209 protein-coding genes, 6 tRNA genes and 1 riboswitch (1 of these 216 only partly in view) are annotated in these 227910 nt (G+C 73.0%); of the genes, 95 read left to right on the forward strand and 120 right to left on the reverse strand.

The features are described from left to right. Positions 1-159: 159 nt before the first annotated feature. Together FXF60_RS05705 and FXF60_RS05710 are read left to right on the forward strand one after the other, a co-directional pair. Positions 160-558, forward strand: a complete 399-nt coding sequence (locus FXF60_RS05705) for a VOC family protein (RefSeq protein WP_151524402.1) — start codon at positions 160-162, stop codon at positions 556-558. A gap of 125 nt (positions 559-683) precedes the next feature. Beyond that, a complete protein-coding gene (locus FXF60_RS05710) occupies positions 684-2600 on the forward strand; it encodes an HNH endonuclease signature motif containing protein (RefSeq protein ID WP_151524404.1) in 1917 nt (638 codons plus the stop codon). On the opposite strand, the gene FXF60_RS05715 is transcribed toward FXF60_RS05710, so the two are convergent. From FXF60_RS05715 to FXF60_RS05740, 6 genes are read right to left on the reverse strand one after another with little or no spacing between them, the layout of a single operon-like run. Further along, positions 2597-3853: a kynureninase gene (locus FXF60_RS05715; RefSeq protein WP_192796620.1), complete on the reverse strand. Its 1257-nt coding sequence runs from the start codon at positions 3851-3853 to the stop codon at positions 2597-2599. The two genes, FXF60_RS05710 and FXF60_RS05715, sit on opposite strands and share 4 nt — an antisense overlap. Further along, positions 3846-4787, reverse strand: coding sequence for a tryptophan 2,3-dioxygenase (locus FXF60_RS05720; RefSeq protein WP_151524408.1), 942 nt, complete (start codon positions 4785-4787; stop codon positions 3846-3848). The genes FXF60_RS05715 and FXF60_RS05720 overlap by 8 nt, the downstream gene beginning before the upstream one ends. A 5-nt stretch (positions 4788-4792) precedes the next feature. Beyond that, positions 4793-6082 (reverse strand): SIS domain-containing protein, encoded by a 1290-nt coding sequence (locus FXF60_RS05725; RefSeq protein WP_151524410.1) that lies wholly within the window; start codon positions 6080-6082, stop codon positions 4793-4795. Positions 6083-6102: 20 nt separating this feature from the next. Further along, complete coding sequence (locus tag FXF60_RS05730) at positions 6103-6318, reverse strand: hypothetical protein (protein WP_151524412.1); 216 nt, start codon at positions 6316-6318, stop codon at positions 6103-6105. A 1-nt stretch (position 6319) separates the two neighbouring features. Further along, a complete protein-coding gene (locus FXF60_RS05735) occupies positions 6320-7729 on the reverse strand; it encodes a phosphohexomutase domain-containing protein (RefSeq protein ID WP_151524414.1) in 1410 nt (469 codons plus the stop codon). Between the two features lie 16 nt (positions 7730-7745). Continuing rightward, the gene (locus tag FXF60_RS05740) at positions 7746-8114 is read right to left on the reverse strand and encodes a DUF3499 domain-containing protein (protein WP_151524416.1); all 369 of its coding nucleotides are present in this window, start codon (positions 8112-8114) and stop codon (positions 7746-7748) included. Positions 8115-8198: 84 nt separating this feature from the next. On the opposite strand from FXF60_RS05740, the gene FXF60_RS05745 reads away from it, so the two are divergent. After that, positions 8199-8585, forward strand: coding sequence for a metallopeptidase family protein (locus FXF60_RS05745; protein ID WP_151524418.1), 387 nt, complete (start codon positions 8199-8201; stop codon positions 8583-8585). A gap of 10 nt (positions 8586-8595) precedes the next feature. Here FXF60_RS05745 and FXF60_RS05750 read toward each other — a convergent pair whose 3' ends face one another. From FXF60_RS05750 to FXF60_RS05760, 3 genes are read right to left on the reverse strand one after another with little or no spacing between them, the layout of a single operon-like run. Beyond that, a complete protein-coding gene (locus FXF60_RS05750; protein ID WP_151524420.1) occupies positions 8596-10314 on the reverse strand; it encodes a DUF5719 family protein in 1719 nt (572 codons plus the stop codon). After that, on the reverse strand, positions 10311-13502 hold the full coding sequence (locus tag FXF60_RS05755; protein ID WP_151524422.1) for a glycosyltransferase: 3192 nt from the start codon (positions 13500-13502) through the stop codon (positions 10311-10313). Before FXF60_RS05755 ends, FXF60_RS05750 begins: the two co-directional genes overlap by 4 nt. Positions 13503-13555: 53 nt before the next feature. Continuing rightward, positions 13556-13825: a WhiB family transcriptional regulator gene (locus FXF60_RS05760; RefSeq protein ID WP_151524424.1), complete on the reverse strand. Its 270-nt coding sequence runs from the start codon at positions 13823-13825 to the stop codon at positions 13556-13558. 109 nt (positions 13826-13934) lie between these two features. On the opposite strand from FXF60_RS05760, the gene cofD reads away from it, so the two are divergent. Continuing rightward, a complete protein-coding gene (gene cofD, locus FXF60_RS05765; protein WP_151524426.1) occupies positions 13935-14936 on the forward strand; it encodes a 2-phospho-L-lactate transferase in 1002 nt (333 codons plus the stop codon). Further along, on the forward strand, positions 14933-15985 hold the full coding sequence (locus FXF60_RS05770; RefSeq protein ID WP_151524428.1) for a coenzyme F420-0:L-glutamate ligase: 1053 nt from the start codon (positions 14933-14935) through the stop codon (positions 15983-15985). Before cofD ends, FXF60_RS05770 begins: the two co-directional genes overlap by 4 nt. Here the strand turns inward: FXF60_RS05770 and FXF60_RS05775 are convergent. After that, on the reverse strand, positions 15963-16898 hold the full coding sequence (locus FXF60_RS05775) for a DNA-3-methyladenine glycosylase family protein (protein ID WP_151524430.1): 936 nt from the start codon (positions 16896-16898) through the stop codon (positions 15963-15965). The two genes, FXF60_RS05770 and FXF60_RS05775, sit on opposite strands and share 23 nt — an antisense overlap. A 61-nt stretch (positions 16899-16959) precedes the next feature. On the opposite strand from FXF60_RS05775, the gene FXF60_RS05780 reads away from it, so the two are divergent. From FXF60_RS05780 to FXF60_RS05790, 3 genes are read left to right on the forward strand one after another with little or no spacing between them, the layout of a single operon-like run. Then, entirely contained in the window at positions 16960-17712 is a 753-nt protein-coding gene (locus FXF60_RS05780; protein WP_192796621.1) for a TIGR03089 family protein, read from the forward strand. Between the two features lie 10 nt (positions 17713-17722). Beyond that, positions 17723-18508, forward strand: coding sequence for a CoA transferase subunit A (locus FXF60_RS05785; RefSeq protein WP_151524433.1), 786 nt, complete (start codon positions 17723-17725; stop codon positions 18506-18508). Positions 18509-18511: 3 nt separating this feature from the next. Continuing rightward, positions 18512-19186 (forward strand): 3-oxoacid CoA-transferase subunit B, encoded by a 675-nt coding sequence (locus tag FXF60_RS05790; RefSeq protein WP_151524435.1) that lies wholly within the window; start codon positions 18512-18514, stop codon positions 19184-19186. A 16-nt stretch (positions 19187-19202) separates the two neighbouring features. On the opposite strand, the gene FXF60_RS05795 is transcribed toward FXF60_RS05790, so the two are convergent. Then, a complete protein-coding gene (locus tag FXF60_RS05795; protein ID WP_367889957.1) occupies positions 19203-20258 on the reverse strand; it encodes a glycosyltransferase family 2 protein in 1056 nt (351 codons plus the stop codon). A 15-nt stretch (positions 20259-20273) separates the two neighbouring features. Between FXF60_RS05795 and FXF60_RS05800 the strand changes: the two genes are divergently transcribed. Together FXF60_RS05800 and FXF60_RS05805 are read left to right on the forward strand one after the other, a co-directional pair. Next, positions 20274-21479: an LCP family protein gene (locus FXF60_RS05800; protein WP_151524437.1), complete on the forward strand. Its 1206-nt coding sequence runs from the start codon at positions 20274-20276 to the stop codon at positions 21477-21479. Positions 21480-21516: 37 nt separating this feature from the next. Further along, complete coding sequence (locus FXF60_RS05805) at positions 21517-23172, forward strand: serine/threonine-protein kinase (protein WP_151524439.1); 1656 nt, start codon at positions 21517-21519, stop codon at positions 23170-23172. A gap of 7 nt (positions 23173-23179) precedes the next feature. Here FXF60_RS05805 and FXF60_RS05810 read toward each other — a convergent pair whose 3' ends face one another. Further along, complete coding sequence (locus FXF60_RS05810; RefSeq protein ID WP_151524441.1) at positions 23180-24340, reverse strand: acyl-CoA dehydrogenase family protein; 1161 nt, start codon at positions 24338-24340, stop codon at positions 23180-23182. A gap of 90 nt (positions 24341-24430) precedes the next feature. On the opposite strand from FXF60_RS05810, the gene FXF60_RS05815 reads away from it, so the two are divergent. Further along, positions 24431-24913: a cupredoxin domain-containing protein gene (locus FXF60_RS05815; protein ID WP_151524443.1), complete on the forward strand. Its 483-nt coding sequence runs from the start codon at positions 24431-24433 to the stop codon at positions 24911-24913. A gap of 5 nt (positions 24914-24918) precedes the next feature. On the opposite strand, the gene purE is transcribed toward FXF60_RS05815, so the two are convergent. Both purE and FXF60_RS05825 read right to left on the reverse strand, forming a co-directional pair. Further along, a complete protein-coding gene (gene purE / locus FXF60_RS05820) occupies positions 24919-25410 on the reverse strand; it encodes a 5-(carboxyamino)imidazole ribonucleotide mutase (protein ID WP_151524964.1) in 492 nt (163 codons plus the stop codon). Positions 25411-25451: 41 nt separating this feature from the next. Continuing rightward, complete coding sequence (locus FXF60_RS05825; protein WP_151524445.1) at positions 25452-26669, reverse strand: 5-(carboxyamino)imidazole ribonucleotide synthase; 1218 nt, start codon at positions 26667-26669, stop codon at positions 25452-25454. 41 nt (positions 26670-26710) lie between these two features. On the opposite strand from FXF60_RS05825, the gene FXF60_RS05830 reads away from it, so the two are divergent. After that, positions 26711-27226: a GtrA family protein gene (locus FXF60_RS05830; RefSeq protein WP_151524447.1), complete on the forward strand. Its 516-nt coding sequence runs from the start codon at positions 26711-26713 to the stop codon at positions 27224-27226. On the opposite strand, the gene FXF60_RS05835 is transcribed toward FXF60_RS05830, so the two are convergent. The 4 genes from FXF60_RS05835 to FXF60_RS05850 are packed head-to-tail and all read right to left on the reverse strand — an operon-like array spanning position 27199 to position 30557. Then, entirely contained in the window at positions 27199-28263 is a 1065-nt protein-coding gene (locus FXF60_RS05835) for a sensor histidine kinase (protein ID WP_151524449.1), read from the reverse strand. The two genes, FXF60_RS05830 and FXF60_RS05835, sit on opposite strands and share 28 nt — an antisense overlap. Positions 28264-28266: 3 nt before the next feature. Then, positions 28267-28971: a response regulator transcription factor gene (locus FXF60_RS05840; RefSeq protein WP_151524451.1), complete on the reverse strand. Its 705-nt coding sequence runs from the start codon at positions 28969-28971 to the stop codon at positions 28267-28269. A gap of 46 nt (positions 28972-29017) precedes the next feature. After that, positions 29018-29803: an enoyl-CoA hydratase/isomerase family protein gene (locus FXF60_RS05845; protein WP_151524453.1), complete on the reverse strand. Its 786-nt coding sequence runs from the start codon at positions 29801-29803 to the stop codon at positions 29018-29020. Between the two features lie 10 nt (positions 29804-29813). After that, positions 29814-30557, reverse strand: a complete 744-nt coding sequence (locus FXF60_RS05850) for a biotin--[acetyl-CoA-carboxylase] ligase (protein ID WP_151524455.1) — start codon at positions 30555-30557, stop codon at positions 29814-29816. Positions 30558-30580: 23 nt separating this feature from the next. On the opposite strand from FXF60_RS05850, the gene FXF60_RS05855 reads away from it, so the two are divergent. Then, positions 30581-32200, forward strand: coding sequence for an acyl-CoA carboxylase subunit beta (locus FXF60_RS05855; protein WP_151524457.1), 1620 nt, complete (start codon positions 30581-30583; stop codon positions 32198-32200). After that, positions 32197-32427, forward strand: a complete 231-nt coding sequence (locus FXF60_RS05860) for an acyl-CoA carboxylase subunit epsilon (RefSeq protein WP_151524459.1) — start codon at positions 32197-32199, stop codon at positions 32425-32427. The genes FXF60_RS05855 and FXF60_RS05860 overlap by 4 nt, the downstream gene beginning before the upstream one ends. Positions 32428-32452: 25 nt before the next feature. On the opposite strand, the gene FXF60_RS05865 is transcribed toward FXF60_RS05860, so the two are convergent. From FXF60_RS05865 to FXF60_RS05875, 3 genes are read right to left on the reverse strand one after another with little or no spacing between them, the layout of a single operon-like run. Further along, positions 32453-33109: an MOSC domain-containing protein gene (locus FXF60_RS05865; protein WP_151524461.1), complete on the reverse strand. Its 657-nt coding sequence runs from the start codon at positions 33107-33109 to the stop codon at positions 32453-32455. A 4-nt stretch (positions 33110-33113) separates the two neighbouring features. Further along, positions 33114-33908 (reverse strand): methyltransferase domain-containing protein, encoded by a 795-nt coding sequence (locus FXF60_RS05870; protein ID WP_151524463.1) that lies wholly within the window; start codon positions 33906-33908, stop codon positions 33114-33116. Next, complete coding sequence (locus FXF60_RS05875; RefSeq protein WP_151524465.1) at positions 33905-34915, reverse strand: hypothetical protein; 1011 nt, start codon at positions 34913-34915, stop codon at positions 33905-33907. The genes FXF60_RS05870 and FXF60_RS05875 overlap by 4 nt, the downstream gene beginning before the upstream one ends. Positions 34916-34948: 33 nt before the next feature. On the opposite strand from FXF60_RS05875, the gene FXF60_RS05880 reads away from it, so the two are divergent. Both FXF60_RS05880 and FXF60_RS05885 read left to right on the forward strand, forming a co-directional pair. Beyond that, complete coding sequence (locus tag FXF60_RS05880) at positions 34949-36634, forward strand: DUF885 domain-containing protein (protein WP_151524467.1); 1686 nt, start codon at positions 34949-34951, stop codon at positions 36632-36634. After that, the gene (locus FXF60_RS05885; protein WP_151524469.1) at positions 36631-37215 is read left to right on the forward strand and encodes a GNAT family N-acetyltransferase; all 585 of its coding nucleotides are present in this window, start codon (positions 36631-36633) and stop codon (positions 37213-37215) included. The genes FXF60_RS05880 and FXF60_RS05885 overlap by 4 nt, the downstream gene beginning before the upstream one ends. Here the strand turns inward: FXF60_RS05885 and FXF60_RS05890 are convergent. Beyond that, complete coding sequence (locus FXF60_RS05890; RefSeq protein ID WP_151524471.1) at positions 37196-37732, reverse strand: DUF1697 domain-containing protein; 537 nt, start codon at positions 37730-37732, stop codon at positions 37196-37198. The two genes, FXF60_RS05885 and FXF60_RS05890, sit on opposite strands and share 20 nt — an antisense overlap. Positions 37733-37873: 141 nt before the next feature. Here FXF60_RS05890 and FXF60_RS05895 point away from each other — a divergent pair, with 141 nt between their 5' ends. Both FXF60_RS05895 and FXF60_RS05900 read left to right on the forward strand, forming a co-directional pair. After that, on the forward strand, positions 37874-39694 hold the full coding sequence (locus FXF60_RS05895; RefSeq protein WP_151524473.1) for a hypothetical protein: 1821 nt from the start codon (positions 37874-37876) through the stop codon (positions 39692-39694). Between the two features lie 46 nt (positions 39695-39740). Beyond that, a complete protein-coding gene (locus FXF60_RS05900; RefSeq protein WP_151524475.1) occupies positions 39741-40382 on the forward strand; it encodes a Maf family protein in 642 nt (213 codons plus the stop codon). On the opposite strand, the gene paaE is transcribed toward FXF60_RS05900, so the two are convergent. The 5 genes from paaE to paaA are packed head-to-tail and all read right to left on the reverse strand — an operon-like array spanning position 40370 to position 44082. Further along, entirely contained in the window at positions 40370-41494 is a 1125-nt protein-coding gene (paaE, locus tag FXF60_RS05905) for a 1,2-phenylacetyl-CoA epoxidase subunit PaaE (protein ID WP_151524478.1), read from the reverse strand. The genes FXF60_RS05900 and paaE overlap by 13 nt on opposite strands. A gap of 11 nt (positions 41495-41505) precedes the next feature. Next, positions 41506-42039 (reverse strand): 1,2-phenylacetyl-CoA epoxidase subunit PaaD, encoded by a 534-nt coding sequence (paaD, locus tag FXF60_RS05910; RefSeq protein WP_238335731.1) that lies wholly within the window; start codon positions 42037-42039, stop codon positions 41506-41508. Beyond that, positions 42036-42797, reverse strand: coding sequence for a 1,2-phenylacetyl-CoA epoxidase subunit PaaC (gene paaC / locus FXF60_RS05915; protein ID WP_151524480.1), 762 nt, complete (start codon positions 42795-42797; stop codon positions 42036-42038). Before paaC ends, paaD begins: the two co-directional genes overlap by 4 nt. Further along, a complete protein-coding gene (gene paaB / locus FXF60_RS05920) occupies positions 42794-43081 on the reverse strand; it encodes a 1,2-phenylacetyl-CoA epoxidase subunit PaaB (RefSeq protein ID WP_151524482.1) in 288 nt (95 codons plus the stop codon). The genes paaC and paaB overlap by 4 nt, the downstream gene beginning before the upstream one ends. Further along, positions 43078-44082, reverse strand: coding sequence for a 1,2-phenylacetyl-CoA epoxidase subunit PaaA (gene paaA / locus FXF60_RS05925; protein ID WP_151524485.1), 1005 nt, complete (start codon positions 44080-44082; stop codon positions 43078-43080). The genes paaB and paaA overlap by 4 nt, the downstream gene beginning before the upstream one ends. A 95-nt stretch (positions 44083-44177) precedes the next feature. Between paaA and FXF60_RS05930 the strand changes: the two genes are divergently transcribed. The 3 genes from FXF60_RS05930 to FXF60_RS16475 all read left to right on the forward strand — a co-directional run bounded on the left by FXF60_RS05930 (position 44178) and on the right by FXF60_RS16475 (position 46209). Further along, positions 44178-44744, forward strand: a complete 567-nt coding sequence (locus tag FXF60_RS05930; protein WP_151524487.1) for a GNAT family N-acetyltransferase — start codon at positions 44178-44180, stop codon at positions 44742-44744. An 11-nt stretch (positions 44745-44755) separates the two neighbouring features. Further along, the gene (locus tag FXF60_RS05935) at positions 44756-45934 is read left to right on the forward strand and encodes a heparan-alpha-glucosaminide N-acetyltransferase domain-containing protein (protein ID WP_151524489.1); all 1179 of its coding nucleotides are present in this window, start codon (positions 44756-44758) and stop codon (positions 45932-45934) included. 119 nt (positions 45935-46053) lie between these two features. After that, positions 46054-46209 carry a hypothetical protein gene (locus FXF60_RS16475; protein WP_192796622.1) on the forward strand — a complete coding sequence of 52 codons (156 nt, stop codon included), beginning with the start codon at positions 46054-46056 and terminating at the stop codon, positions 46207-46209. Between the two features lie 76 nt (positions 46210-46285). Here the strand turns inward: FXF60_RS16475 and FXF60_RS05940 are convergent, their stop codons facing one another. Then, complete coding sequence (locus tag FXF60_RS05940) at positions 46286-48757, reverse strand: polyribonucleotide nucleotidyltransferase (RefSeq protein WP_151524491.1); 2472 nt, start codon at positions 48755-48757, stop codon at positions 46286-46288. Positions 48758-48893: 136 nt separating this feature from the next. Then, entirely contained in the window at positions 48894-49163 is a 270-nt protein-coding gene (gene rpsO, locus FXF60_RS05945) for a 30S ribosomal protein S15 (protein ID WP_151524967.1), read from the reverse strand. 127 nt (positions 49164-49290) lie between these two features. On the opposite strand from rpsO, the gene FXF60_RS05950 reads away from it, so the two are divergent. Beyond that, positions 49291-50286 carry a DNA topoisomerase IB gene (locus tag FXF60_RS05950; protein WP_151524493.1) on the forward strand — a complete coding sequence of 332 codons (996 nt, stop codon included), beginning with the start codon at positions 49291-49293 and terminating at the stop codon, positions 50284-50286. Continuing rightward, positions 50283-50996, forward strand: a complete 714-nt coding sequence (locus tag FXF60_RS05955) for a PIG-L deacetylase family protein (protein WP_151524495.1) — start codon at positions 50283-50285, stop codon at positions 50994-50996. Before FXF60_RS05950 ends, FXF60_RS05955 begins: the two co-directional genes overlap by 4 nt. A gap of 124 nt (positions 50997-51120) precedes the next feature. On the opposite strand, the gene FXF60_RS05960 is transcribed toward FXF60_RS05955, so the two are convergent. The 12 genes from FXF60_RS05960 to FXF60_RS06015 all read right to left on the reverse strand — a co-directional run bounded on the left by FXF60_RS05960 (position 51121) and on the right by FXF60_RS06015 (position 66354). Further along, on the reverse strand, positions 51121-52083 hold the full coding sequence (locus FXF60_RS05960) for a putative endonuclease domain-containing protein (RefSeq protein ID WP_151524497.1): 963 nt from the start codon (positions 52081-52083) through the stop codon (positions 51121-51123). A gap of 216 nt (positions 52084-52299) precedes the next feature. Next, positions 52300-53136: an Fpg/Nei family DNA glycosylase gene (locus FXF60_RS05965; protein WP_151524499.1), complete on the reverse strand. Its 837-nt coding sequence runs from the start codon at positions 53134-53136 to the stop codon at positions 52300-52302. A gap of 25 nt (positions 53137-53161) precedes the next feature. Continuing rightward, positions 53162-55951, reverse strand: a complete 2790-nt coding sequence (gene ppc, locus FXF60_RS05970) for a phosphoenolpyruvate carboxylase (protein ID WP_151524501.1) — start codon at positions 55949-55951, stop codon at positions 53162-53164. Between the two features lie 43 nt (positions 55952-55994). Next, on the reverse strand, positions 55995-56531 hold the full coding sequence (locus tag FXF60_RS05975; RefSeq protein WP_151524503.1) for a GNAT family N-acetyltransferase: 537 nt from the start codon (positions 56529-56531) through the stop codon (positions 55995-55997). After that, entirely contained in the window at positions 56521-58608 is a 2088-nt protein-coding gene (gene mrdA / locus FXF60_RS05980) for a penicillin-binding protein 2 (RefSeq protein WP_151524505.1), read from the reverse strand. The genes FXF60_RS05975 and mrdA overlap by 11 nt, the downstream gene beginning before the upstream one ends. After that, a complete protein-coding gene (locus tag FXF60_RS05985; RefSeq protein ID WP_151524507.1) occupies positions 58605-59090 on the reverse strand; it encodes a rod shape-determining protein MreD in 486 nt (161 codons plus the stop codon). The genes mrdA and FXF60_RS05985 overlap by 4 nt, the downstream gene beginning before the upstream one ends. Then, on the reverse strand, positions 59087-59893 hold the full coding sequence (gene mreC, locus FXF60_RS05990) for a rod shape-determining protein MreC (protein WP_192796623.1): 807 nt from the start codon (positions 59891-59893) through the stop codon (positions 59087-59089). Before mreC ends, FXF60_RS05985 begins: the two co-directional genes overlap by 4 nt. Next, positions 59890-60945, reverse strand: coding sequence for a rod shape-determining protein (locus tag FXF60_RS05995; RefSeq protein WP_254712343.1), 1056 nt, complete (start codon positions 60943-60945; stop codon positions 59890-59892). The genes mreC and FXF60_RS05995 overlap by 4 nt, the downstream gene beginning before the upstream one ends. 19 nt (positions 60946-60964) lie before the next feature. Beyond that, on the reverse strand, positions 60965-63556 hold the full coding sequence (locus FXF60_RS06000; protein WP_151524511.1) for a CHAT domain-containing protein: 2592 nt from the start codon (positions 63554-63556) through the stop codon (positions 60965-60967). A 1-nt stretch (position 63557) separates the two neighbouring features. Beyond that, positions 63558-64034, reverse strand: coding sequence for a hypothetical protein (locus FXF60_RS06005; RefSeq protein WP_151524513.1), 477 nt, complete (start codon positions 64032-64034; stop codon positions 63558-63560). Further along, on the reverse strand, positions 64031-64639 hold the full coding sequence (locus FXF60_RS06010; RefSeq protein ID WP_151524514.1) for an RNA polymerase sigma factor: 609 nt from the start codon (positions 64637-64639) through the stop codon (positions 64031-64033). The genes FXF60_RS06005 and FXF60_RS06010 overlap by 4 nt, the downstream gene beginning before the upstream one ends. Further along, positions 64633-66354, reverse strand: coding sequence for a S8 family serine peptidase (locus FXF60_RS06015; protein ID WP_151524516.1), 1722 nt, complete (start codon positions 66352-66354; stop codon positions 64633-64635). The genes FXF60_RS06010 and FXF60_RS06015 overlap by 7 nt, the downstream gene beginning before the upstream one ends. Before the next feature lie 176 nt (positions 66355-66530). Here FXF60_RS06015 and FXF60_RS06020 point away from each other — a divergent pair, with 176 nt between their 5' ends. Genes FXF60_RS06020 through FXF60_RS06035 form a run of 5 tightly spaced genes read left to right on the forward strand, consistent with a single transcriptional unit; the run spans position 66531 to position 72665 of the window. Beyond that, positions 66531-67850 carry a chymotrypsin family serine protease gene (locus FXF60_RS06020; RefSeq protein WP_151524518.1) on the forward strand — a complete coding sequence of 440 codons (1320 nt, stop codon included), beginning with the start codon at positions 66531-66533 and terminating at the stop codon, positions 67848-67850. Continuing rightward, the gene (locus FXF60_RS06025; protein ID WP_151524520.1) at positions 67847-68746 is read left to right on the forward strand and encodes a phosphotransferase family protein; all 900 of its coding nucleotides are present in this window, start codon (positions 67847-67849) and stop codon (positions 68744-68746) included. Before FXF60_RS06020 ends, FXF60_RS06025 begins: the two co-directional genes overlap by 4 nt. Further along, on the forward strand, positions 68743-69627 hold the full coding sequence (locus FXF60_RS16480; protein WP_192796625.1) for a T3SS effector HopA1 family protein: 885 nt from the start codon (positions 68743-68745) through the stop codon (positions 69625-69627). The genes FXF60_RS06025 and FXF60_RS16480 overlap by 4 nt, the downstream gene beginning before the upstream one ends. Then, a complete protein-coding gene (locus FXF60_RS16485) occupies positions 69624-70913 on the forward strand; it encodes a lanthionine synthetase LanC family protein (protein ID WP_192796626.1) in 1290 nt (429 codons plus the stop codon). The genes FXF60_RS16480 and FXF60_RS16485 overlap by 4 nt, the downstream gene beginning before the upstream one ends. A gap of 45 nt (positions 70914-70958) precedes the next feature. After that, positions 70959-72665, forward strand: coding sequence for an amidase (locus FXF60_RS06035; RefSeq protein WP_151524524.1), 1707 nt, complete (start codon positions 70959-70961; stop codon positions 72663-72665). A gap of 13 nt (positions 72666-72678) precedes the next feature. On the opposite strand, the gene ndk is transcribed toward FXF60_RS06035, so the two are convergent. Genes ndk through FXF60_RS06050 form a run of 3 tightly spaced genes read right to left on the reverse strand, consistent with a single transcriptional unit; the run spans position 72679 to position 74377 of the window. Further along, positions 72679-73122, reverse strand: a complete 444-nt coding sequence (ndk, locus tag FXF60_RS06040; RefSeq protein WP_151524526.1) for a nucleoside-diphosphate kinase — start codon at positions 73120-73122, stop codon at positions 72679-72681. Positions 73123-73159: 37 nt separating this feature from the next. Next, complete coding sequence (locus tag FXF60_RS06045; protein WP_151524529.1) at positions 73160-73996, reverse strand: undecaprenyl-diphosphate phosphatase; 837 nt, start codon at positions 73994-73996, stop codon at positions 73160-73162. Between the two features lie 3 nt (positions 73997-73999). Next, the gene (locus tag FXF60_RS06050) at positions 74000-74377 is read right to left on the reverse strand and encodes a DUF4233 domain-containing protein (protein WP_192796627.1); all 378 of its coding nucleotides are present in this window, start codon (positions 74375-74377) and stop codon (positions 74000-74002) included. Between the two features lie 121 nt (positions 74378-74498). Here FXF60_RS06050 and FXF60_RS06055 point away from each other — a divergent pair, with 121 nt between their 5' ends. From FXF60_RS06055 to FXF60_RS06105, 11 genes are all read left to right on the forward strand, one after another. After that, a complete protein-coding gene (locus FXF60_RS06055) occupies positions 74499-75131 on the forward strand; it encodes a thioredoxin-like domain-containing protein (protein WP_151524533.1) in 633 nt (210 codons plus the stop codon). Then, the gene (locus tag FXF60_RS06060; RefSeq protein WP_238335732.1) at positions 75128-75940 is read left to right on the forward strand and encodes a DUF305 domain-containing protein; all 813 of its coding nucleotides are present in this window, start codon (positions 75128-75130) and stop codon (positions 75938-75940) included. Before FXF60_RS06055 ends, FXF60_RS06060 begins: the two co-directional genes overlap by 4 nt. 109 nt (positions 75941-76049) lie before the next feature. Further along, the gene (locus tag FXF60_RS16920; protein ID WP_151524535.1) at positions 76050-76364 is read left to right on the forward strand and encodes a BatC protein; all 315 of its coding nucleotides are present in this window, start codon (positions 76050-76052) and stop codon (positions 76362-76364) included. 20 nt (positions 76365-76384) lie between these two features. Further along, positions 76385-77638: a cupin domain-containing protein gene (locus FXF60_RS06070; protein ID WP_202879573.1), complete on the forward strand. Its 1254-nt coding sequence runs from the start codon at positions 76385-76387 to the stop codon at positions 77636-77638. Between the two features lie 5 nt (positions 77639-77643). Continuing rightward, positions 77644-78615 (forward strand): ferredoxin family protein, encoded by a 972-nt coding sequence (locus FXF60_RS06075; RefSeq protein WP_151524539.1) that lies wholly within the window; start codon positions 77644-77646, stop codon positions 78613-78615. Between the two features lie 254 nt (positions 78616-78869). Continuing rightward, positions 78870-80204 (forward strand): ABC transporter substrate-binding protein, encoded by a 1335-nt coding sequence (locus FXF60_RS06080; protein ID WP_192796628.1) that lies wholly within the window; start codon positions 78870-78872, stop codon positions 80202-80204. A gap of 64 nt (positions 80205-80268) precedes the next feature. Continuing rightward, positions 80269-81159 carry a carbohydrate ABC transporter permease gene (locus FXF60_RS06085; protein WP_151524544.1) on the forward strand — a complete coding sequence of 297 codons (891 nt, stop codon included), beginning with the start codon at positions 80269-80271 and terminating at the stop codon, positions 81157-81159. Beyond that, the gene (locus FXF60_RS06090) at positions 81156-81974 is read left to right on the forward strand and encodes a carbohydrate ABC transporter permease (protein WP_151524546.1); all 819 of its coding nucleotides are present in this window, start codon (positions 81156-81158) and stop codon (positions 81972-81974) included. Before FXF60_RS06085 ends, FXF60_RS06090 begins: the two co-directional genes overlap by 4 nt. Next, positions 81971-83422, forward strand: a complete 1452-nt coding sequence (locus FXF60_RS06095) for an FGGY-family carbohydrate kinase (protein WP_192796629.1) — start codon at positions 81971-81973, stop codon at positions 83420-83422. The genes FXF60_RS06090 and FXF60_RS06095 overlap by 4 nt, the downstream gene beginning before the upstream one ends. Continuing rightward, positions 83419-84057 carry a class II aldolase/adducin family protein gene (locus tag FXF60_RS06100; protein ID WP_151524560.1) on the forward strand — a complete coding sequence of 213 codons (639 nt, stop codon included), beginning with the start codon at positions 83419-83421 and terminating at the stop codon, positions 84055-84057. The genes FXF60_RS06095 and FXF60_RS06100 overlap by 4 nt, the downstream gene beginning before the upstream one ends. Continuing rightward, the gene (locus tag FXF60_RS06105) at positions 84054-85031 is read left to right on the forward strand and encodes a ketose-bisphosphate aldolase (protein WP_238335733.1); all 978 of its coding nucleotides are present in this window, start codon (positions 84054-84056) and stop codon (positions 85029-85031) included. The genes FXF60_RS06100 and FXF60_RS06105 overlap by 4 nt, the downstream gene beginning before the upstream one ends. Here the strand turns inward: FXF60_RS06105 and FXF60_RS06110 are convergent, their stop codons facing one another. The 3 genes from FXF60_RS06110 to ileS form a co-directional block, all read right to left on the reverse strand. Continuing rightward, on the reverse strand, positions 85032-85811 hold the full coding sequence (locus FXF60_RS06110) for a DeoR/GlpR family DNA-binding transcription regulator (RefSeq protein WP_192796630.1): 780 nt from the start codon (positions 85809-85811) through the stop codon (positions 85032-85034). Positions 85812-86108: 297 nt separating this feature from the next. Next, complete coding sequence (locus tag FXF60_RS06115) at positions 86109-87569, reverse strand: bifunctional folylpolyglutamate synthase/dihydrofolate synthase (protein WP_151524563.1); 1461 nt, start codon at positions 87567-87569, stop codon at positions 86109-86111. Then, complete coding sequence (ileS, locus tag FXF60_RS06120) at positions 87566-90913, reverse strand: isoleucine--tRNA ligase (protein WP_151524565.1); 3348 nt, start codon at positions 90911-90913, stop codon at positions 87566-87568. Before ileS ends, FXF60_RS06115 begins: the two co-directional genes overlap by 4 nt. Positions 90914-91237: 324 nt before the next feature. On the opposite strand from ileS, the gene FXF60_RS06125 reads away from it, so the two are divergent. The 3 genes from FXF60_RS06125 (at position 91238) to FXF60_RS06135 (ending at position 94824) form a co-directional block, all read left to right on the forward strand. Then, on the forward strand, positions 91238-92041 hold the full coding sequence (locus FXF60_RS06125; protein WP_151524567.1) for a DUF427 domain-containing protein: 804 nt from the start codon (positions 91238-91240) through the stop codon (positions 92039-92041). 151 nt (positions 92042-92192) lie between these two features. Beyond that, on the forward strand, positions 92193-93209 hold the full coding sequence (locus FXF60_RS06130; protein WP_151524569.1) for a DUF559 domain-containing protein: 1017 nt from the start codon (positions 92193-92195) through the stop codon (positions 93207-93209). A 238-nt stretch (positions 93210-93447) separates the two neighbouring features. Further along, complete coding sequence (locus FXF60_RS06135; RefSeq protein ID WP_151524571.1) at positions 93448-94824, forward strand: YcaO-like family protein; 1377 nt, start codon at positions 93448-93450, stop codon at positions 94822-94824. On the opposite strand, the gene FXF60_RS06140 is transcribed toward FXF60_RS06135, so the two are convergent. Beyond that, complete coding sequence (locus FXF60_RS06140) at positions 94821-95672, reverse strand: class I SAM-dependent methyltransferase (RefSeq protein ID WP_151524574.1); 852 nt, start codon at positions 95670-95672, stop codon at positions 94821-94823. The two genes, FXF60_RS06135 and FXF60_RS06140, sit on opposite strands and share 4 nt — an antisense overlap. Positions 95673-95747: 75 nt before the next feature. After that, the gene (locus tag FXF60_RS06145; protein WP_238335734.1) at positions 95748-97400 is read right to left on the reverse strand and encodes an alanine/glycine:cation symporter family protein; all 1653 of its coding nucleotides are present in this window, start codon (positions 97398-97400) and stop codon (positions 95748-95750) included. A gap of 179 nt (positions 97401-97579) precedes the next feature. Here FXF60_RS06145 and valS point away from each other — a divergent pair, with 179 nt between their 5' ends. From valS to FXF60_RS06175, 6 genes are read left to right on the forward strand one after another with little or no spacing between them, the layout of a single operon-like run. Further along, a complete protein-coding gene (gene valS, locus FXF60_RS06150; protein ID WP_151524579.1) occupies positions 97580-100270 on the forward strand; it encodes a valine--tRNA ligase in 2691 nt (896 codons plus the stop codon). Positions 100271-100279: 9 nt separating this feature from the next. Then, the gene (locus tag FXF60_RS06155) at positions 100280-101044 is read left to right on the forward strand and encodes a DUF4129 domain-containing protein (RefSeq protein WP_151524581.1); all 765 of its coding nucleotides are present in this window, start codon (positions 100280-100282) and stop codon (positions 101042-101044) included. After that, a complete protein-coding gene (locus FXF60_RS06160) occupies positions 101041-101574 on the forward strand; it encodes a hypothetical protein (protein WP_151524583.1) in 534 nt (177 codons plus the stop codon). Before FXF60_RS06155 ends, FXF60_RS06160 begins: the two co-directional genes overlap by 4 nt. Next, a complete protein-coding gene (locus FXF60_RS06165; RefSeq protein ID WP_437440851.1) occupies positions 101571-102614 on the forward strand; it encodes an AAA family ATPase in 1044 nt (347 codons plus the stop codon). The genes FXF60_RS06160 and FXF60_RS06165 overlap by 4 nt, the downstream gene beginning before the upstream one ends. After that, positions 102614-103978, forward strand: coding sequence for a DUF58 domain-containing protein (locus tag FXF60_RS06170; RefSeq protein ID WP_151524585.1), 1365 nt, complete (start codon positions 102614-102616; stop codon positions 103976-103978). Before FXF60_RS06165 ends, FXF60_RS06170 begins: the two co-directional genes overlap by 1 nt. Before the next feature lie 2 nt (positions 103979-103980). Then, on the forward strand, positions 103981-104529 hold the full coding sequence (locus FXF60_RS06175) for a hypothetical protein (protein WP_151524587.1): 549 nt from the start codon (positions 103981-103983) through the stop codon (positions 104527-104529). A 40-nt stretch (positions 104530-104569) separates the two neighbouring features. Here the strand turns inward: FXF60_RS06175 and clpX are convergent, their stop codons facing one another. The 3 genes from clpX to FXF60_RS06190 all read right to left on the reverse strand — a co-directional run bounded on the left by clpX (position 104570) and on the right by FXF60_RS06190 (position 107380). Then, positions 104570-105847, reverse strand: coding sequence for an ATP-dependent Clp protease ATP-binding subunit ClpX (gene clpX, locus FXF60_RS06180; protein WP_151524589.1), 1278 nt, complete (start codon positions 105845-105847; stop codon positions 104570-104572). A 186-nt stretch (positions 105848-106033) separates the two neighbouring features. After that, positions 106034-106744: an ATP-dependent Clp protease proteolytic subunit gene (locus FXF60_RS06185; RefSeq protein ID WP_151524591.1), complete on the reverse strand. Its 711-nt coding sequence runs from the start codon at positions 106742-106744 to the stop codon at positions 106034-106036. A gap of 36 nt (positions 106745-106780) precedes the next feature. Then, positions 106781-107380 carry an ATP-dependent Clp protease proteolytic subunit gene (locus tag FXF60_RS06190; RefSeq protein ID WP_151524593.1) on the reverse strand — a complete coding sequence of 200 codons (600 nt, stop codon included), beginning with the start codon at positions 107378-107380 and terminating at the stop codon, positions 106781-106783. Between the two features lie 245 nt (positions 107381-107625). On the opposite strand from FXF60_RS06190, the gene FXF60_RS06195 reads away from it, so the two are divergent. Next, positions 107626-108558, forward strand: a complete 933-nt coding sequence (locus tag FXF60_RS06195) for a DMT family transporter (RefSeq protein ID WP_151524595.1) — start codon at positions 107626-107628, stop codon at positions 108556-108558. A 110-nt stretch (positions 108559-108668) separates the two neighbouring features. Here the strand turns inward: FXF60_RS06195 and tig are convergent, their stop codons facing one another. Beyond that, complete coding sequence (gene tig / locus FXF60_RS06200) at positions 108669-110066, reverse strand: trigger factor (protein WP_151524597.1); 1398 nt, start codon at positions 110064-110066, stop codon at positions 108669-108671. Between the two features lie 94 nt (positions 110067-110160). Then, positions 110161-110237 (reverse strand) — tRNA-Pro (locus FXF60_RS06205). 81 nt (positions 110238-110318) lie between these two features. Here FXF60_RS06205 and FXF60_RS06210 point away from each other — a divergent pair. Then, positions 110319-110392: transfer RNA gene (locus tag FXF60_RS06210), tRNA-Gly, on the forward strand. Between the two features lie 17 nt (positions 110393-110409). Here the strand turns inward: FXF60_RS06210 and FXF60_RS06215 are convergent. Next, entirely contained in the window at positions 110410-110967 is a 558-nt protein-coding gene (locus FXF60_RS06215) for an NADPH-dependent FMN reductase (protein WP_151524599.1), read from the reverse strand. Positions 110968-110991: 24 nt separating this feature from the next. Further along, positions 110992-112035 carry a DNA polymerase IV gene (locus FXF60_RS06220; protein ID WP_202879574.1) on the reverse strand — a complete coding sequence of 348 codons (1044 nt, stop codon included), beginning with the start codon at positions 112033-112035 and terminating at the stop codon, positions 110992-110994. Between the two features lie 47 nt (positions 112036-112082). Here FXF60_RS06220 and FXF60_RS06225 point away from each other — a divergent pair, with 47 nt between their 5' ends. Both FXF60_RS06225 and FXF60_RS06230 read left to right on the forward strand, forming a co-directional pair. Beyond that, the gene (locus FXF60_RS06225; protein WP_151524601.1) at positions 112083-112730 is read left to right on the forward strand and encodes an SIMPL domain-containing protein; all 648 of its coding nucleotides are present in this window, start codon (positions 112083-112085) and stop codon (positions 112728-112730) included. Between the two features lie 102 nt (positions 112731-112832). After that, the gene (locus FXF60_RS06230; RefSeq protein ID WP_151524603.1) at positions 112833-113045 is read left to right on the forward strand and encodes an antitoxin; all 213 of its coding nucleotides are present in this window, start codon (positions 112833-112835) and stop codon (positions 113043-113045) included. 63 nt (positions 113046-113108) lie between these two features. Here the strand turns inward: FXF60_RS06230 and FXF60_RS06235 are convergent, their stop codons facing one another. Further along, a complete protein-coding gene (locus FXF60_RS06235) occupies positions 113109-113576 on the reverse strand; it encodes a ribose-5-phosphate isomerase (protein ID WP_151524605.1) in 468 nt (155 codons plus the stop codon). A 24-nt stretch (positions 113577-113600) separates the two neighbouring features. Beyond that, complete coding sequence (locus tag FXF60_RS06240) at positions 113601-114245, reverse strand: mycothiol-dependent nitroreductase Rv2466c family protein (protein ID WP_151524607.1); 645 nt, start codon at positions 114243-114245, stop codon at positions 113601-113603. Between the two features lie 68 nt (positions 114246-114313). On the opposite strand from FXF60_RS06240, the gene pepN reads away from it, so the two are divergent. From pepN to FXF60_RS06260, 4 genes are read left to right on the forward strand one after another with little or no spacing between them, the layout of a single operon-like run. Further along, positions 114314-116890: an aminopeptidase N gene (pepN, locus tag FXF60_RS06245; RefSeq protein ID WP_151524609.1), complete on the forward strand. Its 2577-nt coding sequence runs from the start codon at positions 114314-114316 to the stop codon at positions 116888-116890. A gap of 19 nt (positions 116891-116909) precedes the next feature. Then, positions 116910-117686 (forward strand): LamB/YcsF family protein, encoded by a 777-nt coding sequence (locus tag FXF60_RS06250; RefSeq protein WP_151524611.1) that lies wholly within the window; start codon positions 116910-116912, stop codon positions 117684-117686. A gap of 39 nt (positions 117687-117725) precedes the next feature. Then, positions 117726-118307: a 5-oxoprolinase subunit PxpB gene (gene pxpB / locus FXF60_RS06255; RefSeq protein WP_238335735.1), complete on the forward strand. Its 582-nt coding sequence runs from the start codon at positions 117726-117728 to the stop codon at positions 118305-118307. Then, positions 118304-119203: a 5-oxoprolinase subunit C family protein gene (locus tag FXF60_RS06260; protein ID WP_151524615.1), complete on the forward strand. Its 900-nt coding sequence runs from the start codon at positions 118304-118306 to the stop codon at positions 119201-119203. Before pxpB ends, FXF60_RS06260 begins: the two co-directional genes overlap by 4 nt. Here the strand turns inward: FXF60_RS06260 and malQ are convergent. After that, a complete protein-coding gene (gene malQ / locus FXF60_RS06265; protein WP_151524617.1) occupies positions 119164-121293 on the reverse strand; it encodes a 4-alpha-glucanotransferase in 2130 nt (709 codons plus the stop codon). The two genes, FXF60_RS06260 and malQ, sit on opposite strands and share 40 nt — an antisense overlap. Before the next feature lie 76 nt (positions 121294-121369). Here malQ and FXF60_RS06270 point away from each other — a divergent pair, with 76 nt between their 5' ends. The 4 genes from FXF60_RS06270 to FXF60_RS06285 all read left to right on the forward strand — a co-directional run bounded on the left by FXF60_RS06270 (position 121370) and on the right by FXF60_RS06285 (position 127039). After that, the gene (locus FXF60_RS06270; RefSeq protein ID WP_151524619.1) at positions 121370-122275 is read left to right on the forward strand and encodes a mechanosensitive ion channel family protein; all 906 of its coding nucleotides are present in this window, start codon (positions 121370-121372) and stop codon (positions 122273-122275) included. A 79-nt stretch (positions 122276-122354) separates the two neighbouring features. Further along, positions 122355-122858, forward strand: a complete 504-nt coding sequence (locus FXF60_RS06275; RefSeq protein ID WP_151524621.1) for a SigE family RNA polymerase sigma factor — start codon at positions 122355-122357, stop codon at positions 122856-122858. After that, positions 122855-124714, forward strand: a complete 1860-nt coding sequence (locus tag FXF60_RS06280) for a hypothetical protein (RefSeq protein ID WP_151524623.1) — start codon at positions 122855-122857, stop codon at positions 124712-124714. The genes FXF60_RS06275 and FXF60_RS06280 overlap by 4 nt, the downstream gene beginning before the upstream one ends. Positions 124715-124735: 21 nt before the next feature. Then, a complete protein-coding gene (locus tag FXF60_RS06285) occupies positions 124736-127039 on the forward strand; it encodes a hypothetical protein (protein ID WP_151524626.1) in 2304 nt (767 codons plus the stop codon). 11 nt (positions 127040-127050) lie between these two features. Here FXF60_RS06285 and FXF60_RS06290 read toward each other — a convergent pair whose 3' ends face one another. Next, complete coding sequence (locus FXF60_RS06290) at positions 127051-128856, reverse strand: alpha-amylase family glycosyl hydrolase (RefSeq protein WP_238335736.1); 1806 nt, start codon at positions 128854-128856, stop codon at positions 127051-127053. 96 nt (positions 128857-128952) lie between these two features. Here FXF60_RS06290 and FXF60_RS06295 point away from each other — a divergent pair, with 96 nt between their 5' ends. The 6 genes from FXF60_RS06295 (at position 128953) to FXF60_RS06320 (ending at position 133802) form a co-directional block, all read left to right on the forward strand. Continuing rightward, positions 128953-129363 (forward strand): globin, encoded by a 411-nt coding sequence (locus FXF60_RS06295; protein ID WP_151524630.1) that lies wholly within the window; start codon positions 128953-128955, stop codon positions 129361-129363. Between the two features lie 256 nt (positions 129364-129619). Next, on the forward strand, positions 129620-131353 hold the full coding sequence (locus FXF60_RS06300; protein WP_151524632.1) for a glycoside hydrolase family 13 protein: 1734 nt from the start codon (positions 129620-129622) through the stop codon (positions 131351-131353). Continuing rightward, positions 131350-131622: a hypothetical protein gene (locus FXF60_RS06305; protein WP_202879575.1), complete on the forward strand. Its 273-nt coding sequence runs from the start codon at positions 131350-131352 to the stop codon at positions 131620-131622. The genes FXF60_RS06300 and FXF60_RS06305 overlap by 4 nt, the downstream gene beginning before the upstream one ends. 71 nt (positions 131623-131693) lie before the next feature. Continuing rightward, positions 131694-132224, forward strand: coding sequence for a SigE family RNA polymerase sigma factor (locus FXF60_RS06310; protein ID WP_151524635.1), 531 nt, complete (start codon positions 131694-131696; stop codon positions 132222-132224). Then, a complete protein-coding gene (locus tag FXF60_RS06315; RefSeq protein WP_151524637.1) occupies positions 132221-133090 on the forward strand; it encodes a hypothetical protein in 870 nt (289 codons plus the stop codon). The genes FXF60_RS06310 and FXF60_RS06315 overlap by 4 nt, the downstream gene beginning before the upstream one ends. A gap of 22 nt (positions 133091-133112) precedes the next feature. Next, positions 133113-133802, forward strand: coding sequence for an aspartate/glutamate racemase family protein (locus tag FXF60_RS06320; protein ID WP_151524639.1), 690 nt, complete (start codon positions 133113-133115; stop codon positions 133800-133802). Between the two features lie 89 nt (positions 133803-133891). Here the strand turns inward: FXF60_RS06320 and FXF60_RS06325 are convergent, their stop codons facing one another. Both FXF60_RS06325 and FXF60_RS06330 read right to left on the reverse strand, forming a co-directional pair. Next, positions 133892-135214 carry a hemolysin family protein gene (locus FXF60_RS06325; RefSeq protein WP_151524641.1) on the reverse strand — a complete coding sequence of 441 codons (1323 nt, stop codon included), beginning with the start codon at positions 135212-135214 and terminating at the stop codon, positions 133892-133894. Between the two features lie 110 nt (positions 135215-135324). Next, entirely contained in the window at positions 135325-136587 is a 1263-nt protein-coding gene (locus tag FXF60_RS06330) for an MFS transporter (protein ID WP_151524643.1), read from the reverse strand. A gap of 58 nt (positions 136588-136645) precedes the next feature. Between FXF60_RS06330 and FXF60_RS06335 the strand changes: the two genes are divergently transcribed. Together FXF60_RS06335 and FXF60_RS06340 are read left to right on the forward strand one after the other, a co-directional pair. Next, positions 136646-137251, forward strand: coding sequence for a hypothetical protein (locus FXF60_RS06335; protein WP_151524645.1), 606 nt, complete (start codon positions 136646-136648; stop codon positions 137249-137251). Next, positions 137248-137808 carry a helix-turn-helix domain-containing protein gene (locus FXF60_RS06340; protein WP_151524647.1) on the forward strand — a complete coding sequence of 187 codons (561 nt, stop codon included), beginning with the start codon at positions 137248-137250 and terminating at the stop codon, positions 137806-137808. Before FXF60_RS06335 ends, FXF60_RS06340 begins: the two co-directional genes overlap by 4 nt. On the opposite strand, the gene FXF60_RS06345 is transcribed toward FXF60_RS06340, so the two are convergent. The 3 genes from FXF60_RS06345 to FXF60_RS06355 are packed head-to-tail and all read right to left on the reverse strand — an operon-like array spanning position 137690 to position 139835. Continuing rightward, complete coding sequence (locus FXF60_RS06345; protein ID WP_151524649.1) at positions 137690-138637, reverse strand: aminoglycoside phosphotransferase family protein; 948 nt, start codon at positions 138635-138637, stop codon at positions 137690-137692. The genes FXF60_RS06340 and FXF60_RS06345 overlap by 119 nt on opposite strands. After that, positions 138634-139341: a DUF8185 domain-containing protein gene (locus FXF60_RS06350; RefSeq protein ID WP_238335737.1), complete on the reverse strand. Its 708-nt coding sequence runs from the start codon at positions 139339-139341 to the stop codon at positions 138634-138636. Before FXF60_RS06350 ends, FXF60_RS06345 begins: the two co-directional genes overlap by 4 nt. Next, positions 139338-139835 carry an acyl-CoA thioesterase gene (locus FXF60_RS06355; protein ID WP_151524651.1) on the reverse strand — a complete coding sequence of 166 codons (498 nt, stop codon included), beginning with the start codon at positions 139833-139835 and terminating at the stop codon, positions 139338-139340. The genes FXF60_RS06350 and FXF60_RS06355 overlap by 4 nt, the downstream gene beginning before the upstream one ends. A 99-nt stretch (positions 139836-139934) precedes the next feature. On the opposite strand from FXF60_RS06355, the gene FXF60_RS06360 reads away from it, so the two are divergent. The 3 genes from FXF60_RS06360 to FXF60_RS06370 are packed head-to-tail and all read left to right on the forward strand — an operon-like array spanning position 139935 to position 142842. Beyond that, on the forward strand, positions 139935-140714 hold the full coding sequence (locus FXF60_RS06360) for a (Fe-S)-binding protein (protein ID WP_151524653.1): 780 nt from the start codon (positions 139935-139937) through the stop codon (positions 140712-140714). Continuing rightward, positions 140711-142189 carry a LutB/LldF family L-lactate oxidation iron-sulfur protein gene (locus tag FXF60_RS06365; RefSeq protein WP_437440852.1) on the forward strand — a complete coding sequence of 493 codons (1479 nt, stop codon included), beginning with the start codon at positions 140711-140713 and terminating at the stop codon, positions 142187-142189. Before FXF60_RS06360 ends, FXF60_RS06365 begins: the two co-directional genes overlap by 4 nt. Then, positions 142186-142842, forward strand: coding sequence for a LutC/YkgG family protein (locus FXF60_RS06370; RefSeq protein ID WP_151524655.1), 657 nt, complete (start codon positions 142186-142188; stop codon positions 142840-142842). The genes FXF60_RS06365 and FXF60_RS06370 overlap by 4 nt, the downstream gene beginning before the upstream one ends. Positions 142843-142945: 103 nt before the next feature. Here FXF60_RS06370 and FXF60_RS06375 read toward each other — a convergent pair whose 3' ends face one another. Next, positions 142946-143680: a VldE C-terminal domain-containing protein gene (locus FXF60_RS06375; protein ID WP_151524657.1), complete on the reverse strand. Its 735-nt coding sequence runs from the start codon at positions 143678-143680 to the stop codon at positions 142946-142948. 64 nt (positions 143681-143744) lie between these two features. Here FXF60_RS06375 and FXF60_RS06380 point away from each other — a divergent pair, with 64 nt between their 5' ends. From FXF60_RS06380 to FXF60_RS06390, 3 genes are all read left to right on the forward strand, one after another. Then, positions 143745-144815 (forward strand): aldo/keto reductase, encoded by a 1071-nt coding sequence (locus FXF60_RS06380; RefSeq protein ID WP_151524659.1) that lies wholly within the window; start codon positions 143745-143747, stop codon positions 144813-144815. 19 nt (positions 144816-144834) lie between these two features. Then, complete coding sequence (locus tag FXF60_RS06385; RefSeq protein ID WP_151524660.1) at positions 144835-145788, forward strand: acyl-CoA thioesterase; 954 nt, start codon at positions 144835-144837, stop codon at positions 145786-145788. 225 nt (positions 145789-146013) lie between these two features. Then, positions 146014-149955: a cell wall-binding repeat-containing protein gene (locus FXF60_RS06390; RefSeq protein ID WP_151524662.1), complete on the forward strand. Its 3942-nt coding sequence runs from the start codon at positions 146014-146016 to the stop codon at positions 149953-149955. Between the two features lie 186 nt (positions 149956-150141). Here the strand turns inward: FXF60_RS06390 and FXF60_RS06395 are convergent, their stop codons facing one another. Further along, positions 150142-151971: a glycoside hydrolase family 15 protein gene (locus FXF60_RS06395; RefSeq protein WP_151524664.1), complete on the reverse strand. Its 1830-nt coding sequence runs from the start codon at positions 151969-151971 to the stop codon at positions 150142-150144. Between the two features lie 154 nt (positions 151972-152125). Between FXF60_RS06395 and FXF60_RS06400 the strand changes: the two genes are divergently transcribed. Next, complete coding sequence (locus tag FXF60_RS06400; RefSeq protein WP_151524666.1) at positions 152126-152320, forward strand: hypothetical protein; 195 nt, start codon at positions 152126-152128, stop codon at positions 152318-152320. On the opposite strand, the gene FXF60_RS06405 is transcribed toward FXF60_RS06400, so the two are convergent. The 6 genes from FXF60_RS06405 to tyrA all read right to left on the reverse strand — a co-directional run bounded on the left by FXF60_RS06405 (position 152312) and on the right by tyrA (position 160368). Beyond that, positions 152312-153244 (reverse strand): pseudouridine synthase, encoded by a 933-nt coding sequence (locus FXF60_RS06405; RefSeq protein ID WP_151524668.1) that lies wholly within the window; start codon positions 153242-153244, stop codon positions 152312-152314. The two genes, FXF60_RS06400 and FXF60_RS06405, sit on opposite strands and share 9 nt — an antisense overlap. Positions 153245-153275: 31 nt before the next feature. Further along, entirely contained in the window at positions 153276-154958 is a 1683-nt protein-coding gene (gene ettA, locus FXF60_RS06410; protein WP_151524670.1) for an energy-dependent translational throttle protein EttA, read from the reverse strand. A gap of 87 nt (positions 154959-155045) precedes the next feature. After that, on the reverse strand, positions 155046-155687 hold the full coding sequence (locus FXF60_RS06415; RefSeq protein WP_151524672.1) for a single-stranded DNA-binding protein: 642 nt from the start codon (positions 155685-155687) through the stop codon (positions 155046-155048). Between the two features lie 143 nt (positions 155688-155830). Next, positions 155831-157471: a YfjP family GTPase gene (locus tag FXF60_RS06420; RefSeq protein WP_151524674.1), complete on the reverse strand. Its 1641-nt coding sequence runs from the start codon at positions 157469-157471 to the stop codon at positions 155831-155833. After that, positions 157468-159171: a dynamin family protein gene (locus tag FXF60_RS06425; RefSeq protein WP_151524676.1), complete on the reverse strand. Its 1704-nt coding sequence runs from the start codon at positions 159169-159171 to the stop codon at positions 157468-157470. Before FXF60_RS06425 ends, FXF60_RS06420 begins: the two co-directional genes overlap by 4 nt. Positions 159172-159225: 54 nt before the next feature. After that, entirely contained in the window at positions 159226-160368 is a 1143-nt protein-coding gene (gene tyrA, locus FXF60_RS06430; protein WP_151524678.1) for a bifunctional chorismate mutase/prephenate dehydrogenase, read from the reverse strand. 45 nt (positions 160369-160413) lie between these two features. On the opposite strand from tyrA, the gene FXF60_RS06435 reads away from it, so the two are divergent. Both FXF60_RS06435 and FXF60_RS06440 read left to right on the forward strand, forming a co-directional pair. Next, positions 160414-160486, forward strand: a tRNA-Arg gene (locus FXF60_RS06435). An 80-nt stretch (positions 160487-160566) separates the two neighbouring features. After that, positions 160567-160797 (forward strand): hypothetical protein, encoded by a 231-nt coding sequence (locus tag FXF60_RS06440; RefSeq protein WP_151524680.1) that lies wholly within the window; start codon positions 160567-160569, stop codon positions 160795-160797. Positions 160798-160881: 84 nt separating this feature from the next. Here the strand turns inward: FXF60_RS06440 and FXF60_RS06445 are convergent, their stop codons facing one another. After that, the gene (locus tag FXF60_RS06445) at positions 160882-162093 is read right to left on the reverse strand and encodes a PrsW family intramembrane metalloprotease (protein ID WP_192796632.1); all 1212 of its coding nucleotides are present in this window, start codon (positions 162091-162093) and stop codon (positions 160882-160884) included. Positions 162094-162135: 42 nt separating this feature from the next. On the opposite strand from FXF60_RS06445, the gene orn reads away from it, so the two are divergent. Beyond that, positions 162136-162747 carry an oligoribonuclease gene (gene orn, locus FXF60_RS06450; protein ID WP_151524683.1) on the forward strand — a complete coding sequence of 204 codons (612 nt, stop codon included), beginning with the start codon at positions 162136-162138 and terminating at the stop codon, positions 162745-162747. Positions 162748-162793: 46 nt separating this feature from the next. Here the strand turns inward: orn and FXF60_RS06455 are convergent. Together FXF60_RS06455 and FXF60_RS06460 are read right to left on the reverse strand one after the other, a co-directional pair. Next, positions 162794-162869, reverse strand: a tRNA-His gene (locus FXF60_RS06455). 79 nt (positions 162870-162948) lie between these two features. Then, entirely contained in the window at positions 162949-164001 is a 1053-nt protein-coding gene (locus FXF60_RS06460) for a YihY/virulence factor BrkB family protein (RefSeq protein ID WP_192796633.1), read from the reverse strand. Between the two features lie 66 nt (positions 164002-164067). On the opposite strand from FXF60_RS06460, the gene FXF60_RS16760 reads away from it, so the two are divergent. Next, positions 164068-164736 (forward strand): DUF1801 domain-containing protein, encoded by a 669-nt coding sequence (locus FXF60_RS16760; RefSeq protein ID WP_151524687.1) that lies wholly within the window; start codon positions 164068-164070, stop codon positions 164734-164736. Positions 164737-164795: 59 nt separating this feature from the next. On the opposite strand, the gene FXF60_RS06470 is transcribed toward FXF60_RS16760, so the two are convergent. Both FXF60_RS06470 and FXF60_RS06475 read right to left on the reverse strand, forming a co-directional pair. Continuing rightward, positions 164796-164871: transfer RNA gene (locus FXF60_RS06470), tRNA-Lys, on the reverse strand. Positions 164872-165035: 164 nt separating this feature from the next. Then, positions 165036-166115 carry an NUDIX domain-containing protein gene (locus FXF60_RS06475; protein WP_151524689.1) on the reverse strand — a complete coding sequence of 360 codons (1080 nt, stop codon included), beginning with the start codon at positions 166113-166115 and terminating at the stop codon, positions 165036-165038. Positions 166116-166172: 57 nt separating this feature from the next. Here FXF60_RS06475 and tdh point away from each other — a divergent pair, with 57 nt between their 5' ends. The 4 genes from tdh (at position 166173) to FXF60_RS06495 (ending at position 171192) form a co-directional block, all read left to right on the forward strand. Next, positions 166173-167225, forward strand: a complete 1053-nt coding sequence (gene tdh, locus FXF60_RS06480) for an L-threonine 3-dehydrogenase (RefSeq protein ID WP_151524692.1) — start codon at positions 166173-166175, stop codon at positions 167223-167225. Positions 167226-167235: 10 nt separating this feature from the next. Continuing rightward, the gene (locus tag FXF60_RS06485) at positions 167236-168429 is read left to right on the forward strand and encodes a glycine C-acetyltransferase (RefSeq protein ID WP_151524693.1); all 1194 of its coding nucleotides are present in this window, start codon (positions 167236-167238) and stop codon (positions 168427-168429) included. Beyond that, on the forward strand, positions 168429-168968 hold the full coding sequence (locus tag FXF60_RS06490) for a hypothetical protein (RefSeq protein WP_151524695.1): 540 nt from the start codon (positions 168429-168431) through the stop codon (positions 168966-168968). Before FXF60_RS06485 ends, FXF60_RS06490 begins: the two co-directional genes overlap by 1 nt. A gap of 148 nt (positions 168969-169116) precedes the next feature. Then, positions 169117-171192, forward strand: coding sequence for a heavy metal translocating P-type ATPase (locus FXF60_RS06495; RefSeq protein WP_151524697.1), 2076 nt, complete (start codon positions 169117-169119; stop codon positions 171190-171192). Between the two features lie 26 nt (positions 171193-171218). Here the strand turns inward: FXF60_RS06495 and FXF60_RS06500 are convergent, their stop codons facing one another. After that, positions 171219-171497: a DUF3618 domain-containing protein gene (locus FXF60_RS06500; RefSeq protein ID WP_151524699.1), complete on the reverse strand. Its 279-nt coding sequence runs from the start codon at positions 171495-171497 to the stop codon at positions 171219-171221. A gap of 88 nt (positions 171498-171585) precedes the next feature. Between FXF60_RS06500 and FXF60_RS06505 the strand changes: the two genes are divergently transcribed. Continuing rightward, positions 171586-172062 (forward strand): peroxiredoxin, encoded by a 477-nt coding sequence (locus FXF60_RS06505; RefSeq protein WP_151524701.1) that lies wholly within the window; start codon positions 171586-171588, stop codon positions 172060-172062. A 22-nt stretch (positions 172063-172084) separates the two neighbouring features. Here FXF60_RS06505 and FXF60_RS06510 read toward each other — a convergent pair. The 6 genes from FXF60_RS06510 to FXF60_RS06535 form a co-directional block, all read right to left on the reverse strand. After that, a tRNA-Leu gene (locus FXF60_RS06510) sits at positions 172085-172166 on the reverse strand. Positions 172167-172178: 12 nt separating this feature from the next. Further along, positions 172179-173156 carry a homoserine kinase gene (locus tag FXF60_RS06515; protein ID WP_151524703.1) on the reverse strand — a complete coding sequence of 326 codons (978 nt, stop codon included), beginning with the start codon at positions 173154-173156 and terminating at the stop codon, positions 172179-172181. Continuing rightward, on the reverse strand, positions 173156-174250 hold the full coding sequence (gene thrC, locus FXF60_RS06520; protein ID WP_151524983.1) for a threonine synthase: 1095 nt from the start codon (positions 174248-174250) through the stop codon (positions 173156-173158). Before thrC ends, FXF60_RS06515 begins: the two co-directional genes overlap by 1 nt. Positions 174251-174377: 127 nt before the next feature. After that, complete coding sequence (rdgB, locus tag FXF60_RS06525) at positions 174378-175037, reverse strand: RdgB/HAM1 family non-canonical purine NTP pyrophosphatase (RefSeq protein ID WP_151524705.1); 660 nt, start codon at positions 175035-175037, stop codon at positions 174378-174380. After that, positions 175034-175828: a ribonuclease PH gene (rph, locus tag FXF60_RS06530; RefSeq protein ID WP_151524707.1), complete on the reverse strand. Its 795-nt coding sequence runs from the start codon at positions 175826-175828 to the stop codon at positions 175034-175036. The genes rdgB and rph overlap by 4 nt, the downstream gene beginning before the upstream one ends. A 19-nt stretch (positions 175829-175847) precedes the next feature. Further along, a complete protein-coding gene (locus tag FXF60_RS06535; protein ID WP_151524709.1) occupies positions 175848-176645 on the reverse strand; it encodes an LLM class F420-dependent oxidoreductase in 798 nt (265 codons plus the stop codon). A 34-nt stretch (positions 176646-176679) separates the two neighbouring features. On the opposite strand from FXF60_RS06535, the gene FXF60_RS06540 reads away from it, so the two are divergent. Further along, on the forward strand, positions 176680-176961 hold the full coding sequence (locus FXF60_RS06540) for a DUF7218 family protein (protein ID WP_151524711.1): 282 nt from the start codon (positions 176680-176682) through the stop codon (positions 176959-176961). Between the two features lie 13 nt (positions 176962-176974). On the opposite strand, the gene yczE is transcribed toward FXF60_RS06540, so the two are convergent. Next, entirely contained in the window at positions 176975-177694 is a 720-nt protein-coding gene (yczE, locus tag FXF60_RS06545) for a membrane protein YczE (protein ID WP_151524713.1), read from the reverse strand. Between the two features lie 105 nt (positions 177695-177799). Here yczE and yczR point away from each other — a divergent pair, with 105 nt between their 5' ends. Beyond that, complete coding sequence (gene yczR / locus FXF60_RS06550; RefSeq protein WP_238335738.1) at positions 177800-179266, forward strand: MocR-like transcription factor YczR; 1467 nt, start codon at positions 177800-177802, stop codon at positions 179264-179266. Positions 179267-179515: 249 nt separating this feature from the next. Further along, the gene (locus FXF60_RS06555; protein WP_238335739.1) at positions 179516-180799 is read left to right on the forward strand and encodes an MFS transporter; all 1284 of its coding nucleotides are present in this window, start codon (positions 179516-179518) and stop codon (positions 180797-180799) included. 82 nt (positions 180800-180881) lie between these two features. On the opposite strand, the gene FXF60_RS06560 is transcribed toward FXF60_RS06555, so the two are convergent. From FXF60_RS06560 to FXF60_RS06600, 9 genes are all read right to left on the reverse strand, one after another. After that, complete coding sequence (locus FXF60_RS06560) at positions 180882-182498, reverse strand: molybdopterin-dependent oxidoreductase (protein WP_151524719.1); 1617 nt, start codon at positions 182496-182498, stop codon at positions 180882-180884. Between the two features lie 166 nt (positions 182499-182664). Then, positions 182665-183918 (reverse strand): mechanosensitive ion channel, encoded by a 1254-nt coding sequence (locus tag FXF60_RS06565; protein ID WP_151524721.1) that lies wholly within the window; start codon positions 183916-183918, stop codon positions 182665-182667. A 119-nt stretch (positions 183919-184037) separates the two neighbouring features. Then, the gene (locus FXF60_RS06570) at positions 184038-184799 is read right to left on the reverse strand and encodes an MBL fold metallo-hydrolase (protein ID WP_151524724.1); all 762 of its coding nucleotides are present in this window, start codon (positions 184797-184799) and stop codon (positions 184038-184040) included. A 43-nt stretch (positions 184800-184842) separates the two neighbouring features. Continuing rightward, positions 184843-185859: a hemolysin family protein gene (locus tag FXF60_RS06575; RefSeq protein ID WP_151524726.1), complete on the reverse strand. Its 1017-nt coding sequence runs from the start codon at positions 185857-185859 to the stop codon at positions 184843-184845. After that, entirely contained in the window at positions 185856-187283 is a 1428-nt protein-coding gene (locus tag FXF60_RS06580; RefSeq protein WP_151524728.1) for a hemolysin family protein, read from the reverse strand. Before FXF60_RS06580 ends, FXF60_RS06575 begins: the two co-directional genes overlap by 4 nt. 146 nt (positions 187284-187429) lie before the next feature. Next, positions 187430-189001 carry an inorganic phosphate transporter gene (locus tag FXF60_RS06585; RefSeq protein WP_202879576.1) on the reverse strand — a complete coding sequence of 524 codons (1572 nt, stop codon included), beginning with the start codon at positions 188999-189001 and terminating at the stop codon, positions 187430-187432. 82 nt (positions 189002-189083) lie between these two features. Continuing rightward, positions 189084-189902, reverse strand: coding sequence for a glutamate racemase (murI, locus tag FXF60_RS06590; protein WP_151524730.1), 819 nt, complete (start codon positions 189900-189902; stop codon positions 189084-189086). 1 nt (position 189903) lies between these two features. Continuing rightward, positions 189904-190683, reverse strand: coding sequence for a fumarylacetoacetate hydrolase family protein (locus tag FXF60_RS06595; RefSeq protein ID WP_151524732.1), 780 nt, complete (start codon positions 190681-190683; stop codon positions 189904-189906). Positions 190684-190789: 106 nt separating this feature from the next. After that, positions 190790-191110: a DMT family transporter gene (locus FXF60_RS06600; RefSeq protein WP_151524987.1), complete on the reverse strand. Its 321-nt coding sequence runs from the start codon at positions 191108-191110 to the stop codon at positions 190790-190792. 27 nt (positions 191111-191137) lie between these two features. After that, positions 191138-191203: riboswitch (guanidine-III (ykkC-III) riboswitch) on the reverse strand. An 85-nt stretch (positions 191204-191288) separates the two neighbouring features. Between FXF60_RS06600 and FXF60_RS06605 the strand changes: the two genes are divergently transcribed. Continuing rightward, positions 191289-192185 (forward strand): 3-methyladenine DNA glycosylase, encoded by an 897-nt coding sequence (locus FXF60_RS06605; RefSeq protein ID WP_192796635.1) that lies wholly within the window; start codon positions 191289-191291, stop codon positions 192183-192185. Positions 192186-192265: 80 nt separating this feature from the next. Here the strand turns inward: FXF60_RS06605 and FXF60_RS06610 are convergent, their stop codons facing one another. Further along, a complete protein-coding gene (locus FXF60_RS06610; protein ID WP_151524734.1) occupies positions 192266-193366 on the reverse strand; it encodes a branched-chain amino acid aminotransferase in 1101 nt (366 codons plus the stop codon). A 188-nt stretch (positions 193367-193554) separates the two neighbouring features. Between FXF60_RS06610 and FXF60_RS06615 the strand changes: the two genes are divergently transcribed. Beyond that, entirely contained in the window at positions 193555-194424 is an 870-nt protein-coding gene (locus FXF60_RS06615) for a ketol-acid reductoisomerase (protein WP_192796636.1), read from the forward strand. A gap of 7 nt (positions 194425-194431) precedes the next feature. Here FXF60_RS06615 and FXF60_RS06620 read toward each other — a convergent pair whose 3' ends face one another. The 9 genes from FXF60_RS06620 to gatC form a co-directional block, all read right to left on the reverse strand. Continuing rightward, positions 194432-195268: an ABC transporter permease gene (locus FXF60_RS06620; RefSeq protein WP_437440853.1), complete on the reverse strand. Its 837-nt coding sequence runs from the start codon at positions 195266-195268 to the stop codon at positions 194432-194434. Further along, positions 195265-196119, reverse strand: coding sequence for an ABC transporter permease (locus FXF60_RS06625; RefSeq protein WP_238335740.1), 855 nt, complete (start codon positions 196117-196119; stop codon positions 195265-195267). Before FXF60_RS06625 ends, FXF60_RS06620 begins: the two co-directional genes overlap by 4 nt. After that, positions 196112-197035 (reverse strand): ABC transporter ATP-binding protein, encoded by a 924-nt coding sequence (locus FXF60_RS06630; protein WP_151524738.1) that lies wholly within the window; start codon positions 197033-197035, stop codon positions 196112-196114. Before FXF60_RS06630 ends, FXF60_RS06625 begins: the two co-directional genes overlap by 8 nt. 57 nt (positions 197036-197092) lie before the next feature. Then, positions 197093-197614, reverse strand: a complete 522-nt coding sequence (locus FXF60_RS06635; protein ID WP_192796637.1) for a SixA phosphatase family protein — start codon at positions 197612-197614, stop codon at positions 197093-197095. Continuing rightward, a complete protein-coding gene (locus FXF60_RS06640) occupies positions 197611-200406 on the reverse strand; it encodes a cell wall-binding repeat-containing protein (RefSeq protein WP_192796638.1) in 2796 nt (931 codons plus the stop codon). The genes FXF60_RS06635 and FXF60_RS06640 overlap by 4 nt, the downstream gene beginning before the upstream one ends. A gap of 144 nt (positions 200407-200550) precedes the next feature. Continuing rightward, positions 200551-201504: an NAD(P)-dependent oxidoreductase gene (locus FXF60_RS06645; RefSeq protein ID WP_151524745.1), complete on the reverse strand. Its 954-nt coding sequence runs from the start codon at positions 201502-201504 to the stop codon at positions 200551-200553. Positions 201505-201512: 8 nt separating this feature from the next. Next, the gene (gene gatB, locus FXF60_RS06650; RefSeq protein ID WP_437440855.1) at positions 201513-203021 is read right to left on the reverse strand and encodes an Asp-tRNA(Asn)/Glu-tRNA(Gln) amidotransferase subunit GatB; all 1509 of its coding nucleotides are present in this window, start codon (positions 203019-203021) and stop codon (positions 201513-201515) included. Between the two features lie 50 nt (positions 203022-203071). Beyond that, positions 203072-204592: an Asp-tRNA(Asn)/Glu-tRNA(Gln) amidotransferase subunit GatA gene (gene gatA, locus FXF60_RS06655; protein WP_151524750.1), complete on the reverse strand. Its 1521-nt coding sequence runs from the start codon at positions 204590-204592 to the stop codon at positions 203072-203074. Position 204593: 1 nt separating this feature from the next. After that, complete coding sequence (gene gatC, locus FXF60_RS06660) at positions 204594-204890, reverse strand: Asp-tRNA(Asn)/Glu-tRNA(Gln) amidotransferase subunit GatC (RefSeq protein WP_151524752.1); 297 nt, start codon at positions 204888-204890, stop codon at positions 204594-204596. Between the two features lie 441 nt (positions 204891-205331). Here gatC and FXF60_RS06665 point away from each other — a divergent pair, with 441 nt between their 5' ends. Further along, positions 205332-205718: a hypothetical protein gene (locus FXF60_RS06665; RefSeq protein ID WP_202879577.1), complete on the forward strand. Its 387-nt coding sequence runs from the start codon at positions 205332-205334 to the stop codon at positions 205716-205718. Here FXF60_RS06665 and FXF60_RS06670 read toward each other — a convergent pair. Next, complete coding sequence (locus tag FXF60_RS06670; protein WP_151524757.1) at positions 205696-206247, reverse strand: NADPH-dependent FMN reductase; 552 nt, start codon at positions 206245-206247, stop codon at positions 205696-205698. The genes FXF60_RS06665 and FXF60_RS06670 overlap by 23 nt on opposite strands. A gap of 91 nt (positions 206248-206338) precedes the next feature. Here FXF60_RS06670 and FXF60_RS06675 point away from each other — a divergent pair, with 91 nt between their 5' ends. Beyond that, positions 206339-207748, forward strand: coding sequence for an MFS transporter (locus FXF60_RS06675; protein WP_151524758.1), 1410 nt, complete (start codon positions 206339-206341; stop codon positions 207746-207748). Here the strand turns inward: FXF60_RS06675 and FXF60_RS16665 are convergent. The 14 genes from FXF60_RS16665 to FXF60_RS06745 form a co-directional block, all read right to left on the reverse strand. Continuing rightward, positions 207705-207989 (reverse strand): glutaredoxin domain-containing protein, encoded by a 285-nt coding sequence (locus FXF60_RS16665; RefSeq protein WP_238335751.1) that lies wholly within the window; start codon positions 207987-207989, stop codon positions 207705-207707. The genes FXF60_RS06675 and FXF60_RS16665 overlap by 44 nt on opposite strands. A 238-nt stretch (positions 207990-208227) precedes the next feature. Beyond that, positions 208228-210426 carry an NAD-dependent DNA ligase LigA gene (gene ligA, locus FXF60_RS06685; protein ID WP_238335741.1) on the reverse strand — a complete coding sequence of 733 codons (2199 nt, stop codon included), beginning with the start codon at positions 210424-210426 and terminating at the stop codon, positions 208228-208230. 57 nt (positions 210427-210483) lie between these two features. Further along, positions 210484-211077, reverse strand: coding sequence for a hypothetical protein (locus FXF60_RS06690; RefSeq protein WP_151524764.1), 594 nt, complete (start codon positions 211075-211077; stop codon positions 210484-210486). Between the two features lie 69 nt (positions 211078-211146). Further along, positions 211147-212136, reverse strand: coding sequence for a uroporphyrinogen decarboxylase/cobalamine-independent methonine synthase family protein (locus tag FXF60_RS06695; RefSeq protein ID WP_151524766.1), 990 nt, complete (start codon positions 212134-212136; stop codon positions 211147-211149). Positions 212137-212155: 19 nt separating this feature from the next. Then, entirely contained in the window at positions 212156-212857 is a 702-nt protein-coding gene (locus FXF60_RS06700) for a DUF1345 domain-containing protein (protein WP_151524768.1), read from the reverse strand. Position 212858: 1 nt separating this feature from the next. After that, positions 212859-213983 carry a tRNA 2-thiouridine(34) synthase MnmA gene (gene mnmA / locus FXF60_RS06705; RefSeq protein ID WP_151524770.1) on the reverse strand — a complete coding sequence of 375 codons (1125 nt, stop codon included), beginning with the start codon at positions 213981-213983 and terminating at the stop codon, positions 212859-212861. After that, a complete protein-coding gene (locus FXF60_RS06710; RefSeq protein ID WP_437440854.1) occupies positions 213983-215314 on the reverse strand; it encodes a cysteine desulfurase family protein in 1332 nt (443 codons plus the stop codon). Before FXF60_RS06710 ends, mnmA begins: the two co-directional genes overlap by 1 nt. 75 nt (positions 215315-215389) lie before the next feature. Then, on the reverse strand, positions 215390-216346 hold the full coding sequence (locus FXF60_RS06715; protein WP_151524775.1) for an electron transfer flavoprotein subunit alpha/FixB family protein: 957 nt from the start codon (positions 216344-216346) through the stop codon (positions 215390-215392). Between the two features lie 33 nt (positions 216347-216379). Beyond that, positions 216380-217159, reverse strand: a complete 780-nt coding sequence (locus tag FXF60_RS06720; RefSeq protein ID WP_151524777.1) for an electron transfer flavoprotein subunit beta/FixA family protein — start codon at positions 217157-217159, stop codon at positions 216380-216382. 88 nt (positions 217160-217247) lie between these two features. Continuing rightward, positions 217248-217979 (reverse strand): hypothetical protein, encoded by a 732-nt coding sequence (locus FXF60_RS06725; protein WP_151524779.1) that lies wholly within the window; start codon positions 217977-217979, stop codon positions 217248-217250. Positions 217980-217983: 4 nt separating this feature from the next. Then, positions 217984-218337, reverse strand: a complete 354-nt coding sequence (locus FXF60_RS06730) for a PadR family transcriptional regulator (protein WP_151524781.1) — start codon at positions 218335-218337, stop codon at positions 217984-217986. 310 nt (positions 218338-218647) lie between these two features. Continuing rightward, positions 218648-219448 (reverse strand): enoyl-CoA hydratase/isomerase family protein, encoded by an 801-nt coding sequence (locus FXF60_RS06735; protein ID WP_151524783.1) that lies wholly within the window; start codon positions 219446-219448, stop codon positions 218648-218650. Then, complete coding sequence (locus FXF60_RS06740) at positions 219445-220038, reverse strand: hypothetical protein (protein WP_192796639.1); 594 nt, start codon at positions 220036-220038, stop codon at positions 219445-219447. Before FXF60_RS06740 ends, FXF60_RS06735 begins: the two co-directional genes overlap by 4 nt. A gap of 52 nt (positions 220039-220090) precedes the next feature. After that, on the reverse strand, positions 220091-221506 hold the full coding sequence (locus FXF60_RS06745; RefSeq protein WP_151524785.1) for a glycosyltransferase family 2 protein: 1416 nt from the start codon (positions 221504-221506) through the stop codon (positions 220091-220093). A gap of 199 nt (positions 221507-221705) precedes the next feature. On the opposite strand from FXF60_RS06745, the gene glgX reads away from it, so the two are divergent. From glgX to glgB, 4 genes are all read left to right on the forward strand, one after another. Next, complete coding sequence (glgX, locus tag FXF60_RS06750) at positions 221706-223871, forward strand: glycogen debranching protein GlgX (protein ID WP_151524787.1); 2166 nt, start codon at positions 221706-221708, stop codon at positions 223869-223871. Between the two features lie 62 nt (positions 223872-223933). Continuing rightward, positions 223934-226024 carry a maltotransferase domain-containing protein gene (locus FXF60_RS06755; protein ID WP_151524789.1) on the forward strand — a complete coding sequence of 697 codons (2091 nt, stop codon included), beginning with the start codon at positions 223934-223936 and terminating at the stop codon, positions 226022-226024. A 12-nt stretch (positions 226025-226036) separates the two neighbouring features. Continuing rightward, positions 226037-227800: a maltose alpha-D-glucosyltransferase gene (gene treS / locus FXF60_RS06760; RefSeq protein ID WP_151524791.1), complete on the forward strand. Its 1764-nt coding sequence runs from the start codon at positions 226037-226039 to the stop codon at positions 227798-227800. Further along, a protein-coding gene (glgB, locus tag FXF60_RS06765) for a 1,4-alpha-glucan branching protein GlgB (protein WP_192796640.1) crosses the window boundary here: on the forward strand, positions 227800-227910 show its 5' portion. The gene runs 4476 nt beyond the window's last position; the window shows 111 of its 4587 coding nt (coding positions 1-111); its start codon is at positions 227800-227802; the stop codon falls past the right edge of the window. Before treS ends, glgB begins: the two co-directional genes overlap by 1 nt.

Here is a 227910-nt window from a genome sequence, read left to right on the forward strand (position 1 = left end):
ACCTACGACGAACACACCGCCTGGGCCCACCGCCAAGCACCCGCCGCTTGACTTCTTAGCCGCCTGGGGTATCTAGGTCGCCACGAAGGAGGGCGACACTCCGCCCCGTCGTGAGAGGCTCCTGCTCAGGACCACCGGACGTCGTCGAGGAGTCGTGAGATGAGCGAGCTGATTCCGTACCTCTGCGTGACCGACAGCCGGGCGGCGATCGAGTGGTACCAGCAGGCGCTCGGCGCAGAGCTCGTCCTCGAGCCGATCGTCATGGACGACGGCCAGGTCGGTCACTGCGAGCTCGCGGTGCAGGGTGCGCGCTGGATGATGTCGGACCAGTTCGAGTCGGCGGGCGTGCAGGCGCCGGACCCGGACCGCGGCTGCGCGGTGAGCATGCACCTGACCGTCGATGATGTCGACGCCGTGGCGCGCAGGGTCCAGGAGCGCGGGGTCGAGCTGGACCGGGGTCCGGAGGACAGCCCACCGGCCGGGAGGGTCGCGGTCTTCCGCGACCCGTTCGGTCACCGCTGGTTCCTCAGCGGACCGCTCGCCGACGCCCCCGGGTGATCTCCACAGATCTTGAGGGTCGCTTGACTTCGTACATATGTTCGAGTATGCTGGCGGTGTCAGCTCGCCGGAGCGGCGGGTGAAGCGGACGGCCTCGGGGGGAGGTGGATGTGATGGTCGCATCGGTGGTCGAGCCTGTGCGGGAGGAGCCGGGGGATGCGGCGCTCGGTGCGCTGGGGGTGATCGGGGCCGCACGGGCAGGGCTGGATGCCCGGTTGATCGAGGCAGCCCGGGTCGTGGTCGCCACCACCGGGCAGGCGCTGCTCGCGGGCAAGGGTTTCACCTCCGTGGACGAGCTCACCGATGCTCGGCGCCGGGCGTGGCGCGCCGAGGCGAAGCGGGCCGCGTGCGCCGAGATCGAGGCCACCCTCGGCCTGGGCGTCACCGAGACCCGGCAGCTGGTCGGGATCGCCTGCGCACCCGTCGATGTGCGCGCACCCGTGCTGGCCGCGCTCGACACCGGTGAGATCACCTGGGGCATGGTCCGCGACTTCTGGCGCCGCTGCGCCGGGCTGACCAGTGACGACGCCGCTCTCGTGGCCGAGTCCCTCTTCGGCACCGACCCCGCGACCGCCGCTCCCGAGCGCCTCACCCCCGACGACGCGCTGCGCGGCACGCCGTGGCCCGCCGCGGACTACAAGGCCGCTCTGGAGCGAGAAGCCGTCCGCGCCGAGGGCGTCGACGTGCAGGCCGAGCGTGAGCGCCGTCGCGCGGCCTACCAGAGTCGCCGGGCGAGCATGGTCGTCGAGGACGACGGGACCGCGACCCTGACCGTCACCGGGCCGCTGATCGCGATGGTCGCCGCCCACACCCGCATCGAACGCGCCGCCCGCCTGCTCCGCAAGCAGGGCGACACCCGCACCCTGGACCAGCTCCGCGCCGACATCGCCAGCGCCCTGCTCGTGCACGGCGATCTCCCGCTGCCGGGAGCCAGACCCGCTCCGGCGACGGGCACGCCTGCGACGAACAACGACGCGGCCACGAACGCGGACGCCGCCGCCGCCGAGACCGACGCCGATGCCACCCTCGCCTGGCGAGAGCTGCAGACGCCCGACCTGGAGCACATCGCCCGGGTCGTCACCGGTATGCCCACCGTCCAGCTGCAGGTCATCGTCCCCTGGGACGCCCTCACCGGCACCCCGGCCTGCGTCCACACCCACGACCGCACGGCCCGCGGGGCCATCGACCCGCCACCACGCAGGGACGTGGCTCAGCTGCTGGGGCACCACTCTGCCTACCTGACCCCCGGACACCTCCGCGAGCTGGCGCTCCTACCCGGCACGACCGTGACCCGGCTGCTCACCGATCCCGCGGACGGCCGCCTGATCGAACGCACCCAGGCCACCTACCGGCCCGACGCCGACATGCGCCGCCAGGTCCTCGCCGCCGACGTCCACTCACGCGCTCCTGGCACCCGGCACCCCGCCTCCGGCTGCGAGCTCGACCACGTCATCCCCTGGGCCGGCGCACCGGACCCTGCGGGCGGACCACCCACCGGGGGACCGACCGCGGAGACCAACCTCGTCGCCCTCGACAAGCGCCACCACCAGCTCAAGACCCTCGGCCTCGCGACCGCCAGCATCAACCAGCTGCGCGACCTGACCTGGACCACCCTGCTCGGCCACACGACCACCACCCGGTCCCACGACCACCGGCAGTACACCCGCCCCCAGCCAGACGCCGCGCCCCGACCGGGCACACCTCCGGACCGGGGCGCCCCTGCCGCGGCGCAGGCACCACTCGACCCGGCCACCCAGCGCGACCTGATCAACCACGCGCTCTACGCCGCCCTCAGCGATCGTGGACCCGACGCCTTCCTCACCGACGAGGACGACCACCCCGGCACCGGCGACCACGGCGGACCCCTGTCCCGGTGGATGTTCATCACTCCGACCCGCGCTCGACAGACATCACGACCCACGGTCGACATCGACGACCGCGACGCCCACGAGCCCGAACGCGGATCCCAGCACGTGGATACCGACGACCGCGACACCCGCCGCGCCTGGGACGACCGCCGCGACCAGCCGCCACCCTTCTAGCGCGACCCGGCGCGCTCCAGCTCCTCCCGCACCGCCTCCAGCCCCTCCCACACCTCGACGAAGGTGGTGGACAGCGGAGACAACCCGAGACGCAGGCCGTCGGGAGAGCGGAAGTCCGGGATGACGCCCCGATCCCAGAGCCGGGGGTAGACCTCCTCGAACGCCGGGTGGCGCAACGTCAGGTGCCCGCCGCGGCGCGCGTGCTCCCGCGGGCTGGCGACGACCACGCCCAGGTGCTGCGGCCAGGCGTCCACCACCGACCAGGCGAAATCCGTCAGCGCCAACGACTTGGTCCGCACCGCCTCGATCCCCGCCTCCGCGAGCAGCTCGGCGCCGCGGCGCACCGGCACCATCCCCACGATCGGCGGCGTGCCGCTCACGAGCGCACGGATCCCCGCGGCGGGCACGTAGCCCTGCTCCATGAGGAACGGGTCGCGCCGGCCCATCCACCCCTGGATCGGCTGCCGCAGCGACGGTATGTCGTGGTGCCGGTGGGCGAGGTAGACGTGGGCCGGCGCGCCCGGGCCGCCGCCCAGGTACTTGTAGTCGCAGCCCACCGCCGCGTCCCAGCCCCAGTCGTCGGCACGGACCGGCACCGATCCCGCGCTGTGGCAGGTGTCCCAGAGCACCATCCCCCCGGCGCCGTGCACGACCTCGGTGATGGCCTCGGCGTCGGCCACGAAGCCGGAGCGGTAGGCCACGTGGGAGAGCAGCACGACCCCGGTCCGCTCCCCCACCACGGCCCGGACCTGGTCCGCATCCACCCCCGAGGCCGGGTCGGCGTCGATCCACCGCAGCGTGAGACCGCGCTCGGCGGCGATCCCCTCGGCGACGTAGCGGTCGGTCGGGAAGTTGTCGGTGTCCAGCACCAGGTCGGTGCGCGCGGGGTCGAGAGCGACCTGGTGGTCCACCAGGGCACGCAACGTCTTGTAGAGCAGCACCGTGGTCGAGTCGGCCACGACCGTCTGACCTGGCGCGGCGCCGAGCGCGGCACGCCCGACCAGGTCTCCCACCTGCTCCGGCCAGCCCATCCAGCCCTCGTCCCACGACCGGATCAGCCGGGTCCCCCACTCCTCCCGCGCGAAGCGGTCCAGCTCCTGCGCCACGCCCTCCACGGGTCGCCCCAGCGAGTTGCCGTCGAAGTAGGCCACGACGCCCTCGGCGCGCTCGAAGCGGGTGGTGAAGCCGCGGAGCGGATCCTGCGCGTCGAGCCACCTCGCCCGGTCCGGCCCGGGAGCGGTCGGCTCAGCCACGGCCGTCACCTCCGTGGTACCCCTCCGGCGCCACGTCCTGGATGGCGGAGCGCACGTCGTAGAGCTCGGGGAAGAACGTCAGCTCCAGCGCCCGTCGCAGGAACGGGACACCGCTGGACCCCCCGGTCCCGCGTTTGCTGCCGATGATCCGCTCCACGGTCTTCAGGTGCCGGAAGCGCCACACCTGGAAGTTGTCCTCCAGGTCCACCAGCTCCTCGGCGGTCTCGTACTCCGCCCAGTGCTCCTGCGGGTCGGCGTAGATCCGGCCCCAGGCCGCGACCACGCCGTCGTCCGGCTGGTAGGGCTGGGACACGTCCCGCCCGAGCACGTGCTCCGGGACGGGGTGACCCCGCCGGGCCAGCCAGGCGAGCACCTCGTCGTAGAGGCTGCGCTCGTGCAGCAGCCGCTCCAGCTCCGCGTGCTGGTCCTCGTCGTGCGCGAAGACCGGGAGCATCGCCGCGTTCTTGTTGCCGAGCATGAACTCGACCGCGCGGTACTGCCAGCTCTGGAAGCCCGACCCGGTCGCCAGGAACGCGCGGAACTGCGCATACTCGCTCGGCGTGAGGGTGGCGAGCACGGACCACTGCTCGGTCATCGAGGCCTGGATGTGCTTCACCCGGGCGATCCGCTTCAGCGCCTGGCGGTGGTCGTCGGCCGCGAGCAGCGCCCGTGCGCTGGTGAGCTCGTGGATGACCAGGCGCAGCCACAGCTCGGTGGTCTGGTGCTGGATGATGAAGAGCAGCTCGTCGTGCTGCGGCGGCGTGGCACGCGGGTGCTGGGCCGACAGCAGCGTCGGGAGGTCCAGGTAGGCGCCGTAGGAGAGGTTCTGGCCGAAGTCCCGCTCGATGCCCTGCTCCAGGTCCCGCCGGGAGCGGGTATGCCGGGTGATGGGGTCGAGATCGGGCTCGGTGCCCCCGCTGTCGCTGCCCGACATCCCGCTCACCTGGTCCGGTCGCGCAGGTCCGCGACGTGTGGGGAGACCGAGGGGTCCAGCCCGAGCCCGATCGCCAGGTAGGTCGCGGCGAAGTCCACCGCGGCGACGTGGTCGGCGAGCCGGACGACGGGCTCTCCCGCCTCGGCCTGGACCTCCATCACCCGGGCGCCGGCCTCGCGGGCCGTGGACAGCACCGCGTCCGTCAGGGCCTCCGCCTGGACGGACTCATGGGTGGCAGGCGTCAGCGGGGCGTCGCGGAGGAGCAGCAGCCCCAGCCGCGGCGGCGTCGGACCGTCCAGGTAGGGGTCGGCGAAGATGTCGTCGCCCGCACCGGACTCCGCCGGACCGCGGGGGCGTTCCATCAGCTCACCCTCCGGCTCGTCGAAGTGGTGCGGCTCCCAGCCGGAGGTGTCGATGTCGCCCAGCCGGATGCGGGCGTCGTCGTAGGTGCCCGCGCGACGGCCGCCGATCGCGGTGTACGGGCCGTCGAAGCAGGCCACGATCCCGCTCGCCGCGTCCGGGAGCTCGCCGAAGGTCGCGGGGATGCGCGCGGTGCGGGCCAGCATCGAGGCGGCACGCGCCGAGGCGACCCCGCCCAGCGGACCGTCCCCGAGCACCACCGGCACGGTCTCCGCGAGCTGGATCGCGAGCACCTTCGCCGGGTTGACGAAGGCGTCGGACGAGGGACGGAACTGCTCCGCGCGCAGGTCCAGCCGCTCGGCGACCCCGTGCACGACCTCGGCCGGCGCGTCCAGCAGGCCCAGCCGGTCGGCGCCGATCAGCACCGGGGTGAGCAGGGTCCACAGCGCCGTGCGCGAGCTGGTGCGCCCGGTGCCCACCCCGACGTGCACGCCGCGGGCGCGCCGGCACACCTCGGCCAGCGGGGAGTCCTCGGCGCCCACGGTGAGCAGCATCGCCCCGCGGCGTGCCGCCTCCGCGGCGACCGCGAGCGGACCCGGCGCGCGGCCGGACAGCGAGACGGCGACCACCAGGTCCATCGGACCGACCCACCCCGGCAGCGGCAGGTTGCGCCGCGCCTGCACCGGCACCGGGGACCCCGGCTCGGCGAGCAGCTCGAGGACGTCGGCCACGATGGACGACCCGCCGATCGCGGCGACCAGGACCGAGCGCGGCCGCTCGGTGCTGGCGAGGCGGTCGATCCCGGCCTCGTCCGCGAGCGTCACGGCCTCGCGCACCTGGGCCCCGGCGCTGGCCAGGGCGCGCAGCGTGTCCCGGGAGTCCTTGCGCTGCAGCTCGTCGGGGTCGTCGAGCAGGGCTTCGTCGATGTAGGGCATGCCTGACCTCCGCGCCGCCCTCAGTCGGCGACCGTCACGACGACGGCGTCGTCGACCAGGAGCACGGGTATGCCCTCGCGCCACGGGAAGCGGAGGCGACGGCCCGCTCCCTCGCAGTCCTGCGCGCACTGCAGTGCAGGCTCCCCGTCGTCGGTCGTCACGTCGACCAGCTCGTGCCGACCCACCGGGCAGCGCATGATGCTGCGCACCCACGGGTCGAACTCGGGTCGTGCCATCTCACTCCTCCTCCACGAGGGCCAGGACGGTGTCCCGGACCCGGGCCATCGTCTCACCATCGGCGGCCTCGACGGTGAGCCGCAGCAGCGGCTCGGTGTTGCTGGGCCGCAGCGAGACCCACCAGAACGGCTCACCCGCGACGCTCACCAGCAGGCCGTCGCCGGGCTGCTCCGTCGCGCCCTCGCCGGTCGCCCACCGGCGGACCCGCTCGGTCGCGGCGGCCACGTCCGGGACCGAGGTGCTGATCTCCCCCGACGCGGCATAGACGTCGTGCTGCGCCATCAGCTCGGACAGCGGTCGGTCCGTGGACCCCAGCGCCGCGAGGACGTGCAGCACCGCGAGCAGCCCGCTGTCGGCATACCAGAAGTCGCGGAAGTAGTAGTGCCCCGAGTGCTCGGCGCCGAAGACCGCCTCGTGCTCGGCCATGGCGGCCTTGACGAAGGTGTGCCCCACCCGGGACCGGACCAGCCTGGCGCCCGTGTCGGCGACCGTCTCCTCCACGCCACGGGACACGATCGACCCGTGCACGACCACCACCTCCTCCGGCGCGCGTCCGGCCGCGACCTCGGCGGCGACCTGACGCCGGGCGAGCAGCGAGGTGACGGCCGCCGCCGTCACCTGCCGCCCCCGCTCGTCCACGACGAAGACACGGTCGGCGTCCCCGTCGAAGGCGAACCCGACGTCCGCGCCCCGCTCCGGGACCATCGCCTGCAGGTCGCGCAGGTTGTCGGGGTCCAACGGGTTGGCGTCGTGGTGGGGGAAGGTGCCGTCCAGCTCGAGGTGGAGGGGATCCAGACGCAGCGGCAGGCCGTCGATCCCCAGCACGGCGGGCACGGTGAGCCCGGCCATCCCGTTGCCGGCGTCGACCGCGACCCGCAGCGGGCGCATCCCGGAGAGGTCCACGAGCGTGTGCAGGTGGGCGGCGTACTCCTGCAGCAGGTCCTCCTCGGCCCACCCACCCCGCGGACCGGCGGGCAGGTGGTGCAGGTCGCCTCGGTCGAGCAGCCACTGGGCCAGGTCGCGGACCTCCTGCAGCCCGGAGTCGTGGCCCACCGGCCGGGCGCCGGCCCGGCACAGCTTGATGCCGTTGTAGCCGGCGGGGTTGTGGCTGGCCGTGATCATCGCGCCCGGCTGCTCCCGGGTCCCGCTCGCGTAGTACAGCCCGTCGGTCGAGCACAGGCCGATGCTCGTGACGTCGACGCCCTGGGACCGCACGCCGTCGGCGAAGGCGTCGGCGAGCCACGGCGAGGACTCCCGCATGTCCCGCCCGAGCACGATGCCGGTCTGCTCCTCGGGCCGGACCACCACCTGCGCGAAGGCCGACCCCAGGGCTCGCGCCACGCCGGCGTCCAGCTGCTCCGGCACCAGCCCACGCACGTCGTAGGCCTTGACCACGTCGGTCAGCCGCATGTCCGTGCCGCCGGGGTCAGCGGTCGCGCAGCACCCGCAGGTGACCGCGCCGGGTGATCTCGGTGACGGTCGCGCCCTCGTGCTGGGGCTGCGCCGGGTCCACCCGCACCATCGTGCCGCGGTGCTCGCGCACGGCGTCGGCGAGCGCGGCGAGGTCGTCGACCGGGGGCCGCGGCTCCCCCTCGGGCAGCTCCAGGCGGACCACGTCCCAGCCGCGGGGCGCCGTGAGCCGGCCGGCGTGCTCCTCGCACAGGTCGTAGCTGTGCGGTTCGGCATAGGTCGCCAGTGGCCCGAGCACGGCGGTCTGCTCCGCGTAGACGTAGGTGAGCGTCGACGTCGCGGGGCGGACGCACGCCGTCTTCGAGCACTGGCGAGTCAGGGTCACCCTCGACACTGTAGGTGCCGCCACCCCCGATCCTGCGATGCCACCCCGAGGTCCGGTCCGACCGGGTGCTCTATCGTCGCGACCATGGGCACGCGTCGGGACCGTCGGGGGCACGGGGTCCGCGGGCCCCTGGCCTGGCCCCGCGTGCCGGCGATGAACGCCCGCCGGGACCGCTTCGACGAGCTGGTGCTGGACGCCGCCGAGCGGGTCGAGCAGCGGGTGGGGAGCAGCCTGGGGCTGGAGCTGGCGGTCGAGGAGGTCCCGCCCTCGGACCCGGCGCCCTGGGAGCACGGCGTGGCCCTGGGCCGGCTCTTCCCGGCCGAGTCGGGTATGCCCGCCCGTCTGGTGGTCTACCGCCGCCCCGTCGAGCACCGCGCCGCCGACGAGGTCGAGCTCGCCGGCCTGGTCACCGAGGTGGTCGTCGAGCAGGTGGCCCGGATGCTGGGGCGGGACCCGGACGACCTCGTCTGAGCTCGGCGCCTCAGGGCACGATGCGGGTGATGCCGGTCACCTCGCGCGACCACGGCACCGGCCCGAGGGTGCTCGCGGCCCGGTAGGGGCCGAGCGTGTCGCGTCCGGTCAGGTGCAGCGCCGCGGCCACGCCGGTCGTCCCGGCGTCCGCGGGCCGGACCCAGAGCGCCCGCGCCTGCGGGGGGACGGGGAGCAGGGCTGTCGAGTCGTTGGCCAGGTCGAGGCTCTCGACGGTGGTCTCGCCCGTGTCCGTCAGCATCAGCACCTCCACGGAGGCGGCGTCCAGCACCGCCACCGACAGCTCGAGCTCGCCGTCCGGCACGGCGGCCAGCCCGGCCGGCACGCCGATCCCGACCGGCTCGAGCCGCATCGGCGTGGCGGGCAGCCAGGCGAGGTCCCCGGCCGGACGGACCAGCGGGCGGTCGGTGCCGCTCGGCGCGGCGGTGGTCGTGGCGTCGTCGTCCGCGGTGGAGGTCGCCTCGTCGTCGGCGGTGGAGGTCGCCTCGTCGTCGGCGGTGGAGGTCGCCTCGTCCTGCTCGACCGGCTCGTCGCCGGAGGGTGCGAGCCGGATCTGGAGGGCTGCGGTGACCGGCTCGTCGGACCGCAGCCGGAGGCCCACCACCCCCTCGGGAAGCTGGTCCAGGGGCACGTCCACGCTGGCGCCGGCGGCGACCCGGACGGCCGAGGTGCCGGGCGTCGCACTGCCGTCCTCGGTCAGCGCCCCGATCTCGACCACGGCCGCCTGGTCGGGCGCGAGCACCCGGAGCACGAGCTCCTGGTCCTCGACCTGGGTCGGGAGCGCCGGGACCACCAGGTCGCGGGCCGGCTCCGCGCTCGGCGTGGTCACGTCCAGGCCGAGGTCGGTGGTGCCGTCCCGCTCCGTGTCGGTGAGCTGGGCGATCACCGGACCACCCTCGGCGCGGACACCGACCGCGGGCGACTCCACCCCGGCGACCAGGGCGTCGACGGGCCGGACCAGCTGCTCTCCGGGCGGCACCACGAGGTCGGACCCGCCCACGGTCTGCTCCGCACCCCCCGACCCCCGGACGTCCAGATCGACCTGGACCGGGTCCGACCCGGGGTTGATCAGCACGAGCTGCTCGGTCCGACCGGGGTCGGCGTCCCCGGCCAGCAACCAGTGGCTCTCCGCGGCCGTGGTGCACGCGGTCAGGGCGGCCCCCCGCGCGCCGGGCTCGGTCCCACCGGTCACCCGCCCCGCGACCAGCCCCGGTGCGGCGGCTCCCGTCCCGGTCAGCAGGGCGGCAGACGCTCCGTCCAGCGCGAGCCCGGCGGACGGCGAGCCCGACCCGAGGCTCGTCGGATCCGTGTCCTGCTCTTCCGCCGGCACCCCGACCAGCCTCGCCCCGTCGTCGGCGGGGGCAGGCGTCCCCAGCTCCGCGGGAGGCAGCGCCGCGACCACCTCACCCTGCAGCCCGTCCACGCCGGCGCAGCCGAGGGCAGCCTCCTCCACCAGCACCGGGTCACCCTCGACGGTGCCCCCGACCGCGGGCCCCGCACCCGTCCCGGCATCTGCGGAGCTCCCGGCTCCGTCGCCGGACCCGCCGGGTCCCCAGGCGCCGGCCTGCAGGCTCCCCCAGGTCAGCGCACCGACCGCGACGACTCCGGCGCCCAGCCGCCACCACGCGGCCCGGCGCGCCGGTCGGGAACCGTCCTCGGGTGCCGCCGGCTCCTGCTCGTGCTCCGTCGGCTCGTCCGCCTGCTCGGTCATGGCACCTCCTGCGGTCCGCGCTCGGTCCGTCCCACCGGCAGCGCCAGGAAGGCGACGACCGCCGCCAGCGCGAGCGTCAGCAGCTGCCAGGGCAGGCCCGGCGTCGGCAGGTCCACCTCGACGAGGTGCCTCCCCTCGGGCAGGGCCACCTGGTCGGCCGACCCCACCTCCAGCACCTCGCCGTCCACCCGGACGCGGGCATGCTCACCCCAGCCCGGACCCTCGGAGACCCGCAGCGCCGCCCCTGGCGGCACCTCCACGGTCCCGCTCGCGGCACCGTGCGGCCCGGTGGCCGGCAGCACCTGCACCGTGCTCCCGTCCGCCGCCACGACCGTGGTGCGTGCCGGCTCACCGTCGACCATGCGCCACAGGACCGAACCCTCCGGGCTGGACACCCTGATGAGTCCGGACACCCGGTCCAGGTCGTCGGCGGCCGGGTGCGCGTCGTCCGCCTCCAGCAGCACGTAGCCCACCCCGAGGTCGAGCAGCGACTGCGCCGCGTCGTCCGCGGAGGCACCGCCGACGAGCGCGGCGACGGTCTGCTCGACGGGGCCGGGCACGGGCACCCCGGCGGCGAGCTCGGCCGTCCGGTCGCGCAGCACCCGGGAGGGCTCCGGCTCGGCGCCCTGCAGGTCCACCAGCAGCGCGTCGCCCTGGGGACGCAGCAGGAGGGTGCGGACGGCGGCCGGTCCGCGCGCCTGCTCGGCCGCGACAGCCGGGACGGGATCCTGCGCCAGCTCCAGCGCGGGACGTGCCTGCGGCGCCCAGGTCGTCCATCCGGCGGCGACGAGCGGTGCCACCAGCACGAGGGCGGCCGCCAGCCCGGCCGGCACCCGCCGGGACGCGGGACCCGAGGTCCGCAGCAGCGCGTCCACGGTCAGCCCGGCCGCGAGCAGCAGCGCGGCGCCGGCGACCGACAGCCACGTGCCGGGCCAGGAGGTGACGACCAGGCCGGCCTCGGAGTGCCCGGCCGGCAGCGCCCCCAGCGAGGTCCGGACGGCGACCTGCGCGAGACCGAGGGCACCCACCGCGAGGGCGAGCAGCCCGCCTGCCCGGCGACCGTCCCCGCCTGGCAGGAGCAGCGCAGCGAGCGCGGCCAGCCACCACGGCACGGCGAGCCACAGGGGCAGCGCTCCCGAGCCGCCCGGGTCGACGCCGGTCGGATGCAGCAGCAGCAGCTGCCAGGTCGACGCCGAGGGCAACGAGGGGACGGCCGACGTGGCCCCCGCACCACCGAGCAGCTGGACGGGTCCGGCGACGAGCCAGGGCCACCACGCCAGGACCAGCAGCCACGGCAGGAGGGCGATCACCGCGCCGCGCCACCGGGCGCTCCCTCGACCGAGGACGAGCAGCACCAGCCCGACGACGCTGCCCAGCAGCAGGACCATGGGCACCCACTGGGCGGCCAGGGCCAGCCCCAGCACGGTCGCGAAGGTGGCGGCGGCCCGACGCACTCCCCCGGCCCGGTGGGCGACGACGGCGAGTCCGGCCACGAGCAGCGGCGCCAGCACGTGCACCACCGCCGGGCCGACCCGACCCTCGCCGAGCGCCACCACGAGCGGTGCGGACACGCCCCACCCCAGGCCGAGCGCGGCCCGGACCCAGCGCCGTCGGGTGCTGCGGCGCAGCGCGAGGTAGGCGCTGGCGACGCTCAGCGCGGGGGCCAGGGCGAGCAGCCAGGCCAGAGCCGGGCCGGCCACCGTGCGTCCGGCGGCGGGGAGCGCCCCGAGCAGGGCCGACCACGCGGCGAGCGGGGCGAGCCACGGTGCCGCGGGGTCGTCGTGCCCCAGCCCGGCACCCCGCCAGCCCTCCACGGCAGACGCCCACAGACCCTGGGCGTCGGTGGCCACCACGCCCAGCTCTCCCCCGGTCAGGCCGGCGCCGGCCGGGTCGAGCCCCGGCCAGAGCCCACGACCGGCCCAGGCGGTCAGCGCGGCCGTGACCAGGACGGCCAGGGCGAGCGGCCAGCTCCACCATCGCGACCGCCGACCCTCCCCGGCCAGGTCGTCGAAGTCCTCCGACACCGGGCCGCTGCCCAGTGCTCCCCCGGGCGACCCCGCCGCCCCCCGGGACCTGCGCGACCGCGGGTCCAGGGCCTCCCCGACGATGTCGAGGGTCGCGCGCCACCCGGTGCCGGGCGGCTCGTGCAGCCCGGCCAGGTCGCGGGGAGCCACGCTCCCGTGCCCACGGAACCGTCGACGGGCGGCGAGGCCGCGACCCGGCCGCAGCACCGCTCGCACGTCGGCCCACTCGCCGGCCGCCTCGGCCGGCCGCTTGACGAGCAGCAGGACCAGAGCCGCCGCCAGGCTGGTGACCAGGACCCCCAGGGCGCGCCAGGGGGCCGCCCACAGCGACCCGCGCGCGAGGGCGAGCTGCCGGACCCGCACCCGGGTGCGCAGGGGGTCCTCCACGCCAAGACCGGCCTCGCCCTGCCGCACCACGGCGTCTGGCGCCACCACCGTCCGGTGGCCGGCGAGGTGGCTGCGCCACCCCAGGTCCAGGCCGTCCACGCCGTCCTGGCCGAACGCGGGGTCGATCCCACCCACCTGCTCGAGGACCGCGGCCCGGACCAGGGATCCGCTGAGCGGGACTCCCAGCACGTCCTGGCGCAGGTCCAGCTGGCCCTGGTCCACCAGCGCGGCGCGCGTCGGGTCGACGACGCGACCCGCCGGCGTCAGGTGGTGCCCCAGGGAGCGCAGCAGCCGCGGCTGGTCCTCCCGCACCAGCTTGGGGCCCACGACCCCGACCCGGCTGCTGCGCCGGGCTGCCGCGCCGAGCGCGGCCAGCGCGCCCGGCTCGGGACGCGCATCCGTGCTGAGGAACCAGATCCACTGCCCCTGGTGGTCCGGCAGGGCGTCCAGCGCCGTCGCGACCGCCGTGGACCGGTCCAGTCCTTCGTGCTCGAGGATCGTGACCGGCAGGCCCAGGTCGTCCGCCAGCCGGCGCAGCCGGTCGGCGTCCTCCCCGGTGGGCTCCGGGTGCAGCACGAGCACCCGCTGGGCACGCCGTCGCTGCCCGGCCACCGCGCGCAGCGTCTCCCCCTCGGGCGCCTCCTGGTCCTCGCCGTCGAGGTGGCGGGGCCCAGCGGGCGCCGGGAGGAGCACGACGCTGATGTCGTCCAGGTCGGGCCGACCGCCACCGGGCGCCGGGGCGCGGCCCGCGGTGGGCTCGTCGGGGGACGTGGACATGGTGGCGGCCGGTGCGTCCGGATCGGTCCCGGCGACCTGGGTGCCCGTGGTGCTCAGACCGCGCGCTTCTTCAGCTTGCGTCGCTCACGCTCGGACAGTCCGCCCCAGATGCCGAAGCGCTCGTCGTGGGCGAGGGCATACTCCAGGCACTCGGCCCGGACCTCGCACCCGACGCACACCTTCTTCGCCTCCCGCGTCGACCCGCCCTTCTCCGGGAAGAACGCCTCGGGGTCCGTCTGCGCGCACAGTGCTCGCTCCTGCCAGGACATCTCCTCGGTGTCGTCGATACCGTGCATCAACGACATCAGCTCCAGCTCGTGCATGGCTCCTCCTCGACCTCTCGCCTCCACACGTACCTGAATTACACGCGTGTCATCCGCTCTAGTCAACCCCGGATCTGCTAGACAACGCCCCGCACGGACAATAGGGGGCATGCAGATCACCGTTCTCGCCGGCGGCGTCGGAGGCGCCCGCTTCGTCCGCGGGCTGGTCCACGCGCTGGCGGCCGACCCGGCCCTCGGGCCCGACCCCTCGATCACGGTGATCGGCAACACCGGCGACGACATCACCCTGGTCGGGCTGCGGGTCTGCCCCGACCTGGACACCCTGCTCTACACCCTGGGTGACGGAGTGGACGAGGACCAGGGGTGGGGCCGGGCGCAGGAGAGCACCCGGGTCTCCGGCGAGCTCGCCACCCTCGGCGTCGGGCCGGAGTGGTTCACGCTGGGAGACCTCGACCTCGGCACGCACCTGGCCCGGAGCAGGTGGCTGGCGCAGGGTATGACGCTCAGCCAGGTGACGGCGCGGCTCGCCGACCGGTGGGGCCTCCCCGCCCGGGGTGTCCGGCTGCTGCCCGCGACCGACACCCCGATCGAGACGCACGTGGTCGTCGACGACGAGGACGGGGGTGAGCGGGCGATCCACTTCCAGGAGTGGTGGGTGAAGCACCGCGCCGCCCTGCCGGTCCGCCGCTTCACCGTCGCCGGCCTGGCCGGGGCGACCGCGGCACCGCACGTCCTGGACGCCGTCCGGGGCGCCGATCTGGTGCTGCTGCCCCCGAGCAACCCGGTGGTCTCGATCGGGATCATCCTGGGCGTCCCGGGGGTCCGGGAGGCGCTGAGGGGCACCCGGGCACCGGTGGTCGGGGTGAGCCCGCTGCTCGGCGGCCGCCCCGTCCGCGGGCACGCGGACGCCTGCCTGGCACCGCTCGGCGTGGAGGTGAGCGCGGCCGGGGTCGCCGGCCTGTATGCCGACTTCCTGGACGGGTGGCTCGTGGACGACGCCGATGCCGCTGCCCGCTACCCCACCGGCGTGCAGGTCCGCGCGCTCGACCTGCTCATGCGCGACCAGCCCGGCGCGGCCCGGCTGGCCCGCGCGGCCCTCGACCTGGGGCGCGAGCTCAGGGGCACGCCGGCACCGGTGCGGCGGGCGTGACCGTGGGTCCGGGCTCACCGACCGGCACGATCCAGGTCATCCCCGTGCCGGGCCTGCCCGAGATCACCGAGGGGTCCGACCTGGCCGAGGAGCTGGCCGGCCGGCTGCCCGCCTGCGGAGGGCTGCGGGAGGGCGATGTGCTGGTGGTGTCGAGCAAGCTGGTCTCCAAGGCCCTCGGGCTGCGCCGGGTCGCGCCGGCCGACCGGACCGAGGTGGTCCGGGGCGAGAGCGTCCGGGTGGTGGCCGAGCGGGTCACCCCCGCGGGCCTGACCCAGGTCGTCGAGTCCCTCGCCGGTCCGGTGCTGGCGGCCGCCGGCGTCGACGCCAGCAACACCGGCCCCCTCGGTGGTCTCCTGCTGCTGCCGCACGACCCGGACGAGGCGGCCCGCGACCTGCACGCACGGCTGCGCGAGCGGACCGGGACGAGCGTCCCCTTCGGCCTCCTGCTCAGCGACACGGCCGGCCGGCCCTGGCGGGATGGACAGACGGACCTCGCCCTGGGTGCCTGCGGCGTGCGGGTGGTCGACGACCTGCGCGGTGGCGCGGACAGCGACGGCCGGGAGCTCTCGGTCACCAGCCGGGCGGTGGCGGACGAGATCGCCGCCGCCGCCGACCTGGCCAAGGGCAAGGCGTCCGGCACGGGGGCCGCCCTGGTCCGTGGCCTGCCGCACCTCGTCACCGACGCGACCGGCCCGGGAGCGCGCACCCTGGTGCGGACCGGCCCGGGCGACTGGTTCTCGCTCGGCCACCGGGAGGCGGTGCGCGCGGCGCTCGGGGCCCCGCCCGGCACCCCCGCGGCCGAGGCCGTCGGCCTGCCCTCGGTGCTGCCCGAGGCGGCGGGGCTGCGCCTGGACCGGGCGTGCCGACTCGCCCTGCTCGGGCACGACCCGGGCGGCGTCCGGATCACCGGCTCGCCGTCGGAGGGCCTGCTGGTGACGGCCGACGACCCGGCGCTCGCCGGCCGGGTGGCCGCCCGGCTCGAGGTGGCGCTGGCCTCCGAGGACCTGCACGCCGACGTCGAGGTGCTCAGCCCGCCCGCCGGCGGCTGACCGGGAGATGGGTCCGCGGCGCCATCCGCGGCCCGCGCCGCGGCCTCCCCGCACCGGTCAGCTCCAGCAGCCGCTGCACCCGGTAGCGGTGCCCGGCATACGGCTGCAGCAGCTCGACCAGCCCGTGGTCGTCGACCGGGCGACCGGTGAGCGCCCACCCGATGTTGGCGGCCACGTGGTAGTCGCCGAAGGAGACGGCGTCGGCGTCGCCGAGCGCGCGCTGGGCCGTCTCGGCGGCGGTCCACACCCCCACGCCGGGCACGGCGGTCAGCCTGGCCCGTGCTGCCGCCGACGAGAGTCCCACGCACTCCTCCAGCCGGGCGGCGACGCGGACCACGCGCAGCACCGTGTCCGCCCGCTGCGGGCTGACGCCCGCCCGCAGCCACTCCCACGACGGGACCTGGGTCAGGGTGGGCGCGGACGGCGGCACGCGCAGGCCCAGCACCCCGCCGGGGCCGGGCGCCACGTCACCGAACCGCTGCACCATCCGGCGCCATCCGGAGAAGGCCTCCTGGCCGGTGACCTTCTGCTCCACCACCGCGGGGACGAGCGACTCCAGCACCAGACCGGTGCGCGGCACCCGCCACCCCGGGTGCCGACGGGCCGCGTGCGCGACCAGCTCGTGGGCAGGGGTGAAGCCCCGGGGGTCGTCACCCTCACCCAGCATCCGCGGCAGGGCGTCCAGCACCCACTCCGCCCCCGGCCCCCAGGCCTGGGCCGCGACCGGCGCACCGACCCCCCGGCGGGCCAGCCGCAGCGTCACCGGACCGTCCGGCGTCCGCAGCCCGCGCCACAGCTCCCCGTGCTGCTGCCGCCAGCACGGGTCCCCCACGCCGCGCCGCAGCGTGCCCCAGGTCGCGCCGACGTCCAGCGGGCCGGACGGGCGCCACACACGGTGCCGGGCGGTGCTCACACTCCGGCACCCTGCCTCGCTGGTTGCCGGCTGCGCAACACCACCGGCTAGCGTTGGGCCCGTGCAGTTCCCAGCAGAGACCCTGGCGCGGGCCGTCGCCGCCGACCCGACCACCCCAGCCCTCACCTACTACGACGACTCCCCGGAGGGGACGGGCGAGCGCATCGAGGTGTCCCGGAAGGTGCTGCGGACCTGGGTGGCGAAGGCGGCGAACGCGCTGCAGGAGGGCCTGGACGTGCAGCCGGGCTCGGTCGTGCTGGTCGACCTGCCGGCGCCGCACTGGCGGCTGGCCTACTGGGCCCTGGCGGTGTGGTCGGTGGGTGCCACCCTCACCGTCGACGCGCACGAGGGGGCCGACGTGCTGGTGACCGGCGACCCGGACAGCGAGGTCGCAGGTGACTGCGACGAGGTGGTCGCCGTCGCGCTCCCGGCGCTCGCCCGGCACTTCGGCACCGAGCTGCGGTCCGGCGTGATGGACGAGGCCGCCGAGCTGGCCAGCTTCGCCGACGACTTCACCGCGTGGGACGACGCCCGCGAGCAGGACGCCGCGCTGGTCACCGCCGGCGACCGGGTGAGGTACGGCGAGCTGCTGGACGACATGGGGCAGCTGCCCGCCGACGCCCGGGTCCTCGTGACCACCACGGACCGCGGTCTCTTCGTCCGGCAGGTGCTCCAGCTCCTGGCGCTCGGCTCCTCGGCGGTCCTGGTCCGCGGGGAGGGCCCCGCGGACGACGATCCCCGCTGGGACGCCGAGGGGATCAGCCACCGCGCGGCCGACCGGCCCCACGTCCGGGCGGAGCCCCGCGACAGGTAGCCTCGGCGCCATGGACAAGGTCGTCGCCTCCGCCCAGGACGCGCTCGCTGGACTCGCCGACGGGATGACCGTCGCGGTGGGTGGCTTCGGGCTCTCGGGCATCCCCACCGTGCTCCTCCACCAGGCCCTCACCCAGGGCACCTCCGAGCTGGAGGTGGTGTCCAACAACTGCGGCGTCGACGGGGCCGGGCTGGGGCTGCTGCTGGAGCAGGGGCGGATCCGTCGGGTGATCGCCTCCTACGTCGGGGAGAACAAGGAGTTCGCCCGTCAGTACCTCTCCGGCGAGCTCGAGGTGGAGCTCACGCCGCAGGGGACGCTGGCGGAGAAGCTGCGGGCCGGCGGTGCGGGCATCCCCGCCTTCTTCACCCCGACCGGGGTCGGGTCGCAGGTCTCCGAGGGGGGTATGCCCTGGCGCTACGACAGCGACGGCGAGGTCGTCGTGGAGTCCCCCGCCAAGGAGACCCGTGAGTTCACGGTCCGCGAGCAGACGCGGGACTACGTGCTGGAGCACGCCATCTTCGCCGACTTCGCCCTGGTGCGGGCCGCCAGGGGCGACCGGCACGGCAACCTCGTCTTCAACAAGTCCGCGCGCAACTTCAACCCGCTCTGCGCGATGTCCGCCCAGGTCGCGGTCGCCGAGGTCGAGGAGCTGGTCGAGCCCGGTGAGATCGACCCGGACGAGGTGCACCTGCCCGGCATCTACGTCCAGCGGGTGCTGCCGCTCACCCCGGAGCAGGCCACCGACAAGGACATCGAGAAGCGCACCACGCGCCCCCGCGCCGACCAGGAGGCCTGAGCCATGGCACTGACCCGTGAGGAGATGGCGGCCCGCGCGGCCGCGGAGCTGCACGACGGCGACTACGTCAACCTCGGCATCGGGATGCCCACCCTGGTCCCGAACTACGTGCCCGACGACGTCGAGCTGGTGCTGCAGTCGGAGAACGGCATCCTCGGGGTCGGCCCCTACCCCTACGAGGGCGAGGAGGAGCCCGACCTCATCAACGCGGGCAAGGAGACGGTCACGGTGCGGGCCGGGGCGAGCTTCTTCGACTCGGCGACCAGCTTCGGGATGATCCGCGGCGGCAAGGTCGACGCGGCCATCCTGGGGGCCATGCAGGTCTCCGCCGCCGGCGACATCGCCAACTGGATGATCCCCGGCAAGATGGTGAAGGGGATGGGCGGCGCGATGGACCTGGTGCTCGGCGCCAAGAAGGTCGTCGTGCTCATGGACCACGTCGCCAAGGACGGCTCGGCCAAGATCGTCGACGAGTGCGACCTGCCCATCACCGGCCTCCAGGTCGTGCAGCGCATCATCACCGACCTGGCGGTCATCGACGTCACCGACCACGGGCTGGTGCTGCGCGAGCTCGCGCCCGGCGTCACCGCCGAGGAGGTCGTCGCCAAGACCCAGCCGCCGCTGCGGATCGCGGTGGACGAGCCCACCCCGGAGGCGACCCCGCCCACCCAGGGCTGACCAGGGCGGGTCCCGGCTAGTCCCGGGGCCCCCGCAGGAAGCCGGCGCCCCAGGTGAGGTGCATGGTGGCCAGCACGGCGGGCATCCGGGCGACCACACCCGCCTCCCGGCCGCGCGCGATCCACGCGCCGCCGACGGCGACGGCCGCGGCATACCCCAGGGGCAGCAGCCACAGCGGCTTCCAGGCCAGCCCCCCGACCGTCCCCGCGGCGAGCAGCGTGACCGCGACCGGCGGCGCGAGGTAGCGGGCGTTGACCGAGTCCGGGTGCTGGCGCACCACCTGTCGCCGCCACTGGCCGCTGGTGTAGAACTGCCGCGCCAGCGCACGGAACGTGGACCGCGGGCGGTAGGTCACCGTGAGCTCCGGGGTGAACCAGATCGTCCCGCCCGCGGCGCGGATCCGGTGGTTCAGCTCCCAGTCCTGCGCCCGGGTGTAGGCGGGGTCGTAGCCGCCCACGCGGTCCAGCCACTCGCGGCGGAACACCCCGAGGAAGACCGTGTCGGCCGGCCCGGCCTCTCCGCCCACGTGGAAGCGTTCGCCCCCCATCCCCAGGGGGGACCGCATCGCGATCGCCACGGCCTCCTGCACCGGCCCGGTCCCCTCGGCGAGCATGATGCCACCGACGTTGGCCGCGCCGGTCTGCTCCAGCAGCTCCACCGCCCGGGTGATGTAGCCCTCGCTCAGCTCGCCGTGACCGTCCATCCGCACCACGACGTGGTGCCGGGACCGCGCCACGGCCGCGTTCAGCCCGTCCGGCGTCCGGCCGGACGGGTTGTCGACGACGACGATGCGCGGGTCCGCGGTCGCCAGCGCGTCGGCGACCTCCCGCGTCCGGTCCGAGCTGGGCCCCACGGCCAGCACCAGCTCCATCGGGCCCGGGTAGTCCTGCGACAGCACCGAGGACACCGCCTCGGGCAGGTGGGCCTCCTCGTTCAGGACGGTCATGATGATCGAGACGGGCGGGTGCTGCTGGTGGGCACGGGGGCCGGACGACGGGCTCACGTGCGCGAGGTTACCGTTCAGGTGCGCGCGCAGGGCGCGGCGCTCCCAGGTCTCGGCAAGGTCGAGCACGTAGTCTCTTCTTCCGTGCCCAACCACCCCGAGGACGACTGGACCCGGCCGATGCCGCGCACGCCGCGCCGGCCCCAGCGCAGCGATCCCGATCCCACCGAGCGGATCCCGCGCACCTCGGCACCCCGGTCGTCCGAGCGCCACGACCGGTTCGACGACGGGTACGACGACCAGTACGCGGACGGCTACGACGACCGGCACGACCGAGACGACAGGTATGCCGCACCGCCGCGCGGCGGTGACCGACCCCCGCGGCGGCGTCGACCGCGCTACGGCTTCCGGCGGTTCCTGGCGCTGATCGTGCTGCTGGTCGTCGCCTACGTCGTGACGATGCTCGTGGTGGTGGCCATGGTCTGGGGCAGCGTGAACCGGCTCGACGCGACGCCGGACGTCTCCGACCGGCCGGCCGCCGCGGCCGGGGAGAACTACCTGCTGGTCGGCACCGACAGTCGCGAGCAGCTGACGGAGGACCAACGGGACAGCTTCGGCGCCGGCTTCACCGAGGGCCACCGCGCCGACACGGTGATGCTGCTGCACGTCCCGACCTTTGGTGAGCCCACCCTGGTGAGCCTGCCCCGGGACAGCTACGTCGAGATCCGCGACGCGGGGTGGAACAAGCTCAACGCCGCGCACTCCAGCGGCGGCCCGGAGCTGCTCGTCGACACCGTCGAGCGGGCCACCGGCCTCCCGATCGACGGCTACCTGGAGATCGGCTTCGGCGGGTTCGTCAGCGTCGTGGAGGGTGTCGGCGGGGTGGAGATGTGCCTGGACGACCCGATCTCGGACGAGAAGGCGCACATCGACCTGCCGGCCGGGTGCCAGGAGCTGACCGGGCCGCAGGCGCTGGGCTACGTGCGGATGCGCTACAGCGACCCGCGCGGCGACATCGGCCGGGTCGAGCGGCAGCGGGAGTTCCTCTCGGCGCTCGTGGACAAGATGGTGACGCCGAGCACGGTGCTGGTGCCCTGGCGCCTGCACGAGGTCGGCACGGCCACCGGCTCGGCCATCAGCCTGGGCGACGACACCTCGATGGTGGAGGCCGGGCGGATGGCGCTGGCGATGCGGTCGGTGGCGGCTGGCGAGGGCAACTCGGTGACCGTGCCGGTGGCCGAGCCGAACTACCCGACCGACGTGGGCAGCGCCGTGCTGTGGAACGAGCAGGGCGCCAGCCAGCTGTTCACCGCTCTGCGTCAGGGGCAGGCGATCACCGTCGAGCCGTGACCCGGCTCGGGCTACCCTTGCGCTGATCGGAGGTGACATGGCTGACCCCCAGGACGCAGAGCACGACGCCGAGACCACGGCACCGGCCCCTGCCGACCAGGACCCCAGCGTGGTGGCCGGGCGCTACCGCATCGTGCGGACCCTCGGGCGCGGCGGTGGCGGCCAGGTGTGGCTCGCCACCGACGAGAACCTGCATCGCCAGGTCGCCCTCAAGCAGGTCGCCGGGGAGGCCGACACCGAGCTGCTGCTGAGCCGCGGCTTCCGGGAGGCGAGGACCAGCGCGACCCTGGCGCACGAGCACGTCGTCCGGGTATACGACGCCTTCGAGCACGAGGGGTCGCCATGGATCGTCATGGAGTTCATCGAGGGCCCCTCCCTCGCCGAGCTCACCGCCGACGGACGCTCCCTCCCCCCGGCGCAGGTCGCGGCGATCGGCGCCCAGATGGCCACCGCCCTGGCGGCCGCCCACCGGGCCGGCATCCTCCATCGTGACGTCAAGCCGGCCAACGTGCTGCTGACGGGCGGGGCGGGCCACGACGCCAAGCTCACCGACTTCGGGATCGCGCGGGCCGACGAGGACCCGCAGCTCACCCGGACCGGCTTCGTCTCCGGCACCGCCGCCTACTTCTCCCCGGAGCTGGCGAGGGGCGAGGAGCCGAGCACCGCCTCCGACGTGTGGGCCCTCGGCGCGACGCTCTACGCCGCGGTGGAGGGACGGCGACCCTTCCCCGAGCGCCCGAACGCCGTCGCCCAGCTGCACACCATCGCGCGGGACGACGTCCGGCCACCGCAGCAGGCGGGCGAGCTGACCACCGCGCTGCAGGGGATGCTCGACCCCGACCCGGAGACCCGGTGGGACGCCGCGCGGGCGGCCGCCGAGCTGGCCCGGGTCGCGGGCCGGGGCGGCGCAGCGGGCGCCGCTCCCGCGGCCGCCGGGATGGCCGCCGCCGACGCCACGGCCGGGGGGGCGGCCGCGCATACCGAGGCCGTGCCCCAGGTCGACCGCACCCGCACCTTCGCCCGCGCCCGCCCCGAGAGCGCCGCGCCCGCCGCCGCGGGGGGCGCTCCCCCACGACCGACCCACCGCGAGCAGCGACCCACGGCCCGGCAGGGCCGGTCCGGCCACCGCCGCGGGGTCTGGTTGGCCTGGTTGCTCATCGTGCCGTTGGTGCTGCTGCTGGGCTGGCTGGTCTGGACCATCGCCACCGGGCCGCCGGGCCGGCTCGACACGACCAGCCCGACGACGTCCTCCTCGGCCGACACGAGCGCGGTGAGCGCGCAGGAGGCGCGCGAGCTGGCCGAGGACTTCTACGCCACCCTCGACGGCGAGGGCCTGGCGGCGGCACGGGAGCTCACCACGGGTGAGGCCTTCATCGCCGCGGACATCGAGGAGGGGCTGGACGCGATCTCGGCCGAGCTGGACGCGCAGGAGGCCGCCGACGGCACCGCCATCGTCACCGGCGCCATCACCTACACCTACGGCGACCTCCGCATCGTGCAGGACGAGACGCTGACGGTGGTCCGCCAGGACGGCCAGCCGTTGATCGCCGTGCGTCAGGCCGTGGAGCGTGAGCGCACGGGCGGGCAGGGCGAGGAGCAGGACGACGAGGCCGAGGACGCCGACCAGGGCAACGACGGCGACGAGGGCAGCGAGAACGGCGACGACGACGCGACCACCGCGGAGGACGGATAGCCCTCGGTCAGCCCTTGAGCAGCTGGCGGGCCATCACCACGCGCTGGATCTGGTTGGTGCCCTCGTAGATCTGGGTGATCTTGGCGTCCCGCATCATCCGCTCCACCGGGAAGTCTTTGGTGTAGCCGTAGCCGCCGAGGAGCTGGACCGCGTCGGTGGTGATCTCCATCGCCACGTCCGAGGCGAAGCACTTGGCCGCGGCACCGAAGAACGGCAGGTCGTCGTCGCCCCGCTCGGACTTGGCCGCGGCGACGTAGACCATCTGACGGGCTGCCTCGAGCTTCATCCCCATGTCCGCGAGCATGAACTGCACGCCCTGGAAGTCGGCGATGGCCTGGCCGAACTGGGTGCGCTCCTTGACGTAGCCGAGCGCGAAGTCCAGCGCTCCCTGCGCGATGCCGACGGCCTGGGCGCCGATGGTGACCCGGGTGTGGTCCAGGGTGCGCAACGCGATCTTCAGGCCCTCACCGCGTCCGCCCACCATCCGGTCGCCGGGGATCCGGCAGTCCTCGAACCGCAGCTCGCAGGTCGGGCTGCCCTTGATGCCCAGCTTCTTCTCCGGGGTGCCGATGCTGAAGCCCTCGTCCTGCTTCTCCACGACGAAGGCGGTGACGTTGCGCCCGCGAGGACCGTCCGGGTCGGTCACCGCCATGACGGTGTAGAACTCGCTCACGCCGGCGTTGGTGATCCAGGACTTCTGCCCGTTGAGCACGAAGGACCCGTCCGGCTGCTCGATCGCCCGGCAGCTCATGCCGGCGGTGTCCGAGCCGGCGCCGGCCTCGGACAGGCCGTAGGAGAACATCGCCTCACCGGAGGCGACCGGCGGCAGGTAGCGGGCCTTGAGGTCCTCGCTCGCGGCGAGGATCAGCGGCATCGTGCCCAGCTTGTTGACCGCGGGGATGAGCGAGCTGCTGGCGCAGGCGCGCGCCACCTCCTCGATGACGATGCAGGTGGCAAGCGCGTCGGCCCCGACGCCGTCGTACTCCTCGGCGATGTGCGGGGCGTGGAAGTCGGTGGCCACCAGGGCCTTCAGTGCCTCGTCCGGGAACCGGGCGTCCTCGTCGACCGCCGCCGCGTGCGGGGCGATCTGCTCGTCCGCCACCTCGCGGAGGGCCTCCCGCAGCGCCTCGTGGTCCTCGTTGATCCGGAACAGGTCGAAGTCGCTCATGGGGCGCAGCGTACCCGCTGACGGTGCCCTGCCTGACGTGCACGTCATGCCCGACCCATCCGATCAGTCCGGGGGCGACGAACTCCCACTATGAGACAGATCACACCGGCCCTGCTCGTGTCGGCCCTGCTCATCGCGGGCTGCACCGGCACGGGCGACACCGACCCCGACGCGGCCGACCCGACCACCCCGGCGGCCGGGACGTCGGCTCCGGTCACCTCCGAGACCGACGAGCCCACCGAGTCCGACGAGCCCACCGAGACCGAGGCCGCCGAGGCCACGGAGACCGGGGCCGAGGAGAGCGACGACAGCGAGGCTGCGGCCGAGGAGGTCGTCATCACCATCGCGTCCTTCGCCTACGAGGTCCCCGACACGATCGCCCCCGGCACCGAGGTGACGGTGGTCAACACCGATGCCGTCATGCACACGGTGACCTCGGACGAGGAGGGCCTGTTCGACGTGTCCGTCGACGGCGGCTCCGAGGCCACCTTCACCGTGCCCGACGAGCCCGGCGACTACTCGTTCTTCTGCCGGCCCCACCCGAACATGGTCGACACCCTGGTCGTCGGGTGAGGGCCTCAGTGACCGTCCTGCCTGCGCTGGCGCAACGTCTCCCCCTTGGCGTGGGCCTGGTCGCGCAGCTCGTCGGCGAACCGCGCCAGCTGCTGCCTCAGCCGGGCCGCCCGCTCGCCCTCCCCGGCGGCCAGCGTGCGCGCCGCCAGCAGCCCGGCGTTGCGCGCGCCGGCGACCGACACGGTGGCGACCGGGATGCCGGCCGGCATCTGCACGATGGACAGCAGCGAGTCCAGGCCGTCCAGGTGCTTGAGCGGGACCGGCACACCGATCACCGGCAGCACGGTGACCGAGGCGAGCATGCCGGGCAGGTGCGCGGCGCCGCCCGCCCCCGCGATGATGACCCGCAGCCCGCGCTCCTCGGCGCTGCGGCCGTAGTCGATCATCTCGGTCGGCATCCGGTGGGCCGACACCACGTCCGCCTCGAACGGGATCGCGAAGTCCTGCAGCACTTGCGCTGCGGCCTCCATCACCGGCCAGTCGCTGTCACTGCCCATCACCAGCCCGACCAGCGGGCGCTGCTCCTGCGTGTCCGTGCTCACTCGGTCACCACTCCTTGCAGGTAGTCGGCGGCGTGCCTGCTGCGCTCCCGCAGCGCCTCGAGCGAGGCCAGGTCACCCGTGCTGCCCCCGGTCACGGTGACGTGCCCCAGCTTGCGCCCGGGTCGCACCCCCTTGCCGTAGAGGTGGATCCTCAGGCCGGGGTCCCGCGCCATGAGGTGCTTGTAGGTGCCGTAGAGCTGGGGGTAGTCACCCCCGAGGACGTTGGCCGACGCGGTCCACGGCGCGCGCGCCGACGGATCACCCAGGGGCAGGTCCAGCACCGCCCGAAGGTGCTGCTCGAACTGGCTGGTCACCGCTCCGTCGATGCTCCAGTGACCGCTGTTGTGCGGTCGCATCGCCAGCTCGTTCACCAGGTATGCCGGTGCCCCCGACAGGGGGTCGGTCACCTCGAACGCCTCGACCGCCATGACGCCGGTCACCCCCAGCTCGCCGGCGATCCGCAGCGCACCCTCGGTGAGGGCGGTGGCGAGGTCGGGGTCGAGCGAGGGGGCGGGGGCGAGCACCTCGGTGTTGATGCCACCGGACTGGACCGTCTCCACGACCGGCCAGGCCGCCGCCTGCCCGGAGGGGCTGCGCCCGACCATGATCGACAGCTCGCGGGAGAAGTCGACCGCCTCCTCGAGCAGGATCCCGTCGGCCAGGCCACCCTCGCCGACGCCCGCCAGCCACGTCTCGAGGTCGGCGGCCTCGCGGCAGACCAGCACCCCCTTGCCGTCGTAGCCACCGCGCGGCGCCTTGGCCACGAGCGGCCACCCCACCTGCGCGGCGAAGGCCTCGACGTCGGCACCGGTGCGCGCCTGCGCCCAGCGGGGGCAGGGCAGCCCCAGGTCGGTCAGGCGACGCCGCATGGCGAGCTTGTCCTGCGCGAAGACCAGCGCCTGCGGGCTCGGGTGCAGCGCGACGCCCTCGGCCTGGAGCGCGAGCAGCACCTCGGCCGGCACGTGCTCGTGGTCGAAGGTGACGACGTCGCACTCCCGGGCGAAGGTCCGCACCGCCTCGAGGTCGGTGTGCTCACCCACCGGGCTGTGCGGCACGACCAGCGCGGCGCTGGCGGTCGGCGACTCGGCCAGGACGGAGAGGGTGATCGCGAGGTTGACCGCCGGGGGCTGGCACATCCGGGCCAGCTGCCCCCCGCCCACGATGCCGACCACCGGGAATCCGCCCTCGGCGCGGGCAGGGCTGGGAGACGTCACCGGGACAGACTACCCAGCAGGCCCGCCTACACTGCGGCCCCGTGACCCCCTCACCCTCTGCCGGGCTGCTGGCCCGTGCGCGCGCGGCCTACCAGGTGCTGGTGGCCGAGCTCGCGAAGTTCGGGACGGTCGGCGCCCTGGCCTTCGTGGTGGACACGGCGCTCTACAACGTCCTGGTCTTCGGGGTCCCGGGGGTCCTCGCCGGCCCGATGGCGGAGTCACCGCTGTGGGGCAAGGTGGTCGCGACCAGCGTCGCCACCGTCTTCTCCTGGGTCGGCAACCGGCTGTGGACCTTCCGGCACCGGCGCAGCGAGCCGGTCGCCCACGAGTTCGGGCTGTTCGTCGTCTTCAACGCCCTCGGCCTGCTCATCGCGCTGTCCTGCCTGGGCTTCTCCCGCTACCTGCTGGGGCTGGAGAGCCAGCTGGCGGACAACATCGCCGGCAACGGCGTGGGGCTCGTGCTGGGCACGCTCTTCCGCTTCTGGGCCTACCGCCGGTTCGTCTTCCGCGGCGAGCTCGACCTGGACCGTCAGGGCGTCGTCGCCAGGGGCAGGTAGCAGGCGAAGACCGGCGGGAAGGCGTGCACCAGCTCCACCCGCCCGCCGATCGACTCCGCCGTCTCCCGGGCCACGCCGAGCCCCAGCCCGGTCCCGTCGCCGGTGGTGATCCCGCGGTCGAAGATGGTCCGGGCGAGGTCCCGGGGTATGCCCGGGCCCTGGTCGGACACGGTGAAGACGGCCGACGGGCCGGAGCGGTAGACGCGGACCGCGACGTCGCCGCGCCCGTGCACCAGGGAGTTCTCGACCAGCGTGTTGAGCACCTGGGAGAGCACCGAGGCGCTGGCCTCGACGATGACGCCGCGCTCGCAGCTCAGCTCGATCCGTCGGCCGCGGTCCTCGAACGCCGGGGTCCACTCCTCGTCCAGCCCGGCCACCACGGCATCGGCGGCGGTCACCGCTCCCCCGCTCGCATGGCCCGCCCGGGTGCGCTGGAGCAGGTCGTCGACGACACCGGTCAGCCGCCCCACCTGACCGATCGCGATCTCGGCCTCCGAGCGCGCGACGGCGGGGTCGTCGGACTGGGCGATCTCCTCCAGCCGCAGCAGCAGGGCCGCCATCGGGGTGCGCAGCTGGTGCGAGGCGTCGGCGGCGAAGGAACGCTCGAAGACGAGGGCACGGGCGAAGGTGTTGTGGTGCCGGTCGACGACGCGGGCCACCGCGTCGATCTCGGCGATGCCGGACCGGAACGGCTCCGGCTCCACCAGGCGGCCGGGGCGCGCGTCCGGGTCCAGCGCGAACCCGCCGGAGGCGAGCTCGTCGGTGCGCTGGGCCAGCTGCCGGAGCGGTCCGGCGGCCGTCTCCGCGGCACGGTCCGCGAGCGAGCGCGCGGTGGGGATGCCCGCACCCAGCACCACGCCGCTGCTGAGGACGAGCACCACGAGCACCGCCCAGACCGGCACGTCGCCGACCCCGCCCGGCCACGGTGCCTCCTGCAGCTCCGGCACCAACCAGGCGCTGAAGATGCCCAGCAGCAGCGAGGCACCCACGATGATGAGCACGATCCGCACCGCCAGCTCGCGCAGGATCTGGCGCACGGGTCAGTCCGCGCGCTCGGCGTCGTCGCCGTCGGGATCGTTCTGGAAGCGGAAGCCCACGCCACGGACGGTGACGATGTGCCGGGGGTCGTGGGCGTCGTCGCCGATCTTGCGGCGCAGCACCGACACGTGCATGTCGAGGGTCTTGGTGGAGCCGAACCACGTGTCCCACACCTCACGCATGAGCACCTCGCGGGAGACCACCCGCCCCTCCTCCCGCATGAGCACGCGGAGCAGGTCGAACTCCTTGGTGGTCAGGCGCACCTCGCGGTCGTGCAGGAAGACCCGCCGCGCCTCGACGTCCATCCGCAGGGCCGCACCGGTGGGGTTCGGGGCGGATCCGGGTCCGCGCCGCAGCAGCGCGCGCACCCGGGCGAGCAGCTCCCCCAGCCGGAACGGCTTGGTGACGTAGTCGTCGGCACCGGCGTCCAGACCCACGACCGTGTCCACCTCCTCGCTGCGGGCGGTGAGCATGAGCACGGGCATACGCACGCCGGAGTCACGCAGCGAGCGGCACACCTCGACGCCGTCGAGCTGCGGCAGCCCGAGGTCGAGCACCAGCAGGTCGTGCGGGACGTCCCCGGTCGCCTCGGCCAGCGCCATCCGGCCGTGCGGCGCGAGGGTCACCTCGTAGCCCTCGCGCCGCAGGGCGCGGGCCAGGGGCTCCGAGATCGTCGGGTCGTCCTCGGCGAGCAGCACTCGGGTCACGTCGTCTCCTCACGGAAGGCTGGATGACAGTATGCGCGACAGGCCCTCATCCCGGCCACTGCGGCGTCCTCTTCTCGGCGAAGGCCGCGACGCCCTCGGCCCGGTCCGCGCTGAACGCGGTGGCCCGCCAGCAGCCGTCCTCGATCTCCAGACCGGCCGCGAGATCGGTGCCCATGCCGAGCCGCATGGCCTTCTTGGCGTTCCGCACGGCGACCGGTGAGTTGCGGGCGATGCCGCCCGCCAGCTCGAGCGCACGCTCCCGTGCGCTGCCCGCCTCCACCAGCTCGTCCACCACGCCCAGCTCGCGGCCCTGCTCGGCGGTGAACCGACGGGCGGTGAGGATCATCGACGCGGCACGCGACCACCCGACCCGGCGGGTGAGCAGCTGCGTGCCCCCACCCCCGGGGATGACCCCGACCCCTACCTCGGGGAGCGCCAGCGTGGCCTCCGCGCCGGCGACGATGAGGTCGCAGGACAGCGCGATCTCCATCCCGCCACCGAGCGCATACCCCTCGACGGCGGCGACCGCCGGCACCGGCAGGTCGAGCACCCCGCGGTAGGCGAGCTTGGACACCAGCCGGTGGTCCATCATCTGCGCATCGGTGAAGCCGTTGCGCTCCTTCAGGTCGGCCCCCACGCAGAAGGCGCGCGGGTGGCTGCTGGTCAGCACGACCGCCCGCACCGAGGCGTCCCGGGCCAGCTCGGCGGTGGCGGCGGTGATCTGCTCGGAGAAGGCGGTGGAGATCGCGTTCATCGCGTCCGGCCGGTCCAGGGTCAGCTCGACCACGTGCTCCCCGTGCCGGGTCAGCTGCAGCATCGTCGGTGCATCCATGCGGGTGAGGTTACTGGTCCCGCAGGTGCTCGACGTCGCCGACGTCGTGGACGCTCTCGCCGGGACCCGCCACGACGAGGGCACCGCGCGCGTCCAGCCGCACCGCCCTGCCCCGGGTCTGCTGCCCGCCGGGCCGGTGGACCACGACGTCGCGGCCGAGGGTCCCGCAGTGGCGCAGGTAGCGGCGGCGCACCTCGTCGGGTTCGTCCTGCAGGCCCAGGTGCACCTCGCGCAGCAGGTGCAGGTAGGTCTGCACGAAGTCCTCCCTCGCCCCCGGCGGCAGGGGGGCGCCACCCCGCGCCAGCCGCCACGAGGTCGCCGTCGGCACCGGGAGCTGGGCCCGGTCGTGGTCGACATTGACGCCCACCCCGACGACGACGGCGCCGTCGTCCGCGACCTGGGTGAGGATCCCGCACAGCTTGCCCGGGGCGGGGCCGGCCTCCAGCAGCAGGTCGTTGGGCCACTTCAGCCGGGCCTCCACCGGCCACCTGCTGGCCGCCAGCGCGTCCACCACCGCCACGCCCGCGGCGAGCGGCAGCCACCCACCCGTGTCGCCGGGGGGCGGGGGCAGGACGGCGCTGATCGCGAGCGCCGTCCCGGGAGGTGAGGACCACGTGCGCCCCCGGCGGCCCAGACCGGCGGACTGGTGGTCGGCCACGACCACGCGGCCCACCCTCGGGGCGGCCAGCGCCTCGACGTTGGTCGATCCCACGGACTCGTGCCACTCCGGTGCGGCCCAGCGCAGAGGTGTCATGCCCGCAAGGCTAAGTTGGGGCCATGACCGACACGCTCACGTCCGACGGCCAGGACGACGACGGGCCGGACCTGCGCACGAGCGCCGGCCGGCTCGACGACTACCGCGCCCGACGCGAGCAGTCCGTCCACGCGGGCTCGGCGAAGGCCGTGGACAAGCAGCACGCCAAGGGCAAGCTCACCGCACGGGAGCGCATCGACGCGCTGCTCGACGAGGGCAGCTTCACCGAGCTGGACGCCTTCGCCCGGCACCGCTGCACCGGCTACGGGCAGGAGCAGCACCGGCCCTACGGCGACGGCGTGGTCACCGGCTACGGCACCGTCGAGGGCCGTCCGGTGGCCGTCTTCGCGCACGACTACACGGTGCTCGGCGGCACGCTCGGAGAGGCCTACGGCGAGAAGATCGTCAAGGTGCTGGACCTGGCGATGAAGATCGGCTGCCCGGTGGTCGGCATGAGCGACTCCGGGGGCACCCGCCTCCAGGAGGGCGTGGCCGCGCTCGGGGTCACGGCCGAGATCTTCCGGCGCAACGTGCACGCCTCCGGGGTGATCCCGCAGATCTCGATGGTCATGGGTCCCTGCCCGGGCGGCGCGGCCTACTCCCCCGCCATCACCGACTTCGTCGTCATGGTGGACCAGACCTCGCACCTGTTCCTCACCGGGCCGGACGTCGTCAAGACCGTCACGGGCGAGGACATCACGCTGGAGGACCTGGCCGGGGCCCGGACGCACAGCACCACGAGCGGGGTCTCGCACTACCTCGCGAGCGACGAGGACGACGCCGTCGAGTACGTCAAGGAGCTGCTGGGCTACCTCCCGCAGAACAACCTGGAGGACCCACCGGTCTACGACGAGGAGCCGGACACCGAGATCGGCGAGGCGGACGAGGCGCTGGGCTCCCTGGTCCCGGACCCGTCCGGCGCGCCCTACGACATCACCGACGCGATCCGCGCCGTGGTGGACGACGGCGACTTCCTGCAGGTCGCCGAGCTCTTCGCCCCGAACCTCGTCGTCGGCTTCGGCCGGGTGGAGGGTCGCTCCGTCGGGGTCGTGGCCAACCAGCCGCTGCACCTCGCGGGGACGCTGGACATCGACGCCTCGGAGAAGGCAGCACGCTTCGTCCGCACCTGCGACGCCTTCAACATCCCCATCCTCACCTTCGTCGACGTCCCGGGCTTCCTGCCGGGCACCGACCAGGAGCACGGCGGGATCGTGCGGCGCGGGGCCAAGCTGCTGTATGCCTACGCCGAGGCGACCGTGCCGCTCGTCACGGTCGTCACCCGCAAGGCGATCGGCGGGGCCTACGACGTCATGGGTTCCAAGCACCTCGGTGCCGACGTCAACCTGGCCTGGCCGACCGCGCAGATCGCGGTGACCGGGTCGCAGGGCGCCGCGAGCGTCCTGCACCGTCGCGAGCTCGCCCAGGTCAAGGCGGACGGCGGAGACGTGGAGGCGGAGCGGGCGCGGCTGGTCCAGGAGTACCAGGACACCGTCGCCACCCCCTACCTCGCGGCCGAGCGCGGCTACCTCGATGCGGTCATCGAGCCGGCGCAGACCCGGGTCGAGGTCGCCCGCGCGCTGCGGCACCTGCGCACCAAGCGGTCCAACCGCGCGCCCCGCAAGCACGGGAACATCCCGCTGTGAGCGCCGAGGCGACCCCCGAGCCCCCGGTGATCCGGGTGGTCCGCGGCAACCCCACACCGGTGCAGGTCGCCGCGCTGGTCGCGGTCCTCGCCGGCGGCCAGGGAGCCGCGGGGCAGGACGGTGCGTCCACCCCGTCCCGCACGTTGTGGACGGCACGCTCCCGCTTCGCCCGTCCGCGCCCTTCGGTCGGCCCGGACGGCTGGCGCGCCTCGGCGCTGCCCCGGTGAGGCAGGGGCTCCGACCTCGCGGGTCTCAGCCCACCCTCGCGGCGAGGCGCCGCACGAGCGCGTCGTGGTAGCGCGCCGGTAGGCAGCCCGCCCGCACGACGTCGGCCGCTGCCGCGTCGTCGCCCATGGCGGCGGCGAAGGCGGTCCGCATGCTCACCCCGTGACCCGGTGCGGCTCCCGGCACGATGGTGTCGCCGGGCTCGACCCGCCCCGGCTCCACCACGCGCAGGTAGGACCCGCACGCCCCGTGCTCGGTGAACCTGCGCACCCACCGGTCGACCCCCATGTGCCGGGCGAAGGTGGCGCACGGCTGCCGCGGGACCGACACCTCGAGCAGGCTCGACCCCACCCGGAGCCGCTGCCCGAGCTCCAGCCCGTCGAGGTCGATCCCGGCCGTCGTGAGGTTCTCCCCGAAGGTCCCGTCCCGCAGCTCGCGGCCGAGCTCGGACCCCCACCGGTCGAGCTCCTCCCGCGCGAAGGCATACAGCGCCTTGTCCGCGCCACCGTGGTGACGGGAGTCGCCGACGAGGTCGCCGGCCGCGCCGGAGCCGTCGCCGTGCTCCGGGCCCGGGGCGGTGACGTCGATGCCGTCCACGGGGTGCTTGTCGATGCCGGTGGTGCGTGGGGTGCCCGGGTCGGGCTTGGGTCGGGCCAGGTTGGTCGACCGGATGCGCGGCGTCATGGGCTCACGCTATGCCCTCGGCCGCGGCCTGCCGCCGCGCGACCGCGAAGACGCGGCGGAACGGCAGCACGACACCGGGGTCGGTGCGCGGGTAGGCGTCCCGGAGGGCGGCCCGGAACTCCTCGGCGAACTCCTCGCGCAGGTCGTCCGGCAGCGCCTGGAGGGTGGGTCGGGCACCGGTGGCGGACACCCACGTGAAGACGGGGTCGGGGTCCTCCCCGGCCGCGTCGAGGACGTGCAGGTAGGTCGTCTCCCAGGCGTCCACCTCGCACCCCGCGGCCGTGAGCACCCGGAGGTAGTCGGCCGGGTCGTGGGAGCCGGGGACCGCGACCCCCTCGAGGTGTGCCGCGTACGGCGACCGCGCGGCCAGGTCCCGGCGCAGCGTGTGGCTCGGCTCGGTGAAGTTGCCGGGGACCGTCATCGCGAGCACCCCGCCGGGGCGCACCCGGGCGACCAGCTCCGGCAGCAGGTCCAGGTGGTCGGGCAGCCACTGCAGCGTGGCCGTCGTGACGAGCAGGTCCACCGGCGCGTCGTCCGCCCGCGCCCAGTGCCGCAGGTCCATCACCTGCGCCTGACTGCCGCCCTCCCGCGCGGCGCGCACCATGTCGGCGGAGGAGTCCACACCCAGCACCTGGGCGTCCGGCCAGCGGTGCTGCAGCCACCGCAGGCCGTGACCGGGGCCGCAGCCCAGGTCGACGACGCGACCCGGCGCGAGGTCGGGGACCCGGGCCAGCAGCTCGACGAAGGGTCGGTCCCGCTCGGCGGCATACCGCGTGTAGTGGGACGGGTCCCACGTCATGTCAGGTCCGGCTCCAGCGCCCGGTCCGCGCGGTAGACCGCGCGCACCCCCACCGCACGCTCCAGCCCCTGGGTCACGACGGCGAAGAACTGGTGCCGGTAGGTGTCGTCCGTGACGGCGCTGACGATGAAGTAGAGACCGGAGAAGGAGGCCAGGAACAGCGAGACCTTCACCAGCTCGGCGGAGACGCTGCCCAGGTAGGGCACGTGGTGGGTCTGCTCCAGGCCGGTCCACGCGAGCTGGGTGTCCTGCTGCATGATGATCGAGCCGAAGACGAGCAGGAAGACGAAGACGGCGGCGATGAGGGCCACGACCTGGACCAGCTGGATCACCAGGAGCGTGAGGATGAGGTTCCACCGCTCGAAGCCGGTCACCCGGGCATAGGCCGCGGCGTCGATGGTCGGGTCCGCCGCCAACCGGGCCTGGGTGGCCTCCATCGGGGTGCCCTGGCAGGTCCGCTCCAGGAAGGCCTCGTCCACGGCGTCGTCCACCCGGTCCACCTCCTCCGGGAGCCGGATGAGCTGGAAGACGACACCGATGCCGAGCAGCAGCAGCACCACCAGCCAGTGGGTGGCGAAGGGCAGGCTCGCGCTCATCTCCCACGCCTCGGCGTTGATGAAGAGGAAGGCGACGAAGAGCAGCAGCAGCGGCAGCGCCCGCATCGCGGTGCCGACGAGCAGCGGGACGCTGGTGACCGTGCGCCGGAGCGCGAAGGTGAGGATGGGGCGCGCGTGCAGGGCGGTGGAGGCATACCAGAGACCGACGAGGATGAGCAGCGTCAGCCACACCGCGGGCGCCGCGCTGACCTGGCGCGACACCCACCCCAGCGTGCCGCCGAGCGCGGCCGTGCCGAGGAGCACCAGCGCCGCCAGCGGGAGCAGGTGGCGGGCGCGCAGCGCGTCGCGCGCCGCGGCACGCTCGGCCGGCACGAAGTAGGACAGCCCGTTGGCGAGGAACCACCGCTCGGTCTCGCGGCGTGGGTCGGCGGGCTCGCGACGTCTGGGCACGGACCCAGGGTATGCCGGGTAGGTTGGTGTCCCGTGACGACGCCGACACGCACGCCCACCGACATCGACCGCATCGCCGAGGCGCACCTGGACGCCGTGGTGGCGCTGAGCCCGCTGGAGGCGACCTACCTCGGCGTCCCCGGACGGGACGACGAGATCGACGACCTGTCGATCGAGGGCCTGCGCGCCCGCCGCGACCTGGTCGCGGTGACCCTCGGCCGTCTCGAGGGGGTCGAACCGGCCGACGACACCGACAGGGTCACCCGCGCGGCGCTGCACGAGCGGCTCGGCCTCGAGGCCGAGCTGCTGGACCTGGTCCTGGCCGGCCGGACACCCGTCGAGTTCAACGTCCTCACCGCGGCCTGCCTCGCCGTGCGGGACATCTTCGACCTCATGGCCAAGGACACCGAGGCGCACTGGGCGACGCTCGTGGCGCGGCTGCGGGCCGTGCCCGCCGCGCTGGAGCAGTACGCCTCCGCCTTGCGCTGGTCCGCCGAGCAGGGTCAGGTCCCGCCGGTGCGGCAGGTGCGGGCGGTCGCGGAGCAGTGCCGCGACCAGGCCGGCGACGAGGCGAGCAGCTTCGACGCCCTGACGGGGGAGGCCGCGGGGCAGCCCGAGGCGATCCGCGCCGACCTCGCCGACGCCATGACCGGCGCCAAGGCCGCCTTCGGCGCGTTCGCGGCATACCTCACCGACGAGCTCGAGCCGCAGGCGCCGGAGTCCGACGCGTGCGGCACCGAGCTCTACCGGCTGCACTCGCGCAGCTTCCTGGGCGCGGAGATCGACCTCGAGGAGACCTACCGGTGGGGGCAGGAGGAGCTCGCCCGGATCACCGCGATGATGGAGCAGACCGCGGAGCAGATCCGCCCGGGCAGCTCGGTCAAGGAGGCGGTCGCCCTCCTGGACGAGGACCCGGAGTATGCGCTGGAGGGCACCGAGGCGCTGCGCGCGTGGATGCAGGAGACCGCCGACCGCGCGGTGGCCGAGCTGGCGGACACCCAGTTCGACGTCCCCGGACCGGTCCGCCGCATCGAGTGCATGATCGCGCCGAGCCAGACGGGCGGGATCTACTACACCGGGCCGAGCGAGGACTTCTCCCGGCCGGGGCGGATGTGGTGGTCGGTACCCAAGGGGGTCACCCGGTTCTCCACCTGGCGCGAGCTGACCACCGTCTACCACGAGGGCGTCCCGGGACATCACCTGCAGATCGGTCAGACCGTCTACCGCGCCGAGCTGCTGAACCGGTGGCGCCGGCTGGCGTCCTGGACGTCGGGGCACGGCGAGGGATGGGCGCTCTACTCGGAGTGGCTGATGGCGGACCTGGGCTACATGGACGACCCGGGCAACCGGATGGGCCTGCTCGACGCCCAGTCGCTGCGCGCGGCCAGGGTCGTGCTCGACATCGGCGTGCACTGCGGCTTCGACGCGCCGCAGGAGGTCGGCGGTGGCGGCTGGACCTACGACAAGGCCTGGGAGTTCCTCAACAACCACGTCAACATGGACGAGGGATTCGTCCGGTTCGAGCTGGACCGCTACCTCGGCTGGCCCGGCCAGGCGCCGAGCTACAAGATCGGCGAGCGGCTGTGGCTGGAGCTGCGCGAGGAGTGCCGCCGGCGCGAGGGCGACGACTTCGACCTCAAGGCGTTCCACCGGCGCGCGCTGGACATCGGTGGCGTCGGGCTGGACACGCTGCGGGCGGCGGTGCTCGACCAGCTGTGAGCGCGACGTCGGAGGCGCCCGAGCGGGTCAGCCGCAGGCTCCTGCTGCGCGGCTTCACCGACGCCGACCGTGGGCCGTTCGCCGCCCTCAACGCCGACCCCGAGGTCACCCGCCACCTCCAGGGGCCGCTGAGCCGCGAGCGCTCGGACGCCTTCGTCGACCGCATCGCCTCCTGCTGGTCCGAGCGCGGCTACGGCCTGTGGGCGCTGGAGCGGCGCGACACCGGTGAGTTCATCGGCTACACCGGCCTGTGGCCCGCCGACTTCCTGCCCGGCGGTCCAGCGGTCGAGGTGGGGTGGCGGCTGGCGCGGCCGGCTTGGGGCTTCGGCTACGCCCCGGAGGCGGCCCGCGAGGCGCTGCGCCTCGGCTTCGCCGAGGTGGGCCTGGAGGAGGTCGTCTCCTTCACCCCGGCCGTCAACACGGCCTCGTTGCGGGTGATGGACAAGATCGGCCTGGTGCGCGACCCGACCCGTGACTTCGACCACCCGCGGGTGGACGCGACGGCCTACCCGTCGCTCGTGCGGCACCTCGTCCACGCCCTGGGCGCGCAGCGGTGGAGGCTCAGCACCACCGCTCCGTGACGGTGCGGACCACCTTCGCCGAGCGGGTGGTGCCGACCCCGTCGCCGAGCACCTTCTCGATCGCCGCGTTGCTCAGGGTGCTGGTGTGGAAGCTGTCGCCGATGAGCAGGTGCGCCGCGCGGCCGCGCAGGACGAGCCGCTCGCCGTCGCCCCTGACCGACTCCGCCGCCCGGACCGCGGCCGGCGTGGGCGTGTCCTTGAGCAGGACGAGGTGGTGCTGGCCGGTATGCCCCGCGCCGAGCTCCTCGATGTCCGCCGCCAGGTCGCGGAGCTCGGGCACGGCATACGCGATCGTCGGCACCTCGAAACCGCGGTCGGCGAGGTAGGCCGCCTCCAGCGCCTCCTCGATCCGGGCCCGCGAGCGCCGCCGGGTCTCGAGGCGCACGTTGCCGGTGTTGATGTAGGTCGCGACCTCGCCGAAGCCTGCCTGCTCGGTCACCCGCACGATGTCGTCCTTGGGGAACTTCCGACGGGCGCCGAGGTTGATCGCGCGGAGGAAGGCGATGTAGGTGGGCATGTCGCGATCCTGCCACCAGACCGGGTCCGCGTGCGGCCGAGGCGAGCAGGTCTGTCAGTGCCGAATCATACACTTGTTCGAAAGAAGGACGAGGCGCCTCGCGGACGCGGCGCCGGGGGCCCGGGGAGGGGGTGACGCACCATGACAGATCCAGCACGGAGTCACGTGCCGGGCGGCCCGCAGGACCGGGGTGGTGCCCTGCTCGCCGAGCTCGGGGAGGTCGCCGCGCAGCGCTCCCGGGCCGAGCGCCGCCTGCTCGAGGTCGCCCGCGAGCTCGTCGCGGCCACCGGTGAGACCCTGCTCGGGCAGAAGGGTTTCTCCAGCGTCGAGGAGCTCACGGCGGCCGAGCGCCGCCGGTGGCGGGCCGAGGCGAAGCGGCTCTGCGTCGCCGAGATCCGGCTGCGGCTCGGCGTCGGCGAGCGGGAGGCACGGGCCATGACCGGGCTGGCCTGCGCGCCGGCAGACGTGCGCGATCAGGTCCTCGGGGCGCTGGGGCGGGGCGAGGTCACCTGGAGCCTGGTCCGCGGCTTCTGGCAGCGCTGCGGCCCACTGCCCGCGGAGCGGGCCGGGCTCGTGGCCGAGGTCCTCTTCGGCACCGACCCGTCCACGGCGGCCCCGGAGCGCCTCGACCCGGACGGAGACCTGCGGACCGAGCCGTGGCAGCACACGGACTACTGGGCCACCCTGGAGCGGGAGGCCGTCCGCGCCGAGGGCGAGGACGTGCAGGCCGAGCGCGAGCGGCGACGCGCGGCCTGTCGTCGGCGACGCTCGTGGATGTCGGTCCACGACGACGGGACCGCCACGATGAGCATCACCGGCCCGCTCACCACCATGGCCGCCATCCACGCCCGGGTCGAGCGCGCGGCGCGGGCGCTGCGCAAGGCCGGCGACGAGCGGACCCTCGACCAGCTGCGCAGCGACGTGCCCGCGGCCCTGCTGCTGCACGGCGAGCTGCCGCTGCCGCAGCGAGTGAGCGAGGACGACGTCACGGTGGCCGACCTGGAGGCGATCAGCAGGATCGTCAGCGCCCAGCCTCGGGTCGACCTGCAGGTCGTCGTGCCGTGGGGTGCCTTCACGGCCGACGACGAGCAGCCCTCCCAGCCGGCCCGGTGTGACCGACGGCTCGGGTCGGTCGGTCACGTCCTCGGGCACCACCCTGCCTTCATCTCGCCCGGCCACGCCCGAGAGCTGGCGCTGCTTCCTGGGACGACCCTGTCCCGCCTCCTCGTCGATCCGGCGGACGGGCGGCTCGTCGAACGCACCATCGCCCGCTACCGACCCGACGCCGACATGCGCCGGCAGGTGGTTGCGGCCGATGTCCACTCGCGGTCCCCGCTGACCCGGGTGCCCGCGTCACGGTGCGAGCTGGACCACGTGCTGCCGCACGGCACACCTGGTGGCCTGACCGGAGAGCACAATCTGGGCTCGCTCGACATCCGGACGCATCAGTTCAAGACCGCTCGGACCTGGAGCGTGGCCATCAACCGTCGCCGCGACCTGACCTGGTCCACCCTCCTGGGCCAGACCGCCACGACCCGCGTGCACGACTACCGGCAGTACCTCGACCGGGCGTTCGCCACGACTCCTCCCGGGGAGCCCTCCGGGGACCACGGCGCGCACGACACCGCAGACACCCGCGGCACCATCGACGCCCGGCGCGACCTCGCCTGCCAGGCGCTCTACGCCGCCCTCGTGCACCGCGGCGCCGACGCTTTCCTGTCCGACCTCGACGACGACGCCGACGACAGGACTCCCCTCACCGGGTGGGCCTGCGTGGCTCGTCGCTCCCCGGGCGAGCCGGTGCCGACCCCGGAGGAGGTGCTGGGCATACCAGCAGGAGACGACCTCGACCGAGCCGCCAGGCGCGCACACCCGGACGCGGAGCGCCGGGGGAAGGACCGACCGGGAGACCCGGCCGGGGGCGGTTGGCCGACGCGACCGGACGGGCCGCCACCGTTCTGAGTTCGGCACTCCGAGCACGGAGGTCTGCTCCTCTAGGCTTGATCCCGTGATCCCGCTCGTCCTCGCGTCCGCATCCCCCGCCCGCCTCACCACCCTGACCAGGGCGGGGGTCCGCCCCGAGGTGATCGTCTCCGGGGTCGACGAGGACGCCGCCATCGCCGCCGCGCAGGAGCGGCACGGCGAGCTGGACGCGGCGGACGTCGCGCTCACCCTGGCCCGCGCGAAGGCCGAGCAGGTCAGCACCGAGCACGAGCCGGACGCCCTGGTGCTGGGCTGCGACTCGGTGCTGGAGCTGGAGGGGGAGGTCTACGGCAAGCCGCACTCCTCCCAGGTGGCGATCGAGCGCTGGCAGCGGATGCGCGGCCGCTCCGGCACCCTGCACACCGGCCACTGGCTCGTCGACGACCGCAGCGACGGCACGGGCGCCACCTTCGGCGCCACCGCCTCGACCGTGGTCCACTTCGCCGACCTCAGCGACGCGGAGATCGCGCACTACGTCGGCACCGGGGAGCCGCTGCACGTCGCGGGGGGCTTCACGGTCGACGGGCTCGGCGGAGCCTACGTCACCGGCATCGAGGGCGACTACCACGCCGTCGTGGGGGTCAGCCTGCCCCTGCTCCGCGAGCTGCTGGGGCAGCTCGACCTGGCCTGGCACGAGCTGGGCGCCGGGGCGGGTCAGGCGTCGTAGTCGATGGTGACGGTCTCGGTCACGGGGTGCGACTGGCACATCAGCCGGTAGCCGCGCTCCACCTCGTCCGGTTCGAGGGCGTAGTTGCGGTCCATCCGCACCTCGCCGTCGATCACCTTGGCCCGGCAGGTGCCGCACACTCCCCCGGTGCACGAGAAGGGGGCGTCCGGCCGCTCCCGCAGCGTCGCGGCCAGCACGGTCTCGGCGCGGCTCGGCATGGGCACGGTCGTGGTGCGCCCGTCGAGGGTCACCGTCGCCACCGCCTCCGGCGGTGCGCCGGGGTCCACCGGCTCCGACGCGACCGGCTCGGTCACCGGCGCACCGTCCCCGTCCACGTGGAAGATCTCGTGGTGCACGTGCTCGGCGTCGACACCCCGCTCGGCGAGCACCTGCTGCACCGTCTCGACCATGCCGAACGGACCGCAGAGGTACCACTCGTCCACCTGGTCCTCCGGGACGAAGGTGGCGAGCAGCTGCTCGACCTTCGCGCGGTCGATCCGACCGGTGAGCAGCTCGGCGTCCTGCGGCTCGCGGGAGAGCACGTTGAGCAGCGTGAAGCGACCCGGGAAGCGGTTCTTCAGGTCCATCAGCTCCTCGAGGAACATGACGGAGTCGGTGCGACGGTTGCCGAAGACCAGGGTCACCCGGGAGCCCGGCTCCTCCTCGAGCGCCGTGGTGAGCAGGGACAGCACCGGCGTGATGCCCGAGCCTGCGGCGATCCCCACGTGGTGCTTGGTGGCCGTCGGCTCGGTGGGGCAGGTGAACGACCCCATCGGGGTCATGACCTGCAGGGTGTCGCCGGGCTGCACGTGCTGGTTCAGCCAGCTCGACATCACCCCTCCGGGCACCGTGGCCGACGCGACGCGCACCCGCCCGCTCTCCCGCGCCTGGGCGCGAGAGATGCAGCAGGAGTAGGAGCGGCGGGCGTCCTGCCCGTCGATCGTCGCCCGGACGGTGAGGTGCTGACCCGGCTCGAAGGCGAACTCCTCGCGCAGCTCGTCCGGGATCTCGAAGCTGATGGCGACCGCCTGGTCGGTGAGGCGGTCCACGTCGCTCACGGTGAGCTCGTGGAACGTCGCCCGGCGGCGTGTGGGCTGCTGGATCAGGCTCAACGGGATCGTCCTCAGATCGTCTTGAACTCGTCGAAGGGCTCGCGGCACACCCGGCAGCGGCGCAGCGCCTTGCACGCCGTCGACCCGAAGCGCGCGACCTCCTCGGTGTCCTCGGAGCCGCAGTGCGGGCACGCGACGACGCGTAGCTGCAGGCCGACCGGCACCGGTCCGGGCGGGCCGCCGTGGGCGCGGTCCCCGGTGGGGGGCGCGATGCCGAAGCGGCGGAGCTTGGCGCGGCCCTCCTCGCTCATCCACGCGGTGGTCCAGGCGGGCGAGAGCTGGGTGACGACGTCGACGGGTATGCCGTGGCGCTGCGCGGCCTCGCGCACCCCGTCCACCATGGCGTGCATGGCGGGGCAGCCGGAGTAGGTCGGGGTGATCGTGACCCGCAGCCCCGCCTGCCCGTCCACGTCAGCCTGCTCGACGGCGCGGATCACCCCGAGGTCGTCGATGGTGATGACCGGGATCTCCGGGTCGGCGACCGCGCGGATGGCGCGCTCGGCATCGTCCAGGTCGACCGCGGCGTGCGGTGCGGGGGTCCTCACCACGTCGCCCCCGGGTGACTGCGGTGGATGTGCTGCATCTCGGCCAGCAGGTAGCCCATCACCTCGGAGTGCACCCCGTCGCGACCCCCTCGGGCGTGCCACCGCGGCGGGTCGGGCATCTCCAGGGTCGCCTGCTGCAGCACCTGCGTGACGTAGCCGTTGACCGCCTCGGTCAGGGTCGAGGGCAGCACCCCGACCCCCTGGTCGGTCGCCCACCGGGCGGCGTCGTGGTCCTCGCCGAGCTCGGCTACGTAGGGGTGCACGGAGGCCAGGCCCTGCTGCATCCGCTCGTGGCTCTCCCCCGTCCCGTCACCGAGACGCAGCACCCACTGCGTCGCGTGGTCCCGGTGGTACTCGACCTCCTTGACCGCCTTGGCCGCGATCGCGGCCAACGTCTCGTCGGCGGAGCCGAGCAGCGCGGAGTAGAGCTCGCACTGGTAGGTGGCGAACCACAGCATCCGCGCCATCTCGTGACCGAAGTCCGCGCGTGGCTGCTCCACCAGCTGCACGTTGCGGAACTCACGCTCGTCCCGCAGCATCGCCAGGTCGTCCTCGTCCCGCAGGGGCGTCGCGCCCTCGACCTCGCCGGCACGGGTCAGCAGGGACCGCGCCTGACCGAGCAGGTCCAGGCCCACGTTGCCGAGGGCCATGTCCTCCTCGATCTGCGGGGCGTGGGTCAGCCACTCCCCCAGACGCTGGGCATAGATGAGGGCGTCGTCGCCGAGCCCCAGCAGATACGCGACATGCTGCTCGGTCACAGGTACTCCACGTCCTCCGGCACGTCGTAGAAGGTGGGGTGCCGGTAGACCTTGTCGGCGGCCGGGTCGAAGAAGCTGTCCCGCTCGTCCGGGCTGGAGGCGGTGATGTCGCTGGACGCCACGACCCAGATCGACACACCTTCCTGCCGGCGGGTGTAGAGGTCGCGCGCGTTGCGCAGCGCCATCTCCCGGTCCGGTGCGTGCAGCGACCCCGCGTGCACGTGGGACAGGCCGCGCTTGGCGCGGACGAAGACCTCCCAGAGCGGCCAGGTCGAGCTGGTCATGCGACCTCCCCCTGCCGCGCGGCCTGCTTGTCGGCATACGCCGCGGCCGCCTCCCGCACCCAGGCGCCCTCCTCGTGGGCCTCCACCCGGGTCCGGATCCGGGACTCGTTGCACGGGCCGTCACCCTTGAGGACCCGCCAGAACTCGTCCCAGTCGATGTCCCCGAAGTCCCAGTGGCCCCGCTCCTCGTTCCACGCCAGCTCGGGGTCGGGCAGCGTGATGCCGAGCTTCTGGGCCTGCGGGACGGTCATGTCGATGAACTTCTGCCGCAGGTCGTCGTTGGAGAACCGCTTGATCCCCCACGCCATGCTCTGGGCGGTATGCCCGTTGCTGGCCTGCTCGCCGGTGTCCGGCGGGCCGAACATCATCAGCGCCGGCCACCACCAGCGGTCCGCGGCGTCCTGGGCCATCGCCTTCTGCTCCTCGGTCCCCCGGGCCAGCACCCAGAGGATCTCGAACCCCTGGCGCTGGTGGAACGACTCCTCCTTGCAGACCCGGATCATCGCGCGGGCGTACGGGCCGTAGGAGCACCGGCACAGCGGCACCTGGTTCATGATCGCCGCCCCGTCGACGAGCCAGCCGATGGCCCCCACGTCGGCCCAGGTCAGGGTGGGGTAGTTGAAGATCGAGGAGTACTTCTGCTGCCCGGAGTGCAGCTTGTCGAGCAGCTCGGAGCGGTCCACGCCGAGCGTCTCGGCGGCGGAGTAGAGGTACAGCCCGTGACCGGCCTCGTCCTGCACCTTGGCCATGAGGATCGCCTTGCGGCGCAGGCTCGGCGCGCGGGTGATCCAGTTGCCCTCGGGCTGCATGCCGATGATCTCCGAGTGCGCGTGCTGCGCCATCTGGCGGACCAGCGTCTTGCGGTAGGCCTCGGGCATGGCGTCACGCGGCTCGACCCGCTGGTCGTCCTCGATCAGCCCGTCGAAGTACTGCTCGAGGGCGTCGGTGTAGTCCGCCGTCTCGGTCGCGTTGAGCGGGCCGCCGAAGTCGTTGCCGTACATACCCCCAGTGTGCCAGAGATCGAGGCTCTTGTATAACGCTGGTGACGTCAGTTGACGTCCGAGGTGTAACAAGAACCGGGTGCGAGACTGGGGTGGTGAGCCACCCGCACGAGCAGCCGCCGGCAGCCGACGCCAGCGTCCGGACCGCCCGACCGAACGACGCCCCGGCCGTCGGGCTGGTGCAGGCCTTCGTCTGGCAGGGCGAGTACGCCGACATCCTCGACACCGAGGTGCTGGAGGCCCTGACCGGTCCGCGCTTCGCCACGGCCTGGCGGCAGTCGCTCGAGCACCCGCCGTCACCGCAGCACCGCCTCCTGGTGTCCTGCGCCGGTCCGCAGGTCACCGGCTACGTCGCGGTGGGCCCGGCCACCGACGAGCCGGGCCTCCCCGAGGGACGGTCGGGGATGCTCCTCGACGGCGGCGTGCACCCGGAGGCCCGGGGGTCCGGCCACGGCTCGCGGCTGCTCAACGCCGCGGTGGACACGCTGCGCGCGGCGCACGACGAGCTCGAGGCGGTCGCGGTCTGGGTGCTCGCCGACGCGGAGCGCACCCGCGCCTTCCTCCAGGCCGCCGGCTTCGAGCCGGACGGGGCGTGGCGCGACCGCGTCGTCGCGGACGACGGGCGGACGGTCCGCGAGGTCCGCCTGCTGGCCTGGCCCTGACCGGCACGCCGATGAGCGGCCGATGGGTGGGGGTGGACCTGGCGCGCACGCTGGCGCTGCTCGGGATGTTCGCCGCCCACCTGCTCCCGGACGACGGCTCCGGGCCGGGCGGGGTGAGCTGGGGCTTCCAGCTCGTGGCCGGGCGGTCGGCCGCGCTCTTCGCCGTGCTGGCCGGCGTCGGCATCGCGCTGGCCGCATCCCGCGCGAGCGTCCTCGCCGACCCCTGGGGCCACCGACGACGCCTGCTGGTCCGGGCCGTGCTCGTCGGCGGCATCGGCCTGCTGCTCGGCGTGCCCGACCCGGGGGTCGCGGTCATCCTGACCTACTACGCCCTGCTCTTCTGCTGCGCGTTGCCCGTCCTGCACTGGAGAGCGGGACCGTTGGCCTGGCTCGCCCTGGCGTGGGGCCTCGGCAGCCCGGTCGCGAGCATCCTCCTGCGCGACGTGCTCCCCGACCCGACGCTGGCCGACCCCTCGCTCACCGGGCTCCTCGTCGATCCCCTGCAGCTGCTCACCGAGCTCCTGGTGACGGGCTACTACCCGGTCCTGACGTGGGCCACCTATCTGTTCGCGGGCATGTCGGTGGGCCGCGTGCTGGGCGCGCGGGGGGCCGGTCGGGACGTCACCCGACCCCTGGTGCTGGTCGGAGCGGCGTCCGCCACGCTCGCGCTCGGGGTCTCGGCGCTGCTGACCCGCTCCGGCGAGGTCCGGGGCGCGCTGCTCGCGACGACCGGGCTGGGCGCCGACGACTGGGCGCTGCTGGACCAGGAGCGACGCGACGGCTACTTCGGCACGCATCCCGACGGAAGCTGGTGGTGGCTCGGGGTCTGGTCGCCGCACAGCGGGAGCATCGTGGACCTGGTGCACACCACGGGCAGCGCGCTGCTGGTGCTGGGATGCTGCCTCGCCCTCGTCCGGGCCCTCCCGTCCCTGCCGTGGCCGGTGCTGTCCGGCGCGGGTCGGGCCACGCTCAGCCTCTACTCGGCCCACGTCATCCTGCTCTCGACCCCACTCGGTGACGCCGGGGTGCTGGCCCGGGACACCTCCACCGGGCTGCTCGCCCACAGCCTCATCGCCCTCGTGCTCGGGGCCGCACTCGTGGCACTGGGTCGGAGGGGACCCCTCGAGTGGGCCGTCCACCGAGCCGTGGCCGGCACTCCTGTCACTCCTGCCCCACACGTCTCCTCCTAGCCCACACGAGCGCCACGCCGTTCACCTTTTGTTCACTTTTAGGTCGCTTTGGAGTATGCTGGGTGAACAGAACATGAACGATTCGACCCGAGAACTTGCTCTCGGAGGAGGTGGACCCCATGGCTACCGTTCGCTCCCGCAGCACGAAGAGCCTCCGCGCGACCCGCGCCCTCACGTGGGTCCCGGTGACCGACGCGACCGGACGCACCCGGATGGAGATGCGCTGGCACCTCGACGCACCCGCGCCACGGATCCGACGCAAGCAGGCTGCCTGAGCAGCTGAGCGCCGGACGCACAGAAGGGCGGGCCCGACCGGGCCCGCCCTTCCTCATGTGCGACTGGATGCCTCGCTCAGTCGGAGGACTCCTGCGCGTCGCCGCCGGCGCCGTTCTCGGAGCCACCGTTGCTGCCGCGACCACGGCCACCACGCCGTCGGCGCTGCCGACGCGGGCGATCGCCCTCGCCGTCGGCACCCTCGCCCGCGCTGCCGGCCGGCACGGTCTCGGTGACCTCCGGCGCCTCGGCGTCGTCGGCCCGGCTGGGCTCACCGGCGTCGGACACCGGTGCCGGCTGCTCGTCCGCAGCGCCGCCCTGCTCGTCCGCGACCACCGCGGCGAGCGAGAGCTTGCCGCGCGGGTCGATCTCCTTGAGCTCGACCTGCACCTTCTGGCCCACGCCCAGCACGTCCTCGACCGCGTCGATGCGCTTGCCACCGACGAGCTTGCGGATCTCGGAGATGTGCAGCAGACCGTCCTTGCCCGGGAGCAGGGAGACGAAGGCACCGAAGGTCGTGGTCTTCACCACGGTCCCGAGGAAGCGCTCCCCGATCTCCGGCATCTGCGGGTTGGCGATCGCGTTGATCGCCGCCCGGGCGGCCTCGGCCGACGGGCCGTCGGTGGCGCCGATGTAGACCGTGCCGTCGTCCTCGATCGAGATGTCGGCGCCGGTGTCCTCCTGGATCTGGTTGATCATCTTGCCCTTCGGGCCGATGACCTCGCCGATCTTGTCGACCGGCACGCGCACCGAGATCACGCGGGGGGCATACGGGCTCATCTCGTCCGGGGCGTCGATCGCCTCGTTCATGACGTCCAGGATGTGCATCCGGGCGTCGCGCGCCTGGGTCAGCGCACCGGCCAGGACGTCCGCCGGGATGCCGTCCAGCTTGGTGTCCAGCTGGATGGCGGTGACGAACTCGCGCGTCCCGGCGACCTTGAAGTCCATGTCGCCGAAGGCGTCCTCGGCACCGAGGATGTCGGTGAGCGCGGCATACTGCGTCTTCCCATCGACCTCCGCGGAGACCAGGCCCATCGCGATCCCCGCCACCGGTGCGCGCAGCGGCACACCGGCGTTGAGCAGCGACATCGTGGACGCGCAGACCGAGCCCATCGAGGTGGACCCGTTGGAGCCCAGCGCCTCGGAGACCTGGCGGATGGCGTAGGGGAACTCCTCGCGGGTCGGCAGCACCGGCATCAGGGCGCGCTCGGCGAGCGCGCCGTGGCCGATCTCGCGCCGCTTCGGCGAGCCCACACGGCCCGTCTCACCGGTCGAGTAGGGCGGGAAGTTGTAGTTGTGCATGTAGCGCTTGCGGGACACCGGGGACAGCGTGTCCAGCTGCTGCTCCATCCGCAGCATGTTGAGCGTGGTCACACCCATGATCTGGGTCTCACCGCGCTCGAAGATCGCCGAGCCGTGCGCCCGCGGGATGACCTCGACCTCGGCCGACAGGGCGCGGATGTCCTTCAGCCCACGGCCGTCGATGCGCACCTCGTCGCGCAGGATGCGCTCCCGGATGAGCTTCTTCTGCACCGCGCGGTAGGCCGCGTCCAGCTCCTTGTCGCGGTCGTGGAAGGGCGCGTCCTCTGAGGTGTCGCTGTCACCGGCGGGGTCCCAGTGCAGGCCGAGCAGCTTCTCCTTCATCGCGATCTTGATCTCGTCGAGCCGGTCCTCGCGCTCGGCCTTGCCGGCGATCTGCAGGGCGGCCGTGAGGTCGCCGGTGACGGCCGACTCCACGGCCTCGTAGGCGTCGTCCTCGTAGTCCAGGAAGCGCGGGAACTCCTCGACCTCCTTGGCGGCGGAGGTGGCCAGCTCGGCCTGCGCCTCGCACAGGACCTTGATGAACTTCTTCGACTCCTCCAAACCCTGGGCGACGACCTCCTCGGTCGGGGCCTGCTTGCCGCCCCCGTTGACCAGGTCCCAGGTGGCCTCGGTGGACTCGGCCTCGACCATCATGATCGCGACGTCGTCCTCGACGACCCGCCCGGCGACGACCATGTCGAAGGTCGAGCGCTCGATGTCGGAGAAGTTCGGGAAGGCGACCCACTGCCCGTCGATGAGGGACACGCGCACGCCACCGATCGGACCGCTGAAGGGCAGGCCGGAGATCTGGGTGGAGGCGGACGCGGCGTTGATCGCGAGCACGTCGTACTGGTGGTCCGGGTCGAGGGACAGCACGGTGATGACGACCTGGACCTCGTTGCGCAGCCCCTTCGCGAAGGTCGGGCGCAGCGGGCGGTCGATCAGCCGGCAGGTGAGGATGGCGTCGGTCGACGGCCGCCCCTCACGCCGGAAGAAGCTCCCGGGGATCTTGCCGAGGGCATACATCTTCTCCTCGACGTCCACCGTCAGCGGGAAGAAGTCGAAGTGGTCCTTGGGGTGCTTGCTGGCCGTGGTGGTCGACAGCAGCATCGTCTCGTCGTCGAGGTAGGCGGTGACGGAACCGCCGGCCTGCTTGGCCAGGCGCCCGGTCTCGAACCGGACGGTGCGGGTGCCGAAGCTGCCGTTGTCGATCGTGGCTTCGGCGAAGGTGATCTCTGGACCCTCCATGGGCCCTCCTTTTCTCTTCACTCTCATCTGCAGCGGGCATCGTCGTTGTGCCTGCTGGTCGTGCGGGAGGAGGGTGACCCCTCCCCAAACGCAGCAAGAGCGGTCCCCAGACGTGGGAACCGCTCCCCTGCGAAGCTCAGCGGCGCAGGCCGAGGCGCTTGATCAGCGACCGGTAGCGCTCGATGTCGATCTCCTCGAGATAGCGCAGGAGCCGCTTGCGCTTGCCGACCAGCAGCAGCAGGCCGCGGCGGCTGTGGTGGTCGTGCTTGTGCTCGCGGGAGTGCTCGGTGAGCTCCTTGATGCGGGCGGTCAGCAGCGCGACCTGCACCTCGGGCGAACCGGTGTCGCCCTCGGTCGTGGCGTATTCCTTGATGATGTCCTGCTTCGTGGCAGTGTCGATCGCCATCGGCGACTCCTTCGGTTGTTGCGCGGCGCCAACCCGGGCCTGTTCACCGGGGCACTCTCGATCCGCGGCCGTCATGACGGCACCGTTCAGGTTATCAGCGTCCGGCGGAGCGCCCTAATCTGTGACCATGCCGCGGCTGCGCACCGTCTCCCCCTCCTCGCCGGGCTGGACCCGGCGTCGGTCCGGCCGCGGGTTCACCTACCTGGACGCCTCGGGCGAGCGCCTCGGCGCCGAGGACGTCGCCCGGGTCAAGGCCCTCGTCATCCCCCCGGCCTGGGAGGACGTGTGGATCTGCCCGCACCCCCGTGGCCACATCCAGGCGGTCGGCACCGACGACGCCGGTCGGCGGCAGTACCTCTACCACCCGGCCTGGCGGGAGAAGCGGGACAAGCTGAAGTTCGACCGGGTGCTCGCGGCCGCCGCGCGCCTGCCCGCGGCGCGGCGCAGGGTGGCCCGGGACCTGGCCCGTGAGGGTATGCCGGTGGAGCGGGCCGAGGCGGTGGCCGTGCGGCTGCTGGACCTGGGCTACTTCCGGATCGGCAGCGACGTCTACACCGACGCGCACGGCAGCTTCGGTCTCACCACGCTCGAGCGTCGCCACGTCCGCGCCCGGGGGGACGTCCTCGTGTTCCGCTTCGTCGGCAAGTCCGGCGTGGAGCACACCGTCGAGATCGACGACGCCGACGTGATCGCGGCGCTGGACCGGATGCGCCGGCGTCGCTCGGGCGATCGCCTGCTGGCCTACCAGGAGGATCGCCGCTGGGTCGACCTGGACGCGGCGGCGGTGAACCTCTACCTCGACGGCCTCCTCGGCGGGGAGCTCACCGCGAAGGACTTCCGCACCTGGCACGCGACCGTCCTGGCCGCCACGTCCCTGGCGCTGTCGCACGAGGACGGCACCACCACGGCGTCCCGGCGCCGGGCGGTGCGGGCCGCGGTGGAGGAGGTGGCGGCATACCTCGGCAACACGGCGACCGTCGCCCGCTCGTCCTACATCGACCCTCGCGTGATCGATCTCTACGAGGAGGGCACCACCATCGCCGAGGCGGCCCAGCGGCGGCATCGCTCGCCCGAGGCCAGGACGCGCGACCTGGAGAAGGCTGTGCTAGAGATGCTGGCATGAGCCTGGAGACGTTCCCGACGGACTGGCAGCGCGCCCTGTGCGTCGTGGCCCACCCGGACGACCTGGAGTACGGCACCGCGGCGGCCGTGGCGCGGTGGACGGACGAGGGCAAGCAGGTCACCTACCTGCTGGTCACCCGCGGTGAGGCGGGCATCGACACGATGTCGCCGGACCGGGCGGGGCCGCTGCGCGAGCGAGAGGAGCGGGACGGGGCCCGCGAGGTGGGCGTCGACGACGTGCGCTTCCTGGAGGGCTTCTCCGACGGCGTGGTCGAGGCCGACCTGCGGCTGCGCCGCGAGCTGGCCCGGGTGATCCGCGACGTCCGCCCGGAGGTGGTGACGACCATCTCGCACGCGGAGACCTTCCCGAACGGCGGCCTCAACCAGGCCGACCACCGCGCGGTGGGGCTGAGCGTGCTGGACGCGGTGGCCGCCGCCGGCAACCGGTGGATCTTCCCCGAGCTGGTCACCGAGGGCCACGAGCCGTGGGACGGCGTGCGCTGGATCGCCTCCTCGGCCGGCCACTCCTCCACCCACGAGGTGGACGTGACCGACACCTTCGAGCGGGCCGTGGCCTCGCTGGAGGCCCACCGGGAGTACCTCGCGGCCCTCGGCGGCGACTACCCCGCACCCCGGGACCTGCTCGGCATGATCCTCGGGACCGGCGAGGACGGCCGCTACGCCTGGCAGGCCCAGGTCTTCCCCCGCTGACTCCACCACCCCGGCACCACACTGCCCCGCATGAGCAAGGAAACCAGCCGTGCAGCAGGGAAACGACCCTGCGACGTGTGAGGTTCTCTTGCTCATGCTCCGGTGAAGGGCTGAGCGAGGGCGGCTAGCTCGCCACGCGGGCCTGAGCCCGGGCCATGGCCGCCCTGATCTTGGCCAGCACCCGGTGCGGGTGGGCGAGGTCCTCCCAGGTGAGCCGGACCACCTCGTAGCCCAGTTCCCGGAGCCGGTCCTCCCGCAGCTTCTCGGCGACGAGGTCGGCGTGCGAGGCGTACTTGAGGCGGCCGTCGAACTCGACCAGGACCGCCGTCCCGTCGATCTGGAAGTCACTGCGTGCCACGACGATCCCCTGCTCGTCCCGGATGACGACCTGCGGGATCGCCGGCGGCAGCGCCAGGGTATGCAGCACCCACGCCGTCCGTGACTCGCCGGCGCTCTCCCGCCGACCGTCGGCCAGCTCCAGCACGACCCGCGCGGCCTGGCGGCCGTTCTTGAGGCAGGCCAGGTCGACCTGTGCCGTCAGCTCCTCCGCGGTGCAGGCGCCCGACCGGAGCGCTGAGTCGGCAGCGACGAGGCCGGCCTCGACGCCATACTGGGCTGCCACCTGCAGCGAGGCGAGACAGGCAGTGGTGCACGGCACCCCTGCCACCAGCGACACCGAGGTCTCCGGGACCGGGGAGTGCACCCACAGGCCGCCACCGCGGCGACCCCGCCCGTGGCGGATGCGGGAGGCGTGGGCCAGGTCGTCCACGCCGTAGATCGCCAGTCTCCTGTGCGCGAGGGAGCTGTGATGGCTGAGCGCCAACCCACCCGGCTCATGACGGACATCGGGAAGGCCCAGTGCGAGGGCGCGGGCGCGCAGCGCGTGCCGCTCCCACGCGGGACACTCGCTCCAGAGACGCCCATCGACCAGGACGTTGCGGCGCAGGCGGAGCAGGATCCCGTCGTGCCTCAGGGCGTCGAGGTCCCGGTCGCTGAGGCCCGCCCGGCGCAGGTGCCCAGAGGTGGTGGTGCCCTCGTGGGCCGCGAGCACGGCGGTGGCCACGGCGGTGCGGGTTGCGGCGTCCATGTGGGGAGTCTGGACCTGCCCGCGTGACCCCCGCGGAACTTATCCACACCCAGCCAGGGCCCACCCCCGCATGAGCAAGGAAACCCCGCACAGAGCACCTCAACATCCCTGTCCTGTGCAGGACTTCCTTGCTCATGCGGGGCGGGGTGGCACGGGGAAGGGGGCTGCGCGGGAGGGCGCGGGCGGGGCGGCACCGGGGAGGGCCGGCGGGAGGAGCTACGTGCGGCGCTGGCAGCCGCCGCACCAGAAGAGGTTGCGCCCGGCGACCACCTTGTGCCGGACGGTGGCGCCGCAGCGCAGGCACGGCATACCGGTGCGCTGGTAGACCGCGAACTCCCGCGGGACGTCCGGCAGCTCACCGCGGTCCAGCGCCGCGCGGGTGTCCTCGAGCACGTCGTCGAGGGTGATGATCGTGCCGGTCCGCACGCCGTACGGCATCAGCCGCACCAGGTCCTCCCAGATCAGCCGCCACGAGGCCGGCTTCAGCGACCGGCCCGGCCGCAGGGGGTGCAGCCGGTGCCGCCACAGCACCTCGCAGCGGTAGATGTTGCCGACGCCGGCGAGCACGGTCTGGTCCATGAGCAGCTCGGCCACGGTCTTCCCGGACCGCCGGATCGAGGCGTATGCCTGCTCCGGGTCGTTCAGCTCGCTCACCGGTTGCAGCGGGTCCGGGCCCTGTCGCCGGACCAGCCGGTCGACCTCCGCCTCGTCGACCACCTGGCAGGCCATCGGCCCCCGCAGGTCGGCGACGTGCCGGTCGGACAGCAGCCGCAGCCGCACCGCCCCGGTCGCGGCGGGCTCGGCGCCGGGCGGGTCGACGGGGAGCACGAACCACTTCCCGATCAGCCCGAGGTGGACGTAGAGGGTCCGCCCCTGCGCGAAGTCGACGAAGAGCAGCTTGCCGTGCGCCCAGGACTGCTCCAGCACGGTGCCGTCGAGCAGGCCCGCGCCGTCCGCGAACCGCCCCTGCGGGCTGTTCACCTCGGGCGAGGTGCCCCCGAACGCCCCGTCGATCGCCCCGGCCAGACGGTGCAGCGTGTGTCCCTCCGGCATGGCCAGATGTTCTCACGCCGACCGGTCAGCCGGTGTTGCGCAGGCCCGCGGCGACACCGTTGACCGTCACCAGCAGGGCGCGCTGCAGCTCGTCCACCTCGTCCTCGCCGGCGCCGTCGGTGGCCGCCCCGTCGTCCTCCGGGCGGTCGCGCAGCCGGCGCAGCAGCTCGACCTGCAGGTAGGAGATGGGGTCGAGGTAGTTGTCGCGCACGGTCAGGGTCCGCCGCAGCACCGGCTGGTCGTCGAGGAGGTGCTCCTCCCCCGTCAACGCCTTCAGCTCGGCGACGGTCAGCTCGAACTCGGCGCGGACCGTGTCGAAGACGTGCCGCAGCTCCTCGGGCACCAGGGTGTCGACGTAGTGGGCCGCGATGCCGAGGTCGGTCTTGGCCACCGTCATCTCGACGTTGGAGACCACCGACCGGAAGAAGTGCCAGTGCTCGAGCATCTGGTGCAGGGTGTCGCCGTGCCCCGCCTCCCGGGCCGCCTTCAACCCGGACCCGACCCCGAACCACCCGGGGATGATCTGCCGGGTCTGGGTCCAGCCGAAGACCCAGGGGATGGCGCGCAGCCCGTCCAGCCCCTTGCCGGTGTCCGGCCGCTTGCTGGGTCGGGACCCGATGTTGAGCGCGCCGAGCTGGTCGACCGGTGTCGCCGCGACGAAGTATGCCGGGAGGTCGTCGTCCTCGATGAGGCTCCGGTAGGCGGCGAAGGCGGCGTCGCTGGCGACGTCCATGACCGCGCCGTAGCGCTCGCGCTCCTCGGTGGTGGTCCGCGGGTCGCGGTGCAGGGCGGAGGCCCGCAGCACGGCGGCGAGGGACAGCTCGAGGTTCTCCTGGGCGAGCGCGGGCAGGGAGTACTTGTCCGAGATCACCTCGCCCTGCTCGGTGAACTTGATGTCACCCTCGAGCACGCCGTTCGGCTGGGCCAGGATCGCGTCGTAGGTCGGGCCACCGCCGCGGCCGACCGAGCCGCCCCTGCCGTGGAAGAGCCGCAGCCGCACCCCGTGCTTCGCGGCCACGTCCCGCAGCGCCCGCTGCGCCTGGTGGATGCCCCACTGGCTGGTGAGCACCCCGGCCTGCTTGTTCGAGTCGGAGTAGCCGAGCATCACCTCCTGCACGTCGCCGCGTAGCCGGACCAGCTCGCGGTAGGCCGGCGTCGACAGCATGGCGTCGACCAGGGCCGCGGCCCCGCGCAGCTCGTCGATCGTCTCCAGCAGCGGGGCGAAGCCGACGAGCGCGAAGGCGCCGTCACCGCCCGCGTCGCCGTGCAGGTCGATCAGCCCGGCCTCGCGCGCCAGCACCGCGGCAGCCAGCACGTCGTCCGGGCCCTGGGTCATCGAGATGATGTAGGTCTCGACGACGTCCTCGCCATAGGTGGCCACCGCCTGCCGGATCTCGTCGAAGACGGCGAGGGTCTGCTCGCGGGGGGCGGCGCGGGTGAGCAGCGGGCGACGGGAGCCGAGCTCGGTGCCGAGCAGCTCGAGGCGGGCCTCGCGGTCGAGCGCGTCGTAGCCCTGCTCGCCCGCGGCCCCGGCGGCGTCCAGCATCGGCGCCAGGGTCTCGTGGTGCTTCTCGGAGTGCTCGCGCACGTCCAGGGTCGCGAGGTGCAGGCCGGTGGAGGCGATGGTCTGGGTCGCGTGCGCGAGGCGTCCGTCGGCGACCAGCTCGCCCCCGTGCCGGCGCAGCGAGTCGGCCACGACCTGCAGGTCGGCGACGATCTCGTCGACCTGCGCGTAGTCCCGGCCCTCCTCGTGCGGGGTGCCGGCGTCGAACCGCCTGCGGGTGTTGAGCAGCTTGGCCCGCACGCAGGTGAGCTTGAGCCGGTAGGGCTCCTGGGCGTTCAGCTCGAGAACCCGCTTGTCCAGCCCGGGCAGGTGCGCGAGGTCCTCGCGCAGCGACTCCATCAGCTCGTCCTCGACGTCGACGACGAGGGTCGAGGACGAGATCTGCGAGATCAGCAGGTCGACGAGGGAGAGCGCGACGCCGATGGCGTGGGTCCCCTGCAGCTTGAGCACCTGGCGGGTGACCGCCGGGGTGACGTAGGGGTTGCCGTCCCGGTCCCCGCCGATCCAGCTGCCGAAGCGCAGCGGCGGGTGCGCGGCGTCCATGCTCACCTCGTGCTCGGCGAGCAGGTCGGACAGGTGCCCCAGGAGCGCGGGCATCGTCGTGGTGAGCACCTCGTCGAGGTAGTACATCGCGTTGCGCGCCTCGTCCAGGGGTGTCGGCCGGTTCTGCCGCAGCTCGTCCGTCTGCCAGATCAGGTCGACCAGCTCGCCGAGGTCGCGGTCCTGCCGCCGGCGGGCCAGGGTGTCCGGCTCGGTCGGGGTGGCCAGCAGGTCGGACAGGTGCCGGATCTTGGTCAGCACGCTGCGCCGCGACGCCTCGGTCGGGTGGGCCGTGAAGACCGGTCGCACGTCCAGCTCCGCGACGCTCGCCGCCAGCAGCTCGGCGCCGCCCTGCTCCACGATCTCCCGCACCGCGGAGGTCAGCCAGCCGTCCTCCTCGGCCCGCGCGGCGTGCGTGCGGACCCGGTGCACCTGCTCGGCGGCGTTCGCGAGGTGGAAGTATGCCGAGAAGGCCCGGACCAGGTCGGTCGCCTGGTCCAGCGGCAGCTCGGAGAGCACCCGCCGGACGTCGGCGGCCGCCTCCTCGTCGCCCTCCTTGCTGGCCTTCGTCGTCAGCCGGACCTCCTCGACGGCGTCCAGCAGGGACTGGCCGTGGTGCCGGACGAGGGACTGGCCGAGCAGGGTGGAGACGCGGCGGACGTCGGCGCGGAGCTCGGGGCTGATCGGGTCGGTGGAGGTCGGCTCGCTCACCTGGCCGACCCTACGGCAACCCGAGCTGCCCCTCCCAACCCGTTCAGGGCTCCTCGACCTGGTCGGCCAGGGCGAGCTCCCACCAGTCGCAGCCGTGCCACCGGCCGAATTTGCGGCCGACCCGCTGGAAGGACCCGACGAGGGTGAAGCCGAGCGAGCGGTGCAGGGCCGCGCTGGCCGGGTTGGGTGGCGTCATGCCCGCAACAGCAGTGCCGTAGCCCAGCTCGCGCAGCCGGTCGAGCAGGGCGCCGTAGAGCAGGCGCCCCACGCCCTGGCCGGCGGCCTCCGGCGCCAGGTAGACGCTCGTCTCGGCCGTGCGGGAGTAGGCGCGACGGGGACGGTAGGCGCCGCCGTAGGCATACCCGAGCAGCGCTCCCCCGCGCTCGGCGACGAGCCACGCGTGCTGCTGCTGGGCCGCGGCGATGCGCCGGGCCAGCTCCTCCCCGGGCGGTGGGTCGGTCTCGAAGGTGACGGCGGTCTCGCGCACGAAGGGCGCGTAGATCGCGGCGCACGCCGCGCCGTCGCGAGCGGTGCCGTCCCGGATCGTGACGGCCTCGTGGTCCGGCCCGCTACCGCTCATCCTCGTCCTCCGCCCGCAGCGTCTCCCAGATCGCGCGCACCGCCGGCGCGGCCACGTCCGAGCCCAACCCGCCCTGCTCCACCACCACGAGCACGACGTACTCAGGGTCCTCGACCGGGCCGTAGGACGCGAACCACGAGGTGGCGTCCTGGCCGAAGGACTCCGCCGACCCGGTCTTGCCGGCGATCGGGTAGTCCGCCATCGGCCACCCCGCGAAGGCGGCCGCACCGGTGCCGTCGGTCGTGACGCCCTCCAGCCCGGAGCGCAGGATCTGCCAGGTCTCCTCGTCCAGCGAGACGGCGCCCTGGTCGACGGGATCCACGTCCTCGACGACGGTGCCGTCCGCCCGGACGACGGCGTCCGCCAGCTGCGGGGTGACCAGCCGACCGCCGTTGGCGACGGCGGCGTAGACGACGGCCATCTGCAACGGGGTGGTGGCGACGTCGCCCTGGCCGATGGAGAAGTTGGCCGCGTCACCCGGTCGCCACCGGGCGCCGTCGACGCAGTTCTCCCGCGCCAGCTGCTCCAGGAAGTCCCGGCGCTCGTCGTCCTCGACCTCGGGATATCCCTCGTCCGCGCGCCGGCAGACCTCGTCCCGGGTGGACTCCCAGAACTCCTGCTTCCAGACCCGCGACGGCAGGGTGCCCGCCTCCTCGCCCGGCAGGTCGACGCCCGTGCGCTGCCCCAGCCCGAACCCGCGGGCGACGGCGAGGAACCGGTCCCGGGCGTCCGCCTCGGCCCCGTCCGCCGAGGAGCCTCCGAGGGTCTGCCAGTGCTCGTACGCCCACCGGTAGAAGGTGGTGTCGCAGGACACCTCGAGGATCCGCGGGAGGTCGATCTCGCCGTAGGCCTCGGACTCGTAGTTGGTGAACCGCTGCCCGGCGATCGACACCGCGCCGGGACAGGCATACTCACCCTCCGGGTCGATCCCGGTCTGCAGCGCGGCCGGGAGGCTGACCACCTTGAAGGTGGACGCGGGCGGGAAGGTCTCGGCGAGGACCCGGCTGACCAGCGGGGCGCCCCGGTCGGGGTCGAGGAGACGGTCGTACTCCCCGGCGCTGACCCCCCTCGTCCAGATCCCCGGGTCGTAGGTCGGGAAGCTGGCGGCCGCGACCACGGCCCCGGTGTCCGGTCGCAGCACCACGGCGGCACCGCTGGTGGCGGGCGCCCCGGACGTCCGCGCCGCCCGCACCGCCTCCACCAGCGCGGTCTCGCTGGCCGCCTGGACGTCCACGTCCAGGTGCGTCCGCAGGTCCGCACCCTGGACCGGGTCGGTCCGTTCCAGCGTGCCGGTCACCACACCGCGCGGGTCGACCGTCACGGTCGTGCGCCCCGGCACGCCGCGCAGGGCGTCGTCGTAGACGGCCTCGAGCCCGGCGCGACCCAGCCACGCCTCGCCGTCCAGCTCCCCCGCGGAGGCCTCGACCTCCTCGGCCGTGGCGCGCCCGAGGTAGCCGACCAGGTGAGCCGCGTTCAGCCCCTCCGGCGCGGGGTAGTCGCGCACCGGGATGCTGTCCACCCCGATGCCGGGGAACGCCTCGGGGCGCTCCAGCAGGGCCAGGGCGTCGACCGGGTCCGCGTCGTAGACGAGGGGCACCGGGAGGTAGGGCGACCCGGAGAAGCAGAACGGCACCGGCGGGGCGTCCGCCGTGCCGCACAGCCGGGTCCTGCCCCACAACGCCTCCTCCGGCAGCCGGAGCGTGGCGGCCACCGAGGCCACGAGGGCGCGCCCCTCGTCCTCGGACTCCAGCAGCACCTCCGGGTCCACGGTCACGACCGAGCTGGCCGTGTTGGTCACGACGGGGGTGCCGTCGGCGGCGAGGACCCGGCCACGCAGGGCCGGGGTGACGATCTCACGGGTGCTGACCTCCGCGGCCTGGGTGGCGAGGTCCTCGTGCCGGGTCAGCTGCACCTGCCCCAGCCGCCCGACGAGCAGACCACCCAGCGCGAGCACGACCGCGACCGCCGCCCAGAGCGGTCGCGTCGACCGGCGTCGCCGCACCCGGGGCGGCGTGAGCGCGGGCCGCGGGACCCGCACCGCCGCGGGCCGACCTCGACGTGGGTGGGGGGTGCTCATGCCCAGCCCCGGCGCGTCATCCAGCGCTCGAGCGACATCAGGACGGGCAGGACGATGACGGCGAGGACCATGGTGACCACCCAGGTCCAGGCCAGCTCGGCCAGGAGCGCCCTGCCGACCCCGGCCGCGGCGCTCACCCCGCGCACGCCCAGCACCACGGCGGCCGCCGCCGCGGTCGCCACCCAGGGCAGCAGCGGGGAGACGACGAGGGCCCGCCGCACCCAGCCCAGGCACAGCCCGACGGCGGCATAGCTCAGCGCGCTCGCGCCCAGCGGCTCGGCACCCGGGGGGACCAGGTCGACCAGCCATCCACCGGCCAGACCCATGAGCAGCCCGACCTGCGGGCGGTGCAGGAGCCCCGCGGCGGCCACCACCAGCAGCACCAGGTCCGGCCGCGCCAGACCCTCCGGCCAGGCGCTCGGGAGCAGGACGGCGGCGACGAGCAGGAGCACCCGCACGCACGGCCCGAGGACGCGGATCACGCGTCCTCCCGGAGGACGACGGCGACCAGGTCCAGGGTGTCGGTGTCCACGTGGGGGGTCACGACCGCGGTGCGGCCCAGCTGGCCGCGGTCCGGGTCGACCGCCGTCACCGTGCCCAGGGGTATGCCTGCGGCGTACGGGATGTCGTCCGGGCTGCCCAGGGTGGTCACCTCGTCGCCCACGGTGATCTCGCTGTCCCCCATCGCGGTCAGGGTCAGCTCACCGTGCCCCCGGGCCGGCAGCCCGGGCGGCGTGTCCGCCTGCACGTCCCCCAGGGCACCGTCGGCACCGAAGCGCACCCCGACGACCACCTGCGCGTCGCCCAGGAGCAGCACGTCGGCGCTCTCCGTGGCCACCCGCAGCACCCGGCCCACCAGTCCGTCCACGCTCACCACGGTCTGGTCCGGCAGCACACCGTCCGCGCTCCCGACGTCCAGCGTCACCGTGCGCCCGCCGACGGGTGAGCTGGCCGGGGCGAAGGCCACCACCCGGGCGGGGAGCAGGCGGCGCTGCAGCACGGCCGCGGTGCTGGACCGCGCGAGGGTGTCCAGCTCGACCGCGTCACGCTCCCGCTCGCGCAGCCGGTCGACCTCCGCCGCGAGGGCGTTGCGCTCGGCGCTGAGCCGGGCGAGCTCGCCGTCGTCCCAGCCGGAGAGCGCGCGCTGCGCGGGGGCAGCCGCCACCGAGACGGTCGTGCGCACCGGGTCGGCGAGGCCGGGTCGCGCCAGGTCCACGACGAGGGCGGCAGCGGTGGCACCGACCAGCAGGAGCGAGACGAGGGTGAGGCGGTGCACGCCGTTCACGCCTGCATCGCGGGCCGACGGGTGAGCATCTGACGCAGGGCGCCCATGTCGTCGACGCACGCCCCCGCGCCACGGATCACCGCGTGCTGGGGGTCGTCCGCGACCCGGACCGGCACGCCGAGCTCGTGCCGCATCCGCTCCGCCCACCCGCGCAGCAGCGCCCCACCACCGGTCAGGGTGACGCCGGTGTCGATGAGGTCACCCGACAGCTCCGGAGGGCACACGTCGAGGACCGAGCGGACCACCTCGACGACCTGCGCCGTCACCGGCTCGATCATGCGCCGCACCTCCTCGCTGCCCAGCTCGACCGTCCGCGGGAGGCCGGTGCTCAGGTCGCGACCCCGCACCCGCGTCACCAGCTCCTCGGCCAGCGGCCAGACCGATCCCACGGCCAGCGTGATCTGCTCGGCCGAGCGTTCACCGAGCAGCAGGTCGTATGCCTGGCGCACCCCGTCGGCGACGGCCTCGGCGACCTCGTCGCCGCCGACCCGGAGGCTGCGCGCGTTGACCACCCCTCCGAGGCTGATCACGGCCACGTCGGTCGTGCCGCCGCCCAGGTCGACCACCATGCTCGCCGCCGCGCTCTCCACCGGCAGACCGGCTCCGATGGCAGCGGCCATCGCCTCCTCCAGGGCGAAGACCCGACGGGCCCCGCACCGCATCGCGGCGTCCTCCAGGGCGCGCCGCTCCACGGCGCTCACCCCGCTGGGCAGGCAGACCACGGTGCGGGGCCGGACCAGCCGCGTGGGCCGCACCCGCTCCACGAAGTGCCGCAGCAGCTGCTCGGTGATCTCGGAGTCGGTGATGACGCCGTCCGACAGCGGCCTCAGGGTGAGGACGTGCTGGGGGGTCCGGCCCAGCATCTCGTGCGCGGCAGCGCCCGCGGCCACCAGCCGCCCGGTGCCGGTGTCGACGGCCACGAGGGTCGGCTCGTCCAGCACGACCCCCCGACCCTGCACGTGCACCTGGGTGGTGGTGGTGCCGAGGTCGATCGCCAGGTCGCGCCCGAGCATCGAGGCCCCGCGGGGCGGCGAGGGGCGCGCGGTGCTCACCCCGGCATCGTACGCAGCGCTACCGGCCCCGCGGCCCGGCGGACCAGGGTGCCCCCCACGCGACGAAGGCTCCGGCCAGCGGGTGGGCCTCGGCGGCCGCGCTGCTGAGCGCCTCGTCGGCGGGCAGCCCCTGCGCCAGCAGCTGGTGGTAGCGCGGCGTGTGGTCGGCCGCCACGTCGTCGGGGATGCGGCACGGCGCGGCGACGACGCTGGTGACACCGAGCCACAGCAGGCCGGCGGCCAGCCCCAGCGCCGCGGACCCGCCCCGGTGGCGCGCCCGCCCGGAGTCGCACGCCGAGAGGACGACGTGACTGGCGCGTCGGCTCTCCCGCTCCAGGTCGGCGAGGAAGTAGGGACCGTCCGCCAGCCACAGGGAGGAGAACAACGGGCTGTCGTCCCGGTGCCGACCGTGCGCGGCGACGTGGACCACGTCGCGGTCGGCCAGAGCCGCCGCCAGGTCGTGCGCGGCCGCGGCCGGCACCCTCCGGGACGGCCTCCGCCGAGAGTCCCACTCCTGCGCGACCCGGTCGACCTCCTCCTGGGATCGTGTCAGCTCCGGCCCGGCCAGGGCCGCCACCGTCGGCGCAGCCAGGGTGGCGGCGTCCCGGGCCCACGCGCCGAGGCTGGGGGCGACCGGCGTCGGCTGCCCGCGCCGGCTCGGCAGCAGCCCCCACGGGACGGCGGCGAGGCCAGGGGTCGGCACGACCAGCACCCGGCCGGCCAGGCGAAGCGGCGCCAGGGTCAGCTCGTCGAGGGCCCGGGCGGAGCGGGTGAGCGACCGCTGGAGCAGCTCCTCCATCGGGCCGTCGTGGGCCCTGGCCGCGGTCTCGAGGTCTGCCGCGAGCACCTGCGCCTGCTCCAGCACCGGTGCCGTGGGCCCCAGCTCGACCGTGCGCATCCGGCCCCGGTCGCAGACCTCGGCGACGAGCGTGCCCGCGACGTCGACGAGGTAGACGAGCGAGGTGTCCCGCTCGTGCACCGTCGTCAGCCACCCGCTGAGCTGGTCCCGTGTCACGACCGGTCGGTGGCCACCCGCACCGGGCGCGGACCACGACAGGGCCGCGACGGAGCGCTCGAGCTCGCGCAGCCGGGGTCGCAGCCGTCCGGCGCGGCCGGGGTCCTCGCGCAGCTGCTGGCGCAGGTGCCGGAGCACGGCCGTGCGCCGGGCCAGCTCGGGGTCGGCCGGGGGACGGACCGCGGGCGAGCGGCTGGCCGCCTCGCGCCACCGTTCGATCGCCAGCAGACGATCCCGTGGCGTGTCGGCCGCGACGGCGAGGTCCATGGCCGCCAGGTCCCTGGCGTGGTGGTGCGTCGCCACGCGCAGCTCGAGGCTCGAGCTGCCGGCGACGGTCTGGGTCAGGTCGGTCAGGGCCGACCTCAGGTGACGGCGCGCGGTCGGATGGTCCTGTGCCTCCCTGGCGGCGGCCGCGAGCACGCCCCGAGCACGCAGCCGGGTGCTCAGCGAACCGACGTGGGTCAGGTCCGCGCTCGCCCGCAGGAGCTGCACCGCGTCGCCAGCCCGCTGCCGGTCCACCTCCGTCTCGGCGACGACGAGCCGGGCGAGGTCGGCGGCCACGTGGTCGCCGTCGCGGTCGAAGGCGTCCACCAGGGCCAGCCCCCGTCGTCGCACCTCGGCGAGCCGGCGGCCGCGGCGGCGACCGGCGTCCAGGAGCACCAGCTCGGCGCGCCGCCGCACCCCGGGAGCCTTCCCCTGCAGCGTCCGCCGGGCGGCTGCGGCCATCCGGGTGGCCTGGTCCAGGTTGCCCTCGGCGAGCTCGGCGACCGCGAGGTCCGCCTGGACCTCACCGGCGACCAGCCACTGGCCCGTCCGCTCCGCCTCGCCGGCGGCCCGCAGCAGCAGCTCGCGGGCCTCGTCCACGAGCCCCGCGTCGAGCAGCGTGCGCGACCGCCCGTGCAGCGCGATCGCGGTGGACGCCGCCGCACCCAGGCGCTCGATGTCCCGGTAGAGGCGCAGCGCCCTGGGCAGGTCGCCCCGGAGGGAGACCGCCTGCGCCAGGTTGTGCCGGGCCATGAACTCCTGGACCGGGAGGTCGGCCTCCTGGGCGATGCTCGCGGCGGCCGCGAAGTCGGCCTCGGCCAGGGCCGGGTCGGCCCCGTCGGTGCGCACCGCCCCGCGGGACAGCAGGAGGTCGAAGCGGTCCCGCGGGCCGAGGCGGTCGTAGCCGGCGAGCGCCTGGTCCAACTGGCCCAGGGCGGCGTCGACCTGACCGGTGCGGCCGTGGATCATCGCCAGCTGCAGCCGGCACTTGGTCACGAGGAGGACCTGCTCGTCCTCGCCCAGCCGCGGGTCCTGGGCGAGCTCCAGGGCGGCGCCGGCCACCTCGAGCGCCCGGTCCGCGCCGTGCCGCTGGACCGCGGAGGTGCTGAGCGACAGCATCATCCGCACCCGCGCCTCGACGACGCCCGCCTCGCCCCCGCAGACCGACTCGAAGCCGGGCACGAGGCCGTCGGGGCGGCGCTCCAGGGCCGCCAGCCCTCGCCGCAGCAGGCGTTCCCCCTCCGCGGGGCGACCGGCGAGGTTCGCCTGCCGGCCGTCGTCGAAGAGCGCCGCCACCGCGGGCGAGGCTCGCGCGGTCGCGCGGCCGCCCACGTCAGAGGGTGAACGTCGGGGTGATCACCGTGCGCTCGCCGGGTGGATGGACCACGAGGTATGCCGGGCCGGTCGGCACCGCCGCGAAGACGAAGCGTCCCTCCCGCACCGCCGCGGTCTCGGAGGTGCCGTCGGGCCGCGCGAGCTGCACCTCGTCCGCCTCGCAGGTCAACCAGCCGTCCACCCTGGCCGTCCCGTCACCCGCAGGCCCGACGGTCACCATGATGCTCACGCTGTCGGTGCTGAAGGTCACCGTCATCGTCTGGTCGGGCTCCTCGTCCCCTCCGCGGGTGAGCGCCATCGGACGGCCGATCAGCTCGGCCACCTCGGCCTGCAGGGCCTGCACGGTGAGGGCGAACTTGACCCGGTCGGGCAGTCCCGCGGGGCAGGGATCGAGCCGGTCGACCGTCTCCCGCAGATCCTCCAGCAGCCTCATGTCGACCTCGTCGAGGGGCGCCAGCCCCAGCTCGTCGCTCATCGGTCCTCCCACCTCTCGTCGGCTGCCAAGGACTGCCGCAGCTTGTCCAGGCACCGTCCCCGGGTGGGGCCGATGCTCCCTCTCGGCATGCTCAGTGCCGCCGAGATCTCGTCGTAGTCGGGACGGTCGCAGAACGCTACGATCCGCAGCAGCTGACGGCACCGCTCGGAGAGCTCGTTCACGGCACCCCACAGCAGCTGCTGCCGCTCGGTGAGGATGGTCGCCACCTCTGGCCCCGGCTCGGTCTCGCCCGGGTCGACCGTGCCGGTGGGGTCGTAGGTGGTGCGGCGTGACACCCGCGCGGTGCGCCAGCTCTCCCGCTTGACCGAGACGACGAGCCACCCGAGGACGGCACCGCTGTCCCGGATGTCGGCGGCGCGGTCCACCAGCCGGATCCACACGTCCTGGACGACGTCCTCGGCCTGCTCACGGTCGCACCCGTGGGCACGGGCGACGTTCCAGAGCAGCGGTGTGGCCAGGTCCACCAGCTCGCCGAGCGCCTGGTCCTGGCCCTCGCGGTAGCGGTGGAAGCAGGCACCGGCGCGGTCGCCCAGGGACGGCGGGTCGTCGGCGAGTCCCACGTCCGGTTCGTCGTCGGTCAGCATCCGTCCTCCTCGGCCAGCAACCGGCCCAGCCCCTGCAGAGCCCGGCCCAGCATCGCCTTGGGCGTCGTCGCGGCCTCACCGTCGGCCTGCTGCCGGGCGAGGTCCGCGGCCAGCTGACCCGCCCACCACGGAGCGGCGAAGCTGGTCCCGCTCCACACGCCGAACCCGCCGCGGAAGTCGTCCGGGTCCGGGGTCGCCCGGTGCGCCCCGTCCTGTGTCGTGACCTTCGCCGCGGCCTGCACCGAGCCGTCGAAGGTGACCGGCATGGTGCTCACCACGTTGACCCCGGGGCGGTGCGTGGTCACCCACGGGCCCGCGTTGCTGAAGAACGCGACCGTGCACCGGTCGGGGTTGAGGGCCCCCACGCAGACCAGCGGCACGCCGCCCTTGGGGTCCGCGGCGGACCCGGCGGGCAGCGCCCAGCCCGCGGGATACATGGGGGTCGAGGTGGCCTGGTTGCCGGCGGCCGCGACGACCGACACCCCGGTCCGGCCGAAGAGCTCGACCAGGTGACGCACCGGGTGGTGCTTCAGCACGCCCTCCTGGTGGTAGAAGCCCAACGACAGGTTGAGCACGTCGACGACACCGCCGGCGTCGTCGAAACCGTCACGTCCCTGCTCCTGCCGGATGACGTGCAGCACGAGGAGCACCGCGAGCGTGCGCATGACGTCCTGCTCGGCCGCCAGCCCGGCGGAGTCGAGCACGGGCAGCGCCACGATGTGCGCACCGGGGGCCGCCTGGCGGACGATGCCGGCGATGAAGGTGCCGTGACCCGAGAGCGCGTCGAGGAAGCCGGTCAGCTCGTCGTGGACGCCCTTGTCCTCGGGTCGGGGCAGCGGTTCGCCGCCCGGGAGGACGGGCCAGCCGAGGAGGTGTCGGCGCTCACCGGCGAGACCGCTGCCGTCGAACCACGGGTGGCTCCCCAGGCCGGTGTCGGGGACGACCACCACCGGGGTGCGACCGGGCTTCCGGACCGGCCGGGTCGGGTCCGGCAGCGCCAGCTGCACCGGGGTGCGGTCCGGCGCCACGCCCGGCATCCCGCCCTGGCCACCCCAGTAGAGCCCACCCGTCTGACCACCCCAGTAGAGGCCGCCGGTCTGACCGCCCCAGTAGAGGCCGCCCGTCTGGCCACCCCAGTAGAGCCCACCGGTCCCGGGGATCAGCAGGTGCTCCAGGTCGACACCGTCGAGGCCGGCGGCGCGCGCGGCCAGCACCAGTCGCCACGGGTCCGGCTCCTCCCCGTCCTCGGCCACCACGAACACGCGCGAGGCATACCCGGCGTCGAGCTGTGCCGCGCTCACCGTCCCGATCCGCAGGTCGGGGTCGATCCGGGTCACCGGGTCGTCCGGGTCCATCGGCGCGCTGCGCACGTCGGCGAACTCCTTGCCCACGCCCTCGTCGGCGCCGGTCTCCACGGCGAGCACCAACCAGCGCCCGAAGGCCTCGTCGGCGGCGTCCGTCCGCAGCTCCACGGGGAAACCCGCCTCGCGCAGCACCCGCTGCAGCTCGGCGATCCGGTCGATCGCGGACACACCGAGCAGGCCGGCGACCATCAGCCTGCGGTTGAGGTATGCCGTGGCCGAGGGGGTCCTCGCCCCGCGGCCGGCGGTGCCGGCACCCTCGGTCGGCGCGGTCGACGGGTCGAGGACGCGCGCGTCGAAGCGGCGCAGCAGCGACGGCGGGAGGGACGGCGCGACGTCGTCACGGTGAGGCATCGGGTCCTCCTTGGACCAGCTCGGTCCCCTGCGGGGTCCAGCCTAGGGGTCGGGTGCCGTTCAGAGAAGACCGTTGCGCCCCAGATACATCGGATCGTGATGTATCTGTGCCGTCGCCGCGGATCTCCTCAGCTGCGTGGTGCCGCCCGGCACCCGGACTCGAGTGGAGGTAGGCCATGGAGTACGACGCAGTGGCTGCAGCGAAGATCCGACCGACCAAGGAGCAGGTGGAGGACGAGCTCCTCGCCCTCGACGGGGTCGTCGGCGTGGACATCGGCGAGAAGATCAGTGACGGCGAGCCGACCGGCGAGATGAGCATCATCGTCTACGTCGAGGAGAAGCGGGCGCCGTCCCGGGTGGCCAAGAGCCAGAAGGTGCCGGCCGAGGTCGGTGGCGTCCCCACGGACGTGCAGGAGCTCGTCATCGAGCTGCAGGCGGGTCCGGGGCTGTATGCCGGTGACCCGCTCAGCGACACGAGCAAGCACTCGACCATCCGCGGCGGCATCAGCATCGGTCCGGCGCGGCACACCAACGCCGGCACCGGTGGGGCGATGGTGCGGGACTCGACGACCGGGGCGGTGAGCATCCTCACCAACTTCCACGTCGCGTGCGTCGACACCTCGTGGTCCGCCGGGGAGTCGGTGCTGCAGCCGGGCCGCTACGACAGCGGCAACCCGGCCACCGACCAGGTCGGCACGCTCACGCGCGGGGTCATCTCCGAGCAGGTGGACGGCGCCGTGGTCCGGCTGGACACGGACGAGACCTGGGAGGACGAGGTCGTCGACATCGGCGCCGTCGGTGGCAGCACCGCGGCGACCGTCGGCATGGCGGTCCAGAAGCGAGGGCGCACGACGGAGCACACGCACGGCGAGGTCGTCTCGGTCGACGCGACCGTGACCCTCGACTATGGCAACGGGGTCGGGGTGCGCACGCTGCGCCACCAGGTCTCGATCCGTCCGGCCTCGGGAACCGCCCGGTTCTCCGACCGCGGCGACTCGGGGTCGGTGGTCATGAACGGCAGTCGGCAGGTCGTGGGCCTGCTCTTCGCCGGTGCCCGCGACGGCAGCCTGACCTTCGCCAACCCGATCGCCTCGGTGCTCTCGGAGATGCAGGTCAGCCTCAACCCGCCGCGGCTGGCGATCCCGCCGCTGACGTCCCGGATCGCGGTCCTGTGCCGCACGCGGACCGACCCGTGGTGCGTCATCCGGACCCGGCCGCTCGTCGACTGCCCGCCGGTCGACCGGACCCGGCCGTTCATCGACTGTCCTCCGGTCCTGCGCACCAGGATCCCGGTGTGCCAGCCGATCGACAGCCGGATCTGCCCTCCGGTCGACAGCCGCGTCTGCGGTGGCTGGCAACGGCCGTTCGACCAGGGGTGGGGCGAGAGCCCCGGCTACCAGCCCGACGACGGGGCGTTCTGGGCCGGCTACCACGCGGCGCTGGACCAGGTCGCCCAGGAGCTGGACGAGGCCGAGCAGGGCGGACAGCCCGGATGAGGAGTGCTCCGGCGCTGCTGGCGCAGGCGATCACGCAGGGGGTGATCGCCTGCGCCGACGTGCTGGAGGGTGCGGCGCAGCTCGTGCCCGTCTCGCGGAGCAACCTGGTGCACCGGCTCGAGCTGCGCGGGCGACCGGTCGCCTTCGTCAAGCAGCAGGGGCACGCCACCGCGACCGACGGGCTGGACACCGTGACGCGCGAGGCGCTGGTGCTGGGCGAGGTGGCCGGCGGCCCGGTGCCCCAGGTGCTGCACGTCGACGACGACGCGGTCTGGACCTCCGCGGTGGCCGGTCACCCGCTCGACTCCTGCCTCCCCGCCGACCCGCGTCGGGTCGCGGCGGCGCTGGGCGAGTCGCTGGCCGCGCTGCACCGCCACCCGGTCCGGCCGTCCGTGACCGGGCCGGAGGCCACGCGGCCCTGGCCCGTGACCGGCGCGGCCCCGGCCACCGTCCGCAGCGCGCCGTCGGGGACACCCGCAGCCGACCTCGCCGACCGCGTCACCGGGGGCGAGGGCCCCGACTCCCTGGCGCTGCGTCGCGCCGGCCGCCGGTGGCGGCGCAGCCACTGGATCCACGGTGACCTGTCGGTCGGCAACGTCCTGGTGCACCTCCGCGCCGACGGCAGCCCCGTCGCACGCTTCGTCGACCTGGAGGACGGCGGGCTCGGGGATCCCTCCTGGGACGTCGTCTGCGCGTTGCGCGTCGTCGACGACGTGCTGCTCCTCGCCGACGTCGAGCCGGCCCGGCAGGCCCTGCTCGCCGCCTACCTGGCCGCCGGCGGCTCCGGGAGGCCGGACCCGGGGCTCGCCCTCGCCCACGACGTCATGGCGGACACCCGGAGTGCGCTGGGTGAGCTGGCCGGCCGCGGCGGGCTCGCGCCGGCGGTGGCGTCGTGACCGGCGTGGCCGCCGCGCTGTCCGGTGCGGTCCGGGTGGCGGCGGGCACCTGTCCCGACGACCTGGCCGACGAGCTCTACAGCTCCTGGTATGCCGCGCCCGTCGCCGCCGAGCCCGCACCGGCGAGCGGCCCACCCCTGCCCGGCCTGCTGTCGGCCGCCGCGCTCCGGGTGGCGGCGTGGAGCCCGGCGACGGTGCGCCAGGTCGACCCGGCCGGTGGTGCCGTCGTGCGGCTCGCCTGCGGCGGTCACCGTGCCGTGCTGCCGGGGACCTGGACCAGGAGTGCCGACGACCCCCGGGCGGGGCTGCCCATGGAGCCCGGCGACGAGGTGCTGGTGGCCGACGTCGGCGGGCCGGTGACCGCGCAGGGGTGGTGGAGGTCGTGGTCGGCCTCGCCGGCCTGGCCCCATCCCGTCCCCCGCGAGCCGTTGACCCGGATCTATGCCTGCGTGACGCCGCACCGGGCGGTGGAGGCGGTGGAGCGCGCCGTGACCACGCTGGTCCCGCTGCCCGTGCCGTGGATGCTGAAGTGCGCGGTGACGGATGCCGGCTTCACCCGTCCGGACCGGCTGGTGGTCTACCTCCCCGACGACGGCGCGACCGCTGCCCTGGCCGGCCTGGCCGACGCCACCGCGGGGCTGCTCGACCCGCACCAGCCACCCCTGGCCGCACCCTGGTCCCCTGGGCTGTCCTGGGCCCAGGACGACGGCGACGGCGCGAGCTTCGGGGAGAACCGGTGCGCCGCGCTCGCCGCGGCCCTGGGCCCGTGGCGTCGGGGCGGGTCGGGAGACGGCCTGGAGGCGGCCCGCGAGGGCCTCCGGCAGGCCGGCATCGACGACCGTCTGCCGCACCTGCGGCGCAGGACCGCGAGCCCGGCGTGAGCACCGTCGCCAGCACCGAGGCCCCGACGCCCGCCCCAGGTGCGTCTGCGTCGGTGCGGGCCCTCGCGGACCGGGCGGCCGGGACGGTCCTGGCCCGCGCGCTGCGGCAGGGCGACCGGGTCGGCTGGGCGGCCTGGCACCGGCTGGACGGCACGGCACCTGCGACGCTGCGCCTCGGCGGTGCCGAGGTCTACGACGGGGACGCCGGGATCGGCTGGGCCCTGGGGGTGCTGTCGCCCGTCCTGGACCGCCCTGAGCTGCACGAGCTCGCCCGGCGGGCGGTCGCCGGTGCCGGCCCGACCGTCCAGGCCCCGGGCCTGCTGGACGGGCGCGCGGGGGTCGCCGTGGCCCGCGCCGCCGTGACCGGCGCCGGCGACCCGTCCCGCCTGCCCGCCGCGGACGACGTCTCCGGCACCGACCTGCTCGACGGGCTCTCCGGCGTGCTGCTGGCGGCGCTGTCCCTCGGAGCCGCGCCCCGGGTCACGGACGAGCTGGTCCGCGCCCTGCTGGACCGGGGCTCGGCGCAGCGCGAGGGATGGTGCTACCCCGGCCCTCCGGACGCCGGGGGTGTGCCGCTGGCCCCGCTGACCGGTCTGGCCCACGGCAGCAGCGGGGTCCTGCTGGCGCTCGGGCACTGGCTCGCGACCGACCCCGGCACGGCCCTGGCGGCGCGGGTCCGGGAGCGCTTCCGCGCCACCTGGCTCTGGGAGACGGCGTGGTCCGACCCCGTGCTCGGGTGGCCGGACCTGCGCGAGGAGCCACCGGCATACCCGGTGATGTGGTGCCACGGCGCCGCGGGGATCGCGGCCACCCGGATCGAGCTGGGCCGGCTCTGCGAGGCCGGGGTGGACCTGGGGGTGCCGGGCCCGGCCCTGCGGGCCCAGGCGGAGGCCGGCGTGCGGCTGTGCCGCGACTTCGTCTCCCACTGCGCCGAGCAGGCGCGGCACCAGCAGGACACCCTCGGTGCGACGCCGGTGCAGGTCGACCCCGCGGACGCCGGGCTGACCCTGTGCCACGGCCTCGGCGGTGCGCTCGACGTCCTCGCCAGCGCCGCGGTCTGCTGGGGCGTGGACGAGCACCTCGAGCTCGCCCGTGCCTCGGTGCTGGATCTCGTCGACGCGTCGGGTGACGACCCGGACCTCTGGCCCACCGGCCAGCGCACCCGCGGCGGCTACGGCCTGTTCCAGGGCCTGTCGGGGACCGCCGTCGTGCTGGCGCGGCTGGCGCACCCGGAGGCCGGGCTGCCGAGCCCGGGGATGTTCGGCGTGCCGGTGCGGTTGCCGTGACGTCAGTCCTGGGCCAGAGTGAGCGGCGGGCAGAGAGGAACCCTCATGACTCGTCCCATCGCACGACGGACCATCCTCGCCGCCGGAGGCGGCGCGACCCTGGCCGGCCAGGCACGGGCGGCCACGGCCGCACCGGCCGCCGGGACGAGCGGAGGCGGGAAGGTTCCGACCGACCGCAGCGTCGCGGAGCTGCAGCGGCTGCTGGCGCGCGGTCGGCTCTCGGCCCGTGACCTCACCCGGGCCTATCTGCGGCGCATCGAGCGGATCGACGCGGACGGACCCGGGCTGAGGTCCGTCATCGAGGTGAACCCGCACGCCGAGCGGATCGCCCGCCAGCTGGACCGGGAGCGCCGCCGCGGGCGCGTGCGCGGGCCGCTGCACGGCATACCGGTCCTCATCAAGGACAACATCGACACCGACGACGCCATGCTCACCACCGCCGGCTCGCTGGCGCTCGTGGACTCCCGGGCAGGATCGGACGCGACGGTGGTGCGCCGGATGCGCGAGGCCGGGCTCGTCCTCCTCGGCAAGACCAACCTCTCGGAGTGGGCGAACTTCCGCGGCAACCAGTCCTCCAGCGGCTGGTCGGCGCGTGGCGGGCAGACCAAGAACCCCTACGTCCTGCCGCGCAACACCTCCGGCAGCTCCTCCGGGTCGGCGGCCGCGGTCTCGGCCTTCCTGGCCCCGATCACCCTGGGCACCGAGACGGACGGGTCGATCGTCGGACCCTCGCACGCCTGCGGCGTGGTCGGGATCAAACCGACGGTGGGTCTCACCAGCCGGGCGGGCGTCATCCCGATCAGCCAGAGCCAGGACACGGTCGGACCGATCTGCCGCACCGTCGCGGACGCAGCGGCCGTGCTGGGCGTGCTGACCGGAGTCGATCCCCGCGACGACGCCACCGCGGACAGCGAGGGTCGCTCGCACCGGGACTACACCCAGTTCCTCGACACCGACGGCCTGGCCGGGGCGCGGATCGGGGTGCCGCGTCAGCTGTCGGTGAACAGCCCGGAGGCGATGGCGGTCTTCGAGGAGTCGGTCGCGGCGCTGCAGGCCGCCGGTGCGGTCGTCGTCGACCCGGTGGAGATCCCGTCCTACGACGAGTTCAGCACCAGCTCGGCCGAGTTCGAGGTGCTGCTGTGGGAGTTCAAGGCCGGCATCGCGGACTACCTGTCGACCCGCTCGGCAGGGTCACCACGCACCCTCGCCGACCTCATCGAGTTCAACCTGGCCAACGCCGACGAGGAGCTGCGGTGGTTCGGCCAGGAGGTCTTCGAGCTGTCCCAGACGTTTACCGGCCTGGACGACCCGGCGTATGCCGAGACGCTGGCCACGAGCCGCCGCATCTCCCGGTCCGAGGGGCTGGACGCGGTGCTGGACGCGCACGACCTGGACGCGCTGGTGGCCCCCACCGGTGGCCCGGCCTGGATGACCGACCTGGTCAACGGGGACAACTTCCTGGGCGGCACCTCGTCCTACGCCGCGATGGCGGGCTACCCCCTGGTGACCGTCCCGAACGGCTCGGTCTTCGGGCTGCCGCTGGGCATGACGTTCATGGGCCGGGCGTGGAGCGAGCCCACCCTGATCCGGCTCGCCAGCGGCTTCGAGGCGCAGACGCACGCGCGCTTCGCCCCGAGGTACCGCAGCTCGGTCACCGACGACGGCCGTCGCGGTCGACCCCGCCGGCCCCGTCGACCCGACGGGAGCGACACCGACCTGGAGCGGGCGGTCCGGGGGCACGGGCGCTGGTAGGCCCTCAGGCCGGTCAGCCCTGCGCGGGGAACCAGATGGCGATCTCGCGCGCGGCCGACTCCGGGGAGTCCGAGCCGTGCACGATGTTCTGCTGCACCGCGAGCCCCCAGTCGCGGCCGTGGTCGCCGCGGATGGTGCCGGGCGCCGCGGCGGTCGGGTCGGTCGCCCCCGCCAGCGAGCGGAAGCCGGGGATGCACCCCTGTCCCTCGATGATGGCGGCGGTGACCGGACCGGAGGACATGAACTCCAGCAGCGGCTCGTAGAACGGCTTGCCCTGGTGCTCGGCGTAGTGCTCCTCCAGCTGCCCGCGCGAGGGCTCCACGACGGCGAGCGCCACCAGGGTGTAGCCCTTGGCCTCGATCCGGCGCAGCACCTCCCCGGACAGGCCGCGACGGTAGCCGTCCGGCTTGACGAGGACGAGGGAGCGTTCGGTCTGCGCGGCTGTCGTGTCGGTCACGGCCCCAGGGTAGGCCGTGAGCGGCGCTGCTCCCGCGTCAGGGCTCCAGCACACCCCAGCCGAGGAGCCCGAAGAGCACCAGGGCCAGCACGATCCGGTAGATCATGAACGGCGTGAAGGTGTGCGTGGTGATGTAGCGCATGAACCAGGCGATGACGGCATACCCCACGCCGAAGGCCAGGACGGTCGCCACCGCGATCGCTCCCCAGCCGGTCCCGGACCCGATGGCGTCGCCGGTGACCACCTTGACCAGCTGCAGCCCGCCGGAGGCGAGGACGGCCGGGATGGCCAGCAGGAAGGAGTAGCGGGCCGCGGCCTCGCGGGTGTAGCCCATGAACAACCCGCCGGCGATCGTGCCGCCGCTGCGGGAGACGCCGGGGACCAGCGCCAGCGCCTGCCACAGACCGAAGCCGAGACCGTGCCTCCAGGTCAGCTCCCGCAGCTCCCGCTCCTGACGCCCGACGCGCTCCGCGGCCAGGATCACCAGCGCGAAGACCAGCAGCATGGTGGCCGTGAGCCACAGGCTCCGCAGGTCCGTCTCGATCCAGTCCTGCAGCAGCAGGCCCAGGATGCCGATGGGGAAGGTGCCCAGGATGACCCACCAGCCCAGCACGGCGTCGGGGTCGTTCCTCGGGATCCGCCCGGCGAGCGAGGCGAACCAGGCGCGGACGATGCGCACGATGTCGCGCCAGAAGTAGAGCAGCACCGCGGCCTCGGTGCCGAGCTGGGTGATGGCGGTGAAGGCCGCTCCCGGGTCGGCTCCCTCGTCGCCGAGCAGCCGCCCGACGATCGAGACGTGGGCGCTGGAGGAGATCGGGAGGAACTCGGTGAGCCCCTGCACGATCCCGAGGACGGCGGCGGTCAGCAGGTCCACCGGTCAGTCCCCCTCCACGTCAGCGGCCGCGGCCCGTTCGGCGGTCAGCCGGTCCATCCGCATCCCCTGGGTGAGGCACAGCCACCACAGGAAGCCGAAGAGGGCGGCGACGACCAGCATCGCCGGGAGCACCACCCCCGCGGCGAGGGTGAGCAGCTGCGCCAGCCACCCCAGCAGGATGCCGAGGCGCCCACGCAGCGCACCGGCCGCGACCACGCAGACGGCGGTGAGCACGACACCGCCCCACAGGTATGCGCCCGCCCTCGGGTCGTCGTTCGTCTGCCCCAACCGCCAGGCGACCAGGGTGCCGAAGAAGACCGACATGGCCTGGGCCAGGAGTGTCGTGGCACACAGACGTCGGGTGAGGGTGCCGGGAGTCACGTGCGCCATCTTCGCAGACCAGACCTGGGAGCCTTCCCAGCAACCCGCCAGCCGCACGGCATACCCTGGGTGCGTCGACGACGACAGCCGATCCCCGAACCGTCCCGCCAGGAGCGCACCGATGCCCCGACCCGACCGCAAGCCCGCGGCCACCGACCGCGCCGCCAAGGCGGCCAAGATCCAGAAGGCCGGTGCTGCCGCGGAGCGCCGCCGCGGTGCCCTCGTCTGGGGCGGGGCCGCCGCCGTGGTGGTGCTGATCGTGGGCGCCGTCGTCTTCGCCGTCGTGCGCGACTCGCCCGCCCTGGTGGACCTGTCCGCCGTGGAGGAGTTCGAGAACGCCGGGGCGAACCACGTCGGCGAGCCGATCGACTACGACCAGAACCCTCCGGTCGGTGGTCCGCACCACCCGGCCTGGTGGAACTGCGGCGTCTACGCCGAGGAGGTCCCGAAGGAGCACGCGGTGCACTCGCTCGAGCACGGGGCGGTGTGGCTGACCTACCGCCCCGATCTGCCCGCCGACCAGGTCGAGGTGCTCACCGAGCTCGGTGGGGAGGACTACATGCTGGTCAGCCCGCTGGCCGACCAGGACAGCCCGGTCGTGGCCACCGCCTGGGACCACCAGCTCACCCTGGACACCGCCGACGAGCGGACCCTGCAGGCCTTCATCCGGGAGTACAAGCAGGGGCCGCAGACACCGGAGCTGGGTGCTGCGTGCACCAGCGGGACCAACACCGACCTCGTGGCGCGCCCGTGACGGAACGGCCGACGCCGGCGGAGCCCTCCGAGGAGGCCACGGAGACGACCCCGCTGGACGCTCCCCGACCCGCACGCGACCGGTGGCGCTCCTTCGGCGCTCCCGCGCTGGCGGCCGTGACCGTCGTGGCGCTGTGCCTGGGGGCACTGGTGGGCTGGTTGGCCTTCGGTGAGCCGAGCCCGCCGGACGACGGGGCGGACGCCGGCTTCGCCCGGGACATGAGCGAGCACCACGCCCAGGCCGTGCAGATGTCCCAGCTGGTCATGCAGCGCACCGAGGACGAGGCCGTCCGCCGGCTGGCGGTGGACATCAGCAACAACCAGGGGTTCGAGCGCGGGATGATGGCGACCTGGCTGCGGGACTGGGGCCTCCCGCTGGCGCGGGGCGAGGAGCGGATGGCCTGGATGTCGATGGAGGGCATGGACCACGCGGAGATGATGGATCTGCCGGCCGGGGTGCCCATGCCGGGCATGGCCTCCCCCACCGAGATCCAGGAGCTCGGCGACGCCTCCGGGGAGGACGCGGAGGTGCTCTTCCTGCAGCTCATGACCACCCACCACATCTCCGGCGTCGACATGGCCGATGCCGCCCTGGCGCAGGCGACCCAGCCCGAGGTGCTCGCGGCGGCCCAGCGGATGGTGACCGCGCAGGTGGGCGAGATCCGGCTGATGCAGGACATGTTGGTCGAGCGGGACGCCGAGCCGCGCGAGGACATCGACGCCTGGGTGGCGGAGCAGGAGGCCACCGATCCCGCCGGGTCGGACGACGGCTCCGCACCGAGCCCGGGCTCGGGCGGTCACGACCACTGAGTCCGGTCCGGCTGCCGGTTGCGGTTGCACGGCGATGAGACACGAAGGATGCTCGTCCCGAGGCCGCGGACCTCGCGGCACCGACATCACGATGCGAAGGGTGGATGCGATGAGCACGCAGGACAACGACCCGTTCCAGGACGTCCCGGAGGCTGGACCCGAGACCGAGGGCGGCGCGGACGGTCACGCCGGACCCGGAGGTGATGGCGGAGCCGACGGAGGCGCCGACGGCCACGCCGGACCCGGTGGCGACGGCGGAGCCGACGGAGGCGCCGACGGCCACGCCGGACCCGGAGGTGACGGCGGAGCCGACGGAGGCGCCGACGGCCACGCCGGACCCGGTGGCGACGGTGGAGCCGACGGAGGCGCCGACGGCCACGCCGGACCCGGAGGTGACGGCGGAGCCGACGGTTCCCCCGAGTGAGGAGCGCAGGACCGCACGTGGTGAGGGCCGGGAGACCGGCCCTCACCCGACTCCTGGGCACGCTCGACCCTGACACCTTCGCCCGCGACCACTGGGGGCATACCCTGCACCTCGCCGGCGTGGAGGACCGCGGTGGCGACGAGTTCACCGACCTGTTCTCCCTCGACGCCGTGGACGAGCTCGTCTCGGACCGCGGGCTGCGCACCCCCTTCCTGCGCGTGGCCAAAGACGGGTCGACCCTGCCGGAGAGCGCCTTCACCTCCTCCGGAGGCACGGGCGCCGGCATGCCCGACCAGGTCGACGACACCAGGCTGCTGCGGCTCTTCGCCGACGGGTCGACGGTCGTGCTGCAGGGGCTGCACCGCACGTGGTCGCCGATCCGCGCCTTCGCCGGCGACCTGGCCGACGACCTCGGCAGCCCGGTGCAGGTCAACGCCTACATCACGCCGGCGGCGAACCAGGGCTTCGACGACCACTACGACGTGCACGACGTCTTCGTGCTGCAGGTCTCCGGCACCAAGCGGTGGTCGCTGCGCGAGCCGGTGCTGCCGCAGCCGTTGCGCAGCCAGCCGTGGACCGACCGGCGGGACGAGGTGGCGGCCGCCGCGCAGCAGCCGGCCCACCTGGAGACCACGCTGCGCCCCGGTGACTGCCTCTACCTGCCCCGCGGCTGGATCCACTCCGCGCGGGCGATGGGTGAGGTGAGTGCCCACCTCACCATCGGTGTGCACGCCTGGACCCGGCACCACCTGGCGCGCTCGGCCCTCGACCTGGTCGGCGCGGGGCTCGGTGACGAGGACGACGTGCGCCGCAGCCTGCCGATGGGTGTCGACCTGTCCGACCCGGACGGGTGGCGGGACGACGTCGAGCAGGTCCGGTCCGCGCTGCTGCGGCGGCTGCGCGACCTCCCCGCCGAGGACCTCGCCGCGTCCCTCCACGACAGCCAGCGGCGCAGCGCCCGGCCGGCCCCGGTGCGCCCGCTCGCCCAGGCCGCAGCGGCCGAGCAGCTGCGCGCGAGCGACCAGGTCGTCCTGCGGCGCCACCTGGCGCCATCCCTGCACACCCAGGGTGAACGGGTCAGCCTCGTCTCCCGGGTCGCCACGTTCACCCTGCCCGAGGCATACCGCCCCGCCCTGGAGCGCCTGCTCGAGGGCGAGCCGGTCACGGTCCAGGAGCTCGGCGCGCTCGGGGGTCTGGACGAGGCAGATGCCGTGGAGCTCGCCCGGGGGCTGCTGCGCCGCGGCGTCGCGTGCGTGCCCGACCAGCAGTCCTGACCCGGATGACCGACACCTTCCGCTGCTCGGACGCCGCGCGCGAGCGCGGTGACCCGATGCTCGGCACCGCTCCCCCGCAGCCCCGCCTGCTGCTCGTCCAGACACCCCGCCCCTGGTCGCCGAATGCGCTCCTGGCCCTGCCTGCGGAGGTGAGGGACGAGATCTCGTCGCGGGCCGAAGCGGCCCAGGCGAGGGTGCTGCTCATCCGTCGTCCTGGAGCACGCCCCGTCCAGACCCCGCCGTGGTGCTGGTATGCCGTGGACCCGCTCGGGCCGCCGGGAGGCCGGGTCATGCGCGGCACCTGGAACACCGGCCAGGACCTGGTGCAGGCGGCCGTGCGCCTGCAGGCAATGGTTCGCGATCATCACGGCGGCAGCGCCGCCGATGAGCCTTCCGACGAGGAACTCGTGCTCGTGTGCACGCACGGGCGTAAGGACGTCTGCTGTGCGGTCCGGGGTCGGCCGGTCGCCGCAGCCCTGTCCCGCGAGTGGCCAGCGGCTACATGGGAGTGCTCGCACACGGGGGGTGACCGGTTCGCGGCGAACGTGATCGTCCTGCCAGACGGGGCATGCTACGGCGGACTGGACGCGGACACTGCCGTACGAACCGTGCTGCGGCACCGACAGGGTCGCCCCGACGGCACGTTGCTGCGAGGCAGGATCGGCGACCATCGGCTGGTGCAGTGCGCCGTCGTCGACGCCCTGACCAGATGGCAGCTGGCGTGGGGGGCGGTTCGTCCGCTCGATCTCCGGTTGCACCTGCCGTTGGACGGAGACGAGGAGCCGCTGGGGCACGACGGCATCGTGGGACGGTGGCAGGTCGATGTCGAGGTCGAGGGCCACCGACGGTGGCGCGCCGTCGGCGTGGAACGTCTCGCACCCGCCCGACGCCTCACGTGCGACGCGCCGCGGGCCGGGAGCGTTCGGGTTCCGGAGGTCACTGGTTGGGAACGACTCGGCGCCGAGGGCACGAGCTGAATCGACGTCCGAGATCCGGGGTCGACTCGCCGTCTGTGCCACCAGCGTTGAATCCCTCCCCCAGGTGTCGGACGCGGAACCATCTCGGGCCCTAGGAGCAGTCCCGATCTTCGATTACGACAACCGGACAGCCGGTATGGAAAAAGAAAGAACAGTTGTCGAAGAATGCGGCTTCGGCCCGTCGACGGGCACTCTTCGTTCGCCTACAGTTCGGGAATCTTTCGACGATGAGATCGAACAAAGGAGTTCCCTTCATGCGAGCACAGTCCATCGCGGTGGCCACGACACTCGTCGGGCTCGTCACCCTCAGCGCCTGCGCCGGGCAGTCCAACACCGGCGGTGACGGGGAATCGGGGACGGAAGTAGCCGAGGGTGACTCAGGGACGGTGTCCTTCCGCTCCTGGAGCCCCATCGAGCAGACGACGATGCAGATGATCGAGGCGACCGAGGCCAGCACCGGGGCGGAGATCGACGCCACCATCTTCAACTACCCGGAGTACATCGTCGACCTGCAGACCCGTGCAGGGTCAGGGACCCTCGCCGACGTGGTCGGTCTCCAGCCGGGTGCCCTGACCCAGCAGTATCGGGAGAACCTCATGCCGCTGCAGGACTGCGCCGAGCAGACGTGGGGAGCAGACTGGCAGGACCAGTTCTACCCGATCGGCCTGGACCAGGCTCGCATGGGCAATCCGGACGGGGACGACAACTTCTACGCGCTCCCGCTGCTCACCCAGACGGTGAACCTGTGGGCCAACTCGGAGATCCTTGACGAAGCCGGCCTCGAGCCGCCCCAGACGTGGGACGAGCTGACTGCAGCGGTCGACACGCTGGGAGAGGGGTCTGCCGTCCCCTTCCTGCTGCCGGCCCAGGACTCCTGGTTGCGCAACGTGGTCTTCCTGCAGATCGCGAACAACGTCTCGCCAGGCACCGTCTACGAGGCGGAGAGCGGGGAGATCCCGTGGACCGACCCCCGGATCGTCGAGGCGATCGGGTGGTGGGAACGGCTGTTCACGGACGGTATCGCTCAGGAGGGAGCCATCTCCCTGGACGCCTACCCGAGCGGTGCGAACCAGTTCGAGGCGGGAGAGGCGGCCATGATCCCACTCGGCGCGTGGTGGATCCAGCAGTCAGATCCCAGCCGGGAATCCATCCCACCTCTGGCGGAGGGTATGGCGGGATTCGAGCCCTTCCTCTTCCCGACCATTCCCGGAGGCGCGACGGAGCCGCAGTTCGTGGGTGGCATCGATGTGGCCCTCGGCATCTCCGCCAACGCCTCGGATCCCGACCTCGCCTGCGCGGTCCTCACGGACTGGATCGCCGGCGACGGCGCGCAGGTCCTGATCAACACCTTCAACGACATCCCTGCCGTCACCGGAGTGAGCCCGCAGGAGTTCACGAGCGAGAAGCAGGAGGAGATCTGGGGCCTCTTCGTCGACGAGTGGCTGCCGCAGGTCGAGTACTCCCGCTACTTCGAGGACCCCGACATCGACAAGGCCGTCGCCGACGCCTTGGCTGCAGTGGCGACGGGAGAGGCCACGCCCGAGGAGGCAGCGCAGAGCATCCAGGACGCGCAGGACGCCCGACGGTGAGGCCACCCGCGACGCGCCGCGAGCAGCGCTTGCGGCGCGCGCGGCTCGCGTAGGAAGAAGAGCTATGTCGATCGCTGCCCGCGACCGCCTCGCGAGTGTCGCGTTCCTCCTGCCGACGCTCGGCCTGTTCGGCGTCTTCGTCGTCTACCCCATCGTCTTCAACGTGCAGGCGAGCTTTCTCGACTGGAACGGCGTGACGGAGGGGACGACCGTCGGTCTCAGCAACTACAGCACCCTCTGGCAGGACCCGATCTTCCGGACCACCTTGCGCAACTCGGCCCTGTGGATACCGCTCACCATCCTGCCTCAGGCAGCCATCGGGTTCCTGCTGGCACTGGCGCTCAACGGTCCGCTCCGCGGACGGAGCATCTATCGGGCCCTGTTCTTCATCCCGGCCGTGCTCTCCCCGGTGGTCATCGGCATCGTGTGGCAGCGCATCCTGGATCCCTCGACGGGGGTCCTCGCGCAAGCCTCCCGCGAGACAGGGCTGGGTTGGTTGCAGACCGGGGTGCTGGCCGACCCGCAGACAGCCATCTTCGGGGTCATCGCGGTGAACATCTGGACCTGGACCGGCTTCTCGATGCTCTTCTACCTCGCCGGGCTACAGCTCATCGACAAGAACCTGCTCGAGGCGGCGACCATCGACGGTGCCAACCCCTGGCAGGCCACCTGGCGGATCACGCTGCCGTTGCTGCGGAACACTCACCTGTCGCTGCTGATGCTGGGTGTCATCGGGGCCCTGAAGACCTTCGAGCTGATCTACGTGCTGACACAGGCCGGTCCCAACAACGCCACGCAGATGCTGCCGACGTACGCCTTCGAGCAAGCATTCCGGCTCCAGTCGGTGGGATACGCCGGCGCGATCTCCGTGGTGCTCGTGGTGCTCGCGGTGGGGACCTCCCTGGGGATGACGCGGGTGTTCGGGTCTGGATTCCTGTCAGGTGCGGACCGATGAAGCGCGACCGCAGCCAGTGGTGGCACCTGGTGCTGGCACCCCTGGCGGTGCTGTGGATGGTGCCCGTCATCATGGTCCTCGGCCAGTCTCTGCGCCCGGTGTCGCAGCCCGGGACCATCCTGTTCGGCATCCTGCCTGCGGCTCCCAACCTGTCGAACTACGCCTTGGTCTTCGAGCAGAACCCGATCCTCACCCATCTGCGCAACTCCCTGCTCATCACGGTGCCGTCGGTGCTGCTCGTGGTCATGCTCGGAAGCATGACGGCGTTCGCCCTCGCACGGATGCGGGTGCCCTTCAAGGCCGTGGTCTTCGGCTTCATCGTGCTGGGGCTGGTACTACCGATGTCTGGCATCGTGGTCGCCGTCTTCCAGATCCTGCAGACGATGGGGTTGTACAACTCGTTGGTGGGCATCGTGCTCAGCTACTCGGCGCTGGGTCTGCCTTTCGCCGTGATCATCGTGCGAACGACCTATCTCGCTGTGCCGCACGAGACGTTCGAGGCGGCGCGCGTCGATGGGGCCAGCTGGTGGCAGATCTTCTGGCGCATCTACTTCCCGCTGGGTCGACCTGCGCTCGCCGTGGTCGTGATCTGGCAGACCATGCTGTCCTGGAACGACTTCCTGCTGCCGCTGGTCGTCCTGGAATCGACGAACCTGGTACCCCTGACCCTTGTCCCGCTCTCCTACCGAGGAGTGTTCCTCTCCCAGCCAGGGGCGTTGTTCGCGATCTTGGTCCTCATCTCCGTACCCGTGGTCCTGACCTTCGTCGTGTGTCAGCGCTACCTCGTCAACGGCTTGGCGGGGGCGGTCAAGTGAGTCTGCTCGGCATCGACATCGGCACCACAGGGGTGCGCGCACTCCGACTCTCCGAGAGCGGCGAGACCGAGGCTGTCTTCGCCATCGCGACTCCGGTGACACGGTCCGGCGGCGGAGTGGTGACGACTGACGCCGAGAAGGTGTGGGCAGCTGTCGTCGGTGCGGTGCGTCAGGTCGCGAACCCGCAGGTCCAGGCCTTGGCTGTGGCGTCCCAGGGCGAGGCTGTCGTGCCATTGCGTGAGGGGAAGGTGCTCGCACCCGCACCGGTCAGCATGGACACGACAGGGGCGACGGTGGCCCACGGCCTGGCGCGCGTGCTCGGTGCGGAGCGGTTTCAGGAGGTGACAGGCCAGCCTCTCCACCCGATGTGGTCCGTGAACAAGATCGCCGCGGCGCGCTGGGCGGCGCAGGGTGCCACCGACGTTCGCTGCCTCGGGGACTTCGTGGCGGAGCGACTGAGCGGGGTCCCAGCCATGGACTGGACGTCTGCCGCTCGCACAGGTGCCTTCGACGTGACCCGACGACAGTGGTCCACCGAGGTGATCGACGCGGTCAGTGAGGTTTCCCCCGGCTGGGGTGGGGCAGACCTACTACCCGAGGTGGCCGAGCCGGGTGCCACCATCGGCACTGTCGCCGTCGACGTCGCCGACCGTCTCCATCTACCCCACGGCACCAAGGTCGTCGCCGGAGCGCACGACCAGGCCGCATCCTGGTTCGGTGCCGGGGGTGCCCTGGACCCGCCGGTGAGCGTCTACGCGCTGGGCTCGACCGATTGCCTCACCGTCGCTACCCCTCTCCGCCCCTCGGGGCTGAACGGGACCGGGTTGGCCTCCTATCCGATGGGGTCCGGGCGATGGCTGACCCTTGCAGGGACTGCGGCCAGCGGATGGGCCGTGGAGTGGGTCCGCGGACTGACGGGTTCGTCCACCGACCTCGACGACCTCGGCACCGAGCCCAGCGGTTTGCTCGCTCTGGGCTACCTCGCAGGCTCTGGCACGCTCGACAACGACCCGTCGGCGACCGGCATGATCGTCGGCCTGACCCTCGACACCACGGCCGATCAGGTGACGCGGGCGTTGTTGGAGTCGACCGGGTACGAGCTCGCGGCCATCCACTCCGCGCTGCTCGCCCGACAGGTCGAGCCCGGCATGCTGGTGGCCGTCGGCACGGGTTCGCGCGGCAGGTCTCTCCAGGTGCGCTCGGACGCGTCGGGTCTGCCGCTGGCGCGAGGCCCTGACCACGCCAGCGCCCGTGGTGCTGCTGTGCTGGCCGGAACGGCGATCGGGGCCCTGGCCGGCCCCTCCTACTCGCCCGGCACCCCGATCCGCCCGCGCGCCAATGCCTGGTATGCGCGAGCACGCCGGAGCTATCGAGAGATCTCCCCCGGCATGACGCAGGTCTCGCGTCTGCTCAAAGAACCTCACCCCTCAGACAAGGAGAACCCATGACCGCGTTCGACCTGGACCAGGCTCGCGCCTCGATCCTGGCCTACAGCCTGCGCTCGATGGAGTACGGACTGAACTTCAACACCCAGGGCAACATCTCGATCCGGGTGCCGGGCGAGCAGGAGCGCTTCCTGATCACACCCACCGATCTGGAGTACGACCGCATGAGCCCGGAGGACATCGTGCTCGTCGATGCTCGAGGCGAGGTGGTCGAAGGCCGGCACGAGCCGTCCTCCGAGGTGACGGTGCACCTGGCGACCTACAGGAGGCGCCCGGACGCCCACGCGATCGTGCACACCGAGCCGCCCTACGCCAACGTCTGGGGAGTGATCGGCGAACCCATCCGCGGCACGTTGGTCAACATGGTGATCTACACCAAGGGGGAGGTGCCCATCATGCCTTTCGCGCAGAGCAACAACGCAGCCTTCGGCGACGCCATGTGCGACGTGATGGGAGACACCAATGCGGTGGTGTGGGCCAACCACGGCCTGCTGACCGTGGGTGCGGACCTTCGGCAGGCGTTCAAGACCACGGTCGCCGTGGAGTCCGCAGCCAAGGTGCAGCTCGGGGCGCGCGCCGTGACCGACAGTCCGATCGTGCTGGACTACGCCTCGCTGGGCTTCAGCGATGCGCTGTGAGCGGCGGGCTGCGCACGCTGCGCGAGGTCCTGGCCGACGCCTCGGCAGGTGGATACGCCGTAGGAGCCTTCAACGTGTCCACCCTCGACCAGGCGTTCGCGGTGCTGGAGGCCGCTCGAGCTCAGCGGTCGCCGGTCATCGTTCAGGCGATCGCGGGAATGCACCCGTACACGGGCAGCGAGTCCTGGTGGTGGAGCCGATTGCGTGAGGCGGTCGATTCCTACCCTGAACTGGGCGCGGTGCTGCACCTCGACCATGGGATGACGCAAGAGGACTGCCGCCGGGCCATCGATCACGGTTTCACCAGCGTGATGCTGGACGCCAGCCGCGCTTCGGACGGGTCGCCATCGACCTTCGAGGACAATGTGCGGCGCACGCGGGCCGTGGTGCGAGACGCGCACGCCGTCGGAGTCAGCGTGGAAGGAGAGCTGGGCACCGTGGGCGGCGAGGAAGCTGGTACCGACGGCGCGCCAGAAGATGTGGTCTACGCCGATCCCGACCAGGCCGAGGAGTTCGTCCTCGCGACCGGCGTGGACGCGCTCGCGATTGCGGTGGGCACCAGCCACGGGTCGGTCAAGTTCACCGACCCGTCCCACGTCACACGACTTCGCCTCGATCTCATCCGCACCATCGCGCAGACGCTTCCGGACACGGCTCTGGTGCTCCACGGGTCGTCCTCGGTCCCGGAGGCAGCGGTCGAGCGGATCAACGCTGCCGGCGGTCGTGTGCGACCGAGCTACGGCTGCTCCACCGAGCAGAAGCAGCTCGGGATCACCAGTGGCATCCGCAAGATCAACCAGGGCACAGACTCGCACCTGGCGTGGACGGCAGCCCTGCGCGAGCGGCTTCGCGATGCGCCGCACGAGGTCGAGCCCAGCGTCGCGGTAGGCGCGGGGATGGAGGCGATGTCCAGCATGGTCGCCACCCGGATGCAGCAGTTCGGCTCCGCCGGCAAGCTCCTCACCCCCGCCTGACTAGGCCTTGATCACTTCGATCCCGCACGCCTCGATGTCGGCCACCACGGACGCCGGGGCCTGCCTCGTCGTGATGAGGGTGTCGACACCGGCCAGCGGAGCGACCTGCGTCAGCTGCACGCGCCCGATCTTGTCGCTGTCCGCGAGGACGACTCGTCGATGAGAAGCCTCGAGCATACGAGCCTTGACTGCAGCCTCGGTCATGCTGGAGTTCGTGATCCCGGCCTCGACGTCGACCCCGTTGCAGCCGATCACACCGACATCGGCTCGGATCCGCCCGATGACCGCGTCACCGAGCGGGTCGACCAGGGAGTGCTGCCGAGGGCGCAGCGTGCCACCGGAGATGACGACAGTGTGCCGGGGGATGGTCGGTTCGAGCTCGAGCGCGATGGTCAGCGAGTTGGTGATGACCACGACCCCCTCCAGGTCGTCCCTCGCCACCAGAGCCCTCACCATGGCAGTCGTCGTCGTGCCGGCATCGATCATCACCGCCGCGCCGGGCGAGAGCAGGCCGACCGCCACCCTCCCGATGCGTTCCTTCTCGTCGGCCGCACGCAGCAGCGACGCCTCGTAGCCAGCCTCGTCGGCGACCGACCGGCGACCGGGCACAGCGCCACCGTGGACCCGCCGGACGGCGCCGGAGCGGGCCAGGTGGGTCAGATCGGAGCGCACGGTCACCTCGGTGACCTGCATCTGCTGTGCCAGCTCGGTGACGCGGGCGAAGCCTTGGGCGTTGACGATGTCGAGGATTCGGGTCCGGCGAGCGTGCGCAGGGGGCACCGGCGGACGCGCAACGGGTCCGTCCTGCGCGGTCACTCGCACACCGTCACAGGGAGTCGGTGGCCGTCACGCACGTGCGCGGACACCCGAACCACGTGGTTGTCCGGTCCAGGTCTGGGTGAACGATCGCCGATCACCGCTACGTCGACTGGTGAAGTGCAGACACCTCGCCAGTGTAGGTGGCCTGGACAAGCGTCCATCCGGAGCAGGTCGTCGGTCGCCCACGGTGACGCCGTTCGGTCGATCCTCCGTGCCGGCTGGGCCGCGCTGCCGGACCGGCCGGCCGGCCGTCGACGGCTAGGTGGTGCGCAGCCCCAGCAGCTCGCGGACCTCCGCGGCGGTCGTCACCGAGCCGGTGGCGACCACGGCGCCAGCCACTCCTCCCTCGTCGGCCAGGCCGGCGGCGACGTCCAGGGCGTCCGGCAGGTCGTGGACGACGGTCACGCGGTCCTCGCCGAAGTACTCCGCGACGAGCTCTCCCAGCCGGTGCGGCCGGATCGCCCGGGGCGAGGTGGTGCGCGAGACGACCACGTGGTCGAGCACCGGCTCCAGCTCCTGGACCATGTGCTCGGCGTCCTTGTCCTCCAGCACCGCGAGCAGCCCGACGAGGCGGGTGAAGGTGAAGGACTCCTGCAGTGCCTCCACCAGCGCGGCGACGCCTGCCGGGTTGTGCGCGGCGTCGACCAGCACCGTGGGTGACCTGCGGACGATCTCCAGCCGTCCCGGCGACGTGACCTCGGCGAGCCCGGCGCGCAGCACCTCGTCGGTCAGGGGCTGCTCACCGCCGCCGACGAAGGCCTCCACCGCCGCGATCGCGATCGCCGCGTTGTGCGCCTGGTGCCCGCCGAAGAGCGGCAGGAAGAGCCCGGTGTAGTCCCCGGCCAGCCCGCGCACCGAGATCTGCTGCCCGCCGACCGCGACCTCCCGCGCCAGGACGCCGAAGTTCACCCCCTCCGCCCGGAGCTGGGCGCCGACCTCGTCGGCCCGCGCGCTGAGGATCTCCATGACCTCCGGCTCCTGCACCCCGACCACGGCGATCCCGTCGGCCTTGATGATGCCCGCCTTCTCGGTCGCGATCTCCTCCACCGTCCCGCCGAGCAGGCGGGTGTGGTCCAGCGCCACCGGGGTGAGCACCGCCACGTCGCCGACGGCCACCGAGGTCGCGTCCCAGACACCACCTAGCCCGACCTCGACGACGGCCACCTCGACGGGGGCGTCCGCGAAGGCGGCGTAGGCCACGGCGACGATCACCTCGAAGTAGGTCATCCGCACCCGGTCCGCCTCGTCCGGAGACGCCATGCTCTCGGCGTCCACCATCTCGACGAACGGCAGGACGTCGTCGTAGGCGGCGAGGAAGGCCTCGATCGAGATCGGCTGCCCGTCGATGCTGACCCGCTCGCGCATGTCGTGCAGGTGCGGGCTGGTGAACCGCCCGGTCCGCAGCCCCATCTCGCGCAGCAGCCGCTCGGTGATCCGTGCCGTCGAGGTCTTCCCGTTGGTCCCGGTGAGGTGGATCATCCGGAACGACGTCTGCGGGTCGCCCATCAGCTCCATCACCCGGGCCACCCGGTGCAGCGTGGGCTCGGGCATGTGCTCCGGCGTGCGGGCGAGGATCGCCTCGCTGACCTCGGCGTAGCGCGCCAGCGTCGCCGGGTCGGTCTGCGGCGGACCGCCCGCGTCGTCGGTGGGCACGGCCCCGCCGGGCTCCAGCGGCAGCTCGGTGCTGCCGTCCTCACCCGCGAAGAGGTTGTCGCTCATCGTCCGGCCTCCTCACGTCGGCTGATCAACAGCTGCACGGTATGCCCGCCGCCCAGGTCGGCGGTGCTGGCGTGGGCACCGTCCCGGGCAGGGGGCAGGTCGTGCCCTCCCCCGGCGGCCCCGAACTGCACGGCGAGCGTCTCGCCCATGACGAGCTGCTGGTGCGCCATCGCGGCATCCCAGACCTCGTCGTCGCCGACGACGGTGAGGCTGATCCGGTCGCTGATGTCGAGGCCGGCGTCCTTGCGGGCACCCTGGACCGCGCGCACCAGGTCGCGCGCGAGGCCCTCCTTGGCCAGGTCCTCCGTGACCTCGGTGTCGAGCACCACGAAACCACCGCCAGGCAGCGGCGCGGTGGCGCGGGAGGTGGCCCCGGCAGACTCGCCCACGACCGTCTCGAGGGTGAACTCACCCTCCTCCAGCGCCACCCCGCCGCTGGTGACCGCGCCGTCGTCACCGACCGTCCAGTCGCCGCTCTTGGCCCCCTTGATGGCGTGCTGCACCTCCTTGCCGAGACGCGGGCCGGCGGCCCTGGCGTTGACGGTGAGCCGTTGCTCGACCTGGAGGTCGGCCAGCGCCTCGGGGTCGTTCGCGTCGAGCACGGTGAACGCCCGGACGTTGACCTCGTCCATGATCACGTCGGTCACCATCCGCTCCCGCGCGCCGTGCTGGGACGGCACCAGCGTCCCCACGTCCGGCAGCACCACCGTGAGCCGCGGCAGCGGGAGGCGCACCCGCAGCCCCTCGGCCTTGCGCATCCCGAGCGCCGCCGAGCAGACCTCGCGCACGGTGTCCATCGCGGCGACCAGACCGGCGTCGTCGGGCAGGTCGGCCACCTCCGGCCAGTCGGTGAGGTGCACCGACTCGCCACCGGTGAGCCCACGCCATACCTCCTCGGTCAGCAGCGGGAGCAGGGGCGCGGCGACCCGGCAGGTGATCTCGAGCACGGTGTAGAGCGTGTCGAAAGCACTCTCGTCCTCGGCCCAGAAGCGGTCGCGGGAGCGCCGGATGTACCAGTTGGTCAGCACGTCGACGAAGTCCCGGATCACCTCGGCGGCGACCGCGATCTCGTTGCCGTCGTAGGCCGCCTGCGCAGCCTCGACGAACTCGCGGGTCTTGGCCAGGACATACCGGTCCAGCTCGTGCTCGGACCCGGTCGACCACCGTGCCTCGTAGCCCGCGGCGTTGGCGTAGAGCCCGAAGAAGTACCACGCGTTCCACAGCGGGATCATCGTCTGCCGGACGCCGTCGCGGATGCCCTGCTCGGTGACGATGAGGTTGCCGCCGCGCAGGATCGGGCTGCTCATGAGGAACCACCGCATCGCGTCGGCCCCGTCCCGGTCGAAGACCTCGCGCACGTCCGGGTAGTTCTTCAGCGACTTGGACATCTTCTGCCCGTCGCTGCCGAGCACGATCCCGTGCGACAGGCAGGTCGAGAAGGCCGGCCGGTCGAAGAGCGCCGTCGCGAGGATGTGCAGGGTGTAGAACCAGCCCCGGGTCTGCCCGATGTACTCCACGATGAAGTCGGCCGGGAAGTGGTGCTCGAACCACTCCGCGTTCTCGAACGGGTAGTGCACCTGGGCGTAGCTCATCGACCCGGAGTCGAACCACACGTCCAGCACGTCCTCGACCCGGCGCATGGTGCTCTGCCCGGTGGGGTCGTCGGGGTTGGGGCGGGTGAGCTCGTCGACGAACGGCCGGTGCAGGTCGACGTTGCCCTCACGGTCGCGCGGGAGCACTCCGAAGTCGGCCTCGATCTGCTCCAGCGAGCCGTAGACGTCGATCCGCGGGTAGGCCGGGTCGTCGCTGCGCCACACCGGGATCGGGCTGCCCCAGAAGCGGTTGCGGGAGATCGACCAGTCGCGTGCGTTCTCCAGCCACCGGCCGAACTGCCCGTCCTTGATGTGGTCGGGGACCCAGGTGATCTCCTGGTTGGTGCGGAGCATGTCCTCCTTGAACCTCGTCACCTCGACGAACCAGGACGACACCGCCTTGTAGATGAGCGGCTGCTTGCAGCGCCAGCAGTGCGGGTAGGAGTGGGCATAGCTCTCGCGGCGCAGCAGCACGGTGCCCTCGGTGACGCTGCCCTGGTCGGAGGTCTCGCCGCCGAGCTGGTTCCGCGTGGCCGCCACGAGGTGGTCCTGGATGGGCGCGTTGGCGTCGAAGACCAGCATCCGGGCGTACTCGTCGACCGGGTGCATGAACGCTCCGTCGGCCCCGACCGGCATGACCGGCTCGATGCCCTCGCGGTCGGTGACGACTTTGTCGTCCTCACCGAAGGCGCCGGCGGTATGCACCAGGCCGGTGCCGTCCGTCGTCGTGACGAACTCCGCGACCACGAGCCGGTGCGCCCGCTCCCAGCCCTGGTAGTAGGAGAAGGGCGGGCGGTAGGACCGACCCGCGAGCTCGGCGCCGGTGTAGCTGCCGAGGACCTCGGGCTGCTCCCCCAGCTCCTTCGCGTAGGCGCCGAGCCGCTCCCGGGCGATCAGGTAGCGCTGCGGCTCGGCCCCCTCACCGGCACCGGGGAGCGGAGCCTGCACGACGACATACTCGATCTCCTCGCCGACCATGATCGCGAGGTTGGCGGGCAAGGTCCACGGGGTCGTCGTCCAGACCAGGGCGAGCGCCCCGTCCAAGACGCCGTCCGGTGTCTCGCCCGCCAGCAGCCGCGCACCCACGGTCACGGCCGGGTCCTGGCGCACCTGGTAGACCTCGTCGTCCATCCGCAGCTCGTGGTTGGACAGCGGGGTCTGGTCGTTCCAGCAGTAGGGCAGGACGCGGAAGCCCTCGTAGACCAGGCCCTTGTCGAACAGGCTCTTGAACGCCCAGAGCACGGACTCCATGTAGTCGACGTTGAGGGTCTTGTAGTCGTGCTCGAAGTCGACCCACCGCGCCTGCCGGGTGACGTAGTCCTGCCACTCGTCGGTGTACTTCAGCACCGACTCCCGGCACTTGGCGTTGAAGGCCTCGATGCCCAGTCCGACGATCTCGTCCTTGGTCTTGATGCCGAGCTGCTCCATCGCCTCGAGCTCGGCGGGCAGGCCGTGCGTGTCCCAGCCGAACCGACGCTCGACCCGGCGTCCCCGCATGGTCTGGTAGCGGGGCACGACGTCCTTGACGTAGCCGGTGAGCAGGTGGCCGTAGTGCGGGAGTCCGTTGGCGAAGGGCGGGCCGTCGTAGAAGACGTACTCGTTGGCACCGTTCTCGCCCGCGTCGCGCTGCTCGACGCTCCTGGCGAAGGTGTCGTGCTCGCGCCAGTAGGCCAGCACGGCCTGCTCGATCTCCGGGAAGCGCGGCGAGCTCGTCAACGCGTCGGCGGAGGTGCTGGTCCGGGGGTAGGCCATGGGGGTGGCTCCTGCTTCTGGTGCGACGACGGTCGTCGTCGTGGTCGGCATCGATCCACGAGGACGACGCTGCCCCGGGTATGCCCGGGTCGGCACCGCGGTACCACCTCGCTTGCGTGCCGCCCGCCTCGGTGGGCAGGTGCAGCACGCCGCTTCGTGTCGGCTGTGACGGGCCTACCCGTGCGGGTCTAGTGGGCGCTCCCGGTGGGGCCAGGGGCCGTTCTTCCGCAGGCTCGCCGCTGATGACGGCTCGAGCGCCTGTGCTCCCATGCTAGCGCCTCGGCCCCGGTGCGGCGGGCACCGATCGCTGCCACCATCGTGACCATGGCCACCAGGTTCTCGATCCTCGCCCCGCCGATCTCGGACGAACTGCGCTACGAGCCACGGCGGCAACGCGTCCGCGTCAGCTACGACGGCCGGCCCGTCGCCGACACCTGCGACGCGTGGCTGGTGTGGGAACCGCGACGGGTGGTCCCTCGGTATGCGCTGCCGGTGCGCGACCTCGTGGCCGACCTCCACGCGGGGGACGACATCCGGCCCGATCTCGCCAGCCTGCCGCCGGTCGTCCCGCCGAACCTCACGACGACCACGGCACCCGGCACCGAGATGGCGATCGGCGTCGACGGACAGCCCGTCGGGTCGGCATACCGCCCGGCCGACGAGGACCTCGCCGACCGGATCGTCCTCGACCATGAGCCCTTCACCTGGCACGAGGAGGACGAGGAGCTCATCGGTCACCCGCGCGACCCGTTCAAGCGGATCGACGCGCTCGCCTCCTCACGGCACGTCCGGGTCTGCCTCGACGGCGTCGTGCTCGCCGACTCGACACGGCCGGTCATGCTGCTCGAGACCTACCTGCCCGACCGGTGGTACCTCCCCCGGGCCGACGTCCGACTCGACCTGCTCACCCCGACCGACACCCACACCACCTGCGCCTACAAGGGCGTGGCCTCGTACTTCAGCTACGCACCCGCTCGGGACGCCGGGGCGGGCATCGCGTGGACCTACCCCGCGCCGATGAATGACGCCGTGCCGGTCACGGGCATGGTGTGCTTCCTCGCCGAGCGGTGCGACCTGAGCATCGACGGGGTCGACCTCGACCGTCCTCGGACGCAGTGGTCGAGGTAGCTTGACTTAGCGGAAAGAAGCGGTGGATGGTGAGCAGCCGGCCCCGGTTCCGCGAGTCGTGCCGACGACACACCCGACCTGAGCGGCTCCAGCGTTCACGTGAACGCTGGAGCCGGGATCGGTCGGCGCGGCGGCCTGATGGATCACGCTGGTGGACCCGGCGCGACGGCGGGACGGATCGGGCCGGGAGCACCCTGTGGACAACTTCTGCGCCACATCCGCCCACTCGGGCAGCGTGCTCGGTATGCCGCTCGACCTCACCCGGCCCTTCCTTCGTCAGGACGGACTCCGCGCGGGCCTGACCAAGCACCAGCTCGACGGACCGACCTTCCAGTCTGTCTTCGGTAGCGTCCGACTGTCCAGCGACGTCCCGATGAGCGAGGAGATGCACGCGCGCTGCGCCCAGCTGGTCGTACCGCGCGGTGCTGCGAGCCACGGCACGGCGGCGCGGATCTGGGGCGGCGTCGTGCCGGAGGACACGAGCGCCCACGTCACGGTGCCGACCTCCGGCGACCGCCGCTCCCGACCGGGGCTGGCGTGCCACGTCAACGCGGCCGCCCTGGTCCGGTGGCGCGACGGACTGCGCCTCACCACCCCGGCCCAGACATTCCTCGACCTGGCGGACACGTTGGGCCTCGTCGACCTGGCAGTGCTCGGCGACTCGCTGGTGCACCGGGGTCGGCTCTCCCTCGAGGAGCTGGACGAGGTGGTCCGTGCGGACCGGCGAGGGGTCCCGCGACTCGCGCTCGATGCCGCTGCGCTGGTGCGTGCGGGAGCGGAGTCCCCCATGGAGACGCGGACCCGGCTGCTCCTCGTGCTCGCCGGGCTGCCCGAACCGGTGCTGCAGCACGTCGTCGGGGACGACCGACACCGGTTCCGGCTCGACCTGGCCTACCCCGAGCTCACGATCGCCGTCGAGTACGACGGCCGCCAGCACGCGGACGACACCCGCCAGTGGGCGCACGACCTGGCTCGGCGCGAGTGGCTCGACGGGCAGGGGTGGCGCCTCGTCGTCGTGCGCAGCGAGGACATCTTCGGTATGCCCTGGGCCACGGTGCATCGGGTCGCGCAGGTGCTGGCGTCGCGCGGCTACGTCAAGCCGCTGCCCGGGACCGCACCACCCCGCTTCACCCAGCACTTTCCCGGGCAGCCGTGGCGCCGCGGCTGACATCGGGCCAGCGGACGTCCCGACGACGCGCTGACACGGACCGGGCTCGGTGCGGTTGCCGGTCCGGGCCGGGCCGGTTAGCGTCGTGAGCACCACGACAGAGTTTCACTCGACGTGGAGCTCGGGAGGAGAGGATGACGATGGCATGCGTCGCCTACAACCTGTCCGCAGCGATCGAGAAGAGCGAGGTGGATCCGGCTGAGCTGGACCAGCTCGTCGCCACGTGGGGCGCCACTGAGTGACCTTCACGTCCTGGCGAAGGACGACCGGGGAGTTCACCCTCCCCGGTCGTCCTTTCCTCTGGGGAGGCCGGGCGGAGCGCGAGCTGTCCGGGGACCAGGCCTGGCGGCGCGTGCACACCGACCTCGAGCACCTGGGGTGGAGCAGCAGCGCCCGATGGTCCGAGCGCACCGGCCCGACCACGGCGCAGTGCATCCTGCGTGAGGGCGAGGACGAGATCGGCCTGGGCGTCGGGGCGGGCAAGGGCCGACTCGACGTCGCCATCGTCGGCGCCCACTTCGAGGCCGTCGAGCACGCGGTCACCGGGCCGTCCTGGGCGCCCCGGCTGCCGGTGGCGCCCGTCGACCGCAGCGACCCTCGACTGGTCGACGCGTGGCAGGGTGAGGAGTGGCTGGACGACCTCCGCACCACCTCACCCCTGAGCTCGGTCTGGGCCACCGGCCTGGGCACCACGCAGGCCTTCCCGGCTCCCCTGTTCCGCAGCGCCCCGTGGATGCTGGACGACACCCCGGAGGTCGCGGCGCTGCGCCTGCGCACGGGGGACGACACCGACTACGGCCCGGTCGCGGCATACTCCACCAACAGCGGGAGCGCGATCGGCGCCACGGCCGAGGAAGCCGTCCTGCACGGGCTCAACGAGAGCGTGGAGCGCGACGCGCTGTCCCTCTTCCTCCTCCTCCACGTCCTCGCGGGCAGGCCGGCACCGCCCCGGATCGAGATCGCTCCCTCGGACGAGGACCTCACCTCGTGCCGCGCGGCTGCCGAGCAGACCGTCGGGCAGCCGATCACCCTGCTGGACATCACCACCGACCTCGGTGTCCCGTGCGTGCTCGCCCTCGCGGGGACCGGCTCGCCCCGTCCGCTCTACGGGTCGGGCGCCTCCATCGGCCTGCGCGTCGCCGTCGAGCGGGCGCTGACGGAGGTCGTCCAGGGGTTCCTGCTGCGGCAGGCGGTGGACCACCCCGGCACCTCGGATGATGCCGGTCCGGGGGTGGGGCCGGGTCCGGCATACCTCCGGCTCTCGGAGGAGCAGGCGACCCAGCACCGCCAGGTGGAGGACCGGTTCGCCGGACATCCCGCCCTGCTGCGCTGCGCGACGCTGCGCCTCGGTGACCTCCCTCCGCCCGAGGGCATCTCGCACGTGCCGCCGACCGCGGCCACCGCCTCGGTGACCGAGCAGGTGCGGGCCGTGGTGCGACGTCTCGAGGAGGCAGGTCACCGCGTCGGATGGGTGCCCCTGCACACGTGGCCGTCCGGGACCACCGTGGCGCAGGTGCACGTGCCGGGTCTGGAGCTGTTCCACCAGGTGCTGGTCGGGCACGCTCCCCGCCCCGGCGCCCGGGCACGCAGGAGACGGGAGGCGGCCGCGGTCTAGCTCCGAGCCGCCAGGCTGACGAGCGTCACGTGGGCGTCCTGCTGGTCGATCCGGCCGCGAGGCTCGAGCCCGAGGTCGGAGGCGGCAGTCAACGCCTGCCGCGAGGCCCACCGGCACCGCCCGTCCACCGACAGCCTCCACTCACGCGCGAGCTGGAGGACGTCGTCGCCGTCCGACCCGTCCGAGACAGACGCCAGCACGACCCGTCCCCCCGCGCGGAGGGACCGCGAGACCGCGCGCAGGGCCGGGAGAGCCTCGTCCTGCGCCACCATGGGCAAGGACAGCCAGACCAGGTCGTGGGTGGGCCCGGCAGGCAGGTCCACGACGTCGGCATGCTCCAGCCGGACCCGCTCCGCGACCTCCCGACTGCGCACCACGTGACGCGCCAGGTCCAGGACGGCGGGATCGACGTCGATCCCCAGGACCGCGGCCCGGGGCCAGCGCGCCGCGACGCTGCTCGCGACGCCGGCGACGCCCGTCCCGACGTCCAGCATCCGGAAGTCCGTGTCGACCAGCTCGCGCAGCCCCGGGTCCTGCCCGCCCAGCTCCTCGAGGACCTGCACCAGCTCGGCGCCCGAGGCGAGGCCGGTCTCCAGGAGGTCCTCCGGCTCGGCCCGCCCCTGCCCACCCGTCGTGCTCGCCACCTGGCCGAGCTCGCGTCTCAGCGCCCGACGGACCTGCGCCGTCACCCCGTCCGGGGCCGAGCCGCCCCAGCGCGAGGCTGCGAGGGCGCGCAGGCGGTGCCGCGCCTCCACCTCCGGCTCCTGGCCGGATGCGCTCTCGGCGAGGGCGGCCGCGAGCCACAGCGCCTCCGTGGCTCGGCGGGCGAGCGAGGGTTCCTGAGTCATCCTGGTGATCCTCCCGGACGCGGCGAGGGCCGGGAGCGTGCTCGCTCCCGGCCCTCGTCGTTCGTGCGGTATGCCTCAGCCGCGGCCCCGCGGCGTGGTGGCGCCGCCGGCCCCGAAGCCGTCGTCGTCCGGGTCGGCCGCCTGGTTGCGACCGGAGGAGTCGACGACCTGGGTCTCGTCCGCCAGCTCCTCGACCGCGATCTCCTTCTCGTGGTCGAGCTTGCCCAGCTCGAAGAGCTTGCCGGAGCGGTAGTCCGCGAAGTACTCCTTCATCTCCTTCTTGATCACCGGGAGCAGGAAGTAGACGCCGAGCAGGTTGATGAAGGCGCAGAGGAAGAGGATGACGTTGGTGAAGTCGATGAGCTGACCGAAGCTCAGCACACAGCCCATCACCGTGAAGAGCAGGAAGACACCGCGGTAGATGGCCACCGAGGTCTTGCTGTCGTTGAACAGGTAGGCCCACGCCCGCTGGCCGTAGTAGGACCAGGTGATGAGCGTCGAGATCGCGAACAGTGCGACCGCCAGCGCCAGCAGCAGCGGGAACCAGCTGATGGCCGACTCGAAGGACTCGGAGGTGACGACCACACCGTCGGCGGCGGCCTCCCCGTCGAAGTAGCTTTGCCGGGCGTCGTTGTAGAACTGCGTGTCCGCGATGATGATGGTCAGCGCGGTCATGGTGCAGATGAGCACGGTGTCGATGAACGGCTCGAAGAGGGCCACGAAGCCCTCCGACACCGGGCGGCGCGTCTTCACCGTCGAGTGCGCGATCGGGGCCGAGCCCAGACCCGCCTCGTTCGAGAAGGCCGAGCGCTGCAGTCCGACGATGAGGGCACCCAGGAAGCCGCCGGCCACGGCCTGCGGGGCGAAGGCGCCGGCGACGATCTCGCCGATGGCGGCCGGGATCTGGCCGATGTTGGTCAGGATGACGAAGAGGCAGGCCAGGACGTAGATGCCGCCCATGAAGGGCACCAGCGTCGAGGTCACCCGCCCGATCGACTTCATCCCGCCGATGATCACCGCACCGATGATCAGCGCGATGATGACACCGATGCCGAACTGCCAGGCCAGCGCGACGAAGGGCGAGTTCTCCCCGCCGGTGACCTGGACCAGCTGGGCGTAGGTCTGGTTCGACTGGAACATGTTTCCGCCGGCGACGCCGAAGAGCAGGATCGCGATCGCGAAGGCGCCAGTCAGCCCGACGGACAGGAACTTCGGGAACTTGCTGAAGGCCACCGGGAGGTACTTGAACGGCCCGCCGGAGACGGTGCCGTCGGCGCGGATCTCGCGGTACTTCACCCCGAGGGTGCACTCGGCGAACTTGGTCGCCATGCCGAGGATGCCCGCGCAGATCATCCAGAAGGTGGCTCCGGGACCACCCATGACGACCGCGGCGCCGACACCGGCGATGTTGCCGAGCCCGACGGTGCCGGAGACGGCGGAGGTCAGGGCCTGGTAGTGCGGGATCTCACCGGGGTCGTCCGGCGAGGAGAACTTGCCCTGCACGACCTGGCGGGCCAGGTTCAGTCCGCGCAGCTGCGGGAAGCCGAGGTAGCAGGTGATGACCACGGCACCCACGAGGAGCCAGGCCACGATCCACGGCATCGGGAAGAAGTCCGGCGCCCAGAACAGGACGGTGTCGAACCAGACGGTGAGGTTGGTGAAGGCGGCGTCGACGGCACCCTCGATGGCCTGCAGCCACTCCGGGTCGTTCGTCTCCGTCACACTCATGGGCACGGGAATGGATCGCAACATGCGTCACACAGTGAGACAGAAGCGGCCGGTGGTCAACGACATACCCCCATCGTGACCAAATCGTGACATGCGTGGGGAACACGTGGCCTGCGGTGCTCGTTCGGGTCCCGAATCCCGGTCGTTCGGCAGCCACGGGGTCTGTGACAATACCGAGCATGAACCTCCCGCACCAGATCGCCCCCTCCCGCCCGGCGCAGCTGCCCGAGCGGCCGTCCGTGGACGGCCTGGAGGAGAAGTGGGTCGGGGTATGGAAGGACACGGACACCTACGCCTTCGACCGGGACGCCGCGCTGGCCGGCCCGCGGGAGCAGATCTTCGCGGTGGACACCCCTCCGCCGACCGCGTCGGGCACCCTGCACCTGGGCCACGTCTTCGGCTACACCCAGGCGGACTGCCTGGCCCGCTACCACCGGATGACCGGCAAGCAGGTGTTCTACCCCATCGGCTGGGACGACAACGGGCTGCCCACGGAGAAGCGGGTGCAGAACTACTACGGCGTGCGCGGTGACGCCTCGCTGCCCTACGACCCCGACTTCACACCGCCGCAGCGCGGTGGGGAGGGCAAGGCGCTTCGGGCTGCCGACCAGGTGCCGGTGAGCCGGGCCAACTTCATCGAGCTCTGCGAGGAGCTGACCGTCATCGACGAGCAGGCCTTCGAGGAGGTCTTCCGCCGCCTCGGCCTGGCGATCGACTGGAACGTGCAGTACCGCACCATCGAGGACCGCTCCCGCGCCGTGGCCCAGCAGGCCTTCCTGCGCAACCTCGCGCGGGGGGAGGCCTACACCTCCGAGGCGCCCGGGCTGTGGGACATCACCTTCCAGACGGCGGTCGCGCAGGCCGAGCTGGAGGCGCGCGACTACCCCGGCGCCTACCACCGGGTCGCCTACCACCGCCACGGCGGTGACCCGGTCCACATCGAGACGACGCGCCCCGAGCTGATCTGCTCGGTGGTCGCCCTCGTCGCGCACCCCGACGACGAGCGGTATGCCGACCTCGTCGGCACCACGGTCACCTCGCCGCTGTTCGGCGTCGAGGTGCCGGTGCTGGCCCACCCGGCCGCCGAGATGGACAAGGGCGCCGGCATCGCGATGTGCTGCACCTTCGGCGACATGACCGATGTGATGTGGTGGCGTGAGCTGGACCTGCCCACCCGGTCGGTCATCACCCGCAGCGGCCGCTTCCAGGCCGAGACCCCCGAGTGGGTCGCGGGCGGCCCGGGTGAGCACCTCTACGCCGAGCAGCTCGCCGGGAGGACCACCCACTCCGCGCGCGAGGCCACCGTCGCCGCGCTCCGGGAGAGCGGCGACCTGGACGGCGAGCCGACGAAGACCCAGCGCAAGGCCAACTTCTACGAGCGCGGCGAGAAGCCGCTGGAGATCGTCACCAGCCGGCAGTGGTTCATCCGCAACGGCGGACGGGACGACGGCCTGCGGGCGGACCTCATCGCGCGCGGCGACGAGATCGACTTCCACCCCGGCTTCATGCGCAGCCGCTACAAGAACTGGGTCGAGGGGCTCAACGGTGACTGGCTCATCAGCCGGCAGCGCTTCTTCGGGGTCCCCTTCCCGGTCTGGTATGCCGTCGACGCCCACGGCGAGGTCGACCACGACCGGGTGCTGGTCGCCGACGAGGCCAGCCTGCCGGTGGACCCGGTGAACGACGTGCCGCCCGGCTACGCCGAGGAGCAGCGGGACACCCCGGGCGGGTTCACGGCCGACACCGACGTCATGGACACCTGGGCGACCAGCTCGTTGTCCCCCCAGATCGCGGGCGGCTGGCCGACCCAGGGAGGTCAGGGCGCCGGATCCGACGCCGAGCTCTTCGACGCGATCTTCCCGTTCGACATGCGGCCGCAGGGCCACGACATCATCCGGACCTGGCTCTTCGCCACCGTGGTGCGGGCGCACCACGAGCACGGGTCGCTGCCGTGGTCCGACGCCTACCTCAACGGGTGGATCCTGGACCCGGACCGCAAGAAGATGTCCAAGTCCAAGGGCAATGCCTCCACCCCCCTCGACATGCTGGAGGCCAACGGCACCGACGCGGTGCGCTACTGGGCGGCCGCGGCCCGGCCGGGCGTGGACACGGTCGACGACCCCGGCCAGGTGAAGGTCGGGCGGCGGCTGGCGATCAAGCTGCTCAACGCCAGCAAGTTCGTGCTGTCCTTCGGTGAGCTGCCGACCGACGCCGACCCCGCCTCGCTGGTCACCGAGCCGCTGGACCGGGCCATGCTCGCGGGCCTGTCGGAGGTGGTCCGCCGCGCCACCACGGCCTACGAGAGCTGGGACTACTCGACAGCGCTGGATGCGACCGAGTCCTTCTTCTGGGCGTTCTGCGACGACTACCTGGAGCTGGTCAAGGAGCGTGCCTACGGCGGCGAGTTCAGCGCACAGGGCCCGACGACCGACCCCTCGCCGGAAACCCTCTCGGCCAGGGCGGCGCTGCGGCTCGCCCTGTCGGTGCAGCTGCGCCTCTTCGCCCCGGTGCTGTCCTTCGCGTCCGAGGAGGTCTGGTCGTGGTGGCACGACGAGGGCAGCTCGGTGCACACCCAGCCCTGGCCCGTGGTGGAGGAGCTGGACCTGCCCGGCGCCGACGCCCCGCCGGCCCTGCTGAGCACCGTCGGCCAGGCCCTCGCCGGTCTGCGCCGGGCAAAGTCCGAGGCCAAGGTGAAGATGCGCACCGAGATCTCCGGCGCGACCATCGCGGGTCCCCCCGCCGAGCTGGACCAGGTCCGCGCCGCCCTCGGTGACCTGCGTGCGGCCGGCAAGGTCGTGGGCGAGGTCGCCTTCGCCGAGGCGGACACCCTCGCGGTCAGCGACGTCGCCCTGGTGGTGGACCCCGCTTAGGGTGGAGCCATGCGCAGGGGCATGAGGTCGACCGTGGTCCTCGCCGTGCTCGCTGCGCTCGCGGGTCTGACGCTGCTGCTGTGGAGCTCGAGCAGCGGGTCCTCGCTGGTCGGCCCGCCCCAGGGCACCTGGGGCACCCCGTCCCTGGGTATGCCCGATCTCCCCGCGGTGACGGAGGCGCCGTCGCAACAGGTGGGCGACGGTGAGCTGCGGGAGCAGGACGGCCGCGCCGTGGACTGGCTGCTCATCGGCTTCCTCGTCATGGTGGTCGTCGTCATCCTCATGGTGCTGCGCATGCTGCTGGACCGGCAGCGGGACGAGCGTGAGCCGCTGGGGGTCGAGGACGACGAGGAGCTCGTCGCCCTGCTGGAGGCCAGCGGTGAGGACGTGCGCTACCGCGCGCTCGCCGAGGGCGACCCGCGCAACGCGGTCGTCGCCTGCTGGGTCGCCCTCGAGGACGCGGTGCGCCGCTCCGGCCTGCGCCAGGACCTGTCCGAGACCGCTGCCGAGCTGACCCGTCGGGTGCTGTCCCGGTGGGACGTCGACGCGACTGCCATCCGGGAGCTGTCCGAGACCTATCGCGAGGCCCGCTTCTCCCGGCACCCGGTCAGCGAGCAGCAGCGGGACCGCGCCGTGGCCGCCCTGGAGCGGATCCACGAGGACCTGCGCCGACGGGTCCTCGCCGAGCAGGCCAGGATCGCCGAGCAGGAGGCCGAGGCCCGCGCCGCCGCGGGCGACGGGGCGGGCGACGGGCAGACCGGAGCGTCCCGGTGAGCCCCACGGCGCACGGCGCCGCCGTACCGCCCACGCTGCGCCGCTTCCTCGTCCCGGCGCTGGTCTGCGCCGTCATCATCGGCGGGTTGCTCTACTACATCGGGTCCCTGCCGCACTCGCTGCCGGTGGTGGTGCTGGCCGTGCTCCTCAGCGGGCTCGTGGTCGCCCTGACGATGTGGGGGATGACCAGCACCAGCCAGGACGTGGAGCAGGCCTACTGGGTCTCGACCCCCCGGCAGGAGTCGGCGCCACCTGACGCCATGGACTACCGGCTGCTCCGGCTGCGCCGTGACCTGCGCGACGCCGTCGAGCGGGACGACCGTGGCGACGAGATCTACCCGGTCATCCGCGAGCTCGCCGCGGAGCGCCTGCTCGCCCACCACGGCGTCGACCTGGACGCCGAGCCCGAGCGCGCCCGCGAGGTGCTGGACCCGCACCTGCAGGCCTATCTGGACCACCCGCCCAGCGACACCCGCAAGCGCAGCCGGAGCGCGCTGCACACCGCCATCGAAGGAGTCGAGAAGCTGTGACCGACACCCCCTCCGCCCCGCCGACCGCCGACCCACCGCTCGAGGTCCCCGAGGTGGCCCGGCGCTGCGCCGAGGTGCTCGACCGGGTCGAGCAGGCCGTCGTCGGCAAGCGCGAGGCCCTCACCATGGTCCTCACCGCGATCCTGTCCCGGGGGCACGTCCTGCTCGAGGACTACCCAGGCCTGGGCAAGACGCTGGCCGCCCGGTCGTTCGCGCAGACGCTCGGGCTGGACTTCACCCGTGCCCAGTTCACGCCCGACCTGCTGCCATCGGACCTCACCGGCTCCTTCGTCTATGACCAGAAGGCGGCCGAGTTCGCCTTCCGCCCCGGACCGCTGTTCACCGGTCTGCTGCTCGCCGACGAGATCAACCGCACCCCGCCCAAGACCCAGTCGGCGCTGCTGGAGGCGATGCAGGAGCACCAGGTGACGGTCGAGGGCCAGACCTTCGCCCTGCCGCAGCCCTTCCACGTGCTCGCCACCGCCAACCCGGTCGAGTACGAAGGCACCTACCCGCTGCCGGAGGCGCAGCTGGACCGGTTCCTGGCGCGGGTCTCCTTCGGCTACCCCAGCCCCGAGGAGGAGTGGGACGTGCTGCGCCGCCGGGTCTCCCGGCAGACCGAGGACCAGCACCTGGACGCCGTGACCGACGCGGACGGTCTGGCCGCGATGCAGGACGCGGTCGAGCGGGTCCCGGTCGAGGACGACATCTCCCGCTACTGCGTCGAGCTGGCGAGCGCCACCCGTCGCCACCGGGCCGTCCTGGTCGGCTCCTCACCGCGCGGCTCGCTGGCCCTGATGCTCACCGCGCGGGCGTATGCCGTCATCCACGGCCGCGACTACCTCACCCCCGAGGACGTCAAGGCGGTGGCGCACGCCGTCCTGGACCACCGCATCTCGATCAAGCCCGAGCTGTGGATGTCCGACACCGGTGGCGCGAGCGTGGTGACCGCGGCGCTCGGCCAGGTGCCGGTCCCCGGCTCGCGCACCGGCGCCTCCACCGTCGACGACGCGGACCACGAAGCCTCGGCCCAGGTCTGATGGCGCGGGTCGAGCGGGCCGACGCCTGGCGCCCCACGCACGCCGTGCTGCGCTGCCTGGTCGCCGTGCTCGTCTTCGTGCCGGTGGCGCTGCTCTTCCGGCGGCCCGACCTGCTGGTGCTGGTCAGCCCGTTGGCCGTGGTGCTCGCGTGGGGACTGGCGACGCGGCCGGTCGAGCGACCGGACCATCGCTTCGCGCTGTCGCACGCGCAGGTGCGCGAGGGCGACCAGGCGCTGGCCGTCGCCGACCTCGAGCCGGTGCAGGACGCGGAGATCCTCTCCGCCGCCCTCACCCCCGCGCCCTTCGTCGAGGCCGTGGTGCAGGAGCGGATGCGCCGGACGTTGGACAGCGACGACCTGCCGGTGCAGCGGACGGCAACCGTGGCCGACGCCGAGGGGCCGCTGGTGCAGGGGCGGCGACGGCTGCTCGTCGGCGTGCGGGTCACCCGGTGGGGCGTGCGGCGGATCGGGCCGATGCAGGTGGCCGCCACCAGCGCCTGGGGGTCGTTCCGCTGGGGGCCGCTGTCGATGGAGGCGCAGGGCCTGCGGGTGCTGCCGCAGCCGGCCGCCTTCGACACCTCGGCACCGGCACCCCACCCCCGTGGCCTGGTCGGCATGCACCGCTCCACCCGACCCGGCGAGGGCAGCGAGTTCGCCAGCATCCGCCCGTTCCAGCTCGGGGACCGGCTGCGCCGCATCCACTGGCCGCGGTCCACGCGCACCGGTGAGCTGCACGTCACGTCGAGCTACGCCGACCAGGACACGCACGTCGCGGTGCTGGTGGACGCCCACTACGACCTGGGCAGGTCCGGCGGGCTGTCCGGCGAGCAGAGCTCGTTGGACCGGTCGGTCCGTGCCGCTGCCGCCATCAGCGAGCACTTCCTCCAGCAGGGGGACCGGGTGAGCCTGCGGGTGCTGTCGGCGCGGACGCCGCTGACCGTCCCGGTGGGCACGGGCAAGCGGCACGGCGTGCGCATCCTGGACACCCTGAGCCGGCTGCAACCTGCCGCCGACGACCAGACGGACCCGCGCCGGGTCCACCTCGGCGTCGGCTCGGGCACGCTGGTGGTGATGATCTCGGCGCTGGTCTCCCCGGACGCGCTCACCCAGGCCGCGATGCTCGCCGCCCGCGGCCTGTCGGTCGTCGTGGTCGACGCGCTGGTGGAGTCCGGCGAGGGGGTGGTGCCGAGCGCCGAGCGCGACCCGCTGGCCCGCACCGCCTGGCGGATCCGGATGCTGGAGCGGGACCGGGAGATCCGCGCGATCCGCGCCCAGGGGGTCGCCGTCGTGCCGTGGCTGGGGCCGGGCAGCCTCGACGTGGTGCTGCTCGAGCTGGCACACCGGCGGCGCGGGGCGGTGGTCTAGCCGTGGGCGAGCTGCGGGAGCACTGGGTCAACCTGCGCACCGCCACCCCCAGCCACCGTCGGGTGCGGCTGCTGGCGGTCCTCGGTGCGCTGGGGTATGCCGCCTCCCTCGCCGTCGCCGGTGGTGGCGGGCCGGTCGCGTGGATCGGCACGGTGCTGCTCGGTGCCCTCATCGTGGTGCAGCCCAACGGGATCATGCCGGGCTTCTTCCTGGTGTGGGCCGTCGCCGGCTGGTGGGCCGGCGTGCCCGGTCCGTGGCACTGGGCGCTGCTCCCGGCGGCGTGGAGCGTGCTGGTCGTCCACGCCAGCGCCGCGCTCGCGGCGTCCGTCCCGCCGCAGGCCACGGTGCCTGCGTCGGTGCTGCGCCTCTACGCCGGGCGGGTGGGCATCGTCGCGATGGTCACCGTGGTGGTCTGGGGGCTGGCGGCGCTGGTGACGGGCGCCGGCGACGGCGGCGGAGCGCTGCCGAGCGTCGTCGGGCTGGCGCTGCTGGCGCTGTCCCTGGTCGGCTACGTCCGGCTTCGCGAACGCCAGCGGCAGACCCGGCCCTGAGCGGATCCCGGCGCGAGGTGCGCGGGGCGGACCGCTGCGGTCAGGCGCTCTCCTTGCGCTGCTGGCGCTTGCGGGGCGCGACGTCGCGGCGGACGATCGTGGGGTTGACGTTCTCCTGCACGACCTCCCGGGAGATGACCACCTTGGCGATCTCCTCGTCGGAGGGGACGTCGAACATCACCGGCAGGAGCACCTCTTCGAGGATGGCGCGCAGACCGCGGGCACCGGTCCCCCGCATCAGCGCCTGGTCCGCGATCGCCTCGAGCGCGTCGTCGGCGAACTCCAGCTCGACGCCGTCGATCTCGAACATCTTCTTGTACTGCTTCACCAGCGCGTTGCGCGGCTCGGTGAGGATGTTGACCAGCGCGTCCCGGTCCAGCGGCGACACCGTGGTGATGACCGGGAGGCGGCCGATGAACTCGGGGATCAGCCCGAACTTCATCAGGTCCTCGGGCAGCACGTCCCCGAAGTGCTCCCCCGCGTCCTTGGCCGACTTCAGCTCGGCCCCGAAGCCCAGACCCTGCTTGCCGGTCCGCGACTCGATGATCTTCTCCATCCCGGCGAAGGCGCCGCCGACGATGAAGAGGACGTTGCCGGTGTCGATCTGGATGAACTCCTGGTGCGGGTGCTTGCGCCCGCCCTGCGGCGGCACGCTGGCGACCGTGCCCTCGAGGATCTTGAGCAGCGCCTGCTGGACCCCCTCGCCGGAGACGTCGCGGGTGATCGACGGGTTCTCGCTCTTGCGCGCGATCTTGTCGATCTCGTCGATGTAGATGATGCCCGTCTCGGCCTTCTTGACGTCGAAGTCGGCCGCCTGGATGAGCTTCAGCAGGATGTTCTCGACGTCCTCACCGACATACCCCGCCTCGGTGAGCGCCGTCGCGTCGGCGATGGCGAAGGGGACGTTGAGCATCCGCGCCAGCGTCTGCGCGAGATAGGTCTTGCCGCACCCGGTCGGGCCGATGAGCAGGATGTTGGACTTGGCGATGTCGACGTTCTCGTCGCTGCCGCTCTTGCCCTCCCCGGCCTGGATGCGCTTGTAGTGGTTGTAGACGGCGACGGCCAGGGCCCGCTTCGCGGGGTCCTGGCCGACGACGTAGTTCTGCAGGAAGTCGAAGATCTCACGCGGCTTGGGCAGCTGCCCCAGCCCGAGGTCGCTGGACTCGGCCAGCTCCTCCTCGATGATCTCGTTGCACAGGTCGATGCACTCGTCGCAGATGTAGACCCCCGGGCCGGCGATCAGCTTCTTGACCTGCTTCTGGCTCTTTCCGCAGAAAGAGCACTTCAGCAGCTCGCTGCTCTCGCCCATCCGTGCCACGTGGTCGTCCTTCCTGCGTCTGCCCTGTTGCCATGGTGCGGGCCGATGCTCGCTCGCCCTGCCTGTCTGCCCGACGCTACCTTGCCTGGTGCTCTTTCGGCAGGGTTTTACCACGGTGATCCGCGTGTTGCCGCGCACCGTCCGCTGTCAGCGCAACGCCACGCGGATCACCCCGCGGTCCTGCCCTCAGTCGTCGAGCGAGGCCTTGCGCGAGGCCAGCACCTCGTCGACGAGGCCGTACTCCTTGGCCTCCTCGGCGGTGAGGATCTTGTCGCGCTCGATGTCCTTCTGGACCTGCTCGGCGCTGCGCCCGGAGTGCTTGGCCCAGGTCTCCTCGAGCCAGGTGCGCATCCGCAGCACCTCGTTGGCCTGGATCTCGATGTCGGACGCCTGGCCGTAGTCGCCGCCGGCGAGCGCCGGCTGGTGGATGAGCACCCGCGCGTTCGGCAGCGCGAAGCGCTTGCCGGGGGCACCGGCCGCGAGCAGCACCGCGGCGGCCGAGGCGGCCTGGCCGATGACGAAGGTCTGCACGTCCGGCTTGATGTACTGCATCGTGTCGTAGATCGCGGTGAGCGCCGTGAACGACCCGCCGGGCGAGTTGATGTACATGAGGATGTCGCGGTCCGGGTCCTGGCTCTCGAGCACGATGAGCTGGGCGATGATGTCGTCGGCCGAGGCGTCGTCGACCTGCACCCCGAGGAAGATGATCCGGTCCTCGAAGAGCTTGGTGTAGGGGTCCTGACGCTTGGTGCCGTAGGACGTGCGCTCCTCGAACTGCGGCAGGATGTAGCGGCTGCTCGGGGTGAGCGGGCTGCCACCGCCGCCGTGCTGGTGCTGCGCCGGGGCCGCGCCCGTCCAGGCGCCACCGGCATACGGGCTGTGCTGGTTGAAGGTCATGGTGAGGTCAGCTCTCTTCTCGCGTCGGGTGGCCGGTCAGGAGGTGGGTCCGGCGTCGCCGGAGCGCTCGTAGACGTGGTCGACGAAGCCGTACTCCTTGGCCTCGGCCGCGGTGAACCAGCGGTCCCGGTCGGAGTCGGTGGTGATCTGCTCCACGGTCTGGCCGGTGTGCTCGGCGATCAGCTCGGCCATCTGCTTCTTGATGTGCAGCATCTGCTCGGCCTGGATCTTGATGTCCGAGGCGGTGCCGCCGATGCCGCCGGAGGGCTGGTGCATCATCACCCGCGAGTGCGGGGTGGCGTACCGCTTGCCCGGCGCTCCCGCCGAGAGCAGGAACTGCCCCATCGAGGCGGCCAGGCCCATCGCCACGGTGGCCACGTCGTTCGGGATCCACTGCATGGTGTCGAAGATCGCCATGCCCGCGGTCACCGAGCCACCGGGTGAGTTGATGTAGAGCCAGATGTCCTTCTCCGGGTCCTCGGCGGCGAGCAGCAGCAGCTGGGCGCAGATCGCGTTGGCGTTCTCGTCGCGCACCTCCGACCCGAGGAAGATGATCCGCTCCTTGAGGAGGCGGTTGTAGATCTGGTCGTCGAGACCGGCGGGCGCCGGGCTCTCGGCCATCGTGATGTCAGTCATGCGCTGCTTTCCCTCGCTTCGTCCGGGGTATGCCGTGCGGCACGTGTGGCTTGTCAGTGACCCTAACGTCCGCCACCGCCGCGAAACTCCCCTGTCCGGGTCGTGTTCGCCGTGAGCGCACTCGGCCCCGACCGACCGACCACGCACTCTGCGTCGACCGACCGCGCACTCTGCGTCGACCGACCGCACACTTTGCGTCGACCGACCGCACACTCTGCGTCCGGCCGACGTGGGAGGCTTGGCCGGTGAACCTCACCACCCGCACCGACCGCACCTGGCTGGTCGCCCTGGCCGCCTCCCTCTGGGGACTGTCCGCCCTGTGGCGCGGTCCGTTGGCCCAGGAGCTGCCGTCGCTGGCCATCGTCTTCTGGGAGCACGTGCTCCTCACGCTGCTGCTCCTGCCGTGGCTGGTGCCCGCCGTGCGGCGGTTGCGGGCCGCCAGCCCGCGCACCCAGCTCTCGGTGCTGGTGATCGGGGCGGGCAGCTCGGCGCTGGCGACCACGCTGTTCACCGCGGCCTTCCGCCTCGGCGACCCCATCACCCCGCAGGTGCTGCAGAAGATGCAGCCCTTCATCGCCCTCGCCCTCGCGGCGCTGCTGCTCGGTGAACGGCTGCGACGCTCCTTCCTGCTCTTCCTGCTCCCGGCCGTGGTCGGCGCCTGGTTGATGACCTTCGCCGACCCGCTGGCGGTGACCGTGAGCTCGGCCCAGGCGGCCCTGCTCGCGCTCGGAGCCGCGGCGCTGTGGGCGTGCGGCACCGTCCTCGGGCGGGCGGCCAGCGCCGAGCTCCGGTTCGTGGACCTGACCTCGCTGCGCTTCACGGTGGGCCTGCTCACGCTCGCCGTCATCGCCGGCCTCACGAGCACCCCGCTGGCCGTCCCGCTCTCGGCGGCGCCCTCCATCCTGGCGCTGGCGCTGCTGCCGGGGCTGGCGGCGATGACGCTCTACTACCTGGCGCTGCGGCATACCCCGGCGTCCCGGGCGACCCTCGCCGAGCTGGCCTTCCCGCTCACCGCCGCCGCGGTGGGTGTGGTCGCCTTCGCGGCCCGGCCGGAGCCGAGCCAGTGGGTCGGGATGGCGCTGGTGGTCGCGTCGGTCGTGGCCCTGTCGATCCACGAGCGCCGCGCCGCGCAGCCCTCGGTCCGGGCGCGTCCGCTGGAGGTCAGCCGCCAGGCCTGAGCCGCCGCGCGACCACCCGGCCCGCACATGAGCAACGGAACTGCCCTGGCTCCACGGTCAGGACCGTGCAGCCAGGGCAGTTCGTCTGCTCATGTCGGGCCGGAGGGAGATCAGCCCTTCGTCGCGGGCTCCTCGGCGGCGTCCGCCTCGTTGACCTCGGCGTCGGCGACCTCGGCCTCGGCGTCACCGGCCTCCATCACCTGGTCGCCCGGCACGACGTCCTCGCCGTCGGCGTCCTCGTCGTCACCCTCGATGGCGTCCAGATCCACCACGTTGCCGTCGGTGTCGGTGACCGTGGCCTGCTCCAGCACGTTCGCGAGGGCCTTGCGGCGGCCGACCTCGGCCACCATCGCGGGCACCTGGTTCTGCTGGTCGATCTGCTGGGCGAACTGCTGCGCATCCATGCCGTACTGCTGGGCGGTCATCATGATGTACTCGATGAGCTCGCCCTGGTCGACCTCGACCTCGTCCCGCTTGACCAGCGCGTCGAGCAGGAACTGGGTCTGCATCGCCTTGGTCGTCGACTCGGTCACCTCGGCCCGGTGCTCGTCGTCCTCGAGCCGCTCCTCACCCTCCAGGTGACGGTGCACCTCGGCCTCGACGAGGCTGTCGGGCACCGGGATCTCGACCATGCCCAGCATGGCCTCGAGGACCTTGTCGCGGGCACCGACGCCCTGCTCGAAGCGCGCACCCTGCTCGGCCTGCTTGGCGAGGTCGGCGCGCAGCTCGTCCATGGTGTCGAACTGGCTGGCCAGCTGGGCGAACTCGTCGTCCAGCTCGGGCAGCTCCCGCTCCTTGGCGGCCTGCACCGTGACCGTGACGTCGGCGCTCTCGCCCTTGCGGTCACCACCGGCCAGCGGGGAGCTGAACTCGACGGTGTCGCCGACCTTGGTGCCCCGCAGCGCCGTGTCCAGGCCGTCGAGCATGGTGCCGGAGCCGATCTCGTAGGAGACGCCGGTGACGGAGTCGATCTCCTCGTCGCCGATCATGGCGGACAGGTCGATCGTGAGGTGGTCGCCGGTCTTGGCCTTGCGCTTGATCGGCGTGAGGGTGCCGAAACGCTCGCGCAGGTTGTCGATGCGGGTCTGGACGTCCTCCTCGCTGGCCTGGGCGGGGTCCACCTGGACCTCGATGCCGGAGAAGTCGGGCAGCTCGAACTGCGGCACGATGTCGACCTCGGCCTCGAAGGCCAGGTCCTGGCCGTCCTCCATCGGCAGCGAGGTGAGGTTGACCTCGGGCTGGGACAGCGGGGTGAGGTCGTTCTCGGTCATCGCCTGCGTGTAGTACTCCGGCAGTGCCTCGTTGACCGCCTCCTGCACCACCGCGCCGCGGCCGAACCGCTGGTCGATGATCCGGTTCGGCACCTTCCCCTTGCGGAAGCCGGGGATCTGGACGTTCGCGCCGATGCTCTTGTAGGCGGCGTCCAGGCGGGGCTGGAGGTCGGCGGCAGGGACCTCGACGGTCAGCTTGACCCGGGTCGGGGTCAGGGTCTCGACAGCGCTCTTCACTGCAGGTTGCTCCGTTGTCATGTCGGGGGTATGTCGTCTCTCGCCGGGCACAGGGACGGCCCGCGGCGAGCACGCGGATCAGCACCATGCTAGGTGGTCGGGGTAGCCGGATTCGAACCGGCGGCCTTCCGCTCCCAAAGCGGACGCGCTACCAAGCTGCGCCATACCCCGTCGTGGGCGGCGTCACGGACGCCGCGAGCAAGGGTTTAGACTAACTCCTCGGCCCGGCGCGACGGACATCGCGCGGGGCGCGCGGGTGTAGCTCAATGGTAGAGCCCCAGTCTTCCAAACTGGCTACGCGGGTTCGATTCCCGTCACCCGCTCCACCACGCCGCCGCACCCCTCAGCCCTGGCGAGCGACGGCTTCCTCGAGCTGGTCCAGGAGGGTCTCGAGCTCGCCGGCGCGGCGGTCGTTCGGCCGCACCTGCGCCCCGTCGAACTCGTCGAACCCGGACAGCGACACCTGCTGGCGGACCACGACCATGCTGAAGTTGGCCAGGATCTGCCGCCAGTGCTCGACCGCCCGCACCCCCGACTCCGCGCCGTAGGACACCAGCGCGGCCGCCTTGCCCTGCCACTCCGGGTAGAGCCAGTCGACGGCGTTCTTCAGCGCCCCGGGGACCGAGTGGTTGTACTCCGGCGTGACCAGGACGAAGCCGTCGCACGCGTCCACGGCGGCACTCCAGGCGTGCACGCTCTCGTGCGGGTACTGCTTCTTCGCCGCTCCCGGGATGGTCTCCCACTCCAGCAGCGGGACGTCGAAGCTCTTGAGGTCGATGAGCTCGAGCTCGACGGTCTCGCCGTCGCGCTCCCGCCCGGCAGCCTGCTCCTGCACCCACGCGGCGACGCTCTCCCCCTTGCGCCCGTCCCTGACTGACCCGATGACGATGCCGATCTTCATGACCACCATCCGACCACGAGTCGGTCAGTAGCCCTCCGGCGGGGGCACCATCTCGCCGCGGATCCCGAGCAGGCGCACCGGCCGGTCGTCCTCCAGCCTCCGGAACAGCGTGAAGGCGGTGTCCGCGAGCACGTCCGGGTCGGTGGTGGGCTCGGCCAGCTTGCGGCCGCGGGTGACGGTGAAGAAGGGCACGAAGCGGACCTTGAGGAAGACGCGCCGGACCGGGCGGCCCTCCTCCGCCACGTCGTCGACGACCCGGCGGGCGAGCTCGGCGAGCGCCTCCCGCACCTGCTCCGGTGAGGCCAGGTCCTGCTGGTATGTCGTCTCCCGCCCGCGTGCTCGCGGCACCCAGGGCGTGTCGTCCGGCCAGCGGCTCCCGCCGCCCCGCCCCAGCTCGGAGAGCCGCGGACCGCTGGTCGGCCCGAACTCGCCGGCCAGCACGGCGTCGTCGGCGTGCGCCAGCTCGGTGACGGTGTCGATCCCCAGCGACGCCAGGCGGGCCGCGATGCGGGACCCCACGCCCCAGAGAGCGGTGGTGGGCCGCTCACCCATGACCGGCAGCCAGCTCTCCTCGGTGAGCCGGTAGGTCCCCTGCGGCTTGCCGAACTCGGTGGCCGTCTTCGCGCGGACGAGGGTGTCGCCGATGCCGATCGAGCAGTGCAGCGACGTCCGCGCCAGCACGGCCGCCTGCAGGCCGAGCGCGACCTCGGTGACGTCGTCGGTCTCGACGCCCACGAAGGCCTCGTCCCACCCCAGCACCTGCACCACGGCACCCGGCCATGCCCGCAGCGTGGCCATGACCTGCTCGGACGCGTCCTCGTAGACGGGGAAGTCCACGGGCAGGAAGACCGCGTCGGGGCAGCGCCGGGCCGCCACCCGCAGCGGCATCCCGGAGCGGACCCCGTGCTCGCGCGCCTCGTAGGACGCGGTCGAGACCACCGCCCGCTCGGTCGGGTCGCCCCGGCCGCCGACCACGACCGGGCGCCCGACCAGCTCCGGCCGGCGCAGCAGCTCGACGGCAGCGAGGAACTGGTCCATGTCCACGTGGAGGACCCAGCGACGCGTCACGGGCCCAGTCTCCCCCGTTCGGCGGCGCGCCCGCCTACCCTGACGGCATGGATCTCCCCACCGCCTCCGACGGTCCGGACCAGCGGGACCCCGCCACCGACCGGATCGTGGTCACCGGGACCGGCCGGGCCGGGGCGACGCCCGACTCGGTCGTGCTCGACCTCTACCTGGAGGGCCACGGGTCCACGGTGGCCCAGGCGCTGCAAGCCCTGACCGCCGCGTCCCAGGCCTGCACCGACGCGCTCCCGGACCACCGGGTGCGCACCCACGGCCTGACCCTGCACCCGCGGCACGACCACCACGGCGCGCCCCGCGGGCATACCGCCGCGCAGTCGTTGCGGGTGGTGGCGCCCGACCCTGGGCGGGCCGGTGAGCTGGTGGCCGTCCTCGCCGAGGCGGTCGGCGACGCCCTGACGGTCCAGTCGCTGCGGCCGGAGGTGTCGGACGTGACGGCGCTCGAGGTCCGGGCGCGGGAGGCCGCGCTGCTCGACGCCCGACGCCGGGCGGAGGAGTATGCCGCGCTGGTCGACCGGGCGGTCGGCCGGGCCGTGACCATCGAGGAGCTGCCCGAGCACGCGGGGCCGGTCCCGGGAGACGCCGCGGCGATGAGCATGGAGGCCACCGGCCCACCGGTCGATGCCGCGGACCACGAGGTCCGGGTCCTGGTGCGGGTCGTCTGGGCCCTCACCGGCTGAGCCCGGGCCCGGGTCGACAGGTCCGGGCGGGTGTGGTTGCGTGGTCACGCACGACCGGTGCCCCGACCGGGGCGCCGGACCCGATGGGAAGGAGTTCGCGTCATGGGCTTCATGGACAAGGCCAAGGACATGGCCGGTCAGCATGACGAGAAGATCGACCAGGGCATCGAGCAGGGCGGTGACTTCGTCGACGACAAGACCGGTGGCGAGCACTCGGAGCACGTCGACAAGGCGCAGGACTTCGCGAACGACCAGGCCGACACGTTCGGTGGCGTCGAGGGCGGCGACGGCGAGGGCGAGGGCGACAAGGCCTGAGGCCCACCCGAGCGAGCCAGGCCCCCTCCCGGTGCATCCGGGAGGGGGCCTCGTCGTCTCCGCTCAGGGCAGCGGGGGCAGCGTCCCGTCGTCCTCGTAGTCGCGCATCATGTCGATCCGACGCTGGTGCCGCTCGTCCCCCGAGAACGGCGTGGCCAGGAAGGCCGCGACGATCGCCCGCCCCTCCTCCTGGGTATGCATCCGCGCACCGATCGCGACGACCTGGGCGTCGTTGTGCTCGCGCGTCAGCCGCGCCAGCTCGGGGTCGTAGGCCAGGCCGGCGCGGATCCCGGCCACCTTGTTCGCCGCCATCTGCTCGCCGTTGCCGGACCCACCCAGCACGACGCCGAGCGACCCGGGATCGCCGGCCACGGCCTCGGCGGCGCGCAGCACGAAGACGGGGTAGTCGTCCTGGGCGTCGAAGTCGGTCGGCCCGTGGTCGACCACCTCGTGGCCCTGCTCGGCCAGCCAGGTCACCAGGTCCCGCTGCATCTCGAACGCGGCGTGGTCACCGCCGATGTGCACCCGCACGTCGCCTCCTCGCCCAGCTGTCCGTCAGCTGAAGTCCGGGCCCACGCTGCGGGTCCGCTTGATCTCGTAGAAGCCGGGGGTGCCGGCGACGAGCAGGCACCCGTCCCACAGCCGCCCGGCGGCCTCCCCCTTGGGTGCCGGGGTGACGACCGGCCCGAAGAAGGCGACGTCCTCGACCTTGACGACCGGCGTGCCGACGTCGTCGCCGACCATGTCGATGGCTCGCTGGTGGCTCGCGCGCAGCGCCTCGTCGTGCTGGTCCGAGCTGCCGGCGCTCGCCAGGGACGCGTCCAGCCCGAGCTCGTCGAGCACCTCGGTGGTGATCGCCTCGAGGTCCTCGCTGCCCCGTCCGTCCAGGTGGATCCGCTGGCCGTAGGCGTCGTACATCGCCTTGCGCAGCTGGTTCGCCTCCTGCTCGGGCAGGTCGGCGGTGGCCGCGATGATGGTCCGGACCGGACCCCAGGCGCGGTCGAGCATGGCCCGGTAGTCCTCGTCGAGGTCGCGCCCCTCGTTGAGCACGGCCAGGCTCATCACCGACCAGGTGATCTCGAGGTCGCGCACCGCGGCGGCCTCCATCAGCCACCGCGAGGTCATCCACGCCCAGGGGCAGGCGGGGTCGAAGAACATCTCGGCGTGCGTCGTCTGGCCAGCGGTCTGGTGATCGGTCATGCGACCATCGTGTCACGGCATACCCTGGGCGCAGGCCCAGCCCCACCGCTCGACGAGGAGACATCTGCATGCCCGGCACCAACCTGACCCGTGACGAGGCGGCGGCCCGCTCGGGGATGATCCGCCTGGAGTCCTACGACATCGCGCTGGACCTCACCTGCGGGGCGGAGACCTTCGCCACGCGCAGCACGGTGCGTTTCACCTGCAGCGAGCCGGGCGGCTCCAGCTGGATCGACTTCGTCGGGGCCTCGGTGGAACGGGTGGTCCTCAACGGCACCGAGCTGGACCCGGCCACCGCCTGGGTCGACTCCCGGATCGCGCTGCCCGACCTGGCGGAGAGCAACGAGCTGACCGTCGAGGCGACGGGGGCCTACATGAACACCGGCGAGGGACTGCACCGCTTCGTGGACCCGGCCGACGGGGAGGTCTACCTCTACACCCAGTTCGAGGTCCCGGACAGCCGCCGCATGTATCCCGTCTTCGAGCAGCCGGACCTCAAGGCCACCTTCGCCTTCACGGTGACCGCCCCGGCGCACTGGCAGGTGATCTCGAACGAGCCGACGCCGGAGCCGGCGCCCGCGCCGGGGGCGCGCAACGCCGACGGCGTCCCCGCCGAGCAGGTCGCCACCTGGGCGTTCCCGGCGACGCCGCGCATCTCGTCCTACATCACGGCCCTGGTCGCCGGCCCCTACGACGTGGTGCGTGACTCGGTCACGACCCGCCAGGGGGAGGTGCCCCTGGGCGTCTTCTGCCGCCGGAGCCTCACCGAGCACCTGGACGCGGACAACATCCTGGACGTCACCAAGAAGGGCTTCGCCTTCTTCGAGGACGAGTTCGACTGCGCCTACCCGTTCACCAAGTACGACCAGATCTTCACGCCGGAGTACAACATGGGCGCGATGGAGAACGCCGGGTGCGTGACGATCGTGGAGAACTACGTCTTCCGCTCCAAGGTCACCGAGGCGATCGTCGAGCGGCGGGCGCTGACCATCCTGCACGAGCTGGCGCACATGTGGTTCGGGGATCTGGTGACCATGACGTGGTGGGACGACCTGTGGCTCAACGAGTCCTTCGCGGAGTGGGCCTCCACCACGGCCCAGGCCGAGGCGACGGAGTGGAAGGACGCCTGGACCACCTTCGGCACCGCCGAGAAGGCCTGGGCCTACAAGCAGGACCAGCTCTCGTCCACCCACCCGGTCGCGGCGGACATGGTGGACCTGGCCGCGGTCGAGGTGAACTTCGACGGCATCACGTATGCCAAGGGCGCCTCGGTGCTCAAGCAGCTGGTCGCCTACGTCGGACGTGAACCGTTCCGGGACGGGCTCCGGGCCTACTTCGCCAAGCACGCGTGGGGCAACACGACGCTGCGCGACCTGCTGGCCGAGCTGGAGGCGACCAGCGGCCGTGACCTGACCTCGTGGAGCGAGGTCTGGCTGGAGACCGCCGGCGTCAACACGCTCGCCCCGCAGGTCGACGTCGCGCAGGACGGGACGATCACCGAGCTCACCCTGGTGCAGACCACGCCGGAGGAGCACCCGACCCAGCGACCCCACCGGTTGGCCGTGGGGTGCTACGACCTGACCGGCGGCGTGCTGCGGCGCACCCGACGGGTCGAGCTGGACGTCGACGGCGAGCGCACAGCGGTCACCGAGCTGGTCGGCCAGCCGATGCCGGACCTGCTCCTCGTCAACGACGACGACCTGGCCTACGCCAAGGTGCGCCTCGACGAGCGGTCGCTGGCGACGGCGCTGCAGCACATCCGTGGGATCGAGGACTCGCTCGCCCGCGCCCTGGTCCTCGGTGCCGCCTGGGACATGACGCGGGACGGCGAGATGTCCGCGAGCGACTACGTCCGGCTGGTCCTGACGGCGCTGCCGGGAGAGACGGACTCCACCCTGCTCCGGGTGCTCATCCAGCAGGTGAGCGCCGCGGCGCTCACCTACACCGCCCCCGCCCACCGCCGCGCGGTCGTGGCGGAGCTGACGGCCGGCCTGCGGGAGGCCGCGACCGACGCCGAGGGAGGCAGCGACGCCCAGCTGCAGCTGGTCACCGCGTGGGCCTCCTTCGCCCGGTCCGAGCAGGACCTCACCCTGGTGCGCGAGCTGCTGGGCGGCGAGCGCGAGCTGGCCGGCCTGACCGTCGACCAGGACATGCGCTGGACCCTCCTCACCGCGCTCGCGACCGCGGGCGCCGTGGGCGAGGAGGAGATCGCCGCCGAGCGGGAGCGGGACAACACCGCCACCGGGCACGAGAAGGCCGCCCGCGCCCGGGCCGCGCAGCCCTCCCCCGAGGCCAAGGAGAAGGCCTGGGTCGACGCGGTGGAGACGGCCGGACTGTCCAACTCGGTACTCGCCGCGATGGCCCTCGGCTTCGGGCGGGTCCACGAGGAGGCCCTGCTCGAGCCGTTCGTCGAGCGCTACCACGGCGTGGTGAACCAGGTGTGGGACGAGCGCACCCATCACATCGCGGAGTCCCTGGCCATCGGCTTCTACCCGCTCGCCCTGGCCAGCCCGACCCTGCTGGAGGCCAGCGAGAGCTGGCTGGCGGCCAACCCCGACGCCTCGAACAGCCTGCGTCGGACCATCTCCGAGAACCGTGACGCGGTGGCGCGTGCGGTGGCGGCCCAGGCGGCCGACGCCGGCTGACGCGACGGGCGGAACCCCGATGACGCAGATCGACCTCAACGCGGACCTGGGCGAGAGCTTCGGTCGGTGGCAGCTCGGCGACGACGACGCCCTCCTCGAGGTCGTCACCAGCGCCAACGTCGCCTGCGGCTTCCACGCCGGGGACCCCGGCGTGCTCCGCCACGCGTGCGAGGGTGCGGTCGCCCGCGAAGTGGTCGTCGGCGCCCAGGTCGGCTACCGCGACCTGGCGGGCTTCGGTCGCCGCTTCCTGGACATGACGCCGGCCGAGCTCACCGACGACGTGATCTACCAGATCGGGGCCCTGGAGGCGCTGGCCCGGGTGGCCGGCACCCGGGTGGGCTACGTCAAGCCGCACGGGGCCCTCTACAACGCCATCGTGCACCACGAGGAGCAGGCCGGTGCCGTCGTCGCGGCGGTGCGGGCCTACGACCCCGCCCTGCCGGTGCTCGGGCTGCCCGGGTCCGCCTGGCTGCGGCAGGCCGAGGAGGCGGGCCTGCGCCCGGTCCCGGAGGCCTTCGCCGACCGGGCTTACACCCCCGAGGGGACCCTGGTGTCACGCCGGGAAGCCGGTGCGGTGCTGGACGACCCGGACGAGATCGCCCAGCGGTGCGTCCGGATCGCCACCGAGGGCACCGTCACCGCGGTGGACGGCACCGAGGTCCCGGTGTCGGCCGAGTCCCTGTGCGTCCACGGCGACAGTCCGGGGGCCGTCGCGGTCGCCCGCGCGGTGCGCTCGGCGCTCGAGGCCGCCGGGGTGGCAGCCCGTCCCTTCGTCGCGGCCGGGACCCGGGCCTAGGCGATGCGCTGCCTCCCGTGCGGGGACGTCGGGCTCCTCGTGGAGCTCGACGACCTGCCGCAGGTGCTGGCCCTGCACGCCGCCCTGGAGCAGGCACCGCCCCCGGGCGTGATCGACCTGGTGCCGGCCGCGAGGACGCTGCTGCTGCAGCTCGATCCCGCGCAGACGGCTGTCGACGCCGTCGCCGAGCAGGTCCGGTCGGTCTCGGTCCGTCCCGGGGCAGCACCGGTGGCGGGTCGGGTGGAGCTGCCCGTGGTCTACGACGGCAGCGACCTGGCCGAGGTCGCCGAGCTCACCGGCCTGTCCACCGAGGAGGTCGTGGCCGCGCACACCGGTCAGGAGTGGACCGTCGCCTTCTGCGGCTTCTCGCCGGGCTTCGGCTATCTCGTCGGCGAGGACGAGCGGCTGCACGTCCCGCGGCGCAGCACACCGCGCACCCGGGTGCCCGCGGGTGCCGTCGGCCTCGCCGGGGAGTTCGGCGGCGTCTACCCGCGGGAGTCGCCGGGTGGGTGGCAGCTGATCGGGCGCACCGACGCCACCCTCTGGGACGTCGACCGTGACCCGCCCGCGCTGCTCGTGCCCGGCACGCAGGTGCGCTTCGTGCGGCAGGACGCGTCATGAGCGCCGACGTCCGCCCGCCGGAGCACGCGCTCGAGGTCGTGCGCTCCGGTCCCGCCGCGACGGTGCAGGACCTCGGCCGACCTGGCCTCGCGCACCTCGGGGTCGGCCGGTCCGGGGCGGCGGACCGGCCCTCGCTGCGGCTGGCCAACCGGCTGCTCGGCAACGACGAGGGGGCGGCGGCGGTCGAGGTGACCGTGGGCGGTCTGTCGGTGACCTGCGCGGGCGGAGCCTTCGTCGCGCTCACCGGCGCCCCCTGCCCGGCCACGGTGGACGGCCGCCCGGTCCCGCTCAACAGCGTCCTGTGGCTCCCGGACGGCGCCGAGCTCGAGCTGGGTATGCCCGCCGTCGGCCTGCGCAGCTACCTCGCGGTGCGCGGCGGCCTCGAGGTGGCGCCGGTGCTGGGGTCCCGCTCCCGGGACACGCTGGCCGGGCTCGGCCCGGACCCCCTCACCGCGGGGATGCGCCTGCCGGTCGGCCCGGCGCCGGCCGGCGACCCGCTCGTGGACACCGCACCGCTCGACCCGCCCACCGGCGGGGAGATCACCCTGCGCGTCCGGCTGGGGCCCCGCGAGGACTGGTTCTCCCCCGGGGCCGCGCGGACGCTGCTCGGGCAGGCATACCAGGTGAGCGCCGACTCCGACCGGGTCGGCGCCCGGCTCGAGGGCGACCCGCTGGAGCGAGCGGGCGACGACGACCGGGAGCTGCCGAGCGAGGGGATGGTGCTCGGCAGCCTGCAGGTGCCTCCCTCCGGGCAGCCGACGATCTTGCTGGCGGACCACCCCGTCACCGGGGGCTACCCGGTCATCGGGGTCGTGGACGCCCGGGACGTCGCGGCGGCGGCCCAGGCGCGTCCGGGTCAGACGGTGCGCTTCGTGCCCACGGCCCGCGCGAGCTGACGCGCGGAGCGCCAGGTCACCAGCTCCTCGAGCAGCACCGGACGGCCCTCCGGCCCGGCCAGCGGGATCCGCCAGTTCGGGTACTCCTCGTCGGTGCCGGGCTGGTTGATGACGCGCTTGTCCCCCGCGAGGTCGCTGACGCTGACGCCCAGCAGCTTGGCGGGCGTCCGGGTCAGGAACGCGTGCAGCGCCCGCACCTGCTCGGTCACGTCCGCGCCCTCGCCGAGCAGGCCGCGCCGGCGCAGGTCGGCCAGCACCTCCTCGCGCGAGCTGGCCTCCTCGGCCAGCTCCTCCTCCAGCGAGCGGTCCAGCAGCCCCAGCCGGGAGCGGAGGTCGACGTGCACCCCCTCCAGGTAGCCGGCGGTCGGAGGCAGGTCGTGCGTGGTCACCGTGGCCAGGCACAGCTCCCGGTAGGCCTCCGGGTCCAGCAGCCTGCCGTCACCGTCCCAGTCCCGCTCGAACCAGAGGATCGAGGTGCCCATGACACCGCGCTCGCGCAGGTAGTCGCGCACCCAGGGCTCGACCGTGCCCAGGTCCTCGCCGATGACGACGGCCCCCGCGCGGTGCGCCTCCAGCAGCAGGATGCCGATCATCGCCTCGTGGTCGTAGCGCACGTAGGTGCCCTGGAACGGCTCGGCACCCTCGGGGATCCACCACAGCCGGAACAGGCCGATGACGTGGTCCACCCGCAATCCGCCGCTCTCCCGCAGCGCCGCCCGCACCATCTCGCGGTAGGGGGCATACCCGAGCTCGGCGAGCTTGTCCGGTCGCCACGGCGGCTGCGACCAGTCCTGACCGAGCTGGTTGTACTGGTCCGCCGGGGCCCCGACCGTGACCCCGCGGGCCAGCGCGTCGCCCAGCCCCCAGGCGTCCGCGCCGTCGGGGTGGACCCCCACCGCCAGGTCCGAGATCACCCCCAGGGACATCCCGCTGTCGAGCAGGTCGCGCTGCACCCGGGCGAGCTGCTCGTCCAGCACCCACTGCAGCCAGCAGTGGAACTCCACCTCGGCGCAGTGCTCCTGCCGGTAGGCCTCCACCTCGGGGCTCCGGGCGTCCTGCAGCTCCTCGGGCCACTGCCGCCACCAGGTGCCGTGCTCCTGGCTGATGGCGCACCACGTGGCGAAGTCGACCAGGCCCTGGCCCTCGCGCTCCACGTAGGCGTGCAGGGCGCGCGAGCGACGCAGCGAGCGCGGCTGGCGGTAGATCAACCGGAGCGCGGCCTCCTTCGCCGTCCAGACGCCGTCCCGGTCGAGCAGGTCCAGGTCGAGGTAGCGCTGCGCGTCGTCCGCGTGCCACTCGATGAGCTGGCGCTGGGCGGCGGAGAGGTAGGCGACCTCGGGCACGTCCTCGACCCGGATGTAGATCGGGTTGACGAACCGGCGACTGGTCGGCAGGTAGGGGGAGGGCTCCATCTCCCCCACCGGCTCGGCCGCGTGCAGCGGGTTGACCAGCACGAAGTCCGCGCCCAACCCGGCGGCCCAGGCCCCGGCCTCGGCCAGGTCCGCGAGGTCGCCGAGGCCCCAGGAGGCACCTGAGCGCATGGCATACAGCTGCGTCATCAGGCCCCAGCTCTGTGCCTTCTCCTCGGCGAGCCCGGTCGGCAGCTCGAGCCGGGGTGGGGTCACCACGAGCGGCATCCGGGCCTGCTGGCCACCGGCCTCGACCATCACCTCGTGCCAGCCGAGGGGCAGGTCCACCGGGACGTCGAGCCGCACCCGGCTGACCTCCGCACCGGCGACCCTCCCGCGCTCCGGCTCGCCGGGGACCAGACCCAGCTCCTGCTCGGCCCCGTCCTCGGTGCGCAGCCGTGCGGTGGGCCGCTCGCCGTCGCGCAGGTGCACGGGCACGTCCGCCCGCTCGCCCCGCGCGATCACCAGCACGGGGGGCAGCAGACGGCGCCACTCCCGCTCCTGCGCCCGGGCCAGCTCACGCCCGACGAAGTCGCCGCTCACGTCCACCCCGAGGGCGGCCAGGACCGCCACCACCGTGTCGTCCGGGACCTCGGTGTGCTGTCCCTGCCAGTCCCAGAACTCGGTGGCGATGCCGTAGGCGGCCGCCAGGTGGGCCAGTGCGGGCGTGCGCTGCGTCACAGGGGTGGGACCTCTCGGGCGGGGCGTGTTCGGCCCCAGTCTGTCAGCACACCGCCGCGGGTCCACAATGGCAGGCATGCCTGTTCTCGACCTGCCCTTCGACACGTGGGAATCGACCGCGGACTGGCTGCTCGGTGCGCCGCTGCGGGTCGCCCTCATCCTGCTCTTCGCCATCCTCGCCCGGTGGGCCGCGCACCGGGCCATCCGCGGCGTCGTCTCGCGCGCGGTGGTGCGCGCGGACGAGGCCGAGCGCTCCTCGCTGGAGCGGGTCTTCGACTCGGCCACCGGGGTGCAGCGCGAGCGCCGCCGCCAGCGCGCCCTGACCATGGGCTCGCTGCTGCGCAGCGTCGCGACCTTCGTCATCGCCGGCGTCGCGCTGCTCACCATCATGGCCGAGCTGGGCATGCCGCTGGCCCCCCTGCTGACCAGCGCGGGCATCGGCGGCGTGGCGATCGGCTTCGGCGCCCAGTCGCTGGTCAAGGACTTCCTGTCGGGGATCTTCATGATCATCGAGGACCAGTACGGCGTCGGCGACATGGTGGACACCGGCGAGGCCGTGGGGACCGTCGAGGAGGTCACCCTGCGGGTGACCCGGCTGCGCGACGCCAGCGGGGTCGTGTGGTTCATCCGCAACGGGGAGATCATCCGGATCGGCAACAAGAGCCACGGGTGGGCGGTCGCGACCATCGACATCCCGGTCGCCTACGACGAGGACCCGGCCACCGTCCTCCCCCTGCTGCGCGAGACGGTCGCGGAGGTGTATGCCGATCCCCAGTGGTCGGACAAGCTGCTCGAGGAGCCGTCGGTCGCCGGGGTGGAGTCGGTCTCCGGCGGCACGATGACGCTGCGGGTCTTCGCCAAGTGCCGCCCCGGTGAGCAATGGGGCGTCCCCCGGGTGATCCGCGAGCGCGCCAAGGAGCGCTTCGACGCCGAGGGCGTCCGCGGCCCGCGGATCTCGCCCTTCGGGGACGCCCAGGTCTGACACCGGACGGCCGGCGGCCCGCCGCCGTGACAACCCCGCAGAGCACCTCGGTCGTCTGTCCGGGCATGGAGGTGTCTGCATGACGGGTGAACCGTTCACCGAGTTCGTGCTGGCGCACGGGCACCGGCTGCACCGCACCGCGGTGCTGCTCACCCGGGACCCGCACGCCGCGCACGACCTGCTGCAGGAGTCGCTGCTCAAGGCCTGGCGCGCCTGGGGTCGGGTCACCGACAACCCCGAGGCGTATGTCCGCACGATCCTGCTGCGCGAGTTCCTCACCGCTCGCCGGCGCCGCTGGCACGGCGAGGTGCCCACCGAGACGCTGCCCGAGACCGCGCCCGAGCACGGGCTCGACACCGCGGCCGAGCTCGACCTCGCGCGCGCCGTCGGCGACCTGCCGGCGCAGCAGCGCGCGGTGGTGGTCCTGCGCTACTTCCACGACCTCACGGTCGCCGACACCGCCCGGACCATGGGCATCTCCGAGGGAACCGTGAAGTCGCACCACTCGCGCGCCCTGGCGGCGCTGCGGATCAGTGAGCACCTGGACGACGACGTCGTCAGCGAAGGGAGGGAGCAGCGATGACTCCCACGACCGAGGACCTGCGCACCACGCTCCAGGCGATGGCGGACGCCCACCCCGCCCCCGCCCCCGCCGACCTGCTCGATGAGCTGCGGGCCGAGCGCACCGCCCGTCGCACCCGCCGCGGATGGCTGGCCGCCGCCGGTGTCGCCGCGGCCGCCGTCGCCGCCGTCACCCTCACCCAGGTGTGGCCGGACCCGACCGCGACCGGACCGGCCGACGAGCCCACCGGTGTCGAGCCGGGGTGGGAGCTCACCGACGGCGAGGCGCCGGAGTTCTCCGGCGGGCTGCACCTGCTGGACTCGACCCCGCTGGACACCTCGGGGCCGGCGACCGTGCCTGCCACGGGCAGCGACGCCCAGCGCTACGCCCTGCTCTGGTGCGACACCGGCCCGGCCCTGGAGGACCCGGCCGTGGACCGGCCAGGCCTGGAGCTCGACCCTGCGGGTGCGCAGACCGTGTCGATCCCCTGCCTGCCGCGCGACGGCATCCCGGAGGACGTCTCACCGGTGGCCCTCCCCCCGTCGGACCAGGGGTGGGAGGCGACCTGGCAGGGTGACCTCCCCGCCGCCGCCGACGCCGTCCTGGGGATCTACGAGGAGGCGGAGCACGCCGACTACCCCTTCCCGGGCTGGCCGGACCCTCCGCTCACCGCTCCCGAGCCGGGTGCGGACGAGGTGTCGATCGACGCGTCCATGCCCCTGAGCGCCCAGCCGGTGCAGGCGGGTTTCGAGGGCAGCATGATGGCGCACGCGACGGACGTCACGCTCGGCCCGGACAGCGAGATCGAGCTGTGGACCGGCGTCCCGGGCCGGATCCGGGTGTGGGTCGACGGCGTGCTGGTCACCGACGACGGGGATGACCGGTGGTCCGCCGCCGACCCCGGGTTGCGGGGCGGCGCCTGGACCGCCTTCGAGGCGGGCGCGCGGCATACCCTCAGCCTGCCGGAGGAGGTGGGTGGCGAGGGTCGCACGGTCCGGGTCTCCGCCCTCGCCTCGCACGACGCCGCCTGGCAGGTCCGGGTCACCGGTGCCGACGGGCCGCAGCCCGCGGAGGCCGCAGTCCCTCCGCTCGACCCCGCGGCGGTGCCCGACGGGGTCCCGGAGTGGTCCGGCGGGATGCACCGACTCGGCGTCTGGGAGCTGCCCACCGACGGCACGGTGGCCGAGCTCGAGCTGCCCCGGTCGGTGCAGGGTCAGGAGGTGACCTGGCTGCCCTTCTGCCCCGGCGCGGAGCCCGCGACCCTCGGCATGGCGACGATCACCGTCGGCGACGACCCACGGCCGGAGCGCGGGTGCGCCGACCCGGAGCTCGGGTTCGGCTTCGTGGGGAACCAGCTCGACCTGTCCGAGGTGCCCGAGGGCAGCAGCGTGCGGGTGGGCCTGCCGTCGGTGATCGAGCAGGAGACGGGTCTGGTCGCGGCCTACGGGCCGGTGGCCTTCGAGGACTTCGACCACGCCGCGGCCGTGTCGCGCGACTGGGCGTTCTCGGCAGAGTCGGTCCTGCGCGCCGAACCCGAGGTGGTGGCCAGGCTGAGCCTGGCGGACCTCGACGCGGACGGCAGCGCCACCCTCGTCGTGCCGGCGGGTGCGTCGATCCTGCGGGCCACCTCGGAGGGCGTGGGCCGCGTGCACGTCTGGCACGAGGGCCGCACGGTGCTCGACCCCAACGCCCTCTCGGCCTCGGCGCGGCTGGCGGGTGAGCAGTGGTGGACCGCCTGGACCGACGACCCGTCCACCCAGCTGGTCGGCACCCATCTCGAGCGGACGGTCTCGGCCGGTGACGAGCTCGAGATCACCGTCGAGGGCTACGAGGACGGCAGTCTCACCCTCGAGCTGCTCGCACGGGCGGACGGCTGACCCATTTGTCAGACTGAGCCCATGGCAGGGAGGCCAGCAGACGCCGGCTCCGGCACCGCGGAGCTCGTGAGCACGCACGGTGCCGGGCTGCACCGCGTCGCTGCCATGCTCACCGGCGACACCGACATGGCCACCCGCCTCACCGGGCTCACGCTGGCGCAGGCACCCGAGACCTCGAGCCGGCAGCAGCTGCTGCAGCGCCTGGTCCGGGCCTACGTGCGCACCGCGCCACGGCGTCGGGAGAAGACGCTGCCGGTCGGGACGGGTGACCCTGGGGACGTCGTCGCGCGGCTGGCTCCGCGCGCCCGCGCTGCGAGCGTGCTGCGCCTGGTCGAAGGGGCCAGCGTCGCCGACGTCGCCACGGCGCTGCGGCTCGCACCGGAGAGGATCGCGCGGCTCGTCCCCGAGCAGGAGGGGGTCGACGTCGCGCTGGAGGCGCTGGCTCACCGGCACGCGCTGACCGGAGACCGGCTGGAGAGCGAGCTCGGGACCGCCGTGGCCCAGGCGCCGCCGGAGCCGCCGCCCCGTGACCGGCGGTGGTGGTGGGCGGCAGCGGCCGCGGTGCCGCTCGCCGTGCTGGGTGGGTATGCGCTCTCCCTCGACGGTGAGGAGGAGAGCGCCCCCGCCCCGACCTTCGTCGAGGCGGCCGGCGAGCCCGTGACGGATCTCACCGAGGCCGGCTTCGAGCTGCGCGATGACGGCACCCCGCCTAACGGCGCGGCCGGCCTGACCCTGGTCGAGACCATCGACCTGTCCCCCGGCGGCACCCAGCAGGTCGAACTGGACACGGACGACGTCCGGTTCCAAGGGCAGAGCGCGATGTTCGCCGTCCTGTGGTGCGACATGCCCCCGGCGGACGACCCCAACCTCGAGCCGCCGGGCGGGATCGTCTCGGTGGCGGGCGAACGCATACCCGTGCCGTGCGCGGGGCGGGACGCCGGCCCACCGGTGACCACGGGTCACGTGGTCACCCTCCCGCCGCAGGGCTCGGCGACGGTCGAGGTCAGCGGGGACATCCCGGGTGACGGGGGCGCGGTGCTCGGGCTCTACGCCGAGCCCCCGGACGTCTTCCAGACGCCGCTGCCGGACGGCAACCTGACCGACGCGCCGCCGGTGCCCGACGGCGCGGCGCTCGTCGAGGACCAGGCGTTGATGCCCTACGGCCCGCAGTCGGCCACCCGCATCGTCCAGGCGGTGGAGCTGACGCCGGACAGCACGATCAGGGTCTGGGCCGGCCGGACCGGGGCGGTCTCGGTGGCCGTGGACGGCCACCCGGTGACCGACGACGGCGACCTGGCCGGGATGATGACGGACGAGCAGCCCGACTGGCACGACCAGCTCCCGGACGTGCGCGACGGCCGCTGGTCCACCTACGTCCCGGGTCAGCAACGGGAGTTCGCGCTGCCGGCCGATCTGCTGCCCGCCCGCGGAGAGCGCCGGGATGCCGTCGTCGAGGTCACGACGGAGGCGGGCGCCGAGCACCTGCAGGTCGTCGCCACCCAGGCGGGGCGTGCGGCCCTCGACCTGTCTCCCGCGACGCAGGTCCTCGCGCCCGACCTCCCCGAGCTGGTCTCCGGCCACCGGCTGGTCGGTGCGTGGGAGCTGCCCACGGACGCCCACGTCCGCGAGCTGGAGTCCTCCCCGCCGGACCCGGACGAGCTGAGGTGGGTGATGCTGATGCCGTCGGACGCCGCGCGGGGACGCATGTGGTGGAGCCCCTTCTCCGGGGAGGGACTGCTGCAGCGCGGCCGCCACGCGATGCCGATCTGGACGATGTCCGAGGTGGCCGAGGTCACCCAGTGGCTCACGACGGCGCGTGCCGAGCCCCTCCCCGGGATGAGCGCGGACGACCCCCTGCAGGCCGCCGCGCCCGCGACGCGCGGCGCCGCGCCTGCCGTGCTGCTCGCCTACGCACCCGTGCCCTACCAGGACTTCGACTTCTCGGCGGCCGCCGTCCCCGAGCACGCCTGGCCCACCGGCGGGGAGCGCGGCCTCTCGCGGTACGGCTTCGGCGACGACCCGCTGGAGACGCTGGGCCCCGAGGACCTGGACGAGAGCGGCACCGCACGGGTAGAGCTGCCGAGCGGCGGCTTCGGCGTCGGCGCCCGGATCAGCACCGAGGGCGAGGGCCGGATCCGCTTCCTCATCCATGACAAGCCGGTCGACGAGCTGAACGGCACCGACGGCTGGTGGTCCAGCTGGACCGACGAGCCGGTGACGACGGAGACCGGCCTCGTCTACGGCTACGGCGGGACCCTCGAGATCCCGCTGACGATCATCGTGGAGGACTACGAGGAGTTCACCATCGAGCTGCTCCGCAACTGAGCGGCCGCAGGTCACGCGTCCTGCGACAGGACAAGGGCTGCGTAGGGACCCACGCTGAGCAGCGCGCTGTCCGCCAGACCGTCCCACGGTCGGGGCTCGGTGTCCGTGTCGTGGGCGTGCACCGCGCCGAGACCCGGGCCGTAGGACGGCGCGTCGGTGTTGCAGCGGACCCGCCACCGGCCACCCCGCGGCAGCCCGAGGCGCACGTCGCGCCGCGTGTGGGTCGTGAGGTTCACGACCACCACGACATCGTCCCCGGGGCCACCCCGATCCCACCGGTGGTAGGCGAGCAGCCCGGCGTCCGCGCGCAGGACGTGGGTATGCCTGCCGCGTAGCCCCCGGGTGGTACCGGCCACGTCGCGACGCAGCAGGACCAGGTGCCGGACCAGGTGCAGGAAGGGCGCCCGGTGGTCGGCCTTGGACCAGTCGACCGGGCGGGTGTCGGTGAACCAGCCGTCCTCCAGCACGTCCTGGCCCTGGAAGAGCATGGGGATCCCCGGCGCGGTCAGCGTCAGTGCCAGCCCGAGCGCCGAGCGGGTGCGCGAGTGCCACGAGTCCGCTCGCCCGGGCATGATCTGCTCCGGCAGACGGGCGCGCCCGTTGGCGACCTCGTCGTGCGACTCGGTGTAGACCACGCGCTCGTGCAGGGGGCCGCCCTCTCCCAGCACCGCCGCGGCGACGGCCCGCACGTCACGGTGGGCGTCGTCGACGGCCTCCAGCGCACCTCGGACCGCGTGCACGAAACCGGCGTCCCACTGGCTGTGGAAACCCAGCCCACCCTCCTGCGGGGAGCGGGTGACCGCGGGGTCGCGCTGCATGTCCTCGGCCACCAGCAGCTTCCACGGCTGGCGCGAGCGCAGGTCCGTCGTGAGCGCTGCGAGGTAACGGTCACCGGCCGCGATGTGGTGGGCGGGGTCGCGCACGTCACCCCACCGCGAGCGCACGAAGTTCGTGCCGTCGAAGCGCAGCCCGTCGACCCGGAAGTCCTCCAGCCACATGACGGCCGAGTCGCGCAGGAAGTTGCGCACCGCCTTGCGGTCGTAGTTCGGCCGGGTGGCGCCCCACGGGGTGAGCGCCCGGCGGTCGTTGTAGAAGAACGCACCGCCGTAACGGCGTCTCCCGGCGGCGCCGTCGAAGCGCCACAGGTGCGGCCCGTCCGGACCCACGTGGTTGTGCACGACGTCCAGGAGCACGGCGATGCCCCGGGCGTGCGCCTCCCGCACGAAGCGGGCGAAGGCCCACGGCCCGCCGTAGCTGGACTCGATGGCATACAGCTGCGAGGGGTTGTATCCCCAGCTCGTCGCGGAGGCGAACTCGAAGGGCGGCATCACCTCCACCGCGGTGACCCCGAGCCAGGCGAGGTGGTCGAGTCGGCTGATGGCGGTGTCGAAGGTGCCGGGCGCCCCGCCCGTGGCGGCGAAGGTGGGCACGTGCAGCTCGTAGACCACGAGGTCGTCCCAGCCCGGGGCCCGGAAGCGCTCCCCGCCCCAGTCGATCCGCCGCGGGTCGAAGACCACCGACGCTCCCCGCGCACCCGTGACCTGCCGGGCGCACGGGTCCTGTCGCGAGAGGTAGGGGCCGCCGCGGCGCACGAGGAAGCGGTAGTGGCTGCCCGCACCCGCCCCGGGGACGAAGGCCGACCAGGTGCCGGAGCGGTGGTGGTCTCTCGCGAGCGCGGTGCGCCGCCGGTGGTCCCACCCGCAGAAGTCACCCACCACCGCGACCTGCCGTGCCTGCGGTGCCCACACCCGGAAGGTCACCCCGTCGTCGTGCGGCACCGCGCCCATACCGGGATAGGACGAGGATCTGGCCGGCACGGACCCGAGCCTAGGGGGCGGGACCGACAGCCCGGTAAACCGGCGACCCGCGCCACGGCCTCGTCCCGGTCCTGCCCGGTTTGGCACCATGGGCGGGTGACCCAGCCCTCCCCCGACAGCCCTACGACCGTCTACGAGCGGGTCGGTGGCCACGACACCTTCGTCGCCCTGGTGCGCGAGTTCTACCGCGGCGTCGCCCAGGACCCGCCGCTGCGCGACCTCTACCCGGAGGAGGACCTGGCGGCCGCCGAGGTGCGGCTGCGCATGTTCCTGGAGCAGTACTGGGGCGGCCCCACCACCTACTCCGAGCAGCGCGGCCACCCCCGCCTGCGCATGCGGCACCACCCCTTCCGGGTCACCCCGGCGCAGCGCGACCGGTGGCTGCACCACATGAACGCCGCGCTCGACACCGTCAGCGACCGGATGACGCCGCTGGACGAGCAGCAGATGCGGGCCTACATGGCGCACGCCGCCCAGGCCATGGTCAACACGCTCGCCGAGGACTGACCGACCGCGCACTGTGTCGCGACCGACCGCGCACTGTGTCGCGACCGACCGCGCACTTTGTCGCGACCGACCGCGCACTTTGTCGCGACCGACCGCGCACTATGTCGCGACCGACCGCGCACTTTGCGCGCATACTGTGCGGTCGGTCCACGCAAACCGTGCGGCCGGTCCACGCAAACCGTGCGGTTGGTCCACGCAAACCGTGCGGTCGGTCGATTTGCGCGGGCGGGGGAGCCGCGGCATAGCGTTGCCCCTCGTGACTCACGCCCCCTCGACCCACGACGCGCCCTGGTGGCGCCACGCCGTCATCTACCAGGTCTACCCCCGCAGCTTCGCCGACTCGGGCGGCGACGGCGTGGGCGACCTGCCGGGCATCACCTCGAGGCTGCCCTACCTCGCCGAGCTCGGCGTGGACGCGATCTGGATCAGCCCGTTCTACCGCTCCCCCATGGCCGACGCGGGGTATGACGTCGCGGACTACCGCGACATCGACCCGGTCTTCGGCGACCTGGGCGACGCCGACGCGCTGATCGCGACGTCGCACGAGCTGGGGCTGCGGGTGCTCATCGACCTCGTGCCCAACCACACCAGCGACGAGCACGCGTGGTTCGAGCAGGCCCTGTCGGCGGCGCCGGGCAGCCCGGAGCGGGAGCGCTACATCTTCCGGGACGGGCGCGGTGACGGCAGCGAGCCCCCCAACGACTGGCAGAGCGTCTTCGGGGGGATCGCGTGGACCCGGGTGGAGGAGCCGGACGGCACCCCCGGGCAGTGGTACCTGCACCTCTTCGACGCCAAGCAGCCGGACCTCAACTGGCACAAACCCGAGGTGGTCGAGGAGTTCCACGCCATCCTGCGCTTCTGGCTGGACCGCGGCGTCGACGGCTTCCGGGTCGACGTGGCGCACTCGCTGGTCAAGGACCCGGAGCTGCCGGACTGGCAGGAGCGGGCCGTGATGGCCGGCGCCGACGACGAGCCGCTGGTGCACGGCAACCTGGGGCCGATGTGGGACCAGGACGGTGTGCACGAGATCTACCGCCGGTGGCGCACGGTGCTCGACTCCTACAACCCCGAGGGCGACCCGGACCTGGACCGCATCCTGTGCGCCGAGGCGTGGCTCCCGACGCAGCAGCGCACCATGGCCTACGTCCGGTCCGACGAGATGCACCAGGCCTTCAACTTCCACTACCTGCAGACCCCGTGGCGGGCCGCCGACCAGCGTGAGGTCATCGAGGCCTCGCTGGTGGCCGCCGAGGAGGTCGGGGCCCCCACCACCTGGGTGCTGTCCAACCACGACGTGGTCCGGCACGCCTCGCGGATGGGCCTGCCGGTCGGCTCACCGCGGCCCAACGGGATCGGCGCCGAGGACCCCCAGCCGAACGCCGTCCTCGGGCTGCGCCGGGCGCGCGCGGCCACCACGATGATGCTCGCGCTGCCCGGGTCGGCCTACGTCTACAACGGCGAGGAGCTGGGGCTGCCGGACCACACGGCGCTGCCCGACGAGGTGCGGCAGGACCCGGCCTTCCACCGGACGCGCGGCGAGGAGACCGGCCGCGACGGGTGCCGCGTCCCGATGCCGTGGGTCGCGGGCCAGCCCTCCTTCGGCTTCGGGACCGGCGAGGGGACGGACGCGGAGCCGTGGTTGCCGCAGCCGCTGCTCTACGGCTCGTTGTCCGTCGACCGGCAGCAGGGGGTCGACGGGTCCACGCTCGAGCTCTACCGCACCCTCCTGGGTCTGCGGCGCGAGCACGACCTGGGCGTCGGCGGGCTGGAGTGGGTCACCGAGCTGGCCAGTATGCCGCTTCCCGCCGACGTCCTCGCCTTCACCAACGCGCGGGGGGACGGACCCGCGGTCACGGTGGTGACGAACTTCGGCTCTGCCCCGGTGGTGCTGCCGGAGGACGCCGAGGTGCTGGTCTGCAGCGGCCGGCTGCACGCCGGCGAGGACGGCCGTCGGGTGCTGCACCAGGACACGACGGTGTGGCTGGCATGACCATCGGTCGGCAGGCCCGCCGGGCCGAGCAGCTCCCCCGGCTGCAGGAGCAGTTCCCCGACGACACCGACGCGGCGGTGCAGGTCCTGGACCTGCTCGAGCTGGCCTGGCACGACTGCTACGGCGAGGTGGCGCCACCCGCCGCCGTGCTGGACGACGTGCTCACCCTGGCCGGTGGCACGGTGGAGGGGCTGGTCGGCGCCGCCCATCTGGCGGTCACCGACAGCCGCGACCTCAGGATGGCCGCGCAACGGGCACGACAGGGCTGAGACGCTCGAGGCAACCGATCCGCACCCCCAGCCGGTTCACCCAGGAGAGCACCCGAGCGAAGGGATGGACCATGACGCGTGAGCCGGACGGGTTCCGCGAGTTCGTGACCGAGCGCTCGCCGGCGCTGCTGCGCACGGCGTGGATGCTCACCGGCGACGCCCACCGCGCCGAGGACCTGCTGCAGACGGCCCTGGCCCGCACCTGGCCGCACTGGGCCAGGATCCGCGAGCAGCATCCCGAGGCCTACGTGCGGAAGGTCATGGTGCGGACCAACGCCAGCTGGTGGTCCCGGCGGTGGCGTGGCGAGCGACCGACCGAGGACCTGGTCGACGCGGCAGCGCGGTCCGGCGACGCCTCGTCGCCCCGGTCCGACGTCGCCGACCCGCAGCAGGGCATACCCCAGCGTCTGGACCTGGCCCGCTCGCTGCGCGAGCTGCCGGTGCGCCAGCGACAGTGCGTGGTGCTGCGGCACTTCGACGACCTGTCGGTCGCCGAGACGGCCCGGATCATGGGCTGCTCCGAGGGCACCGTGAAGAGCCAGACCGCCAAGGGGCTGGCCAGCCTGCGCACCGCCATCGAGCAGGAGGAGAAGGTGCGATGACGACCACCGAGCAGATCAGCCAGCAGCTCAAGACGCTGCCCCCCGCGCTGGAGGAGCAGACCGACCGCTTCGACCAGGTCGAGCGTCGCGTGGGTCGCGGACGACGACGCGCGGCCGGCGCCACCGCGGCGGGCGTGCTCGCCCTGGTCCTCGCCGGCTGGGGCGTCGCCCAGGTGCTGCCCGGCGACTCGGACCCGACCGGTCCCGCGGGGACCGGGTCGGGGTCAGGCCCGGGCATCGAGTTCAGCAACCGGTCACCGGGCACGATCCTCGGGTCGAGCGCGCTGGGCGACGGGAGGACCTTCACCGGTGCCGGCGTGCAGGAGGTGGACCTCTCCTCGGTGCCGCGACCGGAGGGCACGGAGGCCCTACGGCTGCAGGTGACCTGCGAGGACCCGGCCCGGGTGATGTGGCCGTTCCGGGCGACCGTCGCCAGCTGTCACGGGGCCGGCGAGCTGGACGAGACCATGGGTGAGACCTTCCCCCTGTCCTTCCTCGTGCCCGTCGAGGAGGCCGACGGCCCGTTCTCCGTGCAGGTCACGGAGGACGTCCCCTGGGAGCTCCGGGTCGAGCCGGTCGAGGTGGACCAGATCCCGCTCGGCGTCAACGACCGGGGGCAGACCTTCGGGGTGGAGACACCCATGGGCACCCCCGACCTGGTCGAGGTGCGCGGTGAGGACCTGGTGAGCGGCTACATCGAGGACGACCGCGCCCGTGAGCTGGCGGGTGACACCCCGACCACGCTGTCCGGGCTCGAGGCCTGGCGCGAGCTCGAGCGGCAGCCGCTCGAGGTCCCGACCTACGAGTCGGACGGCCTCACGGTGAAGGGGACGTTCCAGATCCAGGTGCCTGCCGAGCCTCGCTGAGGTCCGCCGATAGGCTGCTCCCATGCGCGTGATCGGGCTGCTCGGGGGCATGAGCTGGGAGTCGAGCGCGGAGTACTACCGCCTGCTCAACGAGGGGGTCCGGGAGCGGCTGGGCGGGCTGCACTCGGCCCGGCTGGTGCTGGCGTCGGTGGACTTCGCCGAGGTCGAGGCGCTGCAGGTCGCGGGCGACTGGGAGGCCGCCGGCCGGTTGCTCGCCGCGGAGGCCGCCGGGCTGGAGGCGGCGGGCGCGGACCTGCTGCTCATCTGCACCAACACCATGCACAAGGTGGCCGACCAGGTGGAGGCGGGGATCGGCATACCGCTGCTGCACCTGGCCGACGCCACCGCGGCGGCGGTGCGGGCTGCCGGGGTCTCGCGCGTGGGGCTGCTCGGGACCGCGTTCACGATGGAGCAGGACTTCTACACCGGGCGGCTGGCCGGTCACGGGCTGGACGTGCTGGTGCCGGACCGGGCCGGGCAGGAGCTCGTGCACCGCGTCATCTACGACGAGCTCTGCCGGGGCGTGGTCCGCGACGAGTCGCGCGCGGCATACCAGCGGGTCATCGGCGACCTGGCGGACCGTGGGGCCGAGGGCGTCGTGCTCGGCTGCACCGAGATCGAGCTGCTCATCGGCGCGGCGGAGGTGGACCTGCCCGTCTTCCCCACCACCCGGCTGCACGTCGAGGCCGCCCTGGCCGCCGCGCTGGGGTAGGCCCCGTGCAGAACGCTGCGTCACATCCGTTGCCGGGACGACGGATGTGACGCACGGTCCTGCACCACCACCACCGGCTGGTATGCCCCTCAGCCCTGCGGCTCGCCCTCATCCGCCGCGAGGGCAGGCTCCCGGACCACCTCGACCTCGGTGATGCGCAACCCGTCGAGCCCGGCCACGGTGAGCCGCACGTCGCCGACGACGACCGTGTCCCCCTCCTCGGCCACCCGCCCGAGCCGCTCCAGGACCAGCCCGGCCACGGTCTCGTAGGACCCGTGCGGGAGCGCCAGGCCCAGCGCGTCCTCGAGCTCCTCGACGATCAGGCTGCCCGAGACCACCGCGCGCCCACCGGCCTCGACGAGCGAGTCCTCCGGGTCGGGGTCGGTGTCGTACTCGTCGTAGATCTCGCCGACCACCTCCTCGACGAGGTCCTCGATGGTCACGATCCCCTCGGTCCCGCCGTGCTCGTCGACCACGAGGGCCAGGTGCTGCTGCTGGGCCCGCAGCGCGGACAGCGTCGCCAGCACCGGCTTGGTCACCGGGAGCGCGACGATCTCGCGGACGACGTCGCGCACGCGGCGCTGCTCCCGCTCGCGCTCGGGCAGCGTGAAGAGGTCACGGATGTGGACGAAGCCGAGCACGTCGTCCACGCTCTCCCCGAGGACGGGGTACCGGCTGTGGCCGCTCTCCCGGATCGGGCCGATGACGGCGGCCACGGTGGCGTCGGCGGCGAGGAACTCGACGTCCGGTCGGGGCCGCAGCACGTCGCCGAGGGTGCGCTCACTGGCGCGGAAGACGTCGGAGAGGATCTCCCGGCTGTAGGGCCGCAGGTCGCGGTTGTCCTCGACGGTCCGGCGCAGCTCCTCGATCGTCATCTCCTCGCTGGTCGCGTCCGGGTCGCCGCCGAGCAGCCGCACCATGAGGTTGGTCGACACGGACAGGAACCAGATGACCGGCCGCAGCAGGGTGGCGAAGATGCCCAGTGGCGGCGCGAGGACACGCGTGAAGCCGGCCGAGCGCTGCATCGCGAGCCGCTTGGGTGTGAGCTCGCCCAGCACCAGGGACAGGTAGGCGATGACCAGCGTCATCGCGACCAGGGCGAGCGGGTCTGCGGCGGAGGCGGGCATACCGAGCCGCTGCAGCCAGGCCGACACCGACGGCGAGATGGTGGCGCCACCGAACGCCGAGGAGAAGAAGCCGGCGACGGTCACCCCGACCTGCACGGCCGAGAGGAAGGTGTTGGGGTCGCGCACCAGCTCGGCGATCCTGGCGCCGCGCGCCCCCGAGCGCTCGATGTCGTCGACCTGGGAGGGCCGCAGCGACACGATCGCCATCTCGGTGGCGGCGAAGACGCCCCCGATCAGGACGAAGAGCAGGACCAGCGCGATGTTGGTCAGCAGGGCGGTGTCCATGCGGTCAGGGTATGCCGCGCGCCCCGCACCCCCGCCCCACCCGGGACCAACGTCGGGATAGCACAACCCTCATCGGGAAGTATGCCGATGAAGCTTGTGCTAGGCCGTGGTCACTCCTGGGGGGAGAGGGCGTCCAGCTCCCGGGGGAGCTCACGCATGCCGGCCAGCGGGGACAGCAGGACCGGCAGCGAGGCGAGCAGCGCCACCACGGCGAAGATCCACAGCGTCGGCACCAGGCCGAGCTGCTGGCCGAGCACGCCCCCGAGGAAGCCACCGATGGGCATCGGCCCCCAGACGAGGAAGCGGATCGAGGCGTTCATCCGACCGAGCAACGGCTTCGGGCACAGGCGCTGCCGGAAGCTCACCTGCACCACGTTGTAGACCACGACGCCCCACGAGATGAGCAGGTTGCCCACGAGCAGGGTCGGCACCGGCGGCAGGATCGAGGCCAGCGGGACGCTGAAGAGCGCCACCCCGGACAGCACGGCGGCGATGGGGATGGCCCGGCCCTCGCCGACGAACCGCCCGAACCACCCGGAGGACACGGCTCCGAGGATGCCCCCGACCGCCCCCAGCGACAGCACCAGGCCGAGCGTGGTCTCGGACAGACCGAGCGTGGTGACGGCATAGAGCACGAAGAGCGCGAACATGCCCGACGAGGCGAAGTTGCTGGTGCCGGTGCAGGCGACGATCCGGCGCAGCAACGGGTGGTCCAGCACGAAGGACAGACCCTCGCGGATCTCGGTGACCAGCGGACGGCGGCTCGTCGGGTCGGGCGCCTGCTCCCGGTGCCGGATCCGGCTGACGAAGAGCGAGGACAGACCCATGCAGACCGAGGTCACCGCGATCGTCAGCGGCGACCCCAGCAGGCGCACCATGAACGCCGCCGCGGCCGGACCGACGACGATCGCGGTCTGCTGGCTCGCCTGCAGCTTGCCGTTGCCGTCGCCGATCTGGTCGCTGTCGACGATCTCCGGGAGGTAGGACTGGTTGGCGACGTCGAAGAAGACGGTGATGCACCCGACTCCGAAGGCGACGACGTAGACCTGCCACATCGTCAGGGCGTCCAGCAGCCAGGCGACGGGCAGCGTGAGCAGCAGCGCGGCGCGCGTCAGGTCGCCGAGCACGAGCACGGTCCGCTTGCGCCACCGGTCCACCCACGCACCGGCCGGCAGCCCGATGAGCAGGAACGCCAGCGACTCCAGGGCGGCGAGCAGCCCCATCTGGAAGGCATCGGCGCCGAGCAGCTGGACGGCCATGAGGGGCATCGCGAAGCCCACGAACTGCGCCCCGAAGACGGAGACGGTGTCGCCCATCCAGAGCTGGCGGAAGTCGTGGTGCCGCCACAGGCTGGCGGGTCGCTGAGTGGTCACGGTCCTGATCGTGCGCCAAGTGATTGAGTTTTGTCAATCACTTTGCCAGGATGTCCTCATGACGGCTGCAGCAGGCGACTCCTGGGTCTACGTCGTGACCGACATCGAGGTCGACGGACCCTGGCCCGGGCCCAACTCGATGCGCTCCTTCGCCAGCGTCGCGCTGCGCGAGACCGGCGAGGAGCTGGGCACCTTCGAGGCGGTCCTCGAGCCGCTGCCGGGCGCCGCACCCAACCCCGACACCCTCGCGTGGTTCGAGGGACATCCGCAGGCGTGGGCCGCCTGCACCACCGACCCGCGGCCGGTGCCCGACGTCATGGCCGACTGGGTGGACTGGGTGGGCGGACTGCCCCGACCCCGCGCGTTCGCCGCCTCCCCGCTCGCCTTCGACGGTCCGTGGATCGACCTCTACCTGCGCCGCTTCACCCGCTACGGCCTGACCCAGGGACCGTACGAGACCGACACCCTCTTCGACCACGGCGCGCTCTGCCTGCGCAGCTACGCCGCGGCGGTCCTCGGTCGGCCGGTCGGGGAGATCTCGCCGCACACGCTGCCGCCGGAGTGGCTGGGCGACGTCGCGCACACCCACCGCGCCATCGACGACGCCCGGGGGTATGCCCATCTCCTGGCCGAGCTGATGCGCCGCTCGGGGGCGATCCGGTGAGCGCCGCGCGCGACCCGTGGGGCGAGGGCGCACGCTTCGACGCGGGCGACGCGGAGGCCAAGGCGCTGGCCTCCGGGCTGCGGCTGCGCATCCTGCGGCTGACGCTGGACGAGCCGCTGACCAACCGGGAGATCGCCGAGGCGCTGGAGCTCAACCCGGCGACCGCGCTGCACCACGTGCGGACCCTCGTGGACACCGGCTTCCTCGAGGCGCTCGAGCCGCGACGCGGGCGACGCGGCGCGCGGGAGATCCCCTACCGCGCCACCGGCCGCTCCTGGTACGCCAACACCCCGGTCACGAGCAAGGGCATGCTCGAGGCCTTCGTCGCCGAGGTCGAGCGGGTGCCGGCGGACCGCACCGACGTCACCATGACCCGCCTCGGGCTGCGCCTGCCGCCCGAGGAGCTGGAGGAGTTCCGGGACCGGCTGGGCGAGCTGATCACCGAGTTCCACGACCGGGCGCGTGACCCGTCAGCCGAGCCGTGGTCGCTCTTCCTGGCGCTGCACCCCGACACCAGCGCCCCGAAGGCCGATCACCAACGGGCGAGCACGTCGTAGGGCGGCACGAACATCGAGCCGGGGTCGCGCGGCACCAGCCACAGCAGGTTGTCCACCGCGACCGCCTGGGCCACGAGACGGGCACGGTCCCGGTCGAGCCGGCACGCTCGCACAGCACCTCGAGACGCCGACGCAGGGCTGCGTCGGGCGCGCCGTCGGCGGTGGCGTCGTCCCAGCGGTTGCGCAGGGCCGCGACCACCTCGACCTCGCGGAAGCCGGCGTGCGGGAGCGGGTCGATCGCGACCCAGCCGTCCTGCCCGCACGGTGCGAGCACGTTGAGGTAGTGCAGGTCCAGGTGCAGCAGCTCGAGCTCGGCTGCCGGGTCCTCGAGCTCCACCACGAGGTCGGCCAGCACCCCGAGGGCACGGTCAGCCTCCGCCGTCAGCAGCTGCGGGACCTGCTCACGGTGGGTCCGGATCGACGCCGACATGCGCCGCAGCTCGTCCGCCAGCCGAGGCACCTCCGCCGGGGCCCGGACCCCGCGCAGCCCGGCCAGCACGTCGGCCAGGGCGCCGCTGGCCTCGGCCTCGTCCGGCACCGACGCCAGGTCGCGCGTGGCGTCGAGCCGGTCCAGCAGCAGGGCCGGCCCGCGGCTGTCCAGGACGTCGACGACCGGGGCCCCCACCTCGGCCCAGGCCCGCAGCGCCGCCGCCTCGCCGGTCGGGGGGTGGTGCGCGTCGGTCACCTTCAGCACCCGCTCCCGACCCCGGCCGTCCCGCACGGGCCAGACGGTGGACATGTGCCCGGACCACGGCTCGCCGTCGACGGTGAGCGACCAGTCCCGCAGCAGGTCGCCCGGAGGAGCCGCAGCGGCTCGGCCCCCGGTCACGGCCGCAGCAACGCGTGACCGGCCGCCGTGGAGACCCGCAGCCACGCGCCCTGGCGATGCACCGTCGCTGTCTCGGGTATGCCCTCGCCCGGCGCCCCGTCCCCCGCACCTCCTGGTCGGTCGCCGACGAAGCCGAGCGCGTGCAGGGCGAGGCCGGCGCCGCGGGGCACGTGGACGTCCGACGAGTCGTCGACCGGCTGGCCCCAGACCCGCGCGCGCAGCGTCTCCACCGCGGCCGACCCAGCACCCTCCGGCGTCCCCTCGGCCACCTCGGCGATGCCCTCCCGGGCCGCGCGCACGAGCAGCTCGACGGGCAGCCGTCCGACCGGCTCCCAGCCGCCCCGGGGAGGCGAGAGCGCCGCCCAGGCCGGGGCGAGCGTGGTCGGGGGCACGGGCAGCTCGGTGGAGGCGTCCCGGGACGCACCCCGCCGGGCGAAGCGGTCGGTCAGCCCCGCGAGCGGCACCGTCGTGTCCAGCACCGCGGAGCCCGCGGCCAGCGCCGTGGTCCGCAGCCCGAGCACCAGGCCGGAGCGGAGCAGCCCGACGCCCGGGAGCACGCACACCCAGGCCGCGAGGACGGGCCTGGAGCCCGCGACCTGCAGCCGGACCGCCCCGTCCGGGTCGAGCCGGGCGGCGCGGCGCACGTAGGTCGCCAGGTCGGCCAGGCCCTCCCCGTCCGGGAAGGCCAGCGTCGCGGTGCTCACGTCCCGGCCCCGCGCGCCCCTCCGCCGACGGAGCGGTCGCTGCGCAGCAGCGGGCTCGGCCCGGTCACCGCCGCCAGCGCCTCCCGCTCGTCGGCGCCGAGCCGTCGCGGCCGCCCGGCACCCAGGTCGTAGGCGACCAGCATCACCCGGCCACGCGCATACACGGTGTCGTCGCCGTCCGGCCCGGCGACGGCATACCCCAGCTCGAAGGACGCGCCGCCGACTCCCCCGCACCACACCGCGACCCGGGCCGGCGCGTAGGCGAACTCCATCGGCAGCAGGTAGTCGATCGCCTGGGACACGACGAGCATGCCCTCGTCGATGAGGTCCCGGCCCTGGCCGAACCACGCCTTGAAGGCGTAGACCCGGGCCTCCTCGAAGAGGCGGAGGTACTGCACGTTGTTGACGTGGGCGTAGGCGTCCAGGTCCGACCACCGCACGGTGATCGGGAAGACGGAGGCCACGTCCGGGACGTCGGGCAGGGGGTCGGTCATGGCGCCATTGTGTCGCGGGTGGGCGAGGCGCCAGGTCACGGGTGCGCGGGGGCGCGTAGCGTGAGCACGACGCATCCCGTCACCGGACCGAGGAGAACGATGACCACCACCGACGTCGGCGCGCGGCCGGGCACCGGGGTCACGGTCGCGCTCTTCGCCACCTGCTTCAACGACACGATGTGGCCCGAGGCGCCGCGCGCCACGGTCACCCTGCTCGAGCGGCTGGGGTGCCACGTGGTGTTCCCGCGCGAGCAGACCTGCTGCGGGCAGATGTTCACCAACACGGGGTATGCCGATGCCGCCACTCCCCTGGTGCGCCGGTTCGTCGACGTCTTCGACGCCTACGACCACGTGGTCGCCCCCAGCGGCTCCTGCGTCGGGTCGGTCCGGGAGCAGCACGTGATGCTGGCCCGGCGTGCCGGTGACACCGGGCTGGAGCGTGAGGTGGAGGAGCGGGCGCCCCGGGTGCGCGAGCTCTCCGAGTTCCTCGTCGACGTGCTGGGCGTGACCGACGTCGGGGCCTACTTCCCGCACCGCGTCACCTACCACCCGACCTGCCACAGCCTGCGCATGCTCGGCGTGGGCGACAAGCCGCTGCGGCTGCTGCGCGAGGTCCGGGGGATCGACCTGGTCGACCTGCCCGAGGCGTCCGAGTGCTGCGGCTTCGGCGGCACCTTCGCGATGAAGAACGCGGACACCTCGATCGCCATGGGGGCGGACAAGGCGCGGCACGTGCGCGACACCGGTGCGGAGGTCCTCGTCGCCGGGGACAACTCCTGCCTCGCGCACATCGGCGGGGTGCTCGGCCGGCAGCGGTCCGGCGTGCGCACGGTGCACCTGGCGCAGGTGCTCGCGGCGACCGAGGAGGACCCGGCGTGAGCGGCATACCCGTCCAGCAGACCTCCTCCACCTTCCTCGGTATGCCTTCCTTCCAGCGGGCGGCGCGGGAGGCCCTGGGCGACACCCAGCAGCGGCGCAACCTCGCGCACGCGACCGCGACCATCCGCGCCAAGCGCGCCCAGGTCGTCGGTGAGGTGGAGCAGTGGGAGGCGCTGCGGGTCGCGGGCGCCGAGGCCAAGGACGAGGCGCTGCACCACCTGCCCGACTACCTCGAGCAGCTGGAGGCCTCGCTCACCGACAACGGTGCCGTCGTGCACTGGGCGCGCGACGCCGCGGAGGCGGGCCGGATCGTCATCGACATCGCCCGGGCCAAGGACACCGACGAGGTGGTCAAGGTCAAGTCGATGGCCACCCAGGAGATCGAGCTGAACGAGGCCCTGGAGGCGGCGGGGATCGCGGCCTGGGAGACCGACCTCGCCGAGCTGATCGTGCAGCTCGGGCAGGACCGGCCGAGCCACATCCTGGTGCCGGCGATCCACCGCAACCGGGCGGAGATCCGGGAGATCTTCCTGCGCGAGATGGGCGGCGTCGGGCGGGCCGCGCCCGAGGACCTGAGCGACGACCCCGCCCGGCTGGCCGAGGCGGCGCGGCTGCACCTGCGGGAGAAGTTCCTCCGCGCGAAGGTCGCCGTGTCCGGGGCCAACTTCGCGATCGCCGACACCGGCACCCTCGTCGTCGTCGAGTCCGAGGGCAACGGCCGGATGTGCCTGACCCTGCCCGAGACCCTCATCTCCGTGGTGGGTGTGGAGAAGGTGCTCCCGACCTTCGCCGACCTGGGCACCATGCTGCAGCTGCTCCCCCGCTCCAGCACCGGCGAGCGGATGAACCCCTACACCTCCATGTGGAGCGGGATCACCCCTGGCGACGGCCCGCAGGAGGTGCACGTGGTGCTGCTCGACAACGGCCGCAGCCACGTGCTGGCCGACGAGGTGGGCCGCGAGGCGCTGCGCTGCATCCGCTGCTCGGCCTGCCTCAACGTGTGCCCGGTCTACGAACGCGCCGGCGGCCACGCCTACGGGTCGGTCTACCCCGGGCCGATCGGCGCCGTCCTCAACCCGCAGCTGCGCGGCGCCTCCTCCGACGTGGACAAGAGCCTGCCGTATGCCAGCAGCCTCTGCGGCGCCTGCTTCGAGGCCTGCCCGGTGCGGATCGACATCCCCTCGCTGCTCGTCCACCTGCGCACCCAGGTGGTCGACGAGGCCTCGGGCCGCTCGCCCGAGGCGGCGTCGATGAAGGCGGCCTCCTGGATGTTCCGCGACCACCGGCGGCTGGAAGCTGCCCAGCGCGCCGCCACCCTGGGCAGCCGGCTGATCGGGGACCGGACCGTGCGGTCGGTGCCCGGACTCGGCGCCTGGACCCAGGCCCGCGACCTGCCCACACCGCCGCCGGAGACCTTCCGCCAGTGGTGGGCCCGCACACACGGCGAGGACGGGCATACCGAGGGGGACGGGTGAGCGCCCGCGAGGAGATCCTGGCCCGGCTGCGCGCCGCGACGGCGGACGTGCCGACCGGCCCCGGTGCGCGGGGCGAGGTGCCGACGATCGCGGCGACGTCGGCGTCGGACGTCGAGACGCTCGACCTCTTCGTGGACCACGTCGCCGACTACCGGGCCACCGTGATCCGGTGCTCCCCCGACCAGGTCGGGGCCGAGGTGGCGGCGGCCCTGGCCCGCGGCCGCGCGCACACCGTGCTGGTGCCGGACGGGCTGGACGCCTCCTGGGTGGCGGCCGCGCAGACGGCCGGGCTGACGCTGCGCCGGGACGCGGGCGCCGACGGCGAGCGCCTGAGCGCGGACGAGCTGGACGGCGTGGACGCGGTGGTGACCGCCGCCCGGGTCGGCATCGCCACCACCGGGACGATCGTCCTGGACCACACCCCGGACCAGGGCCGACGGGCCCTCACCCTGGTGCCGGACCAGCACGTCTGCGTCATCCGCGCGGACCAGGTGGTGCACGACGTGCCCGACGCGGTGGCCCTGCTCGAGCCGTCCCGGCCGCTCACCTGGATCAGCGGCCCGAGCGCGACCAGCGACATCGAGCTGGACCGGGTCGAGGGAGTGCACGGCCCGCGCACGCTCGACGTCGTCGTGGTGGACCCGCGCGGATGAGCAAGGAAGCCCGCCACGGAGCAGGGACTTTTCCCTGCTCCGTGCGGCCCGTCCTTGTTCATGCGCCACCGGGACTGACCACGCGCCACCAGGGCGGTGTGGCCTAGGCCGACGCGCCGCGCACGACGTCGACGTGCACGTGGTCGAGGTGGCGCAGGACCGGGTCGACCGAGCCGCCCGGCGCGCGGTAGGTCTGCCAGCCGCGGCCCGACTCGCGCACGCCCCAGTAGTGGTCGTCGAAGATGACGTACTGCACCGAGAGCTCCTCGGCGTGCGCCACCAGCCACTGCGCGACCAGCCACCCCCGGTCCCGGTTGGCCTCGCTCACCGGGCGGACGAAGACGTCGACCGCCCGCCCGTCGTAGTGCGCGGACTCCTCGCCGTGGCCGGAGTCGACCCCGCCCGGGGCATACCCACCGGTGGGCAGGTCCCCGAAGGTCCGCCCCAGCTCGTCCAGCACGTCCTGCGCCCGCGGGGTCAGCCCGGTGCCCGTCAGCTCCTCGACCGGCACCTCCGGGCTCGGGGTCCGGCAGGTCAGCGCGGCGTCCTGCCGCGCCCCACGGATCGCGTCGACCACGCCGACCGGTATGCCCTCGCCCCCGGCTGCCTGGCCGCCGGCCGGGTCTCCTGGCGCGGCCAGCGTCACCGCCGCCCGCGCCTGCTCGACCTCCAGCGCGACCCGCTCCCCGCCCACGACGACCGAGCACGGCGCCGCGACCCGCTCCACCCAGCCGGTCACCGGGCGCCAGGCGAGCACGAGCACCGCGAGGACCGCCACCACCACGCCGACCCTGGCCAGAGGAGTCCCGCGCCGTCGACGCGGAGCAGCTGGGGGCATACCCGTGATGGTGCCGGGAAACACTGGCACGCGCCTGGGAGCCGCGCCGCGTAGCGTGACCCCCATGAGCGATGCCTACTACGCGCAGGACGTGCCGGACACGCACCGGCCCTATGTGGCCGCGGCCGACCGGCACCAGAAGCTGGAGTACCGCCGGGTGGGGGCGAGCGGGCTGCTGCTGCCGCCGCTGTCGCTCGGCCTCTGGTACAACTTCGGCGACAACCGCCCGTTCGACACCCAGCGGGAGATCCTCCGGCGCGCCTTCGACGAGGGCATCACGCACTTCGACCTGGCCAACAACTACGGCCCGCCGTACGGCTCCGCGGAGGAGAACTTCGGGCGGATGATGCGCACCGACTTCGCGCCCTACCGGCACGAGCTGGTGCTGTCGACCAAGGCCGGGTGGGACATGTGGCCCGGGCCGTACGGCATGCTCGGCTCGCGGAAGTACCTCCTGGCCAGCCTGGAGGAGTCGCTGCGCCGGATGAGCGTCGAGGCCGTCGACATCTTCTACTCGCACCGGGCCGACGAGGACACCCCCGTCGCCGAGACCATCGGCGCGCTGGACACGGCGGTCCGCCAGGGCAAGGCGCTGTATGCCGGGATCTCCTCCTACTCCCCGGAGCGCACCGCGGAGGCGGTCGCCGTCGCGCGGGAGCTGGGGACCCCGCTGGTGATCCACCAACCGGCCTACAGCTTGCTGAACCGGTGGCCCGAGGACGGGCTCTTCGAGGTGCTGCAGGGCAACGGTCTCGGGTCGATCGGTTTCACCGCGCTCGCGCAGGGCCTCCTGACCAGCACCTACCTCGGCGACGGCAAGGCCGAGCGCTCGATGGCGCGACCCTCCTTCGACGAGGGGCTGCTGACCGAGGAGAACCTGGAGCGGCTGCGCGGGCTGGCCGGCGTCGCCGAGCGCCGGGGTCAGAGCCTGGCCCAGATGGCGTTGTCCTGGGCGATCCGCCCCGGAGGCGTGACGTCCACGCTCATCGGCGTCTCCAGCGTCGGGCAGCTGGAGGAGAACCTCGCCGCGGCCCACCGCACCGACTTCACCGACGAGGAGATCGCCGAGATCGACCGGCTCTCGGTCAGCCCCGACGGCGTGGACCTGTGGGCGACGTCGGCGCAGATCGAGTGAGTCACTAGGCTGCGTCCTCGTGACGGACGCATCGCCGGACTACCCGATCGACGACCTGCTCGACGTGCTCGACCTGAGCCGCGAGGGTTCGACCACCATCCGCGTCGCCTCGCCCGAGGGTGTGGGTGAGGACCTGGCCGACTCGCAGGGCGACGTCTTCCTCGGCCGCAGCCAGCCGATGCCGCACGGCCGCGTCTTCGGCGGCCAGGTGCTCGCCCAGTGCCTCGTCGCCGCCGGCCGCACCGTCGAACCGGTGGAGGACGGGACGGACGCCGAGCCGCTGCCCCGGCCCATCCACTCGATGCACGGCTACTTCCTGCGTCCGGGGGACGCGAACCGGCCGCTGCGCTTCCTCGTGGAGCGGATGCGCGACGGACGCAGCTTCAGCGCCCGCCGGGTGCACGCGGTCCAGGACGGGCGCATCCTGATGTCGATCATCATGTCCTTCCAGGAGCGCTCGGACGGGCTCGAGCACCAGATCGGTATGCCCGAGGTCCCCGGCCCCGACGGGCTGCGCTCGGACCGGGAGATCCTGGAGCAGGTGCAGCACCCGGTCGCGCAGGAGACGGCACGCCGCCGACCGGTGGAGCTGCGCCACGTGGAGCCGCTCCTGCTCGGCCCCACCGCGCCCGGGCCGGACGAGCAGTCGGTGTGGCTGCGCATCGCCCGCGACCTGCCCGCGGACCCGCTCCTGCACGCGGCGATCCTGGCCTACGCCTCGGACTACGTGCTCCTGGAGCCGATCCTGCGGCGGCACGGCATCGGGTGGGGCGACCCGCGGCTGCGGCCGGCCAGCCTGGACCACTCGATGTGGTTCCACCGCCCGGCGCGGGTCGACGAGTGGGTGCTCTACACGCAGTCCTCCCCCTCGGCGAGCAGCGGACGCGGGCTGGGCCTCGGGCACATGTTCGCGTCCGACGGGACGCTCCTGGCCACGGTCGGCCAGGAGGGGATGGTGCGGCTCAAGTCCTGAGGCGGGGCGCCCCGGACGTCGGCGGGAGGACCTGCGGCAGGACGTCCTGACGTGGTGAGATTGGATAACGATTAGGTCACGGCGGCATCCTCAGGGAGCCCGACCGGTGGACACCCTCGGCCGGTGCGGCGATACTTCGAAGGTCTCCCTGGGACCACGCGGCGCCTCGAAGGTGAGGTGCCGTCCAGCGGCGACGTCCCCGACGTTCCAACCAAAGGACAGACTGTGCACCAGACACCTGCACGCCGGAGGACGCGCCTGCTGGCGCTCGTCGGCGCGGGGTCGCTCGTCGCACCGCTGGCCCTGGTCGTGCCCAACGCATGGGCGGCACCAGAGCTGACGGTCAACGAGGACGGCTCCTACATCGTGATGCTCGCGGAGGACTCCCTCGCCGCCTACGACGGCGGCGTGGACGGGATCCCTGCGACCAAGCCGTCCGAGGGCGCCAAGCTGGACTCCACCTCTGCCGCGGCGGAGGAGTACACCTCCTACCTCGAGCGGCAGCAGAACTCGGTCCTCGGCTCCGTGGACCTGGACCGGGCCGACACGACCTACACCTACACCACCGCCTTCAACGGCTTCTCCGCCGAGCTGACCGGCAACCAGGTGTCCGCGCTCCGCAAGAACCCTGCGGTGGCGGCCGTCTGGGAGAACGAGATCCGCTACGCCGACACCGTCTCGACCCCCGACTACCTCGGTATGCGCGGTGAGGGCGGCGTCTGGGACACGCAGTTCGGCGGCGACGCGAACGCCGGCACCGGCATGGTCGTCGGCATCATCGACTCCGGGTTCTGGCCGGAGAACCCGAGCTTCGCCGACCTCCCGGGCAACCCGGCTCCTCCGGCCACCTGGAACGGTGAGTGCGTGGCGGGCAACGAGGCCGACCCGGCCGACAACGTCAGCTGCAACAGCAAGGTCATCGGCGCCCGGTACTACGCCGAGGGCAACGACATCTCCTACGACTTCGACTCTCCCCGGGACACCAACGGGCACGGCAGCCACGTCGGCGGCACCTCCGCCGGCAACGTCGACGTCCAGATGAGCGTCTTCGGGACCGACATGGGCAGCGGCAGCGGCATGGCGCCCGCGGCCCACCTGGCGTTCTACAAGGCGCTGTGGGAGACCGAGGACGGGGGCGGGTCCGGCACCAGCGACGGCCTCGTCGCCGCGATCGACGACGCCGTCGCCGACGGTGTCGACGTCATCAACTACTCCGTCTCCGGTTCCTCGCAGTACGTCGTGACCGCTGACGAGCTGGCCTTCCTGGACGCCGCGAACGCCGGCGTCTTCGTCTCCGCGTCCGCCGGCAACTCCGGCGACACCGTGGGCGCGGGCTCGGTGGCGCACAACTCCCCCTGGGTGATGACGGTCGCCGCGTCGACGCACGACCGGAACACCACCAAGTACGTCGACGTCGGCGGGTCGGACGTCGTGGACCGGATCTACGGCACCGACCGCTACGGCACCGCCGCGCAGGTCGCGCTGGCCTACCCCGAGGGCGTCGAGACGGTCTACATCGCGACCGGCGACCAGTTCGCCGACGCGCTGTCCGGTGGCGCCGCCGCGTCGCAGGGCCTGGTCCCGACCCAGGGACTGGAGCAGCCGGCCATCACCCCAGACGGGGAACCGGCTCCGGTGCTCCTCACCCGGGTGAACAGCCTGCCCTCGGCGACCGCTGAGGCGCTGGAGGCGATCGACCCCGCCAACATCGTCATCGTGGGTGGTGAGGCCGCGGTGTCCGAGGACGTCGAGGAGGCCCTGGCCCCCTACGGCGAGGTGACCCGCATCTCGGGTCCCACGCGCTACGAGACCGCGGCGCTGATCGCCGAGCAGTACGGCGAGGTGGACCACGTCTACGTCGCCAGCGGCGAGGACTTCCCCGACGCGCTCTCCGGATCGGCTCTCGCCGGCAGCGAGGGTGTGCCGGTGCTGCTGACCCGTCCCGACCGGGTGCTGGACACCGTGTCCGAGGCCCTGTCCACGATGGGTGACCCCGAGGTCCACATCCTCGGTGGCTCCGCCGCGGTGAGCCAGGAGGTCTTCGAGGAGCTCGGGGCCACCTCCCGCCTGTCCGGGCCCACCCGGTACGAGACCTCGGTGGCCATCGCCGAGCAGTTCGGCTACAGCGGGGAGAACCCGGCACCCCTGGTGCACGTCGCCACGGGTGAGGACTACCCGGACGCGCTGGCCGCCTCCGCGCTCGCGGGCTACCAGCAGGTCCCGGTCATGCTCAGCGAGCCCGACGGGGTGCCCGAGGCAGTCCTCGAGACGATCGTCGGCGTCGAGCCCGGGATGGCCTTCATCCTGGGGGGTGAGGCCGCGCTGAACGAGGATGTCGAGGGCCAGCTGGAGGACAGCCTCAACGTCGAGGGCGACCGCTACGACGGGGTCGGTGTCGGCGAGGCCGTCGGTCCGGCGCCGCTGATCGACTCCGAGGACATCCCGGCCGCCGGGGTGGACGCCGCCGACGCGCTGCTCTGCCTGCCGGACTCGCTCGACCCGGCCGCCGCGGCCGACCACATCGTCATCTGCACCCGCGGCACGAACGCCCGGGTGGAGAAGAGCGCGACCGTGGCCGACGCCGGTGGGATCGGCATGATCCTGGCCAATGTCACCGACGACGAGTCGCTCAACGCCGACTTCCACTCGGTGCCCTCGATCCACGTCAACGGCACCGCGGGCGACGCGATCAAGGCCTACGAGTCCTCGGACCCGGCGCCGGTCGCCTCGATCTCGGCGTCCGGTGAGGGCGGCGAGATCGTGGTCCCGGAGATGGCGGGCTTCAGCTCCTACGGCCCGGCGATCGCCGGTGGCGGGGACCTGCTCAAGCCGGACATCACCGCCCCGGGTGTGGATGTCATCGCGGCGGTCTCCCCGGCCGGTTACGCGGGCGACACGACCGACTTCGACAGCTACTCCGGCACGTCGATGTCCGCGCCGCACATCGCCGGCCTGGCCGCGCTGATGATGCAGGACAACCCCGAGTGGGGTCCGATGGCGGTCAAGTCGTCCATGATGACCACGGCCGACCCGACCAACAGCGAGGGCGAGCTCATCACCTACGGCGGTGCGCCGGCCAGCCCGTTGCACTACGGGTCGGGTGAGGTGGAGCCGGCCACGGCGTACGACACGCCGCTGGTCTACGACTCCGACATCGTCGACTGGTATGCCTACGCCTGCGCGATCGGGCAGCTCCAGCTGGTCGGCGGAGGCCCGATCTGCGACCAGGTCGGCACGACCGACCCGAGCGACCTGAACTACCCGAGCATCGCCATCGGTGACCTGGGTGGCACGCAGACGGTGACCCGCACGGTCACCGACGCGACCGGGGCCGGTGGCACCTTCACCGCCGAGGTCGAGGCTCCTCCGGGTCTGGACGTCGTGGTGGAGCCGTCGACCATCACGGTCCCGTCGGGCGGCGAGGCGACCTACACGGTCACCTTCACGACCGAGGACGCGCCGCTGAACGAGTGGACCTTCGGTGCGCTCACCTGGACCGGTGCCGGTGCAGCGGTGCGCAGCCCGCTCGCCATCCAGCCGGTCGCCATCGGTGCCCCCGACGAGATCGTGGTCGAGGGCGCGGAGGGCTCGGAGTCCATGGAGGTCACGCCGGGCTTCACCGGCAACCTCAGCTCGCTCCCCCACGGCCTCGTGCCGGCGGACTCGACCGACGTCGAGGTCACCTCGGACGGTCCGAGTGGTGGCGCGGGCATCGCGGACCTGATCGTGCCGATCACCGTGCCCGAGGGCACGACGGCAGTGAGGGTCGAGGTCTGGGAGGACGAGTGGACCCCCACTCCGCTGGACCTGGACCTCTACCTCGCTGACGGTGCCGGCAACGTGCTCGAGCAGAGTGCCGCCGGTGGCTCCGACGAGGCGGTCACGGTCACGGCGCCCGAGCCGGGCGACTACCTGGTGGCGATCGACTACTGGGACGGCGCGGCAGGTGCCACGGCCTCGGGGCCGCTGAACGTCTACATGCCGTCCGCGGACGAGGGCAACCTCACCGTCACCCCGTCGCCGACCCCGGTGACCGCGGGTGTCCCGCTGACGCTCACGGCGACCTGGTCGGGTCTGGAGGCCGCCACGCGCTACCTCGGTGCCATCGGCTACAGCGACGGCACGGAGGAGCTCGACTACACCCTGGTCACGGTCCAGACCCCGTGACCCACGGATCGCCCCGGGCCTGCGCCCGGGGCGATCGACCGACGGGCCCGTCCCTCCTCACCAGGAGGGGCGGGCCCGCCGCCGTTCCGCCCCCTTCTCCGACCGGCCGCACGCTTTGCGTCGACCGACCGCACGCTTTGCGTCGACCGACCGCACGGTCTGCGTCGACCGGCCGCACGGTATGCCTCAGCCCGAGTCTCCCCGCACCTGCGCGATCGCGTCCGCCGCCCGCACCAGCCCGAGGTGGCTGAACGCCTGGGGGTAGTTGCCCAGCATCTGACCGGATGCGGGGTCGTACTCCTCGGCCAGCAGGTCGAGCGGGGCACCGGCGTCCACGCAGGCGTGCATCAGTCGTTCTGCGTCCTGCACCCGGCCGGTGCGGGCATACTGCTCCACCAACCAGAAGGTGCAGATGAGGAACGGCGCCTCGGCACCCTCGAGCCCGTCCATGTTGCCCCGCTCGTCCATGCGGTAGCGGTGCAGGAAGCCGTGGTCGTCGACGAGCTCCTCCTCCAGCCGACGGACGGTCGCCAGCATCCGCGGGTCGTCGTGGTCGCAGAAGCCGGTGTGCGGGATCTGCAGCAGCGAGGCGTCCACCTCGCCGGCGTCGTAGGTCTGGCGGAAGGCGCCGTCCGGCCCCACGCCGCGCTCCTCGATCTCGGTCCGCAACCGGTCGCGCAGCTCCCGCCAGCGGTCGACGTCGCCGGACAGGTCGTGCTCCTCCACGGCGCGGACCCCCTGGTCGAAGGCGGCCCACGCCATGACCCGACCGTGGGTGAAGAAGTGGGTGTCCCCGCGCATCTCCCAGATGCCGTGGCCCGGCTCGTCCAGCCGGTCGGCCTGGGTGCTGAGCAGGAGCTTCTGGATCCCCCAGGTGTAGTCATCCTCGTCGATCCCGGCGTGGCGCAGGTCGGCCAGGGCGAGCATGACCTCGCCGACGACGTCGGTCTGGTACTGCGACGCGGCGCCGTTGCCGATCCGCACCGGCCGGGAGTCGGCATACCCCCGCAGGTGCGGCAGCTCGCGCTCGGTCAGGTCACGCTCCCCGGCGAGGCCGTACATGATGCGCACCTGGTTCGCGTGGCCGGCGATCGCGCGCAGCAACCAGTCGCGCCACGCCTTCGCCCCTCCGTCGAGCCCGTGCAGCACCATCGCCTGCAGCGTCAGCGCGGAGTCCCGCAGCCAGGTGTAGCGGTAGTCCCAGTTGCGCTCCCCGCCCGGATCCTCGGGCAGCGAGGTCGTGGCCGCGGCCACGATGCCACCGGTGTCGATGTGGGTGAGCGCCCGGAGCACGGTGAGCGAGCGGGTCACCTGCCGCGCCCACGGTCCGGTCGCGTGGATCTGCCCGCTCCAGCGCCGCCAGTCCGCGACGGTCTCCTCGAGCACCGCCGGCACGTCGATCGGGCTCGGCAGCGGCTTCCACGACGCCTGCCCGGTGAGCACCCAGGCCAGCTCCTCGCCCGCGGTGAGGGTATGCCGACCGCGGTGGGCGTCGTCCTCGGGCACGGGCTCGGGCAGCGGCCCGTGCAGGATCAGCCGGGAGGGGCCACCCACGGCGGTGAGCACCTCCACCGACTCGCCGTCGTGCGTGACCGTGGTCCGGTGCACCCAGGGCCGCAGCGTGGCGTACTCGAAGCGCATGATCAGCTCGTGCTCGATCTCGACCCGTCCCTCGGTGCAGCGCACCAGTCGCACCATGTCGGACCGGCCGTCCGAGTGCGGCATGAAGGTGAGGATCTCGGCGCGGCCCTCGGGGCCCCGCCAGGTGGTGCGGAACACGAAGGTGCCCTCGACGTAGTCGCGTGACTCGACCTCGCCGCCGGTCACCCGCACCAGCCAGCGACCGTCCTGCTCCGTGCCGAGCAGCGAGGCGAAGACCGACGGCGAGTCGAACCGGGGCAGGCACAGCCAGTCCACGCTGCCCTCGGGCGAGACGAGCGCCGCCGTCCGCATGTCGCCGACCACGGCGTAGTCGCCGATGGGTACGTCCTCGCCCGGGTCCTGCGCCGCAGTCATACCGAGAGTCTGGCAGCCGGCGACCCGGGCGCGGCGCCCACCCCACCGGCCGACGGCGTCCACCTGGGGCACAGGTGGACGGTGCACCATGGAGCCAGGGACGTGCCCCCGTGGCGGGGCCGTCCACCCGTGACGAGCGAGAGGACCGGCGGCGATGTGGTGGAGCGACCTGCTGTGGGGCATGTGGAACGGACTGACCGCGTGGGTGGTGCTGATCGCACACATCTTCGGGGCCTGGGAGCAGTTCCCCTTCTACGACGCCGACCGCGCCGGCAACTGGTACGACCTCGGCTTCCTGATCGGCGCCGGCTCCCCGCTGCTGGGGATGCTCCGGGCGCGGTCAGGCTGAGCCCACGGCGCCGGAGATCGGTAGCGTCCGCCGGGAGGTGAAGGTGCGCGGCTCGCCACTGACCGGGTCCACGAAGTCGACCCGGGCGGCGAGCAGCTGCATCGGCGTCGTGAAGTCGCCCGGCGAGACGGGCAGCACGCGCGGGTAGAGCGGGTCTCCCTGGATCGGGATGCCGAGGCCGGCCAGGTGCACCCGGAGCTGGTGGGTGCGGCCGGTCGAGGGGACCAGCCGGTAGCGGCCCGCGGTGCCGCTGCTCCCGAGCCGTTCCACCCGGGTGACGGCGTTGGGCTCACCAGGGACGGCCCGCGCCTGCAGCTCCCCGCGCTTCTTCACGATGCGGTTGCGCACGGTGACCGGCAGGTCGAGGTCGGCCTGAGCGGGAGCGAGCGCCTCGTAGACCTTGGCCACGCCGCCGTCCTGGACCAGTCGCTGGTAGGCCGAGCGGGCCTCGCGCCGGGTGGTCAGGAGCAGCACCCCGCTGGTCAGCCGGTCCAGCCGGTGCACGGGCGCCAGCTCGGGCAGGTCCAGCTCGCGCCGCAGCCGCACGAGCACGGTCTCGGCCACGTGCCCGCCTCGTGGCGTCGTGGCCAGGAAGGGCGGCTTGTCGACCACGAGCAGCCCGGTCCGGTCGTCGCGTGCGATGACCTCGACGGCGAAGGGGACCTCGTGCTCGGGCGGGAGGTCGCGGTAGAGATGGACGACGCCGCCCGGGCGGTATGCGGTGGCCGCCGCCACCGGTGTCCGGTCGGGCAGGAGGACCTCTCCCAAGGCGATGCGCGCGTCGACACCGTCCGGGTCGCCGGTCCTGGCGACCAGGAAGTCACGGACCGTCGACCAGCTGCCGTCCACCGGCATCCGGACGCGGGCCGCCCCCAGCCCGTCACGCGGGGGCAACGGGGGCTGGGGGCGGGAACGGCGCGGCACGTCGGGCTGCTCGCCGAGGTCCTCGGTCCCCTCAGTCGCGGGTCAGCTTGCGGTAGGTGACGCGGTGCGGGCGGGCGGCATCGGCTCCCAGCCGCTCCACCTTGTTCTCCTCGTAGGCCTCGAAGTTGCCCTCGAACCAGTACCAGCTGGCCGGGTCGGCGTCGGTCCCCTCGTAGGCCAGGATGTGCGTCGCGACGCGGTCCAGGAACCAGCGGTCGTGGCTGATGACGACCGCGCAGCCGGGGAAGTTGAGCAGGGCGTTCTCGAGGCTGCCGAGGGTCTCGACGTCGAGGTCGTTGGTCGGCTCGTCGAGGAGGAGCAGGTTGCCGCCCTCCTTGAGCGTCAGCGCGAGGTTGAGACGGTTGCGCTCACCGCCCGAGAGCACCCCGGCCTTCTTCTGCTGGTCCGGGCCCTTGAAGCCGAACTGGCTGACGTAGGCCCGGCTGGGGATCTCCACCTGTCCGACCTGGATGAAGTCGAGCCCGTCGGAGACCACCTCCCACAGCGACTTCTCCGCGTCGATGCCGCCACGCGACTGGTCGACGTAGGAGATCTCCACCGTGTCGCCGACCTTGACGTCGCCGGCGTCCGGCTCCTCCAGTCCCACGATCGTCTTGAACAGCGTCGTCTTGCCGACACCGTTCGGGCCGATGACGCCCACGATCCCGTTGCGGGGCAGCGTGAACGACAACCCGTCGATGAGGGTCCGGTCGCCGAAGCCCTTCTTCAGGTCCTTGACCTCGATGACCTGGCTCCCCAGGCGGGGGCCCGGCGGGATCTGGATCTCCTCGAAGTCGAGCTTGCGGGTGCGCTCGGCCTCGGCGGCCATCTCCTCGTAGCGGGCCAGGCGTGCCTTGTTCTTCGTCTGCTTGGCCTTGGGGTTGGACCGGACCCACTCCAGCTCGTTCTCCAGGCGCTTGGCGAGCTTGGCGTCCTTCTTGCCCTGGACCGCCAGCCGCTCACGCTTCTTCTCCAGGTAGGTGGAGTAGTTGCCCTCGTAGGGGTAGAGCCGGCCACGGTCGACCTCGGCGATCCACTGCGCCACGTTGTCCAGGAAGTACCGGTCGTGGGTGACGGCCAGGACGGCGCCGGGGTAGGACGCGAGGTGCTGCTCCAGCCACTGCACCGACTCCGCGTCGAGGTGGTTGGTCGGCTCGTCGAGGAGCAGCAGGTCCGGCTTGGAGAGCAGCAGCTTGCACAGCGCGACGCGGCGGCGCTCACCGCCGGACAGGACCGTGACGTCGCTGTCCCCCGGCGGGCAGCGCAGGGCGTCCATCGCCTGGTCGAGCTGGGCGTCCAGGTCCCACGCGTCGGCGTGGTCGATGTCCTCCTGGAGCTTGCCCATCTCCTCCAGCAGCGCCTCGTAGTCGGCGTCCGGGGAGGACATCTCCTCCGAGATCTCGTTGAACCGGTCGACCTTGCGCTTGATCTCGCCGAGCCCCTCCTCGACGTTGCCGAGCACCGTCTTGTCCTCGTTGAGCGGCGGCTCCTGCTCCAGGATCCCGACGGAGTAGCCGGGCGTCAGCCGGGCCTCGCCGTTGGAGGGCTGGTCCATGCCGGCCATGATCTTGAGGATCGTCGACTTGCCCGCGCCGTTGGGACCCACGACACCGATCTTGGCGCCCGGGTAGAAGGACATGGTCACGTCGTCGAGGATCACCTTGTCGCCGTGCGCCTTGCGGGCACGCGTCATGGTGTAGATGAATTCGGCCATGACGTCAGGGTATAAGGGCGGGCGCGTCGGTCACGAATCCGTTTCGCGGCCGTCGCCGGGCCGTGACGGGCCCGCCCCCGGCCCCGCTCAGGCGCTCCGGGCCAGCACCCCGTCGGCCTGCTCGTCGTCCTGGACGACGCCGTCCGCGTCCGCGTCGATGTCGCCGTGCGTGGACTGCTGTGCTGCCGCCTCGTCGGGAGCGAGCTCCTCGGTGGCGACCTGCCCGCCGGTGCCACCACCGGTGTCACCGCCCACACCGCCCACACCGCCCGCGGCGCGCTGGTCGGCCGCCCCGACCAGCCCACCGCTGAGCGCGCTCGGGGGTGTGGGGTCGTGCCCGTCGATGCGCTCGCCGTCGTAGCCCACCCAGCCCTTGCTGAACCGGCTGACCCCGCGAGAGACGTCGTGACCGATGCTGTCGACGTCGACGACGGCCGTGGTGCCGGCCGCCGAGTCGGTCTTCCAGTCGCGCAACGACAGCCGCCCGTGGGCGATGACCGGGTCGCCCTTGCGGAAGCTGGCGAGGGCCGTGGCCCCGGTGTTGCGGAAGCACAGCAGATCGACATACATCGTGTCCGACGTGATCCACGAGTCCTGGGCCGCGTCGAAGCGACGCCGGTTCACCGCGATCGGCACCACCGCGAAGGGCTTGCCGCTCGTGCTGCTGGTCTTGCGCTCCGGGTCACGGGTCAGGTTGCCGGACACGGTGATCGTGGGTTCGTTCATCATGGTGCGTTCCCCTCCTGGACGTCTGGCTCCCACCGGCCGGTGGGGCGTGAGACCAGGATCGGCCGGACCCTCCGGCGGCGCCAGGCGCGGACCCGGATCTGTGGACGGCGCCGGTGCGGCGGCCGGGGATGTGGACGGCCGGGTCAGGCTGCGGCCTGCTCCAGCAGGGTGCGCGTCGTGTCGTGGCGGTCCAGGACGGTCATGACCGGCTTGCGGACGTGGCGGTAGGACACCTCGTCGATGGCGTCGTCCAGCACCTGCTGGACGTGCCGGCGCCGGCGGCCGGCCCCGACGCCCGCCGCGATCCGGGCCAGCGCGGCCAGCAGCAGCCCGGCGAGGACGCCGCCCACGAGGAGGGCGAGCGGGATCGGCACCGGCCCCCAGAAGGGCGCGTCCACCGGCAGCTGCAGCCAGCCGAGGACCACCAGGACCACCAGCCACCCGAGCCCGACCACCGCGGTCGCCGCGAAGAGCAGCTGCAGCACACCCAGGACCGACCACCAGAACGGCGTGCGGGTCCGCAACGGCACGCCCACGACGGCCTGGTCCAACGCGTCGGAGAGGGTGTCCTCCTGCGGGCTGGCAGCCTCCAGCACCGCGTCGGCCCACCGACCGGGCAGCGGGCCGCCGACCTTCTCCCCCAGCTGACGGGTCGCCAGCTGCACGTTGGCGCGCGCGGCGGGTGTGGGGCTGGGCAGGGACGACCGGCCGAGCACCGCACGCACGTCCGACGGCGCGATGCCGGCCGGGCCCGGCGAGTCGTCGCCCAGCCGGAGCCGGCGCAGCGGGTCGGGCCGCAGCCCGGACACCCAGCGGGTGAACGGCCACCCGGTGCGCGCCATGGCCCGGCGGCGGTAGTCGCGATCGACGGCGTCGAGCACCACCGGCACCCCGGAGGCGACGCTCAGCGCCTGGTGCAGCCGCTGGTCCGCCTCCTGCCCGAGCTCCGGGGTCTGCTCGGCCACGCCGAGCTCGCGCACCTGCTCGGCGCTGGTCCGCAGGTCGGCGACGAGCCGGGCCTCCGCGGCGTTGCGGGCACCGACCACGGCCCCGATGCGGTCGCGCAGCGTGTCGATCCCCTGCTGGAGACGGGCCGAGGTGGTGATGACCTCGTGGTCCCCCGCCCCGTCGGACTGCACCAGCCGCCGCAGGTCGGCGGCGACCTGCTCGACCCCGCCCTCCTCGCGGATCCGGTCCACCTGGTTGAGCACGACCAGCATGACCGCGTCGTGGTGCCGCAACGGACGCAGGTAGTCGTCGTGCAGCCGGGCGTCGGCATACTTCTGCGGGTCGGCGACCCACACGAAGACGTCTGCGCGCTCGAGGATCCGGTCGGCCTCGACCCGGTGCCGCAGCTCGCGGGAGTCGACGTCCGGCAGGTCCACCAGCACCAGGCCGTCCAGCCCGGCGTTGTCCTCGGTCATGGCGACGTGGTGCCGGTTCGTGATCCCGAGCCAGTCCAGCAGCTCGGAGGCGTCCTCCTCCCCCCAGATCGCCGCTCCCGCCTCGGCGGTCGTCGGCCTCCGGGGGCTGATCGTCGACACGTCCTCACCGGTCAGCGCGTTGAACAGGCTGGACTTCCCCGACCCGGTCGCCCCGGCGAGCGCCACCACGGTGCGTCCGCCCGCGATGGCCCACCGCTCGCCGACCCGGCCGAGCACCTGCCGGGCCGCGTCCACCGAGCCCGCCTCCAGCTCGGGTCCGCCGACGTCCAGCGCCCGGGCCAGGTGCTCCGAGCGCTCGACGACGGTCTGCTCGGGGGCGGCCTTGCGCCTGCCGATCATCGGGCCTCCTCGACGTCGGCAGCGGCCGACTCCAGCTCGCGGAGGGGGCCGTCGGACACGGGGACCGCCTCCGCCAGCACCTGCTCGAACCGGGCCTGCTCCTCGCCGTAGAGGGCCTGCACCTTGGCGATCAGGTCCTCCCGGGCCCGGGCCGCCATCTTGCGCACCGCCTCGTCGCCGAAGACCGCCTCCAGCAGCCGCTGGGCGAGCACGGCCGAGCCGGCACCCACGGCGACCTCGGCCCCGGTGGGGATGAAGGCGGTGGCGCTGAAGACCACGACCATCAGCAGCACCCCGAGCCCGTTGACCCCGAAGGCGAGGTAGCGGGCCGTCGCCCGCCGCGACCCGGCCTCCTCCTGGACCATCTCCAGGATGTCCCGCTGCCAGTCGCGGATCAGCCGCTCCACCTTCTCCGTGAAGTCGGGCGTGGCCTTGCTCAGCCGTGGGTGCTCCTCGACCAGCCGCCGGCCACCGGGCGCCTGCTTCCAGGCCCGCGCGGCGGTGCTGGCGGCGACCTGCCCGTGCGAGGTGATGAGCGCGGCGGCGCCGGTCTGCAGCGCCTCGCCCAGCGGCTCGGACGACAGCTCCTTGCCGGTGAAGAAGGAGGTCAGCCGGTCGCGCACCCGCCCGACGCCTGCCTCGATCGAGCGGAAGAACTCACCGGTCCCCACCAGCTCGTGCCAGCGGGCGAGCACCTCCCCGCGCAGCAGCGACCCGTCCTGGACCCCGTCACCGACCGACTCCAGCGCGTCCCGGTATGCCTGCTCCGGCCCCTCGTGCAGCACCTCCAGCGCCTCCACCTGGCCCCGACCTGCCGCGGCGAGCGCAGCCGCGCGGGCGTCCAGCGACCCGAGCGTGCCGGCGAGCGTGCGTCGGATCACCACCGACCGGGCGCGCGAGTCGCTCGCCAGCGAGTGCAGCCACCCGCGCAGCCGCTCGCTGCTGCGCCCGGGGATCAGACCGTCCTCGAGGTCGACGTCCGGCACGGTGAAGATCGGGGACTGGCCCAGCCCCTGCTCGCGCAGCATGGTGGCGAGGTGCACCCGCACCTGCTCCATCGCCTCCGGCGGCACCCGGTTGAGCACGATCGCGACCGACGTCCCCCGCTCGCTGGCCTCTCGCAGCAGGTCCCACGGGACGGCGTCGGCATACCGCGCCGCCGTGGTGACGAAGAGCCACAGGTCGGCGGCCGACAGCAGCTGCTTGGACAGCTGCCGGTTGGCCTGCACGACCGAGTCGATGTCCGGGGCGTCCAGCAGGGCGAGGCCGGCGGGCAGCGCCGCGGAGGCCACGAGCCGCACCGCGCCCGGGTCCTCGACCTCGGCCGCGTCGCCCGCCACGCGCGCCAGCCCGGGAAGGACCCGGGTGTCGGTGAACCAGCGGGCGTCGTCCGGGTGGTGGACCAGCACCGAGGCGCGCGTCGTCGGGCGCAGGACGCCGGCCCGGCTGACCTCCTCGCCCACCACCGAGTTGACGAGGGTCGACTTGCCCGCTCCGGTGGACCCGCCCACGACCGCCAGCAGCGGGGCGTCCAGGGACCGCAGCCGCGGCAGCACGTAGTCGTCGAGCTGCTGCTCCAGCTCGCGCCGTGCGGTGCGCGCCTGGTCCACACCCTCCAGGTCGAGCGGGAGCCCGACGCCACCGGCGCTGGCCCGCAGCCTCTCGACGGCTGCGAGCAGCACGGTGGGGTCGTTGGTCACGGCCCCTAGTGTGTCCCCCCGCCCGCCGTCCTCCAAGACGAACCGCCGGACCGCCTACGTGCGGGAGGCGTCGGCGTGCGCCAGGAGCGCCTTGGACTCGGCGAGGAAGCGCTCGGCATGGTCGCCGAACCACTCCTCGACCTCGCCGAACTGGCGCACGAAGGCCGCCCGGTCCCCCGCCCGGAGCAGCTCGATCGCCCGGGCGTAGCGCTCGTGGTAGCGCTCGATCAGCTGCAACGCGTCCGAGGACCCGGTGATGATGTCGAAGTAGAGCTCCGCGTCCTGGGCGAAGAGCCGGCCGACCATGATCAGCTCCAGCCGGTAGATCGGCGAGGACAGCGCCAGCAGGGTGTCCAGGTCGCGGTCCTCGTGCGCCAGGTGCCAGCCGTAGGCGAAGCTCGAGAAGTGGCGCAGCGCCTGGATCAGCCCCATCGCGTGGTCGTGCTCGTCGGCGTCGACATGGTGCACCTTGGCTCCCCAGAGCCGGATCTGCTCCAGCAACCAGGTGCTGGCCTGCGGGTCGCGGCCGGGCACGGCGGCGACCACCTGCTTGGCGAAGCTGTCGACGTCGGGACCGAACATGGGGTGCAGGCCCAGGACCGGCCCCGGGTGCCGCTCCAGCATCGCGGCCATGACGGCCCGCTTGGTGGAGGTGAGGTCGACGAGCAGGCAGTCCTCCGGCAGGTCGGGCAGCGCACGCACGGTCGCCACCGTGTCGTGGATGGGCACCGACACGAGCACCATCCCGGCGCCGGAGACCGCCTGCTCCACCTGCTCCGGCGCGTCCCCGCGCTCGACGACGCGCACGTCATACCCGGAGAGGGCGAACATCCTCCCGAACATCTGGCCCATCCGCCCGGCGCCACCCACGACCACCACCGGGCCGAGGTCCGGCGCCTGGCGGGTGAAACCCATGTTCTTCTCGTGGGTGTATGCCTCGCGCATGCAGCGGCGCAGGACGTCCTCCACGAGGTCCGGCGGCAGGCCCCGCTCGGCGGCCCGCTCGCGCTTGGTGGCGATCATCGCCCGCTCCCGCGCAGGGTCGTAGATCGGCAGGCCGAGCCTGCCCTTGACCTCGCCCACCTGCGACACCAGCTCGAGCCGACGCGCCAGCAGCTCCATCACCTGGGAGTCCACGTCGTCGATCTGGTCCCGCAGCGGCGCCAGCGCCTCCTGCGCCCCCGATGGTGTGGTCATGGCGACCGATCCTAGAGGAGCCACCACCTAGACTGAGCGCCCACGGCCCCCGTAGCTCAATGGATAGAGCATCGGCCTTCTAATCCGGTGGTTGCAGGTTCGAGTCCTGCCGGGGGCGCGCGGTGGTGGCATCCGCCTCCCGACCCGCTGGTGCACGTCCAGGTCGCCCTGGCCGACGTCATCGGCGAGTCTGGTGCCATGAGCAAGCACAGCCTCACCATCACCCTGGACGCCGACATCACCGACCAGGACGCCCTGGTCGAGGCGGTCGAGCAGGACACCCCCGAGGACTCCCTGTCCCCCCACGACATCCGCGAGGAGGAGCGCGCGGCCTCCAGCCTGGTGGCCGGGGTCTCCAAGGCGCTCAAGGACCTCTCGGTGCCCGGCGTCGAGATCAGCCAGCCCAAGGTCGAGGCTCGGGACGCCTGAGCCTTCCCCCACGCTCGTGCCTCTCCTCGTGGCGCGGGCGTGCCTCTGGCGACGCCTGTGTCCCACGGTGAGGCACAGGCGTGCTCAGGCCTGGGGGACGAAGACCCGCCGGTGGGCGGTGACGGCGTCCAGGATGCGCCGCTCGCGCGCCTGCCAGTGGGCGTCCGGGCCACCGGAGATGAGGTGCTTGCGGACCATCGCCAGCTCCCCGCTCTCGTCCTGGAAGGCCTGCATCGCCCGCTCGGCCTCCTTGCCGCCCACCCCGTCGGCCCACTTCCGGGCGCGGCGGCGCTCGCCGGGGCTGGCCAGCATGGCGACCTCCGCCGGGGTGTACCACCCGGCCATGCCGTAGGTCGTCAGCACGTCGCGCAGGATGCGGGACTCCCGGTTGCGCGCCCACCGCATCATCAGCAGGAAGCCGATGAAGAGCGGCAGCTGCACCAGCCCGAAGAGGTAGAGGTAGTACTCCGACGCGGCCACCGCGCTGTAGTTGAACAGGGCGTGCAGGAAGACCGCGCAGGCGAATCCCACCAGCACCACCCAGGCCGAGCCGGCCCGTCGGCGGTGGGCGACCAGCCCCAGCGCCAGCCCGGTGCAGACCGTGAACATCGGGTGGGCGAACGGGCTGACCAGGCAGCGCATGATGAAGATGCCGACGAGCCCGAGGGGTCCCGCGTCGAGGTACATCTGGCCCAGGTAGATGATGTTCTCCACGAACGCGAAGCCGGCGGCGACGATGCCGGCATACACGATCCCGTCGGTGACACCGTTGAACTCGCGGCGGGCCAGCCAGAAGATCAGCAGCACACCGAGGCCCTTGAAGAACTCCTCGGTGACCGGTGCCACCACGACCGCACCCACCACGAGCGGGTCGGCGTGCCGCCCGGCGAAGAAGGCGACGCCGAGCTCGTTGAGGACCAGCGCGCCGAGGGTCGAGATGAGCGCCCCCCAGAGGAACGCGAACCACAGCAGGCGGGCCGGCTCGGCCTCCAGCCGGTCCACCCAGATGAACAACGGGATGACGATGCCCAGCGCCAGCGAGGCGCTCACCATGCCGAGGATGGCGGCCTGGAGCCCGACCGCGCTGGTGACGACGAGTGTCATGAGCAGCGCCGCGAGGCCGAAGGCGGTCACCGCGACGCTCCACAGCACGATGCGCCGGATCGCCGGCCGACGGGTCGCGTTCGGGGGCGGCTGGGTCTGCGGCGCCTGGAAGGACATGACCTGGTGCCAGTCGGTGCCGGTGCCGCCGCTGGTGCCGACAGGTGAGCTCTGCGGCGTCGGCTGGTTGACCATGGGCCAGAGGGTACCCGCAGGCCAGCGCATACCCTGGGTCGTGTGAGTGGTGAACGCATCGTCTGGATCGACTGCGAGATGACCGGCCTCGACACCGTGGCCGACGCACTCGTGGAGGTGGCCTGCCTGGTCACCGACTCCGAGCTGAACGTCCTCGGGGACGGGGTGGACGTCGTGATCAGACCACCGGCGGAGGCGGTGAAGCAGATGGGGGACTTCGTCCGGGCCATGCACACCGAGTCGGGGCTGCTGCCGCTGCTGGAGCAGGGGATCGCCCTGGAGGAGGCGCAGCGACTGGTGCTGGACTACGTCCGGCAGCACGTGCCCGAGCCGCGCAAGGCGCCGCTCGGCGGCAACACCGTGAGCACCGACCGGGCGTTCCTCGCCCGGGACATGCCCGACCTCGACGCGCACCTGCACTACCGGATCGTGGACGTCTCCTCGATCAAGGAGCTGGCCAAGCGGTGGTACCCCCGCGCCTACTACATGGCCCCCGCCAAGACCGGCGGCCACCGCGCCCTGGGCGACATCCGGGACAGCATCGCCGAGCTGCGGTACTACCGCGAGGCGCTCTTCCGCGAGCCGCCGGGGCTCGACTCGACCACGCTGAAGCAGATCGCCGCCAGGCATACCGACCCCCCGGAGCAGCCCTGACCGCATGACGAAGGCCCCGGCACGGGGTGCCGGGGCCTTGGCCTGCTGGGGTGAGCGACGGGGTTTGAACCCGCGACCCTCGCGACCACAACGCGATGCTCTACCTGCTGAGCTACGCCCACCATGCTGCTGCGGATGGCTCCGAGCAACGCCGTCCATCGTAGCGCGTCCGACCCTCTGGCCCGAAACGCCTCGGTGCGGTCAGTGCCGCGAGGGCTCACGCCCCTCGAGCCCGGTCTCCTCGCCCGCCGCCTCCAGGTCGGCAGCCGCCTGCATGCGCGTCTCGCGTGCCTCGCGCACCACCTCGGCCTGCTTGGCCTCCTTCTTGTGCGTGCCCTCGACGTCCCGCGGGGGCAGCAGGATCTCCTCCTCGGCGGCCATGCCTGCGGCCAGCTCGCGACCCCGCTCGATCTCGGCGTCCAGCTCCGCGCCGAGCACCAGCGCGGTGTTGATGAGCCACACCATGAGCAGGAGGATGATCACACCACCGAGGGCGCCGTAGGTCGCGTTGTAGCTGCCGGCGTTCATCGCGTAGAGGAAGAACCCCGCGCCGGCGAGGATCGAGACCAGCACCCCGAGGATCGCGCCCGGGGAGAGCCAGCGGAACGTCGCCCGCACGTTGGGCGTGCCCCAGTAGAGCAGCCCCACGATGGTCATGAGGATGACGAGGATCACCGGCCACTTGGCGATGTTCCACACCAGGGTCGCCGTCCCGGACAGGCCCACCGCTCCGAAGATCGCCTCGGACAGGGTGCCGGAGAGCGTCACCGACAGCACGATCGTCATGAGCAGCAGCATCACCAGGACCGTGAGGGCCAGCAGCCAGGGGCGCAGCTTCCAGACCGGGCGGCCCTCGTCGATGGCGTAGACGGTGTTCATCATCCGGCTGAAGGCGTTGACGTAGTTCGACGCGGACCACAGCGAGCCGAGCAGACCGATGACGAGCAGGACGCCCGCGCCGCCCGCGCCGCTCATGCTGGAGAGGTAGTCCTGGACCGTCGCGATGGTGGAGTCACGCATGCCCAGGTCGCTGCCGAGGTCCGAGATGGCCTGGTTGGTCGCGTCGCCCTGGCCGATGAAGCTGAGCGAGGTCGAGATCGCCAGGATCATCGGGAAGATCGACATCATCGAGTAGTAGGTCAGCGCCGCCGCGAGGTCGGTCCCCTTGTCACCGGTGAACTCGGCCAGCGTGCGCTTGCCCACGACCTTCCAGTCGGTCCTCGTGGCGCTGCGTCCTGCGTCGTCGTCACTCACGCCCGCCAGTCTGGCACGCGACCGCGAGTCAGGCAGGGTGTCGGCGCACCCCTCTACGATCAGCGCATGGGTATGACGATCGCGCAGACTCCCGGCCTGTCCCGTCCGATGCGGGACGCATTGGCGCTGGCCGGCTTCACCACGCTGGCGGACCTGGACGGGCAGCCGCGCACGGCGATCCTCGGTCTGCACGGCGTGGGGAAGGTCGGGCTGACGCGCCTGGAGGGGGCGATGGCCGCCGAGGGGTTCTCGCTCGAGGCGGGCCACGCCGTCTGGAGCGCCACCGACCGCGGCGAGCAGCCGTTGGCGGGCAGCGGCCCTGGCACCGGTGCGCGCCGGGCCGAGGTGAGGACGACGCCGACCGGGGAGTCCCCGCGGGAGTGGATCGAGTCGCTCCCCTGGCCCCGGCGGGTCGAGCAGGGGCTGGTGCTGCTCGACCTCTTCGAGGACGTGACCGGAGCGCCGGCGCGCATGTGGGGGCCGTCGATGGTCGGCTTCGGCGAGGCGCACTACCAGTACGCCACCGGCCGCGAGGGTGACACCGCCCGTGTGGGGTTCTCCCCGCGCGAGGGCGCGATCACGCTCTACGGCCTGCAGTCCTACGGCTCGAACGAGCAGCTCGTCGACGCGCTCGGGAAGACCAGGCTCGGCAAGGGCTGCATCTACGTCAACCAGCTCGAGGACATCGACACCGCGGCGTTGCGCCGGCTGGTCGCCTCCGCCTGGGCCAGCTGAGGGCATACCCCCCGGCACGCGAAGAGCGCCCCGGCGAGGTGCCGGGACGCTCTTGGTGGTGGTGCGCCCACAGGGACTCGAACCCCGAACCCGCTGATTAAGAGTCAGCTGCTCTGCCAATTGAGCTATAGGCGCGCAACAGCGCAGAACTTTACCACCGGGCCGGGCCAGCGACGAAATCGGCGCAGCAGCTGAGACGCGCGTGGCCCCTGCCCGTTTTCGACCTCTCGAATCGTCGCCATGGCAACGTTTCGAGAGGTCGAAATCCGGCAGTCAGGGGATGGAGGGGCTGGAGCGGTTCACGGGACGGACGCTCGAGAGGACGGCACCGGGGTGGTGTCGACCACCAGGTCGGCCCGGCCCCGCGTCCCGTCGGCGGCGAACAGCTCGGCCTCCTGCACCGCCCAACGCTCCCAGTGCGGCCGGAAGGCCTCGCCGTCCCGCGCGATGCCCCGTCGCATCCGCAGCTCGTCCTCCGCCTCCACCCAGACCCGCACCGCCGCGTGCGTGGCGGCCGGCCCGACGCTGGAGCCGCAGCCCTCCACCACGAGGACCCCGCCGGGGCCGACCTCGACGGGCACCGGCTCCGGCGCCCAGTCGTCGGCGTGCCAGTCCCAGCGCCGGTATGCCGCCGCCTCGCCCCGGGAGAGCGGCTCCAGCACCTGCTCGGTCAGGAGTCCTGAGGCCCGGGCCAGCCCGTCCCAGCCGGGGAAGAGGTCGTCCATCTGGACCAGCGTCCCGCCGAGGTCGCGCGCGATCGCCCTGGCCAGCACCGTCTTCCCGGACCCGCTCGGGCCGTCCACCGCCACCACCGTCACCCCGGCAGGCGCGGCCCCACGCAGGGCCGCATCGCCGCGCCGCTCGTCCAGCAGCGCCCGCACCCGCGTCACGACCGACTCGTCCACCGGACCGGACGTCACCGAGGCGGCCGGCAGACCCGGCCCGCCGGCCGCCCGCCAGGCGGCGTCGACGATGCCGGCGCACGGCAGGTCGGCCAGCTCGGTCAGGGGCACCCAGCGCACGTCGTCGCTGCTGCCGTCCACCTCGACGCTCAGCTCGCCACCGACGACCTCGCCGGTGAAGACGATGCGCACCGCCTGGTAGGTCAGGTCCGAGCCGGGGTGGTGGTCGTCCAGCCCGCTCCACGCGTCGGTGGTCAGGACCCCGGTGAGGCGCACGGCATACCCGCTCTCCTCGTGCACCTCGCGGATCGCCGTCTGCTCCGGGCTCTCGCCGAGCTCCATCCCTCCCCCGACGAGCGTCCAGGACGGCCGCGCCACCCGACCGTCCGGCAGGGTGAGCCCGCGCCACCGGCTGAGCAGCACCGCCCCGTCCCGCTCGACCCAGGCATAGCACGCCACCCTCGTCCGCACGTCCACCGCGCCACCCTAGTGGCGATGGGGCGGCGATGTGACCGATGCGTCAAGATGGAGCCCATGCGTGCCTTGATCAAGCCCGGTGCCGGGCCGGGCCTGGAGCTCACCGACGTCCCCGAGCCGACACCGGGCCCGGGAGAGGTCAAGGTCCGGGTGCTGCGGGCCGGGCTCTGCGGCACCGACCTGCACATCGAGTCCTGGGACGACTGGGCCGCGAGCATGCTGGAACCGCCGCTGGTCGTCGGGCACGAGTTCTACGGCGAGATCGTGGAGCTGGGCGCCGGGGTGCCGACGGACGACCGCTACGGGCTCAAGGTCGGCCAGCGCTGCTCGGTCGAGGGCCACGTGGTGTGCGGCACCTGCCGCAACTGTCGCGCCGGCCGGCGGCACATGTGCGTGCGCACCTCGAACCTCGGGGTGAACCGGGACGGCTGCTTCGCCGACTTCGTCGTCGTGCCGCACCCCAACGTGTGGGTGCAGCCCGAGCTGATCGACCCCGACCTCGGCGCCGTCTTCGACCCGCTCGGCAACGCCGTGCATACCGCCCTGTCGTTCCCGCTGGAGGGCGAGGACGTCCTCATCACCGGCGCCGGGCCGATCGGTGTGATGGCGGCGGCGATCGCACGGCACGCCGGCGCGAGGTATGTCGTGGTCACCGACGTGTCCGACTCCCGGCTGGAGCTGGCCCGCAGCGTGGGTGCCGACCTCGGCGTCAACGTCGCCCACGAGCGGATCGCCGCCGCGCAGGAGCAGCTCGGGATGGACGAGGGCTTCGACCTGGTGCTGGAGATGTCCGGCAACCCGCAGGCGATGGCCGAGCTCATCGACAACTGCACCCACGGCGCCCGGGTGGCGATGCTGGGGCTGCCCGCCGAGCCCTACGCCATCGACTGGGGCAAGGTGATCTCGCACATGATCACGCTCAAGGGGATCTACGGCCGGGAGATGTACGAGACGTGGTACAAGATGACCGCCATGCTGCAGACCTCCGAGCTGCTGCGCGACCGGGTGCGCTCGGTCATCACCGACCGCTTCCCCGCGGAGCAGTGGGAGGCCGCCTTCGCCGCCGCGCGCTCGGGCGAGGGTGGCAAGGTCATCATGGACTGGAGCTGAAGGAGACCTGATGTATGCAGACGTGAAGGACCAGCTGACCGCCGAGCTGGCGCAGATCGAGGCCGACGGGCTGACCAAGACCGAGCGGCAGATCACCACGCCTCAGTCGGCGCACATCGGCACGACCCAGGGCGAGGCGCTGAACTTCTGTGCCAACAACTACCTCGGGCTCGCCGACCACCCCGATGTCGTCGCGGCGGCCCGGAAGGCGCTGGACGACTGGGGCTTCGGTATGGCCTCGGTCCGGTTCATCTGCGGCACCCAGACCCAGCACCGCGACCTGGAGCGGGCGATCGCCGACTTCACCGGGATGGAGGACTCGATCCTGTTCCCCTCCTGCTTCGACGCCAACGGCGGGATCTTCGAGGTGATCTGCGGCAGGGAGGACGCGATCATCTCCGACCAGCTGAACCACGCCTCCATCATCGACGGGGTGCGGCTGTCCAAGGCGCAGCGCTACCGCTACGCCAACCGCGACATGGACGACCTGCGCACCCAGCTCGTCGCCGCGCGCGACGCGGGCGCCCGCCGGGTGCTCGTCGTCACCGACGGCGCCTTCTCGATGGACGGCTACCTGGCGCCGCTGGAGCAGATCTGCGACCTGGCCGAGGAGTTCGGGGCGATGGTGATGGTGGACGACAGCCACGCCACCGGCTTCGTCGGCGAGGGCGGCCGCGGCTCGCACGAGGCCTGCGGCGTCACCGACCGCGTGGACATCATGACCGGCACGCTGGGCAAGGCGCTCGGTGGCGGCAGCGGGGGGTATGTCGCAGCGCACTCCGAGATCGTCGACCTGCTCAAGCAGCGGGCGCGGCCCTACCTCTTCTCCAACGCCGTGGCCCCGTCCGTCGTCGCCGGATCGCTCAAGGCGCTGGAGATCGCCCGAGACAGCGACGAGCCGCGCGCCCAGCTGCGCCGCAACGCCGAGCTCTTCCGGACGCTGATGACCGAGGCCGGCTTCGAGCTGCTACCCGGCGAGCACGCGATCGTGCCGGTGATGTTCCCCGGCGACGACGGGGCCCGGGAGGCCAGCCAGATCGCCGACGCGATGCTCGAGCGCGGTGTCTACGTCATCGCGTTCTCCTACCCCGTCGTGCCGAAGGGGCAGGCCCGGATCCGGGTGCAGCTGTCCGCCTCGCACTCCGAGGACGACGTGCGCGCCTGCGTGGACGCCTTCGTGGCTGCGCGCGACGCCGTGGGCTGATGGCCGCCCACCGGGCACGAGGCACACCCGGGATACCGGAGCCGGCGCCCGGCCAGCGGGACGAGCACGCTGCGCTCGAGGCTCTCCGCAAGGGCACGGCCCCGATGTGGCGGTCGCTGGTCCCGATGTGGCTGATCCTGGTCCCCCTCATGACCCTCATGTCCGTGTGGATCCTCCAGGACAGGTGGAGCACGGCCTTGCTGTACGGGCTGCTCTACGGCAGCTTCTTCGTGCTCATGTGGGGTTGGGCCGAGGGCCGCCGACGCGGGACCCGACTCTCCGCGCGGGACGCCACCGAGGTCGAACGCGGTGTGGTCACCGCGGTGCAGGAGGGCTGGGTCACCGTCCGCGGCGCACAGCACGAGTTGACCTGGCGGGTCGACACGACCGGCGGCCTCGGCACCGGCGAACTCGTGTATGCCGCCCCGCGCCTTGCCCCGGGGGAGCACATCGTGCTGATCCGGGCCAGCAGGTCGCGCGCTGCCTTCGCCGACGTGATCGGCGCCCGCTCCGACGCTGAGCTGGTCGACCCCGACTGAGGGGCGTCGAGCACCTGGGCAAGGTTCTGCACCGGGGGCACGGTTCTCGACGCTGCATCCGGTGCGCAACCTTGCCCAGGTCGGGCTGCCAGGGGCACGGCGTCGGACGGTGGTTGGCAGATACCCCCTAGGGGTATATACTCGAGGTATGCAGCAGGCGCAGCACACGCACGAGCAGGACGAGCACGAGGACCGCCAGCCCTCGGGGCACGAGGGCCACGCGGGGCACGGTGGGCACGGCGACCACGTGGCGCAGTTCCGGCGGCTGTTCTGGGTCATGCTCGCGCTGGCGGTGCCGACGGTGCTGGCGAGCCAGGCCTTCGCCCACCTCATCGGCTACCACCTGCCCGACGCGGCCTGGGTGACGTGGGTCTCCCCGCTGCTCGGCACGGTGATGTATGCCTGGGGCGGGCGCCCCTTCCTCACCGGCGCCGTCTCCGAGATCCGGTCCCGCGCGCCCGGGATGATGCTGCTGATCGGCATGGCGATCACGGTCGCCTTCGTCGCCTCGTGGGGCGCGACACTCGGCCTGCTCGACGCCAGCCTGGACTTCTGGTGGGAGCTGGCGCTGCTCGTCGTCATCATGCTCCTCGGACACTGGATCGAGATGCGCTCGCTCGCGGCCACCAGCTCGGCCCTGGACAGCCTGGCGGCGCTCCTGCCGGACGAGGCGGAGCGGGTCGAGGGTGAGGGCACGGTGACCGTCTCCCCCGCGGACCTCCGGGTCGGCGACGTCGTCGTGGTCCGCCCGGGCGCGTCGGTGCCGGCCGACGGCCGGATCGTCGACGGCTCCGCCAGCATGGACGAGTCGATGGTGACCGGCGAGTCCACGCCGGTGCGGCGCGAGGCCGGCGACGACGTCGTCGCCGGCACCGTGGCCACGGACTCCGGGCTCCGGGTCGAGGTCACCGCCACCGGCGAGGAGACCACGCTGGCCGGCATCCAGCGCCTCGTCTCCGACGCCCAGTCCTCCTCGACCCGGACCCAGCGGCTCGCCGACCGCGCCGCCGGCTGGCTGTTCTGGTTCGCGCTGTCGGCGGCCGTCGTCACGGCGGTGGTCTGGTCCGCGCTCGGGATGCCCGACTCGGCCGTGGTGCGTGCGATCACGGTGCTCGTCATCGCCTGCCCGCACGCGCTCGGGCTCGCGATCCCCCTCGTGGTCTCGATCGCCACCGAGCGCGCCGCCAGGGCGGGCGTGCTCGTCACCGACCGGCTGGCGCTGGAGGCGATGCGCACCGTCGACACCGTGCTCTTCGACAAGACCGGCACGCTCACCGAGGGAGAGCCCACCGTGACCGCGGTCCAGCCGACGGACGGGCAGAACGAGGACGAGGTGCTCCGGCTCGCGTCCGCGGCCGAGTCGGACAGCGAGCACCCCCTGGCCCGCGCGATCGTGCGGGCCGCGCGTGAGCGGGACGTGCAGGTGCCCCGGGCCGACGACTTCTCCTCCTCCCCGGCCGTCGGCGTCCGCGCCACCGTGGAGGGGGCGACGGTGCAGGTGGGCGGCCCCTACCTGCTGGAGCAGGAGGCTCTCTCCGAGCTCCCCGTGGCCGACGACTGGCGGCAGCAGGGGGCCATCATCCTCCACGTCCTGCGCGAGGGAGAGGTGATCGGCGCGCTCAGGCTGGCCGACGGCATACGCCCCGAGTCGCGGGAGGCGGTGGACGCCCTGCACGCGGCCGACGTGCAGGTGGTCATGATCACCGGGGACGCCCAGGCGGTCGCCGAGTCCGTGGCCGCCGAGCTCGGCATCGACCGCGTCTTCGCGGGCGTGCGCCCCGAGGACAAGTCGGCCAGGGTGGCCGAGCTGCAGGCCGAGGGCCGCGCCGTGGCGATGGTCGGTGACGGCGTGAACGACGCCCCGGCCCTGGCCCAGGCGGACGTCGGACTGGCGATCGGCGCCGGCACCGACGTCGCGATCGGGTCGGCCGGGGTCGTGCTGGCCAGCTCCGACCCCCGCTCGGTGCTGTCGGTGACCGAGCTGTCCCGCGCGAGCTACCGGAAGATGACGCAGAACCTGTGGTGGGCGGCGGGCTACAACCTGCTGTCCGTGCCCCTCGCCGCCGGTGTCCTGGCACCGGTCGGCTTCGTCCTGCCGATGAGCGTGGGGGCGATCCTCATGTCCGCCTCCACGGTCGTGGTCGCGCTCAACGCCCAGCTGCTGCGCCGCCTCGATCTCGCGCCGGAGGCGGTCACCCGGCAGGCGACCAGCGGGCGCGGCTGACGCACGACGGCCCGCCGGGCAGACCCTCAGCTGCGGTTGAAGATGCGGCGCAGACCGCCGAGCGTCACCGCCATGACGGCGACGCCCCCGAGCACCGTCGCGAGGCGGTCGAACCGGGGGTTGCCGTCGGCGTCCATGGTGGCGTCGTTGACCTTGCCCTTGAGCGAGGCGACGGCGTTGGCCTTGATCGTGTCCGGGCTGACGCGGTAGGTCAGCTCGTCGACGGTGCGCGCGAGCCGGCTGCGGGTCGCCGAGATGTCGGCCTCGATCTCCGTGACGGAGCGGGCAGGCTGCTTGTTGGCCATGTGCTGAGGTCCTCGGGTCGACGTCGTGGTGCGTGTTGCTGAGACGATAACTTAGGCCACCCCCGCAGGTAACGTCGAAAGGACTCCCGTGCCCCGTCTCGAGCCTGGTCAGCCCGCCCCCGCCTGGACCCTCCCCACCGCCGACGGCGGCACGCTGAGCCTGTCCGACCTGGCCGGCCGCAAGGTCATCCTCTACGTCTACCCCGCCGCCATGACCCCGGGCTGCACCACCCAGGCGTGCGACTTCCGGGACAGCGAGGCGGTCTTCACCCGTGAGGGGTATGCCGTCGTCGGCGTCTCCCCGGACCCGGTCGCCACGCTGGCCACCTTCGCGGACCGCGAGTCGCTGGGCTTCCCGCTGGTCTCGGACGAGGGCAAGGAGGTGCTCACCGCCTACGGCGCCTACGGCGAGAAGAAGAACTACGGCAAGACCGTGGTCGGGGTGATCCGGTCCACCTTCGTCATCGACGAGCAGGGCGTGGTCGAGGTGGCGAAGTACAACGTCCGCGCCAAGGGCCACGTCGCCTCGCTCGCCAAGCAGCTCGGCGTGGACCTGCCCGCCTGAGGGCATACCTGCGCGTCACCGGTGCGCTCGGCGGGACTCGAACCCGCACACCCGAAGGCACAGGAACCTAAATCCTGCGTGTCTACCAGTTCCACCACGAGCGCGGAGGGACCAGCCTAACCAGCGGGTGCGGGGCCGGGACGCCCGCTCGGGGCGGCGGCGTCGGGCTGCAGACCGGTCTCCGGTATGCCCGGTGTCAGGACCCGCCACTCCCGACCCCACGAGCGCGCCTCGGCGAGCACGGTGTCCACGAGGTCCGTGGTGGTGAGGCACAGGACGGTCGGTCCGGCCCCGGAGACGACGGCGGCGTGGCCCAGGGTGCGCAGGATGTCGACGGCGCCCATGGTGACGGGGTATGCCCCGCGCCGCTGCTCCTGGTGCAGCCAGTCGCTCGTCGCGTCCAGCAGCAGGGTCGGGTCGCTGGTGAGCGCGTGCACGAGCAGCGCCGCGCGCCCCGCCTGGCGCACCGCGTCCGCACGGGGCACGGCCGGTGCCAGCACCGAGCGCGCGACCGCCGTGTCCAGCCGCTCGCCCTCCGGCACGAGCACCACCGGGACCACCTCCGGGTGCAGGCTCGGCCGGGCCGTGCGGACGACCCGCGCGCTCGGCATCCAGGAGACGGTGAGCCCGCCGTAGACCGACGCCGAGGAGTTGTCCGGGTGGCCCTCGGCGACGCCGGCGTGCGTGTTGACCAGGCCCAGGTCGGCCTCGGTGAGCCCGCCCCCACGGACCAGGGCGAAGCCGAGGCCCAGCCCGCCCACGATCGCGGCCGCGGAGCTGCCCAACCCCGCGGACATGGGGATCGTGTTGGCGCAGGTCAGCCGCAGGCCGTAGCCGTCCAGCCACCCCAGCCCGCAGGCGCCCAGCGCCTCCTTGAGCCGGGCGACGACGAGGTGCCGCTCGTCGGCGGGCAGGGCGTCCGCCCCCTCACCCTCGAGCACCACCTCCAGCGTGCCGTGCTCGGGCAGCACCTCGACGGCATACTCGTCCCACAGACCGAGCGCCAGCCCCACGCTGTCGAAGCCCGGCCCCAGGTTGGCGCTGCTGGCCGGCACCCGCACCCGGGCCCCGGCTCCGGGCCGCAGCGGCTGCATCACTCCAGCCCGAGGGCGTCGGCGACACTGACCACGTCGACGGAGACACGCACCGGGTCGACGTCGCTGCCGTCGGCCCCCTTGAGCGCCCACTGCGGGTCCTTGAGGCCGTGCCCCGTCACCGTGCAGACGACCGTGGCGCACGCCGGGACGCGCCCGGCCGCGTGCAGCTTCAAGAGCCCGGCGACCGAGGCCGCCGAGGCCGGCTCGACGAAGATGCCCTCGCGGGAGGACAGCAGCCGGTGGGCGGCCAGGATCTCCTCGTCGGTCACGGCGTCGATCAGCCCGCCCGACTCCTCCCGCGCCGCCTCCGCCTGCGCCCAGGACGCAGGGTTGCCGATCCGGATCGCGGTCGCGATGGTCTCCGGGTCGTCGACCGGGTGACCCTTGACGATCGGCGCCGCGCCCGCGGCCTGGAAGCCCCACATCCGTGGCCGGCGCGAGGCCACGGCCACACCACCCGCACCCGGGGCGTCGGCGTCGGCATACTCGCCGTAGCCCTTCCAGTAGGCGGTGATGTTGCCCGCGTTGCCCACCGGCAGGCAGTGGATGTCGGGCGCGTCCCCGAGCGCGTCGACGACCTCGAAGGCCGCGGTCTTCTGCCCCTCGATCCGGGCCGGGTTGACCGAGTTCACCAGCTCGACGGGGTAGGCCTCGGCCAGCTTGCGCGCCACCGTGAGGCAGTCGTCGAAGTTGCCCTGCACCTGGATGAGGGTGGCGCCGCCGGCGACCGCCTGGCTCAGCTTGCCCATCGCGATCTTGCCGTCGGGCACGAGCACGCCGCACTCCATCCCGGCCTTGGTGGCATAGGCGGCGGCACTCGCGCTGGTGTTGCCGGTGGAGGCGCAGATCACCGCCTTCGCACCCTGGCGGGCGGCGTCACTGATCGCCGCGGTCATCCCCCGGTCCTTGAACGACCCGGTGGGGTTGAGCCCCTCGTACTTCACGTGCACCTGGGCCCCGACGAGCTCGCTCAGGTGCTCGGCCGGGATGAGTGGCGTGCCACCCTCGCGCAGCGTCACCACCTGCTCGGTCAGGGACGGCGGGAGACGATCGGCATACTCGGCGATCACGCCGCGCCACTGGTGGGCCATGGTGGGGTGTCTTTCGTCGAGGGTGACCACGGGTCAAGGGACAAGGGTATGGGGTGGGCCGTCTGGGCACACAAGCGCACCGCGGTGGCTCAGGGCTGCCCCAGCAACAGCTACCCACCGCGTTGGGTCAGGACAGCAGGGCCTCGAGGTCGACGGCCAGGGCGCGGAAGGCCTCGCCCCGGTGCGAGATGGCGTGCTTCTCCTCAGCGGTGTGCTCCGCCAGGGTGCGGCCGTCCGGCCGGACCAGCAGCGGGTCGTAGCCGAAGCCGTTGTCGCCGCGGGGCTCCCGGCCGAGCACGCCCCGGCAGCTCCCCTCCCGCACGACCTCCCGACCGTCCGGCAGCACCAGCGCCGCCGCGCAGACGAACCCGGCGTCCCGGTGCTCGTCCGGGACGTCCCCCAGCTGGGCGAGCAGCAGGTCGTTGTTGGCCTCGTCCCTGCTGCGCCCGGTGGCCTCGCCGAGCGGGCCGGACCACCTCGCCGAGAAGATCCCCGGCGCCCCGTGCAGCACGTCGACCGCCAGCCCCGAGTCGTCGGCGAGCGCGGGCAGCCCGGTGGCAGCAGCGGCATACCTCGCCTTGAGCAGGGCGTTCTGGGCGAAGGTGACCCCGGACTCGACCACGTCCTCGAGATCGGGGAAGGCCTCCAGCCCCACCAGGTCCAGGCCTGCCGTCTCGAGCACGTCGGCGAGGATCTCGCGCAGCTCGCCGACCTTCCCGGGGTTGCGGGTGGCGAGCACGAGCCGTCGGTCCGCGGTCGCCGGGACCGGTCCGGAGGCGTCGCTCACCACGTGGGCGGACCCTGATCGACGTCCGCACCCGCCTCGTGCGAGTCCGAGCCGCCCATGTCGTCGGCCCCGAAGGCCGCGGCCTGGCGCGCGGTGAGCTCCGCGCACCCCTCGGCGGCCAGGTCGAGCAGCGCGTCCAGCAGCTCCCGGTCGAAGGGCACCCCCTCCGCCGTGCCCTGCACCTCGATGAACCGGCCGTCGCCCGTCATGACGACGTTCATGTCGGTCTCCGCCGTCGAGTCCTCCGGATAGTCCAGGTCGAGCACCGGCTCACCGCCGACCACGCCCACGCTGACGGCCGCGACGGAGCCGGTGATCGGCTCGGCCTTGGCGCCGATGAGCCCCTTCTCGCGCGCGCTCTCGACCGCGTCGACGAGCGCGACGTAGGCACCCGTGATCGCGGCGGTGCGCGTGCCCCCGTCGGCCTGCAGCACGTCGCAGTCGAGCTGGATGGTGTTCTCCCCCAACGACTTCAGGTCCACCACGGCGCGCAGCGAGCGCCCGATGAGGCGGCTGATCTCGTGCGTGCGCCCGCCCAGACGCCCCTTGACCGACTCGCGGTCGGAGCGGGTGTGGGTGGAGCGCGGCAGCATGGCGTACTCGGCCGTGGTCCAACCCAGGCCGCTGCCCTTGCGCCAGCGCGGCACACCACCGGTGAAGGACGCGGCGCACAGCACGCGCGTCCGGCCGAACTCCACCAGCACGCTGCCCTCGGCGTGGTCGAGCCAGTTGCGGGTGATCCGGATCTCGCGGAGCTGGTCGGCGCTGCGGCCGTCGTGGCGTGAGGTCATGACAGTCAAGAGTAGGCGCTCAGCCGTTGCGCGCGTCCCGCCAGTCCAGCCACGCCTGCAGCTGGTCCAGCGGGTAGTCCGGGCCGCTCGTGGTGACGGTGAACAGCCGGGCACCCTCGGCATACAGCGCGTCGGCGGCCTCGCCGGGGGCGTCCTGCGCAGCGCCACCTCCCACCGAGACCTCGATCTCGTCGACGTCCCGCCCGACCTGCTCGCCGTGCCCGCGCAGGACGCCCAGCTTGTGCCGCAGCGTCTCCGCATCGCTGAACGAGTGCCAGATGGTCGCGTGCTCGGCGACGATGCGCAGCGTCTTCTTCTCACCGCCGCCACCGATCATCACCGGGATCTGCCGGGTCGGCGCCGGGTTGAGACGGGCCCAGCGGTCGCGGATCCGGCGCATGGCACTCGCCAGGTCGTCCAGGCGCGAGCCCGCGGTTCCGAAGCCGTAGCCGTACTCGGTGTAGTCGCGCTCGAACCAGCCCGACCCGATGCCGAGGATCAACCGGCCGTCGCTGATGTGGTCGACGGTCCGCGCCATGTCGGCGAGCAGGTCCGAGTTGCGGTAGGAGTTGCACGTCACCAGGGCGCCGATCTCGACCCGCGAGGTCTGCTCGGCCCAGGCGCCGAGGGTGGTCCAGCACTCGAAGTGCAGCCCGTCGGGCTCCCCGAAGAGGGGGAAGAAGTGGTCCCACGTGGTGACGACGTCGACGCCCGCCTCCTCCAGCCGGCTGAGGGTCTCCCGGATCGTCGCGTAGGTCGCGTGCTGGGGCTGGATCTGGACGCCGAGGCGGACGGGTCGGTCGAGGTTCTTCGCCATGCGGACCAGCCTGTCACGGCCTACCGTCGGTCGCATGGCCACCAAGGACACCCAGGACGACCCAGGCCCCAGCGTCAAGGACCCGGAGATGTACGAGTCGCTGCGCGAGGACGGCGCGAGCAAGGAGAAGGCCGCCCGCATCTCCAACGCGGCCGCCGCGGACTCCCGCTCCGACGTCGGCGAGCGGGGCGGTGAGGCCAGCGACTACGAGGACCGGACGGTGGAGGAGCTCCGCGACCGGGCCGCCGAGCTCGACATCGAGGGACGCTCCTCGATGACCAAGGACGAGCTCATCGAGGCGCTGCGCCACCACTGACCGGCGGCACGTGTCACCGGCGCGCGGGCCGCCCGAGGTCGACGGTGAACCACGGCAGCAGCGCCTGCGTGATGGGGCCGATCGCGAGCGCATAGAGCACGGTACCGACGCCGACCACCCCACCGAGCAGCCAGCCCAGGGCGATGACCGTGACCTCGATGCCGGTGCGGACCAGCCGCAGCGACCACCCGGTCCGCCGTGCCAGCCCGGTCATGAGGCCGTCGCGCGGGCCGGGGCCGAGCTGGGCGCCGATGTACATCGCGCTCGCCACCCCGTTGAGCAGCACACCGGCGACCATGAGCGAGCCCCGCTCGAGCCAGCCCTCTCCCGCCGGCACAAGCCACAGCGTGGCGTCGGCCGCCACACCCACGAGCAGCGCGTTGGCGATGGTGCCCAGGCCCGGCGGCTGGCGCAGCGGCACCCACAGCAGCAGCACCAGCACCGAGACGGCGATGATGATCGTGCCCAGGCTCAGCGGCACGTGCCGCGCGACGCCCTGGTGCAGGACGTCCCACGGCATGTTGCCGAGCACACCGCGGACCATCAGCCCGATGGACGCGCCGTAGAGCGCCAGCCCGACGAGCAGCTGAGGCAGCCGCCGGCCGAGCCGGCCGGCGCGCAGCTGCTGCACGGGACCGAGCGCGGCCAGCTGGCGGCGCGGGTCGGCGGCCCGCCGACGCGCTCCGCCCACGGCGCGGCTCCCGGTCTGCTCCACGATGCTGAGGATGCTCATGGGACCAGCCTGAGCGCAACTGGCCCCTCGATCCATAGCCACTTGAGAGGCAGTGGCCACGGATTGGCTATGGACGAGAGGGCCACCTGCGGCCACAGTGGAGGTATGCCCCGCGTCCTCACCGCTCCCGTGGTCGCCGACCTCATCCGCCCGACGCTGTCCGCGCAGGGCGTCGGCCCGGCCTACCTCCGGCTCACCGAGGCGCTGCGGCACGCCATCGCCGACGGTCGGCTGCCCGAGGGCAGCCGGCTGCCGTCCGAGCGCGACCTGCCCGGGCCGCTCGGCCTGAGCCGGACCACGATCACCCGCGCCTATGCCGAGCTCCGCAGCCAGGGCTACCTGCGCACCCGCCGGGGCTCGGGCAGCCTCGTCCAGGTCCCCCACGTGCCCGGCGGCCGGATCGACCACCTGCTCACGCCGTCCGCCCTCGGCGAGGGCGTGCTGGACCTGACCTGCACCGCCGCGGCCGCACCGCCGGGGACCTCGGAGGCCTACCAGGACGCCGTCGAGGACCTGGGCGCCTACCTGCCGGGCACCGGCTACTACCCGGGCGGCCTGCCCGTCCTGCGCGAGGTCCTGGCCGACCGGTTCACCGCCCGGGGCCTGGCCACCAGCCCCGAGCAGGTCATCGTCGCGCCCGGCGCCCTCGCCGGGGTGGCCATCGCCGCCCGCGCCCTGCTCTCCCGGCGCGAGCGGGTCCTGGTCGAGACCCCCACCTATCCCAACGCCATCGCCACGCTCGAAGGTGCCGGGGCGCGGACCGTGGCCCACCCCGTCGACCACGTCCACGACGACTGGCAGGTCACCGAGCTCACCCGGGCCCTGCGCAGCAGCGGTGCGCGCACGGCATACCTCATCCCGGACTTCCACAACCCGACCGGCGCGCTCATGCCCGCCGAGCAGCGTCGTGAGCTCGGGCGGGTGATGCGCGCGCTGGGCGTGGTGCCGATCGTCGACGAGTCCATCGTCGACCTCCCGCTCGACGGACAGCCCGTGCCCGAGCCGCTTGGCCGGCACGTGCCGGACTCGGTCACCGTCGGCAGCGTGAGCAAGTCGCTCTGGGGCGGGCTCCGGGTGGGGTGGCTGCGCGTGCCGCGGGCGCGGGCGGAGGAGATGGCGGCGAGCCGGCTCAAGCTCGACCTCGGCGTGCCGGTGCTGGAGCAGCTCGTGGCCGCCCGCCTGCTGCAGGACGCCCCGCAGATCCTGGCCCGGCAGCAGGCACGGCTGCGCGAGGGCCGGGAGATCGTGCTGGCCGGTCTGCGCGAGCACCTCCCGGACTGGCGGGTGCGGGTGCCGCGGGGCGGCATGGCGCTGTGGTGCGCGCTGCCCGCCTCGGGGTCGACCGCCCTGGCGACGGCCGCGCGCCGCTACGACGTGGCCCTCGCCGCCGGCCCGAACTTCGCGGCCGGTGGTGGGCTGGACGGGTGGATCCGGCTGCCCTACGTGCTCTCCCCGGAGCAGCTGGGCCAGGTGGCGCCGCGGCTCGCGCTGGCCTGGGCCGACGTCCTCGCCGGTCGGGTGGAGGGCGGGCGGGACGCCCGGGGCGAGGAGGCCCGCCGGATCATCGCCTGACCCACCGAGCGTCGTCCGTGGTTGCCCCACGACCCACCGAGCGTCGCCCGTGGTTGCCCCACGACCCACCGGGCGTCGCCCGTGGTTGCCCCACGACCCACCGAGCGTCGCCTGTGGTTGCGGCCCGAGCGCCCCGGACCAGGCGGTAGACTGGGAGGTGCTTGACAAGGGTTCGGCGCGCCGGGTGGCTGGGACGGCGCGCGCGTCCGTGCACACGGACCGATGCGAGAGGCATACCCCTTGTCCCCCGTGCAGTCCTATCGTCATCTCTTCGCCCTCACCGGCCCGACCTACGTCCTCGTCGCCTTCCTCGGCCGGCTGCCGCTGGCGATGTCGCAGATCGCCGCCCTGCTCGCGGTGTCCGGCGCCACCGGGTCCTACACCGCCGGCGGCGTGACCGCGGGCTCGCTCGCGGTCGCCAACGCGGTGGGCGCCCCCGTCGCCGGCTCGCTGACCGACCGCCTCGGCCAGCGCCCCGTGCTGCTCGTGCAGAGCGTGCTCGGCAGTCTCGGGCTGCTGGCGCTCGCGCTCCTCACGCTGGGCGCGGGTCCGGGTGAGCCGTGGTGGCCGCTCCCGGTCTCCGCCGCGGTCGCCGGGGCCTTCGTGCCGCAGATCGGCACCATGGCACGGGTGCGGTGGCGCCCCATCAGCACCACCTCCCGTAGCACCGACCCCCGCGTCATGGATGCCGCCTTCTCCTACGAGGGAGCCGCGGACGAGGCGTCCTTCGTGCTCGGTCCGGCGGTGGTCGGGCTCATCGTGGCGGTGGCCGCGCCCGTCACCTCGCTCCTCGTCGCGGCGGTGCTGCTGGGGGCGTTCGGCACCTGGTTCGCCCTCCACCCCACGGTGGCACTGGTCGGGGCGAGCGGCAGGAGGTCGACGCAGGAGCGGCTGGTCTCCCCAGCCCTGGTCGTGCTCGCCGGCACCCAGCTGAGCATCGGGATGGTCTTCGGGTCGATCCAGACCGGGACCTCGGTGCTCGCGACCCAGGCCGGCGCACCCGGCCTGACCGGGCTGCTGCACGCCCTGCTCGGTGTCGGCAGCGTGCTGGCCGGCCTGGCCGTCGTCGCGCTCCCCGACAGCGTGGGGCATGTGCGCCGGCTGCGCATCTTCACCTCGGCCCTGGTCCTGCTCGCGCTCCCGCTGCTCCTCGTGGGGTCCCTCGGGGCTCTCTCGCTGGCCCTCCTCGGGCTGGGCGTCGCCATCGCGCCCTCGATGATCACGACCTTCACCCTGGCCGAGCGCACCACCCCCGTCCGGCGACTCGGCGCGGCGATGACGACGCTGGCGGCCACGACCGGCACGGGGTATGCCCTGGGCGCGGCCCTGGCGGGGCGGCTCGCCGATCTCGGTGGGCACCGTCCGGCGTTCGCCGTGACCGTCCTCGCCACCCTGCTCGCGACCACGCTGGCGTGGTCCGGCGGCCGTGCCGTGCGGCGGGTGGCAGCAGTCGTCCCGCCCCGGCCCGAGACCTCCGCGGCCGCCGACGACCAGCAGTCCCGCGACGTGACGGTGGCGGCGGCGCGCAGATGAGCAACCGGAGCCGACATGCTGCAGGGATCTACCGCTGCAGCATGTCGAACAACCTTGCTCATCCGGGGCCAGCCCGGGCGGGTCAGGCGACGCTGAACTCCACGGTGTGCCAGCCGGTGGCGCCGTCCGGCGCCGGGGGGGCCGTGTCCTCCGTCTGGGTCTGGCCGTCCGCGTCGGTCGCCCGCACCCGCGCGGTGTGCTGGCCGCTCGAGGCGTCGGGCCAGGCATACGTCCACAGCCGCCAGGAGTCGACAGTCGGCTCCTCCAGGAGCGTCGCCTCCTGCCAGTCGCCGTCGTCGACCTGGACCTCGACCCGCTCGATGCCGCGGTGCTGCGCCCAGGCGACCCCAGCCAGGGTGACCTCACCGCCGGACGGCGCCAGCTCGCCGCCGGAGCGGGGGACGTCGATCCGGGAGGCCGTCTTGATCGGCCCCCGGGCGGACCACCCGCGCGGAGTCCAGTAGCCCTCGTCCGCGTCGAACCGGGTCACCTTGAGCTCGGTCACCCACTTCGTGGCGGAGACGTAGCCGTACAGCCCCGGCACCACCATGCGCACGGGGTAGCCGTGCTCGGCCGGCAGCGGCTCGCCGTTCATGGCCACCGCCAGCAGCGCGTTGCGGTCGTCGGTGAGCGCCTCGATCGGCGTGCCGGCCGTCCACCCGTCGACGCTGCGGGACAGGACCATGTCCGCCTCCGGCTGCACGCCGGCCCGCTCCAGCAGCTCGCGCACCGGCCAGCCCTGCCAGCGTGCGTTGCCGACCAGGTCACCCCCGACCTGGTTCGAGACGCAGGTCAGCGTCACCAGGGCCTCGACGTGCTCCTCGCCGAGCAGGTCGGCATAGCTGATCTCGATCTCCTCGTCGACCATCCCGGTCACGCGCAGGGTCCAGCCCTCCGCCTCGACCCGCGGCACCCGCAGCGCGGTGTCGATGCGGTAGAAGGTCTCGTTGTCGGTGAGGTATGCCGAGTGCCCGGCGACGTCACTCGCCGCACCGTCCGGGACGCTCACCGTCCGGGTCGGGGTGGGCAGGCCCAGCGCCTCGGCGGTGCGCTGGACCGTGCGGCCGGCGGTGGACAGCACCTGCCCCGCGGCGATGCCCAGCACGCCGAGGCCGGCCACGCCGCCGGCGCCGAGCAGCACCCCCCGCCGCGAGCTGCCGCCGGAGGTCGTGGCGGACGGGTGCGGTGGCCGGGTCGGCTCCGCAGCGTCGACCATGTGGGCCACCCGGTCCCGCAGCGCGGTGAGCACGCGGACTCCGACGACGACACCAACGACGGTGGGGATGAGGTCGAGCACGCCGCTCGCCGGGCGGCTCAGGACGGCGAGCGCGCCGATCACACCGACGAGGCCGAACAGCCCCGCCCCGAGCTGACGACGGCGCAGGGTCAGCAGCCCCAGGGCCGCGCAGGCCACGGTGAGGGTCACCCCCATGCCGACGCCGAGGGCCAGCTTGTCGGCGGTCCCGAAGGTCTCGATCGCCCAGTCCTTGAGCCACGGCGGCGTGCGGTCCACGAAGGCACCGCCGACCGCCAGCAGCGGCGAGGAGGTCCCGGCCGAGCTCAGCCACCGGGTCCAGACCGCGGCGAGGACCTCGGCGACACCGAGCGTGGCGGCCCCGGCGGCGATCCCGGCCAGGGCAGCCGGCACCGCCCGCCCTCGGGTCGGACGTCGGGTCGTGCTCTCTGTGGTCACGGACATACCTCCATGATGCGCGCCCGGGCCGCCATCCGCCCGCTCGATCCGGCGACCGTCACCCACTCGTAAGGAATGGTCCCCGGCCGAGGAGAGCTGCTCCCGCACGCGAGGCGGGCGCCGACGACCGGACGGATCCGGTCACCGGCGCCCGCGGCGCGTGGGTGGGGTCTCAGACGCCGGGCGTGGGCGTGCTGCCCTCGTCCGCCTTCTGCTCGACCTTGGTGAGCGTGCGGGCCGCGGCGTCGCGACCACCCAGCCCGAAGGCGAGGGCGGCAGCGGCGGCGCCACCGACCACGACCGCGCCGAAGGCGAGGTTGATGATCGAGTCCGCGATGCCCATGAAGCTCAGGCCCATCGCCACGAACAGCGCGATGGTGGCCCAGTAGATGATCATCCCGGACGTGCCCGTCCCGACGGTCCGCCGGAGCAGACCGGCGATGATCACGCCGGCGGCGATGATCGCCGCGCCGAAGAGGACGCGGCCACCCAGGGCCAGGACCTCCTCGAGGACGTTCGTGATCTCGGGGAAGTTGAGCATCCGTGCCGCCATCACACCGAAGAACAGGATGATGCCGATCTGCGCCACCCGTCCGATGATCGCGCTGGCGCTCTGGCCCTCGGGCACGATGCCCAGCTCGGCGATGGAGCGGTCGGTGCCGAAGCCCCGCAGCGTGCCCTCGAGCAGCTGCGCGGCGAACTTGGCGATGAAGACGCCGAGACCGAGCAGCAGCGCCGCCGCGATGATCCGCGGGATGGCGTCCAGGATGGTCTGGAGCATCGACTCGGCCGGATCCGAGATCGCCGAGATGCCCAGGATCTGCAGGGCGGCGATGCCCACGACGATGAGGATGAGGGCGAAGACGAGGTTGCCGATCACCGAGGAGAGCCGGGTGGAGCTGGTGTCCAGCCCACCGCCGCCTCCGCGGACCACGCTCTCGCCGTCACCGCCGGCCTCGGCCGACGCGGTGGCCGGCGCGGCGTCGCCGAGCTGCCCACCGGTCAGCCGGGAGACACCTCTGTCGAAGCCCGCCGTGTCCAACCCGGTCTGGGTCAGCTGACGCGCGATCTTGGCGATGATGAAGCCGACGAAGAAGACGAAGCCGGCGCCGATGAGATTCGGCAGGTAGGACAACAGGGTGTCCAACATGCCCTGGATCGGCGACAGGACGCCGTTGAGCTGGAAGACCTGGAGCACGGCGATCAGGCCGAGGAGCCAGACCAGCAGCGAGGCGATCTGACCCAGCGCGACGCCGAGGGACTGGCCGTCGGAGGACTGTCGCTGCAGGAACTTCACGTTGCTCACGAGCCTGGTGAATGCCGCTTTCACCAGTCGCGCCACGATCCAGGTGACGATGAGGATGATGAGGGCGATGCCGGCCTTCTCGGCCAGACCCACCCAGTCGTAATCCCGCCAGGTATTCATTGTTCTCCTTGGTCGATGTCCAAGTGATCCAGCCCACAATGTGATCTGAGCCACTTTGCACCGTAACAAATGATGTGAATTTGCCTAGCGCAAAACGCGTGTCGTGATCGAGTCGATCCCTATTCCACCGAGAAAGAGGCCTGCGACTCGGCCAGGCAGATCTCCCCGGACCACCCGTCCCGGGCCTGGTCGAGGGCGCGCTGCCGGTCCGCCCACGGGGGCAGGTGGGTCAGGACCAGACGCCGCACTCCCCCGGCCTCGGCGACCGCCCGGGCGGCGCGCGCGGGCGTCAGGTGTATGCCGCGGGTCTGCTCCTCGTCGGCGAAGCCGGCCTCGACGAGGGCGAGGTCGGCACCGGTCAGCAGCGGCTGCAGGGCGTCGCAGGTGTCGGTGTCGCCGGTGTAGGCGAGGACCGTTCCCCCGGCCTCCACCCGTAGCCCGAACGCCGGGACCGGGTGGCGGACGGCATACGGCGTGATCGTGAACGGACCCACCCGCACCGGCGAGCGGTCGGTGAGCTCGCCCCACGCGATCCCCGGCATCGGCTCACCGCCCGGCACGCCGTGCGCGCGCCCCATCCGCTCCGCGACGCCCGCGGGGCCCCACACCGGCAGGTCACCGGTCGCCGGGGTCGGGCCGTGGCGTCGCAGGACGTGCAGACCGGTCAGGTCGAGGCAGTGGTCGGGGTGCAAGTGGGTGAGCAGGACGGCGTCCAGCGTCAGCGGGTCGGTATGCCGTTGGAGCGGGCCGAGCGCACCGGAGCCCAGGTCCAGCAGCACCTGCCAGTCCCGCTCGCCGTCGTGGGCGCGGACGAGGTAGCAGCTGGCGGCGTCGTCGGGGCCGGGGACCGAGCCGGAGCAGCCGATCACGGTCAGGTCCATCTGCCCATCCTGCCGCAGCGGCCGCGGGCGGGCGACGGTCGCCTCAGCCGGCCTGCCTCTCCCGCGGGAGCACGCGGTGCATGATGTCGGCGATGCTCACCAGACCGACCAGCCGTCCGTCGCCGCGCAGGACCACGAGCTGCTCACCGGACCCGCGCATGGTGGTGAGCGCCTCGTAGACGGGGGTGTCGGCCGCCAGGACGAGCGCGTCCCGGGCCAGCGCCGCGGCCGACTGCTCGCCCGCGTGCAGCAGCGTGTCGCGGACGTGCACGACCCGGGGGTCGCTGACGTCGTCGTCGTGCAGCAGGATGCGCTTGTGGCCGGTGCGTGCGGCCACCGCCTGCACCTCGGCGACCGAGGCGTCCGACCCGACGGCCGCCAGGTCCAGACGCTCCGGAGCCACCTGCGCCAGGGTGAGGTCCTCCAGGTCGAGGGCGTCGGAGATCTGCTCCTGGTAGGTGCTCTCCAGGGCACCCTCGGCAGCGGACTGCTCGACCAGGACGCGGATGGTCTGCGCGTCCTGCCCGCCGACCGCCGCCCGGTCCACGGGCGTGACCCCGCTGGCCGAGACGAGCCGGTTGGCGATGGTGTTGACCCACACGAGCAGTGGGCGGACCAGCGTGATGAAGCCCCGCATCGGCAGGGCCACGAGCCGCGCGGCGCGCTCGGGGTGCGCGATGGCCCACGACTTGGGTGCCATCTCGCCCACCACGAGGTGGAGGAAGGTGACGAACAGCAGGGACAGGGCGAAGGACAGACCCCCGGCGAGCCAGCCGGGGAGTCCGACGTCTCCCAGGATCGGCCCGAGCCAGTAGTCCAGGGCCGGCTTGGTCACCGCGCCGAGGGCGAAGGTGCAGGCGGTGATGCCCAGCTGGGCGCCGGCGAGCATGACGGTGAGCTCGTTCATGCTGCGGAGCGCGGCGCGGGCCGAGGCGGAGTGCTCGGCCTGGCCCTCCAGCCGCCCGCGGCGAGCGCCGAGCAGCGCGAACTCGACGATGACGAAGAGCGCGCTGAGCACGATGAGCAGCGCGGTCACGAGGGTGACGGTGAGCCCGTTCATCGCTGCCCCTCCCCGTCCTGCTCGGCGTCCTCGTCGCTCGACCCGGCCTCGTCGCTCGAGCCGGGGTCCTGCGCGAGCGCCCGCTCGACGAGCCGGACCCCCAGCAGGCTGGGCACGTGCCGGTCGACGTCGCGCACCTCGATCTCGATCGAGCGGCTGACCCGCTCGTCCAGCACCATCTCGGCGGGGTCCTCGGCGAGGTCGACCACGACCGTCTCCCCGATCTCGGGCAGGGCACCGAGCTCGGCGATGACGAGGCCGGACACGGTCTCGTAGTCCCCCTCCGGCAGGTCGTGGCCGAGGGCGCGCTCCAGCTCGTCGACGTGCACGTCCCCGTCCGTCCGCCACTGGTGCTCGTCCTCCAGCACGATGCCCTCGGGCACCTCGCTGTCGTGCTCGTCGGTGATCTCCCCGAGCAGCTCCTCGGCCAGGTCCTCCATGGTCAGCACGCCGGCGAACCCGCCGTACTCGTCCACCACGCAGGCCAGCTGCTGCCCCGAGGAGCTGAGGTCGGCGACGGCGTCCGGCAGCGCCATGAGGGTGGGGACGATGAGCGGTTCGCGCATGATCTGGCTCGCGCGCTCGGCGTCCGGGTGCCGGAGCACGTCGACGAGGTTGACCACGCCGACCGGCTGCCCGTCGTCGTCGTCGACGACGGGATAGCGGGTATGCCCGTCCGCCATCAGCCCGCGCAGCTCGGCCACGGGTGTGTCGGGGCCGATGACGTCGACGCGGGAGCGCGGCACCTGGGCGTGCTCGACGTCCTGGTCCGGGAAGTCCAGGATGCGGTCGAGCAGGACCGACAGCTCGGGCGGCAGGTCTCCGCTGTCGCGCGAGTCGGCGACGATCCGCTCCAGGTCCTGCGCCGTCGCCGTGGTGTCGAGATCGTGGATCGGCTCGATCCGCACCAGCCGCAGCAGGGCGTTGGCCGACCGGTCGAAGACCGTGATGAGCCACCCGAAGACCGCGAGGTAGAGGAGCGTGGACCGGGCCAGCGCGCGGGCGAGCGGGCCAGCGTTGGCGATGGCGAGGTTCTTGGGGTAGAGCTCACCGAAGATCATCTGGACCACGGTCGCGATGGCGAGGGCCGCGACGGTGCCGACGGTGATGCTCAGCGCCTCGGGGACGCCGGTGCCCCCGAGCAGCACGGCGAGCCCGCGCCCGACGAGCGGCTCGGCCACGTAGCCGACGAGCAGGCCGGTGACGGTGATCCCCAGCTGCGCGCCGGAGAGCATGAAGGAGGTGCGGCGGGTGACCCGCAGGGCCCGCTCGGCGGTCTCGTCGCCGCCCTCGGCGTCGGCCGCGAGCCGCAGCCGGTCCACCGACATGTAGGCGAACTCCTGGGCGACGAAGTACCCGTTCGCAGCGATGATGACCGCGATGGCGAGGACCCCTACGAGCAGGAGGATGATGGCGGTGGTCACGACTCACCCCTTCGCCCGGTGGGGCGTGCGGATGAGCCGTAGGTACAGCCAGGGTCCATGGGTCCGTTCTTCGGTGTGCGGTGGGTCAGGCGGAAGGACCAGGATACGCGAGCGCGACGCACCGGGCCGCGCCGCTGGTCCCGGGCTCAGGGCAGCAGCATGCCGCGCAGCGCGAAGAAGAACAGGGCCGAGAGCATGCCCGCCACGGGGACCGTGATCACCCAGGCGGAGGCGATCTTGAGCATGTGCGAGCGGCGGACCAGCTGCCGCTTCAGCGCCTTGCGCAGCTTTTTGCCCTGGGCGGCCGTGATGACCGCCTCGGAGCCCATCTCCTGCAGCGTGTCCAGCATCCGCCGCTTGTCATCGGACCCCGCCTCCCGGAAGGCCTCGAGCATCCGCTCGACCTTGGCGAGGTCGGTGTCGTCGCGGTGCGCCCGGAGCACCTTCTCGATCGCCCGGTTCATCCGGTCGTCGAGGAACTCGCGCAGGAAGCCGACGCCGAAGATCCCACCGAGCGCGACGTGGGTGGAGCTGACCGGCAGCCCGAGCTGGCTGGCGACGATCACCGTCAGCGCGGCGGCCAGCGCGATGCAGAAGGCCCGGGACCGGTCCAGCTCGGTGATCTCGCTGCCGACGGTGCGGATCAGCTTGGGGCCGAAGAGGGCCAGCCCGACCGAGATGCCCAGGGCCCCGATCACCAGGACCCACAGCGGGATCCCGGCCTCACCCCCGGCGGCTCCCCCGTCCAGCACCTCGACGATGCCGGCGAGCGGGCCCACGGCGTTCGCGACGTCGTTCGCGCCGTGGGCGAAGCTCAGCAGCGCCGCCGCGCAGATCAGCGGGATGGTGAACAGGCTGTTGACGCCCTCGGTGTCCTGGGTCAGGCCCGGGGCCGCGCGGACCACCATCGGGCGGACGACGGCATACGTCACCACCCCCACCACGAGCCCGCCCAGCAGCGCGACGGGGAAGGAGATGCTGACCAGGTTGGAGAGCCCCTTGAGCGCCAGGTAGGTGGCGAACGCCCACGCCATGACGGCGATGAGGACGGGCACCACGTGGATCGCGGCGTCCACCGGCCGGTCGCGGAACAGCACCGTGCGCTTGAGCAGGTAGAGCGTGCCCGCGGCGATGAGGCCTCCGACGACCGGGGAGACGACCCAGCTCAGGGCGATGGACCCCATGACGTCCCAGTTGACGATCGCCCAGCCGGAGGAGGCGACACCGCCGCCGAGGACCCCTCCGACGATGGCGTGGGTGGTCGACACCGGGGCGCCCATGAAGGTCGCGATGTTGAGCCACAGGGCCGCCCCGAGCAGCGAGCCCAGCATCACCCAGACGAAGATCTGCGGGTCGGCGATGCTGTCCGGGTCGATGATGCCGTTCTTCACGGTGTCGACCACGTCGCCACCGGCGATGATCGCCCCGGCGGCCTCGAAGACCGCGGCGATGCCGATGGCGGTGGCCATCGTCATGGCCATCGACCCGACGGCGGGTCCGACGTTGTTGGCGACGTCGTTGGCACCGATGTTGAGCGCCATGTAGCCACCGATGACGGCGGCCGCGATCAGCAGGTATGCCTGCTCCACGTGGCCGAACGCGGCGCCGGTGAAGACGATGACGCCGACGATGAAGAGGATCGCGACGCCGATCCGCCCCACCTCGCCGCGGGTGCTCCGGGTGGCCTTCTCCACCGGCCGGAGGTCCACCTGGGTCACTCGTCACCTGCTCTCGCGTGTCGTGCGGTCGAACGTCCGGTGAACACTAGCCCACGACGCCACCCCCCTGCCCGGCCCTCGCTCAGACGCGCTCCTCGGGGCGCCCCACGAAGGCCCGGTGCACCTGCTCCACCTCGGGCCCGAGGAACCGGCGCGCCAGGTAGTGGAAGCCGTCCGGGTCACCGGTGGTCAACCACTGGTGCACCGGCGGGTTGTCCTGGCCGGCGAGGAGCCCCGAGTCGGTGAGCACCCGGAAGAGGTCGGCGGCGGTCGCGGCGGCAGAGGAGACGAGCATCACCTGCTCACCGAGCACGTACTGCAGTGCCTGGGTGAGCAGCGGGTAGTGCGTGCACCCCAGGATCAGGGTGTCGATGTCGCGCTGCCGCAGCGGCTCGAGGTAGGCGCGCGCCACCTCGATCACCTCCGGCCCGCTGGTGACGCCCGCCTCGACCAGCTCGACGAAGCGCGGGCAGGGCTGGCTGGCGACCTGCACCGACGGCGGCGCGGCGACGAAGGAGTCGACGTAGGCCCGGGACTGGTGGGTCGCCGCGGTCGAGATCACCCCGATCTGGCCGTTGCGGGTCACCGCCATGGCTCGCCGCACCGCGGGCCGGATCACCTCGACCACCGGCACGGCATACCGCTCCCGGGCGTCGGCGAGCACCGCGGCGGACGCACTGTTGCACGCGATGACCAGCGCCTTCACGCCGTGCTCGACCAGCCGGTCCAGGCACTCGAGGGAGAACTCCCGGACCTGGGCGATGGGGCGTGGGCCGTAGGGGGTGCGGGCGGTGTCGCCGAGGTAGAGGACCGACTCGTGCGGGAGCTGGTCCAGCACCTCCCGGGCCACGGTCAGCCCGCCGAAACCGGAGTCGAAGACCCCGATGGGCGCCTCGGTCATCTCAGTCGGTGCCGCCGGCCACGAACGGGTTGGCGAGCGCGCCGATCCCCTCGATCTCCACCTCGCAGCGCTGGCCCGCGGTGATCGGACCGACCCCGGCCGGGGTGCCGGTGAGGATGACGTCACCGGGCAGCAGGGTGAAGGCCGCGGACGCGTGCGCGATGACCTCGCCGATCCCGAAGTGCATGTCGGCGCTCGTGCCGTCCTGCCGGACCTCGCCGTCGACCGTGCAGCGGATCCGTAGGTCGGCGGTGTCGAGGTCGGTCTCCATCCAGGGCCCGAGGGGGGTGAAGGTGTCCATCCCCTTGGCCCGGGCCCACTGGCCGTCGCCGCGCTGCAGGTCGCGGGCGGTCACGTCGTTGGCGCAGGTGTAGCCGAAGACCACCGACCCGGCGTCCTCGGCGGCGACGTCCTTGCACATCCGGCCGATGACGACCGCCAGCTCGGCCTCGAAGGAGATCTCGGTCGCGAACGGCGGGATCACGACCGGGTCGCCCGGACCGCACACCGAGGTGTTGGGGATGAAGAACATCATCGGCTCCGCCGGGAGCTCGTTGCCCATCTCGCGCGCGTGGTCGGCGTAGTTGCGCCCCACCGCGACGACCTTGCTGCGCGGGATCACCGGCGCGAGCAGCCGCACGTCGGCGACGTCGACGGTCTGGCCGGTCAGGTCGATCTTGGTGTAGAGCGGGTCCCCGGAGATCTCGGCGATCCGTTCACCCGCCCCGTCCACCAGGCCGAAGCGGGGGTCGTCACCGTCGGTGAAGCGGCAGATACGCATACCCCCAGGGTATGCCGTGGCGCCAGGCCCCTCGCACCAGATCTGGACATGGCTTTCTGAGGCCCGTCGCCGAGAAAGCTATGTCCACAAAGGAAGGTCCGGTGAGTCAGTGGCCGGAGGTCAGCTTCAGCCCGACGATCCCGCCGACGATGGCCACGAGGCACACGATGCGCGCCACGGTGACCGGCTCCCCGAGCGCGACGATGCCCCAGAGCGCGGTGCCGACGACACCGATCCCGACCCACACGGCATACCCCGTGCCGAGCGGGATGGTCCGCAGCGCCCACCCGAGCCCGGCCATGCTGAAAGCCAGGGCGACGCCGAAGACCACGCTCGGCCAGAGCCGGGTGAAGCCCTCGGTGGCGGTGAGGGCGGCGGCCCAGACGCTCTCGAGCACGCCGGACAGGACGAGGACGATCCAGGAGATCACCATGATGACGCCCTCCTCGGGCGTGCCACGTCGTCGTCGGTGCCGGGTACGACGTGCCTCGTCCGGGGATCCGCCCACCGGGGCGTCCGCCTCCAGGATCTCACACCTGGAGCGGCCGGGCCAGCCACCGCAGGGCCCCCGCGGGCGCCGTCCGCCGCCGCTAGGCTGGGGTGTCGTGCCGACCCCGACCACCACGCTCCCGGTGCGCGAGATCCTCGACGCCCCGACGTGGCGCGAGCACGCACGGGCGCACGCGCAGGCCGTCGAGGGGCTGACCGCCGACCGGCTGGCGCGACGCGTCGAGGGGCGCACCCACCCGGTGGACGACTTCCTGTGGGAGTACTACGCCTTCCGCCCGGCCCAGCTCGGCCGCTGGCACCCGGGGCCGGGGGTCGGCCTGGCGGACGCCGCCGAGCGCGAGGGCTGGAGCGGCTACCTCGTGGACGGCAGCGGCACCGCATACCTCGACGTCGCCGGGTTCGTGCGACGTCGGGGGCGGACCGTCGACTTCGTCCGGGAGCTGCTCGCGGCCACCCTGTCGCGCCCCGGCCGGTTCGGCTGCTTCGGTCTGCACGAGTGGGCGATGGTCTACCGCGCGGACCGCGAGGAGATCCGGCACGACTGGCCGCTGCGGCTCGGCCGGATCGGCACCGACGCGGTCGTGGAGGGCCACCAGGTCGCGTGCTCCCACTTCGACGCGCACCGATTCTTCACCCCTGCCGCAGCACCGCGCAACGCCCTCGCGCCCACCCGGGAGAGCCAGGTGCAGCTGGAGCAGCCGGGCTGCCTGCACGCGGGCATGGATCTCTACAAGTGGTGCTTCAAGCTCGCCCCCGCCGTGCCGAGCGAGCTGACCCTGGACGCCTTCGTGCTGGCGCGCGACATCCGCGAGCTGGACATGCGGGCCGCCCCCTACGACCTGCGCGAGCTCGGCTACGAGCCGGTGCGGATCGAGACGGCGGAGGGCAAGCGGGAGTATGCCGACGCGCAGCGGGCGTTCACGCGGCGGTCGAACGCGCTGCGGCAGCGGCTGCTCGGGGTGCTCGACGAGCTCCCGACGCCGCAGGAGTGAGCGCGTCACTCGTGTGCAGAAGCTGTTCGTCTGCGGTGATGCAGCACCGCAGAGGGACAACTCCTGCGTGAGAGTCGTGCTCAGACGAGCTGGTAGAGCCAGCCGTGCCGGTCCTCGGCGCGGCCGTACTGGATGTCGAGCAGCTCGGCCCGCAGCTCCTCGGTGATCTTGTGCTCGGCGGGCATGTCCAGCTCGCCGCCGCCCCAGGCCAGGCGCCCCACGGGCGTGATGACGGCGGCGGTGCCGCAGGCGAAGACCTCGGTGATCTCGCCGCTGGCGACCCCGTCGCGCCACTCGTCGATGGTGAACCGTCGCTCGGTGACCTCGTGGCCGCGCTCGCGCAGCAGGTCGATGAGCGAGGACCGCGTCACCCCGGGAAGGATCGTGCCGGTGAGCTCGGGCGTGACCACCTGGCCGTCGGCGTGCACGAAGAAGAGGTTCATGCCACCGAGCTCTTCGACGTAGCGGTGCTCCACCGCGTCGAGGAAGACCACCTGGTCGCAGCCGTGCTCGATCCCCTCGGCCTGGCTGGCCAGGGAGGCGGCGTAGTTGCCACCGCACTTCGCGGCGCCGGTCCCGCCGGCCGCGGCGCGGACGTACTGGTCGCTCACCCAGAGGCTGACCGGCTTGAGCCCGCCGGAGAAGTAGGCGCCGGCCGGCGAGGCGATCACGCTGAAGAGGTACCTGTTGCTGGGGCGCACCCCGAGCGCCTCCTCGGTCGCGATCATGAACGGCCGCAGGTAGAGCGACATCTCGCCCGCGTCGGCGCCCGGCACCCAGGCCTCGTCCAGGCCGACGAGCTCCTTGATCGCGTCGAGGAAGAGCGTCGGCGGCAGCTCGGGCATGGCCAGGCGACGGGCCGAGTTGTTGAAGCGCTCCGCGTTGCGCTCGGGGCGGAAGGTCCAGACGGTGCCGTCCTCGTGCCGGTAGGCCTTCATACCCTCGAAGATCTCCTGGGCGTAGTGGAACACCGCCGCGGAGGGGTCCAGCGGGATCGGCCCGTAGGGGACGACCCTCGCGTCGTGCCAGCCCTGCTCGGCGTCCCACTCCACCAGCACCATGTGCTCGGAGAACAGCGAGCCGAACCCCGGGTTGCGCAGCAGCTCGGCGATCTCCTCGGGCGAACGGCGCTCGGGCACCTCGGTGACGGCGAAAGTGGAGGACGACGCTGTCGGGGTCATGGGCCACAGGCTATCCGGCTGACGAGGCGTCAGCGCCAGGGGCGACGTTGACGTTGGGTCAAGATCGAGGGCGCTGACCTGCGGGTATGCCCGGCCTCCCCGTCGGCGCGGACGCGGGCTCGAGCGGTGGGCCGGTGGCTGCGGCGGAGCCCACGAGACCCTCGCGGCCCCCACGTAGGGTGGACGCCGTGACGACTCTCGACCCGGACAGCGCAGACCTGACCCTGCTGCAGGACCGCCAGGTCGCGGTCCTGGGCTTCGACGCCGTCGGGGCCGCCCACGCGCTCAACCTGCGCGACAGCGGTGTCGACGTCTGGGTCGGCATCGACCCCGAGAGCCGGCTCGCGGCGCGCGCCGAGATCGAGGGCCTGCCGGTGGTCCTCCCGGCGGAGGCCGTCTCCCGCTGCGACATCGTCCTGGTCCCGGGCCCCGGCCGCATGGACCAGGAACGGGCATCGGTGCAACCGCTCGTCGACGAGCACACCGAGCCGGGAGACCTGGTCATCGTCACCAGCGCCGCCACGGTCCGGGAGGACGGGCTCACGGTCCCGGAGGAGGTCGACCTGGCCCTGCTGCGCACCCTCGGCGACGGCGAGCGGGTGCGCGAGGAGTACCTCGACGGCCGCGGCAGCCCCGCCCTGGTGGCCGTGGAGCACGACCGGAGCGGCGCGGCCTGGGCCACGCTGACCGCCTACGCGGCGGCGATGGGGTCGCTGCGCTCCGGCGCGATCGTCACGACGATCGAGCACGAGGCGGTGGCCATGGCTGCGGCGCGGGACCGCATCCACGCGCCGCTGCAGGAGGCGCTGGAGTCCGCCTACGACGAGCTCGCGAGCAGTGGCGTCGAGCCGGAGGTCGCCTACGTCGCGCTCGTGCACGAGCTCAAGGCGCACGTCGACCAGATCTACTCCGCCGGCTTCGCCAGCCACCACGGCCCCTCCGGTCAGGCCACCGGCAGCGACGGGGCAGTGCGCAGCCGCCGCGAGGCCGCGGCGGGGGCGCACCCGCTGGAGCGCGCGGGCCGCACCGTCCGCGAGATGACCAGCTGGCTGCGCTGAGCCCCGCTCAGCGCAGGAAGAGCTTGCGCAGCCGCAGCGTGGTCAGCGCCAGCCCGAGCACCGTCATCCCGACGAAGTAGAGGCTGTGCACCCAGGTCAGGCCGTCGAAGTGCCCGACCGACAGCTGCCGCATCAGCTCCACCCCGTGCCAGAGCGGCATCCCCATGATCAGCCACTGGATCCACTCGGGGTAGACGCCGATCGGGTAGAGCGTCGCGGAGAACAGGAACATCGGCAGCAGCACGAAGTTGATGAGGTCCATCTGCTGGAACGTCGTCAGATAGCTCGTCACCCCCATCCCGAGCGCCGCGAAGCCGAAGGCGATGAGCACCGCCGCGGGCACCATGAGCAGCGCCCACCACGAGGTCACCAGCCCCAGGACCGCGATCACCCCGAGGAAGCCCAGGGCATACAGCAACCCGCGGAACAGCGCCATGAGGATCTCCCCCAGCGCCACGTCCAGCGGTCCGAGCGAGGTCTGCAGCATCGACTGGTAGAGCTTGGACAGCCGCAGCTTGAAGAAGACGTTCCAGGTGGAGTCGTAGATCGCGCCGTTCATGGCGGACGTCGCCAGCAGCGCCGGGGCGATGTAGGCGGCATACTCCACCGGCCTGCCCCCGGGACCGGTGACGGAGCCGACCAGCGCTCCCATCCCCAGCCCCATCGCCAGCAGGTAGAGCACCGGCTCGAAGAACCCGGAGACGAGGATCACCCAGTTCTGGTTGCGGATGACCCGCATGTTGCGCTCGAGGACGGACCCGAGGTTGCCCGAGGACAGCGACGACAGCGAGGGTATGCCGCGGCGCCGGGTCCCGCGGGCGGCGCCGGTCGTCGTGGCGCTCACGACCGCAACCTGCGGGTGTAGGTCCGGACCGAGAACCAGATGCCGACCGCGGTGCAGCCGAGCAGGAAGGTCAGGTGCAGGGCGGTCATCCCCCAGGACAGGTCGGCACCGTAGGAGGCCCACCGGGCGAGCTCGGTGCCGTGCCACACCGGGGAGATCCACCCGATCCAGTGCAGGTAGGGCGGCATCGCCGCGAGCGGGAAGAAGGTGCCGGAGAAGAGGAACATCGGCATGACGACGAAGCGCTGGATCAGCGAGAACTGGAAGCCGTCGTCCAGGGTCGCGGCATAGGCCTGCAGCGGCGCGCCGAAGGCGGCGGCCGCGAGCATGCCGATGGGCACCACCAGGACCGACTGCACCCAGCCGGCCGGCGCGGCGCCGAAGGCGAGCATCACCAGCCAGAAGACCAGCCCCTGCAGCAGGAAGCGGAGCATGACGGCGGTGAAGTGGCCCAGGGCGATCTGGCTCGGCTCCAGCGGGGAGGCGACGGGGCCGTAGTAGAGCCGGTTCCACTTGAAGCCGCTCATCACCGGGAAGGTCATCTCGGCCGAGACCGACATGACCACGGTCGACACCAGCAGGGCGGGTGCGACGAAGACGAGGTAGTCCACCCCGCCGACGGGGCCGGTCCCCCGGTCGACCAGCTCCCCCAGGCCCACCCCGAGCGCCACGAGGTAGAGGACCGGCTGCGCGACGGCATACAGCAGGATCGGGAGGGCGAAGGCGCGCATGCCGCGCAGGACGGTCTCGGCGTAGAACCACACCCCGGAGCGCCGGGCACGGACCGCCATGTCCCCGTGGTCGGGACCGTCGCCGGAGTAGACCAGCCGGGTGCTGTCGACCTCAGTCAATGAGCGACCTCCCCGTGAGCCGGAGGAAGACGTCCTCCAGCGAGGAGCGGCGCACCAGCGAGGTCACCGGGTGCAGGCCGCGCGCGGCGACCTCCTCCAGCGCCGCCTCCCCGTCCCGGGCGTAGACGAGGATCCGGTCGGGCAGCACCTCGTTGCGCTCGCCGACACCCTTGAGCTGCTGGACCACGGCCGCGTTGCGCGCCGACCCGAAGCGCAGCTCCAGCACCTCTCGCGTCGAGTGCTCGCGGATGAGCTGGCCGGGCGAGCCCTGCGCCATGATCCGCCCGTGGTCGACGACGATCAGCCGGTCGCACAGCTGCTCCGCCTCGTCCATGAAGTGGGTGGTGACGACCAACGTCGTACCGGTCTCCTTGAGCCGGAAGAGACGGTCCCACAGGACGTGCCGGGCCTGCGGGTCCAGCCCGGTCGTCGGCTCGTCCAGCAGCAGGATCCGCGGCTCGTTGACCAGGCCCCGGGCGATCGTCAGGCGCCGCTTCATGCCGCCGGAGAGGTTCACGACCTTCTCCCGGGCCTTGGCCTCGAGCTGGGCGAAGGCGAGCAGCTCGTCCGCCTTCGCGGCGAGCACGGAGCGGGACATCCCGAAGTAGCGGCCGTACATGACGAGGTTCTCGCGGACCCGCAGCTCCTCGTCCAGGTTGTCCTGCTGCGGCACCACCCCGAGGTGCGCCCGCACCTGCGGCCTTTCGCTGCCCGGATCCATGCCCAGGACCTCGAGCTCGCCGCCGGTGCGGTCCAGCGTCCCGCCGATCATCCGCATGGTCGTTGACTTGCCTGCGCCGTTCGGGCCGAGCAGGCCGAAGCTCTCGCCTGCCTCGACCTCGAAGTCGATCCCGTCGACCGCGGCGACGTCCCCGTAGGTCTTGCGCAGCCCCCGCGCGCTGATCACTCCTGGCACGGTCGGGGAGTCTACGTCCTGGCACCGACACCGTCACCGCGATATCGGACGGCTGGGTCAGGGTGCGGCGTCGGCACCCCGGCCGGTATGCACGTCCACCAGTCGTGCGCTGCCGTGCCCGATCTCCGACCAGGGCAGGTCGAGCTCGAGCACGGCCGCGGAGGACGTGGACAGGCCGGACGAGAGCTGCTCCCGCGCCACCTCGGGCACGGTGTCGGCGTCGCCCAGGTCCCAGGCGCTGGTCGACATGACCGGCTCGTGACCCACGACCCAGAGCACCTCGACCTCGTCGGGCACCTCGCGGATCGCCTCGGCGACCCCGTCGACCCCGCCGTCGTAGATGCGCCGGGTCGCCCAGGTCTGGATCTCGCGGGGGCCGAGGAGGCCGCGGAGCGTCTCCCGCGCGCGCACCGCCGTCGACACGAGCACGAGGTCGGGACAGCGGCCCTGCCCGACGAGCATCTCGCCGAGTGCCTCCGCGTCCCGCCAACCACGCTCGGCCAGCCGCCGTTCGTGGTCGCCGCCGGGGTGGGCACCCTCGGCCTTGGCGTGCCGGACCAGCACCAGGGTGCGGCTCACGGTGACCCGACCCACCCTGGGTAGGCGTCGTCGAGCAGCTCCTGCACGCCGTCGGAGACGGCGGCCTCACCGCCGAGGATGACGACCTGCTCGGGGCTGAGCCGGTCGAGCTCGGCCATGGTCTCCGGCGGGATGCTGCCCGGCTTGGTGAGCAGCACCGGCGCGCCCTGCGCCGCGGCCAGCGCCGAGCCCGCGAGCGCGTCCGGGAAGTTCTCGCCGGAGGCGATGTAGACCACCGGGACGTCGGCGTCCTGGTTCGCCGTGAGCGCGACCGCCGTGCCGTAGCGGTTCGTCCCCTTCACCCGCTCGTCCGCCCCGAGCGCCCGGGCCACGGTGTCGTTGATCGCTGCTTCGCCGCCGACCACGACGACCCGGTCCGGTGCTAGGTCCTCGAGCACCTCGGCCGTCGCGTCGGGGACCCGGTCGCCCTCGGTGAGCAGCACCGGCGCGCCCTCCATCCCGGCCCTGGCGGACCCGGTGAGGGCGTCGGCGAAGGACTCGCCGGTGGCGACGTAGACCGTGTCCACGTCGTCGAACATCCGGGCGAGGGCGGCCGCCGTGCCGTAGCGGTTCTTCCCGGACACCCGGTCCACCCGGGCGTAGGCCTCGAGCTCCTGGACGAGGGTGTCGGGCACCGCCGCGTCCCCGCCCAGCACCACGATCCGGCTCGGGTCGAGCGTCTCCAGCGCGGTCCGCGTCTGGCTGGGCACCGACTCCTCGTCCAGCAGCAGCATCGGCGCCGGGCCGTCCGGGGTCGAGACCCCGCCCGGGACCAGCCCGGACGCGGCGGCGGAGCCACCGGCGACGGCATCGGCGAATCCGCGGCCGGAGGCGACGTAGACCGTGTCCGCACCGTCCGGGTAGAGGGAGGCGATGCTCGCCGCGGTCCCGAACCTGTTGGTCCCCGAGACGCGGTCCACGAGCAGCGCGTCCCGGGCCAGCACCGGGATCTGCACGACGGTGGCCCCGGAGGTGGAGGTCCAGCTGAGGTCGCCCTCCTGCCACTGCCCGACGGGGGCACCGGTGTCGGCGACGCTGATCGACACCTCCACCGAGCCACCGGCGGGGACCCGGACCGTGCTGGGCTCGACCGTCACCGACAGGGTGCCCGGACCGTCGAAGGACGCCTCGAAGGTCGTGGCCCGCGGGCCGGGGTTGGTGAGGGTCCGGGTCACCGTGGTCGGCGTGAGGCCGAGCGCGGGGATGTGGAGATAGGCGGCGTTGAGGTCGGTGCCCCGCGACGGGTCGGCCAGGAAGGCGTCCCAGTCCGCCTCCTCCGAGTCGAAGACCAGCCCGGGCTCGAGGAAGTCGCGCGGCTCGACGAAGCCGGTGCCACCGACGTGCGCCCGGTTGCTCACGGTGTTGGCGTAGCCGGTCGTCGAGGTCTGCATCGCCGACTTGATCGCCATCGGTGACCAGTCGGGGTGCTCGGCCGCCAGCAACGCGCCCAGACCGGCGATGTGCGGCGAGGCCATCGACGTGCCGGTGTACCACGCCCACTGAGGCCCTGTCCCGCTGCTGGCGACCGGGGCCAGCACGTTGATGCCGGGGGCGCCGATGTCCGGCTTGAGCACGGTCTGCTCGCGGGCGTCGACGGCGACCGGGCCACGTCCGGAGAAGCCGCCGATCGAGGGGACCGGGCCGTCGTCCGGCCGGTGGGTCGAGGCGGCGACCGTGGTCTGCCACGGCCCCAGGTGCGCCACCGGGACACCCTGCTGGTTGAAGTTGCCGGCGGACGTGGCGACGAACACCCCGGCCGCGGCGGCGTTCTTGAACGCCAGGTCGACCGGGTCCAGATAGGTGTCGGTGGCGCCGCTGACCGAGAAGTTCAGCACGTCCACGCCGTCGGCGAGAGCGGCCTCGACCGCGGCGATGGAGTCCGCCGGGTGGCACCCCGACACCCCACCGGCGAAGTCGTAGCAGACCTTGTAGGCGGCCACGTGCGCACCAGGGGCCATGCCGGCCAGCTCGTAGGTGTCGGTCCCGTCCTCGACGCTCACCTCGCGCCCCGCGGCGGTCCCGGCGACGTGCGAGCCGTGCCCGTCGGTGTCCAGCGGGCTGACGCTCTCGGCGGCGATCGGGTCGTAGCCGTCCCCGCGGGCGCCCTGCACGAAGTAGCCCGCGCCGACGATCTTGTCGGTGCAGGCCGAGCGGGGGAAGTCCCCGGCGTCGGCACCCTCTCCGCGCTGGCACCCGCCGGACCACGAGGCCGGGGGTGCGGGCATACCGTCGGCGGCGAAGGACGGGTTGTCGTAGGCGATGCCGGAGTCGATGACCCCGACCACGGTGCCGGCGCCGGCCCCCATCGGGCCGCCCACCTGGGACCACACGCCGCCCTGCCCGCGCAGTCCGAGCAGGTCGGGCGAGAGATCGGTGTCCGGCTGCGCCGGGGCTCCCTCCGGCTGGTTGACGACACTCTCGTCCAGCTGGCGCAGCTGCGAGCGGGTCACCGAGACGACGTCGCCACGCTGGGCCAGCTCGGAGGCCTGCTCGGCCGTGAGCTGCGCCGAGAAGCCGTTGAGGGCCACGGTGTAGCGGTACCCCGGCTCGGCCGACACGCTGCTCAGGGCCGCGTCCTGCTGCGCGGTGAGCCGGTCGACGTGGGCCAGGGCCTCGGCCGAGGTGGTGTCCACCCCGTCCAGCGCCGAGCCCGCGGTGCCCGGGTGGGTGGCCAGCGGAGCGTCCTCCAGCACGACGACGTAGCTGCCGTCCTCGAAGGCCCCGACCGTGCCGAGGCTCCCGGCGGCGGGCAGGCCCGAGGCGGCCGCGCCACCCGGTGCCAGACCTGCCACCAGACTGATCCCCGCCACGACCGCGAGCGCCCGACGGACCCCCGACCTGCTCCGATGCGTCACTGCACTACCCCTGTCTCCGTGTGGCGCCGAGGCTCGACGACGGGCTCCGGCGGCTGCACCGCGACCGGCGTCGGCGCGGTGTCACGACTCTATCGTGCGCACCTGGTGCAGCAGCTGCCCCGAGTCCCGGTATGCCCGCAGCTGGGTGGCGAGGTACCTGCCCATCCGGGGTAGTGAGGCGGGCGACGCGCCGCCGACGTGCGGCACCACGAGTACGCCCGGGGTGCCCCACAGCGGGTGGCCGTCGGGCAGCGGCTCCGGGTCGGTGACGTCCAGCGCCGCCCGCAACCGACCCGCGGCGCACTCCGCGCGCAGGGCCTCGGCGTCGACGATCGGGCCGCGGGCGACATTGACGACCAGCGCGCCGTCCGGCAGGGCGCCGAGCTCCGCCTCCCCCAGCAGCCCTCGGGTCCGGTCGGTCAGGGGGAGGGTGAGGACGACGATGTCGGCCGACGGCAGCAGGTCGGGCAGGTGGTCCACGCCGTGGACCCGGTCCACCAGGTCGTCGCCGGGCTTGTCCGTGCTGGCGACCGCGAGGACCCGGGCCTCGCAGGCCCGCAGCCGGGCGGTCAGCGCGCGACCGATGCCGCCGTAGCCCACCACCAGGACGGTCGAGTCGGCCAGCGAGCGCCACGGGCCGGGTGCCGAGCGGTCCCAGACCGCCTCGTGCTGGCGCAGCACGTGGTGCGGCAGGTGGCGCTGCGCGGCGAGGACGAGGGCGAGCGCCATCTCGCTGGTCGCGGTGTCGTGGACCCCGACCGCGTTGGCCAGCTGCACCGCCTCGGGCAGGTGGGGCAGTGCGTGCTCGTAGCCCGCCGAGGACAGCACCACGGCCCGCACCCCGGGGATCTGCCGGGCCTTCGCGAGCCACGGACCCGCGATCATCGACAGCGCGAGCAGGTCGACGTCCCGGCCACCGCCCGGCAGCGTGTCGCCGTCCCGGTGGTCGTAGGGCACCACCTCGACCCCGTCGACCGGCGCCAGGTGCGGCACCAGCTCCTCGGGGACGGCGGCGACCGGCGGGGGCGACGGCATACCCGGCCTCAGCCCTCCACGCCGAGCGTGTCGAGGATGAGCTGGCGGGCCTTCCCGGCGTCCGCCTGGCCGCGCATCGTCTTCATCACCTGGCCGATGAGGGCGCCGACCGCCTGCACCTTGCCGCCCCGGATCTTCTCCACGACATCAGGGTTGGCGGCGATCACCTCGTCCACGGCAGCCTGCAGCGCCCCGTCGTCCTGGACCAGCTCCAGTCCCCGGGCGTCCGCGACCTCGGTCGGGGTGCCCTCGCCGGCCAGCACACCCTCCAGCGTCTGGCGCGCCATCGAGTCGTTGAGCCTGCCGCTCGTGACGAGCCCGTCCAGCTCCGCGACGTGCGCCGGGCTGACGCCCAGGTCGAGGAGCTCCACGGAGGCGCCGCCCTCGCCGGCCGTCTTGGCCCGCCGCGCCAGCTCGCCCATCCACCACTTGCGCGCGGCGGCGGCGGAGGCCCCGGCCGCCACGGTCTCCTCGATGACCTCGGCGGCGCCGGCGTTGACGACGTCCCGCATCTCCAGGTCGGTGTAGCCCCACTCCTCCTGCAGCCGCCGACGGCGCTGCGCCGGGTTCTCCGGCAGGGTCGCGCGCAGCCGCTCGACGTCCTCGCGGGACGGCGCGACCGGCACCAGGTCCGGCTCCGGGAAGTAGCGGTAGTCGTCGGCGTCCGACTTGGGCCGCCCCGACGTGGTGATGCCGGTGTCCTCGTGCCAGTGCCGGGTCTCCTGCAGGATCGTCGCGCCGGCGTCCAGCACCGCGGCGTGCCGCGTCATCTCGTAGCGGACCGCGCGCTCGACCGAACGCAGGCTGTTGACGTTCTTGGTCTCGGTGCGGGTGCCGAACCTCTCGCTCCCGGTCGGCATGAGGGACACGTTGGCGTCGCAGCGCAGCGAACCCTGCTCCATCTTCACGTCGGAGACGTCCAGCGCGCGCAGCAGGTCGCGCAGCGCGCCGACGTAGGCCTTGGCCACCTCGGGAGCCCGCTCCCCCGCACCGGTGAGCGGCTTGGTGACGATCTCGATGAGGGGTATGCCCGCGCGGTTGTAGTCGACGAGGCTGTGGCTCGCGCCGTGGATCCGCCCGGTGGCGCCACCGACGTGGGTGGACTTGCCGGTGTCCTCCTCCATGTGCGCCCGCTCGATCTCCACCCGGAAGACGAAGGGCTCCTCGTCGAGCCCCTCTCGCGGCGGCACCTCGACGTCCAGGTAGCCCTCGAACGCGATCGGCTCGTCGTACTGGCTGGTCTGGAAGTTCTTCGGCATGTCCGGGTAGAAGTAGTTCTTCCGGGCGAACCGGCACCAGTCCGCGATCTCGCAGTTCAGCGCCAGCCCGATCCGGATCGCCGACTCCACCGCTGTGGCGTTGACCACCGGCAACGCGCCGGGCAGGCCCAGGCAGACCGGGCAGGTCTGGGTGTTGGGGTCGGCGCCGAAGCCGGTCGCGCAGCCGCAGAACATCTTGGTCCGCGTCCCGAGCTCGACGTGCACCTCCAGACCGATGACCGGCTCGTAGCGGCTCATCGCCTCCTCGAACGGCACCGTCTTCTCCGCGCCGGCGGCGGTCTGGGTGCTCATGCCCTCACCTCGATCTCGGGAGCCTGCTCGATGACGTAGCCGCCCTGGGTCTCGCGCAACCGCGCCTCGAGCGCGGCGCCGACGGCATACAGGCGCTGGTCCTGCATCGCGGGGGCGAGGATCTGCAGGCCAGCGGGCAGGCTGTCCTCGTCGGCGGTGCCGGACGGGATCGACATCCCCGGCACCCCGGCGAGGTTGGCCGGGATGGTCGCGATGTCGTTGAGATACATCGCCATCGGGTCCTCCGTCTTGTCGCCCAGCGCGAAGGCCGTCGTCGGCGAGGTGGGGCTGACCAGCACGTCGGCCTGCTCGAAGGCCGCCTCGAAGTCCCGGGCGATGAGCGTGCGGACCTTCTGCGCCTGGCCGTAGTAGGCGTCGTAGTAGCCGCTGGACAGGGCATAGGTGCCCAGGATGATCCGCCGCTTCACCTCGTCGCCGAAGCCGGCGTCCCGGGAGGCGGCCATGACCTGCTCGGCGCTCGGGCTGCCCTCCGGGGTCTCCCGGAGCCCGTAGCGCATGGCGTCGTAGCGGGCCAGGTTGCTGCTCGCCTCGGACGGAAGGATCAGGTAGTAGGCCGCCATCGCGTAGCCGAAGTGCGGGCAGGACACCTCGACGATCTCGGCACCGAGGGCGCGCAGCTGGTCCAGCGCCTCGTCGAAGCGGGCCTGCACCCCCGCCTGGAAACCCTCGCCGGAGATCTCCCGGACCACCCCGACCCGGAGCCCGGTGAGGTCGGTCGTGCCGCTGGCGCCGACGACGTCGGGGACCGGGGCGTCGATCGAGGTGGAGTCCATCGGGTCGTGCCCGGCCAGGACCTCGTGCAGCAGGGCGGCGTCGGCCACGGTCCGCGCGCACGGGCCGATCTGGTCCAGGCTCGAGGCGAGCGCGATGACGCCGTAGCGGCTCACCGCGCCGTAGGTCGGCTTGGTGCCGACGGTGCCGGTGACCGCGGCCGGCTGCCGGATCGATCCCCCGGTGTCCGACCCGACCGCGAGCGGGGCGAGGTATGCCGCGACCGCCGCGCTGCTGCCGCCGCCGGACCCGCCCGGGATCCGGTCGAGGTCCCACGGGTTGCGGGTCGGGCCGAAGGCGGAGTGCTCGGTGGAGGAGCCCATCGCGAACTCGTCCATGTTCGTCTTGCCGAGGATCGGCATGCGGGCGTCCCGGATGCGGGTGACGATCGTGGCGTCGTAGGGCGGCACGAAGTCGGCGAGCATCCTGCTGCCCGCGGTGGTGGTCATCCCCTCGGTGCAGGCGATGTCCTTCACCGCGACGGGGACGCCGGCCAGCCGGGGCAGGTCCTCCCCGGCGGCGCGGGCGCGGTCGACCTCGCGCGCGGTGGCGAGGGCACCCTCGGGGTCGACCAGGAGGTAGGCGTTGAGGGTGGGGTTGAGGCGCACGATCCGGTCCAGGTGCGCCTGGGTGAGCTGCTCGGAGGTGATGGCGCCGTCGGCGAGCCGGTCGGCCATCTGGACCGCGCTGAGCCGGGTCAGGTCGTCGCTGAGGGTGGTGCTCATCTCACTCCTCGTCCAGGATGCGCGGGACGGCGAACCGGTCGTCCTCCGCCTGAGGGGCGTTGGCCACGGCCTGCTCGACGCCGAGGCTGGGCCGGACCTCGTCCGGGCGGGTGACGTTGGTCAACGGCATCGGGTGCGACATCGGCGGCACGTCGGCGGAGGCGACCTCAGCGACCTGGCCGACCCAGTCGACGATCTGGTCGAGCTGGCCGGCCAGCCGGTCGAGCTCGGCGTCCTCGAGGTGGATCCGGGCCAGCATGGCGACGTGCGCGACGTCCTCGCGCGAGAGGTTGGACATGGCCGCCAGTCTAGGTCGCCCGCGACGCGCCCCTGTCGCCCGGCGCCTGGGCCCGGCCCGCGCACCCCCGGGCCGACCTGGGCAAGGCTGTGCACCGGGGTGGAGACCTGGGCAAGGCTATGCACCCTACGCAGCGTTCTCGACGTGGTATCCGGTGCACAGCCGTGCCCAGGTCGGCAGGGACGGACTTCGCGATGCGGCACCCGGTAGCGTCGCAGGGCGAGCACCGAGCTGACCCGCACACCAGGAGGGGACGACTTCCGTGCGCTGGCGCGGAGCGCCCCCTGGCGGTTCACCAGCCTGCACTGGACCCACCGGTGGCAGGACGGAGCCTCCTCGCCCGACGGGGACCGGGCCGAGGCCTGGCTGGACCGCGCCGAGCCGCGCCTCACGGTGCGACAGGGACATCGGGTCTCCACCGACACCGAGGTGCCGTACGGCATGGCCGTCGGCCTCTCCTGGGAGCCCGGGGAGGACCCTGTCGTGCAGGTGGACGGTGTCGAGGTCACCGACGTGGTCGAGGTCGAGCTGCGGGGACGCCGCACCTGGCAGGCGGTATGCCGCCCGCTGGTCGACACCTACGACCCGCGCTGCGGCTGCTGCCCGTTGCTGGACAGCGTGGCCAGCCGGCTGGCGGAGTACGGACCGGACGACCCGAACCTGGAGCGGGACCGCACCAGCCTGCCGACGGCATACCTCGTGAGCCTGGACGTGCAGACGGGGATCGTCGTCGACGTCTCACCCCAGGACGGCGACGGGGCGGGCAGCAGCTTCGGCAACGAGATCCACGTCGTGGACGAGCCGCTCAGGCCGCCACGGGCTGGCTGACCAGGCGCTGCATCGTCTCCGACAGCGCCTCGGCGACGCCGGTGTCCGTCAGCTCCGCCCCGTCGAAGGCGGTCGACGAGGACCCCAGCCCGACCGTCATCTCCAGCGGCTGGGCACCGGCGACGGCCAGGACCCGGCGGGCGTCCTCGCGGGCCCACTGGGCCGCACGGGGCGAGGCGGAGGCACCCAGCACCGCGACCGGCTTGTCGGCCAGGGCTGCCGCCCCGCGCGGGCGGGAGGCCCAGTCGATCGCGTTCTTGAGCACGCTGGGGAGGGAGCCGTTGAACTCCGGGGTCACCACGACCAGCGCGTCGGCCGCCGCGACCTGGTCGCGGAAGTCCCGGACCGACTCCGGCGGGGCGTCGGCGTCCAGGTCCTGGTCGTAGTGCGGCAGCAGCGCCGGCAGCTGACTGATCGTGCCGGTGGCGGTGCCGGGCAGCAGCGCCACCGCGGCGTCGGCGAGCCGACGGTTGGCGGAGTCGGCGCGCAGGCTGCCCACGAGCACGAGGACGTTCAGGGGACGGGTCATCTCAGGCACGGGGAGGTCAACGGGGCGGCTTGCGCAGAGATTCCCACGAGGACCCCGACGGCAGGACGGCCGCAGGACCTACGCTGGGGCGGTGACGGACCGTCCCCAGGGTGGCTACCTCGATCGTCGTTCCCCGCGGGGCCGGGCGCTGCTGGCCGCGGTCACCCTCGGGTCGGGCGTGGCGATCCTGGACGGCTCGATCGTCAACGTCGCCCTCCGCACGATCGGTGAGTCCCTCGGCGCCTCGCTGCCGCAGCTGCAGTGGGTGGTCGGCGGATACCTGCTCACCCTGGCCTCGCTCGTGCTGGTGGCCGGTGCCCTCGGCGACCGGGTCGGGCGCCGACGGGTCTACCTCGTCGGCATCACCTGGTTCCTCGTGGCCTCGGCCCTGTGCGCCCTGGCCCAGGACCCCGGGCAGCTCATCGCGGCACGCCTGGTGCAGGGCGTCGGCGCCGCGCTCCTCACGCCCGGCGCGCTGGCGCTCATCCAGGCCAGCTACGCACCGGGCGACCGGGCACCGGCGATCGGGACGTGGGCGGGGGTGTCCGGCATCGCCGCCGCGATCGGGCCGCTGCTCGGCGGCGCCATCGTGGACACCACGAGCTGGCGCTGGATCTTCGCGATCAACGTGCCGCTCTGCCTGGCCGTCGTCGCGTTGGCCTGGTGGTCGGCACCGGAGAGCCGCGACGAGGAGTCCAGCGGCCGCTTCGACGTCGTGGGGTCGACCCTCGTCGTGGTGGCGCTGGCCGCCTCGACCTGGGCCCTGACCACCGCCGCGGACGCCGCGCCGGCGGCCCTCGTGGCCGCCTGGGTGGTCGCCGGCCTGGCCGCCGTGGCCTTCGTGCTCTGGTGCCGGCGGGTGGCGCACCCGTTGGTGCCGCTGCACCTGTTCGGCTCGCGGGTCTTCTCCGTGGCCAACGGCATGACGGTCCTCGTCTACGGCGCCCTGGGAGCCGTCTTCCTCTTCGTCGTCATCCAGCTCCAGGTCACCTCGGGCTGGTCGGCGACCGCCTCCGGCCTGGCCGGGCTGCCGGTGACGGTCGCGCTGCTGCTGCTCTCCTCCCGCGCTGCCGCGCTGGCCGACCGGATCGGGCCGCGGCTGCCGATGACCGTGGGGCCGCTCGTCTGCGGCGCGGGCACCCTGCTCATGGTCGGCATCGGCGAGGGCACGGGGTGGGCAGGGGTGCTGCCCGGCATGGTCCTCTTCGCCCTGGGTCTGGCGCTGCTGGTCTCCCCGCTCACCGCCGCGGTGCTCGCCGCCGTCGCGGACCGGTATGCCGGACTCGCCAGCGGGATCAACAACGCCGTGGCACGGACCGGGTCGCTGCTGGCCGTGGCGGCGCTGCCCGCCCTGGTCGGCCTGTCCGGCACCGACTACACCGACCCGGTGGCCTTCACCGAGGGCTACCGGTGGGCGATGCTCGCCTGCTCGGCGCTCCTGGTCGGGGGCGGCGTGGTCAGCTGGACCGGTCTCCGGCGGACTCCTGCAGCCGCTCCTTGACCAGGCCGGGGTCCGGGTTGGTGCGGGGTATGCCGTCGATCACGACGGTCGGCACCGTCTCGTTGCCGTCGTTGACGCTGCGCACGAAGGCTGCCGCCTCCTCGTCCTCCCAGATGTTGACCCAGGTCGCGCGGTCCCGGAGGCCGCCGAGACGCGCCTTGAGCATCGCGCAGTAGCCGCAACCGGGCCGCCAGTAGACGACCACGTCCGAGCGCGGATCCGTGTCCGACGTCTGCACCACCTCCTGCTGGGTCGGTCCCCCGCGCCCGCGCCACGGTGAGGTCCACCAGGCGATGGCCAGGGCGAGCACACCGTAGCCGACGGCGACCAGCCTCGACCCGTCCAGGAAGAGGTCGACCGCCACCGCGGCGAGGAGGAGGACGAGGACGAACCAGAGCGGTCGTGAGCGCATACCTCGATCATCCGCCCGACGCGCGGGCGGCGCATCCCCCGGACGAGGGAGATCGGGCTCCCCCGCGTCAGCCCTGACCGGTCTCCAGCAGCCTGCGGAAGCCCGCCTCGTCCAGCACCGGGACGCCCAGCTCCTGCGCCTTGGCCGCCTTCGAGCCGGCGTTGGCACCGACGACGACGAAGTCGGTCTTCTTGCTCACCGACCCGGCCGCCTTGCCCCCGCGGGAGATGATCGCCTCCTTGGACTCGTCCCGGGAGAAGCCCTCCAGCGAGCCGGTCACCACCACCGTCCTGCCCTCGAGCGTGCGCTCGATGCTGGCGTCGCGCTCGTCCGCCATCCGGACGCCGTCCGCGGCCCACTGCTCCACGATCTCGCGGTGCCAGTCCACCTCGAACCACGCCACCACGGAGTCGGCGATGATCTGGCCGACACCGTCGGTCGCCGCGAGCTCCTCGGCCGACGCGGCGCGGATCGCCTCGACCGAGCCGAGCTCGGTGGCCAGCGCCCGTGCCGCCGTGGGCCCGACGTGCCGGATCGACAGCGCCACGAGCACCCGCCACAACGGCTGCTGCTTCACGGTGCGCAGGTTGTCGAGGAGCCGCAGCCCGTTGGCGGACACGACACGGCCGTCGACCACCTCGTCCTCGGGGTCGGTCTTCTTCGCCGCCCGGGTGAAGAGCGGCACGGCCATCAGCCGCTCGCGGTCGGCCCGCTCCTGCTCGGCGGTGGGAGGGTCGTCGGCGGTGCCCTGCGCCAGCCCGAAGAGCTGCGCCTCGCTGCTGATCACCCCGGCGTCCAGGAGCGCGCCCACTCCCTCCCCGCCCAGTGCCTCGATGTCGAAGGCGCCGCGGCTGGCCAGGCTGAAGAGGCGCTCCCGGAGCTGGGCCGGGCACTCCTTGCTGTTCGGGCACCGGATGTCCTTGTCGCCCTCCTTCTGCTCCGCCAGCTCGGTGCCGCACGAGGGGCAGTGGGTCGGCATGACGAAGGCCGTCTCGGAGCCGTCCCGGAGGTCGGCCACCGGGCCGAGGATCTCGGGGATCACGTCACCGGCCTTGCGCAGCACCACGGTGTCGCCGATGAGCACCCCCTTGCGCTTCACCTCGTACTGGTTGTGCAGCGTCGCCCGCTCGACCGTGGACCCGGCCACGAGGACCGGCTCCATGACCCCGTAAGGCGTGACCCGCCCGGTCCGGCCCACGTCGACCCGGATGTCGAGCAGCTTCGTGGTGACCTCCTCCGGCGGGTACTTGTAGGCGATCGCCCAGCGGGGCGCGCGCGAGGTCGACCCCAGCTGCCGCTGCACGGAGACCTCGTCGACCTTGACCACGACCCCGTCGAGCTCGTGCTCGACGTCGTGCCGGTGCTCGCCGTAGTAGCCGACGAACTCGTGCACCTCCGCCGGGGTGCTGAGCACCTTCGCGCGGTCGCTGACCGGCATACCCCAGGCCTTGAGCACGTCGTAGGCCTGCGACTGCTCGGTGATGTCGAAGCCGGTGCGGGCGCCGATCCCGTGCACGAGCATGCGCAGCGGGCGGCTCGCGGAGACGCGCGGGTCCTTCTGCCGCAGCGACCCGGCCGCCGAGTTGCGCGGGTTGGCGAAGGGCGGCTTGCCGGCGTCCACGAGCGAGGCGTTGAGCGCGGCGAAACCCTCGATCGGGAAGAAGACCTCGCCCCGGATCTCGACCATCCCCGGGATCGGTATGTCGTCCCCCTCGCCCTGGTGCTCGGGCGGGGTGAGACGGTGCGGGACGCCCTCGATGGTCCGGACGTTGAGGGTGACGTCCTCACCCGTGCGTCCGTCACCCCGGGTGAGGGCCTGGGTGAGGCGCCCGTCCTCGTAGAGCAGGTTGACGGCGAGCCCGTCGATCTTCAGCTCGCAGAGGTAGTGCACCTCCGCTCCCCCCGCTTCCCGCTCGACCCGGTCGAACCACTCGTCGAGCTCCTGCGCGGAGAAGGCGTTGTCCAGGCTGAGCATCCGCTCGCGGTGGTCGACGGCGGTGAACTCGGTCGAGAAGGTGCCGCCGACCCGCTGGGTGGGGCTCTCGGGTGTCCGCAGCGCCGGGTGCTCCTCCTCCAGCGCCTCCAGCTCCCGGAGCAGCTGGTCGAACTCGCCGTCGCTGACCGTCGGGGCGTCGCGCACGTAGTAGGCGAACTGGTGCCCAGAGATCTGCTCGACGAGGCGAGCCCAGTGTCGCTTGGCCTCCTCGGGGGGCTCGGCCGGGGCGGGACTGCCGTCAGGACGCGTCGAGGGGCTGGTGTCGGTCACGTGCACAGTGTGGCGCACGGCTCCGACACCAGCCCCTCGTGCTGGTGCGGCTCCTGCTCAGCGGGTCGACGCGAAGTAGGCGCTCGACTCCTTGCGCCACAGCAGGAAGATCACGGCGGCGGCGATCGCGGCGGAGATCAGCGACACGATGAGGTTCAGCGCCCCACCACCGGTGGCGCCGGGCATCATGCTGGTGCCGGCGAGGCCGACGACGAAGCTGATGACGTTGAGCGCACCGAGGATGGTGGCGACGATGCGCGCCCAGCCCTTGCCCTTGCCGTTGAAGAAACCGATGAGGAACCACAGCCCGGCGAAGATCACGCCGAAGACGAGGCCAAAGGTCGTGCCCAGCGCGACCGCGGAGTCCACCGCCTCCGGCGTGGCCTCCTGGCCCATGGACTCCAGCTGCTCCTGCACCTGCTGGCGCACCGCGTCCTGGTTGCCGGTGAGCGACAGGAGGGCCCCGATGAGCGAGATCGCGCCACCGGCATACATGAGCTTCTCGGCCAGGCCCACCGGCCCTGGCTTGGCGACCGGGGCCGACGGGGCGGCTCCACCGGTGTCGTAGCTCGGCGCCGACTGGTAGCCACCCTCCGGCTGCGGCGCGTTCGGGTCGTGGTTGTACGGGTCCTGGCCCGGGTTCTGCGTCATGATTCCCCTTCCGTGTGCATGCGGGTCTGCGCACGCGTGACGCCCGTAGCCTAGCGGGACAGGGGTGGTTCAGGCGGCACTGCTCTCGGCGAGCCTGAGAGCGGTCTGGACGGCCGTCCGGGTGGCGCGGAGGGCCTGGTCCGGGTCCGCCGACGCCAACCCGCACGGTGGCGTGGCCCCGACCTCGGACAGCGCGGCAGCCGGCAGCCCCGCCTCCCGCCAGCGGCGCAGCAGCGGCTCGGCCGGGTCCGTGGAGTCCACGTCCAGTCCCGCCCAGAGCCGGGCGCCGGCCTCGACCGCCACGGCCACCTGCTCGAACCGCTCCCGCCCCACCTGGGCAAGATCCACCGCGACGAAGCCCGCACCGGCGTCGTGGAGCACGTCCACCGGCGGGTCACCGGCGCAGCAGTGCACCCCCGCGAGCTGCGCCACCGGCTGGTGCAGGACCTGTCGCAGCGCGGCCACCACCTCGCCGCGGTCGGGGGTGCGCAGCACCCGGTAGCCGGACTCGGAGCGGACGCGACCGGCGAGGACCGCGCCGAGCGACGGCTCGTCGACCTGCAGCACGAGCTCGGCACCGGGCACCAGCGCCTGCACCCGCGCGAGGTATGCCCCGACCCCCTCGGTGAGCGAGTCCACCACGTCCCTGGTCGCGCCCCGGTCGTCCAGCACCCGGTCGCCCAATGGCCGCCACAGCGACGACGCCAGCGTCCACGGGCCGCCGACCTGCACCTTGAGCGGACCGGCATACCCGTCGTAGGCCTCGGCGAGCTCGTCCAGGTCCTCCGTCGACAACGACGAGGTGCGCTCGGCGTCTCTCCCCGGCCGGTCCACGAGCCGCCACCCCTGCGGCTGGAGATCCACGGGGAGATCGACCAGCAGGTGTGCGGCTCGGCCGATGATGTCGGCGCCCGGGCCACGGGCCGGCAGCTCGGGGAGGTAGGGGATGGCGCGGACCCCCTCCGGGGTGGCGCCCGAGGCGAGCTCGCCCCTGATCACCCGCAGCGCCTCGCGCACGTCGGTGCCGGGCCACGATCCGATGCCGCTGACGTCGACCACGGCGCACACTCTAGGCGGCTCAGGCCAGCAGGCTGACCACGACCGCGAGCACGACCGTGTTGAAGACGAAGGCGACCAGGGTGTGCACCGTGGCGGTGCGGCGCACCTCCGGGGTCTGCAGGTCGATGTCGGTGGTCCCGAAGGTGCTGGACACCGCGAGGGCGAGGTAGACGTAGTCGGTGAACTCGCGGTCCACGTCGTGGTGGGTGGCGGGGAAGCCCAGGGCCGCGCCGTCGCTCTGGACGTCCTCGACCAGGTAGGCCACGGTGAACGAGACCGCCACGGTCACCCAGGCCGCCACCACCAGCAGCACCGCGAGCCAGGTCCGCGCCGCCGGACCGAGCGAGGTCGTCAACAGCTCCCCCGGCAACCACAGGACGGTGACCAGCAGGGCGGTCGCGCCGACGAAGATGGACATGCCAGGCCCGGGCGCCGTGCCCAGCAGGTAGCGCTGTGCCCAGGTGCCGCGGTCCTCGGTCTGTGCCCAGGTGTGCACCTGGCGGCGGGTTGAGCGGGTGAAGGCCACCAGGGTCACCCCGGTGTAGAGGATGAGGTAGGCGATGAACCAGATCACGACGGTGTCGTAGTTGAGCCGGTCACCGTCGGCCTCGACCACACCGAACCTGACGGCGAGGAACACGACGAGCACGCCCAGCGGCGACACCAGGACGACGCGGCGCACCTCGGACAACCACCACCTGGGCTCCAGCAGCCGGCCCACCTCAGGCCCGTCCCGTGCTGGCGATGGTGGCCGAGCCCACCACCCGGGTGCCGTCGTAGAGCACCACCGACTGGCCGGGGGCCACCCCGCGCACCCGCTCGGCCAGGCGCACCCGGACCCGCGCCGGTATGCCGTCGCCCCCCTCGTCCCCCACGCTCACCCTCGCAGGGTACTCCCGGCCGTGCGCGCGGATCTGCGCGCCGAGCTCGAGCTCGACCCCGACCGCCTGGGCCGGGCCGCACCACCGCAGGTGGTCGGCGTCGATGAGGTCCACCCCGAGCAGCTCCTCCGGGCCGACGACCACGGTGTTGGTCGTGGTGTCGGTGGAGACGACATACCTCGGGCTGCCGTCGGCCGGCGGGACCCTGAGCCCGAGACCGCGCCGTTGCCCCACGGTGTAGCCGTGCGCCCCGCCGTGCTCGCCGAGGACCTCGCCGTCGGTGTCGACGATCGGGCCCGGTCGCTCGCCCAGCCGCTTCGCGAGGTAGCCGCGGGTGTCGCCGTCGGCGATGAAGCAGATGTCATGGCTGTCCGGCTTCTTGGCCACCGAGAAGCCTCGCCGCCGTGCTTCCTCGCGGATCTGCGGCTTGGTGGTGTCGCCGAGCGGGAAGAAGCTCCGGGCGAGCTGGTCGGCGTCGAGCACCCCGAGCACGTAGGACTGGTCCTTCGCCTCGTCCACGGCCCGGTGCAGCTCGCGCCGGATCCCGCCCGCGGCGCCGGCGTCCTGCTGCTCCTCGATCTGGGCGTAGTGGCCGGTGGCGACGGCGTCGAAGCCGAGCGCCAGCGCCTTGTCCAGCAGCGCGGCGAACTTGATCTTCTCGTTGCAGCGCAGGCACGGGTTGGGGGTGCGGCCGGCGGCGTACTCCCGCGCGAAGTCCTCCACCACGTCCTCGCGGAAGCGCTCGGCCATGTCCCAGACGTAGAACGGGATGCCGAGCCGGTCCGCGACCCGACGGGCGTCGCCGGCGTCCTCGAGGGTGCAGCAGCCGCGGGCCGACTCGCGCAGCGTCGCGGCGGACTGGGCCAGCGCCAGGTGGACGCCGACCACCTCGTGGCCGGCGTCGAGCATGCGGGCGGCGGCGACGGCGGAGTCGACGCCTCCGCTCATCGCGGCGACGACGCGCATCAGGCGCTCCTCGCGCCGGCCGAGGGGCGGCTGGCCGCGTGGGCGCGGCGGGCGCGCTCCAGGGCGGGTGGGAGCGCGGCGAGGACGGCGTCGACGTCGGCCTGGGTGGAGCCGTGCCCCAGGGTGAGGCGCAGCGCCCCCCGGGCCTGCGCCTCGGGCACGCCCATGGCGAGCAGCACGTGGCTCGGGCGGGGCACGCCGGCCTGGCAGGCGGAGCCGGTCGAGCAGGCGATGCCGGCGGCGTCGAGCAGGTAGAGCAACGAGTCGCCCTCGCAGTCGGGGACGCGCAGGTGGACGTTGCCGGGCAGCCGGGTGCTCGTGTCGCCGGGGGTCCACGGCCCGGAGACGGTGATGCCCGGGTCGAGCGCCAGCGCGCCGGTGATCAGCGCGTCCCGCAACCCGCCGAGGTATGCCGCGTGCTCGGCCCCGCGCTCCGTGGCGTGGGTGATGGCGGTGGCCAGGCCGGCGATGGCCGGGGTGTCGAGCGTGCCGGAGCGCAGCCCGCGCTCCTGCCCACCACCGTGGGTGAGCGGCACGGGGGCCTGGTCGCGACCGGCGGTGAGCACCCCGGCACCGAGCGGCCCACCCACCTTGTGCCCGGTCACGACGCCGAGGTCGACCTGGCCCAGGTCCAGCGGCACCTGACCCAGGGCCTGGACCGCATCGGAGTGGAACGGGATGCCGTGCGCCCGCGCGAGCGGGGCCAGGTCGGGCACCGGCAGGACCGTCCCGACCTCGTTGTTGGCCCACATGACGCTCACCAGCGCGGCGGTCCCGGGACCGCCGTCGGCGTCCAGCGCCGCCTGCAGCGCGTCGGCGCCGATCCGGCCCTCGGCGTCCGGCTCCACCCAGGTGACCCGCGCGCCCGCGTGCTCCACCAGGTGCTCGACCGGGTCGAGCACCGCGTGGTGCTCGATGCCGGCGACCACGAGCCGGTCGCGACGCGGGTCAGCGTCGCGGCGGGCGGCATACGTGCCCTTGACCGCCAGGTTGTCGGCCTCGGTGCCGCCCGAGGTGAAGATCACCTCCGAGGGACGGACCCCCAGGGCCTCACCGATCTGCTCGCGCGACTCCTCGACCACCCTGCGGGCACGGCGCCCCGGGTCGTGCAGCGAGCTGGCGTTGCCGGTCCGGCGCATCTCCCGGGTGACGACCTCGATCACCTCGTCCAGCACCGGCGTGGTGGCGGCGTGGTCGAGGTAGACGCGGGGAGGTGCGGGCGCAGACATGACAGCGCCCCAGTCTACGAGGCGCAGGTCGCCGTGGGGACACCCAAGCCTTTCGCCCCTGGGCAAGGTTGTGCACCGGAGGCAGCGTCGTCGACCGTGCATCCGGTGCACAACCTTGCCCAGCCACGAGGCGGAGTGGCACAGACCTGCCCAGCGGTCGCCGCGCCGCCGTCGGGCTCAGCCCTTGCTCTGCTGCACCGTGTCGGTGGCCTGCGGGAGGACGGTGAAGAGGTCGCCGACGATGCCGAAGTCGACGAGCTCGAAGATCGGGGCCTCCTCGTCCTTGTTCACCGCCACGATCGTCTTGGAGGTCTGCATGCCGGCGCGGTGCTGGATCGCGCCGGAGATGCCGGCCGCGACGTAGAGCTGCGGGGAGACCGAGACCCCGGTCTGACCGACCTGGTGGGAGTGGGGGTACCAGCCGGCGTCCACCGCGGCGCGGGAGGCGCCGACGGCCGCGCCCAGCGCGTCCGCGAAGGCCTCGACCGGGCCGAAGTCGCCGGCGGTGCCGCGCCCTCCGGAGACCACGATCGCGGCCTCGGTCAGCGACGGGCGGTCCGACTTCTCCTTCTCCGCACGCGCCGTCACCCGGGCGGCACGCGCACCCTCGGAGACCTCGACCCAGACGGACTCCTCGGACGGGGTCGCCGGGGCCTCCTCGGCCGCGATGCTGTTGGGCTTGACGGTGACGACGGGGGTGCCCTTGGTCACCGTGGTGGTGACCGTGTAGTTCCCGGCGAAGACGGACTGGGTCGTGCCCACGCCACCGTCGACCTGCTGGACGTCGACCGCGTCGGTGACGATGCCGGAGCCGGTCTTGATCGCCAGCCGCCCCGCGACCTCCTTGCCGTCGTTGGTAGAGGCGATGAGGACCGCGGCCGGCGAGGTGCGCGAGACCAGCTCGGCGAGCAGCTCGGCGACCGGGGCGACCAGGTGGTCGGTGAAGACGGCGTCCTCGGCGAGGTAGACCGTCGCCGCGCCGTACCGCGCCAGGTCGTCCTTGGCCGCGGCATACCCCTGCCCGACGAAGACGGCCGACGGCTCGCCGAGGCGTCGGGCGGCGGTCAGCATCTCGGCGGTGGTCTTGCGGACGGCTCCGTCGACGTGGTCGACCAGGACGAGGACTTCACTCATGTCGGATGACTCCTTGGTATGTGTCTGGTCGGGTCAGGCGAGCCGGCGGTCGGCGAGGAACTGGGCGAGCGCCTCGCCCCCCTGGCCCTCGTCGGTGACGACCTGGCCGGCCTCGCGGGGCGGGCGGGCCTGCGTGTCGGTGACCATGGTCCAGGAGGCGCCGAGACCGACGTGGGCGACGTCGACGCCGAGGTCGGCCAGGCCCCACGTCTCGACCGGCTTCTTCTTGGCGGCCATGATCCCCTTGAACGAGGGGTAGCGCGGCTCGTTGATCTGGTCGGTGACCGAGACGACGGCGGGCAGGCTGGCCTCGACGGTCTCGGAGAAGGCCTCGTTGTCACGCCGGATCGTCACCGACCCGTCCTCGACCGTGAGCTCGGAGGCGAAGGTGACCTGCGGCATACCCAATCGCTCGGCGAGCATCGCCGGCACGACCGACATCACGCCGTCGGTCGAGGCCAGGCCGGTCAGCACGAGGTCGACGTCGCCGATCTTGCGGATGGCCTCGGCCAGGATCAGCGAGGTGGCGACCGAGTCGGAGCCGGCGATCGCGTCGTCGAGCACGTGCACACCCTTGTCGGCGCCCATCTGCAGGCTCTTCTTCACGGCCGTGGCGGCGTCCTCCGGGCCCATGGTGAGCACGGTCACCTCGCCCTCGCCCGCCTCGACGATCTTCAGCGCCTCCTCGACGGCATACTCGTCCAGCTCGGAGAGGAGCCCGTCGACCGCCTCACGGTCCGTGGTGTGGTCGGCCTCGAAGGCGCGGTCGCCCTGGGCGTCCGGCACGTACTTCACACAGACGACGATGTTCACTGCTCACGTCCTCGTGGTTGTGGGTGGGTCGTTGGCCCCATCTTGGCACTTGACGTTTGCGTCAAGCCAATCGGGTATGCCTGGCCGCTCAGCCGAAGAGCGTCGGCACCCAGCTGAGCGCCATCAGACCCAGGGTGAGGACCGGGTAGAGCAGCACGCCGACCCGGCGGGAGGTCCGGCTGCGCCGCACCGGCTCACCCGGCCCGGTGATCTCCTCCTCGCCGGTGCTGGCCCAGGCCATCGCGCTGGAGGTCGCGAGCGCCAGCGCGCCGACGACCGCGACCAGCGCGACCGGCAGCGTGAACAGCTCGGTCCGCAGCAGCAGCCGGACGGCCACGAAGGCCACCAGCGGCACCAGGGCGAGACCCCAGGCGAGGACCGGCCGCTCCACGACCAGGCGCAGCACCGGCGTCGCCCGGAGCAGCAGGGCGCCGACGAAGACCGCCAGCAGGGCCGCGGTGGCGAGGTCGCCCGTGGTGACGCGGACCGCCTCGCCCGCCAGCCACTCGCTGAAGGCCCGCGTGACGAGCAGCATGCCCACCAGCCCGAGGAGCAGCTCGAGGACGGTCCGACCGTTCAGGGTCCACTCGGTCCCCGCGGGGAGCGCACGGGCATACTCCGCCGGATCGCCGAAGGCCTCGGTCGCCGACTCCCCGGACTCCCGCACGTGGCTCTCGACGGTGACCAGTGCGTCGCCGATCTGGCGGGCGCCGACACCGCGGAGCCGCTGCTCGACCACGAAGTCGCGGACCCATGCGGGGTCGACGCTCGGGGCGAGTCGCTCGGGTTTGGCGCTGGGTCTGTGGTGCGTGGCGTTCATCGTCTCACTCGCTTCCAGGTGCGGCGAGGGCACGATCGAGCAGCCCCCGGGTGGTGGTGGTGAAGTCGGCCCAGCGGGCGGTCTGCTCCTGCGCGTGCCCTCGGCCCTGCTCGGTCAGCGCGAAGAACTTGCGGCCGGGGCCGCCCTCGCCGGGACGCCACTCGACCGCGACGTGCCCGGCGTCCTCGAGCCGGGAGAGCAGCGGGTAGAGCGTGCCTCCCTTGACCTTGCCCAGGCCTGCCTGCTCGAGACGCTGGGTGATGGCATAGCCGTAGCTGGGGCCGTCGAGCAGGATGCGCAGCACGCACACCCCGAGCACTCCCCGCAGCCACTCGCTCGGCCACTGATCTGATTCCATGACTAGATCATGTATCTGACTAGTCAGGCTTGTCAACTAGTCAGTGTCCTTGAATCCCACCGGGCGTCGCGCGTGGACACCCAGCGACCCACCGAGCGTCGCTCGTGGACACGTAGAGACCCACCGGGCGTCGCGTGTGGTTGGAAGCGAGGCTGGCGACAACCACAAGCGACGCTCGGTCGGGCGTGAACCAACCACACGCGACGCTCGGTCGGGCGTGAGCCAACCACAAGCGACGCTCGGTCGGGCGTGAGCCAACCACACGCGACGCTCGGTCGGGCGTGAGGCAACCACGAGCGACGCTCGGTGGTCAGCGGCCGGTGAAGCGGGCCTTCCCGGGGCCGTCCTGCACGAAGGACGTCATGCCGATCTCGCGGTCCTGGGTGGCGAAGACCCCGGCGAACTGCATCGCCTCGATCGCCAGCCCGGTCTCCAGGTCGTTGTCCAGGCCGCGGTCGATGGCCTCCTTGGCCGCGCGCAGCGCGAAGGCGGGCCCGCCGACGTAGCGGGCCACCATCTCCTGCGCCACCTGGTATGCCTGGCCCGGCTCGGCGACGCGGTCGACCATGCCCATGTCGTGGGCCTCGTCGGCCTCGACCATACGCCCGGAGAAGACGAGGTCCTTGGCCCTCGAGACGCCGACGAGGCGGGCCAGCCGCTGGCTGCCACCCGCACCGGGGATGACCCCGAGCAGGATCTCGGGCTGGCCGAGCCGGGCGTCGGAGGCGGCCACCCGGAAGTCGGCGCACAGGGCCAGCTCGTTGCCGGCGCCGAGGGCATACCCCTCGATGGCGGCGACCACCGGCTTGGGGATCCGGGCCACCGCGGTGAAGCACTCCTGGATGACCGGTGCCCGCTCCACCATGTCGGTGTAGGACATGTCCTGCATCTCCTTGATGTCCGCCCCGGCGGCGAAGACCTTCTCCCCGCCGTAGAGGATCACCGCCGAGACCTCGGCGTCGGTGGAGACGATCCCCGCCGCCTCCCCGAGCGCGTCCTGCACCTCGATCGAGAGCGGGTTCATCTTCGGCCGGTCGACCCGGATCGTCGCGACGCCGCCGTCGATCTCGACGCGGACGAAGTCGCTGGCCGTGGCGACCGTCCGGGTCACGACTGCCCCTCCGGCGTGCCGCCACCCGAGGCGTCGCCTCCCTCCTGCTGCCCACCGCTCGAGCCCTGCGGGCCGACGGAGAGCCACGGCCCGACCTCGGTCCCCTCCGGTGCCCCCTCGGGCAGCTCGGGCTCCAGCCCCTGCTCGGCCTGCGACTTGGCGATGACGTTGCGGTGCCACAGCTGCAGGGCCTGCAGCAGCAGCCCGGTCGCGATCTGGAGCTTGGCCTTGGGCGGCTCCGTGCGGGCGATGATCTGCTCCACGGCGAGCACCAGGTTGCCGCTGGCGATGCCCGCCTTGACCAGGTTGACCCCCAGCGTCACGTCGTTGCAGCCGTTGAGGCGGGTGAGCAGCTCGTCCGGCACGCTGCTCGCGACCTGCCACTGGCCGAAGACGCGCATGATGTCGAACTGCTCGCCCTGGATCACCTTGACGAACAGCTTCTGACCCTGGACCTCGAAAGAGACGTCACCGGCCTTGTCCAGGTTGGGCGACATCTGCAGGTCCTGCAGCGCGTCGAGGACCCGCCCGGTCAGCGGGTGCTCCTGCGGCGGGGGCGGGAAGTTCGGAAGCGAGGTGGGATCACTCATACCTCCAACGTAACGGCTCAGCGCGTTGCGGGCGCCCCGGCCCCGACCACCCTCACCCCACCTGGATGCTGAAGTTGCCCTGCACCGTGCTGTAGGCGCGCGCCCGGCGCCGGGCGGCGGGGAGCACGGACAGCAGCGGCGCGGCCAGCCGCACCCTCTCCGTCGTCTGCTCCCCCGCGACCTGGACGTGCAGGTCGACGACGGTCCGGGCGCGGGCGGAGACCGCCGCACGGGGCAGCGTCACCTCGAAGACGGACACCGCCGGCCTCCCCTCCTGCTCGTCCACGCGGCGCGGCCGACCCAGGGCCACCCTCGTCATGGAGTCCTCGCCACGGGTGCGGAGGGTCAGCTCCAGGGGTCGCGACCCGCGACCCGCGCGGGCACCGTGCACCTCGAGCACCAGCCGCAGACCCCCGAACCTGCGCCAGGCCGCCCGCACCACGCGGGCGGCGGCCAACGGTTGGTCCAGACCTGCGCGCCGGGCCGTGGTCAAGCCGGCGACGTCACCTGCGCGGACCAGCCGCGACTGGGTGCGGAAGGGCTCCTCGAGCTGCTCCTCGAGAGCGGGTGGGACATGAGCGTCCTGGAAGCGCCGGTGGGCCGCGACGAACTGCTCCCGCCGCGCCGCGGACGTCCTGCTCCACCGCTCCGGGTGGTACCACTTCAGGCACTTGCGCCGGTAGAGGTCGAGCACGATCCGGTCGGCCCGGTCCGGGTCCTGGTCGTGCTCCCGCACCAGCCGGCTCACCTCCGCGACCGAGCGGGTGAAACCCTCCGGGTCCACCGGCTGGGAGCTGATGTTGCCCCGGTCGCGGCGGGAGGTGAGGTGGTAGAAGGCATACCCGCCCAGATACGAGACCCGGCCCGCCAGCAGGTAGGCCCGGGCCAGCATCATCCCGTCCTCGAGCCGGACCTTCTCCTCCGGGAAGCGGATCTGCTCACGCTCCAGGAAGCTGCGGCGGAAGAGCTTCTGCGGCGTGAGCGTGCGGAAGACGACCTCGAGGTCGGCGTCGACCTGGGTCTGGCCGAAGAGGTGGGGCGCGAACCGTCCCACGCCCACCATCCGCGGGACCACCACGTCGCTGCCGTGCTCGTCGGCGAAGTCGACCAGCCGCCGCAGCGCCTCGCTGCCCATCTCGTCGTCGGCGTCCGCGAAGAAGACGTACCGCCCCCGGGCCAGCGCCAGCCCCCGGTTGCGCGGGATCCCGGGCCACCCGCTGTTCTCCTGGTGCACCACCCGCAGCTGCGGGTGGGCCGCCGCGAGGTCGTCGAGCAGGCGCGGGCCCGCATCCGTCGACCCGTCGTCCACCGCGATGATCTCGTAGGCCGCCGGGTCGAGGTCCTGCCCCAGCAGCGAGCGCAGCAGCGTCTCCAGGTAGGGCATGGCGTCGTAGACCGGCACCACGACCGAGACGGCGACGCCGGCGTCGGCGTGCTCCGGCACGGTGGACGAGGCGGTGGGACTCACCAGGTCGACACCTCCTCCGCACCGGCCCGTGGTCGGTCGACGCCGCGGCGCTCCCGCGGTCCCTGCTTTCTAGCACGCCAGGTCAGGGACCGGGCTCAGATGGGCGAACCGCTTGGGTAGGGTGCGCTCGAAGCCCACCTCTGGGGTGGCCCCCAGCGGAAGGTGATGGACGTCGTGGCGAGAGTTGGCGAGGTCTGAGGTGGCTGCCCGGATCCGTCCGCGCCAGAGCATCGAGCGCCCGCCTCGGCTCGGCCTCACCCACCACGAGACCGGTGCGGAGGTCGCGGTGCTGGCCCGGCACGCGACCGCTGTGGAGGTATGCCTGTCCGGCCCGGAGGGGGAACGGCGCATCCCGCTGCGGCGCAACGCGCACGGGATCTGGTGGGACCTGGTGCCGGAGCTGGTCCCGGGCACGCGCTACGGCTTCCGGGTGCACGGGCCCTGGTCGCCGGACCAGGGCCACCGGCACAACCCCGTCAAGCTGCTGCTCGATCCCTACGCGCAGGCGGTGGAGGGCGAGGTCGCCTGGGGGCCGGAGGTCTACGGCCACGTCGTGGGCGAGGACGGCTGGAGCGACCCGGACACCCTGGACGACCGGGACTCGGCCGGCTCCGTCCCGCGCAGCGTGGTGGTCGACCAGCAGGCCTTCGACTGGGGCGAGGACACCCTCCCCGACGTGCCGTGGAGCGAGACGGTGCTCTACGAGGCGCACGTGCGGGGGCTGACCCGGCTCCACCCGGACGTCCCGGAGGACCTCCGCGGCACCTACGCCGCCCTGGGCCACCCCGCGGTCCTCGAGCACCTCACCGGGCTCGGCGTGACCAGCCTCGAGCTGCTCCCGATCCAGGCCTTCACCTCCGAGCCGGCGCTGGTCGGCCGCGGCCTGGTCAACTACTGGGGCTACAACTCCCTCGGGTTCTTCGCACCGCACGCCCGGTATGCCGCCGCCCAGGACCCGCAGGGCGTCGTCGACGAGGTGAAGGGCGCCGTCCGGTCGCTGCACGAGGCGGGCATCGAGGTGATCCTCGACGTGGTCTACAACCACACCGCCGAGCAGTCGGTCTGGAACGGTCCGACGTTGTCCTTCCGCGGGCTGGACAACAGCACCTACTACCGGCTGGACGACCGCGGTCGGGACATCGACGTCACCGGGTGCGGCAACACGCTCGACCTGCGCGAGCCGCAGGTCGCCCGGATGGTGCTGGACTCGCTGCGGCACTGGGTGGAGGACTACCACGTCGACGGGTTCCGCTTCGATCTCGCCCCGGCGCTGGCGCGCGGCCGGGACGACGCCTACGACCGGGAGCACGCCTTCCACGTGGCCCTGGAGACGGACCCGGTCCTGTCCCGGGTCAAGCTCATCGCCGAGCCGTGGGACGTGGGCGTCCACGGGTGGCGCACCGGGCAGTTCCCGGCCGTCTTCGCCGAGTGGAACGACCGGTTCCGGGACGCGGCACGCAGCTTCTGGCTCGCCGACGTGGGCCGTCGGCTGCACGGCCACAGCGGTCACGGGGTCCGCGAGCTCGCCACCCGCATCGCCGGCTCGGCCGACCTGTTCGCGCACGGCGGTCGTGGACCGATCGCCTCGGTCAACCTGGTCACGGCGCACGACGGCTACACCCTGGCCGACCTCACGGCATACGAGCACAAGCACAACGAGGCCAACGGGGAGGAGAACCGCGACGGCCACGGCGACAACCGCTCGTGGAACCACGGCGTCGAGGGGCCGGACGCCGACCCGGAGGTGCAGCGGCACCGGCGGCGCTCGCTGCGCAACCTGCTCGGCACGCTGCTGCTCTCCCCCGGGGTGCCGATGCTGGTGGCCGGTGACGAGCTGGGCCGGACGCAGCAGGGCAACAACAACGCCTACTGCCAGGACTCCGAGCTGACCTGGGTGGACTGGGAGCTGGACGCCTGGCAGCGGGAGCTGCTGACCGACACGACCGCGCTGCTCGGGCTGCGCCGGGAGCTCGCGCTGCTCCGCGCACCGGAGTTCGCCGGCTTCGACGCCCTGCCCGGCCGCACCCGGCTGCGGTGGTTCGACGAGTCCGGGCAGGTGATGGGCGAGCACCAGTGGAACGACCCGCACCGGTCCACGCTGACCGCCGTCCACGACACCCTGCACCACGACCAGCCGGCCGCTGTCGCGCTGCTGCTGCACGCGGGGACCGACCGCGCCGAGCTCGCCCTGCCGCAGATCGACGGCGTCGTCGGGTGGGAGCTGCGGTTCTCGAGCGAGGCCGAGCCCCGGGTGGGGACCGCCGTGGAGGCGACCGGGTCGGTCGACGTCGGCGCCACCAGCCTGACGGTGCTCACCGGCCGGGTCGCCGGCGTGGGCACCGCCCGTCCGCCCGCCTCCTCCTGACCCCCACGACCGACGGTGGCCGCACGTGGTTTCCGGCGCGGAAGCCTTGTAGGTTTGGCCAGGTGACCGAGCACTCGACCACGCCCGCACCGCCCACCCCCGCGCCCGGGGGCCACAGCCCCTCCGGCATCGACCGCTCGGCCCTGGCCGCCGTGGGCCAGGAACCGTTGGGCAGGATCCCCGTCCTCGACGTCGAGCCCGTCGTCGACGGCGGCCGCCGACCGACCAAGTCCGTCGTCGGAGAGGTCTTCACCGTCACCGCGACGGTCTTCCGCGAGGGCCACGACGCGGTCAACGCCACCGTCGTCCTGGTCGACCCCGACGGCGGTGAGCACCACGTCCCGATGACCTGCACCAACCCCGGGCTCTCGCACTGGGAGGCGCGGGTGCACGCCGACCGCGAGGGTGTGTGGACGTTCCGGGTCGAGGGCTGGTCCGACCCCTACGCCACCTGGGAGCACGACGGCACGGTCAAGGTCGAGGCGGGGGTGGACGTCGAGCTGATGCTCGAGGAGGGTGCCCGGGTGCTGGAGCGCTCGCTGGACGCCGACGAGCACGACGAGGCCGACAGCACGGTCCTGAGCGAGGCGATCGACCGGCTCCGCCGCAGCGCCCTGCCCGTCGACGAGCGGCTGCACGCGGGCACGTCCCCGCAGGTGGAGGCGGTGCTGGAGCGCACCCCGTTGCGCGAGCTGGTCAGCGCCTCGCCGTCCTACACCCTGCTGGTGGAGCGCACCCTCGCCCTCACCGGGGCGTGGTACGAGATCTTCCCCCGCTCCGAGGGCGCCACCCAGGACCCGGACACGGGGCTGTGGACGAGCGGGACCTTCGCGACCGCCCAGGGCCGGCTGCCGGCGATCGCGGACATGGGCTTCGACGTCGTCTACCTCACGCCCGTCCACCCGATCGGCTCCACCAACAAGAAGGGCAAGAACAACACCCTCGGTGGCAGCGACGAGGACCCCGGCTCGCCCTACGCCATCGGCGCCGCCGAGGGCGGTCACGACGCCCTGCACCCCGACCTCGGGGACTTCGACGACTTCGACGCCTTCGTGGCCCGGGCGCAGGAGCTGGGTCTGGAGGTCGCGATGGACATCGCGCTGCAGGCCTCGCCCGACCACCCGTGGGCCAGCAGCCACCCCGAGTTCTTCCAGATCCGGGCGGACGGCTCGATCGCCTACGCGGAGAACCCGCCGAAGAAGTACCAGGACATCTACCCCGTCTTCTTCGACAACACCCCGGACGCGGTGTATGCCGAGATCCGGCGGGTCATCCAGGTCTGGATCGACCACGGTGTCCGGATCTTCCGGGTGGACAACCCGCACACCAAGCCGGTGAACTTCTGGCAGTGGCTCATCGCCGATGTGGCGAAGGACCACCCGGACGTGATCTGGCTGGCCGAGGCCTTCACCAAGCCGATGATGATGCGCACCCTGGCCAAGGTGGGGTTCCAGCAGTCCTACACCTACTACGCCTGGCGCAGCACCGCGGCCGAGCTGCGGGAGTACGTCACCGAGCTGGCGACCGAGACCGCGCCCTACATGCGCCCGTCCTTCTGGCCCACGACGCACGACATCCTCACGCCCTACATGAGCAACGGCGGCGTCACGGCGCACCTCGTGCGCTCGGCGCTCGCGGCCACCCTGGTGCCGACCTACGGCATCTATGCCGGTTTCGAGCACGTCGAGGACGTGCCCCGGCCGGGCGCGGAGGAGCACGTCGACAACGAGAAGTACGAGTACAAGAACCGTCGCTGGGGCGAGCCGCAGGACGGCCGTCCGGACCTGAGCGGCTGGCTCACGATGCTCAACCGGATCCGCCGCGAGCACCCCAGCCTGCACTGGCTGCGCAACGTCACCTTCCACGCCGCCTCGGACGAGAACATCGTGGTCTTCTCCAAGCACGGGGGCGGCGCCGGGGACGGCTCGGCGCAGGACACCGTCCTCGTCGTGGCCAACCTCGACCCCTACACCGTGCGCGCCTCTCGGCTGCACCTCGACCTGCCGGCTCTCGGGCTCAGCTGGGGCGACGCCTTCGTCGCCCACGACCTGGTCACCGGCGCCACCTGGAGGTGGGACGACGCGCCCTACGTCGAGCTCGGCCCCGGGTACGGCCACGAGCCGGTCCACATCATCCACGTCACGACCGTCTGAGGAGGGAGCACGATGCGCGGGCTGAACCTGCACCAGCCGGGACTGCGGAACGACCCCGACTGGTTCCGCAAGGCGGTCTTCTACGAGGTCCTGGTGCGGGCCTTCGACGACTCCACCGGGTCCGGGTCCGGCGACTTCACCGGGCTCATGAACCGGCTCGACTACCTGCAGTGGCTCGGCGTCGACTGCCTGTGGATCCCGCCGTTCTACGCCTCCCCGCTGCGGGACGGCGGCTACGACGTCGCGGACTACACCGCGGTGCTGCCCGAGTTCGGCACCCTGCCCGACTTCCGTGAGCTGATCAGCCAGGCGCACGCCCGCGGTATCCGGATCATCACCGACCTGGTGATGAACCACACCAGCGACCAGCACCCGTGGTTCCAGGCCAGCCGCAGCGACCCCGAGGGCCCCTACGGCGACTTCTACGTCTGGTCCGACACCGACGAGAGGTATGCCGACGCCCGGATCATCTTCGTCGACACCGAGACCTCCAACTGGACCTTCGACCCGGTGCGCCGGCAGTTCTTCTGGCACCGGTTCTTCTCCCACCAGCCCGACCTCAACTTCGAGAACGAGGCGGTCCGGGAGGCGATGTTCGACGTCGTCCGGTTCTGGATGGACCTCGGGATCGACGGCTTCCGGCTGGACGCCGTGCCCTACCTCTTCGAGGAGGAGGGCACCAACTGCGAGAACCTCCCCCGCACGCACGAGTTCCTCGCGGACCTGCGGGCCATGGTCGACGAGGAGTACCCGGGCCGGGTGCTGCTCGCCGAGGCCAACCAGATGCCCGCCGAGGTCGTGGACTACTACGGCACGCCCGAGGCGCCAGAGTGCCACATGTGCTTCCACTTCCCGGTGATGCCGCGGCTGTACTACTCGCTGCGCGAGGAGAAGTCCGAGCCGATCATCCGGGTGATGGAGGAGACCCCGAGGATCCCCGAGGGCACGCAGTGGGGCACCTTCCTGCGCAACCACGACGAGCTCACCCTGGAGATGGTCTCCGGGGAGGAGCGCTCGGCGATGTACGGCTGGTACGCCCCCGACCCGCGGATGCGGGCCAACGTCGGGATCCGCAGACGCCTGGCCCCGCTGCTGGACAACTCGCGCGAGGAGATCGAGCTCATCAACGCGCTGCTGCTCTCGCTGCCCGGCTCCCCCTGCCTCTACTACGGCGACGAGATCGGCATGGGCGACAACATCTGGCTCAGCGACCGCGACGCCGTGCGCACCCCCATGCAGTGGACGCCGGACCGCAACGCCGGCTTCTCCACGGCGGACCCGGGCAAGCTCTACCTCCCGGTGATCAGCTCCCTCGTCTACCACCACAACGGGGTCAACGTGGAGGCCCAGATGGCGAGCGGCTCCTCGCTGCTGCACTGGACCCGGGGCATGCTCCAGGTGCGCGCCCAGCACGAGGTCTTCGGCCTCGGCGACTACCAGCCGTGCGAGGCGGACAACGACGGCGTGCTCGCCTTCGCGCGGGTCCTGCCCGCGGGCGAGGAGGACGAGGAGCGCGACGGCCACCCGGCGGTGCTCTGCGTCAACAACCTCACCTCCCGGCCGCAGGCCACGACGGTCCGGCTGCCGGAGCGGCTGCACGGCGCGGACGTGCGCGACCTCTTCGGCGGGCTGAACTTCCCGGACGTGGCGGCGGACGGCACGATCACCCTGACCCTGGGATCTCGCGGCTTCTACTGGCTGGGGCTCACGCCCGCGCAGCCGGCAGAGGCTCCCGCCGCCGACGCGCCCCCCACGCCGGGGCAGAAGGAGGTCTGATGGCCACGCTGAGCCCGATGTTCGAGGAGTTCCTGCCTGGCTGGATCGCGCGCCAGCGGTGGTACCGCGGCAAGCGGGCGGCCGCCGGTGCGCCTCCCCGGCTGCGTCGT

The sequence above is a fragment of the Serinicoccus kebangsaanensis genome (genome assembly GCF_008919445.1).
GTDB classification, from domain to species: domain Bacteria; phylum Actinomycetota; class Actinomycetes; order Actinomycetales; family Dermatophilaceae; genus Ornithinicoccus; species Ornithinicoccus kebangsaanensis.

Excerpts from the sequence above, each read along its gene's own strand:
- FXF60_RS06010 (WP_151524514.1), bottom strand. The coding sequence starts at position 64,639 with ATGCTGACCGACGACGAACCGGACGTGGGACTCGCCGACGACCCGCCG.
- FXF60_RS05815 (WP_151524443.1), top strand. The coding sequence starts at position 24,431 with ATGAGACAGATCACACCGGCCCTGCTCGTGTCGGCCCTGCTCATCGCG.
- paaA (WP_151524485.1), bottom strand. The coding sequence starts at position 44,082 with ATGTACGGCAACGACTTCGGCGGCCCGCTCAACGCGACCGAGACGGCG.
- FXF60_RS06415 (WP_151524672.1), bottom strand. The coding sequence starts at position 155,687 with ATGATGAACGAACCCACGATCACCGTGTCCGGCAACCTGACCCGTGAC.
- thrC (WP_151524983.1), bottom strand. The coding sequence starts at position 174,250 with ATGGCCCACCAGTGGCGCGGCGTGATCGCCGAGTATGCCGATCGTCTC.
- FXF60_RS06400 (WP_151524666.1), top strand. The coding sequence starts at position 152,126 with ATGTGGTGGAGCGACCTGCTGTGGGGCATGTGGAACGGACTGACCGCG.
- FXF60_RS06375 (WP_151524657.1), bottom strand. The coding sequence starts at position 143,680 with ATGCCCCCAGCTGCTCCGCGTCGACGGCGCGGGACTCCTCTGGCCAGG.
- FXF60_RS05730 (WP_151524412.1), bottom strand. The coding sequence starts at position 6,318 with ATGGCACGACCCGAGTTCGACCCGTGGGTGCGCAGCATCATGCGCTGC.
- pepN (WP_151524609.1), top strand. The coding sequence starts at position 114,314 with ATGCCCGGCACCAACCTGACCCGTGACGAGGCGGCGGCCCGCTCGGGG.
- FXF60_RS06185 (WP_151524591.1), bottom strand. The coding sequence starts at position 106,744 with ATGACCTTCAACCAGCACAGCCCGTATGCCGGTGGCGCCTGGACGGGC.
- FXF60_RS06710 (WP_437440854.1), bottom strand. The coding sequence starts at position 215,314 with ATGCACGGTCGACGACGCTGCCTCCGGTGCACAACCTTGCCCAGGGGC.
- FXF60_RS06090 (WP_151524546.1), top strand. The coding sequence starts at position 81,156 with ATGAAGCGCGACCGCAGCCAGTGGTGGCACCTGGTGCTGGCACCCCTG.
- FXF60_RS06335 (WP_151524645.1), top strand. The coding sequence starts at position 136,646 with ATGACGGCTGCAGCAGGCGACTCCTGGGTCTACGTCGTGACCGACATC.
- FXF60_RS05960 (WP_151524497.1), bottom strand. The coding sequence starts at position 52,083 with ATGGACGCCGCAACCCGCACCGCCGTGGCCACCGCCGTGCTCGCGGCC.
- FXF60_RS06420 (WP_151524674.1), bottom strand. The coding sequence starts at position 157,471 with ATGATCGGCAGGCGCAAGGCCGCCCCCGAGCAGACCGTCGTCGAGCGC.
- FXF60_RS06315 (WP_151524637.1), top strand. The coding sequence starts at position 132,221 with ATGACGACCACCGAGCAGATCAGCCAGCAGCTCAAGACGCTGCCCCCC.
- mnmA (WP_151524770.1), bottom strand. The coding sequence starts at position 213,983 with ATGCGCGTCGTCGCCGCGATGAGCGGAGGCGTCGACTCCGCCGTCGCC.
- FXF60_RS06145 (WP_238335734.1), bottom strand. The coding sequence starts at position 97,400 with ATGAGTGTGACGGAGACGAACGACCCGGAGTGGCTGCAGGCCATCGAG.
- FXF60_RS05950 (WP_151524493.1), top strand. The coding sequence starts at position 49,291 with ATGCCGCGGCTGCGCACCGTCTCCCCCTCCTCGCCGGGCTGGACCCGG.
- gatC (WP_151524752.1), bottom strand. The coding sequence starts at position 204,890 with ATGTCCAACCTCTCGCGCGAGGACGTCGCGCACGTCGCCATGCTGGCC.
- FXF60_RS16920 (WP_151524535.1), top strand. The coding sequence starts at position 76,050 with ATGAGCACGCAGGACAACGACCCGTTCCAGGACGTCCCGGAGGCTGGA.
- FXF60_RS06310 (WP_151524635.1), top strand. The coding sequence starts at position 131,694 with ATGACGCGTGAGCCGGACGGGTTCCGCGAGTTCGTGACCGAGCGCTCG.
- FXF60_RS05720 (WP_151524408.1), bottom strand. The coding sequence starts at position 4,787 with ATGTCGGGCAGCGACAGCGGGGGCACCGAGCCCGATCTCGACCCCATC.
- FXF60_RS05745 (WP_151524418.1), top strand. The coding sequence starts at position 8,199 with ATGGGCACGCGTCGGGACCGTCGGGGGCACGGGGTCCGCGGGCCCCTG.
- FXF60_RS05850 (WP_151524455.1), bottom strand. The coding sequence starts at position 30,557 with ATGACACCTCTGCGCTGGGCCGCACCGGAGTGGCACGAGTCCGTGGGA.
- FXF60_RS06155 (WP_151524581.1), top strand. The coding sequence starts at position 100,280 with ATGCGCAGGGGCATGAGGTCGACCGTGGTCCTCGCCGTGCTCGCTGCG.
- FXF60_RS06170 (WP_151524585.1), top strand. The coding sequence starts at position 102,614 with ATGGCGCGGGTCGAGCGGGCCGACGCCTGGCGCCCCACGCACGCCGTG.
- FXF60_RS06125 (WP_151524567.1), top strand. The coding sequence starts at position 91,238 with ATGGCCACCAGGTTCTCGATCCTCGCCCCGCCGATCTCGGACGAACTG.
- FXF60_RS05890 (WP_151524471.1), bottom strand. The coding sequence starts at position 37,732 with ATGCCCACCTACATCGCCTTCCTCCGCGCGATCAACCTCGGCGCCCGT.
- tdh (WP_151524692.1), top strand. The coding sequence starts at position 166,173 with ATGCGTGCCTTGATCAAGCCCGGTGCCGGGCCGGGCCTGGAGCTCACC.
- FXF60_RS06665 (WP_202879577.1), top strand. The coding sequence starts at position 205,332 with ATGGCCGTCGGCCTCTCCTGGGAGCCCGGGGAGGACCCTGTCGTGCAG.
- FXF60_RS16760 (WP_151524687.1), top strand. The coding sequence starts at position 164,068 with ATGGGTATGACGATCGCGCAGACTCCCGGCCTGTCCCGTCCGATGCGG.
- paaB (WP_151524482.1), bottom strand. The coding sequence starts at position 43,081 with ATGACCAGCTCGACCTGGCCGCTCTGGGAGGTCTTCGTCCGCGCCAAG.
- FXF60_RS06730 (WP_151524781.1), bottom strand. The coding sequence starts at position 218,337 with ATGGAATCAGATCAGTGGCCGAGCGAGTGGCTGCGGGGAGTGCTCGGG.
- FXF60_RS06540 (WP_151524711.1), top strand. The coding sequence starts at position 176,680 with ATGGCCACCAAGGACACCCAGGACGACCCAGGCCCCAGCGTCAAGGAC.
- FXF60_RS06740 (WP_192796639.1), bottom strand. The coding sequence starts at position 220,038 with ATGAGTGATCCCACCTCGCTTCCGAACTTCCCGCCCCCGCCGCAGGAG.
- FXF60_RS06560 (WP_151524719.1), bottom strand. The coding sequence starts at position 182,498 with ATGTCCGTGACCACAGAGAGCACGACCCGACGTCCGACCCGAGGGCGG.
- mrdA (WP_151524505.1), bottom strand. The coding sequence starts at position 58,608 with ATGAGCACCCCCCACCCACGTCGAGGTCGGCCCGCGGCGGTGCGGGTC.
- FXF60_RS06565 (WP_151524721.1), bottom strand. The coding sequence starts at position 183,918 with ATGAATACCTGGCGGGATTACGACTGGGTGGGTCTGGCCGAGAAGGCC.
- FXF60_RS05955 (WP_151524495.1), top strand. The coding sequence starts at position 50,283 with ATGAGCCTGGAGACGTTCCCGACGGACTGGCAGCGCGCCCTGTGCGTC.
- FXF60_RS06285 (WP_151524626.1), top strand. The coding sequence starts at position 124,736 with ATGGCAGGGAGGCCAGCAGACGCCGGCTCCGGCACCGCGGAGCTCGTG.
- yczE (WP_151524713.1), bottom strand. The coding sequence starts at position 177,694 with ATGAGCATCCTCAGCATCGTGGAGCAGACCGGGAGCCGCGCCGTGGGC.
- FXF60_RS05940 (WP_151524491.1), bottom strand. The coding sequence starts at position 48,757 with ATGGAGGGTCCAGAGATCACCTTCGCCGAAGCCACGATCGACAACGGC.
- FXF60_RS06535 (WP_151524709.1), bottom strand. The coding sequence starts at position 176,645 with ATGGCGAAGAACCTCGACCGACCCGTCCGCCTCGGCGTCCAGATCCAG.
- FXF60_RS06445 (WP_192796632.1), bottom strand. The coding sequence starts at position 162,093 with ATGGTCAACCAGCCGACGCCGCAGAGCTCACCTGTCGGCACCAGCGGC.
- FXF60_RS06190 (WP_151524593.1), bottom strand. The coding sequence starts at position 107,380 with ATGACTGACATCACGATGGCCGAGAGCCCGGCGCCCGCCGGTCTCGAC.
- gatA (WP_151524750.1), bottom strand. The coding sequence starts at position 204,592 with ATGAGCACCACCCTCAGCGACGACCTGACCCGGCTCAGCGCGGTCCAG.
- FXF60_RS06020 (WP_151524518.1), top strand. The coding sequence starts at position 66,531 with ATGGAGTACGACGCAGTGGCTGCAGCGAAGATCCGACCGACCAAGGAG.
- FXF60_RS06440 (WP_151524680.1), top strand. The coding sequence starts at position 160,567 with ATGAGCAAGCACAGCCTCACCATCACCCTGGACGCCGACATCACCGAC.
- FXF60_RS06500 (WP_151524699.1), bottom strand. The coding sequence starts at position 171,497 with ATGGCCAACAAGCAGCCTGCCCGCTCCGTCACGGAGATCGAGGCCGAC.
- FXF60_RS06690 (WP_151524764.1), bottom strand. The coding sequence starts at position 211,077 with ATGACGCAGAACCCGGGCCAGGACCCGTACAACCACGACCCGAACGCG.
- FXF60_RS05845 (WP_151524453.1), bottom strand. The coding sequence starts at position 29,803 with ATGGATGCACCGACGATGCTGCAGCTGACCCGGCACGGGGAGCACGTG.
- FXF60_RS06320 (WP_151524639.1), top strand. The coding sequence starts at position 133,113 with ATGCGCGTGATCGGGCTGCTCGGGGGCATGAGCTGGGAGTCGAGCGCG.
- FXF60_RS06495 (WP_151524697.1), top strand. The coding sequence starts at position 169,117 with ATGCAGCAGGCGCAGCACACGCACGAGCAGGACGAGCACGAGGACCGC.
- FXF60_RS06015 (WP_151524516.1), bottom strand. The coding sequence starts at position 66,354 with ATGCCTCACCGTGACGACGTCGCGCCGTCCCTCCCGCCGTCGCTGCTG.
- FXF60_RS06230 (WP_151524603.1), top strand. The coding sequence starts at position 112,833 with ATGGGCTTCATGGACAAGGCCAAGGACATGGCCGGTCAGCATGACGAG.
- FXF60_RS05965 (WP_151524499.1), bottom strand. The coding sequence starts at position 53,136 with ATGCCGGAGGGACACACGCTGCACCGTCTGGCCGGGGCGATCGACGGG.
- FXF60_RS06215 (WP_151524599.1), bottom strand. The coding sequence starts at position 110,967 with ATGAAGATCGGCATCGTCATCGGGTCAGTCAGGGACGGGCGCAAGGGG.
- FXF60_RS06005 (WP_151524513.1), bottom strand. The coding sequence starts at position 64,034 with ATGAGCGACGAGCTGGGGCTGGCGCCCCTCGACGAGGTCGACATGAGG.
- FXF60_RS06035 (WP_151524524.1), top strand. The coding sequence starts at position 70,959 with ATGACTCGTCCCATCGCACGACGGACCATCCTCGCCGCCGGAGGCGGC.
- FXF60_RS06380 (WP_151524659.1), top strand. The coding sequence starts at position 143,745 with ATGAGCGATGCCTACTACGCGCAGGACGTGCCGGACACGCACCGGCCC.
- FXF60_RS06080 (WP_192796628.1), top strand. The coding sequence starts at position 78,870 with ATGCGAGCACAGTCCATCGCGGTGGCCACGACACTCGTCGGGCTCGTC.
- treS (WP_151524791.1), top strand. The coding sequence starts at position 226,037 with ATGCGCGGGCTGAACCTGCACCAGCCGGGACTGCGGAACGACCCCGAC.
- FXF60_RS06360 (WP_151524653.1), top strand. The coding sequence starts at position 139,935 with ATGACCACCACCGACGTCGGCGCGCGGCCGGGCACCGGGGTCACGGTC.
- FXF60_RS06395 (WP_151524664.1), bottom strand. The coding sequence starts at position 151,971 with ATGACTGCGGCGCAGGACCCGGGCGAGGACGTACCCATCGGCGACTAC.
- FXF60_RS05865 (WP_151524461.1), bottom strand. The coding sequence starts at position 33,109 with ATGACGCCGCGCATCCGGTCGACCAACCTGGCCCGACCCAAGCCCGAC.
- FXF60_RS06325 (WP_151524641.1), bottom strand. The coding sequence starts at position 135,214 with ATGGACACCGCCCTGCTGACCAACATCGCGCTGGTCCTGCTCTTCGTC.
- purE (WP_151524964.1), bottom strand. The coding sequence starts at position 25,410 with ATGGGCAGTGACAGCGACTGGCCGGTGATGGAGGCCGCAGCGCAAGTG.
- FXF60_RS06490 (WP_151524695.1), top strand. The coding sequence starts at position 168,429 with ATGGCCGCCCACCGGGCACGAGGCACACCCGGGATACCGGAGCCGGCG.
- FXF60_RS06570 (WP_151524724.1), bottom strand. The coding sequence starts at position 184,799 with ATGGACCTGACCGTGATCGGCTGCTCCGGCTCGGTCCCCGGCCCCGAC.
- FXF60_RS06485 (WP_151524693.1), top strand. The coding sequence starts at position 167,236 with ATGTATGCAGACGTGAAGGACCAGCTGACCGCCGAGCTGGCGCAGATC.
- FXF60_RS06610 (WP_151524734.1), bottom strand. The coding sequence starts at position 193,366 with ATGACCCCGACAGCGTCGTCCTCCACTTTCGCCGTCACCGAGGTGCCC.
- murI (WP_151524730.1), bottom strand. The coding sequence starts at position 189,902 with ATGACCGAGGCGCCCATCGGGGTCTTCGACTCCGGTTTCGGCGGGCTG.
- valS (WP_151524579.1), top strand. The coding sequence starts at position 97,580 with ATGAACCTCCCGCACCAGATCGCCCCCTCCCGCCCGGCGCAGCTGCCC.
- FXF60_RS05895 (WP_151524473.1), top strand. The coding sequence starts at position 37,874 with ATGACAGATCCAGCACGGAGTCACGTGCCGGGCGGCCCGCAGGACCGG.
- tyrA (WP_151524678.1), bottom strand. The coding sequence starts at position 160,368 with ATGACCACACCATCGGGGGCGCAGGAGGCGCTGGCGCCGCTGCGGGAC.
- FXF60_RS06270 (WP_151524619.1), top strand. The coding sequence starts at position 121,370 with ATGCCTGTTCTCGACCTGCCCTTCGACACGTGGGAATCGACCGCGGAC.
- FXF60_RS06055 (WP_151524533.1), top strand. The coding sequence starts at position 74,499 with ATGCCCCGACCCGACCGCAAGCCCGCGGCCACCGACCGCGCCGCCAAG.
- FXF60_RS05735 (WP_151524414.1), bottom strand. The coding sequence starts at position 7,729 with ATGCGGCTGACCGACGTGGTCAAGGCCTACGACGTGCGTGGGCTGGTG.
- FXF60_RS05760 (WP_151524424.1), bottom strand. The coding sequence starts at position 13,825 with ATGCACGAGCTGGAGCTGATGTCGTTGATGCACGGTATCGACGACACC.
- FXF60_RS05975 (WP_151524503.1), bottom strand. The coding sequence starts at position 56,531 with ATGAGCGGTAGCGGGCCGGACCACGAGGCCGTCACGATCCGGGACGGC.
- FXF60_RS05805 (WP_151524439.1), top strand. The coding sequence starts at position 21,517 with ATGGCTGACCCCCAGGACGCAGAGCACGACGCCGAGACCACGGCACCG.
- FXF60_RS05810 (WP_151524441.1), bottom strand. The coding sequence starts at position 24,340 with ATGAGCGACTTCGACCTGTTCCGGATCAACGAGGACCACGAGGCGCTG.
- FXF60_RS06575 (WP_151524726.1), bottom strand. The coding sequence starts at position 185,859 with ATGAACGGGCTCACCGTCACCCTCGTGACCGCGCTGCTCATCGTGCTC.
- FXF60_RS05785 (WP_151524433.1), top strand. The coding sequence starts at position 17,723 with ATGGACAAGGTCGTCGCCTCCGCCCAGGACGCGCTCGCTGGACTCGCC.
- FXF60_RS06305 (WP_202879575.1), top strand. The coding sequence starts at position 131,350 with ATGACCATCGGTCGGCAGGCCCGCCGGGCCGAGCAGCTCCCCCGGCTG.
- FXF60_RS06140 (WP_151524574.1), bottom strand. The coding sequence starts at position 95,672 with ATGACTCAGGAACCCTCGCTCGCCCGCCGAGCCACGGAGGCGCTGTGG.
- FXF60_RS06280 (WP_151524623.1), top strand. The coding sequence starts at position 122,855 with ATGACTCCCACGACCGAGGACCTGCGCACCACGCTCCAGGCGATGGCG.
- FXF60_RS06645 (WP_151524745.1), bottom strand. The coding sequence starts at position 201,504 with ATGCCGTCGCCCCCGCCGGTCGCCGCCGTCCCCGAGGAGCTGGTGCCG.
- gatB (WP_437440855.1), bottom strand. The coding sequence starts at position 203,021 with ATGAGCCGCTACGAGCCGGTCATCGGTCTGGAGGTGCACGTCGAGCTC.
- FXF60_RS06515 (WP_151524703.1), bottom strand. The coding sequence starts at position 173,156 with ATGCAGCCGCTGCGGCCCGGAGCCGGGGCCCGGGTGCGGGTGCCGGCC.
- FXF60_RS05755 (WP_151524422.1), bottom strand. The coding sequence starts at position 13,502 with ATGTCCACGTCCCCCGACGAGCCCACCGCGGGCCGCGCCCCGGCGCCC.
- cofD (WP_151524426.1), top strand. The coding sequence starts at position 13,935 with ATGCAGATCACCGTTCTCGCCGGCGGCGTCGGAGGCGCCCGCTTCGTC.
- FXF60_RS06715 (WP_151524775.1), bottom strand. The coding sequence starts at position 216,346 with ATGAGTGAAGTCCTCGTCCTGGTCGACCACGTCGACGGAGCCGTCCGC.
- FXF60_RS06355 (WP_151524651.1), bottom strand. The coding sequence starts at position 139,835 with ATGACCGACCCCCTGCCCGACGTCCCGGACGTGGCCTCCGTCTTCCCG.
- FXF60_RS06670 (WP_151524757.1), bottom strand. The coding sequence starts at position 206,247 with ATGACCCGTCCCCTGAACGTCCTCGTGCTCGTGGGCAGCCTGCGCGCC.
- FXF60_RS06075 (WP_151524539.1), top strand. The coding sequence starts at position 77,644 with ATGACCGACACCTTCCGCTGCTCGGACGCCGCGCGCGAGCGCGGTGAC.
- FXF60_RS06275 (WP_151524621.1), top strand. The coding sequence starts at position 122,355 with ATGACGGGTGAACCGTTCACCGAGTTCGTGCTGGCGCACGGGCACCGG.
- FXF60_RS06250 (WP_151524611.1), top strand. The coding sequence starts at position 116,910 with ATGACGCAGATCGACCTCAACGCGGACCTGGGCGAGAGCTTCGGTCGG.
- FXF60_RS06100 (WP_151524560.1), top strand. The coding sequence starts at position 83,419 with ATGACCGCGTTCGACCTGGACCAGGCTCGCGCCTCGATCCTGGCCTAC.
- ettA (WP_151524670.1), bottom strand. The coding sequence starts at position 154,958 with ATGGCCGAATTCATCTACACCATGACGCGTGCCCGCAAGGCGCACGGC.
- FXF60_RS06595 (WP_151524732.1), bottom strand. The coding sequence starts at position 190,683 with ATGCGTATCTGCCGCTTCACCGACGGTGACGACCCCCGCTTCGGCCTG.
- FXF60_RS05725 (WP_151524410.1), bottom strand. The coding sequence starts at position 6,082 with ATGCCCTACATCGACGAAGCCCTGCTCGACGACCCCGACGAGCTGCAG.
- FXF60_RS06115 (WP_151524563.1), bottom strand. The coding sequence starts at position 87,569 with ATGAGCGACAACCTCTTCGCGGGTGAGGACGGCAGCACCGAGCTGCCG.
- FXF60_RS05855 (WP_151524457.1), top strand. The coding sequence starts at position 30,581 with ATGACCGACACGCTCACGTCCGACGGCCAGGACGACGACGGGCCGGAC.
- ileS (WP_151524565.1), bottom strand. The coding sequence starts at position 90,913 with ATGGCCTACCCCCGGACCAGCACCTCCGCCGACGCGTTGACGAGCTCG.
- FXF60_RS16475 (WP_192796622.1), top strand. The coding sequence starts at position 46,054 with ATGGCTACCGTTCGCTCCCGCAGCACGAAGAGCCTCCGCGCGACCCGC.
- rph (WP_151524707.1), bottom strand. The coding sequence starts at position 175,828 with ATGACCTCACGCCACGACGGCCGCAGCGCCGACCAGCTCCGCGAGATC.
- rpsO (WP_151524967.1), bottom strand. The coding sequence starts at position 49,163 with ATGGCGATCGACACTGCCACGAAGCAGGACATCATCAAGGAATACGCC.
- FXF60_RS06085 (WP_151524544.1), top strand. The coding sequence starts at position 80,269 with ATGTCGATCGCTGCCCGCGACCGCCTCGCGAGTGTCGCGTTCCTCCTG.
- FXF60_RS06260 (WP_151524615.1), top strand. The coding sequence starts at position 118,304 with ATGAGCGCCGACGTCCGCCCGCCGGAGCACGCGCTCGAGGTCGTGCGC.
- FXF60_RS05870 (WP_151524463.1), bottom strand. The coding sequence starts at position 33,908 with ATGACGTGGGACCCGTCCCACTACACGCGGTATGCCGCCGAGCGGGAC.
- yczR (WP_238335738.1), top strand. The coding sequence starts at position 177,800 with ATGCCCCGCGTCCTCACCGCTCCCGTGGTCGCCGACCTCATCCGCCCG.
- FXF60_RS05705 (WP_151524402.1), top strand. The coding sequence starts at position 160 with ATGAGCGAGCTGATTCCGTACCTCTGCGTGACCGACAGCCGGGCGGCG.
- FXF60_RS05750 (WP_151524420.1), bottom strand. The coding sequence starts at position 10,314 with ATGACCGAGCAGGCGGACGAGCCGACGGAGCACGAGCAGGAGCCGGCG.
- FXF60_RS06725 (WP_151524779.1), bottom strand. The coding sequence starts at position 217,979 with ATGAACGCCACGCACCACAGACCCAGCGCCAAACCCGAGCGACTCGCC.
- FXF60_RS06240 (WP_151524607.1), bottom strand. The coding sequence starts at position 114,245 with ATGACCGATCACCAGACCGCTGGCCAGACGACGCACGCCGAGATGTTC.
- FXF60_RS05790 (WP_151524435.1), top strand. The coding sequence starts at position 18,512 with ATGGCACTGACCCGTGAGGAGATGGCGGCCCGCGCGGCCGCGGAGCTG.
- FXF60_RS06225 (WP_151524601.1), top strand. The coding sequence starts at position 112,083 with ATGGATCTCCCCACCGCCTCCGACGGTCCGGACCAGCGGGACCCCGCC.
- FXF60_RS06025 (WP_151524520.1), top strand. The coding sequence starts at position 67,847 with ATGAGGAGTGCTCCGGCGCTGCTGGCGCAGGCGATCACGCAGGGGGTG.
- FXF60_RS05935 (WP_151524489.1), top strand. The coding sequence starts at position 44,756 with ATGAGCGGCCGATGGGTGGGGGTGGACCTGGCGCGCACGCTGGCGCTG.